Source organism: Vibrio kanaloae (assembly GCF_024347535.1).
Taxonomy (GTDB): domain Bacteria; phylum Pseudomonadota; class Gammaproteobacteria; order Enterobacterales; family Vibrionaceae; genus Vibrio; species Vibrio kanaloae.
On record NZ_AP025498.1, the window covers coordinates 173,015 to 403,700 of the forward strand.

At 44.7% G+C, this 230,686-nt stretch carries 201 protein-coding genes and 3 pseudogenes (2 of these 204 cut by a window edge); 92 read left to right on the plus strand and 112 right to left on the minus strand.

Features of this window, described 5'->3' with window-relative positions:
* The 3 genes from fghA to OCV24_RS15110 all read left to right on the plus strand — a co-directional run.
* Positions 1-628, plus strand: partial view of an S-formylglutathione hydrolase gene (fghA, locus tag OCV24_RS15100; RefSeq protein WP_017054870.1) — the 3' portion only. It extends 212 nt beyond the left edge of the window; only the last 628 of its 840 coding nucleotides appear in the window; the start codon falls outside the window, past its left edge; the stop codon is at positions 626-628.
* 225 nt (positions 629-853) lie between these two features.
* Positions 854-1,255 (plus strand): hypothetical protein, encoded by a 402-nt coding sequence (locus tag OCV24_RS15105; protein WP_150877690.1) that lies wholly within the window; start codon positions 854-856, stop codon positions 1,253-1,255.
* Positions 1,256-1,442: 187 nt separating this feature from the next.
* Positions 1,443-2,180 carry an NUDIX hydrolase gene (locus OCV24_RS15110; RefSeq protein ID WP_137032103.1) on the plus strand — a complete coding sequence of 246 codons (738 nt, stop codon included), beginning with the start codon at positions 1,443-1,445 and terminating at the stop codon, positions 2,178-2,180.
* 142 nt (positions 2,181-2,322) lie between these two features.
* Here OCV24_RS15110 and exaC read toward each other — a convergent pair whose 3' ends face one another.
* The gene (gene exaC / locus OCV24_RS15115; RefSeq protein ID WP_004732897.1) at positions 2,323-3,843 is read right to left on the minus strand and encodes an acetaldehyde dehydrogenase ExaC; all 1,521 of its coding nucleotides are present in this window, start codon (positions 3,841-3,843) and stop codon (positions 2,323-2,325) included.
* 327 nt (positions 3,844-4,170) lie between these two features.
* Between exaC and OCV24_RS15120 the strand changes: the two genes are divergently transcribed.
* Positions 4,171-5,958 carry a sigma-54-dependent Fis family transcriptional regulator gene (locus tag OCV24_RS15120; protein ID WP_150877688.1) on the plus strand — a complete coding sequence of 596 codons (1,788 nt, stop codon included), beginning with the start codon at positions 4,171-4,173 and terminating at the stop codon, positions 5,956-5,958.
* Positions 5,959-5,976: 18 nt separating this feature from the next.
* Here OCV24_RS15120 and OCV24_RS15125 read toward each other — a convergent pair whose 3' ends face one another.
* A complete protein-coding gene (locus tag OCV24_RS15125) occupies positions 5,977-6,828 on the minus strand; it encodes a LysR family transcriptional regulator (protein ID WP_046223070.1) in 852 nt (283 codons plus the stop codon).
* 98 nt (positions 6,829-6,926) lie between these two features.
* Between OCV24_RS15125 and OCV24_RS15130 the strand changes: the two genes are divergently transcribed.
* Positions 6,927-7,574 carry a glutathione S-transferase family protein gene (locus tag OCV24_RS15130; protein ID WP_150877686.1) on the plus strand — a complete coding sequence of 216 codons (648 nt, stop codon included), beginning with the start codon at positions 6,927-6,929 and terminating at the stop codon, positions 7,572-7,574.
* Positions 7,575-7,651: 77 nt separating this feature from the next.
* On the opposite strand, the gene OCV24_RS15135 is transcribed toward OCV24_RS15130, so the two are convergent.
* Both OCV24_RS15135 and OCV24_RS15140 read right to left on the minus strand, forming a co-directional pair.
* Positions 7,652-7,885 (minus strand): helix-turn-helix domain-containing protein, encoded by a 234-nt coding sequence (locus OCV24_RS15135; protein WP_077681067.1) that lies wholly within the window; start codon positions 7,883-7,885, stop codon positions 7,652-7,654.
* Positions 7,886-7,895: 10 nt separating this feature from the next.
* Positions 7,896-8,444, minus strand: a complete 549-nt coding sequence (locus tag OCV24_RS15140) for a DUF2975 domain-containing protein (protein ID WP_046223067.1) — start codon at positions 8,442-8,444, stop codon at positions 7,896-7,898.
* 306 nt (positions 8,445-8,750) lie between these two features.
* Here OCV24_RS15140 and OCV24_RS15145 point away from each other — a divergent pair, with 306 nt between their 5' ends.
* Positions 8,751-10,193 (plus strand): AGE family epimerase/isomerase, encoded by a 1,443-nt coding sequence (locus OCV24_RS15145; RefSeq protein WP_150877684.1) that lies wholly within the window; start codon positions 8,751-8,753, stop codon positions 10,191-10,193.
* A 143-nt stretch (positions 10,194-10,336) separates the two neighbouring features.
* Here the strand turns inward: OCV24_RS15145 and OCV24_RS15150 are convergent, their stop codons facing one another.
* The 3 genes from OCV24_RS15150 to OCV24_RS15160 all read right to left on the minus strand — a co-directional run bounded on the left by OCV24_RS15150 (position 10,337) and on the right by OCV24_RS15160 (position 14,357).
* Complete coding sequence (locus OCV24_RS15150; RefSeq protein ID WP_150877682.1) at positions 10,337-11,782, minus strand: sucrose-6-phosphate hydrolase; 1,446 nt, start codon at positions 11,780-11,782, stop codon at positions 10,337-10,339.
* Positions 11,779-12,738 carry an aminoimidazole riboside kinase gene (locus OCV24_RS15155; protein WP_137032091.1) on the minus strand — a complete coding sequence of 320 codons (960 nt, stop codon included), beginning with the start codon at positions 12,736-12,738 and terminating at the stop codon, positions 11,779-11,781. Before OCV24_RS15155 ends, OCV24_RS15150 begins: the two co-directional genes overlap by 4 nt.
* 179 nt (positions 12,739-12,917) lie before the next feature.
* Entirely contained in the window at positions 12,918-14,357 is a 1,440-nt protein-coding gene (locus OCV24_RS15160; protein ID WP_150877680.1) for a sucrose-specific PTS transporter subunit IIBC, read from the minus strand.
* Between the two features lie 234 nt (positions 14,358-14,591).
* On the opposite strand from OCV24_RS15160, the gene OCV24_RS15165 reads away from it, so the two are divergent.
* Positions 14,592-15,578, plus strand: coding sequence for a LacI family DNA-binding transcriptional regulator (locus OCV24_RS15165; RefSeq protein WP_017054883.1), 987 nt, complete (start codon positions 14,592-14,594; stop codon positions 15,576-15,578).
* Positions 15,579-15,713: 135 nt separating this feature from the next.
* Here the strand turns inward: OCV24_RS15165 and OCV24_RS15170 are convergent, their stop codons facing one another.
* Both OCV24_RS15170 and OCV24_RS15175 read right to left on the minus strand, forming a co-directional pair.
* Positions 15,714-17,087 carry a carbohydrate porin gene (locus tag OCV24_RS15170; RefSeq protein ID WP_150877678.1) on the minus strand — a complete coding sequence of 458 codons (1,374 nt, stop codon included), beginning with the start codon at positions 17,085-17,087 and terminating at the stop codon, positions 15,714-15,716.
* A 471-nt stretch (positions 17,088-17,558) separates the two neighbouring features.
* Complete coding sequence (locus tag OCV24_RS15175) at positions 17,559-17,966, minus strand: hypothetical protein (protein ID WP_017054885.1); 408 nt, start codon at positions 17,964-17,966, stop codon at positions 17,559-17,561.
* A 201-nt stretch (positions 17,967-18,167) separates the two neighbouring features.
* On the opposite strand from OCV24_RS15175, the gene OCV24_RS15180 reads away from it, so the two are divergent.
* From OCV24_RS15180 to OCV24_RS15190, 3 genes are all read left to right on the plus strand, one after another.
* Positions 18,168-18,869 carry a flavin reductase family protein gene (locus tag OCV24_RS15180; protein ID WP_077681072.1) on the plus strand — a complete coding sequence of 234 codons (702 nt, stop codon included), beginning with the start codon at positions 18,168-18,170 and terminating at the stop codon, positions 18,867-18,869.
* A gap of 104 nt (positions 18,870-18,973) precedes the next feature.
* Positions 18,974-19,765, plus strand: a complete 792-nt coding sequence (locus OCV24_RS15185; RefSeq protein WP_150877676.1) for a CLCA_X family protein — start codon at positions 18,974-18,976, stop codon at positions 19,763-19,765.
* 123 nt (positions 19,766-19,888) lie between these two features.
* Positions 19,889-20,212 carry a DUF4144 domain-containing protein gene (locus tag OCV24_RS15190; RefSeq protein ID WP_146443520.1) on the plus strand — a complete coding sequence of 108 codons (324 nt, stop codon included), beginning with the start codon at positions 19,889-19,891 and terminating at the stop codon, positions 20,210-20,212.
* A gap of 108 nt (positions 20,213-20,320) precedes the next feature.
* Here the strand turns inward: OCV24_RS15190 and OCV24_RS15195 are convergent, their stop codons facing one another.
* The gene (locus OCV24_RS15195; protein ID WP_017054893.1) at positions 20,321-21,649 is read right to left on the minus strand and encodes an anaerobic C4-dicarboxylate transporter; all 1,329 of its coding nucleotides are present in this window, start codon (positions 21,647-21,649) and stop codon (positions 20,321-20,323) included.
* Positions 21,650-22,060: 411 nt separating this feature from the next.
* Between OCV24_RS15195 and OCV24_RS15200 the strand changes: the two genes are divergently transcribed.
* The 9 genes from OCV24_RS15200 to OCV24_RS15240 all read left to right on the plus strand — a co-directional run bounded on the left by OCV24_RS15200 (position 22,061) and on the right by OCV24_RS15240 (position 33,120).
* Complete coding sequence (locus OCV24_RS15200; protein WP_150877674.1) at positions 22,061-22,720, plus strand: HAD family hydrolase; 660 nt, start codon at positions 22,061-22,063, stop codon at positions 22,718-22,720.
* A gap of 196 nt (positions 22,721-22,916) precedes the next feature.
* Positions 22,917-23,543 (plus strand): HD domain-containing protein, encoded by a 627-nt coding sequence (locus OCV24_RS15205; protein WP_077681075.1) that lies wholly within the window; start codon positions 22,917-22,919, stop codon positions 23,541-23,543.
* Between the two features lie 137 nt (positions 23,544-23,680).
* Positions 23,681-24,367, plus strand: coding sequence for a DNA-3-methyladenine glycosylase I (locus tag OCV24_RS15210; RefSeq protein ID WP_150877672.1), 687 nt, complete (start codon positions 23,681-23,683; stop codon positions 24,365-24,367).
* A gap of 214 nt (positions 24,368-24,581) precedes the next feature.
* On the plus strand, positions 24,582-25,316 hold the full coding sequence (locus tag OCV24_RS15215) for a GntR family transcriptional regulator (protein ID WP_017054897.1): 735 nt from the start codon (positions 24,582-24,584) through the stop codon (positions 25,314-25,316).
* Positions 25,317-25,823: 507 nt separating this feature from the next.
* Positions 25,824-27,212 (plus strand): xanthine dehydrogenase small subunit, encoded by a 1,389-nt coding sequence (gene xdhA, locus OCV24_RS15220; protein WP_244291721.1) that lies wholly within the window; start codon positions 25,824-25,826, stop codon positions 27,210-27,212.
* The gene (gene xdhB, locus OCV24_RS15225; protein ID WP_150877668.1) at positions 27,205-29,610 is read left to right on the plus strand and encodes a xanthine dehydrogenase molybdopterin binding subunit; all 2,406 of its coding nucleotides are present in this window, start codon (positions 27,205-27,207) and stop codon (positions 29,608-29,610) included. The genes xdhA and xdhB overlap by 8 nt, the downstream gene beginning before the upstream one ends.
* A gap of 65 nt (positions 29,611-29,675) precedes the next feature.
* Entirely contained in the window at positions 29,676-30,557 is an 882-nt protein-coding gene (gene xdhC, locus OCV24_RS15230) for a xanthine dehydrogenase accessory protein XdhC (protein WP_017630713.1), read from the plus strand.
* 59 nt (positions 30,558-30,616) lie between these two features.
* Positions 30,617-31,951 (plus strand): guanine deaminase, encoded by a 1,335-nt coding sequence (gene guaD, locus OCV24_RS15235; RefSeq protein ID WP_150877666.1) that lies wholly within the window; start codon positions 30,617-30,619, stop codon positions 31,949-31,951.
* Between the two features lie 287 nt (positions 31,952-32,238).
* A complete protein-coding gene (locus OCV24_RS15240; RefSeq protein ID WP_076667189.1) occupies positions 32,239-33,120 on the plus strand; it encodes an AEC family transporter in 882 nt (293 codons plus the stop codon).
* Between the two features lie 110 nt (positions 33,121-33,230).
* On the opposite strand, the gene OCV24_RS15245 is transcribed toward OCV24_RS15240, so the two are convergent.
* The 8 genes from OCV24_RS15245 to puuE all read right to left on the minus strand — a co-directional run bounded on the left by OCV24_RS15245 (position 33,231) and on the right by puuE (position 39,571).
* Positions 33,231-33,611 (minus strand): carboxymuconolactone decarboxylase family protein, encoded by a 381-nt coding sequence (locus OCV24_RS15245; RefSeq protein ID WP_137025486.1) that lies wholly within the window; start codon positions 33,609-33,611, stop codon positions 33,231-33,233.
* A 58-nt stretch (positions 33,612-33,669) separates the two neighbouring features.
* A complete protein-coding gene (locus tag OCV24_RS15250) occupies positions 33,670-34,026 on the minus strand; it encodes a MerR family transcriptional regulator (RefSeq protein WP_137025487.1) in 357 nt (118 codons plus the stop codon).
* 36 nt (positions 34,027-34,062) lie between these two features.
* Positions 34,063-34,581 (minus strand): hypothetical protein, encoded by a 519-nt coding sequence (locus tag OCV24_RS15255; protein ID WP_137025488.1) that lies wholly within the window; start codon positions 34,579-34,581, stop codon positions 34,063-34,065.
* A gap of 501 nt (positions 34,582-35,082) precedes the next feature.
* Positions 35,083-36,399, minus strand: coding sequence for a urate hydroxylase PuuD (locus tag OCV24_RS15260; RefSeq protein WP_017054906.1), 1,317 nt, complete (start codon positions 36,397-36,399; stop codon positions 35,083-35,085).
* Between the two features lie 14 nt (positions 36,400-36,413).
* Positions 36,414-36,974 carry an ureidoglycolate lyase gene (locus OCV24_RS15265; RefSeq protein ID WP_017054907.1) on the minus strand — a complete coding sequence of 187 codons (561 nt, stop codon included), beginning with the start codon at positions 36,972-36,974 and terminating at the stop codon, positions 36,414-36,416.
* Positions 36,975-36,988: 14 nt separating this feature from the next.
* Positions 36,989-37,975, minus strand: a complete 987-nt coding sequence (gene alc, locus OCV24_RS15270) for an allantoicase (protein ID WP_017054908.1) — start codon at positions 37,973-37,975, stop codon at positions 36,989-36,991.
* A 122-nt stretch (positions 37,976-38,097) separates the two neighbouring features.
* Entirely contained in the window at positions 38,098-38,613 is a 516-nt protein-coding gene (gene uraD / locus OCV24_RS15275; protein WP_046223047.1) for a 2-oxo-4-hydroxy-4-carboxy-5-ureidoimidazoline decarboxylase, read from the minus strand.
* Positions 38,614-38,635: 22 nt separating this feature from the next.
* Positions 38,636-39,571 (minus strand): allantoinase PuuE, encoded by a 936-nt coding sequence (puuE, locus tag OCV24_RS15280; protein ID WP_150877664.1) that lies wholly within the window; start codon positions 39,569-39,571, stop codon positions 38,636-38,638.
* A 411-nt stretch (positions 39,572-39,982) separates the two neighbouring features.
* Here puuE and uraH point away from each other — a divergent pair, with 411 nt between their 5' ends.
* The 6 genes from uraH to OCV24_RS15310 all read left to right on the plus strand — a co-directional run bounded on the left by uraH (position 39,983) and on the right by OCV24_RS15310 (position 49,651).
* On the plus strand, positions 39,983-40,336 hold the full coding sequence (gene uraH, locus OCV24_RS15285) for a hydroxyisourate hydrolase (protein ID WP_017054911.1): 354 nt from the start codon (positions 39,983-39,985) through the stop codon (positions 40,334-40,336).
* A gap of 246 nt (positions 40,337-40,582) precedes the next feature.
* Complete coding sequence (locus tag OCV24_RS15290) at positions 40,583-41,926, plus strand: NCS2 family permease (protein ID WP_017054912.1); 1,344 nt, start codon at positions 40,583-40,585, stop codon at positions 41,924-41,926.
* A 151-nt stretch (positions 41,927-42,077) separates the two neighbouring features.
* A complete protein-coding gene (locus OCV24_RS15295) occupies positions 42,078-43,526 on the plus strand; it encodes a nucleobase:cation symporter-2 family protein (protein ID WP_017054913.1) in 1,449 nt (482 codons plus the stop codon).
* A 196-nt stretch (positions 43,527-43,722) separates the two neighbouring features.
* The gene (locus tag OCV24_RS15300; RefSeq protein WP_136998526.1) at positions 43,723-45,087 is read left to right on the plus strand and encodes an 8-oxoguanine deaminase; all 1,365 of its coding nucleotides are present in this window, start codon (positions 43,723-43,725) and stop codon (positions 45,085-45,087) included.
* Between the two features lie 777 nt (positions 45,088-45,864).
* On the plus strand, positions 45,865-47,103 hold the full coding sequence (locus tag OCV24_RS15305; RefSeq protein ID WP_137032070.1) for an alpha-xenorhabdolysin family binary toxin subunit A: 1,239 nt from the start codon (positions 45,865-45,867) through the stop codon (positions 47,101-47,103).
* Between the two features lie 151 nt (positions 47,104-47,254).
* Positions 47,255-49,651, plus strand: coding sequence for a hypothetical protein (locus tag OCV24_RS15310; RefSeq protein ID WP_137025496.1), 2,397 nt, complete (start codon positions 47,255-47,257; stop codon positions 49,649-49,651).
* 135 nt (positions 49,652-49,786) lie between these two features.
* Here the strand turns inward: OCV24_RS15310 and OCV24_RS15315 are convergent, their stop codons facing one another.
* From OCV24_RS15315 to gcl, 6 genes are all read right to left on the minus strand, one after another.
* Complete coding sequence (locus tag OCV24_RS15315; protein WP_150877662.1) at positions 49,787-51,223, minus strand: amidohydrolase; 1,437 nt, start codon at positions 51,221-51,223, stop codon at positions 49,787-49,789.
* A gap of 253 nt (positions 51,224-51,476) precedes the next feature.
* Positions 51,477-52,085 carry a TetR/AcrR family transcriptional regulator gene (locus OCV24_RS15320; protein ID WP_102506922.1) on the minus strand — a complete coding sequence of 203 codons (609 nt, stop codon included), beginning with the start codon at positions 52,083-52,085 and terminating at the stop codon, positions 51,477-51,479.
* A gap of 163 nt (positions 52,086-52,248) precedes the next feature.
* The gene (locus tag OCV24_RS15325) at positions 52,249-53,559 is read right to left on the minus strand and encodes a glycerate kinase type-2 family protein (RefSeq protein WP_150877660.1); all 1,311 of its coding nucleotides are present in this window, start codon (positions 53,557-53,559) and stop codon (positions 52,249-52,251) included.
* 252 nt (positions 53,560-53,811) lie between these two features.
* Positions 53,812-54,708 (minus strand): 2-hydroxy-3-oxopropionate reductase, encoded by an 897-nt coding sequence (locus OCV24_RS15330; RefSeq protein WP_137025498.1) that lies wholly within the window; start codon positions 54,706-54,708, stop codon positions 53,812-53,814.
* 37 nt (positions 54,709-54,745) lie between these two features.
* Positions 54,746-55,522 (minus strand): hydroxypyruvate isomerase, encoded by a 777-nt coding sequence (hyi, locus tag OCV24_RS15335; RefSeq protein WP_102508660.1) that lies wholly within the window; start codon positions 55,520-55,522, stop codon positions 54,746-54,748.
* 116 nt (positions 55,523-55,638) lie between these two features.
* The gene (gene gcl, locus OCV24_RS15340; protein WP_150877658.1) at positions 55,639-57,411 is read right to left on the minus strand and encodes a glyoxylate carboligase; all 1,773 of its coding nucleotides are present in this window, start codon (positions 57,409-57,411) and stop codon (positions 55,639-55,641) included.
* A 313-nt stretch (positions 57,412-57,724) separates the two neighbouring features.
* Between gcl and aceB the strand changes: the two genes are divergently transcribed.
* Entirely contained in the window at positions 57,725-59,350 is a 1,626-nt protein-coding gene (gene aceB, locus OCV24_RS15345; RefSeq protein ID WP_137008108.1) for a malate synthase A, read from the plus strand.
* Between the two features lie 102 nt (positions 59,351-59,452).
* Positions 59,453-59,893 carry a GlcG/HbpS family heme-binding protein gene (locus OCV24_RS15350; protein WP_008220964.1) on the plus strand — a complete coding sequence of 147 codons (441 nt, stop codon included), beginning with the start codon at positions 59,453-59,455 and terminating at the stop codon, positions 59,891-59,893.
* Positions 59,894-60,011: 118 nt separating this feature from the next.
* Here the strand turns inward: OCV24_RS15350 and OCV24_RS15355 are convergent, their stop codons facing one another.
* On the minus strand, positions 60,012-60,449 hold the full coding sequence (locus tag OCV24_RS15355) for a DoxX family protein (protein WP_150877656.1): 438 nt from the start codon (positions 60,447-60,449) through the stop codon (positions 60,012-60,014).
* Between the two features lie 284 nt (positions 60,450-60,733).
* The gene (locus OCV24_RS15360) at positions 60,734-61,216 is read right to left on the minus strand and encodes a MarR family winged helix-turn-helix transcriptional regulator (protein WP_102508667.1); all 483 of its coding nucleotides are present in this window, start codon (positions 61,214-61,216) and stop codon (positions 60,734-60,736) included.
* A 124-nt stretch (positions 61,217-61,340) separates the two neighbouring features.
* Here OCV24_RS15360 and OCV24_RS15365 point away from each other — a divergent pair, with 124 nt between their 5' ends.
* On the plus strand, positions 61,341-62,234 hold the full coding sequence (locus tag OCV24_RS15365; RefSeq protein WP_136998516.1) for a DMT family transporter: 894 nt from the start codon (positions 61,341-61,343) through the stop codon (positions 62,232-62,234).
* Positions 62,235-62,322: 88 nt separating this feature from the next.
* Here the strand turns inward: OCV24_RS15365 and OCV24_RS15370 are convergent, their stop codons facing one another.
* The 3 genes from OCV24_RS15370 to OCV24_RS15380 are packed head-to-tail and all read right to left on the minus strand — an operon-like array spanning position 62,323 to position 64,949.
* Entirely contained in the window at positions 62,323-63,504 is a 1,182-nt protein-coding gene (locus OCV24_RS15370; RefSeq protein WP_046223034.1) for an MFS transporter, read from the minus strand.
* The gene (locus OCV24_RS15375; RefSeq protein ID WP_244291718.1) at positions 63,494-64,654 is read right to left on the minus strand and encodes a phosphotransferase; all 1,161 of its coding nucleotides are present in this window, start codon (positions 64,652-64,654) and stop codon (positions 63,494-63,496) included. Before OCV24_RS15375 ends, OCV24_RS15370 begins: the two co-directional genes overlap by 11 nt.
* 10 nt (positions 64,655-64,664) lie before the next feature.
* Positions 64,665-64,949, minus strand: coding sequence for a GNAT family N-acetyltransferase (locus tag OCV24_RS15380; RefSeq protein ID WP_046223032.1), 285 nt, complete (start codon positions 64,947-64,949; stop codon positions 64,665-64,667).
* Between the two features lie 276 nt (positions 64,950-65,225).
* Between OCV24_RS15380 and OCV24_RS15385 the strand changes: the two genes are divergently transcribed.
* The gene (locus OCV24_RS15385) at positions 65,226-65,972 is read left to right on the plus strand and encodes a flagellar brake protein (RefSeq protein WP_046223031.1); all 747 of its coding nucleotides are present in this window, start codon (positions 65,226-65,228) and stop codon (positions 65,970-65,972) included.
* 101 nt (positions 65,973-66,073) lie between these two features.
* On the opposite strand, the gene OCV24_RS15390 is transcribed toward OCV24_RS15385, so the two are convergent.
* Entirely contained in the window at positions 66,074-68,434 is a 2,361-nt protein-coding gene (locus OCV24_RS15390; RefSeq protein ID WP_150877654.1) for a Lon protease family protein, read from the minus strand.
* Positions 68,435-68,673: 239 nt separating this feature from the next.
* Here OCV24_RS15390 and OCV24_RS15395 point away from each other — a divergent pair, with 239 nt between their 5' ends.
* The 3 genes from OCV24_RS15395 (at position 68,674) to OCV24_RS15405 (ending at position 72,620) form a co-directional block, all read left to right on the plus strand.
* Positions 68,674-69,168, plus strand: coding sequence for a hypothetical protein (locus OCV24_RS15395; RefSeq protein WP_017054939.1), 495 nt, complete (start codon positions 68,674-68,676; stop codon positions 69,166-69,168).
* Positions 69,169-69,180: 12 nt separating this feature from the next.
* Positions 69,181-70,809 (plus strand): ABC transporter ATP-binding protein, encoded by a 1,629-nt coding sequence (locus tag OCV24_RS15400; protein WP_077681107.1) that lies wholly within the window; start codon positions 69,181-69,183, stop codon positions 70,807-70,809.
* A 767-nt stretch (positions 70,810-71,576) separates the two neighbouring features.
* Positions 71,577-72,620 carry an AraC family transcriptional regulator gene (locus OCV24_RS15405; RefSeq protein WP_150877652.1) on the plus strand — a complete coding sequence of 348 codons (1,044 nt, stop codon included), beginning with the start codon at positions 71,577-71,579 and terminating at the stop codon, positions 72,618-72,620.
* Here OCV24_RS15405 and OCV24_RS15410 read toward each other — a convergent pair.
* From OCV24_RS15410 to OCV24_RS15420, 3 genes are all read right to left on the minus strand, one after another.
* On the minus strand, positions 72,598-73,509 hold the full coding sequence (locus OCV24_RS15410) for an alpha/beta fold hydrolase (RefSeq protein ID WP_016789465.1): 912 nt from the start codon (positions 73,507-73,509) through the stop codon (positions 72,598-72,600). The genes OCV24_RS15405 and OCV24_RS15410 overlap by 23 nt on opposite strands.
* A gap of 460 nt (positions 73,510-73,969) precedes the next feature.
* Positions 73,970-76,018, minus strand: coding sequence for a prolyl oligopeptidase family serine peptidase (locus OCV24_RS15415; RefSeq protein WP_150877651.1), 2,049 nt, complete (start codon positions 76,016-76,018; stop codon positions 73,970-73,972).
* An 84-nt stretch (positions 76,019-76,102) separates the two neighbouring features.
* Positions 76,103-77,020 carry a LysR family transcriptional regulator gene (locus OCV24_RS15420; protein ID WP_017054950.1) on the minus strand — a complete coding sequence of 306 codons (918 nt, stop codon included), beginning with the start codon at positions 77,018-77,020 and terminating at the stop codon, positions 76,103-76,105.
* Between the two features lie 248 nt (positions 77,021-77,268).
* On the opposite strand from OCV24_RS15420, the gene OCV24_RS15425 reads away from it, so the two are divergent.
* The 3 genes from OCV24_RS15425 (at position 77,269) to OCV24_RS15435 (ending at position 83,603) form a co-directional block, all read left to right on the plus strand.
* Positions 77,269-78,975 carry an L-lactate permease gene (locus OCV24_RS15425; protein WP_136980601.1) on the plus strand — a complete coding sequence of 569 codons (1,707 nt, stop codon included), beginning with the start codon at positions 77,269-77,271 and terminating at the stop codon, positions 78,973-78,975.
* A gap of 204 nt (positions 78,976-79,179) precedes the next feature.
* Positions 79,180-80,319 carry an FMN-dependent L-lactate dehydrogenase LldD gene (lldD, locus tag OCV24_RS15430; protein ID WP_017054952.1) on the plus strand — a complete coding sequence of 380 codons (1,140 nt, stop codon included), beginning with the start codon at positions 79,180-79,182 and terminating at the stop codon, positions 80,317-80,319.
* Positions 80,320-80,747: 428 nt separating this feature from the next.
* The gene (locus OCV24_RS15435; RefSeq protein ID WP_150877650.1) at positions 80,748-83,603 is read left to right on the plus strand and encodes an FAD-binding and (Fe-S)-binding domain-containing protein; all 2,856 of its coding nucleotides are present in this window, start codon (positions 80,748-80,750) and stop codon (positions 83,601-83,603) included.
* Between the two features lie 106 nt (positions 83,604-83,709).
* Here the strand turns inward: OCV24_RS15435 and OCV24_RS15440 are convergent, their stop codons facing one another.
* The 7 genes from OCV24_RS15440 to OCV24_RS15470 form a co-directional block, all read right to left on the minus strand.
* The gene (locus OCV24_RS15440; RefSeq protein ID WP_012601190.1) at positions 83,710-83,952 is read right to left on the minus strand and encodes a hypothetical protein; all 243 of its coding nucleotides are present in this window, start codon (positions 83,950-83,952) and stop codon (positions 83,710-83,712) included.
* 160 nt (positions 83,953-84,112) lie between these two features.
* A complete protein-coding gene (locus tag OCV24_RS15445) occupies positions 84,113-85,849 on the minus strand; it encodes an ABC transporter permease subunit (protein WP_150877649.1) in 1,737 nt (578 codons plus the stop codon).
* Between the two features lie 4 nt (positions 85,850-85,853).
* Complete coding sequence (locus OCV24_RS15450) at positions 85,854-87,365, minus strand: ABC transporter substrate-binding protein (RefSeq protein WP_150877648.1); 1,512 nt, start codon at positions 87,363-87,365, stop codon at positions 85,854-85,856.
* Positions 87,366-87,411: 46 nt separating this feature from the next.
* Positions 87,412-88,263 (minus strand): ABC transporter ATP-binding protein, encoded by an 852-nt coding sequence (locus OCV24_RS15455; protein ID WP_150877647.1) that lies wholly within the window; start codon positions 88,261-88,263, stop codon positions 87,412-87,414.
* Complete coding sequence (locus tag OCV24_RS15460) at positions 88,260-89,018, minus strand: ATP-binding cassette domain-containing protein (protein ID WP_136980604.1); 759 nt, start codon at positions 89,016-89,018, stop codon at positions 88,260-88,262. The genes OCV24_RS15455 and OCV24_RS15460 overlap by 4 nt, the downstream gene beginning before the upstream one ends.
* 212 nt (positions 89,019-89,230) lie before the next feature.
* Entirely contained in the window at positions 89,231-90,565 is a 1,335-nt protein-coding gene (locus OCV24_RS15465) for an MATE family efflux transporter (RefSeq protein WP_150877645.1), read from the minus strand.
* 184 nt (positions 90,566-90,749) lie between these two features.
* The gene (locus OCV24_RS15470; RefSeq protein WP_016797794.1) at positions 90,750-91,619 is read right to left on the minus strand and encodes an AraC family transcriptional regulator; all 870 of its coding nucleotides are present in this window, start codon (positions 91,617-91,619) and stop codon (positions 90,750-90,752) included.
* Between the two features lie 115 nt (positions 91,620-91,734).
* On the opposite strand from OCV24_RS15470, the gene OCV24_RS15475 reads away from it, so the two are divergent.
* The 5 genes from OCV24_RS15475 to OCV24_RS15495 all read left to right on the plus strand — a co-directional run bounded on the left by OCV24_RS15475 (position 91,735) and on the right by OCV24_RS15495 (position 95,551).
* Positions 91,735-92,883 carry an aminotransferase-like domain-containing protein gene (locus OCV24_RS15475; protein ID WP_136980606.1) on the plus strand — a complete coding sequence of 383 codons (1,149 nt, stop codon included), beginning with the start codon at positions 91,735-91,737 and terminating at the stop codon, positions 92,881-92,883.
* A gap of 154 nt (positions 92,884-93,037) precedes the next feature.
* The gene (locus OCV24_RS15480; protein WP_017057592.1) at positions 93,038-93,373 is read left to right on the plus strand and encodes a 5-carboxymethyl-2-hydroxymuconate Delta-isomerase; all 336 of its coding nucleotides are present in this window, start codon (positions 93,038-93,040) and stop codon (positions 93,371-93,373) included.
* A 75-nt stretch (positions 93,374-93,448) separates the two neighbouring features.
* Positions 93,449-93,880, plus strand: a complete 432-nt coding sequence (locus OCV24_RS15485; protein ID WP_150877643.1) for a GNAT family N-acetyltransferase — start codon at positions 93,449-93,451, stop codon at positions 93,878-93,880.
* A 267-nt stretch (positions 93,881-94,147) separates the two neighbouring features.
* The gene (gene trhO, locus OCV24_RS15490; RefSeq protein ID WP_150877641.1) at positions 94,148-95,137 is read left to right on the plus strand and encodes an oxygen-dependent tRNA uridine(34) hydroxylase TrhO; all 990 of its coding nucleotides are present in this window, start codon (positions 94,148-94,150) and stop codon (positions 95,135-95,137) included.
* A 156-nt stretch (positions 95,138-95,293) separates the two neighbouring features.
* Positions 95,294-95,551 (plus strand): YdcH family protein, encoded by a 258-nt coding sequence (locus OCV24_RS15495; protein WP_010432560.1) that lies wholly within the window; start codon positions 95,294-95,296, stop codon positions 95,549-95,551.
* A 100-nt stretch (positions 95,552-95,651) separates the two neighbouring features.
* Here OCV24_RS15495 and manA read toward each other — a convergent pair whose 3' ends face one another.
* From manA to OCV24_RS15530, 7 genes are all read right to left on the minus strand, one after another.
* Positions 95,652-96,857, minus strand: coding sequence for a mannose-6-phosphate isomerase, class I (gene manA / locus OCV24_RS15500; protein WP_136998705.1), 1,206 nt, complete (start codon positions 96,855-96,857; stop codon positions 95,652-95,654).
* A gap of 267 nt (positions 96,858-97,124) precedes the next feature.
* Positions 97,125-98,465, minus strand: coding sequence for an MFS transporter (gene uhpC, locus OCV24_RS15505; RefSeq protein WP_136998704.1), 1,341 nt, complete (start codon positions 98,463-98,465; stop codon positions 97,125-97,127).
* Positions 98,466-98,473: 8 nt separating this feature from the next.
* A complete protein-coding gene (uhpB, locus tag OCV24_RS15510) occupies positions 98,474-99,931 on the minus strand; it encodes a signal transduction histidine-protein kinase/phosphatase UhpB (RefSeq protein ID WP_240697014.1) in 1,458 nt (485 codons plus the stop codon).
* Between the two features lie 38 nt (positions 99,932-99,969).
* Positions 99,970-100,578 (minus strand): transcriptional regulator UhpA, encoded by a 609-nt coding sequence (gene uhpA, locus OCV24_RS15515; protein ID WP_017061545.1) that lies wholly within the window; start codon positions 100,576-100,578, stop codon positions 99,970-99,972.
* Positions 100,579-100,725: 147 nt separating this feature from the next.
* A complete protein-coding gene (gene uhpT, locus OCV24_RS15520) occupies positions 100,726-102,120 on the minus strand; it encodes a hexose-6-phosphate:phosphate antiporter (protein WP_136998702.1) in 1,395 nt (464 codons plus the stop codon).
* 383 nt (positions 102,121-102,503) lie between these two features.
* On the minus strand, positions 102,504-105,419 hold the full coding sequence (locus OCV24_RS15525) for an alkaline phosphatase family protein (protein WP_150877639.1): 2,916 nt from the start codon (positions 105,417-105,419) through the stop codon (positions 102,504-102,506).
* A 156-nt stretch (positions 105,420-105,575) separates the two neighbouring features.
* On the minus strand, positions 105,576-105,914 hold the full coding sequence (locus OCV24_RS15530; RefSeq protein WP_046223016.1) for a DUF1840 domain-containing protein: 339 nt from the start codon (positions 105,912-105,914) through the stop codon (positions 105,576-105,578).
* A gap of 313 nt (positions 105,915-106,227) precedes the next feature.
* On the opposite strand from OCV24_RS15530, the gene OCV24_RS15535 reads away from it, so the two are divergent.
* Entirely contained in the window at positions 106,228-107,418 is a 1,191-nt protein-coding gene (locus OCV24_RS15535; RefSeq protein WP_077681123.1) for a GGDEF domain-containing protein, read from the plus strand.
* Positions 107,419-107,454: 36 nt separating this feature from the next.
* Here the strand turns inward: OCV24_RS15535 and OCV24_RS15540 are convergent, their stop codons facing one another.
* Entirely contained in the window at positions 107,455-107,736 is a 282-nt protein-coding gene (locus tag OCV24_RS15540; RefSeq protein ID WP_017057598.1) for a hypothetical protein, read from the minus strand.
* A 158-nt stretch (positions 107,737-107,894) separates the two neighbouring features.
* Here OCV24_RS15540 and OCV24_RS15545 point away from each other — a divergent pair, with 158 nt between their 5' ends.
* Positions 107,895-108,767, plus strand: a complete 873-nt coding sequence (locus OCV24_RS15545; RefSeq protein WP_136980612.1) for a pirin family protein — start codon at positions 107,895-107,897, stop codon at positions 108,765-108,767.
* 179 nt (positions 108,768-108,946) lie between these two features.
* On the opposite strand, the gene ppnP is transcribed toward OCV24_RS15545, so the two are convergent.
* On the minus strand, positions 108,947-109,228 hold the full coding sequence (ppnP, locus tag OCV24_RS15550; RefSeq protein ID WP_017057600.1) for a pyrimidine/purine nucleoside phosphorylase: 282 nt from the start codon (positions 109,226-109,228) through the stop codon (positions 108,947-108,949).
* A 306-nt stretch (positions 109,229-109,534) separates the two neighbouring features.
* On the opposite strand from ppnP, the gene OCV24_RS15555 reads away from it, so the two are divergent.
* Together OCV24_RS15555 and OCV24_RS15560 are read left to right on the plus strand one after the other, a co-directional pair.
* A complete protein-coding gene (locus tag OCV24_RS15555; protein WP_046223014.1) occupies positions 109,535-109,999 on the plus strand; it encodes a DUF2850 domain-containing protein in 465 nt (154 codons plus the stop codon).
* A 367-nt stretch (positions 110,000-110,366) separates the two neighbouring features.
* Complete coding sequence (locus tag OCV24_RS15560; protein WP_150877637.1) at positions 110,367-112,907, plus strand: glycosyl hydrolase family 18 protein; 2,541 nt, start codon at positions 110,367-110,369, stop codon at positions 112,905-112,907.
* 124 nt (positions 112,908-113,031) lie between these two features.
* Here OCV24_RS15560 and OCV24_RS15565 read toward each other — a convergent pair whose 3' ends face one another.
* Positions 113,032-113,880 carry an alpha/beta fold hydrolase gene (locus OCV24_RS15565; RefSeq protein WP_046223012.1) on the minus strand — a complete coding sequence of 283 codons (849 nt, stop codon included), beginning with the start codon at positions 113,878-113,880 and terminating at the stop codon, positions 113,032-113,034.
* A gap of 234 nt (positions 113,881-114,114) precedes the next feature.
* The gene (locus OCV24_RS15570) at positions 114,115-114,708 is read right to left on the minus strand and encodes a TetR/AcrR family transcriptional regulator (RefSeq protein WP_017057604.1); all 594 of its coding nucleotides are present in this window, start codon (positions 114,706-114,708) and stop codon (positions 114,115-114,117) included.
* 160 nt (positions 114,709-114,868) lie between these two features.
* Here OCV24_RS15570 and OCV24_RS15575 point away from each other — a divergent pair, with 160 nt between their 5' ends.
* From OCV24_RS15575 to OCV24_RS15585, 3 genes are all read left to right on the plus strand, one after another.
* On the plus strand, positions 114,869-115,825 hold the full coding sequence (locus tag OCV24_RS15575) for an AEC family transporter (protein WP_150877635.1): 957 nt from the start codon (positions 114,869-114,871) through the stop codon (positions 115,823-115,825).
* A 122-nt stretch (positions 115,826-115,947) separates the two neighbouring features.
* Positions 115,948-116,988 (plus strand): acyltransferase, encoded by a 1,041-nt coding sequence (locus tag OCV24_RS15580; protein ID WP_017057606.1) that lies wholly within the window; start codon positions 115,948-115,950, stop codon positions 116,986-116,988.
* Between the two features lie 167 nt (positions 116,989-117,155).
* Complete coding sequence (locus OCV24_RS15585; RefSeq protein WP_150877633.1) at positions 117,156-117,809, plus strand: START domain-containing protein; 654 nt, start codon at positions 117,156-117,158, stop codon at positions 117,807-117,809.
* 126 nt (positions 117,810-117,935) lie between these two features.
* On the opposite strand, the gene OCV24_RS15595 is transcribed toward OCV24_RS15585, so the two are convergent.
* The 3 genes from OCV24_RS15595 to OCV24_RS15605 all read right to left on the minus strand — a co-directional run bounded on the left by OCV24_RS15595 (position 117,936) and on the right by OCV24_RS15605 (position 120,137).
* Positions 117,936-118,322: an MAPEG family protein gene (locus OCV24_RS15595; RefSeq protein ID WP_017057608.1), complete on the minus strand. Its 387-nt coding sequence runs from the start codon at positions 118,320-118,322 to the stop codon at positions 117,936-117,938.
* Positions 118,323-118,932: 610 nt separating this feature from the next.
* Complete coding sequence (locus OCV24_RS15600) at positions 118,933-119,400, minus strand: YjiG family protein (protein ID WP_017057609.1); 468 nt, start codon at positions 119,398-119,400, stop codon at positions 118,933-118,935.
* Entirely contained in the window at positions 119,400-120,137 is a 738-nt protein-coding gene (locus tag OCV24_RS15605; protein WP_046223009.1) for a nucleoside recognition domain-containing protein, read from the minus strand. The genes OCV24_RS15600 and OCV24_RS15605 overlap by 1 nt, the downstream gene beginning before the upstream one ends.
* Before the next feature lie 378 nt (positions 120,138-120,515).
* On the opposite strand from OCV24_RS15605, the gene nhaD reads away from it, so the two are divergent.
* Positions 120,516-121,955, plus strand: a complete 1,440-nt coding sequence (gene nhaD, locus OCV24_RS15610) for a sodium:proton antiporter NhaD (protein WP_017057611.1) — start codon at positions 120,516-120,518, stop codon at positions 121,953-121,955.
* On the opposite strand, the gene OCV24_RS15615 is transcribed toward nhaD, so the two are convergent.
* From OCV24_RS15615 to OCV24_RS15625, 3 genes are all read right to left on the minus strand, one after another.
* Positions 121,952-122,338 (minus strand): hypothetical protein, encoded by a 387-nt coding sequence (locus tag OCV24_RS15615; protein ID WP_017057612.1) that lies wholly within the window; start codon positions 122,336-122,338, stop codon positions 121,952-121,954. The genes nhaD and OCV24_RS15615 overlap by 4 nt on opposite strands.
* A 161-nt stretch (positions 122,339-122,499) precedes the next feature.
* A complete protein-coding gene (locus OCV24_RS15620; RefSeq protein WP_017057613.1) occupies positions 122,500-122,982 on the minus strand; it encodes a methylated-DNA--[protein]-cysteine S-methyltransferase in 483 nt (160 codons plus the stop codon).
* Between the two features lie 25 nt (positions 122,983-123,007).
* Complete coding sequence (locus OCV24_RS15625) at positions 123,008-124,456, minus strand: AlkA N-terminal domain-containing protein (protein ID WP_017057614.1); 1,449 nt, start codon at positions 124,454-124,456, stop codon at positions 123,008-123,010.
* Positions 124,457-124,688: 232 nt separating this feature from the next.
* Here OCV24_RS15625 and OCV24_RS15630 point away from each other — a divergent pair, with 232 nt between their 5' ends.
* Positions 124,689-124,892, plus strand: a complete 204-nt coding sequence (locus OCV24_RS15630) for a hypothetical protein (RefSeq protein WP_017057615.1) — start codon at positions 124,689-124,691, stop codon at positions 124,890-124,892.
* Positions 124,893-125,084: 192 nt separating this feature from the next.
* On the opposite strand, the gene OCV24_RS15635 is transcribed toward OCV24_RS15630, so the two are convergent.
* Positions 125,085-125,975 carry a LysR family transcriptional regulator gene (locus OCV24_RS15635; protein WP_017057616.1) on the minus strand — a complete coding sequence of 297 codons (891 nt, stop codon included), beginning with the start codon at positions 125,973-125,975 and terminating at the stop codon, positions 125,085-125,087.
* A 154-nt stretch (positions 125,976-126,129) separates the two neighbouring features.
* Between OCV24_RS15635 and OCV24_RS15640 the strand changes: the two genes are divergently transcribed.
* Positions 126,130-126,483, plus strand: coding sequence for a DUF413 domain-containing protein (locus tag OCV24_RS15640; RefSeq protein WP_017057617.1), 354 nt, complete (start codon positions 126,130-126,132; stop codon positions 126,481-126,483).
* Positions 126,484-127,063: 580 nt separating this feature from the next.
* Positions 127,064-127,864: a glucosamine-6-phosphate deaminase gene (nagB, locus tag OCV24_RS15645; RefSeq protein WP_017057618.1), complete on the plus strand. Its 801-nt coding sequence runs from the start codon at positions 127,064-127,066 to the stop codon at positions 127,862-127,864.
* Between the two features lie 258 nt (positions 127,865-128,122).
* Here the strand turns inward: nagB and OCV24_RS15650 are convergent, their stop codons facing one another.
* From OCV24_RS15650 to OCV24_RS15660, 3 genes are all read right to left on the minus strand, one after another.
* The gene (locus tag OCV24_RS15650) at positions 128,123-128,659 is read right to left on the minus strand and encodes an MltR family transcriptional regulator (protein ID WP_017057619.1); all 537 of its coding nucleotides are present in this window, start codon (positions 128,657-128,659) and stop codon (positions 128,123-128,125) included.
* Positions 128,660-128,709: 50 nt separating this feature from the next.
* The gene (locus OCV24_RS15655) at positions 128,710-129,858 is read right to left on the minus strand and encodes a mannitol-1-phosphate 5-dehydrogenase (protein WP_102506416.1); all 1,149 of its coding nucleotides are present in this window, start codon (positions 129,856-129,858) and stop codon (positions 128,710-128,712) included.
* Between the two features lie 182 nt (positions 129,859-130,040).
* Positions 130,041-131,927 carry a PTS mannitol transporter subunit IICBA gene (locus OCV24_RS15660; protein ID WP_017057621.1) on the minus strand — a complete coding sequence of 629 codons (1,887 nt, stop codon included), beginning with the start codon at positions 131,925-131,927 and terminating at the stop codon, positions 130,041-130,043.
* Positions 131,928-132,544: 617 nt separating this feature from the next.
* On the opposite strand from OCV24_RS15660, the gene OCV24_RS15665 reads away from it, so the two are divergent.
* The 4 genes from OCV24_RS15665 (at position 132,545) to norW (ending at position 137,402) form a co-directional block, all read left to right on the plus strand.
* Positions 132,545-133,411: a glycerol kinase gene (locus OCV24_RS15665; protein ID WP_077681131.1), complete on the plus strand. Its 867-nt coding sequence runs from the start codon at positions 132,545-132,547 to the stop codon at positions 133,409-133,411.
* A 315-nt stretch (positions 133,412-133,726) separates the two neighbouring features.
* Positions 133,727-134,383 carry an NAD(P)H-dependent oxidoreductase gene (locus tag OCV24_RS15670; RefSeq protein WP_046223001.1) on the plus strand — a complete coding sequence of 219 codons (657 nt, stop codon included), beginning with the start codon at positions 133,727-133,729 and terminating at the stop codon, positions 134,381-134,383.
* Between the two features lie 357 nt (positions 134,384-134,740).
* Positions 134,741-136,240, plus strand: coding sequence for an anaerobic nitric oxide reductase flavorubredoxin (gene norV, locus OCV24_RS15675; protein WP_150877631.1), 1,500 nt, complete (start codon positions 134,741-134,743; stop codon positions 136,238-136,240).
* 1 nt (position 136,241) lies between these two features.
* The gene (gene norW, locus OCV24_RS15680) at positions 136,242-137,402 is read left to right on the plus strand and encodes an NADH:flavorubredoxin reductase NorW (RefSeq protein ID WP_150877629.1); all 1,161 of its coding nucleotides are present in this window, start codon (positions 136,242-136,244) and stop codon (positions 137,400-137,402) included.
* Positions 137,403-137,487: 85 nt separating this feature from the next.
* Here norW and gltS read toward each other — a convergent pair whose 3' ends face one another.
* The 3 genes from gltS to OCV24_RS15695 form a co-directional block, all read right to left on the minus strand.
* The gene (gene gltS, locus OCV24_RS15685) at positions 137,488-138,714 is read right to left on the minus strand and encodes a sodium/glutamate symporter (protein ID WP_017057626.1); all 1,227 of its coding nucleotides are present in this window, start codon (positions 138,712-138,714) and stop codon (positions 137,488-137,490) included.
* A 304-nt stretch (positions 138,715-139,018) separates the two neighbouring features.
* On the minus strand, positions 139,019-139,375 hold the full coding sequence (locus OCV24_RS15690; protein ID WP_017057627.1) for a YibL family ribosome-associated protein: 357 nt from the start codon (positions 139,373-139,375) through the stop codon (positions 139,019-139,021).
* 112 nt (positions 139,376-139,487) lie between these two features.
* Positions 139,488-139,874: a tautomerase family protein gene (locus tag OCV24_RS15695; RefSeq protein ID WP_046222998.1), complete on the minus strand. Its 387-nt coding sequence runs from the start codon at positions 139,872-139,874 to the stop codon at positions 139,488-139,490.
* Positions 139,875-140,149: 275 nt separating this feature from the next.
* On the opposite strand from OCV24_RS15695, the gene OCV24_RS15700 reads away from it, so the two are divergent.
* From OCV24_RS15700 to OCV24_RS15770, 15 genes are all read left to right on the plus strand, one after another.
* Positions 140,150-140,761: an LON peptidase substrate-binding domain-containing protein gene (locus OCV24_RS15700; RefSeq protein WP_017057629.1), complete on the plus strand. Its 612-nt coding sequence runs from the start codon at positions 140,150-140,152 to the stop codon at positions 140,759-140,761.
* A gap of 110 nt (positions 140,762-140,871) precedes the next feature.
* Entirely contained in the window at positions 140,872-141,519 is a 648-nt protein-coding gene (locus OCV24_RS15705; protein WP_046222997.1) for a sigma-70 family RNA polymerase sigma factor, read from the plus strand.
* Entirely contained in the window at positions 141,512-142,201 is a 690-nt protein-coding gene (locus tag OCV24_RS15710) for a ChrR family anti-sigma-E factor (RefSeq protein WP_077681135.1), read from the plus strand. The genes OCV24_RS15705 and OCV24_RS15710 overlap by 8 nt, the downstream gene beginning before the upstream one ends.
* A 168-nt stretch (positions 142,202-142,369) precedes the next feature.
* Positions 142,370-143,317 (plus strand): YbgA family protein, encoded by a 948-nt coding sequence (locus OCV24_RS15715; protein WP_077681136.1) that lies wholly within the window; start codon positions 142,370-142,372, stop codon positions 143,315-143,317.
* Positions 143,314-144,729 carry a deoxyribodipyrimidine photo-lyase gene (gene phrB, locus OCV24_RS15720; RefSeq protein WP_150877627.1) on the plus strand — a complete coding sequence of 472 codons (1,416 nt, stop codon included), beginning with the start codon at positions 143,314-143,316 and terminating at the stop codon, positions 144,727-144,729. The genes OCV24_RS15715 and phrB overlap by 4 nt, the downstream gene beginning before the upstream one ends.
* A gap of 14 nt (positions 144,730-144,743) precedes the next feature.
* Positions 144,744-145,175 carry a nuclear transport factor 2 family protein gene (locus OCV24_RS15725; protein WP_017057634.1) on the plus strand — a complete coding sequence of 144 codons (432 nt, stop codon included), beginning with the start codon at positions 144,744-144,746 and terminating at the stop codon, positions 145,173-145,175.
* Complete coding sequence (locus tag OCV24_RS15730) at positions 145,175-145,906, plus strand: SDR family NAD(P)-dependent oxidoreductase (RefSeq protein ID WP_017057635.1); 732 nt, start codon at positions 145,175-145,177, stop codon at positions 145,904-145,906. Before OCV24_RS15725 ends, OCV24_RS15730 begins: the two co-directional genes overlap by 1 nt.
* Before the next feature lie 2 nt (positions 145,907-145,908).
* Positions 145,909-147,180: an NAD(P)/FAD-dependent oxidoreductase gene (locus OCV24_RS15735; RefSeq protein WP_150877625.1), complete on the plus strand. Its 1,272-nt coding sequence runs from the start codon at positions 145,909-145,911 to the stop codon at positions 147,178-147,180.
* Entirely contained in the window at positions 147,177-147,983 is an 807-nt protein-coding gene (locus OCV24_RS15740) for a DUF1365 domain-containing protein (protein WP_017057637.1), read from the plus strand. Before OCV24_RS15735 ends, OCV24_RS15740 begins: the two co-directional genes overlap by 4 nt.
* A 119-nt stretch (positions 147,984-148,102) precedes the next feature.
* Entirely contained in the window at positions 148,103-149,383 is a 1,281-nt protein-coding gene (locus tag OCV24_RS15745; protein ID WP_017057638.1) for an SAM-dependent methyltransferase, read from the plus strand.
* Positions 149,361-149,885 carry a DUF2878 domain-containing protein gene (locus OCV24_RS15750; RefSeq protein ID WP_017057639.1) on the plus strand — a complete coding sequence of 175 codons (525 nt, stop codon included), beginning with the start codon at positions 149,361-149,363 and terminating at the stop codon, positions 149,883-149,885. The genes OCV24_RS15745 and OCV24_RS15750 overlap by 23 nt, the downstream gene beginning before the upstream one ends.
* Positions 149,886-149,888: 3 nt before the next feature.
* Complete coding sequence (locus tag OCV24_RS15755) at positions 149,889-150,512, plus strand: chalcone isomerase family protein (protein WP_017057640.1); 624 nt, start codon at positions 149,889-149,891, stop codon at positions 150,510-150,512.
* A complete protein-coding gene (locus tag OCV24_RS15760; RefSeq protein ID WP_017057641.1) occupies positions 150,509-151,051 on the plus strand; it encodes a DUF3833 domain-containing protein in 543 nt (180 codons plus the stop codon). The genes OCV24_RS15755 and OCV24_RS15760 overlap by 4 nt, the downstream gene beginning before the upstream one ends.
* 228 nt (positions 151,052-151,279) lie before the next feature.
* On the plus strand, positions 151,280-151,543 hold the full coding sequence (locus OCV24_RS15765; RefSeq protein WP_017057643.1) for a hypothetical protein: 264 nt from the start codon (positions 151,280-151,282) through the stop codon (positions 151,541-151,543).
* 125 nt (positions 151,544-151,668) lie between these two features.
* Positions 151,669-151,908 (plus strand): RNA recognition motif domain-containing protein, encoded by a 240-nt coding sequence (locus OCV24_RS15770; RefSeq protein WP_017057644.1) that lies wholly within the window; start codon positions 151,669-151,671, stop codon positions 151,906-151,908.
* Between the two features lie 157 nt (positions 151,909-152,065).
* Here OCV24_RS15770 and OCV24_RS15775 read toward each other — a convergent pair whose 3' ends face one another.
* The 4 genes from OCV24_RS15775 to OCV24_RS15790 all read right to left on the minus strand — a co-directional run bounded on the left by OCV24_RS15775 (position 152,066) and on the right by OCV24_RS15790 (position 154,512).
* A complete protein-coding gene (locus OCV24_RS15775) occupies positions 152,066-152,410 on the minus strand; it encodes a ribosome recycling factor family protein (RefSeq protein ID WP_136980629.1) in 345 nt (114 codons plus the stop codon).
* 168 nt (positions 152,411-152,578) lie between these two features.
* Complete coding sequence (locus OCV24_RS15780; RefSeq protein WP_046222988.1) at positions 152,579-153,046, minus strand: OsmC family protein; 468 nt, start codon at positions 153,044-153,046, stop codon at positions 152,579-152,581.
* Positions 153,047-153,075: 29 nt separating this feature from the next.
* Positions 153,076-153,468: a GFA family protein gene (locus OCV24_RS15785; protein WP_150877623.1), complete on the minus strand. Its 393-nt coding sequence runs from the start codon at positions 153,466-153,468 to the stop codon at positions 153,076-153,078.
* A 90-nt stretch (positions 153,469-153,558) separates the two neighbouring features.
* The gene (locus tag OCV24_RS15790; protein WP_102506427.1) at positions 153,559-154,512 is read right to left on the minus strand and encodes a LysR family transcriptional regulator; all 954 of its coding nucleotides are present in this window, start codon (positions 154,510-154,512) and stop codon (positions 153,559-153,561) included.
* 125 nt (positions 154,513-154,637) lie between these two features.
* On the opposite strand from OCV24_RS15790, the gene OCV24_RS15795 reads away from it, so the two are divergent.
* The 4 genes from OCV24_RS15795 to OCV24_RS15810 all read left to right on the plus strand — a co-directional run bounded on the left by OCV24_RS15795 (position 154,638) and on the right by OCV24_RS15810 (position 158,791).
* The gene (locus OCV24_RS15795) at positions 154,638-155,321 is read left to right on the plus strand and encodes an SDR family oxidoreductase (RefSeq protein ID WP_150877621.1); all 684 of its coding nucleotides are present in this window, start codon (positions 154,638-154,640) and stop codon (positions 155,319-155,321) included.
* A gap of 80 nt (positions 155,322-155,401) precedes the next feature.
* Positions 155,402-156,610 carry an MFS transporter gene (locus tag OCV24_RS15800; protein ID WP_150877619.1) on the plus strand — a complete coding sequence of 403 codons (1,209 nt, stop codon included), beginning with the start codon at positions 155,402-155,404 and terminating at the stop codon, positions 156,608-156,610.
* A 70-nt stretch (positions 156,611-156,680) separates the two neighbouring features.
* Positions 156,681-157,769, plus strand: a complete 1,089-nt coding sequence (locus OCV24_RS15805) for an alkene reductase (RefSeq protein ID WP_150877617.1) — start codon at positions 156,681-156,683, stop codon at positions 157,767-157,769.
* Positions 157,770-157,969: 200 nt separating this feature from the next.
* On the plus strand, positions 157,970-158,791 hold the full coding sequence (locus OCV24_RS15810; protein ID WP_017057652.1) for an HNH endonuclease: 822 nt from the start codon (positions 157,970-157,972) through the stop codon (positions 158,789-158,791).
* A 269-nt stretch (positions 158,792-159,060) separates the two neighbouring features.
* Here OCV24_RS15810 and rlmJ read toward each other — a convergent pair whose 3' ends face one another.
* The 12 genes from rlmJ to OCV24_RS15870 all read right to left on the minus strand — a co-directional run bounded on the left by rlmJ (position 159,061) and on the right by OCV24_RS15870 (position 173,629).
* Entirely contained in the window at positions 159,061-159,927 is an 867-nt protein-coding gene (gene rlmJ, locus OCV24_RS15815; protein WP_077681149.1) for a 23S rRNA (adenine(2030)-N(6))-methyltransferase RlmJ, read from the minus strand.
* Between the two features lie 199 nt (positions 159,928-160,126).
* The gene (secF, locus tag OCV24_RS15820) at positions 160,127-161,080 is read right to left on the minus strand and encodes a protein translocase subunit SecF (RefSeq protein WP_150877615.1); all 954 of its coding nucleotides are present in this window, start codon (positions 161,078-161,080) and stop codon (positions 160,127-160,129) included.
* Positions 161,081-161,082: 2 nt separating this feature from the next.
* Positions 161,083-162,882, minus strand: coding sequence for a protein translocase subunit SecD (gene secD / locus OCV24_RS15825; RefSeq protein WP_150877613.1), 1,800 nt, complete (start codon positions 162,880-162,882; stop codon positions 161,083-161,085).
* A gap of 334 nt (positions 162,883-163,216) precedes the next feature.
* A complete protein-coding gene (locus OCV24_RS15830; RefSeq protein ID WP_150877611.1) occupies positions 163,217-163,699 on the minus strand; it encodes a hypothetical protein in 483 nt (160 codons plus the stop codon).
* Between the two features lie 270 nt (positions 163,700-163,969).
* A complete protein-coding gene (locus OCV24_RS15835) occupies positions 163,970-166,732 on the minus strand; it encodes a M16 family metallopeptidase (protein ID WP_150877609.1) in 2,763 nt (920 codons plus the stop codon).
* A gap of 179 nt (positions 166,733-166,911) precedes the next feature.
* On the minus strand, positions 166,912-167,736 hold the full coding sequence (locus OCV24_RS15840) for a LytR/AlgR family response regulator transcription factor (RefSeq protein WP_077681154.1): 825 nt from the start codon (positions 167,734-167,736) through the stop codon (positions 166,912-166,914).
* Between the two features lie 72 nt (positions 167,737-167,808).
* Complete coding sequence (locus OCV24_RS15845) at positions 167,809-168,843, minus strand: sensor histidine kinase (RefSeq protein WP_150877607.1); 1,035 nt, start codon at positions 168,841-168,843, stop codon at positions 167,809-167,811.
* Positions 168,843-170,135, minus strand: coding sequence for a hypothetical protein (locus OCV24_RS15850; protein ID WP_150877605.1), 1,293 nt, complete (start codon positions 170,133-170,135; stop codon positions 168,843-168,845). The genes OCV24_RS15845 and OCV24_RS15850 overlap by 1 nt, the downstream gene beginning before the upstream one ends.
* Positions 170,136-170,144: 9 nt before the next feature.
* Positions 170,145-170,927: an outer membrane lipoprotein-sorting protein gene (locus OCV24_RS15855; RefSeq protein WP_150877603.1), complete on the minus strand. Its 783-nt coding sequence runs from the start codon at positions 170,925-170,927 to the stop codon at positions 170,145-170,147.
* Positions 170,920-172,218 carry an ABC transporter permease gene (locus tag OCV24_RS15860; protein ID WP_150877601.1) on the minus strand — a complete coding sequence of 433 codons (1,299 nt, stop codon included), beginning with the start codon at positions 172,216-172,218 and terminating at the stop codon, positions 170,920-170,922. The genes OCV24_RS15855 and OCV24_RS15860 overlap by 8 nt, the downstream gene beginning before the upstream one ends.
* Positions 172,206-172,904, minus strand: coding sequence for an ABC transporter ATP-binding protein (locus tag OCV24_RS15865; RefSeq protein ID WP_136980640.1), 699 nt, complete (start codon positions 172,902-172,904; stop codon positions 172,206-172,208). The genes OCV24_RS15860 and OCV24_RS15865 overlap by 13 nt, the downstream gene beginning before the upstream one ends.
* 44 nt (positions 172,905-172,948) lie before the next feature.
* Complete coding sequence (locus OCV24_RS15870) at positions 172,949-173,629, minus strand: hypothetical protein (RefSeq protein WP_150877600.1); 681 nt, start codon at positions 173,627-173,629, stop codon at positions 172,949-172,951.
* Between the two features lie 356 nt (positions 173,630-173,985).
* On the opposite strand from OCV24_RS15870, the gene OCV24_RS15875 reads away from it, so the two are divergent.
* Positions 173,986-174,753 (plus strand): EAL domain-containing protein, encoded by a 768-nt coding sequence (locus OCV24_RS15875; RefSeq protein WP_136980642.1) that lies wholly within the window; start codon positions 173,986-173,988, stop codon positions 174,751-174,753.
* Positions 174,754-175,029: 276 nt separating this feature from the next.
* Here OCV24_RS15875 and OCV24_RS15880 read toward each other — a convergent pair whose 3' ends face one another.
* Entirely contained in the window at positions 175,030-175,797 is a 768-nt protein-coding gene (locus OCV24_RS15880; RefSeq protein WP_046222973.1) for a glutathione S-transferase family protein, read from the minus strand.
* A gap of 170 nt (positions 175,798-175,967) precedes the next feature.
* Positions 175,968-176,360 (minus strand): hypothetical protein, encoded by a 393-nt coding sequence (locus OCV24_RS15885; protein ID WP_017057667.1) that lies wholly within the window; start codon positions 176,358-176,360, stop codon positions 175,968-175,970.
* A 212-nt stretch (positions 176,361-176,572) separates the two neighbouring features.
* On the opposite strand from OCV24_RS15885, the gene OCV24_RS15890 reads away from it, so the two are divergent.
* On the plus strand, positions 176,573-177,460 hold the full coding sequence (locus tag OCV24_RS15890; protein WP_029627159.1) for a LysR family transcriptional regulator: 888 nt from the start codon (positions 176,573-176,575) through the stop codon (positions 177,458-177,460).
* Positions 177,461-177,760: 300 nt separating this feature from the next.
* Here OCV24_RS15890 and OCV24_RS15895 read toward each other — a convergent pair whose 3' ends face one another.
* The 6 genes and pseudogenes from OCV24_RS15895 to phhA form a co-directional block, all read right to left on the minus strand.
* Positions 177,761-178,636, minus strand: coding sequence for an NAD(P)-dependent oxidoreductase (locus OCV24_RS15895; protein ID WP_150877599.1), 876 nt, complete (start codon positions 178,634-178,636; stop codon positions 177,761-177,763).
* A pseudogene (locus OCV24_RS15900) lies at positions 178,633-178,815 on the minus strand (hypothetical protein); the annotation flags it as partial. The pseudogene OCV24_RS15900 and the gene OCV24_RS15895, both read right to left, overlap by 4 nt.
* A gap of 161 nt (positions 178,816-178,976) precedes the next feature.
* Positions 178,977-179,693 (minus strand): YebC/PmpR family DNA-binding transcriptional regulator, encoded by a 717-nt coding sequence (locus tag OCV24_RS15905; RefSeq protein WP_017057670.1) that lies wholly within the window; start codon positions 179,691-179,693, stop codon positions 178,977-178,979.
* Positions 179,694-179,789: 96 nt separating this feature from the next.
* A complete protein-coding gene (locus OCV24_RS15910; protein ID WP_046222971.1) occupies positions 179,790-179,999 on the minus strand; it encodes a DUF3283 family protein in 210 nt (69 codons plus the stop codon).
* A gap of 246 nt (positions 180,000-180,245) precedes the next feature.
* Positions 180,246-180,584: a 4a-hydroxytetrahydrobiopterin dehydratase gene (locus OCV24_RS15915; protein ID WP_137033847.1), complete on the minus strand. Its 339-nt coding sequence runs from the start codon at positions 180,582-180,584 to the stop codon at positions 180,246-180,248.
* Positions 180,574-181,368 carry a phenylalanine 4-monooxygenase gene (gene phhA / locus OCV24_RS15920; RefSeq protein WP_150877598.1) on the minus strand — a complete coding sequence of 265 codons (795 nt, stop codon included), beginning with the start codon at positions 181,366-181,368 and terminating at the stop codon, positions 180,574-180,576. Before phhA ends, OCV24_RS15915 begins: the two co-directional genes overlap by 11 nt.
* 199 nt (positions 181,369-181,567) lie before the next feature.
* Here phhA and OCV24_RS15925 point away from each other — a divergent pair, with 199 nt between their 5' ends.
* Positions 181,568-183,601, plus strand: a complete 2,034-nt coding sequence (locus OCV24_RS15925) for an acetoacetate--CoA ligase (RefSeq protein WP_150877596.1) — start codon at positions 181,568-181,570, stop codon at positions 183,599-183,601.
* Between the two features lie 370 nt (positions 183,602-183,971).
* Here the strand turns inward: OCV24_RS15925 and OCV24_RS15930 are convergent, their stop codons facing one another.
* Both OCV24_RS15930 and OCV24_RS20850 read right to left on the minus strand, forming a co-directional pair.
* Entirely contained in the window at positions 183,972-185,141 is a 1,170-nt protein-coding gene (locus OCV24_RS15930; RefSeq protein WP_150877594.1) for an MFS transporter, read from the minus strand.
* A gap of 189 nt (positions 185,142-185,330) precedes the next feature.
* Positions 185,331-185,597, minus strand: a complete 267-nt coding sequence (locus OCV24_RS20850) for an IS1-like element transposase (RefSeq protein ID WP_084026602.1) — start codon at positions 185,595-185,597, stop codon at positions 185,331-185,333.
* A gap of 189 nt (positions 185,598-185,786) precedes the next feature.
* Between OCV24_RS20850 and OCV24_RS15935 the strand changes: the two genes are divergently transcribed.
* Positions 185,787-185,960, plus strand: coding sequence for an alpha/beta fold hydrolase (locus OCV24_RS15935; protein WP_017057676.1), 174 nt, complete (start codon positions 185,787-185,789; stop codon positions 185,958-185,960).
* 220 nt (positions 185,961-186,180) lie between these two features.
* On the opposite strand, the gene OCV24_RS15940 is transcribed toward OCV24_RS15935, so the two are convergent.
* On the minus strand, positions 186,181-187,074 hold the full coding sequence (locus tag OCV24_RS15940; RefSeq protein WP_137007490.1) for a LysR substrate-binding domain-containing protein: 894 nt from the start codon (positions 187,072-187,074) through the stop codon (positions 186,181-186,183).
* A gap of 179 nt (positions 187,075-187,253) precedes the next feature.
* Between OCV24_RS15940 and OCV24_RS15945 the strand changes: the two genes are divergently transcribed.
* On the plus strand, positions 187,254-188,021 hold the full coding sequence (locus OCV24_RS15945; RefSeq protein ID WP_016792130.1) for a carbohydrate deacetylase: 768 nt from the start codon (positions 187,254-187,256) through the stop codon (positions 188,019-188,021).
* A gap of 107 nt (positions 188,022-188,128) precedes the next feature.
* Positions 188,129-189,976: a hybrid-cluster NAD(P)-dependent oxidoreductase gene (locus tag OCV24_RS15950; protein WP_150877592.1), complete on the plus strand. Its 1,848-nt coding sequence runs from the start codon at positions 188,129-188,131 to the stop codon at positions 189,974-189,976.
* Between the two features lie 123 nt (positions 189,977-190,099).
* Here OCV24_RS15950 and OCV24_RS15955 read toward each other — a convergent pair whose 3' ends face one another.
* Positions 190,100-191,023: a LysR family transcriptional regulator gene (locus OCV24_RS15955; RefSeq protein WP_150877590.1), complete on the minus strand. Its 924-nt coding sequence runs from the start codon at positions 191,021-191,023 to the stop codon at positions 190,100-190,102.
* A 121-nt stretch (positions 191,024-191,144) separates the two neighbouring features.
* On the opposite strand from OCV24_RS15955, the gene OCV24_RS15960 reads away from it, so the two are divergent.
* Together OCV24_RS15960 and OCV24_RS15965 are read left to right on the plus strand one after the other, a co-directional pair.
* Positions 191,145-191,894: a 3-oxoacyl-ACP reductase family protein gene (locus OCV24_RS15960; RefSeq protein ID WP_017057681.1), complete on the plus strand. Its 750-nt coding sequence runs from the start codon at positions 191,145-191,147 to the stop codon at positions 191,892-191,894.
* A 359-nt stretch (positions 191,895-192,253) separates the two neighbouring features.
* Positions 192,254-193,024, plus strand: a complete 771-nt coding sequence (locus tag OCV24_RS15965) for a TerC family protein (protein WP_057622952.1) — start codon at positions 192,254-192,256, stop codon at positions 193,022-193,024.
* Between the two features lie 188 nt (positions 193,025-193,212).
* Here the strand turns inward: OCV24_RS15965 and maiA are convergent, their stop codons facing one another.
* The 10 genes from maiA to OCV24_RS16015 form a co-directional block, all read right to left on the minus strand.
* The gene (gene maiA / locus OCV24_RS15970; RefSeq protein WP_146443319.1) at positions 193,213-193,902 is read right to left on the minus strand and encodes a maleylacetoacetate isomerase; all 690 of its coding nucleotides are present in this window, start codon (positions 193,900-193,902) and stop codon (positions 193,213-193,215) included.
* Between the two features lie 38 nt (positions 193,903-193,940).
* A complete protein-coding gene (locus OCV24_RS15975; protein ID WP_146443317.1) occupies positions 193,941-194,978 on the minus strand; it encodes a fumarylacetoacetate hydrolase family protein in 1,038 nt (345 codons plus the stop codon).
* A 9-nt stretch (positions 194,979-194,987) separates the two neighbouring features.
* Complete coding sequence (locus tag OCV24_RS15980) at positions 194,988-196,148, minus strand: homogentisate 1,2-dioxygenase (protein WP_150877588.1); 1,161 nt, start codon at positions 196,146-196,148, stop codon at positions 194,988-194,990.
* Positions 196,141-197,214 (minus strand): 4-hydroxyphenylpyruvate dioxygenase, encoded by a 1,074-nt coding sequence (gene hppD / locus OCV24_RS15985; RefSeq protein WP_017057686.1) that lies wholly within the window; start codon positions 197,212-197,214, stop codon positions 196,141-196,143. Before hppD ends, OCV24_RS15980 begins: the two co-directional genes overlap by 8 nt.
* Before the next feature lie 402 nt (positions 197,215-197,616).
* The gene (locus OCV24_RS15990; RefSeq protein ID WP_017057687.1) at positions 197,617-198,276 is read right to left on the minus strand and encodes an HAD family hydrolase; all 660 of its coding nucleotides are present in this window, start codon (positions 198,274-198,276) and stop codon (positions 197,617-197,619) included.
* A 1-nt stretch (position 198,277) separates the two neighbouring features.
* Positions 198,278-199,297 (minus strand): ABC transporter ATP-binding protein, encoded by a 1,020-nt coding sequence (locus OCV24_RS15995; RefSeq protein ID WP_150877586.1) that lies wholly within the window; start codon positions 199,295-199,297, stop codon positions 198,278-198,280.
* The gene (locus tag OCV24_RS16000; protein ID WP_136997475.1) at positions 199,297-200,082 is read right to left on the minus strand and encodes an ABC transporter permease; all 786 of its coding nucleotides are present in this window, start codon (positions 200,080-200,082) and stop codon (positions 199,297-199,299) included. The genes OCV24_RS15995 and OCV24_RS16000 overlap by 1 nt, the downstream gene beginning before the upstream one ends.
* Positions 200,082-200,975 carry an ABC transporter permease gene (locus OCV24_RS16005; protein ID WP_150877584.1) on the minus strand — a complete coding sequence of 298 codons (894 nt, stop codon included), beginning with the start codon at positions 200,973-200,975 and terminating at the stop codon, positions 200,082-200,084. The genes OCV24_RS16000 and OCV24_RS16005 overlap by 1 nt, the downstream gene beginning before the upstream one ends.
* Positions 200,972-201,871, minus strand: coding sequence for an alkaline phosphatase family protein (locus OCV24_RS16010; RefSeq protein ID WP_017057690.1), 900 nt, complete (start codon positions 201,869-201,871; stop codon positions 200,972-200,974). The genes OCV24_RS16005 and OCV24_RS16010 overlap by 4 nt, the downstream gene beginning before the upstream one ends.
* Positions 201,872-201,904: 33 nt before the next feature.
* Positions 201,905-203,008: an ABC transporter substrate-binding protein gene (locus OCV24_RS16015; protein WP_150877582.1), complete on the minus strand. Its 1,104-nt coding sequence runs from the start codon at positions 203,006-203,008 to the stop codon at positions 201,905-201,907.
* Between the two features lie 211 nt (positions 203,009-203,219).
* Here OCV24_RS16015 and OCV24_RS16020 point away from each other — a divergent pair, with 211 nt between their 5' ends.
* Positions 203,220-203,948, plus strand: coding sequence for a UTRA domain-containing protein (locus OCV24_RS16020; RefSeq protein ID WP_017057692.1), 729 nt, complete (start codon positions 203,220-203,222; stop codon positions 203,946-203,948).
* Between the two features lie 115 nt (positions 203,949-204,063).
* Here the strand turns inward: OCV24_RS16020 and OCV24_RS16025 are convergent, their stop codons facing one another.
* On the minus strand, positions 204,064-206,472 hold the full coding sequence (locus tag OCV24_RS16025; protein ID WP_150877580.1) for a response regulator: 2,409 nt from the start codon (positions 206,470-206,472) through the stop codon (positions 204,064-204,066).
* A gap of 88 nt (positions 206,473-206,560) precedes the next feature.
* Between OCV24_RS16025 and OCV24_RS16030 the strand changes: the two genes are divergently transcribed.
* Complete coding sequence (locus OCV24_RS16030; protein ID WP_046222958.1) at positions 206,561-207,319, plus strand: substrate-binding periplasmic protein; 759 nt, start codon at positions 206,561-206,563, stop codon at positions 207,317-207,319.
* Between the two features lie 220 nt (positions 207,320-207,539).
* Here the strand turns inward: OCV24_RS16030 and OCV24_RS16035 are convergent, their stop codons facing one another.
* Entirely contained in the window at positions 207,540-208,049 is a 510-nt protein-coding gene (locus OCV24_RS16035; protein ID WP_315972775.1) for an NADAR family protein, read from the minus strand.
* A 235-nt stretch (positions 208,050-208,284) separates the two neighbouring features.
* Positions 208,285-208,479, minus strand: a complete 195-nt coding sequence (locus tag OCV24_RS16040; RefSeq protein ID WP_004732575.1) for a PA3496 family putative envelope integrity protein — start codon at positions 208,477-208,479, stop codon at positions 208,285-208,287.
* 360 nt (positions 208,480-208,839) lie between these two features.
* Between OCV24_RS16040 and OCV24_RS16045 the strand changes: the two genes are divergently transcribed.
* From OCV24_RS16045 to OCV24_RS16055, 3 genes are read left to right on the plus strand one after another with little or no spacing between them, the layout of a single operon-like run.
* Positions 208,840-209,664, plus strand: a complete 825-nt coding sequence (locus OCV24_RS16045; protein ID WP_046222957.1) for an ABC transporter ATP-binding protein — start codon at positions 208,840-208,842, stop codon at positions 209,662-209,664.
* Positions 209,665-209,673: 9 nt separating this feature from the next.
* Positions 209,674-210,606 carry an ATP-binding cassette domain-containing protein gene (locus OCV24_RS16050; protein ID WP_046222956.1) on the plus strand — a complete coding sequence of 311 codons (933 nt, stop codon included), beginning with the start codon at positions 209,674-209,676 and terminating at the stop codon, positions 210,604-210,606.
* Positions 210,603-211,121, plus strand: coding sequence for a transcriptional regulator (locus OCV24_RS16055; RefSeq protein WP_150877578.1), 519 nt, complete (start codon positions 210,603-210,605; stop codon positions 211,119-211,121). Before OCV24_RS16050 ends, OCV24_RS16055 begins: the two co-directional genes overlap by 4 nt.
* 387 nt (positions 211,122-211,508) lie before the next feature.
* Here the strand turns inward: OCV24_RS16055 and OCV24_RS16060 are convergent, their stop codons facing one another.
* Positions 211,509-213,488: a replication initiator protein RctB domain-containing protein gene (locus tag OCV24_RS16060; RefSeq protein ID WP_046222954.1), complete on the minus strand. Its 1,980-nt coding sequence runs from the start codon at positions 213,486-213,488 to the stop codon at positions 211,509-211,511.
* A gap of 1,249 nt (positions 213,489-214,737) precedes the next feature.
* On the opposite strand from OCV24_RS16060, the gene OCV24_RS16065 reads away from it, so the two are divergent.
* The 5 genes and pseudogenes from OCV24_RS16065 to OCV24_RS16080 all read left to right on the plus strand — a co-directional run bounded on the left by OCV24_RS16065 (position 214,738) and on the right by OCV24_RS16080 (position 221,243).
* Positions 214,738-215,955 (plus strand): ParA family protein, encoded by a 1,218-nt coding sequence (locus OCV24_RS16065; RefSeq protein ID WP_017057700.1) that lies wholly within the window; start codon positions 214,738-214,740, stop codon positions 215,953-215,955.
* A gap of 5 nt (positions 215,956-215,960) precedes the next feature.
* Entirely contained in the window at positions 215,961-216,935 is a 975-nt protein-coding gene (locus tag OCV24_RS16070; RefSeq protein ID WP_077681183.1) for a ParB/RepB/Spo0J family partition protein, read from the plus strand.
* A 93-nt stretch (positions 216,936-217,028) separates the two neighbouring features.
* Positions 217,029-218,126, plus strand: a pseudogene (locus OCV24_RS20820) (tRNA(Met) cytidine acetyltransferase TmcA domain-containing protein); the annotation flags it as partial.
* A gap of 51 nt (positions 218,127-218,177) precedes the next feature.
* A pseudogene (locus OCV24_RS20825) lies at positions 218,178-219,176 on the plus strand (GNAT family N-acetyltransferase); the annotation flags it as partial.
* Positions 219,177-219,572: 396 nt separating this feature from the next.
* Positions 219,573-221,243: a DUF342 domain-containing protein gene (locus tag OCV24_RS16080; protein WP_137007997.1), complete on the plus strand. Its 1,671-nt coding sequence runs from the start codon at positions 219,573-219,575 to the stop codon at positions 221,241-221,243.
* A gap of 127 nt (positions 221,244-221,370) precedes the next feature.
* Here the strand turns inward: OCV24_RS16080 and OCV24_RS16085 are convergent, their stop codons facing one another.
* The 6 genes from OCV24_RS16085 to OCV24_RS16110 form a co-directional block, all read right to left on the minus strand.
* Complete coding sequence (locus tag OCV24_RS16085) at positions 221,371-223,485, minus strand: type I secretion system permease/ATPase (RefSeq protein WP_017057704.1); 2,115 nt, start codon at positions 223,483-223,485, stop codon at positions 221,371-221,373.
* An 18-nt stretch (positions 223,486-223,503) separates the two neighbouring features.
* A complete protein-coding gene (locus tag OCV24_RS16090) occupies positions 223,504-225,414 on the minus strand; it encodes a bifunctional diguanylate cyclase/phosphodiesterase (RefSeq protein WP_077681185.1) in 1,911 nt (636 codons plus the stop codon).
* Between the two features lie 5 nt (positions 225,415-225,419).
* Positions 225,420-226,088 carry a transglutaminase-like cysteine peptidase gene (locus tag OCV24_RS16095; protein WP_017057706.1) on the minus strand — a complete coding sequence of 223 codons (669 nt, stop codon included), beginning with the start codon at positions 226,086-226,088 and terminating at the stop codon, positions 225,420-225,422.
* 59 nt (positions 226,089-226,147) lie between these two features.
* On the minus strand, positions 226,148-227,539 hold the full coding sequence (locus OCV24_RS16100; protein ID WP_046222950.1) for an HlyD family type I secretion periplasmic adaptor subunit: 1,392 nt from the start codon (positions 227,537-227,539) through the stop codon (positions 226,148-226,150).
* 111 nt (positions 227,540-227,650) lie between these two features.
* Complete coding sequence (locus tag OCV24_RS16105; RefSeq protein ID WP_146443516.1) at positions 227,651-228,946, minus strand: sigma-54-dependent transcriptional regulator; 1,296 nt, start codon at positions 228,944-228,946, stop codon at positions 227,651-227,653.
* A gap of 37 nt (positions 228,947-228,983) precedes the next feature.
* On the minus strand, positions 228,984-230,686 hold the 3' portion of the coding sequence (locus tag OCV24_RS16110) for a sensor histidine kinase (protein ID WP_150877752.1). It continues 205 nt past the right edge of the window; only the last 1,703 of its 1,908 coding nucleotides appear in the window; the start codon falls outside the window, past its right edge; its stop codon occupies positions 228,984-228,986.

Below are 230,686 nucleotides of genomic sequence, written 5' to 3' on the forward strand. Positions count from 1 at the left end.
CGCGGCTGAGCAAGGTATTGCTATTGTCGCGCCCGATACTAGTCCACGCGGCGAAGGCGTTGCCGACAACGCAAGCTACGATTTAGGCCAAGGGGCAGGCTTCTACGTAAATGCCACTCAAGCACCATGGGACAGCCATTACCACATGTACGATTACGTGGTAACAGAGCTTCCAGCATTGATTGAGTCTTTCTTCCCAGTAACTTCGGTGAAGTCGATTTCTGGCCACAGCATGGGCGGACACGGTGCCCTAACGATTGGCATCAAGAACGAAGATAGCTACCGTTCTATCTCTGCATTCAGCCCAATCACCAACCCAATGCAATGCCCTTGGGGACAGAAAGCATTCAACCAATATCTTGGCTTAGATATTGAAGAGTGGAAATACTACGATGCTTCTGAGCTTCTAAAAACCAAAGGCACTAAGCTGCCAATGTTGGTTGACCAAGGCGAAGCCGATAACTTCCTGATTGAGCAGCTTAAGCCTGAGCAATTAGTTGAAGCCGCTAAGGTAACCAATGCCGATTTAGAGCTACGTATGCAGCCAGGTTACGACCATAGCTACTTCTTCATCTCTAGCTTTATTGATGAGCACATTGAGTTCCACGCAGCTTACCTAAACAAGTAGTCACACCGAATTAGCCCACACCTTGCAAATGCGTGAGGTGTGGGCTTTTTTGTGCCTGTTCATTACTCGCACAGATCAATGTAAACCAAGGGTTGTGAACAGTGTGTCAATTCATTCAAACTTCCTAACAGACAGGTATCTCCTTCACTTATTCATACTCTTACAATCAGCAAATCAAACCTGTTATTATAGCAACCTTCAACATCACCTATTTTGAAGGTTGCTATGAAAGCAATTGAGACTCTTTTCTTCCTGATGGTTTTATTGAGCGGTCTATTTACCGCTTGGCTGTTTATTCCAATTCCAGCGACCATGGACAAGCAAACGCTCGACGTTCCATTAACGGAACCGTTCAAGTTAGTGGCATATCGCAGCAACCCAAATGATGCAAGCAAGCCGCTGACCTACCACTACTATGTGATTTCAGATGTGGCAGGGGTGGATGACATGGATCCGTTCCTGATTACCACGGACCAGTTTGTGAAGCTTGGCGAATTCGACGAGAACACATTCAACCTAACGGTTAACGGCAAGATAGAGAGCTACACCAACGATTTATGGATCAAAAAATCTGACGGCAAGCTTCAGCACTGGTACGTGAGTATTGATGCGAACTATATCCGCTAACATCGAATTGCAATAAACCTGATTTCAAAACTGCGCTTTGGCTTCCAAGCGCAGTTTTTGTTTCTAGCCTTCCGCTTCACAAGCAAAACAAATCTCACAAGCTCTGCAGGTGTCATAAGCCCTACAGATGTTATAAGCTCCACCTATGTTCGACTCCCTATAAATCAAAAACAATAAAGGATCACCCGTGGAATTTACGCTCGACAAATTTAACGGCATCATCATCGACCCAGCAACAGCGCCTTACGATGCTGACTCTTTCAATGCCGAACTTAGTGAGATCACCGAATTTTCAAAGCAGAACAACAAAGGCATTATTTGGATTAGCTTACCTATTTCCCTCTCGCACCTTATTCCTGTAGCGACTGAGCTCAGCTTTGTGTTTCACAACTGCTTAGAAGACGAAATCACGCTGATCCATAAATCCGAAATTGTCGAGTTTGTGCCTTTCATTCCGACTCACACCTTGGGCGCGGGTGCGTTGATCACCAATGAACACAACCAAGTGCTGATGATTAAAGAGCACGGCATGACAGGCTACAAATTACCGGGCGGCCATATTGAGTTGGGTGAAGGCATTGAAGAATCTGTGGTTCGGGAAACATTGGAAGAAACTGGCATCGAAGCCACATTTGTTTCGGTGGTTGGCATGGCGACGAGACACCCGTATCAGTTTGGCAAATCGAACCTCTACTTTATTTGCCACCTTATCGCTCAGGCCCAAGAGATTGCGATTCAAGACACCGATGAAATTGCAGAGGCTAAATGGGTTGATGTTGAAGAGTACATTAACAACCCTGACAGTTACCCGTTTAACCGCCAATTAGTCGGTTCTCTGATCGGAAAGCAAGGGTTGGAACTCACTCAGCTCGAGGGTAATTCAGGCCCCACTCATAAGCCCGAGATCTTCTTTTCGAAAAGCTAGAGCGATTCAAACATAAAAACGCCCAACTCAAATGAGTTGGGCGTTTTGGTTTCACTTTTTATTTTTCTTAATTAAGCCAACTGCGTTGTTCGTTATTCTTTGTACCTATGATTCATTCTCATACTTTTAAAACGAACCTGTATTAGAAGAAGCCTAACGGATTAGTATCATAGCTGATCAGCAGGTTCTTAGTATTTTGGTAGTGATCGAGCATCATTTTATGTGTCTCACGACCAATGCCTGATTTCTTATAACCTCCGAACGCGGCATGTGCTGGATACGCGTGGTAACAGTTCACCCAAATACGCCCCGCTTCAATGTTACGACCCATGCGATACGCTAGGTTTGCATCACGCGTCCACACGCCTGCACCCAAGCCATACTCGGTGTCATTGGCGATCTCTAACGCTTCTGCTTCGTCTTTAAACGTCGTTACTGCGATAACTGGGCCGAAGATCTCTTCTTGGAACACACGCATCTTGTTGTGCCCTTCCAACATGGTTGGCTGAATGTAGTAACCGTTGCCGAGATCATCTGGTTGCTGCGCGATTTCACCACCGGTTAGCACTTTAGCGCCCTCTTGACGGCCAATTTCTAGATAGCTCAGAATCTTATCGAACTGCTCTTTAGAGGCTTGTGCGCCAACCTGAGTATCAGTGTCTAACGGGTTACCTTGCTTAATAGTTTGAGCACGCTCGACCACCTTGGCGATGAACTTGTCGTATACCGATTCATGGATCAGCACACGTGATGGACAGGTACACACTTCACCTTGGTTGAAGAACGCCAGCAGCATGCCTTCGACACACTTATCAAGGTATTCGTCTTCATGGTTAAAGATGTCTGGGAAGTAGATATTTGGAGACTTACCGCCAAGCTCAACCGTTGATGGAATCAAACTTTCTGCGGCACATTTCAGAATATGGTGGCCGACTTCAGTGGAGCCTGTGAATGCCAGTTTCGCCAAACGATCACTGGTTGCTAATGCTTGACCCGCTTCGCTACCGAAACCATTGACGATGTTTACGACGCCTGCTGGCAAAAGATCAGCGATCTTCTCCATCATCACCAAGATCGATGTGGGTGTTTGCTCGGCTGGCTTCATCACCACACAACAACCCGCTGCAAGTGCTGGTGCCAGTTTCCAAGCCGCCATCAAAATCGGGAAGTTCCAAGGAATGATCTGGCCAACTACACCGATTGGTTCTGGGAAGTGGTAGCTTGCAGTGTTTGAATCGAGCTCTGCTGCGCTGCCTTCTTGCGCACGAATACAACCTGCAAAGTAACGGAAGTGATCGACAACCAAAGGAATATCTGCTGCCAAAGTTTCACGCACAGGCTTACCGTTTTCCCATGTTTCAGCGACTGCGATTTCTTCTAGGTTAGCTTCAATGCGGTCGGCAATTTTAAGCAGGATGTTAGAGCGCTCAGTCACACTGGTCGCCGCCCAACTTGCACGAGCCGCATGCGCTGCATCCAGTGCCAAGCTAATGTCTGCCTCTGTTGAGCGCGCCACTTGGCAATACACCTGACCATTCACTGGAGAAGTGTTATCAAAATACTCGCCGCTAACAGGCTTAACCCACTCACCACCGATAAAGTTATCGTATTGTGCTTTAAAGTTCACCACTGCGTTATCACTACCCGGCTGTGCGTAAATCATAGTTAGATCCTTCTTCGATTTGATATTCGTTATTGAGCTAGAGCTGTCTTATTTTTGTGGCGGCTCCCCTTGAGAAAAGAACTCCTGACGAGACGCCCATGTTTATACTTTCTGTTTAAAACACTGATACTTCGTGTTTTTTTCACAACAGTAACAACGCAAATCACACGCCAGAACTTCAAAACTTGTTGTTAACTAATTGTAAAACTATGATTACCAAACGTTTACAACCCAAAGTGAGTTGGCATTGAACGGACGTATGGAAACCATTCCAGTGTTCAACTGTTCCAAATTGGTACACCCTCACTGTTACGACATGGAACAGTCATGCACCTTCAACAAGCAAACACCTCAGATTGGCTTTCGTCCTCTTGGCACCGCAGCACAGAAGCGGGGCTAAAACAGAGACGACTTCCCGAAGACATTCGCCTGCCACAATCGATTCTTAAACAGCGACGACATCAATCTTCTGACTTAATCAACATCGTCGAATGCAATGCGCTGCCTTTGTTTAATCAGATGTTTGCACGCACTGACAGTCGTTTGATTTTGACCGATATTGAGGGCGTCATTCTGGCAAGTTGGGGACAGGAGCGGTTTAAGGAGAAGCTGACGTCAATTGCACTCAGCTCGGGAGCTTGTTGGCAGGAGCAACTCAAAGGTACTAACGCGATTGGCACCGCCATTGTTGAAGCGAAACCAGTATCCATCATTGGCGAACAACACTTCATCCACCAGCATCGGTTTATCAGCTGTTCAGCAAGCCCGGTGTTTGACCACCAAGGCCAAATGGTTGGGGTGTTAGACATCACCAGTGAGCAGCAACAACACGATAGTTCCGTCCAATTGCTGGTTCAAAATATGGTTCAACTCGTTGAGAATCAGCTACTGAGTCACATCCCACAAGGCACTACTCGAATCGATCTTGCGTGTGAGAAATCTTTACTACACAGTGGTTGGCAAGGAATTGTGATAGCCAATGAAGCTGGCGAGGTAGTCGCGCACAATCAGGTCGCCTCTCAGCTGCTGGATCAAACCTCGATCGTCGGCGAATGCATAGATACCCTATTTAACCGAACCTCATTAGATACGCCTTTTGTGTTTGAGAAACAGCACCTCACGCAAGCAACTGCAAAACGCACACGCTCCATTTCAGCGTCGTGCGATTTGCACCATGGCGAGCAACAAATAGAACACGCTTGGCAGCAAGCCAACAAGGTTATCGACAAAGGGATCAGCTTGTTGATCTTAGGTGAAACAGGCGTTGGTAAAGGCGAGTTTGTTAAGGCGCTGCACAAACAAAGCCAACGTAAATCTTCGCCCCTAGTAGCGGTAAATTGTGGAGCACTACCGAAAGATCTTATCGAATCTGAGCTGTTTGGTTACGCACCGGGCGCTTTTACGGGCGCAAGCCACAAAGGATTCCAAGGCAAGATCCGTCAAGCAGACAAGGGCATTCTATTTTTGGATGAAATCGCCGACATGCCGTTAGAAGCTCAATGTCGATTACTGCATGTTCTGCAAGATAAATCAGTGGTGCCCGTGGGTTCAAATCAGAGCTACCAAGTCGATTGTCAGATCATCGCTGCCACTCATAAAAACCTAGAACAGTTAGTTTCGACAGGTGAGTTTAGGCAAGACTTGTACTACCGCTTGAACGGCTTAGCCTTCACTTTGCCAAGCCTACAACACCGACAAGACAAACACGCCTTAATCGAGCACATTCATCGTAAATACGCCGAAGACGAACAGACAATCTGCCCTCACTTGATGAGCTTACTGTCCGCTTACGCTTGGCCGGGCAATATCCGCGAATTAGATAATCTACTCAAGGTCGCCGCTTTACTGGCGAGTGATGAACCCCAACTCACACTTGAGCATGTGCCCAGCCACCTTGCTCAACATCTAACATCGCTAGCGCAAGATAATCAGCATCAACTGACGACTCCTAATACCATAAAAGGTACATCGAATAACGATTTAAGAAGTACCGTTGAAGAAACCTTATTGCAAACGTATCAAGCAAACCAAGGCAACATCAGCAAGACTTCGCGAATACTCGGCATCAGTCGCAATACCATTTATCGAAAACTGAAAAGCTTGGGAATTCTTTAGTAGGAAGAGGAACCTAAGCTAATCAGAATCCAATTCCACAAGTTGATTGAGCACTTCTTTATCCAACACTGGATGATGTTTGCTCGCTAATATCAACACAATATCGACCGAAGGCAATGGCGGCATATCATCGAGGATTCTCAAGTCTGAAGTCACGCTGAGCTTACCCATCGCGCCAATGGCTAATCCGGCTTTAACGATCGCTCGCTGCGCTGAAGCGGTATTGCTACACGCCAATAACTGATAAGGCGTACCTTGCTTAGTTAAACCATTCACTGCTGCAGCGTGATATTTACAGTCCGTTTGAAACAAGGCTAATGGAACTGGCTTGGAACCATCAAACGCATAATCAGGGCTACTAATCCAAACCCCAATATCACTGGTGAGCCAATGCCCCTCTTCGCTGTCGGGTGCTCGGGTGACAATCGCGGCATCTAAACGACCATCATCCAACCATTCTCTCAGCGTAATGCTGGGTAGGCTGAATATTTGGATTGAGCACGTAGGCTCTGCTTGCTGTAACAGGCGAATCACTTTCGGCAGAATGGTGTCGTTATAGTCTTCAGGGCAGCCGAGTCGCAGAGGTTGTTTGTCCTCATAACGCTTTACTTGCTTTAGCGCGGTATTGTGGAGGGCGACCAACTGTTCGGCATGAGAACGCAGCGCTAAGCCAGCCTCAGTCAGTATTAAATTTCGCCCTTCTTTTTGGAAAAGAGTCACGTTGAGCTCTTCTTCCAACTTACGCATCTGAGCGCTGAATGCCGACTGGGTGCGATTAATCTGTTTCGCGGCACGCGTAAAGCTAGTGGTTTCTACAAACGCGAGAAAGCCTCGCAACGCATCAATGTCCATATTGAAATCACCACCCATCGTTTTTATTAATGTATTGCATCAAAATTATCCGTTAGTGCCTCGCAATACAATCCCCTAAGCTCAAAAGCACACTCACTAAACGCAAGGAAGCCCCTATGCAGCTTTATATTGGAAACCAGAACTACTCAACTTGGTCACTGCGCGCATGGCTGATATTCGACAACTACAACCTGAATCCAGAAGTCATTAAGCTCAAGCTTTTCACCTCTGATTTCTACGACACTCTGGCGAAAGTGACACCAACGGCTAAGGTTCCAACCCTAGTTGATGGTGACGTTGCAGTGTGGGATTCATTGGCCATTCTCGAATACGTTAACGACGCCCACTTGAACGGCGCAGCATGGCCCAGTTCAGTGAAAGAACGCGCCCATGCCCGAGCAATTTCTGCAGAGATGCACTCCGGGTTCTTTGCCGTCAGAAATGAAATGCCGATGAACTGCCGCGCACAACGAAAGCTAACGCTAAGTGAAGAAGCACTGAAAGACATCGCACGTATTGATGTAATATGGTCAACGCAAATGGAACAATACCCTGAAGGATGGTTGTTTGGTGAATGGTCGATTGCCGATGCGGTGTTTGCACCTGTGGCATTGCGCGTAGAAACCTATGGCATCAAGCTTTCAGAGAAGGCATCGCGGTATCAACAACGTGTACTTAACAGCACATCAATACAAAAATGGCTGGCAGAGGCAAGCTTAGAAACCGATGTGGTTGAAGAGGACGAGGCAGGCGAGACTGTATAAATAGTTAGCAATGAGTCTCGATAAGGGCATCGAGACTCATTCATTATTAGATGATTAGAAAGCGATTTCCTTACCGGCTATTTTTCAGCAACGCTGTCTTGATGATCATTCGGTTCAAACTCCAAAATATCACCAGGTTGGCACTCTAAAACTTCACACAGCTTATCGAGTGTCGATAGCCTTACCGCTTTGGCTTTACCATTTTTTAATACTGATAAGTTGGCTTCAGTAATCTCAACTTCTTTTGCCAATGTCTTCAATCGCATTTTTCGTTTGGCCATCATAATGTCTAAATTAATGCGGATAGTCATGACAAGTCCTTTAAATGGTTTGGCTATGTTCGTCAGCCAGAATATAACCTTCTTTCATCACCCATGAGATGATCAAAATAATTATACCCAATATCAGTGTTAAAAAGTCCATACCAACAAAACTAATCTCAAAGATACGTTCACCTGGTGGATTATTGAACGACAGAATCACTGACATCAATGAACCATAGATAATTGAACCTAAAACCCAATAAAACAGGCTATATCCGAGCTTCTGGTAGGAGATTGCGTTTTCTAAAGAGAAGATTTCACCTCGCTCATAGTTACGGAATAAACGTATCAGAACCATCAGTGCGTACATAAGGATGCTCGACATCAATAAGCTTGTGAACGCAGCAACGATTCTTGTTGTCATAGCGAGCGGTAACATCGTGAAATACCCTATGTCATAGGTAAGATAAAAAATGCCCGTCGCACTAATAAAGTCATAGGGAGTCTCAACTGTTAGCCAGAAGTAACACACCATTATAGGGGTAAGTACAAAAAGGGATTGCAATAGCATACGTACGCGTCGGCTTTGTTTTTGGATGTTGGACATACTTAGATTCCTGTTGAATTGACTAAGGGGATATTAAGATCAAAACGAATGATGATCAACAAAAAATTATCGATAAACGATAATTTCATATCGATTTGAGTTTAATAAAACAAGGCCAATCTAGTATGCGTTCTATCAATAGAATGAGATGACAACCTCCGGGTCCTAAAAGCTCCAACCCAATAATCCATTTTCATCAAACTTCCATTTACTTCCTAATAATTTGATCGATTGTGATCGCCTAATCACAATGTGCAGATGTGATTGTTTATATTCAACGAAACTCAAATAATTAAGATAAACATCATGTTACGAGCAACCATCGCATTATTAAGCGTGACCAGTTTCGCTGTATCTGCCAATGTCACCCTTCCCTCTGGAGAAGACTGGATCAATCATACTTCAGAAGGGCTCGCACCATACTGGCTAATGCCGAGCGCTCAGGGAGAACCGATAGGCAACTTCCCAACTTTCCGTTGTGATGATGGAACATTGCTTAATGTTTCTGATGTGTGTCCTGAACTGAACAAAGGCTGGATCACGCCGCACTTTGGCAAGGAGTTTACGCGGATGAAGTCACGTCAAACCTATGCCTACGGCGTGCTCTACCACCTTACTGGTGATAAGCAGGCGTTAGCGCTTGCCAAACAAGGTGCCTACTACATCATAGATCAGCTAGAAGATAAGCAAAATGGTGGCTTTATTGGCTACACAAAAGAGGGAAAAGTAGGCCAAGATTGGCAGCAGCGTACCTCTCAAGATCAAGCGTATGCGCTGGTTGGCCTTGCCATGTATTACTACCTGACTCAAGACAAAAAGGTAGAAGAAGCACTCATCGCCCAACAAGCTTTTATCTTTGATAAATATCGACTTAGCGACAACAGTGGTCTTGCTTGGGTACTTGCTGACGGTGAAGATGGCAGTGCAAAACGACGTGAACTGGTTGCACAACTTGATCAAATTAATGGCTACCTGTTGCTCGTCGCACCTCTGCTCAAAGAGCCCGTCAAATCAAAATGGCTTGATGACTTAAACTGGCTCACGCAATCCATGATTAACAAATACCATTCTGAAGATGAACAACGCTTCTACGGTGCAATTCACGATAAAGCAGCGATGATGCCGAATGCTAATCACAATGATTTTGGGCACACCATCAAAGCGTATTGGATGACTTATCTGACAGGCCAAACATTGAATAACTCTGAATGGTCGCAATTTGGCATCAAAGGGATGAAACACACCTTAGAGCAAGCTCAATACCAGAAAGAGTTCGTGAACGTCTCCCAATATTTTGGCGAGGAACTTCAGAATGCGTGGAAAGGACAAGAGATTACGGGCTGGCAAAGCAGGCCAAACACTAATTGGGCGTCATCATGGGAATGGGCCGAGCTTGATCAAGCAGCAATGACGGTTTCGCTGGTCGATGCTTCAATGAAAGACGTATTACAATATACCCTACCGACCTTTCATGATGTTTGGGTCGACCACAAATACGGCGGCGTGGGGCTTGATCCTAAGCGCACCAAGGCTTTCCATTGGGGCAACGGCTACCATCAATTTGAACATGCACTGATTGGCTATCTATACGCTCAGCAAGTTGACGCGAAGCCAGCAGTATTACATTACGCAAGGCCAACCAACAGCGAGATGCCAATGGAACCGTATTACTACCATGGGGATGTGGTTAAGTTGGATAACCTAAACGATGGAACGCAGAAGGTCAGTTTCAAAAACATTCGACCTTAGCGTTAGTTGTTTGCTCTAAATGGACTTGAGATGCAGGGCAATGGGGAATGGACAAGGTCAAAGAGTTAACACAATAGTGATATCGCAAACCCAAACAAAAGCCGCTGTCGAGCAGCGGCAATTTTAATGGAAATAATCTGAGTTTAGTCGTCTAGCCCTTTAATTGGGCTCATTGAACGATAAACGGTTTTTACGTCACCTTTAATGGACAGCATACTTAAATCATCAATGAAGAAGCGGCTAGTCATTGTGTGTTTACCACCATTGATGAAGATTTCGATGACCGACTTGTCAACATAAACCTCGATGGTTTGCTTGGTGCTCAACCTCGGTGCTTTTCTCACTGAGCCAAACTCTTCCGCGTAGAGCTGAGACATCTTACTGCGATCAAGCATGAACTCCTTTTCTGTAGCACTGAACACGATGTTATCGCCCGCAGCATTTGCAAGCGTTAACTCAAACTCGTCCGTTTCCGTTTCAAGTTGAACCATGAAGCTGGTTGTATCCAACTCAAGAACGCCCTCAACCGCAACCGCGTCGCCTTGCAACGCTTTCAATTCAGGTAAAGCCGACTGCACCAGATAGCCATCTTGGATGTGAAGCTCGCGTGGTAAAGACAACATGCCCGCCCACTGATGCTCATTAGATGGTGTATCAATCTCAGGCAGACCAATCCAAGCAATCAGAATACGGCGGCCTGTATCATCTAAATAAGTCTGTGGTGCATAGAAATCGAAGCCATAATCTGGCTGTGCGATGTCTTGATGGTTTTCCAGTTCCGCCGTATCTAGGTTCAGGCGGTCACCCAAAATGTAAGCCACTGAATAGATATTTTTGAAGTCGTATGGATTTTCACTGGACACGCCTTGCGGAGAAAATAGCATCACCGACTGATTATCTATTTCAAAGAAATCAGGGCACTCCCACATATAACCAAGGTTGTTGTAACGAGTTTGAATTGGACCTTTATGCTGCCAATTCATCAGGTCTCGGCTGCAATATAGCGCCATAGAGCCAGTATTTTGAGGCGTTTGAGCACCCACAACCATCAGATAATCGCCGCCCTGTTTCCACACTTTTGGGTCGCGGAAATGTTCGGTGTAGTGATCGTTTTCGATAACCACGCCGTGCTTTTCTATTTTGCCGTCAGCAGACATCTTGGCAAAACATTGAGTTGGCACTCGCAACCAATTTTCATCGCGCTTGTTACCTGTAAAAAACAACAATGCATTGTCGTTTTCAACCAATGCACCACCAGAGTAAACACCGTGAGAGTCGTAATCTTGGTCTGGGTGCAAGCCAATGCCGTGGTCTTCGAAATGAACGAAGTCTTTGGTAGAAAGGTGGTACCAGTACTTCATACCATGGACGGGGCCAACCGGCGTCCATTGGTAAAATAGGTGGTGTTCTCCATTAAAGAAACACAGGCCATTCGGATCATTGAGCAGGCCAAACTTAGGCGCAATATGGTAGCTCGGATAGCCAGCGTCTTGTTTGCGAAGATTGACCATCTCATCAATGCTGTCTTGTGAAATCTCTTCTATACGACGATATCTTTGCTCTACCGTCCAGTTCGAATTCAAACTCATACACTCTCCTCGACGGCATTCGTATTTGAAGAGTCTTTTTGAACAAACTGAGTGAGAGCCTCTTGCGTTGGAAGTGCGGTCATCGCACCTTTTTGCGTGGTTGCCAAAGCACCACACCCATTCGCCCACTGGATTGCAGAATCAACGACTTGTTGATTAATCCACTCATCATGTTGAGAAAGCTTTGCAAGTAAGCCGCCAACAAAAGCATCGCCTGCGCCTGTAGTATCCACTGGCGTCACTGAACGACCTGAAATCAACACACCTTGGTTTTCAAATACTCGCCAAACGCCTTTCGCGCCCTGTGTAACCAGAACAAGCATGTTGTTAAGATCTGCAATATGATCCAAACCTTGCTCCATCGAAGTTGAACCGGTTAAGAAATCCAACTCTTCTTCAGAGAATTTAACCACATCCGCCAACTCAACTGCTTTCATGACCACAGACTTGATTTCAGATGGATCTTGCCACACTTCATCGCGAAGATTTGGATCGAAGCTGATGTAACCACCAGCCGCTTTCATGCGTCGGATGGCTTCAAAAGTACTGCTTCGACTTGGCTCATTAGCCAGAGAGATTGAGCAGACGTGTAGCCATTCGTTTTTCTTAAATTCAGGAATGTCATCCACAGACATAAACTGGTCTGCACTTGGCTTCACCATAAACGTAAAACTGCGTTCGCCTTGGTCATCAAGGTCCACCACCACAGTTGACGTACGCTGCTCAGGATCTTTCACCAAACGTTCGGTATTCACACCTTCGTTTTGCAAAGTCACTTCCATAAAGGTGCCAAACGGATCGTTACCCACTCGGCCGAAAAATGCGCTTTTGCCTAAAAGGCGAGAAATCGCTACCGCGACATTGGCAGGCGCACCGCCCGGACATTTCAATAATGTCGAGTCAGACTCCGGAATGAGGTCGACGACGGCGTCTCCAGTTACCCAAACTTGATTCATCTTTCTTACCTTAAAACTGAAAATCATGACAATCGAAAGCAGTAGCAACCAAAAGCAAGGTGACACTTCACGCTGTCATGTAAAAATATAAAAAGGCTAGCTAAGCCAAATCACCTAGCTAGCACCCCAAAGCTTAGGAAATGAAGTGAAAAGGGGGACTTCACTTCTAGGGAGAAACGTTAAGCCGTTGCTTTAATGTTTTGTTTATTACGCTCGCGCAGACCTAAAACAACGGTCAGTGCAAAGGCAGTCACGAACGCGATAATCATGCCGACCACGTAGTAACCGATTTTTTCTGGTGATATTGAGATGATACCTGGAATACCAGCAGCACCCAGTGCTTGTGCTTTCACATTGAACATAGTGATAAACGCGCTTGAAACCGCAGCTGCACAAACCGCAGCAATGAATGGATAGCGAAGCTTCAAGTTCACACCGAACATTGCAGGTTCAGTAATACCAAGCAAACCGGTCACACCAGAAGGAATCGCGATACCTTTCATTTTCTTATCTTTACTCATGAAACCAACCGCCAGTGCCGCTGTACCTTGTGACACGTTAGACATCGCCGCGATAGGGAAGATGAACGTACCGCCAGTCGTTGCGATATCCGCAAGCAGCTGAGTTTCAATCGCGATAAAGCTATGGTGCATACCAGTAATAACGAACGGCGCATAAATCAAACCAAATACCGCACCACCAATGAAGCCAGCGCTGTTGTATAGCCAGTTAAGACCGTCACCCAGTAAGAAACCGATATCACGTGTAAATGGACCCACAACCGTGAATGTCAGAAGGCCCGTCACGAAAATAGCCAATAGTGGCGTTAACAAGTTATCCAAAACCGAAGGAATAACTTTACGTAGGCCAAGCTCAACTTTCGCTAGAATAAACGCAGAGACAAGAACGGGCAGCACTGAACCTTGATAGCCCACTTTCTCGATTTCAAAACCTAGAATGTTCCAAACTGGAATGCTGCCCGATACTGATGCGCCACCGAAGCCCCAGCCGTTAAGCAAGTCTGGGTGAACCATCAACATACCTAAAGCCGCGCCAAGGTATGGGTTACCACCAAACTTCTTACTCGCTGAAAATGCTAATAAAATAGGTAAGTACACAAAAGGAGCATTAGCAAATGTATTGATCATGTTTGCTAAGTCGGTCAAACCCGGATTAGCGTCGATTAAAGATTTGCCATCAATGAATAAGCCTTGAGCCGTCAATAGGTTGTAGATACCCATCAACAAACCACCAGCAACAATCGCCGGAATGATTGGTACAAAAATATCAGACAGGCCTTTCACCGCGCGTTGTAGGATATTTTGGTTGTCAGCACCTGCAGACGCCACATCGTTGGTCGACATTTCCGTCATTTCAGTCAGCTTAGCCAACTCAGCATAAACTTGGTTTACGATGCCTGAGCCAAAGATGATTTGATATTGACCTGCCACTTTAAACTGGCCCTTAACCCCTTCTAGGTTATCAATCGCCTGTTCATCAATTTTATCTTGGTCTGCAACCGCAAGACGCAGACGAGTCGCGCAGTGTGCGAGTGCGGTGATATTACTTTTACCACCTAATAGAGAAAGCAGCTCTTTTGCTATTTTTGGATAATTCATTACATACCCCATTGGATTATCATTTGAGCTTTTGAATTTTCGGGAACGTTTGCAAAACAAATTTTTGCTTAGAAATAACAAATGATCAAAGATAACGGCTCAATACTGTGAGAATGATCTTTAAATTATCTCCCTAGGATAAGAAGACAGGGTTAAAATCCCCTAATAACAGGTAAATTTGATGCTCTGTTTGCAAACAATCCCAAAACTAAAATTACAATTGGATAATAAATAATGGCTAGTCTTCATGATGTCGCTCGTCTCGCTGGAGTTTCCAAGTCGACGGTTTCAAGAGTAATCAATGATGAGTATGGCGTAAAAGACGCGACCAAGGTGAAGGTGCGTAAAGCGGTTGAAGAGTGTGGCTATCTCCCAAACCAAGTCGCTAAAGACTTAAAGTCTCAGAAAACCAACCTGGTTGGCGTGATTGTTCCTAGGGTTTCTTCCCACGCCACCTCTCAAGGTGTCGATGGTTTAACCGCAGTATTAGAGCAAGCGGGCAAGCATGTTTTACTAGCGAGCACGCACCAAACGCACCATAAAGAACTTGAATACATTCAGATATTTAACCAAAAACGTGTTGAAGGCATCATCCTGTACGCAACCCACCTCGACAACCAATTAGTCAAATCCATTCAAAGCTCTGCAGTGCCAGTGGTATTGGTTGGTCAAGACGGTTCGATGTTTAACATCCCAAGTATTGTGCACGACGACAATCGCGTAGGGTTTGAAGCGGGCAACCGCCTCATCGCGAAAGGTTGTAAGTATATGGGGTTTATTGGCGTGCAAGGCGATGATATTGCGGTTGATAAGATGAGATCAGAAGGCTTCGCTCAATCACTTCAATTCAACGACCTCACACTGCAATTTCACGCCCGCGGCGACTTCACCATAGAATCAGGTTACCAACTGGCTAAACAGTCTCTAAAGGAGCACACACAGCTCGACGGCCTGTTCTGCGCCACTGACCGTATCGCAATCGGTGCGATCAGAGCCATTCAGGAAGCGGGCCTCGTTCCAGGAAAGGATGTCTTGGTGCTCGGTGTGGGTGACGATGAGCTCGCTTCAGTATGCACACCAACGCTGTCTACGTTTAACTATGCGTTTGATAAAGCGGGAGAAAATGGAGCTAAGCTTCTGCTCGACCGTATTGAGAAAAAAGGCTTTGAAATGAGTAAGATGGTGCTGACTTTTAGCACCATTGAAAGAGAATCTTGCTAACGGTTTATTTCAGAGATCAAGTGCTCCCAAGATAAAAAAATGCCAACCTTCGAGTTGAAACGATAAGGTTGGCATTTGATGATGCGACGATCACATCATGATTAACACTCTCTATCTAAACGATATCTCAAGCAATTAGAACCAAGTTTCCATCTGCAGTGCAAACAGAACCTCGCCGCCCTCTCCCATCGTTGCAGCATCTGCTTCAGTGCTGATCGAGTAACCATTCAGGTCTTCACTCCAATCCACATAGCTCACAGCGAAACGCAATTCTGGTCGGTCAAAAAAGCCAGTGCTGGTTGAAAGCTTCAGTGTTGGTGCAACTGTTGCCTTGTAGAAACCACCGCTCGCTTGCTCGGTCGCGTTGTCTAAATCCATGTACTGCAATGAACCTTCGTAAACCATCTCAAAGTTCTCTGTGAACTCTTGAGCTAATCGAACGTTTAAAGAGGCCCATGTGAACTCGTCATTCTTCTTCAGACGGTCTTGGCTATGCTCTGCCATTAATGCAGGTGCTAAGCGCCAGTTGTCGCCAATGCGAGTGACACCGTAGCTAAACAGGCGAACGGCTTTTGCATCATCCAGTAGATCACCATTTGAGCCGATGCCTTTTAGCTCTGCACCAAGGCCGCTACCCACTAACATACCCGTTTTAGAAAAGCCTTCGCTCACACCAAAGAAGTTGTCTCCATGGTACGCAAACATTGCGTGTACACCGTTTTCAGCTGCGCCATTTAAACGGCTATCGTTGTCTGCTGAGGTCATGCCGCTCAACATCACTTGCCATTGGCCAATACGGTTATTCATGGTTGCAATGTAGTTTTCTACGTCTGTTGATGAGCTATCAATTTCACCAAAATCTCGGCCATAAATAGAGAAATTCGCTTTCCAGTTGTCGCTCATCTGAACATCGTAAACGCCTGCACCAGTACCTGATAAGAAGACAATATCCGAGTCGAAAAAGTGAATATCAAAATTGTCGCGATCGAATCGTTTACCTGCCCAGAAAGTTGCTTCAGAAAACGCTTCGGATTCAGAGAACATACTCAGGCGATTCAGCTCTGAATACACCTGTCGAACATTCAACTGGCTTTCGCTGGCAGTCCACTCGTTATTTGTCTCAGTACTATCGGCTAACATGATACGAAATAAGGCACTAGAGCCATCATCCGCAAAGCGCTTATGAATCAAGTTCGCTTCAACGTAATGATCATCTTCAACACCAAGGCGTCCAATTGGAGCACCAATGGCACCAGCCGCCGTCATGTAAGGGCCAGTGCCTGTCGCGCCGTTTAGGTCGTCGTTGATCAATAACCCAGAGCGAGCATAGCCGTGAAACTCAAACGAAGAAGCCTTTTCATTGGCCTCGGTGGAGACCTGCTCTGTTTGTGCAACCCTTTGTTCTAATTCATTAATACGTTGCTCTAATGCTGCAACGTCTTCACTTGCTAATACCGATGTAGTCATTAGCCCCATTGTTACAGCAACCGCTAAAGTGTGTAATTTCATTCTTATGTTCTCACGTTAATTGTTTTAGATTACTTGCAAACGTTCCCAAAATAATTCGTAAGCGCATTTAGGCCTATACTTTTGATGTACAAGCTCTATATCGAAGAAGAAATAGAAATCAGTCGTGTTGATTACTTCACTTTTTGTATCTGGGTGGATGATAGATCGATACTTTCGGGAACGTTACCGAAAATACATAATTCTGATAACTTTGTCACAAGTGAAATTGATTAATGGGCGAAAAATAGTGTCTCGCGCACATTAGCTATCTCAGAAAAATAGAGAGGAAATCCAGTACGATAATTAGGAAAGGCGCTAAAAAATGCAACAGGTTGGCTATAAAAATTAAAGCCTGAGAAGCGATTTTTCAGGCTTTAGAAAGGCGTTCGTTGGTAACAATAGGTCGTTTTTTGAAAAGTGTATGACATTAACTAACGTGACAGTTTATAGAAGAGTAAAGCGTTTAAAAGACTACTTCCTCTTGCCCTGCTCAACCAGTTTCTCATTCCATGCCGTATTGCCGTCGCGCTTGGAGACATCGTATTCTGCACAGAACTGGGATATGGTCATATTGTTGTCGCCAGTCGCCAATTTCAATGCCAACTGAACTTGTTGAAGCTTGCTTTGCAGACGCAGGATCTGACCTGCATTTGGGCTTTTTTCTTTGGCATACTTTAAGGCTGCATGTTTACGCTCTGCCGCGCCCGCCCTGCGATCCGCTTCTGATAACAGATATTTTAGTTGGGCTACACTTTTGCCCTTCTTGAAAGCGGGATCAAGTAGTTCAACGCATTCATCAAAAGATGGATCGATAACGTAGGGGTCAACTTTATGAGCTTGTTGACGCATCCACTCTAGTGCGAGTTTTTCATCTGACATAATTAAATCTTTACCAAAGAAATAGCCCTATATGGTATCGCTCAATAGCAAACCGCTGCAATAACAAATTGAATGAGTTCGTACCTTTCTAGTTTGAACCTAGTGGCAAAGACTAGCTGATCGCTAGAAAGCTACATTGCGTACATATAGTTCAGTTGATAAACAAGTCGTCGAAAAACAAAAATGAGAAGAAGAGAAGATATGAAGGACATGACCCTTTCAGGACAAGATATCCAAGCGATGGATCAACGTGAGCGTGCTCGTTTCATTAATTCCCTATCGGGATTCAAAAGCGCAAACCTTATTGGTACCTGTGATAAACAAGGGCTAGAAAATCTTGCTGTGGTGAGTTCTGTGGTTCATATGGGTTCGAATCCACCTTTGTTTGGCTTCATAGTCCGACCTGCAGAAAGTCGCCGCCACACGTTAGAGAATATCCTAGAAACTCGACACTTCACCATTAACAGCATCGGCGCTGACTTTGTTCAAAAAGCGCATCAAACCTCGGCTCGTTATCCAAAGTCGACATCCGAATTCAAAGCTGTCGGGCTCACTCCTTACTATGACGACATGTTCCCCGCTCCGTTCGTATTAGAAAGTGCTCTCAAAATAGGCTTGGTTTTGAAAGAGCAGATATCAATAGAGAGCAATCAAACACAAATGTTGATTGGTGAAGTTATTACGATTCAAGCCCCCAAGCGTGTCATGATGCCCGATGGATACCTTGATTTAGAAGCGTTAGATTTAGTCACAATCTCTGGGCTCGACAGCTACCATGTTACGCAAAGGCTGCACCGGTTAAGCTATGCCAAGCCAGACAAGTCTCTGTTTCCGCTGACACGAGAAGGCAGTCCAACTTCATGGGAGGCTTTTGAATTCAATCTAACTCATTTTGTTCTGTAATTGGCCGCGAAAAGTGCTAACTTTCTCTGCTTTACCCAGTTGTCCTACAACATGGCGACACGGCATCTAAACCCTGCACTTTGCACCCAATTCCAAGGACTACTTTGAAGTTAACCCACTTTAAATACAAGACGCGCAAAGGCCCAGACTACCGACATGGCGACCAGGTGTCTTTTATGGACATTAAGCAGACTTTCGGTATGGGCAGCATCCGCGTGGGCGCTTGGGTCACCAAAGAAGAGAAAGAGCTGGCCGCCAATCTGATATTCGATTCGCTGGCAGACTTAGCTTACATCTTGGCTTTGCCACCAGAAGCGATTGGCCTGCGCGGAACCTTAGGCTTAGCGTTCGGTAGTGGTGGCAGAAAAGGTGTGCAAGCACACTACGCTCCAAACCAACGAGAATTAGCCCTCGCTAAAAACGCAGGAGCCGGTGCTCTCGCCCATGAGTTTTGGCATGCGTTTGACCACTACATTGCCGAAAAAGCGTTTAAGATCGGCGATACCTCTGGCCCTCGTAAGCAGATCTTGTTTGCCACCGATTGTTGGTTGCACGATCGAAAAGTACGGCCCCATCCATTAAACAAGAGTTTGATGTCTCTCTTCGATGCTACCCTGCTAAGCGACAACAACCTGGATAAACACGACTACGTGGCTCGAAGTGTCATTGCTGATAAAGCGACATCTGCACGCTACTTCTCACTGCCAACTGAGATGATGGCTCGCGCCTTTGAGTCCGCCATAGAATCCTGCTCAGATATCGAAAACTCGTATCTGGTCGATGGCACAACCAAACCAGATATGTTCCCTCTTTATCCTGATCTCGCGCATCGAGAGGAAATCTACAATGCGATGCTGGGCTATTTTGCTCCGTTAGGACGATCTTTAAGTAAGTAGCCCCTTGCGCCAGTAACATTCTGGATAAACAAAGCGATGAATCATTTTGGACAGCACATGACCAAAGGTTCGAAAGCGTTTATAGTCGACACAAACTTCAACATACGTAATTTAGAGGCATTAATGATCAATTGGCCATCTTTGGTAAAACTCGACGGTGATGATGAGCTTATTTACGTCGCATCCGAGAATGATTTTCAAACCGAATGCTCAGACATAATCGTGGGCGAAGATGATTACCTCATCGATTCTGAAGGTGACAGCTACGCACTTCAATCGAGCTTAAATCAACTGTCTCTAGCGAAACAAGCACACCAGTATTCGGTTGAAAGCGTGACTAAACTGATTCGAAATCACGAGTTCCAGAAGGCAGAAGTGTGCCTGATGAAGATCTACTTCCTAACGATCGAAGAAGCGATTCAGTCGCTCGCCTTTGAGCCTCGTTAATATTGGTTATTAATTCGAAACCTAGGTTCCAACCAGAACTTCCAAACAGTACAAACAAAAACAGCGCCAAATTAGGCGCTGTTTTTCGTTTATGGGCTCGCTAATACATTAAGCAATAAAAATCTGTGCCAGTGCATAGCCCAAGCAACATGCGCCTACAACACCGATTAAACCAACCGACATAAATGAGTGGTTGAAATACCACTTACCAATCTTGGTGGTGCCAGAGACATCGAAGTTAACCGTTGCGATATCTGATGGGTAGTTAGGGATAAAGAAGTAGCCGTAAACTGCTGGCATTAAACCGATCAACAAGGCTGGGTCTAGTCCTAAGCCAAGTCCAACCGGTAGCATCATACGTGCAGTAGCCGCTTGAGAGTTCACCACAACCGATACGATGAATAGCGCTAGCGCAAACGTCCATGGGTAATTGGTGACCATTTCCACGATGCCCGATTTGAACTGAGGCATTGCGTATTGGAAGTAAGTATCCGACATCCAAGCAATACCGAAGATAGCAATCGCCGCCACCATACCGGATTTGAATACCACGCCATTTGGCACATCACGCGGGTCAGTTTTGGTCGCCAATAAGATGATACCACCGAAGCAGAGCATCATCATTTGGATGATCACCGACATCTTGATTGGCTTGTCGCCGTCTACGATGGTTCTGATCTCAGGCACCATCGCCACAATAACAATCACGACAATTGAAAGTAGGAAAATCAAAACCGCATTACGAGCCGAAGTTGGCAGTACTTCATCCAAAGATGTCGCCGTCGTGTTTTCAATACGCTTTTTCCACTCAGGATCTTTCAAGCGCGCTTGATAATCAGGATCGTCGTTCAATTCTTTACCGCGTTTCAAGCTGTACAAAGATAATAAGAATGTACCGAACAATGTCGCAGGAACCGTAACCAACAGAATAGAAAGCAGAGTAATAGAGTGTTGGACATCTGAAAGTTGCGCAAGGTAATACACCACAGCAGCAGAAATTGGCGATGCCGTAATGGCCAATTGAGAGGCAACTGACGCCGCCGCCATTGGGCGCTCAGGACGAATACCGTTCTTTAGTGCTACATCACCAATGATAGGCATGATTGAGTAAACCGCATGGCCAGTACCTAACAGGAAAGTCATCGAGTAAGTAACAAACGGTGCTATCAAGGTAACGCGTTTCGGATTCTTCCTTAACACCCTTTCGGCTACTTGCAGCATGTATTTCAAGCCACCAGCAGCTTCAAGAATAGAAGCACAGGTAACAACCGCGAGGATAATCAGCATAACGGTGACAGGTGGAGACGTTGGTGGCATTTTGAAGACAAACACCTCAATAACCAAGCCAATACCAGAAACAACACCTAAGCCAATACCGCCATACCGGGACCCGATATAAAGTACAACTAATAAAAATAGAAACTCAAAGTACAACATAAGCAACCTTACGAAAAATATGGACTAGTACTATTTTCTCGGTAAGTTCAGCAATTTACTTATTGTTTGATCACACTCTTATTTCAGGCTCACGCTAATTGTTTTTTATAAGATAATGGTCACGCTAACAAGACTGTAAGTTTATGAATTGTAATAGTAATCTAGCCGATAGACCTATAGTTGTTATGTATGATAACCATTATTGTATCTGTTAGAACAACATGGCCTATAAAACACCATACTCATAACTTAACGATATTATTCAAACTAAAATCAATCACATTCCAAGTCATTTAGTGGCATATTACATCACCAACTCCTCTGATTATTACTCAACGCTGACTCGCCTATCCCTAGACACTATGTCAAAATAATCCACCTGATGACGACAACAAATAAAGAACCACGTATATGAATTTTCAAGCTGCTATTTTTGATATGGATGGACTACTGCTCGACACCGAGCGACTTTGTATGCAGGTTTTTGAAGAAGCATGTCACGCGCAAGGTGTGCCATTTTTGCAGGATGTTTATCTAGGCATCATTGGTTGCAACGCAAAAACCATTGAACAGATCTTTAGAAATGGCTACGGTGAAAGCTTAGATTACCCAGCGCTGAACAACGAATGGCGCACGCGCTACAGTGCGATTGTTAAGCATCAAGCCATCCCAGTAAAAGATGGCGTGATTGAGCTGCTTGAATGGCTAAAATCGAATGACATTCCAATCGCGGTGGCAACCTCTACTCAGCTCGATATCGCAAAGAAGAAGCTTGAGTTGGCTGGTCTAGATTCTTACTTCACCTCGTTAAGCACAGGCTGCGAAGTGACTCACGGTAAGCCTCACCCAGAGATTTACTTACTAGCGGCAGAACGCTTAGGTGTAGCTCCTGAAACCTGTCTCGCGTTTGAAGACTCAAACAACGGCATTCGCGCATCGATGGCGGCTAACATGATCAGCTTCCAGATCCCAGATCTGGTTGAGCCTTGCGAAGAAGTCAAAGCCCTTGGTCACACGATCAGCCCTTCCCTGCATCATGTGTTAGCACAGCTTCAACAAGCCGCTGCTTAAGTTCTGATTACCGTTGATAACGCTTTTATCAACGTAGACAAGCCTCTCTATCAAGCCGACTCACAGAGTCGGTTTATTTGTTGATATTCCTTTTATAAAAGATAAAAACTCGCGCTTGAAACTGTTAAAGTCGATGGGAAATAAATGCTAGGTGATAAACAACATTACTAACGTCTAAAGGTGGAGAAAGGGACGCGTGATTGAAAAACTAGAAAGCCAACTGATTGATTTTGCACAACAAGAAATGACACAAGATTCAGCGCACGACATCAGCCACATCAAGCGAGTAGTCAAAACTGCTAAGGCTTTATGTACTCAAGAACAGGCGAAGCTTGAGGTCGTTCTGCCTGCCGCTTACCTTCATGATTGTTTCACCTTTCCCAAGAACCACCCAGACAGAGCCCAAAGCTCACAAATGACGGCAGACAAGGCGATCTCTTTCCTCAAATCTATCGACTATCCCGCACCCTATCTCGATGAGATCCATCACGCGATTGTCACGCACAGCTACAGTGCCAACATCACTCCAGAAACCTTGGAAGCTCAAATCGTCCAAGATGCTGATCGTCTCGATTCTCTCGGTGCAATTGGCATTGCTCGCTGCCTATACGTTGGTCAGAGCTTTAACGCTGAACTCTATAACCACGAAGACCCGTTCGCCAAGCAGCGTGACTTGGATGACAAGCATTACAGCGTCGACCATTTCTACGTGAAGCTGTTTAAACTCGCTGAAACCATGAATACAGAATCTGCCAAGTTAGAAGCCAACAAACGCACTGATTACATGCGCGGTTTTCTTGATCAACTGGTCTCAGAGGTATAGCACCTTGCGGCTTAAAACTATTTAGCTGTTTTGTTTAATTGATTTGAAGACAGTAAGTAGCTTAGGCTACTTTTCATCTGCAAGTTTGACCCCATATCATTAAGCATTGGCTACACAGATGTAATTTGGAACCTCCAATGACCCAAGAAAAATTCGACACTATTTATCAACGCGCAGCTCACCGTAAAGGCGGAGCGGCCGAGCTCGAAAAGATTGTTCGTGCGCCCCTTTCACAAGCTGAGCTATCACAAATCACCGACGATCGTTGGCTAGCCGCCTTTACCGAAAAGGTATTCCAGTGTGGTATTTCGTGGAATGTGGTGAGAAAGAAATGGCCGCAATTCGAAGAAGTGTTCTTTGAATTCGACATCGAAAAGATGCTGATGCTGCCGAACGAGATGTGGGAACAGAAAGCACAAGACCCACGCATTATTCGCCACCTGACTAAGGTGATGACTATCCCTGCCAATGCCACCATGATTCACAACGCCAAGCGTGAAGCGGATTCCTTCTCACAAATGGTTGCCGACTGGCCTTCAGAACGCATCACAGAACTTTGGGATTATCTGAAGAAACACGGCAAGCGATTAGGTGGTAATACTGGTGCCTACGCTCTGCGCCAAATGGGTAAAGATACCTTCATCTTGTCATCGGACGTTGAAGCGCACCTACGCAGTACCGATGTGATCGATAGCGGTCGTAACACCAAGCGAGCACAAGTCGCGGCAAGTAAAGCTTTCAACGAGTGGCAGCAGCAATCAGGACGTAGCCTGAGCGAGATCAGCCAGATCGTGGCATACAGCTGTGGTGACAATCGAGTTTAGTTACGAAAACACCCTCGTATCGCTGTTACACAATCTCATGCTGCTCGATATGCACCTGTCTTTGTGCAAACTACATGTTATAAATCATTAACAAACCAGCGTGTATCGCACTTTCATTCAGTAGCATTGTATAGATAAATGTATACAATATAGAGTGACACTCATGAAATATACTCGAGCCACCCTCTTCGACTAAACAAGGGCCCTTATCTCTATGACAGCTCTCAAAAACTCTGTCTCCAAAGGTGTAAAAACGAAAGTAACCGGCCAAACTCAAGACGATGTTGTTTACTGCCATATCTTCGACGCGATATTAGAACAAAGGCTGCCACCGGCCACAAAACTAAGCGAAGAAGCGCTAGCAGATATCTTCAGTGTAAGCCGTACTATCATCCGTCGAGCCTTGCTACGTCTCTCGTTAGAGCAAGTTGTCGTGATCCGTCCTAACCGAGGTGCCGTGATTGCAGCCCCCACAGTAGACGAAGCCAAACAGATATTTAAAGCACGTGAAGTGATGGAGATAGCGATCACTGAGCTTGCTGTGAAAAACGCGACCAAAACACAGATAGAAGAGTGCAGAAAGTTGGTCGCGAAAGAGAACTGCGCCTTCGACCAAGGCGACTATGGCTCTGGTTTACGATTGTCTGGTGAGTTCCACATTAAACTGGCAGAAATGGCAGAAAACGCACCTCTGCTCGCTTTCCAACGCAGTTTAGTGTCGCAAACATCACTGCTGATCGCTCAATACGAAACAGGTAACCACTCAAACTGTTCTCTAGACGAACACTCAGGGTTACTGGATGCGATTGAGTCTGGTAACGAACAACAAGCGGTAGAATTGATGCACGAGCACCTAAGCCACATTCGTTCTAAACTCAACCTAGACAGCAGTACGGCTTCTAGTGACCTGCATGTGGTGTTCTCTGATCTGCTTAAGAGCAAGTCATAGAAGATTCAACAAGCGATTAACAACTTTTTGTTAACAGCTTTTGTTTACAAAACAGGAGAGAAGTAAGCCTCAACGTTTACTTCTCTTTTTTATACGTGAAACCCTCCTCCATCGTTAGAAATCATGCCTAACTTCCTTGTTCGCCTTGCTATTACTAGCCTGAGTAAGTCTATAGAAGCACATAGCACAGGGGTCCCACCTCAACAAAACATCCTATATTTTTGTATACATACTTAAAAATATATTCACCCCTCAAAACTTATAGAACTCAGCAAACCTCATATAAAACAAATAAATAAAACCAAAAATCCATTGTATACAATTTAACACGAAATGACTTTGTTGCATTTTTGTAAATAAATAGTTGACCACGGGGTCAGGATGGATAATTATTGAGTTAGAAGTCAAAAAGAATACACATGGAAATATGTCGATTTACAAGGAGGTCTCTTGATTACTTTTTTGCTCAATCAGGAAATAAGATGTGAAGATAATCTGTCGCCGAATATGACAGTGCTCAACTACCTTCGTACCAAGGTTAATAAAACCGGTACAAAAGAAGGTTGTGGGTCGGGTGACTGTGGTGCATGTACGGTAGTTCTGGGTGAAGTGGTTGATGGACAACTGCAATACCGCTCGGTGAACTCTTGCCTGACGTTCGTTTCAGCGCTGCATGGAAAGCAACTGATCACAGTAGAAGATCTACAAAACCGAGATCGCTCTTTACACCCAGTGCAGAAAGCAGTGGTGGATTTTCACGGTTCACAGTGTGGTTACTGCACACCTGGCTTCATCATGTCGATGTTTGCGCTAGGCAAGAACAAACCCGATGCGAGCAAAGAAGACGTCATGGAATCACTGGCGGGTAACCTATGTCGCTGTACGGGCTACCGACCAATTGTTGATGCTGCGATGTCGCTTTCAACAGACCAACCTTTGATCGACCAATTCGCTGAACTTGAACGCAACACCATCAAGAAGCTAGAAAATATTCAAGACACCGAGGCCAACTTACGCCTTGGTCACCTCACCGCTTTTTCCCCGAAAAGCACTGATGAGCTGGCCAAGCTTTTTCAAGCACATCCGAACGCTAAGCTGGTTGCTGGCGGCACGGATTTAGCACTGGAAGTGACTCAATTCCATCGTGAGATTGAAACGCTGATCAGCGTAAACCTAGTTGAAGACATGAAGGTATGTGAAGAGACCGACACCGATTTAATCATTGGTGCCAACCTACCTATCAGTGATTCTTACTCACTACTGAAAAAACACTACCCAGATTTTGGTGAACTGCTGCATCGCTTTGCGTCACTGCAAGTGCGTAACCAAGGCACCATCGGCGGTAACGTTGCCAATGCCTCACCTATCGGAGATACCCCTCCTCTGCTGATTGCTCTCGACGCGAAAATCAAACTTCGCAGCGGAGACGAGTCACGCACCATGCCGATTGAAGACTACTTCATCAGCTACAAAGTGACGGCGCAAAAAGAGAGTGAATTCATTGAACAAATCATCATTCCTAAACCAACTAACGATAGCTTCCGAGCTTACAAACTGTCTAAGCGTTTAGATGATGACATCTCTGCAGTGTGTGGTGCATTTGATATTCAAATCGAAGACGGCAAGGTGTCTTACGCTCGTATCGCCTTTGGCGGTATGGCTGCAACACCTAAGCGCGCGGCGCGTTGTGAAAATACGTTATTAGGCAAACCGTGGACAGACGCTAATATTAAGTTAGCGATGCAGGAACTGTATAACGACTTTGAACCGCTATCCGATTTCCGTGCAAGCCAAGAATATCGTTCACTGTCGGCAGCAAATATGTTGCGTCGTTACTTCATTGAACAGCAGAACAAAAACAACCAAATCGAAACAAGGGTAACGTCTTATGTCTAAATCAAATTCCTCTGTTCACAAGAGCAATGCGATGACCCACGAAGAGATGGTTACCATTGCAAAACAAGACCTAAAAACTGGTGTAGGTAAAAGCGTTAAACACGACAGTGCAGCCAAGCAAGTAACGGGCGAAGCGGTGTACATTGATGACCGCCTTGAGTTCCCAAATCAACTGCACGTTTACGCACGCCTGAGCACTCAAGCACACGCCAACATCACCAAAATAGACCTATCACCGTGTTACGAATTTGAAGGCGTGACGATTGCCATTCAAGCCAAAGACGTACCGGGTGAACTGGATATCGGTGCAATTCTTCCGGGTGACCCACTGCTTGCCGATGGCAAAGTAGAATACTACGGCCAACCTGTGATTGCCGTGGCAGCCAACGATTTAGAAACTGCACGCAAAGCCGCACATGCAGCCATTATTGAATACGAAGAGCTACCAGCCATTCTTGATGTAAAAGAAGCGCTAGAGAAAGAGCACTTCGTAACAGAAAGCCACACTCAACAACGTGGTGATTCAAAAGCGGCGCTGGCAAAAGCAAAACACGTGATCTCTGGTGACCTAGAGATCGGTGGACAAGAACACTTCTACCTAGAAACTCAAATAAGTAGCGTAATGCCAACCGAAGATGGCGGCATGATCGTGTACACCTCGACTCAAAACCCGACCGAAGTTCAAAAACTGGTTGCGGAAGTGATTGGCGTACCAATGCACAAAGTCGTGATTGATATGCGTCGTATGGGTGGTGGTTTCGGTGGTAAAGAGACTCAAGCGGCCTCTCCAGCATGTATGGCTGCAGTTATTGCCCACCTTACAGGCCGACCTACCAAAATGCGTCTGCTGCGCAGTGAAGACATGCAGCAAACCGGTAAACGCCACCCGTTCTACAATCAATATACGGTCGGCTTTGACGACAATGGTGTGATTCAAGGTGCCGACATTACCGTTGCAGGTAACTGTGGCTATTCGCCAGACTTATCAAGTTCTATTGTCGACCGTGCGATGTTCCACTCAGACAACGCCTATTATCTAGGTGATGCAACTGTGGTCGGTCACCGATGCAAAACCAACACCGCATCGAACACCGCTTACCGCGGCTTTGGTGGCCCGCAAGGCATGATGACCATTGAACACATCATGGACGAGATTGCGCGTTACCTGAAAAAAGATCCTTTGGAAGTGCGTAAGGCGAACTACTACGGCGAAGAAGGCCGTAACGTGACCCATTACTATCAAACCGTTGAAGACAACTTTTTACCTGAGATAACCGAACAGCTTGAACGCAGCAGTGACTATCACGCACGTCGTAAAGAAATCGCTGAGTTCAACAAGCAGAGCCCTATCTTGAAGAAAGGCCTTGCGATCACACCAGTGAAATTCGGCATCTCGTTTACTGCGACTTTCTTGAACCAAGCAGGTGCGCTCATCCATATCTATACCGATGGCAGTATTCATTTGAATCACGGTGGTACGGAAATGGGGCAAGGCTTGAACATCAAAGTGGCACAAATCGTTGCACAGGAGTTCCAAGTCGATGTCGAACGTATCCAGATCACCGCTACAAACACAGACAAAGTTCCGAACACATCACCAACCGCAGCCTCATCGGGCGCCGACCTCAACGGTAAGGCCGCGCAAAACGCCGCAATAACCATTAAGCAACGTCTGATCGACTTCGCTTCTTCGCACTTCAAAGTGTGGCCTGAAGAAGTCGAGTTTAAGAACGGTATGGTGCAGATCCGCGATGAGATCATGACCTTCAACTCGTTTGTTGAACTGGCTTGGTTTAACCAAATCTCGCTATCTAGCACTGGTTTCTACCGCACGCCGAAGATCTATTACGATCACGAGAAAGCACGCGGTCGCCCGTTCTACTACTACGCGTATGGCGCCTCTTGTTCAGAGGTTATCGTCGATACCCTAACTGGCGAAAACAAGATTCTGCGTGTCGATATTTTGCATGACGTGGGCGCTTCATTGAACCCTGCGATTGATATCGGCCAAGTCGAAGGTGGCTTTGTGCAAGGTGTCGGTTGGTTAACGACGGAGGAGTTGGTTTGGAACCAGCAAGGCCGCTTAATGACCAATGGCCCGGCAAGCTACAAGATCCCTGCGATTGCTGATATGCCAATTGATTTCAGAACGCACCTTTTGGAAAACCGCAGTAACCCAGAAGACACCGTCTTCAACTCGAAAGCCGTGGGTGAGCCCCCTTTCATGCTGGGTATGTCGGTATGGAGCGCACTGAAAGATGCGATTAGCTATGTCGCCGTTGATGGCGCGATTCCTAAGCTCAACACACCTGCAACGCCAGAACGTATTCTGATGGCGATTCAGGAAGTCACTGAAACGGCTCCGACTTCGGTCGATGCTCAATCAGAAACGGCTTAGGGCTAATAGGTATCTAAGACACCAATAGGCAGCTAGGGAAGCATAAAAGGGATTTAGGAGGACGTATGTTTAAGGATAATTGGATTCACGAACTGGCAAAACTGGAAGAGAACTACGAACCGTGTGTGATGGTGACGGTTCTTGAGGACAGAGGTTCCGTTCCACGCGATGCGGGCACCAAAATGCTTGTCACTCGTGACCGAATCATCGCTACGATTGGTGGTGGTCATCTTGAACATGTGGCCACTAAAATGGCGCGCGAGATGCTGATTGCCAGTGAAAAATCGCTCAAAGTGGAACGCTTCAACCTAGGTGCTCGTTTAGGCCAGTGTTGTGGCGGAATGGCAACGTTAAGCTTTGAACCGATTGGCACTCAGCAGAACCACCTTGTGCTGTTTGGCGCAGGCCATGTTGCCAAAGCGTTGCTGCACATAGTGGCGACTTTGCCCTTCCGTGTGACCTGGATTGATGAACGCGAAGAAGTATTCCCTGAAACGCTGCCACACGGTGTGAAGAAGCTTGTCTCAGACGACCCCGTCGGTGAAGTGAAACACATGCCGCCGAACAGCTATTACCTAGTGATGACGCACAACCACCAGCTCGATTTTGACCTAACCAAAGCCATTATCGACCGTGAAGACAGCCGTTACTTCGGCATGATCGGCTCGCTTACCAAGCGTAAGAAGTTCGACTTCCGCTTAGAGCAGCGCGGCTATAGCCAAGAGCAAATTGAAACCATGATTTGCCCGATTGGCATTAGTGCGGTGAATGGCAAACATCCTGCCGAAATTGCGGTATCGGTTGCGGGTGAGCTGATCGCACACTATCAAGGCCAAGCCCTTGAACAAAAGCGCCCAACCAAACAATATCGAAATCAGGATTTGACCGATCAACATAGTCAACCAAGCGACGTAGGCGAACCACCATTGGAAGAGAAGATCGCCTAACACAAGTCGCAAAGCTTTAGCGGCCATAACGTCGCTGAAGTCATTAAAAGGAAGTAAACATGACAACGCAACGCAAAGCTTATCGCGCCAGCATTTTACACAGCGTCGCCGACCCAAAAGATGTCGGTATCGATGAGTCTTACGACTATTTTGAAGACGGTGTTTTAGTGGTTGAGAACGGCCATGTCGTCGACTTAGGCCATGCCGATGAGGTATTGGCTCGCCAACCAAAAACACTCGAAGTAAAAGAATACAAAGACAAGCTGATCACCTCTGGCTTTATTGATACGCACATCCACTACCCTCAAACAGGGATGATCGCGTCTTATGGTGAGCAGCTACTAGATTGGTTAGAGAACTACACCTTCCCAGAAGAAAAGCGCTTTAAAAACCCCGTCTACGCACAAAAAGTAGCCAAGCTGTTTCTTGACGAACTAGCCAGCAATGGTACAACTACAGCACTCGTATTCGGCACGGTACACAAAGAGTCGGTAAATGTATTCTTTGAAGAAGCTGAGAAGCGTAATCTACGTATGATTGCGGGCAAGGTTTTAATGGATCGCAATGCGCCTGATTACCTCACCGACACTCCAGAATCAGGCTATGCTGACTCCAAGGAACTGATTGAAAAATGGCATAAACGCGGTCGTTTGCACTACGCCGTGACACCTCGTTTCGCACCAACCAGCACACCAGAACAACTTGCTACTGTCGGTAAACTGCTAGAAGAATACCCAGACGTGTACATGCACACTCACCTTTCTGAAAATGAGAAAGAGATCGAGTGGGTGAAATCGCTGTTCCCAGAGCGCGACAGTTACCTAGATGTATATGACCACTATGGTCTGCTGCATAAACGCTCGGTATTCGCGCACGGTATTCACTTATCAGATTGCGAATGCAAACGCCTAGCGGATACCGATTCGGCAATCGCATTTTGCCCAACCTCTAACCTTTTCTTAGGCTCAGGTTTATTCAGATTACCAGAAATGGAAGAACACGGCATTCGTGTCGGCGTGGGTACTGATGTTGGCGCAGGCACCAGCTTCTCAATTCTTCAAACCATGAGTGAAGCGTATAAGATCATGCAGTTACAGCATAAGAAGCTGCACCCGGCTAAGTCACTGTTCTTGGCAACACTAGGCGGTGCTCGCTCGCTGCATTTAGAAGACAAGATTGGTAACTTGGAAGTCGGAAAAGAAGCGGATTTCGTGGTGTTGGATCTACACGCAACTCAGCTGATGCGCTTTAGAATGGAACAAGCCACCAAGCTTGAAGAGAAGCTGTTTGTACTGATGAGTTTGGGTGACGACAGAACCGTTAGCGAGACTTACATCTATGGCGAAAAGGCCTACGATGTGAATTTCAAAGATTACCAAAAGCTTGTTAGTTAAGCTTAAAACCGAGTAACAATCGCTAGACAGCGACAGCCGTCGTTAATTAGAAATCCGTCCAGATTTATCTAGCCTTTAAAGACCAGTTGCCGATGCCACTGGTCTTTTTTGTACTTCATTCAAAGAAATATAAATTAACCGCTCATAGACAACGATCTTCGGTGACGCCAAGTCATTATATTGATAGGTTAATGTTTATACATATCGACTTTATGCTTCACTTTAGCGTCTCTCTAAAACATTCGTTTCTCAGCTAAATGGAAGCACTCAATCTAGAAAGGAATTCTATGTTCGAACAGGTCGTCAGCATTCTGTTTCCCGTTTTTGCTTTAGCCAGTGCTGGCTTTGCGGTCGGTCGTTGGCTCAAGCCCGATTTCAAACCGATCAATCGCATTAACATGGATGTGTGTATTCCTGCGCTAGTGTTTGCATCGCTGACCACCATGCCTCTCGACACCGAACAACTGCCACTCATCACCGCTTCTTTGGTTGCGGTGTTGGTGCCTGCTTTATTGATGATTCCTATCTGTAAGATATTTAAACTCAACTTCAAAGCTTGGGCTCCGCCACACATGTTCCGCAACAGTGGTAACCTTGCGATTCCTCTATTCACGTATACCTTTGGTGAGAGCGCATTAGCCCCTGCAGTACTGCTGTTTGTGGTGTCGGCTTGCGTGCACATTAGTGTTGGTTTAGCACTGCTGAGTGAAGGTAACCCGATCAAACAGATCCTCAAAATGCCGATATTCTTAGCCGCTGCGTTGGCGATGACGCTAAACCTATCTGGTATTGCAGTATGGAATCCAATCTACGAAGCCACATCGCTACTCGGCCAAGCTGCCGTGCCTATCATGCTGTTGTCGTTGGGCTCGCAAATGGTCAACTTGAGACTGAGCGGATTAAAAGTCGGCTTGTTGTGTACCGCTCAATCGCTGTTTACCGGAGCCATCGCCTTTACCATCATCTATTTCTTTATCCCGCTGCCAACGCTACACCTACAAATGATGGTGCTGTTCACCATGCTGCCACCCGCCGTGATGAACTACCTGTTTGCAGAAAGGTTCAATGTAGAGCCACCCAAGGTCGCGTCGATGGTGTTATTTGGCAACTTCCTGAGTGTGGTCACCTTGCCTATTTTGTTGTCATTCGCGCTGTCTATGTCGTCTTAAAGAATCGCGAACCTTCAGGTTTACAACCTTTAAAACTTAGCCAATCAATAAAAAGGGAGCGCAACTTAGCAAAGTTGAGGCTCCCTATTAAGAATATATTTATTGTTTCTCTACACTGTGTGTCTCTCCGCAAGCACCTCTTTAAATGCGAACATGCCATTTAACGCTGCAGGGAAACCCGCATACACCGACATCTGCAATATCACTTCTTTGATCTCTTCCTTGCTGCATCCGACGTTGAGTGCCGCATTCAAATGCACCTTAAGCTGAGGGGCACAATTGCCGAGTGCGGTCAGGGCAGCGACGGTGGCAATCTCTCGTGATTTCAAATCCAAACCGGGGCGTGAATAAATGTCACCAAAGGGATACTCGATAGTATATTTGGCAAGATCAGGGCAGATGTCTTGCAGGCTTTCGAGAACCTGTTGCCCTGCTTCTCCGTCGATATGATTAAGTCTTTCTAAGCCAATGTCGAAACGCGATTGATTCATAGGTTTGCTCCTTTTTGTGATTTACAGGAACACCTTACAAGTTAGAGTCGACTCTAAGTCAACGGACTTTTCCATCTCGATACAAACTAATTTTTTGCTCTAGCGCAGCCAGATGCTTTTGCTGCTCTTCAATATGGGAACACAAATTTTGTTGATGCTGTTCCAGCAACGCTTGCCGCTGAGAAGTCGAATCTGGCCCTAACTCCCTCAACTTTGCGTATTCTAAAATCTCATCCAGTGGCATTGCGGTGTCTTTTAGACGCTTCACAAACTCAATCCAGGTAACGTCCTTCGATGTATAGACTCGATGGCCGCTACTGTTTCGCTGAACATTTTTCAACAAGCCGATTTTTTCATAGTAGCGAAGCGTATGGGCTGACAAACCCACCAACTGAGAAAACTCACTCACATTCATTACTTCACCTTTCTATATAATTACTGGGAGCCCAAACTACGCGCATTTATCTAATTTGAGCTCTGCGGTCACTTTCGTCAAACGCAACGCAATTGCGAAGCAGACTAAGTAAGGACTCACATACCAGAAGAGGCTTTCTAGTGGCTGCTTCACCTGCGCTTCTCTGGTTTTAATGTATTGGTTTTTCTGCTTCTCATACTGACTCAACATACCATCTACCCACACTGCATCGTTTTCCACCAACGATACGCTAGGCGCAGGAACCGTAAAGTCGGCGGCGTTGGGCAACAGAGTGAAATCCACATTTTTAAACGTAATGGCCGTGTTCAAATACCACAAACACGCTTCATGATGCTGACCATGAGTGTCTAAAGACGGCTGACCGGTACACATATCACTTCTTAATTTATCCAAAGAGAACTGCTGAATCGACTCTAAAATAGTGACCGCTCTAGTTTGTTCAGTCTCAACCCAATCACCCGCCACCGATGCACGAATTTCAGACACCGCACCCAGCATGCCGATACCCGCCAACAGCGGCCATAAATAATCCATAAGCTTCCATTTGCGTCGGCTCAAGTTGAACCCACACCAAATTGGAATATGTAAGATGAGCGTTAGCCCTAGTGATAGCAAAACGAAATTCAAGGAGCTAGAGAGCATGAGTTCGCTATCAAAGAAGTTCTTCATAATGAGAGACTTGCCTGTATAACAAAGAGAAATTTGATACTAGGTTCGATATTAGAAAAGAGTGTAAGAGGAAAGTAAAAACAGCACCAAGAATTGGCGTGGCGCCTTGAGCTGTATCTCGAGGTCACCTACCACTACCAAATAGAATCATCAGTGTTGGTAAATTTAGACCCAACAACATTAAACAGACATGCATACTCATTCAATCGATAAAATGATATTTATAAATTCATATTGTCCAAAAACAAAAAGCCCCGGTTATAGGAACCGGGGAAACAGGGTGGGATGAGTTTGGCGCATGCCCGAAACCAAACTCTCCCCAAGCCTCACCTAAGACTCATGCTCTTAGGTAAAGGATTCACATCATTATTGAAGCGTCGCGCCTTGCTCGACCCAAGTGCCGATGAGTGCGCGTTCTTCGTCGGTCATTTGAGTCATGTTACCAAGCGGCATCACCTTGGTTGTGACGGTTTGAGCAACAATCCTTGGGACGTTGGCTTTAATCTCTTCTGGGGTATCAAACATCACACCGGCTGGCGCAGCAGCAAAAGCGGCGTGGCTTGGGGTTGATGAGTGACACACAGAACAGCGCTCTTGAATGACTTTGTTGATGGTTTCAAAGCTTACGCCTGCGCTAGCCGTTTGCATTGCGTGGTCTGCAGGTGCAGCTTGAGAACTAGTCGTTGAAACGGTGTCGTTTGCAGCAAGTTCTTCTGTCGCTAATTCAGTTGCACTGACTTGCACTTCTTGAACCACTGGCGCTTGTACAACCGGAGTCATCTGCTTTTTGGCGTAAGGCGAGGTAACAAACGCAAGCGTGATCATCCCTAATGCTGCTACTGGCACTGTCCATGCGAACTTCTGACTACCATGACGCGTGTTGAAATAGTGACGTACCAAGATGCTGAAGATCGCTAGGCCAGCAAGGATCAACCAGTTGTATTCCGAGCCATAAGTGCTTGGAAAGTGGTTACTGATCATGATGAACAGCACTGGCAGTGTCATGTAGTTATTATGACGAGAACGCAGTAAACCCTTCGCTGGCAATGCCGGATCCGGTTCGCGCTTCTCTTCAATCGCTTTCACCAAGTTACGCTGCGCAGGCATGATTACGCGGAATACGTTACCCACCATGATGGTACCAATGATGGCACCCACGTGGATGTAAGCACCACGACCACTGAACACTTGAGTTAAGCCATAGGTAGCAGCGACCAGCAGCACAAACAGCACAACGCCAAGCAACACGGGCGTTTTACCCAATGGCGAATCACACAGTAAGTCGTAGATAAACCAACCGGCAACAAATGAACCAATACCAATCGCGATTGCGGTGGTTGAATCCAGGCCAGAACCCGGTGCAATCAGGTAAATTTCAGCGTTAAGGTAGTAAACCACACCCAGTAGACACACACCGGTGATCCACGTGAAGTAAGCTTCCCACTTGAACCAGTGCAGATGCTCTGGCATTTCTGGTGGCGCGAGTTTGTACTTTTCTAGGTGATAAATACCACCGCCGTGAATCGCCCATAAGTCGCCTGAAAGGCCAGTTTTAGGGTTAACTCGGTTAAGGTTGTTCTCTAACCAAACAAAGTAAAATGATGCGCCTATCCACGCAACACCAACAATCATGTGAATCCAGCGAATCGCTAAATTCAACCACTCTGTAATATGCGGATCCATAATAAACTCCTGTATCACAACACTTTAGCTAAGCATTGCTCTTCCTTATTGTCGTCCGTTGGCAGATCGTCCAAATGCAATGCCACTCGATCGTTGTCGAAATAAACTTCATCACAGTTGTGCCCTTCGCCGCCTCTATCGACGATCAAGAACTGGTCTTGATCGGTGAGGGCAAGAACAGGGTGATGCCACACCCCTTTGTGATAGTTCACTCCTTGACGGCCGTTACTCAAGAAGGCTCGACTCTGAGCTAGCGCTGGGTCATCGCCTTTTGGCGCCACAACAATTAAATAGGGTTGACCGAGTAATGGAATGAATGCCTGAGAGCCAAGTGGATGACGCTCTAACATTTTGATGGTCAGTGGGTAGCTTAACGGTGTGGCTTGGAAGATGCTGATGATGGCTTCTCCGTCTTGGTCTTGTACATCCGTTGTCGCTAGCTTGTGGTAGCGACGTGTTGATCCACTGTTGATCATGAAGAAATCACTATTATCGGACTCGATAACATCGCCAAACTCTGCAAAAGCCTGCTTGGTTAACGGTTCGATGGATAAACGACGTATTCCATTACTCATACTCATTTCCTTACCTATTTCGCTTTCGTACCAAACAAACGCAAACGGCTGATACCGCCATCTGGGAATATGTTTGCACGTACGTGAGTAATCGCACCAAGGTCGTTAACCTCAGAAATGAATTCGTGAATCTCGTGCGCTTGCAGCTTTTGTGCAGGCAACAGTTCACGCCAGAATAGGCTTTGTGTTTCTACTTGGTCGTCGGTACCGCCTTTCACGTAAGCCGCTTGAATTGAGCAGCTGTCTGGATAGTTACCTTTGAAGTGTGCCGTATCAACTATGATACGCTCGATGTTGCCAGGGTGGCCGAGTGCCACGATAACCCAATCGTTACCCGGTGTACGACGACGCGCGGTTTCCCAACCATCACCCATGTTTTCACCGCGGCCTGGGCCTAAAATGTTGGCTTTATTGCCGTAGTGTTCGTCACTACACGCCAACGCTCGACCGCCATGTTCAACGGCTGCTAGATCAACTTGTTGTTGAGAATCTATCGCGTCCCAATCAACACTTGGTCGGCCATAAACACGTAAACGTGCAACACCGCCGTCTGGGTAGATGTTCAAACGTAGGTGCGTAAATACTTGGTCACTTTCGATTGCTTCAAGATGATGGTGATCACCTTGTAGTGCCATTGAAGGCAGGATTTCTTGCCACTCTGTTGAGTCTGTTGGCTCACCTTGTGGTGAATAACACGCGTCAATGGATGCCGAAGGTGGGAAGTTACCTGTGAAGAATGAAGTATCAATATCAACACCAGCAATGGTGCCAGCTAATCCAAGGCGAACCACGCAGTAGTCGTAACCTTCACCGCGTTTACGTCTGCTTTCCCAGCCGTCCATCCACTTACCGTTGTCGTCGAAGAAGTCATCTTTCCACTCTGGTGCAGCATGGCTAAGCAGACGGCTTTTATCTGCAAAAAAATCGTCTGTTACGAAGATAGCTTCTGCGCCGATTTTCTCGTCTGCAAGGTTTATGTACTGTTCAAATTTATGGGTCATGTCCGTGTAATCCTATGAAATTAATCAAGTAATAATAAAATGAGAAATTAGTGGCTAATGTTTTATAAATCAAAACTTTAGCGTACTAAGACTGGACTGAGATAGCTGTTAACTCCGTTAACTTACATATCCCAGAGACGAAACATCGCGATCTTGTTGATCTCTTGAATCGCCGTAGCAAACTCAGTTTCACTATCATTTCCTAATCGCATCTCGAACGACTCAAGAATTTGGTAACGATTGGCTCCCTTCACCGCCATAATAAAAGGGAAATTGAAGCGACTTTTGTAGCTGTTGTTGTAAGAAGTGAATTTTTCAAATTCTTCGGCGCTGCACTTTTCAATGCCCGCCCCCGCTTGTTCTTTGGTCGACGACTCGGTAAGTTCGCCGTTTACTGCAGCTCGACCGGCTAAATCCGGGTGAGCATTGATCAAAGCCAACTGTTTGCCTTGGTCTGCACTTAACAAGGTCGATGCCATTTTCAAATGAAGATTCTCGATATGGTCATCTTCGGCATTCAAACCTTGGTCATAGACCGCTTCAGCAACCCATGGGCTGTGTTCGTAAACATCAGCAAAGTGCGCGACAAAAGTATCGCGGCTCATGGTTGTTGGTTGGCAAGATCGAAATTCAGTCACGTTAAGCCTCCTTGCTTCACTGCTACTTCTGTTGTTGATGAACGTTGTTCGGTTGATAAGGGTGATGTTGGTGCCAGTGGTTGGCAATATCGATTCGACGACATAGCCACACACTGTCGTGCTGTTTGACGTAATCTAAGAAGCGTCTTAATGCAGCAATACGACCGGGGCGACCAATCAGACGACAATGCAACCCAACCGACATCATTTTCGGTGCGGTTTCGCCTTCCATATAAAGGGTGTCAAACGTGTCTTTAAGATATTGGAAGAACTGTTCACCCGAGTTGAAACCTTGCGCCGTTGAGAAACGCATGTCGTTTACATCGAGTGTGTAAGGGATCACCAATTGCGGATGACCAGTCTCTGTGTGCCAATAAGGCAGGTCATCATCATAGGCATCGGAGTCGTAAAGAAAACCGCCTTCTTCTGCGACTAAGCGACGCGTATTTGGACCCGTTCGCCCGGTGTACCAACCTTGCGGGCGCTGACCCGTCACTTGTTGGATGATCTCAATCGCTTTAGTTATGTGATCGCGCTCTTCAGACTCATCAATGTATTGATAGTCTATCCAGCGGTAACCGTGGCTACAGATTTCGTGCCCCGCTTCGACCATGGCTTTGGCAACGTCTGGATGACGCTCAATCGCCATTGCGACCGCAAATACGGTCAGTGGGATTTCATATTCATCGAACAAGCGAAGAACACGCCACACACCCGCTCGGCTACCATACTCATAGATGGATTCCATGCTGATGTGACGTTCGCCTTTGATCGGCTGTGCTGACGGGATCTCAGAGAGAAAGGCTTCAGACTCTTCATCTCCATGTAACAAACAACGCTCACCGCCCTCTTCATAGTTCAATACAAAAGAAACCGCGACGCGCGCATTACCTGGCCATTGAGGGTTTGGAGGATTAGCTCCGTAACCGATCAAATTTCTTGAATAATCCTTATTCATCCAAGTACTCCTAACATAAGTGGTTGGCTTAGCCGCTCTTTCGTTGGTTCATCAAAATGAATCAGTGAGTGGATTTTCCAAAAACCGAGCAACCTTACCCCTGTACATTTATTGTATACAATTATTTATCTCAATGTAAAGATTTTGTTATTAAAGTTAATTTTAATCATTCATATCATTTAAAAACAACAGGTTAATGAAACCCAAGCTCACTAAAAAACGATAATAAAGATCTATAAAGTCAGAAAAAACGACAGATTAACCAACATTTTTATAACAATTAACTTTACTAATTGTGTACAGTTCGTACATAGTTAGTGATAACAAAGTGACCAGTTGCATTCTTTGCAAGGTCGAATTACACAGATAAACCACGGAACAGAGGAGCGCCAAAAGCGCTATTAAAGGACTATGGGAAGACTAACAACACACGTATTAGACACGACTCACGGCTTACCAGGTGCAGAGATCAAGGTAGAGCTTTATAAGGTCAACGAAGACTCAACAGAAAAGCTGGCGACGGTACTCACCAACTCCGATGGCCGAACCGATGCGCCGATTCTGGCAGGAAATGATTTCCGACCGGGGAAATACCAATTGGTGTTTTACGTCGCTGATTACTACAGAAGCAAAGGCGTGGAGCTGGATGGCGTGCCCTTCCTAGATGATGTGGTTATTCGCTTTGGTCTAGATAATCCAGACGCGCATTATCACGTTCCTCTTCTCGTCTCGCCTTACAGTTTCTCAACCTATCGGGGCAGTTAGTCCCGTGACCTAGAACTTCGAACTAGGCTCAACCGACAAATATTGAACAGATTCACGTGTACACCCCAAAAGGTGTGCACCCACTAAACACGCTCATATAAAAATACTAACAACGTTATTAGTTAGAAGTTGATGACTAAACAACAGATAACTAAAGAAATAGCGGCTAGGAAAAAACCTTAAAACTTAATATTGAAATCTCGCTGTATTCAATAAATGGATCACAACATAAAAGGACTTGCTGACATGAGTGAGAGTAAAACAGAAATACTCAACCAAGATGCGAACAACGGAATTTTAGAGAAGTTTTTTAAAATTAAGGCCCACGGAAGTAGCGTAAAAAATGAGTTAGTCGGCGGTGTCACTACCTTCGCAACCATGGCTTACATCATCTTCGTTAACCCACAAATCATGGCCGCTTCAGGCATGGATTCAGGTGCGGTATTCGTCGCAACCTGTATTGGTGCTGCGATCGGCTGTTTGTTAATGGGGCTATTTGCCAACTGGCCAGTTGGACTTGCACCGGGCATGGGTTTGAACGCCTTCTTCTCGTTCACTGTTGTGAGTGAAATGGGTTATAGCTGGGAAGTGGCACTGGGTGCGGTGTTTATCTCCGGTATTTTGTTTGTCGGGATGAGTTTTTACAAAGTACGCCAATGGATAATTGAAAGTATCCCAGTGAGTCTGCGTTATTCCATGACAGCGGGTGTTGGTTTGTTCTTGGGTCTGATTGGCTTAAAAACGGCAGGTATTGTAGTGGAAAATCCAGCAACATTGGTTTCTTTAGGTGACTTCACCAAACCTGAAGCGCTACTGGCCGCTATTGCTTTCCTCATTATTTCGGTTCTGAGTGAGCGCAAAGTATTTGGTGCAGTGTTAATTGGTATTTTGAGTGTGACTTTGGTCGGCATGATGCTTGGCTTAGTGCATTACAACGGTTTCTTTGCTGCGCCACCAAGTTTAGCGCCTACGTTCCTAAAAATGGACATTATGGGCGCTCTCGATGTTTCAATGATCAGCGTTATCTTGGCCTTCCTTTTTGTAAACATGTTCGATACCGCTGGTACTTTGATGGGCGTGGCTGAGCGTGCAAACCTAACCAATCCTGAAACGGGAAAAATTGAAGGCCTGAGCAAAGCGCTTAAAGCCGACAGTATCTCAAGTGTGGCAGGTGCGTGTGTGGGTTGTCCGCCAGTCACCAGTTATGTAGAAAGTGCCGCCGGTGTTGCAGCAGGCGCACGAACAGGCCTATCTGCGATTGTGGTTGGCGTATTGTTCTTAGCGGCGATTTTTCTATCACCACTTGCAGGCATGATCCCAGCTTACGCAACTTCTGGAGCACTCATCTATGTAGCGTTCGTGATGATGAGCAGCATGCAGCACATCGACTGGAAAGACTTCACAAACGGTGCTCCTGCTGCCATTACGGCGCTAATGATGCCCCTAACGTTCTCTATCGCCAATGGTATCGCACTGGGTTTCATTACCTACACAGTGCTGAAGCTGGCGACAGGTAAAACAAAAGACGTTTCAATTTCGATGTACTTCCTAGCGGCTATCTTCATCGCCAAGCTCGTATTCATCGGCTAATCACCAAACGTAACTATCGCTTGGCCTGCTCGCAGGCCGAGCTATCAAGAAACAGGTTACAACACCATTTTTATGACCCTACGCAGTTTGTAGAAGTCAATGTTTGACCGCCAATCGCCTGTAAACGGAAACACAGGCAAAGGAATATCAAATGAAACTTCTTTACACCCTTAATGAAAGACCGCCGCATAGCTTAACCCTCCTACTCGCGCTGCAGCATATGCTCGCCTCAATCGGTGGCATTGTCGCAGTACCCCTTATTGTTGGAGCATCGATTGGCCTGCCTAACACGGAAATCGTTTCACTGATCAATGCGGCACTATTAGCCTCAGGCATCGTGACCGTCGCTCAGTGTCTCGGCTTTGGCCCTGTTGGTATTCGACTGCCCGTTGTGATGGGTTCGAGCTTTGCCTTTTTGGGCGTCGCCATTTCAATCGGCAACGAAGGCGGTGTCGCCGCGATCATGGGCTCTGCGCTAATCGGCTCGTTTGTGGTGATAGGTGCCAGCTTCTACATGGACAAGGTGCGTACGCTGTTCCCAACCGTGGTAAGTGGTGTGGTGGTTACCTTAATCGGCTTAACCATTTTACCGGTTGCCATGAATTGGATCGGCGACGCTCCAGCCAACACTGAGCAATTCGCCACCTTACCTAAACTGTTTCTAGCACTGGTCTCTTTGGGGATCGTGATTGGCGTATCGGTTTACTGTAAAGGCGCGGTGGCGGCCTCCGCTATCGTGATTGGTTTAGCCGGCGGTTACATTGTGGCGCTATCACTCGGCATGGTGAATCTAGATCAAATCAGTTCTGCCGCATGGGTTGGCGGGCCTGAGCCCTTCAAATATGGCTTTACGTTTTCTGTCAGCGCCATCATCAGCATGAGTTTGGTGTACATCGTGGTTATCGCTGAAGCAACCGGAGACTTCATGGCGCTAGGGAACAACTGCCATACTCAAGTCAGCGGTAAAGATCTAAAACGTGGATTACTGGGCGATGGGCTTGGTAGCACACTCTCTTCCATTCTCACCGCGATGCCATTGGCATCATTCAGCCAAAACGTCGGCATTGTCGGTATCACAGGTGTGGCAAGCCGTTACGTAGTAGCTGCAACGGGAGGTTTATTAATTTTAGGTGGCTTATTTCCGAAATTAGCCGCCATTGCCGTCACGATCCCGAAGCCAGTGTTAGGCGGTGTAGGATTTGTGATGTTCGGTATGATCGCCTACGCGGGTATCCGCATGTTGATAAAGGCCGCAGACACCAAACGAAATGCCTTGGTAATCTGTGTTGGTTTGGCGTCTGGCTTGGCAGTGACTTTCGAGCCCAGATTGTTGCAACACTTGCCGCATGATCTCGCTAACTTTCTTCACTCTGGCATTACAACCGGCACCATCATGACGGTTGTTCTAAACCTTGTATTGCCTAAATCTTCACGAGCAGAAGAACAAGAAGCGCTAGCCGAAAGCCACGCGCAAGTTGAACTCGAAATGAAAGAGCAAGCTGAAGAAACACTACACTCAGACGATCAATTAGGGGTTCAACAAGAAGCCAGTACAAACGTTCAAACGGCGACAGAAAGCCCAGAACCCAAAGCTAATTAGTTAATGATCGAGTTAACTGGATAAATCTTACACTAAATGGTTCGCTAACTCGCGTAAAACCGATTTCCGTAGAGTCGCGGGCGTAATGAGAACACTGAAAGTTTCTGCGCCCTTGGTTCATATTATCTTTCAACAACAAATACCACATAAAGACCCTCTTCCCTGAAAAGGCAGAGATGGCTAAGGACTACTATGAATGGACACCATCTGGATTAAGAATCCTCTCGCAATCTACACTGGCTCGCTGGCTGATGCAGAAGGCGGCATTGTCACTGAAGGTAATAAAATCATTGAATTGGTTGGCAAACACAAAGAGCCGACTTTGCCCGTAGATTACAGCGTCGATGCCTCTCGTCATGTTGTAATTCCTGGGCTTATCAATGCGCACCACCACTTCTATCAAACTCTAACGCGTGCCTACCCCGGCGCGCTCAATAAAGAGCTCTTCCATTGGCTGCAAAGCCTCTACCCGGTTTGGGCAAACCTCGATTCTGAGATGATGAGTCTTGCTACAGAACTGGCTCTGGTTGAGCTGATGATGTCGGGCTGTACCACCGCTTCAGATCACCATTACTTACTGCCAAACGGACTAGAACATGCCATCGATTTACAAGTCGAGGCCGCAGAGAAACTGGGTGTAAGGGCGATATTCACTCGTGGTTCCATGAGTCTAGGGGAAGATGAAGGTGGGCTACCGCCACGACACACTATTCAAACCGAACAAACCATTATTGATGACAGCCAACGCTTGATTCGTGATTACCACCAGCGTGATGAAGGGGCGATGATTCAAATCGCACTCGCGCCTTGTTCGCCATTCTCGGTCACCACCGATCTAATGAAAGAGACCGCCAAGATCAGTGAGCGTGAGAACGTGATGATGCACACGCACCTTTGCGAAACGCTGGATGAAGAGGATTTCTGTATAGAGAAGTTTGGTCTACGCCCTGTCGATTACCTAGAAGATGTAGGGTGGCTTAACGAACGCACTTGGCTTGCTCATGGTATTCACTTCAACATAGAAGAAATTAGACGCTTGGGTAAAGCAGGGATTGGTATTAGCCACTGCCCAACTTCCAACATGATGCTGGCTTCCGGTATTTGTAAGAACAACGATCTTGAAGCCGCTGGCGTAAAAGTCGGACTGGGTGTCGATGGTTCCGCCTCGAATGACGGCTCAAATATGATTGCCGAAGTGCGCATGGCCATGTACTTACAGCGCCTGCAGTATGGTTCGGCGAATGTGTCGCACTTTGACGCACTGCGCTGGGCAACGTCAGGCTCTGCCGCCGCAATGGGCAGAACCGACATTGGTACGCTAGAGGTCGGTAAACAAGCCGACATCGCGATGTTCAAACTCGATGATATTCGTTTCTCTGGCAGCCACGATCCACTGGCTGCCCTACTACTTTGTGGAGCTCAACAAGCGGATAAGGTGATGGTAGCCGGAAAATGGCGAGTTAATGATGGGGCTGTAATTGGCGTAGACATGGAGCAATTAATGCACCGACACCATGCTGCTGCAATGAAGCTCGGCAAGCTGGCGATGAATAACAACTAACTAAGATACTTGCCCATCAAAGACTATAGACCAAAGCGAACGGCTTTGGTGGGTAAACTTATAAGCATTAGAAAACACCCGCAAGCATCCCAAAAAATCTGCAAACATGATTGCCTCTCAATCTGTATCAATCTATTTCTTTAAATAGTTCCACCTTTATTAAACCGGAAATATAAATATTAACTAATAAAAGACAATCTAATTGAATATTATCTAATTTAACCACACCTAATATAAGATCACCTAATAAAACATTCGCTAATAAAAATAACTAATAAAAATTACCGTCAGTATAAAAACACCCGTACATTGTTTGGCACAGATCAAATTTAAAACGCTCGTTCTATTTATATATCCATCAGATTAATCAACATATTCAGTAATAACTAAAACAATACAGATAATTATATTTCTATCACTTATCGCATTTATGAATAGAATAAAAACCTCTCGAGACCTTTCCACATCTATGCTAACAAAAGACACAAGAGTAGTGACTTAAATATCATTAAACTCAATAGATCAACAAACAATCAACATTAATTCAAATATGCGATCTGGGTGGAACTTTTCATTATAAATCTGCTATAGATTGGCCAAATATTATAAAAACAAAAAGCATATTAAAGGAGTTAATTTAAAAACCATAAAATAATTATAAGAATGAAAGTATAAAAATATTCAATAACCCTTCATAAATATTTAAAAATGCCATCAAGTGGTAGGGGGATTATTGTCTTTGCAAAAAGCTAATAACAAATCTAACAGGGCTAAACGATGAAAAAAATCACAAAAACACTCGTATTATCTTCGATCTCAATTGGGCTACTTTCCTCTTTTTCACTCACTTCTCAAGCCGCTCCAGTTCAAATCAACCAAGCGTCAGCTGAACAAAACATACCTCAAGTTACCTACGACACGATCATTGGTGAGAATGGCGTCTTTATCGATTTAGAAACTGACAACTTTATTCTTAAGCAACAAGAGTGGTATCAGATTCAAGCCTATGTAGAAGGTGCTTTGGCCCTACCCGTGACAGAAGCCAGTATGAAGTCGACTTTAAGTATTCCTAACGACATTCCTTTTTCTAATTTCCAAGCACTGGTTCAGCAATATTCAAGTATTCACGATACCGCCTTCTATTGGAAAAAAGACCTTTACCCAAGCATCGTTGATCTTTCATTAAGTTTGGCCAATTACGTGCAAATCAAAGACTATATGCTCAACCCTTTGAGCGATGCTTTAAATGAAATGTTAGCCAAAGCATTCTCTCCCTTGCCGGAAGATATAGAAGCGGTTGAACGCAATAGAAAGGTGGCGATCGCTTACCTGAAAAGCCTGCAGAGTTTTTCCATGAGATACCAACAAGAAGTGTCTGACGTTGGCGGTAATCTATTGGAATTTTCAGCAACTTTAGATACACAAAAATTGCAGTTAGATGTATTAGAAAACACTCACAACGGTTACCTGAGCGATGATGGCAGTGCGCTTCAACAACGAGTGAATGACATCAACGCGCGTATTACTCAACTCAATAAAGATTACACTCACTACGTTACGGTCGCCTCTACCGCAGTGACTTATGCTTGGTTCCCTCTGGTTGCAGGACCAATCATGGGCGTATACGGCGATAAAGCAGAAAAAGCGCGTAAGCTTCGTAACGAATTACAAAGTGAAGTAAAAGAGCTTCAAGAGCAATTAACTTATACGCAGAAAATATATAACTCTTATCATCGCTCTTCAGAGAGTATCGATATGATTTCTCAACAAATAGAAAGTGCGATTCCACATATTAATAAGCTGAAACTAAATTGGCAGAAAATGAATGCCGACTTTACTTCACTGCTCGTTGCCTTAGAACAAGCCCAAAATAATGCCGACATCATGAAAGACGACGCAATGCTTGGCGCAATAGGCGCTCTTGCCAATACAACGGTTGCAGAAAGCAACTGGAGTAATATTAGTGAGAAAGCAAAAGCGTTCGCAAACAATGCATATATCCAAGAAATGGAATAGTCCATAGGCCTCTCGATCATATAGAAACACAAAAAATATAACGCAATAGCCAAAAATATATCCCTAACAGAAAGCCGCACCTTATCAAAATTAAGGTGCTGGCTTCTGCTACCCAAAATTTGGCAAATACTAATTTCGACAGGACATAAATATGAGACTTCTACCTATTATTATTTCTCTTTCATTCTCTCCACAGGCTTTTTCTAGCGATTGGCTTGAACTGAACAATTTACCCAATTCAACCGAATACCCCACTTGGGTTCAATCGGCCTATTCCGATGTTGGCGTCCTATCTCGTTCCACATCCGATTTACACATCAACCTCAGTGATTGGATAGCAGAACAAAACCTTTACGTCACTCAACCCTCAAAAATCGTCATTTTTGCAGATACCATTGAAATTCCAGATAATTTCAACTTGCTTGTAAACAACCAAAACATCCTTATTTTTGCACGAAAAATCGTTGGCCAAGGCACGCCGACGTTTGTGCTCGGACAGCAAGGCTCTGCAGCCTCAATTTCTGTGATTGCCGGCGAAATAGAAACACCGATTAATGTACTCGCTTTCCAAAGCGATGGCAGCATTACACGAGACGCCCTAACAGGAAAAACTGGTGATGGCGAATCCGTGGTATTGGCAGGAGAACACTACCGAAGAACGACCATTGAATCGAACATTACTGGGCAAATGAAACTGGCTACTGAACCTTTTACAGACATTGTTAATCGCTCTTTTGATATGGCGGCCAGCTTATACGATACCAACCCAGAGCTTAGCCTCGACCTCATCAACTGGATTGAACAGAACTTGCGTTACTCAGGTTCAGTGGTTGAAGACGACCCGATTCTTTCCGACCTTTACCTACAAACGGTCGCGTTCAAGCAATTCATTAGCTTCAGCACCAAAGAGAGCAATTACGTTCCTTATCTCGACAAGGTGTTATATCAAGATAAATACGAAGCCTATTTGAACGCTATGATCGCGTATCAAACTCAATGGGACATTATTCAAGATAGAAACACGGTCATTGAAGACAAAATTGAAGCTGCTAAGTTAGCACTCGCTAACATCGAAGACGTTCTACGCGCTCAGAGTTCGATCATCACACAAACCCAATCCAACATAGACAAGATAGGCGATAGCCTGACCGAGGTCGATAGCCAATATAAAGCACAAGAACTGGTCACTCTCAGTTCAAGAACCACTTATTTAGTTGGTGTAGAAAATTGGAAAACCCAACAACAACTCAATGCGGCTCTAGCAATATTCAAAGCAATAGCCGAAATTGGAAGTGCCGTGAGTGGGGTATTCACAGGCAACCTTTCTGGTGTGAATGATCTCACCGAACAGTTGGCTAAAACACCTGAAGCATTAGAAAAAGCGAAGAACCTCGTCACCAATATCAAGTCCGTCACAGGCATTATTGATAGCGTGACCAAAACGATTTCTGGCATTTCTCAGTTAACCGCGGATATTAAATCAACCATCAAGCTCCAGAAGGTATCTGAAGCGATGGATGGCTTTAACTTCAACATCCCAACCATCAATGAAAGCAATCTGGCGTGGGATCTGATGATCACCGAGATCCGCAGCAACTTAAGATATGCCGATAGCTTAGGTATCAAAGGAGCAAGACAATACTTACTCGAACTCGAAAAGCAGGTGCTTCTGGGTAAGGCAATTAACATCACGCAGCTTAACTTTGCTCACGAGCAAGCGAAGTTGGTAGACCTCTTGCTCACCAATAATGTGACTATCAATCAACAGCAAAGATTGAACGGTGCGATCGAGGGTTATCAAGTAGACACCGACAGCTTCGATTCGATTGAACGTGAACTATCACGAGTATTGATGCACTTCAAGCGTCCGATGTTCGTTGCTTTGTCTAACTATGTTCAGGCATACGAATATTGGGCATTGAAGCCAAGCGAAGTTACGCCTTCTCTGAATAAAAGCTACTTGGACTACCAGTTTGATTTGGCTACTGTCGAAAGTGAGTATGTAAATGCTCTGTCTTCTTTCCAACCAGCACCACAAGATTTCACCATCGACAACTACACCATTTCTAGCCCCAAGCAACTAGAGAGCTTTGCAACAACCGGACAACTAAACTTCACCATTCCACTAGAACAAGTCCAATTGTGTTCGTTTGACCGCGTTAGGCTTTCCACGGTACGAGTGTTTTTAGAGGGTGAAAACTTACCTTATGGCAAGCAACTCAACTTACGAGTTTCCAGTTCGGGTAACTATTTAGACCGATATGAGAACAAGGACTACCAGTTCAGTTCTAACCCTGTTTCACGCGCATTCTATTACCGCCTAGATGATCCAACAACCAACGATGTTAGCATCATCACCGATGGTGCCGTGGCGAATAAATTCGAATACGCCTACTTCCAACCCACTCCGTTTTCATCATGGAATGTAACACTCAACAACTTTGATAAAACCGATCAAGCGAACAACCAGTACCTAAAAAATATCGAACAGGTTCGGGTCGAATTCTTAGGTAGCGGTATCCCTAACGGGAATAGTTGCTCTAATTAGCTAAGTGCTATTTAGTTAACCAAAGCGTTGCTTTAATCCAAAGGACCGAGGTTCAAGGGCTAAGCCAGTAACAAAAAGGCCGACATTACGTCGGCCTTGTTCATTCTTTTAGATTTTAAGAACTAGGTTTACATCCTAATCCATCAAACTCTTCGATTTAATCGCCTTCTTAGAAAGCTCTTTCGCGAACTCAGTGATGTCTGCTTCAAACTCAGCGACGCTTTGACGGATTTCATCCAATTGAACCGTCTGCATTACGCGGCTTTCCATTACGATTTGGCCGTTAACAATCGTGGTGTCGATGTTGCTTGGGTTCGCTTGATAAACCAAAGTCGCGTATGGATCGTAACTTGGCATCATGTTCGCCGATTGTGTCTCTACAATCACGATGTCCGCCTTCTTACCCACTTCAAGAGAACCAATTTGGTCTTCCATGTGTAGGGCTTTTGCACCACCTAATGTCGCCATCTCAATCACTTGTTCAGGGATCATGATGGTGCGGTCTGAATGCTTTAAGCGTTGCATGTTTGCTGCGTAGCTTAATGTGCGCATGATATCGACTTGGTTAGAGCTCATTGGGCCGTCGGTTCCTAAGCCAATGCGCATGTCAGCACGGTACATATCCCATGCAGGGGCAATGCCTGTCGCTCCTTTGGCGTTTGCCATTGGGTTGTATGAGATACCCGCGTCAGCTTGCTTGAGAAGCTTTTGGTCGTTCTCTGAAAGGTGGATACCGTGAGCAATCACTACGCGCTCGTCTAGCACACCAATTTCATCCATGTATTCAACTGGTGATGCCGCTTTGGTTTCGTCTTTGATACGCTTTTCTTCATTCGGGAATTCAGCGACGTGAATTAACACCGGTACATCGTATTGAGCAGACAGCTTGTTGATTTCTTGCAGCTTATCTTTGCTCACGGTGTACACCGCGTGTGGCGCATAAGCAGGCGTGATTAGCTCATCGTTTTTGTATTGTTCGATAAAGCCTTTGGCGTATTCAATGCCGCCATAAGGTTCTTTGGCATCGACTACTGGGAACTTAATCACGGTTTCACCGAGCACAGCACGTAAACCCACTTCTTTGGTCGCTTTGGCCATTTCGTCCATGTGGTAATACATATCGGCGTAAGTGGTTACTCCGCTCTGTGCCAATTCGATAGAGCCAAGCTTGGTTGCATTGTAAATCAGTTCACGGCTTAACTTTTCGGCTTCTAGAGGGAAGAAGTAAGCGAACAAGCGGTTCGAGATGCCCTCTTCCCCTAAGCCACGAAACGCAATCATCGGTAAATGGTTGTGCGCGTTCACCATGCCCGGCATAACGATCCCATCTTGAGCATCAATCACTTTTTCAGCGCGGTATTGAGTGATCAAATCCTCGTTACCGACTGCGATGATCTGGTTGTTTTTCACCACTACAACGCCATCTTCAATCACATCCATTTTTGAATTGATCGTGAGAACCTGTCCATTGGTGATGATCAGATCGGCGTTGTATGTTTGCGTCGCTACCGTCGAACCACAACCTGCCAGTAGAACTGTACTGATGGTGCATGCCAAGCTTTTAAGCGTCATTGCTAAACCTATATGTTGTGCGTGTAATATTGTTAGCAGGTTAGTCTTTTCCTTTAGAAAAAAGAGCACCGCTAAATTTTTGCGACACTATAACCTTACCTTTAAATAAAATGGCATACCTAATCGAGCCAAATTCGAGATAAATGAGTTATTGCACAACAGGTCACAAAAAGTATCTTTACGCTTGTCGTCGCTCATGTGCAAAAACGAAAAAGGCCTGCAATCGCAGACCAAAAAAAACGTTCAAACAACGTTAGCTTTTCACACCACAGCCTTTAATCACTAACTGTGTAATGAACTCCGCGGCGTCGGCATAATCTTTATCATCGAGCTTATCTTTCTGCATTACGCTGCAAATCTGCCAGCCAAAATCGGCGTAGGTTTGAGTCGCCGCCCATATGGTAAACATCAAGTGGTGTGCAGGAACATCGTCCATTAGACCTTGCGCCGACCACGTTGAGAACTTATCGAGGATCATCTGGGATTGCTTATATAGTTCGTCACCAATCTCTTTCGGCAATACTTTAGCGCCAGACATCACTTCGTTTGCAAATACCTTAGAGGCGTGTGGATGGTCACGAGAAATGATCAACTTAGTTTGAATATATTGAGATAGGGCTTCAACAGGGTCGCTGAGCTCTTCAATCGGACGAGATGCCTCTAACAAGGGTTGAGTGACGGTTTCTAGAACGGCATTGTAGAGCTTATCTTTGGAGCTGAAATAATAGAATACATTAGGTTTAGGGATGTCGGCCGCTTTCGCGATATCAGCCATTTTTGTTGCGGCATATCCATGAGTAGCGAATTGTTCACACGCGACTTCGATGATTAAATCTTGATTCTTTTGTCTGATCCTAGACATATTACACCCTTTACAGCTCGTTACTGAAATCATAGTAATCAACGTGCTTGATTAGTCCAGAAGATAATTTCAGAACTCAAGGTCACCGCATTGATAACCATAAAATGGCCGCTCTATTTGTTAAGAAGCGACCATTCCATACTGTGTTTTTGAACTGTTCAAATTAAAGAATCAATATCGCACGAAAGTCATTCACATTGGTCAACGTCGGCCCAGTGGTAAGAAGCACATCGACTTGCTTGAAGAAATCGTAGCTGTTATTCGCATCGAGATAGCCTTGCGCTTTAAGCGACAGGCTCGAACCTTGTTGCCATGTTTGAGGTGTGATCCACGCGCCCGCATTGTCTTCCACACCATCAATCCCGTCGGTATCGGCGGCTAGAGCGAAGATATTGTCTTGGCCTTTAAGCTCATTATATAAACTCAACAAGAACTCACAATTACGCCCACCGCGACCATTGCCTTTAACGGTTACCGTGGTTTCACCGCCAGATAGCAATACACAAGGCGTCTCAAATGGGTGCTTATTATTGGCCACTTGCTTAGCCAGCGCAGCGTGAACCTTCGCGACATCTCGCGCTTCCCCCTCTATGCAATCACTCAACACATAAGCGGGAATACCCAAGCCTTCAGCCTCTGCAGCCGCAGCTTCCAATGCCGACATCGGGGTGGCGATAATATGGTGCTCGGCGTTTTTCCAACACTCATCATCCGGTTTCACTGTCTCTGATTCTGGGTTGTTCAACCATTCGAATGCCGAAGGTGGTGTTTCAATTCGATAGCGTTCCAGTATTGCCATCGCATCAAAGCGAGTGGTGATGTCTGGTACGGTCGGACCCGATGCAATCACACTGATGTCATCGCCCGGCACATCTGAAATCGCCAAAGAGACCACTCTTGCTGGGTAAGCAGCCTTTGCTAATCGCCCACCTTTGATTGAAGATAGATGCTTACGCACGCAGTTCATCTCATCAATAGCGGCCCCTGATTTAAGCAACGCCTTATTGATTTGTTGCTTCTCTGCCAAGCTGATGTCGCCGCCGGGCAAGCTTAGTAATGCAGAGCCTCCACCAGACAGTAGGCAAATCACTGTGTCGTCAGCGCTCAAGCCACTCACCAATTGCAGCATACGTTGGCTCACTTCTAAACCCATCGCATCTGGCACGGGGTGCGCGGCTTCAATCACCTCAATATGTTCGCAAGGGGCGGTGTGTTCATAACGAGTCACCACCAAGCCTTCAAGATCACGCAGTGCAAGGTCTTGTTGTTTCTTTGCCTGCCAAACCGCTTCAAGCTCTGCTGCCATTGATGCGGCTGCTTTTCCTGCTCCTATCACCACAGTTCGCCCAGCTTGGTTAGCAGAGCGATAAAAAATGTCTTGAGGAAGAAAAGGTTCGATGTGATTTTTAGGTAGCGCCTCGTTAACGGCACTGGAGAAAAGGGTTTGCAGAAACTGCTTAGCATCAATGTCCATCAGCCACTCCTTAGTTGACGGAGAAAAAAAGAACCCCGATACAAGGCCAAAGGGTGCCTGCTAAGATCAAGTTGGAAAGGAACAACTTCAACCTCTGCCTCGTATCAGGAACGCGTATAAAAGGAGACGAAACTACGCGATTTATAAACAAACTGTTTGAAACTGTTGGGCTACGAATCGATAGCAGCCCTAATTAATTAACGGATAATCGGTTGATTGATTAACCACTAAACGGACAAACCGTTAACTAGATTAACGAATCGAGTGGTCAGAACGTTTCTCTATCGCTTGGATAAGCGCAGAGTGATCCCAACCTTCGCCGCCCATTTCGGCACACTCGCCAAACAACTCCTGAGCATTAGCCGTATTCGGCAGTGCAACACCCAATTCTTGTGCGCCCGTTAGTGCTAAGTTCAGATCTTTCTGGTGAAGCGAGATTCTAAAGCCTGGATCAAAGGTGCCTTCAACCATACGCTCACCGTGTACTTCCAAGATCTTAGAGTTAGCAAAGCCTCCTAATAGAGCCTGACGTACGCGTGCTGGATCAGCACCGGCTTTCGAAGCAAAGACTAACGCTTCAGACACGGCTTCGATATTCAGAGCAACGATTATTTGGTTAGCCACTTTACAGGTTTGGCCTGCACCGTTACCACCTACCAGCGTGATGTTCTTACCCATGATTTCGAACAGAGGTCGTGCTTTATCAAAGGCGTCTTGCTCACCGCCCACCATTATAGTCAGCGCTGCATTGATAGCGCCTACTTCGCCACCTGATACCGGAGCATCAAGGTATGAAGCACCGCCTTCGTTAATTCGCGCTGCAATTGCTTTGGTCGCGATTGGCGAGATCGAACTCATGTCGATAACCAGTTTTCCAGCTGCTCCGCCTGCCATTAGGCCTTTCTCAACACCGTTGTCACCAAACAGGACATCTTCAACTTGAGGGGTATTCGGCACCATTAGGATAATGATATCTGCTGCTTCAGCCGCTTCCGCTGGTGAGTGGCAGACCGTTGCACCCGCTGCCACAAGATCGGCAGGTGCTGCATTAAAGTGGTCCGACAGAATCAAATCGTGACCTGCTTTTTGAAGGTTACTCGCCATAGGTTTACCCATGATACCAGTTCCGATAAATGCAATTTTAGACATGTTGTTCTCCTTAACGTTTGAAGGTTACCAGACGCAATTAACGGTACTGGTTTAGCCAACCAAGGCCTTCTGTCGTTGTCGTTTTCGGTTTGTATTCGCAGCCAACCCAGCCTTGATAACCAAGCTCATCAAGGTAGTTCAGTACGAATGGATAATTGATTTCTCCGGTACCCGGCTCATGTCGACCCGGGTTATCAGCCAGCTGCACGTGAGCGATTTGGCCAATGTTCTGCTGCATGGTTGGCGTAAGGTCGCCTTCCATAATCTGCATGTGATAGATATCGTATTGGATAGAAAGGTTATCGCTCCCTACCTCTTTAATGATCGCTTTGGCTTGCTCGGTGGTGTTCAAGAAGAAGCCCGGAATATCACGGGTATTGATCGCTTCTATCACTAAGCGGATACCTTCTGCTGCTAGCGCGTTCGCCGCGTAACGCAGGTTAATCACAAATGCCGATTGCGCATCTTGTTGGGTCACACCTTGTGGAACAATCCCTGCCAAGCAATTCACTTGAGTACAACCCAGTGCTTTTGCGTAAGCGATGGCTTTAGGTACACCCGCTTGAAACTCTTCAACTCGTGCTGGATCTACTGCGATACCACGGTCGCCTGCGTCCCAGTCACCCGCAGGCAAGTTGAATAGCACTTGCTCTAGGTTATTAGCGTCGAGCTTTGCTTTGATTGCCTGAGCATCAAAGGCGTAAGGGAAAAGGTATTCGACACCTTGAAAGCCCGCTTCTGCGGCAGCTTCAAAGCGATCCATAAAATCAACTTCCGTGAATAACATTGACAAGTTTGCTGCAAATTTTGCCATGACTCTGTCCTTATTCTTTATCTGTAAAAATCTGGTTATTTGTAGTAAAGCCTCGCTCTATTGGAGACTTTCCGTAGAGCTAAACCTCAACTCTACGGATACACATTACTTAATAATTACTTGAACGCCAGCGCCGTTGGGGCATCGCCGCGGCTTTCGGCAAGCGGTTCAAATTCGTTAATAGCATTGATCTCAACGCCCATCGCAATGTTGGTTACTCGCTCAAGAATCAGCTCAACAACAACCGGTACCTTATGCTTGTTCATCAGTTCTTTGGCTTGCTCAAACGCAGCAGCAATTTGCTCTGGTTCACGAACTCGAATCGCCTTACAACCTAAACCTTCAACAACCGCGACATGGTCAACACCGTAGCCTTCAAGCTCTGGCGCATTCTGGTTATCAAACGCCAGTTGTACACAATAATCGATGTCAAATTGGCGCTGCGCTTGGCGAATCAATCCTAAGTAGGAGTTGTTCACTAACACATGAATGTATGGCAAGTTAAATTGCGCGCCAACGGCCAGTTCTTCGATCATGAATTGGAAATCGTAGTCACCAGAGATGGCAACGATATCGCGATTTGGATCAGCTGCTCTTACACCCAATGCGGCTGGTGTTGTCCAACCTAGTGGGCCAGCTTGACCACAGTTGATCCAGTTACGCGGCTTATAAACATGCAGGAACTGAGCGGCAGCGATTTGCGACAAACCAATGGTGCTCACATAGCAAGTGTCACGGCCAAATGCCTTGTTCATCTCTTCATAAACACGCATCGGTTTCATTGGTGCTTCATCGAAATTGGTTTTACGCAGCATGGTCGATTTGCGTTCCTGACACTCGCTTGCCCAAGCATTTCGGTTCGGCAACTTGCCAGCGTCACGCCACTCTTGCGCCACTTCGACCATTAGCTCTAGCGCCGCCTTAGCATCAGAGACAATGCCTAAATCTGGACAGAACACTCGACCAATTTGAGTCGGTTCAATATCTACATGTACGAATTTTCGGCCTTCGGTGTAAACATCCACAGAACCTGTATGACGGTTTGCCCAACGGTTACCCACCCCAAACACAAAATCAGAGTTGAGCATGGTTTCGTTACCGTAACGATGGGACGTTTGTAGCCCCACCATGCCCGCCATTAAGTCATGGTCATCTGAAATAGAGCCCCAACCCATCAAGGTTGGAATCACAGGAACTCCGGTGATTTCTGCAAACTGTTGGAGCAATTCAGATGCGCCAGCGTTAATCACGCCACCACCCGATACAATCAGCGGTTTTTCCGATTGAGACATCATAGTTAATGCTTTCTCAACCTGCGCGCGAGTTGCTTGCGGTTTGTAAGGTTCTAGCGGTTCATAGGTATCGATATCAAACTCAATCTCAGCCAGCTGAACATCAATCGGTAGATCAATCAAGATTGGACCCGGACGACCCGAACGCATTAAATGAAAGGCTTTTTGAAATGCGCGTGGCACTTGTGCAGGTTCCAGCACCGTGGTTGCCCATTTAGTGACTGGTTTAGCGATAGATTCAATGTCGACCGCTTGGAAATCTTCTTTATGAAGACGAGCTCGGGGCGCTTGGCCTGTGATACATAGAATTGGAATCGAATCAGCAGACGCAGAATAAAGACCCGTGATCATGTCCGTTCCCGCAGGACCAGAGGTACCAATACACACACCTATATTGCCTTGATTAGTACGCGTGTACCCTTCAGCCATATGGGATGCACCCTCTACGTGACGAGCTAAGACGTGGTCGATTCCTCCGAGCTTTTTCATAGCCGCATACATAGGGTTTATTGCTGCGCCGGGAACACCAAATGCGATGTCTACACCTTCACGTTTAAGCACCTCTACCGCTGCTTCAATCGCTTTCATAATTGCCATTCGAACCTCCATTTCAGATTGTATACAATTAAACTAACTTTTGTGTACTATGAACCATCCTCGCTATTTATCAACCCCAGAATGAAACAATTTTGTTACATCGACCCATCGCATTAAGTACGCACTCACCCTGAAAAGCTTACAATTCATTGTTTTACATAAAATATCTTTACGTAAAAATAAATTACAAAAAGATCAAATGATAAATAAATGTTAAATACCGTTTGCTTGTTTACAATTTCTACAATATAAATATCCTTAAAAATAGCATTTTGTATACAAAGTTACATCGTATTGTTTAAAGGAGACAACAATGATGAATGACGTAAAAGAGAGAGAAGAAGTACAATGTATGCAGGTACTTGGGAAGATGGACAACTCCGAGTACAAAGAGATCTTGTCTAAAGATGCATTAAAATTCTTAGAAGCTCTCGTCAATAAGTTTGGAGATCGCCGTCATACCCTGCTAAGTGACCGTGACGTAAAACAAGCTCAATATGACGAGGGTGAGTTACCCAATTTTAGAAAAGACACCATTTCCATTCGCCAGAATAAAGAGTGGAAAGTGGCAACACCGCCGCCAGAGTTACTGGATCGACGCGTAGAGATCACCGGACCTATCGAAAGAAAGATGGTGATCAACGCGCTAAACTCAGGCGCGAAAGTCTTCATGTGTTGCTTTGAGGATGCCTCTTCCCCGACTTGGGCCAATATGGTCGAAGGGCAAATCAACCTAAGAGACGCCAACCTTGGCACCATTAGTTATTTCGATGAGAAGAAGCAGAAGCGTTACCAATTAAACGACGATCCTGCACTGCTGATCGCACGCCCACGAGGGATCCACCTTCCTGAGCAATCCATCCAATTCAACAATCAGCCTATCGGCGGTTGCTTGATGGACTTCGCTTTATACTTTTTCCACAACTATCAATCACGTGCACAACAAGGCTTAGGCGTTTACTACTACATTCCCAAGCTTGAGAGCATGGAAGAAGCACAGTGGTGGGACGATATTTTCAGCTTCACCGAAAACTATTTCCACGTACCCAAAGGCACAATTCGTGCGACAGTTTTGATTGAGACACTTCCAGCCGTATTCCAAATGGAAGAGATCTTGTACGCCATGCGTGATCATATCGTGGCAATGAACTGTGGCCGTTGGGATTACATCTTCAGCTACATCAAAACGCTGAAAAACCATAAAGACCGCATCCTGCCTGACCGCCATGGGATCGGTATGGATCAAGAATTCCTCAACGCCTATAGCCAACTACTGGTGCGTACTTGTCACGCTCGTGGCGCACTGGCGATGGGTGGTATGTCGGCTTTTATTCCAGCAAAAGATCCGCAAGAAATGGCGCGTGTCACCGCCAAGGTTATCGAAGATAAGCAAAGAGAATCTCAGAACGGACACGACGGCACATGGGTCGCGCACCCTGCACTGGTTGATTTGGCAATGTCGATCTTTGATAAGCACTTAGATGGCAAAGTAAACCAAGTGGATTTCCAAAGCCCAGAGCATGTGATCAATGCCGACTCGTTGCTAAAACCTTGTGAAGGCAGCCGCGACGAAGCAGGAGTACGTAAAAATATACGCATTGCGCTGTATTACATTGAGGCTTGGATCCAAGGCTATGGTTGTGTACCTATCTACGGCCTTATGGAAGATGCCGCGACCGCTGAGATATCGAGAGCCAATATTTGGCAATGGATCCACCACGGGGTAACACTCGATGATGGCCAAACCTTTACCAAATCACTATTCCACTCTTGGCTTTACCAAGAGCTAGACACCATAAAACATGAAGTCGGAGACTCGCGCTATGCAGCAGGTCGATTTGAAGAGACAGCTGATCTTTTCTATCAACTTTCTACAGCCGATGAGTTCGCTGCCTTCCTAACTTTACCCAGCTATGGGCTGTTACAAGAGTCCAGTTAGGACTCTTGTACCGAACTGAATCAGTCGATGATATTCACAAACAAGAGTAATGATTGGCTGACTTAGCTTGGTACACGGCCCCTTGAAAAACTAGGAGATAACATGGGAAGTTTGACTCTACAACAAGCGTTAACCATCATTGATGGCACCTTAAAAGCAGGAAACAAGATCCACACAGAACCTTTGACGGTCGCCGTCTTAGACAGCGGTGGCAAGCTGATTTCTTTGCAACGTCAAGACGGCTCTAGCATGATGCGACCAGACATCGCGATTGCTAAAGCGTGGGGAGCACTCGCACTGGGTTGTTCCTCTAGAAAACTCGCCCAAGATGCTGACAACCGACCAGCATTTATCTCCGCCGTAAACGTACTGGCACACGGAAACATGGTGCCAGTACCAGGGGGCCTACTGATTCGAGATAAGGATAAAACAGTACTTGGTGCGATTGGCGTCAGCGGTGACATCTCAGACATCGATGAGAGCTGCGCCATTAATGGTATTGGCTGTGCAGAACTGTTCAGTGACGAGATGCTGCAAGCTTAATTCGCTGTACTTGAAGTTCTGAGACAAGAATAAAAAAACCGAAGCCTGAGCTTCGGTTTTTTTATTCATAAGTTGCGCCAACAACACTAACGAATAACGTGTGATTAGACAAAGAGCACTAACGAACAAGAACCATTAAGCGCGTCCATTTGGTGTCTTGCTTCAGCTTGTTAGACAGCCAGTAATCAACACTAAACGACCCCGCGCCAAGTACCGCTAACGCCAAATACCCACCAGCAACTGAGACGTTTTTGTAGAAATGAATCATTTGACCAGACGAACTTGGGTCGAAGTGAAACATAACACCGGAAACCAAAGAGAAAAACGCTATCGACAACGCAGTAAAGCGAGTCATAAATCCAGCTAAAATCGCAAGTCCACCACCGAGTTCAAGCAAGATAACCAAAGGCAACAAGTAAACGCTGATGCCTTGAGATGCCATGTATCCCGCCGTTCCTTCATAGCTAAATAGCTTTCCCCAACCCGCTTGAATAAACAAGTAAGCCAATAAAATGCGAGCGAAAAAAATCGGTGTGTCGTTCAATCTAGTGTTCATAGTTCTAAGCCTTGATAAGTTTCATTGCCGATAGGTTATTCGACTTAGCATTAAGATGATAACGAGAAAAATAGAACAACTTGTTTGAAATTTTAGTAGACATACTCGCATACAAATTACTGACTAAATGCGAAGATTGACCAGCTTCTATGCTGTTACCATTGGCTGAAATTCATTGAACACTTGCTTTGAAAAAGTCAGAGAAGTAAACCCATTTAACAAACACAAAAAAACCGAAGCTCATCACTTCGGTTTTCAAATCAGTTCGAGTTAACTCACGTCGGTTACTCGTACGCGCTCAACCATGTTTTCAGAATTTGGTTGGTGTTCTTCTTCTGACTCGCAGACAATGATTTAACCAGTTTTTTCTGCATTTCGACATGTTCTGTCATCATTTGATCAATCAGAATAAGACCATCTTTGGTTAACTGGACACTCACGCTGCGTCTGTCTTCTTTACTGTGTTCACGACTGATTAGCCCTTTAGCTTCTAGCTTATCAAGGCGATTGGTCATCGCGCCAGATGTCAGCATCATGGATCCAATCAGTTCAGATGGCGTCAGTCGGTAAGGCTTTCCAGAACGTCGCAACGTCGCCAGCACATCAAACTCACCCAGCTTCATATCGTATTTTTTATGAAGCTCGGCAACTTGCGTCTCCATATACTTGGCAATACGCATAATCCGGCCCATCATTGCCATTGGCTCAGTTTCTAGCTCAGGCTTTTCCTTTGCCCATTGCTCTACTACGCGGTCGATAGCATCCATTTGCAATCTCGCTCCGTTATTAGTCTTAATCACTTCAAACTAGTTTAACATAAAGATACTTTACAACCACTAGTTCTCAGTATACAGTTCACACTATAGTTATCTTAACGTAAAGATATTTTAAATGAATATATTATTAGCAATGATCCCCGCGTTTTTTTGGGGAACAACCTATGCAGTAACACAATTTACGCTACAGGAGTGGCCACCATTATTATTGGGTGCTTTGCGTGCGTTACCTGCCGGTTTGTTATTGCTAGCAGTCAAACCAACACTGCCTAAAAAAGGCGAGTGGCAGATCATTTTCACATTGGGCCTTATCAATATCGCGACCTTCTTTGGCTTGATCTTCGTGATGGCGCTAACGCTGCCTTCGGCAATCTCTGGCGTGGGTATGATATCTGTGCCTGTATTCGCAATGATCTTCCATTGGGTAGTGAAGAAGCAACGTCCGCATTTGATTCAAGCCCTTTCTGGTATAGGCTTGATCACCTTAGCGTGGATTCTATTTAACCCAAGTCAAATCGCTTTGAACCCAATCGGTTTAGGTGCGATGTTCGCGGCAATCATGTGTATCGTAATCGGCAGCAGCATTACCAAATCATTAGGTAACCGCATGCATTGGTGGAAGGTATTAACTTGGCAGCTCATTCTAGGCGGTACGATTTTGTCTGTCGCATCTGGCGTCCATGCGTTCATCGACCCGCAGCCTTATGTTAACGCTGTCACTCATTTCGATACGCGTAATGCAATGGGTCTACTGTGGGTAATTGGACTGAACACAGCACTTGGTTACGGCATGTACGTATGGTTGCTACAACGTATGTCTGTGGTTGATTTCACCTTCGGTGGTATCGCCAACCCAGTGGCTGGTATCGTGACAGGAATGGTGTTGATGGGCGAATCGTTCACTGCGGTTCAATACTCATTGATGACAGGTATGATCGTGATGTCACTGCTACCCCAGTTGATTCTTGCAATCCGACAACCCAAAGCGGTCAAGCCCGTTACACAGTAAATCTTACTGATAACCCCGCTCTAGTACTTACAAAAAGCTCCAGTATCACTATTGGAGCTTTTGCGTATCTCATCAGAACGATACCGAGTTAGCGCCAGCTAAAGACACGAACTTCGTTTCCTTCTTCCGGCTTCTTGGGAATATTCAATGAAAGTGCAAGAGACATTGCCGCCATAACGGCACCAATATAGAAAACCGTTGCAGGAGATGATAACCAAATCACACCAAACACGACTGGAATCACAACCGCTGCAATATGGTTAATAGTGAAAGAGACACCGGCAGTTGATGCCATATCCGCTGGGTCAGCAATTTTCTGAAAGTAGGTTTTAATTGCCAAAGCGAGTGCAAAGAATAAGTGATCAACCACATAGAGCGCAGCCGCCCACTCGGCGCTTTGTACCAAACCATAACCGACAAACACACCAATTAGGCCTACGTATTCGAAAATCAATGCCTTACGCTCGCCCACTACACCAATAAATTTACCTATACGTTTTGCGAACAAGAAGTTAAATAGGTAGTTAACTAAGAACAGTAGCGTTACGTCAGCGGCTGAGTAGCCGAACTTCTCGACCATCAGAAACCCCGCGAATACGGTAAAAATTTGTCTTCTTGCTCCGCTCATAAACGTTAGCGCATAGTAAAGCCAGTAACGCTTTCTAAGTACCAGTTTCTTATTTTGTGGGGTCTTAGTTTGAAACTCAGGGAAACCAAAGGTCATTACCAGTACAAGAATAAAACCGATCCCTCCGGTGATGCCATACACCCAAGAAAATCTGAAGTTAAGCAGCTCCAACATCACCCAGATTGAGCCATAAGTGATCAGTGACGCCAGCGCCCCAACCGAGATCATTTTGCCCAGCATCTCTGGCGCTTCTTCTTTGCTTAGCCACTGTAACGACAAAGACTGCTTGAGCGTCTCAAAATAATGGAAACCGGTCGACATCAAAATAGTGGTCATCAACAAACCGGTTAATGACGGAAAGAGACCGGTAATCGCTGTCCCCACAGTTAGCATTGCCAGTGATACCAACATGAAACGTTGCTCGCGAATGAACGCCAACACAAACACGACAGTAAACGCCAAGAAGCCCGGGATCTCACGAACACTTTGTAGCAACCCAATATCAGCACCATCAAAGTTCGCCTTTTCAATCACGAAGTTATTCAGCAGAACCATCCAGCTCGAAAATGCGATAGGTACAATAATCGAAATCAGTAATAAAAAATTTTGCGGCGTTTTCCAGCTCGCGGTTCTATCGAACATTGACGGACTCCTGTTCGTCTAATTGAGTGAGCACTCGTAAGGTCAACTGCTCAGTATACGGGTTAATCTTCCAGTGCTCTGGGCTCCAACCTTTTACGAAACGTTGGAAATCAGCCCATGCCACATAAAACATAGGTCGCCACGCAGCTTCGACATCATAGAACGAGAGTTGTGGTTGATAGTGTGCCAGTGCCTCTTTCAAGTGTTGGAAGTAAATGTATAAGAGCTGTGATTCAAGCTCAACGCAATCTTGCGGCCTAATCGCGCTGCTCATGAACAAAGCCACGTCTTTCATCGCACACCCGTTTCCAACATATTGAAAATCGACGGCAGCCGCGTTTTCTCCAGCTAAATCAAAACAGAAGTTGGCAAGTTTAGCGTCACCATGCACTAAAGTTGGATACGGACACTCTCTAAGTAGACGGTCGATGTGTTGTGCTTGGTTCTTTAATGGTAAGTCTGTCAGCGCGTTTAACTCATCAGGACGCGTGTCTAAATGCCAGTATGTGCCAACTTTCCATAATGACGCAGACTGCTCTTGATCGATATGGATGTGCTTCGCGTGAAAATTAGCGAGCCACTTTAGACAAGCGTTGCGCTGTTTAACCTCCAAAGATGTATAACGGAGTGCTAACTCAAGTTGAGTATCTTTGGCAGCCAATTCATCAAAAACGGAGAGTACATCAAACTGAGAGGTCAACGGAAAGCCGACACCCGCTAGATCTTGCATCACGATAAGCCACTCGTTCTCTTCTAGTTCACAATGCAACCCTACAGGCATAGGACAACGTTCATCCCACTGTTGAGTGAAGGATTGATACCAAACCGTCTCCACTTGGTAAGAATTCACTTTACGTTGGTGAGATAATCTGGTGTTCCAACCCTTTGGGTGATTCGCTTTATCCGGCAACGCGACATGTTTAACGATGAGGCTATTGAATGGAGCACTGCTTTCTTTAGAAAAAACCAAACGGACCAACTCACCATATCCGCCCCACAAACGTTGAATCACTTGGGTATCAAACCCTCGATTACACCCAAGTGAGGTGGCAATTTTTTGATAGAGTTCAGGTTGATCGATACTCAAACTGACTTCGGGTTGAACGGTATTTTTTGACGATATTGATTGAGACACCATTGATCGAGACATAACTGCTGTTTTATGCCTCAGACGCTAAAAGGTGTGACCATTGTTGCTGCCTATTCATGTAATGCACCACATAGCTACAAACAGGGACAATTTTGAAGCCCGCTTGCTCAATTTCGGGTAACACGTACTCCATCATCACCTTACCAAAGCCCTTACCTTGTAGGTCATCAGGTATGCGAGTCGAGGTAATATGCAGCACATCTCCCTGTCTCTGATACTTAACAACAGCAAATTGGTTAGGCTCTAGCTCAACTGTGATCTGATTCTCTTTTTGATCCCATTTTATGGTCTTCATTCTCAACTCCAACAAATAATTGATACACCAAACAATTAAAGTTTGAAGTATTAGTTCCTTGTAATAGACTAACGCAAGTGCATAGAAATAGAACTAAGTACTTACAATCAAAGCAAATGTTTTTAGAGTTCGCGGCTTAATATAAAATTATCAACCAATGATAACACTCTCTAAACCATCGTAACGTACACCTATAAAATCTAGCACGTAATAACCCATTGTTAGAAAGTTATTCATATAACGAACAAACGCATGTTGGCACATGGAGAGTAGAGAATGAACGCACCACTGAAGAAGCCTTTGGAGCATAATCAGGCCCTTCAAGACCCTCGTAATCGTACCGTTTCCACGATTAACAGCACTGATGCACTCGCCATGATCGAACACGGGAGTGAGCTTACGCTGAATGTCTCGACACCCGTTGGCACAAAGTTTCTCGCCACGACAAAGTTTATCGGTACTCACAGTGAGAACTGTATCCTTATTGAGGTTCCAGAAGTCTCAAACAACGACCTTAATTTTTTCTTCCAAGAAGGTTTTTGGATGACAGCTCGTGCATATTCTCTAAGAGGTGAAGGCGCGCTGATCCACTTTAGGTGCCAGATTCACCATCATGTTGGTGACCCCTTCCCCCTGCTTGTTCTTTCCACGCCAAGTACGATGCAAGTAACTCAGCTTCGTAAAGAAACACGTTATGAGGTAAACCTCAGTTCAAGAATTATCTTAAATGACCAACGCATGAATTGCGAAATTAGGGATTTATCGAAAAGTGGTTGTCGCTTTGTGACATCACCCACTGCTCGACCTATTCAGATCACCGATAGAGTATCCATAGAGATCACGCCAGAAAACTACAACGGACCATTGATCCCTCCGCTTAGAGGGATTGTCTGCAATCTACAAAAGTCGACACATTACGCGCGATATGGCATCGAATTTGATGATATTGGTAGAGCCAACGCCAAAAACTTACTCGGAAAATTGAAGTTCGACGGTATTAAGCTCCGTTTACGGAATGCTTGAGCACTCGAGATTGTAAGAATAAAAAAACAGCCATCGATAATGTCGATGGCTGTTTCGTTTACAGTTAACTGTCGTTTAGCGGATTTACGTAAGGCGATAAGCTATTTACGAAGCGCGTTAAGTTTAGCTTGAGCGATACCAAAGATAGTATTGATTGGATAACTCCCCTCATCGCTAAGCTCACCCGCCGCTTTGCCAGTGAACAACTCAATCGCTTCCGTCACATGATCGATAGCCCAAATATTAAACTCACCCTTTTCAACCGCCTTAACGATATCGCTACGCAGCATTAAATTATGAACATTCGAACGCGGGATGATCACCCCTTGCTCACCTGAACGTCCTTTGATCTCGCATACATCAAAGAACCCCTCAATTTTCTCATTCACACCCCCAATTGGCTGAGATTCACCAAACTGGTTCATGGAACCGGTAATTGCAATGTCTTGACGGTTTGGCTGCTTCGAAAATGCCGACACCACCGCACAAAACTCCGCCATACTCGCACTGTCACCATCTACGCCACCGTACGATTGCTCGAAAGTAATATTAGTGGTGAGTGGAACTTTCGCCGTTTTACCGAAGACCGAAGAAAGATACGCAGATAATATCATTACCCCTTTCGAGTGAATACTGCCACCTAGGTCTACATTTCTTTCTATATCAACCACTTCACCGTCACCGTAAGCCGTGGTTGCGGTGATTCGGTTCGGGGCACCAAACATATGATCTGTCGTACTCAATACAGACAGAGCATTGACCTGTCCCACCGATAGGCCATCAACACGAAGTAAGGTCGTACCATTGATGAACGTTTCCATCACGCTGTCTTGCAACCGGCCGACACGCATTTGCTGATTCGATAACGCTTGCTCAACATGTGTCGAGCGAATCAAATTCGACTTCGCTCCTCTTGCCACGTAGTTTGATTCACGAAGCAAATTCGCAATATGTGCTGAGTGCAAGGACAATTTACCTTGGTCACCAGCCTGACGAGAGCTATGTTCTATGATTCGCGCTATCGCTTTACGATCACAATGCAGCATGTTGTTGTCATGAACTATGCTCGAAATGAAGCGCGCGTAATGCATTTCCGAGTCCGCGGTACGCTTCATCTCATCTTCAAAATCAGCCGTTACACGAAACAGTTCTGCAAACTCCGCATCGTAGTGCTGCAACAGTTGATAAGTACGATAATCACCAAAAAGAATGATCTTAACATCTAATGGAATCGGTTCTGGATCAAGCGATACCGCTCCTGTCAACGTCACCTCTTTTTCCAACGAAGTGAAGCTCAGTTGACGAGAACGTAAAGCTCGTTTCAAGCCTTCCCATACATAAGGCTGTTCCAATACTTTCACTGCATCAATCAGTAATACGCCGCCGTTGGCTCGGTGTAAGCTACCCGCTCGAATCAGAGAAAAGTCAGTAAATACCGTACCTTTAAAAGTCGCTGTTTCTACATAGCCAAACAGAGAGTGGTAGTTCGGGCTTTCTTCTACTACAACCGGTAGCGTTTGCTTTTTCTGGCTAACAATCACGTTAACGTTGTAACGGCGAGGTATTTTCTTATCTAAAGATGCTGTCGCTATTTCAGCTTGTTCTGTACTCTCTTCTAAGAAAATATCCGCGTTATCGACAATATCTTTTCGAAGTGACGTAAGGTACTTTTTGATCTCTGGATATTGACTGTAATCCTTCTTCAGCTGTTTGATAAAGTGCGTAATGACGTCTCTCGCAGTATCATCATTCAGCTTTTGAATTTTCTCTGTATAGGTTTCTTCAAGCTCCGTCAGTTCACGAGAAATGGTTCTTAATCCTACTTCCAATGCATCGATGGTTTTATCGAATTGGTCCTGCTCCTCAGGCGACAGCAAATCAAAGCTCTCTTCGGTATGAAGCTCATCGCCATTCATTGCAACGAATTGGTAATCGCCCTGCGTTGTGATAGTCAGGTTGATGCCCTTGTCTTTCGCTTCTTGACTAATCGCTTCCAACGCAGCCTGCTGCTTTGACGCTAGCTGGTTTTTAAGCCTATCCGCTCGGCTAAAGTACATCTCATTATCAAAGGCAAGTGGCATTGCCTTAAGCAATTTACGCATTAACTTTTCAATATCTTGCTTTAAGTTACTGCCTACGCCTGTTGGTAATTTGAGAACTTTCGGTGTACGGATATCTTCAAAATTCGCGATATAGCACCAATCAAAAAGCTCTTCAGCTTTCTGAGGATGCCGGTTGAGATAGCGCAAAATCATGGTGCGTTTACCAAGGCCATTTCGCCCTATCGCATAAATGTTGTAACCCTTTTCCTTGATTGACATCGCGAATTCAACGGCCTTTTGTGCTCGTTCCTGTCCGACAATCTCATCAATTGGAGCCAGTTCTTTGGTCGATTTACATGGTAGCTTCTCTAATTCTGCTACCTGATACAGCTGTTCTGCATTAAGTCTTTGCATCGCCATCGCCGCCTCCTTAGTCCTTTATTACTTGGGGTAAATAAAATTAGTGTAGATGCAATTTCCTATAAATTTAGTGACTTACGCTACACGGCCGCCCAACCGGGCAAATAATGTACAATTTAACGCATTTTTAAGAATAATGAGGGTTTTAATTCACCGACTTAACATGTGAATGATTTTAATTTGCAATTGATAATAAATATCATTAACATTTTAAAATATTCTAAAATGAGGATGTGGACATGGAAATTGAACGATGCTGGATGCACTACCTAAAAGCTGAACAGTTAATGGAACAAGGTCACTGGCCTGAAGCACAGCGTCTTTACAGTGATGTTCTCAGTTCTCTTCCTCATCACATCCAAGATGCGGCATATCAAAGCGACATCAAACCCTGCCAGTTTGCTTGCCTGCTTGCTGGGCTTAGAGACGCGAGCGTTGCTCAATCTGAGATTCTCAACCGTTTAGGGCAGCATCAACAGGCCTTCGATACCTTGAATCAGTCTTACGCACTGATGCAGTTTATCTCGCTTGAGAGCACTGAACTTATTCAACGTACCTATGGGTTATTGGAACAACAAAGTGAAGACCTACTCAATCACCTTATCGCTTTTTGTAGTGCTCAGCGCAGCGCGCACTGGATGCTCGAACTAGAACAAATTCAACGTGCTCATCATCACTTTGGGCAACTAAAAACAACGTCAGAAGTTCAATCTTCACCTAATGTCTTAAATTGATAAGGATATATCATGTCGGACCGGGCCATTCTTAAAATAAATAACCTCTCCGTTAGCTTCAGAACCAATGATGGAATCATTGATGCGGTGAAAAAGGTTAACTTTACCCTTAACTCAAGCGAAACCTTAGCCATTGTTGGTGAATCAGGTTCTGGTAAATCCGTCTCTTCTAACGCACTTATGCGCTTGCTTCCCGATAACGCCATTATTGATGAGCAATCAGACATCGAATTTGAGGGACAATCGATTCTTGGCAAGACTGAACCAGAAATGCAGTCGATTCGTGGTGACAGAATCGGCATGATCTTTCAGGAGCCGATGACTTCTCTCAATCCATACCTGCGAGTAGGTATTCAAGTGACTGAAGCCCTAATGTGCCATCGTAAGGTATCCAAATCGAAAGCAAAACAACGTGTGTTAGCGCTGTTCAACCTCGTTCATCTGCCAATGCCAGAGCAAGCGTACAACAAATACCCGCATGAGTTTTCTGGTGGTCAACTACAGCGAATCATGATCGCGATGGCGCTGATCAATGAGCCCGACATTCTGATTGCAGACGAACCCACGACAGCGTTAGATGTGACCGTTCAGGCTGAAGTGCTTTCTTTGATCAAAGAAATTCAAGGTAAAATGGGCATGGCGATTTTGTTCATCACCCACGATTTAGGTGTGGTGAAACACTTTGCTGACCGCGTGCTGGTGATGTGTAAGGGAGAATTGGTTGAAGAAGGTTTGACTCAAGCGTTATTTGACCATCCTAAACACGATTACACACGCATGCTGATTAACTCGATTCCGAAAGGCGCTAAAGTTCCTGTTGAGGCATCAGCACCAGAACTGCTTTGTGCCGAAGATATTCGTGTGAAGTTCTTGATCAAATCTCACTTCATCCAAAGCAAGAACCAGTACTTCGAAGCCGTAAAAGGCATCTCATTAACCCTCAAACAAGGTGAAACGTTAGGTATTGTGGGTGAGTCTGGCTCTGGTAAGTCAACACTTGGACGAGCGTTAATCGGCTTGCTGCCAAGTAGCGGACGTATTGTCTACAAAGGCCAAGACGTTAGCTTATTAACCGATAAAGAACGCCATAAACTCAAGAAAGATGTACAGATGGTTTTCCAAGACCCTTATGGTTCTTTATCACCACGCATGACAGTTGGGGAGATCATCACCGAAGGCTTAACGGTGCATCAACCTCACTTGTCAAAACAAGAACGTTTAGAAAGAGCACGCAAAGCACTGATTGAGGTTCGCTTAGAGCCAAATTCAATTAACCGCTACCCACATGAATTCTCTGGTGGGCAAAGACAACGTATCGCGATTGCGCGCGCGCTGATTCTAGAACCCTCTTTCATTTTGCTGGATGAACCAACCTCAGCACTTGATCGATCGGTACAACTGACCGTGATTGACCTACTGAAAGACATTCAAGCCAAGCACAACATCGGCTTCCTGTTCATCAGCCACGACCTTTCGGTGGTGAAAGCACTATCGGATCGTGTATTGGTGATGCAAAAGGGCGAAGTGATGGAAGAAGGCTCTGCGGAAGATATTTTCAATGCACCACAAAACGACTACACCAAGAAGTTAATCGCAGCGTCATTCGACTTAGAAAATAAATCGAAAAAAAATGCCGCATAAAAGGAACTAATCAACATTAACAACGTCTTATAAATACATTCTGAATAAGTGTCTATACTCAAAATAGTTGGAGTTGCAGTTAACAACGCTACAACTTCAAGTATCAAGAATATAATAAATTGCACTCTAGAATGGATATAGCAAAACTGGTTTGGCCGCCAAAAGAAAAATGTCGCATGGATGCGACATTTTTCGTTTCTGGCATATATAAAAAATCAACTCAGTGATTATGAAGGCTTGCTCAGATTGGCGGCTCTTAACAGGGTTAGCTGGTAGTCGAGTCACAGTCGCAGAGCGGCTTCGTTCAACTCGTTTTTGGACAAAAATCATTTTCGGGAAATTGAACATTAGCGTATCATGAATAACTAAAGGTATGGCAAATAGCAAAACTGACGTGACGGTCGTACCAGATTACATGTAGAAACCTCTGCCTTTCGAAGTCCGCCCTCGCTTTGAGAAAATCATCAAGGCTGCGACCGTTCTAGAGCAGATCGCACAATTTACTTAAATAGAGGCTCGGGCTTGTTCAACACTTGGGATTTAACGTTAGCTACGCAACGCTTAACCCTTATTCGTTGGTCCCCCCAGACAAACGCAGTCCCTAACCCTAATTGAATAGAGGACATAGTCCGATTTTTGAGAGATTACTTTATAATCTCAATCAGCTAACATATTGTGAACTTACCATTTTTTAGAAGCACTCTAGATTGATAGACGAGGAATATTGCGATATTAGTTAGCTATGACTTAAAATTTTGGTAACACTCATGGCAGATAACTCTATCGATAAATCCGTTTCATTCGCCTCTGTCATTGAATTAGTAAATGCCTATTCACTGTTGCCTGCCGCTTTGCGTGAACAGGTAGAAGCATCTAATCACTTTGATGGTATAATGCTGGAGGCTATTCAAAACAGCGCTAAGCTAACGTTGTCGGCTCGACTTCCAGAAAGCCAAATGGTTGCCTTATGGTCACTACTCGAACAGCACCATCCATCGCCCGAAATTGGACTCATCATTGGGCAAACTATATCTCCTAAATCAAAAGGTGTACTCGCAAGTTGGGTAAGCCAATGCGCGACGTTAAGAGATGCATTTAACACCTTCCAAAGTAATATTTTTCTGATGAATGCTTCGGAGTGTTGGCAAGTGGATGACGATGGACAGCAGTGCCGCTTAACCCTCTCCATTGAATCACGCCATGATTACCCTAGAGCCGCCATTGAACGCAGCATGAGTGCGATGGTGGCATGGGCAAGAATGCTGAGTGCCCAGCCTTTCCCACTAACCAAAGCTAAGTTTGGGTATTTAACTCCGCACTATGTGGATAAATATCAACCCGCCTTTGGAGAAATCATTGAATTTAACAGTACTTATCACCAGTTGATATTTGAGTCGAAATGGCTCAACCTTCCCATTGCGACAAGTAGTGAGTATCTGAAAACGATGATGGCAAAAACCGCACAAAGTCATCTTGAGACACTAACGAAAACCCAACCTCTCCAGCAGCAAGTCAGGACCATAGTAGCAAACGCACTAGAAAATGGAGAACTGCTCAGCGTAGACAAAGTTGCGCAGCAATTACACTTCAGCCGACAAACGCTCTACCGCAAACTGGTAAAAGAGCATACCTCCTTCCAGAGTCTTCTTGATGATACTAGAAAACAGCTAGCAGTCCGTTGGCTAACTCAAACCCCGCCTCCAAGCCTTACCGAGTTGAGCTATCGTCTTGGTTTTAAAGATACCAGCAGCTTCTACAAAGCGTTCAAGCGCTGGCACCAGGTTACTCCTAAGGCTTACCTCTCGAGATAAACTGTTTAAATGCCTCTGCTGATCGCTCTGGGACCTCTTCCATCGGTAAGTGTCCAACATCGTCATACACAACAGCATAAGAGCCCCGAATATCACGCTCAAATCTTCTCGCATTTTCAGCTGGAAAATAACGGTCTTCCTTCCCCCAAAGAATAAGCGTCGGCTTAGCAATTTGTGTTATCTTTTCCGAGTCCTCATCCAGCGATGCCTTGACGCGACGTGTGAATCCCTGTCGGTTTTGTTGGTAGGTAGTCAGTTCGTAGTAACGATCAATCAACACCGCACCCACAAGTTGCGGGTCGAAGTAAACTTCTTTAAGCCCATCTTCGAATATAAACCTTGGAGTGACATGTTCCATTATTTTATCGATGACGGGCCACTGGGCCATCTCAATGCCTGGCGGCCACGATTCTTGCGGATAACCTAACGCATTTATCAACGTAAGGGTTATAACCTGCTCTGGATGTTGCAAACCGTACTCCCACACTATGCGTCCTCCTAAAGAGCTACCTACAAAATGTGCCTGTTCGATGTCGAGCTCTCTCGTAAATGCGTTCAAAAAGGCAATATCGTCAGCGATTTCGTACTGGTTTTGAGGCTGATGCCCAGTCAAGCCAAAACCCGGCAAGTCCATACGTACGACGCGGTAGTCTTGTTTGAGGATTTGCGTCCATTGCTCCCACGCGTGAAGTGACGACGAAGTGCCATGCAATAAAATCACCACCTCACCCTGTCCTTCATCTCGGTAATGCACACGTTTACCTTCAATAGTGGCAAATTTAGAAGCGTGATTTGTGTATTTCTGTTCAATAGCTTGTGAGCTATTTTGTGCGCCACACCCTTGTAGCAAAATGACCAAAGCCATCATTGGTGCCACATTCCAATTCATACTTTCCTCTCCCTATTTACTGCGTTTTCCATTCTAGAAACTTGAGTGTAGAGGCTATGGTGGTGAGAAATAGGTCTTAAGGTTGCAATATGGTGTTTTTAGGGCTTATTTGACTTTAGTGAGGGAACAAGAACGAAGGAGGTGAAAGGAAAGAGTGATTTAGCACACAGACCAAGCCATGCCGGCTTGGTCTGTTCTCGTCTAGTTAGCTGACCTTTGAAGCATCTGATAATGTTTTGCCTGTTCACACTTAAAATTGAGCATGATCCTACCCTATTTCATCGTATTAGATTTAGTATGGAAAAAGTCTGTGAGCAGGATATGAATGAGTGAAAGGCCTACCAAATAATGGGGCAGAAGTGTTTTAGCTTACCTGCCCCGTATTATTTGATATGGTGAAAAACCGATCAATACTTACCGTAAATGATCACATCTTATTAGAAGTAGACAAATTGCCCTCTCACAATTCAACTCCCATATTGAACAGGGTAAACGCGTAGATATCAGCCGTGAGATCGATCGCTTTGCTCAGCGGCATTCCGGCACCGTGACCCGCATTAACATCGATACGAATCATCACAGGTGAGCCACCTTCATGCTTGTCTTGTAGCTCTGCGATGAACTTATAAGAGTGAGCCGGTACCACGCGATCATCGTGATCAGCTGTAGTAACCAATGTCGCAGGGTAATCCGTGCCGCGCACCACATTATGAACCGGAGAATAGCCAAGCAGATATTCGAACATCTCTCTGTTTTGCGCTGATGTACCGTAGTCGTACGCCCAGCCTTCACCTGACGTGAATGTGTGGTAACGCAGCATATCTAGCACCCCGACAGCAGGCAGAGCCACTTGGAAAAGCTCAGGCCTTTGTGTCATACAAGCACCCACCAGCAAACCACCGTTAGAACCGCCGCGAATCGCTAACTTGTTGCTGCTGGTGTAATTTTCTGCGATTAAGAACTCCGCAGCCGCAATGAAGTCGTCAAACACATTCTGCTTTTGCTGCTGAGTACCCGCTTTGTGCCACGCCTTTCCATACTCGCCACCGCCACGTAAATTAGGCACCGCATACACACCACCTAGTTCCAACCAACTGCCAACCGTGCCCGAGAAAGAAGGCGTTAGGCTAACGTTGAAGCCGCCATAGGCGTACAAAATAGTTGGGTTGTTACCGTCTAGTTTTAAGCCCTTCTTATAAGAGATAAGCATCGGAACCTGCGTTCCATCCTTTGAGGTATAGAAGACCTGTTCAGACTCAAATTGATCCGACTCAAACGGAGACTCAGAGCGTTGGTAGATTTCAGAGCTCCCAGATTCAACATCAAAAGAGAAAATCGTTGGCGGCGTTACATAGTTGGTAAAGGTGTAATAAAGCTGAGTTTGCTCTTTTTTACCACCTAAGCCACTGGCCGTTCCCAGCCCAGGCAAATGAATTTCACGAACTAGGTTACCTTGGTAATCCAACTGCTCAATCTTAGACACCACATCCACCATGTAGTGGGCAAACAAGTAGCCACCGCCGGTGCTGATATCCAATGGCTGTGGCTTTTCAGGGATGATTTCGAGCCATTTCCCATCGTGAGTATCAAAGCTCACCACCTTGCCATTAGCCGCATCAAGATTCGTATATAGAATGAAGGTCTCATCTTGGTTATCGATGAGGTACGTATCGCTATCCACATGATCAATCAGCGTGTTCAGCGATTGTTCTGGTGAATTCAAATCTATATAGAACAGTCTGTTACCCGACGTCGACTCTCGCCCTAGAATGACTAAGTAACGGTCATCTTCGGTGGTGTAGCCTGACACATAGCGGTGCTGCTCGCCGTTATTCTCACCAAAAATCACTTTGTCGCTAGCTTGCTCTGTACCCAACTCATGGAAGTAAAGTTTATGCTGTTCGGTACGTGCAGAAAGCTGGCTGCCGTCGGGCTTGTCGTAGCTAGAGTAATAAAAGCCGCGGTTCCCCAACCAAGAAATACCGGTAAACTTCGCATCGGTGATTTCGGCTTCAAGCTGCTGTTTAGTCTCGGTATCAATAACAAAGATCTTACGCCAATCGCTACCGCCCTCAGAAATGCTGTACGCCACCAAGCTGTAGTCTTTAGAAAACGACACCGAACCCAGTGATGTGGTGCCATCTTCCGAAAAGGTATTCGGATCTAAGAAAACCTCTTCTTGTTGTCCTTCTTTCTGACGATAAAGAATACTGTGATTTTGCAAGCCATCATTCTTATAGACATAGGTGTAATCACCTCGCACAAACGGCTGCGAGCTCTTTTTGTAGTCTTGCGCTTTCGCCAGTCGCTCTCGCAACTCATCTCGATACGGGATTTGAGCAAGGTAATCGAACGTGACCTCATTTTGGCTCGCCACCCACTGCGCAGTTTCGTCACTTCTGTCGTCTTCTAACCAGCGATAAGGATCTTCAATGATCTGACCGAAATAGTCATCGCTGACGATCTGTTTGTTGGTAATTGGATATTGATACTCTTTTAAATAGCTCATCGTGATCCTTATTTAAAGTGATGGTAACGCTATAACGTTGTTTGGAAGCTGTAACTTTGGAAACCTAAGCTTCAAACTCATAGCTTAAAAATAGTGTGAAATCGTCAGGTAGCGAGTTCTGATGTGTTCAATCAATAACTTAATCTTGTTTGGCGGCTGGCGAGTAAATGGGTACACCGCATAAATACCCAGCTTTTTACCGACTAAGTCAGGGAAGATATCCACCAGCTGGCCGTTGCGAATATCGTGATACACCAAACAACGCGGTACATACGCGATACCGTGACCACCCAAGGCTGCTTTGCGTAAAGCGGTCGCGTTGTCTGTCGAGAAAGAGCCCGAGACACGCACGATGTACTTATCGTTATCGGTGAAACCGTCTTTACTATGCAAAAATTGCCATTCACTGGCACCCGTTGTTTGGTAAGCGTACTGCAAGCAATTGTGCTCAACTAACTCTTTGGGCAGCATAGGCTTACCGTTTTTTGCTATATAAGATGGGGAAGCACACACCACCCATTGTGAATCCAATATATGACGTGCAATGAGGCTGGAATCTTCCAAATAACCGGTTCGAATCACCAAGTCGAGGCCATCCTCGACCAAATCAACAAATCGATTATTAAGAGACATGTCGACAGTTAAACCTGGGTGCATATTACAAAATTCAGCAACAGCGTCTGCGAGAATCAAATCTCCGGAGATAGTAGGCACTGACATTTTGATGTGGCCACTGACATTTTCACCAAAGCCTGAAACAGCATCCATAGCCTCTTGAGCCGCCTGCTTCACATTTTTGGCGCTATGTAGCATCGCCTTACCCGCCTCGGTAAGCGTTAATTTACGTGTTGTTCGATATAACAATTGCACGCCAATCTCTTCTTCCAAACGCGCAATTCTCTTACTAACTACCGAATTTGTAAGGTTATTTTGCTCTGCCACCTTACTAAAGCTACCCAGCTCCACTACCTGTGAAAACAGGATCAAATCATCTGCTCGCATCTGATTATGCCAATTTTGGAATTAATTATTTTCATTATTTCCCTATATCAATAAAAAATAAAGGGGTAGATTCACGCCAAATTAACAAAACAATTACAAAAACAGCTTTTGCAATCAGATCGATTAAAAATAAAGACACTCTAATTACAACAATTGAATCTACAGGGTTCAAATTACACCTACAAAACTAATGACGTGTTATTCACTTCAAACATGAACGTTTGAAAAACAAGTACGAGGAAGTACCCATGAGTGAAACTCTACTGGCTCTATTGGCCTTTTCACCAATAGTTGTTGCAGCTATTCTGCTGGTTGGCCTGAATTGGCCTGCGAAAAAAGCGATGCCAGTGGCATTTGCATTGACCGTTGCTATCGCCTTATTAAGTTGGGATATGTCTGGCACTCGCGTGCTGGCTTCCGTATTCCAAGGCTTCGGCATTACGGTGTCGGTTCTCTGGATTGTGTTTGGCGCTATCTTCTTATTAAACACTTTGAAACACACCGGAGCTATCACCACCATTCGCAACGGATTTACTGACATATCAGCAGACCGTCGTGTTCAGGCAATCATCATTGCTTGGTGTTTTGGTTCATTCATTGAGGGCGCATCTGGCTTCGGCACACCGGCTGCCATCGCTGCACCACTATTGGTTGCTATCGGCTTCCCAGCGCTGGCTGCGGTATTGATGGGTATGATGATCCAATCTACACCGGTATCGTTCGGCGCGGTTGGTACACCTATCATCGTTGGTGTGAACAAAGGTTTGGATACGCACAACATCGGTGAAAGCCTGATTGCCAATGGTTCAACATGGGATGCTTACCTACAACAGATCACATCAAGTGTGGCGATCATCCACGCCTGCGTTGGTGTGATGATTCCTGTATTGATGGCGATGATGCTGACCCGTTTCTTCGGCAAGAACAAAAGTTGGACTGAAGGTTTAGATATCCTGCCGTTCGCACTGTTCGCAGGGGCTGCTTTCACCATTCCTTACGCACTCACTGGTGTCTTCCTAGGTGCTGAGTTCCCATCACTAATTGGTGGTTTGGTTGGCCTTGCGGTTGTAGTAACGGCAGCAAAACGTGGCTTCCTTGTTCCAAAGTCAAAGTGGGATTTCGAAAGCGAAGACAAATGGCCAGCTGAATGGCTAGGTTCTTTGAAGGTCGATTTAGACGACACTCATTCAAACAATAAGCAAGATCATAAAAAAATGAGCATGGCGATGGCATGGGCACCTTACGTGCTGCTCGCTGTCACTCTGGTTGCTAGCCGTGTGAGCCCTGAGTTCAAAGGCCTGCTTAAGAGCGTTAGCCTTTCTTTCAGTAACATCCTTGGCGAAACCGGCGTAAGTACAGCGATTCAACCTCTGTATCTACCTGGCGGTATCTTGGTCTTCGTCGCACTGGTTGCGGTTCTAATACAGTCACGCAGCGCAACACCTTTAGTAAAAGCCTTTGGTGAATCAAGTAAAACTCTGATAGGCGCTGGTTTTGTGTTGGTGTTCACTATCCCGATGGTACGTATCTTCATTAACTCTGGCGTGAACGGTGCTGATTTGGCAAGTATGCCAGTAACCACTGCGAATTTCGCGGCTGACTTAGTGGGCGGAGCATTCCCCGCGCTGAGTGCAACAGTTGGTGCTTTAGGTGCATTCATTGCAGGTTCGAACACAGTATCGAACATGATGTTCAGCCAATTTCAGTTCGAAGTCGCGCAAACTCTGAATATATCTAGCGTTGTAGTTGTCTCCCTGCAAGCCGTGGGTGCCGCCGCCGGTAACATGATTGCGATTCACAACGTGGTCGCCGCATCGGCAACGGTTGGTCTACTAGGGCGTGAAGGTGCAACACTGCGTAAAACAATTATCCCAACGTTCTACTACTTAGTAATGAGTGGAATCATCGGCCTCGTAGTTATCTACGGATTCAAAATGACAGACGTGCTTATGTAAACCATAAGTCGTTACTAGAGCACTTGGCGTTAGTACCCAATTCCCCCGACTGCAACACCGTCTCATAAGACAGTTGATGAGTTTCGGAATGGACACTAGAACACATCAACCCTTCGGGTATTAACGCCATTTTATAAAGAAAACATGCAGCCCAAGCTAAGCTCTCATAGAAGGGCAACATCCCAAGAATTTAGGACTGAAATTATGATCATATCCGCATCGACTGATTACCGCGCCGCAGCAAAAGCGAAACTGCCTCCGTTTCTTTTCCACTACATTGATGGCGGCTCTTACGGAGAGCATACCCTACGCCGTAACACGGCTGACCTTGCTGAGATTGCGCTCAAGCAGCGTGTCCTCAATGACATGTCGGAACTAAATTTAGAAACCGAGTTGTTTGGTGAAAAGCTAGCGATGCCGATTGCCTTAGCGCCGGTTGGCCTAACGGGCATGTACGCACGACGTGGTGAAGTACAAGCAGCAAAAGCCGCCGATAACAAAGGCATTCCTTTTACGATGTCGACCGTGTCGGTGTGCCCGATTGAAGAAGTGGCACCTAAGATTGAACGCCCAATGTGGTTTCAACTTTACGTGCTAAAAGACCGTGGCTTCATGAAGAACGTTCTTGAACGCGCAAAAGCAGCAGGCGTAACCACACTAGTCTTCACGGTTGATATGCCCGTACCGGGTGCTCGCTACCGTGACATGCACTCAGGAATGAGCGGCCCAAATGCAGCGATGCGTCGTGTATTTCAATCGATGCGTCATCCTAGTTGGGCTGTTGATGTTGGTTTGTTGGGTAAACCACACGATCTTGGCAATATCTCTACTTACCGCGGTTCTCCAACCAAACTTGAAGACTACATCGGTTGGTTGGGTGACAACTTCGACCCGTCGATTTCATGGAAAGACCTAGAGTGGATCCGTGATTTCTGGGATGGCCCAATGGTCATTAAAGGCATTCTTGATGAAGAAGATGCAAAAGATGCCGTGAGATTTGGCGCAGACGGCATTGTGGTTTCAAACCACGGTGGTCGTCAGCTTGATGGTGTTCTATCGAGTGCCAAAGCCTTGCCTGCAATTGCAGATGCAGTAAAAGGGGACACTAAGATTCTGGTCGACTCTGGCATTCGTACTGGCTTAGATGTGGTTCGTATGATGGCGATGGGCGCAGACTGCACCTTGCTTGGTCGCTCTTTCGTCTACGCGTTAGCAGCGCAAGGACAAGCAGGTGTTGAGAACCTACTCGACCTTTACGACAAAGAGATGCGCGTTGCGATGACTCTAACTGGCGCCAAGACAATCAAAGACTTAACCCGTGATTCTCTGGTGGGGCTAGATTAAACCTCAACGACTTAGGTTCGGATTCGGACTAATGCTTTGGTCTACTTCGACTGAAGTTCAATCGGTGTCACAGCAATTACACTGCCGTTGTGACACCGTTTAAGCACTGGAAAATAAAATAAAAAACTAGGGCGTGTTGACCTTTCGAGCTGATTTTTGCAGCGAGTTGCTGGGTATTTATACAAGGCAGAGGCGTCGATGTGTAGCTAGCCTACATGAGAAGCCGATAACGTAGTAGAAATGGCCAGCAAACGCTGCCCGAAGGGTTCGGCTAAAAGCGTTTTACTCTTTGTTGAGGGGGATTTGCTTAGAGTGCTAGGCTACTTCCCCCTCGCCGCGATTAAAACGCTTTTATCTCGAACAAAATTTAACCACGAAAGGTCAACACGCCCTGACCAGTGCCAAATAAGAAGCACAAGGAAGCAAAGATGGAGACAAACACATCCCATGAGCGAGTAGTAGACGCACAAGCTTATCAGCAGCTTGAATCGATACTGGCTCAAAAAATAGAAACAGAACGCATTGTCACTCAAGAGGCAAAGCGATTGGCTTACGGCACCGATGCGAGTTTTTATCGCTTGGTGCCGAAAATGGTTCTAAGGCTTAAGAACTTAGACGAAGTGATATTCACCATTCAAAGCTGTCGTGAACACGGTATCCATTTTACTTTCCGTGCAGCAGGCACCAGTCTTTCAGGACAAGCCGTTTCAGACTCTGTACTCATCACACTGACCGACGACTGGCGCGGCCACGAAATCGTAGACAACGGCAATCAGATCATTCTTCAGCCCGGTGTGATTGGCGCAGATGCCAACAAATACCTTGCCCCTTTCCAACGTAAAATCGGCCCAGATCCAGCTTCAATCAATACTTGTAAAATCGGTGGTATAGCGGCGAATAACGCCAGTGGCATGTGTTGTGGTACTGCGCAAAACTCTTATCGCACCGTCGAGAGCATGAAAATCGTATTGAGTGATGGTTCCCTACTTGATACCGCAGACAGTGCTAGCGTCGAGGCGTTCAAGCAATCACACAAAGCGCTATTTGAAGGCATTGTTGATTTACACAGACAGACTAGCTCGAATCAAGAACTGGCAGACAGAATCCGCCATAAATACCGCCTTAAAAACACTACAGGCTATGCACTCAATGCCTTGGTCGATTACCACGATCCAATTGAGATCATCAAACACTTGATGATTGGCTCTGAAGGCACGCTAGGCTTCATCGCAGAGATCACCTACAACACGGTTATCGAACACCCAAACAAAGCTTCGGCTCTGTTGGTGTTTGCCGACATAGAACAAGCAAGTAAAGCCGTTACTACACTATCAAAAACGCCGGTTGCTGCGGTGGAATTGATGGATGGCAGAGCACTACGTTCAGTCGCGGATAAGCCGGGTATGCCTGCCTTTATGTCGAGCCTAAACTTAGAAGCTGCGGCTATTTTGGTTGAATCACACGCCAGCTCCCAGCCGGACTTAGATTTACAATGTAAATCAATTTTGGATGCATTAGCTGATTACACGATTGTTGAATCTGTCCCTTTCACTTCCGATCCAAAGACAGTCACAACCCTATGGGGCATTCGAAAAGGCATGTTCCCTGCCGTTGGCGCGGTTCGTGAAGTCGGTACGACCGTTATCATTGAAGATGTGGCTTTCCCTGTCGAAAACCTCGCTACTGGTATTCGAGAGCTGCAAGAGTTGTTCGACAAATACGACTACAGCGAAGCGATCATTTTCGGCCATGCCCTCGAAGGCAACCTGCATTTTGTGTTTACTCAAGGCTTTGATAGCCAAGAAGAGATCGACCGTTACGGCGGATTCATGGATGACGTTGCCGAGCTAGTCGCTGTGAAATACCAAGGTTCTTTGAAAGCGGAACACGGCACTGGCCGCAACATGGCGCCTTATGTGGAATTGGAATGGGGCAAAGACGGCTACGCCTTGATGCAACAGATCAAAGCACTGTTCGATCCAGAAAGGCTGCTCAACCCCGGCGTTATCATCAACGACAACCCGAATTCACACATCACCAATTTGAAGCCAATGCCTGCGGCAGATGACCTTGTCGACCGCTGTATTGAGTGTGGCTTCTGTGAGCCTGTTTGTCCGTCTCGTACCTTAACCCTATCGCCTCGCCAACGTATCGTGCTGTACCGCGAGTTACAACGCCGCCGTGCTGAAGGTGAAGAGATAGAAGCAAGCGAACTAGAAAAAACCTTTGAATATCAAGGCATTGATACCTGCGCCGCAACCGGCCTGTGTGCCGAGCGTTGCCCAGTGGGAATCAACACCGGTGATTTGATTAAGAAGCTTCGTATTGCCAAGTATGAGAAATTTACGCCAATCGCTAAGTGGACAGCGGATCACTTCTCGACCACCACCAAGCTGACTAAGGCTGGCCTCAAAACCAACCAAGTGGCGAGCAAAGTGTTAGGCGCAAATACCGTCGGTAAGCTAACCAATGGCTTGCGCTCGATGACTAAAGGCGCGACACCGGTTTGGATGCCAGAGATGCCGCAATCCAATAGCCACTCGCTAGTCTCATCCCCAGTGACGGCAGAATCCTCAAGCAATCATAAGAAGGTGGTTTACCTCCCTTCCTGTGCAAGTCGCACCATGGGACAACAAAGCGATGCGGGCGACCAACGTCCTCTAACGGAAGTGACCATGTCTTTGCTTAACAAAGCCGGATTTGAGGTGATTCTTCCGAAGAAGCTAGACGACCAATGTTGTGGCATGCCTTACGACAGCAAAGGGATGACCGATTTAGCCCAATCTAAAGCTCAACAGCTCGAAGAAGTGTTGTGGCAAGCGAGTCGTCAGGGTGAATACCCAGTATTAATGGATACCAGCCCATGTGCTAAACGCAGTATTGAGCAATTCACCAAGCCATTAGAAGTACTAGAGCCGACAGGGTTTGTGAACCAATACCTGCTTGAGCACCTGACACTTGAGCCGTTGCAAGAAACCGTGATGCTGCATGTAACTTGTAGCTCTCGTCGAATGGGTTTGGAAGGCGCGATGTTGAGCCTTGCTAAAGCCTGTACCGAAGAGGTCATCGTTCCTGAACATATTCAATGCTGTGGTTGGGCAGGTGATAAAGGCTTTACCACACCAGAGCTAAATGAGGCGGCAGTACATCCACTCAAAGAACAAGTGCCGAGCAACTGCACTCGTGGATTCAGCAACAGCCGAACCTGTGAGATCGGTTTGTCACATCACAGTGGCATTCCGTATCAATCAATCTTGTACTTGGTTGACGAAGTGGCGCAATAGCCCCATTCATACTGCGAGCGACGTGCTCTAGCTTAAAACGAAAAATGGCAGCCCAATCAGGCTGCCATTTGTTTATTCGATTTCAAACGTGCTACTGAGCTAACAGTTAGAGAGCTAAGCGCATCAACTCTTCTGGCGAGTAGTGTTCTGCTTCTGCACCTTTGGCGATTAAGTCGATCACTTGAAATTCGCTCATGTCACCAAACTCTTTGGTTAAGTAATCACGAAACGCTTTCTCGTTCGGCCACTTACCTCGCACGATATAGCCCTCTTCTTTATCGAAATCTTCCGTCTCAAAGAAAGAAAAGTCAGTCATACCAATATTGTGGCAATACAAAACGAGATACATGTTGAATCCTTAACGCTGAACACTTAACTAAGCTGAAAACCGATCGACAACCGATCCGAAAGCCAATTCAAAAAAACAGGCTTAAGGTTACAACATAAATGCCAAATCGAACACTCTATCGAACACCCAATCAAGGACTTAAGCAACCTGCACTTTTTCGTTAATCATCAAACATCATGTTGATAGCCGCGCCTAACAGAATCAACCCAACAATTGGTCCCATGACTGCCAATGGCGCGCGTTCAATGTAGGGCAAGTTTTCTGCAATCATCAAACCCCATTCCGGTGCAGGCGGTTTCGCACCTAAACCGATGAAGCTTAGCGAGGTCAGGCTCAATGTGATTACTGGCAGCCTCAACATCGCGTGTCTCAGCAAAGGTGGCAATACATAAGGAAGCAAGTAGAAACGGAATATTCGAAGCTTGCTGGTACCCCACAATGGCGCGAGATGCGTATAAGGTTGAGCCTTTGCTTCCACGATTAAGCTTGAGCAGTGCGCCGCTAATGGCGCCCAAGATACCAATACAATCGCGATTAATGCACTGCTCGGATTCATCCCCGTTAAGCCCGCAACCAACAGGCCTGCAATAATGTAAGGAATGCCCTTAGTGATCTCGATAAGGCCTTGGCTAAAGCGGGTGTTGAAACCCATGATGATGCCTGTCACCAAACTCAAGAACGTTGCTAAAATACCGGCTTGGAAGGTCGCAACCATACCAGAACCAATTCTCGCCAGTAGGTCTCGGCCAATGCCATCCGCTCCCAAAGGTGCTTGCCAACTCGGCGATGCTAAGCGTGCAAACTGACTGGTGTATGGGTCTCGAAATGCAGCCCAAACTACGATAGCAATTAGGAATGAGAAAATCGTAAAAGCAGTGACACGTTTAGCTCGGCTCTGGGTAAAACGAAACGAAGAGTGGCTACTGATGAGCTTCCCGCTTTTCAGGCTATGACCCAGAATCAATTGTTGAACAAACAAGCTCATGCTGCTCACGGCAATCGAAAACAGCAGCAATACTAATAAGCCGCCTTGCAACATTGGTAAATCTTGCGCCTTAGCAGCACCAAGAATCATGCGTCCGATACCCGGAATCGAGAAGATAAGCTCAACCGCGACCGCACCGCCCGTTAAGCCAATAACGATCATTGCAATTTGTGGGATCAGGCTGCTTAGCGCTCTTTTCATCGCAAAGCGAATAATTTGGTTGGAGTGAACGTTGGCACTGAGCCAAGTGATCACCCAAGGTTCATTTAAAACGCGTTGTAAACTGTCTCTGAGTAGGCGGCTAAATAGGCCACTAGCAGGCAGTGCGAGCGCTAAACTCGGTAGCCAGATATCTTGCCAGCCTTGCCAACCATACGGTGGCAACCAACCCAACCAGATTGAGAACACCAGTATTAATACCGAGGCCGCCACGTACTCTGGCAAGGATATTAATACGGTGCTTAAACTGCTGTAACTCTGCCCCAGTTTGCCCTTCTTCCAACTGCGTAAGGTAGCAAGTAAGCCTGCACCACACAGTACGAAAGTCATCACAAGTGCGCTCGACATCAGAAACAGAGACGTCGACGCTGTCTTTTGAATACCTAATGCAACTGAGGAACCATCAATCCATGATTTACCTAGATCACCTGAAAAAGCACTTCCGACCCAGTCGATTAGGCGCTCAATGGCTGAACGGTCAAGCTGAAGATCAGCACGTACCGCCGCTAAAGCTTCAGGCGTAAGCAGGTGTTGTTGCCCCGCTCTAGCCCTCAGAATAGATTGGCTTGGGTCGATGCCTGCAATGTCAGGCATCAAGCCAACAAGAATCACCACCACAATCAGTGAGGCGATTCTTGATATCCAAGGCGTCAAGATAAATAGAGTTCGACGCAGAGTCTCAGCAGATAACATTTATTTAGTTAGCCTGTGTTGCCGGGTTAACTTGTGTCGTTTGATCAACCAAGCGACGCTCACTTGGGTCACGAACCACATTGCTCACGCGCTCGCTTTCACCTTGAATCACACGTTCGTGAAGCAGTGGAATAGCAGCGAAGTCGTTAAGGATTTTTTGCTCAGCTTCGATGATCGCTTGCTGACGCAGTGCGCCTAGTGGTTGCAGATCAGCGTGAGTCAGTGCTTGGTCTACTTCTTGAGAACAGAATTGACCAAGATTGAATGAACCCTTACAGCCAAAGTCACTCATCATGTAAGCCACTGGGTCACCCGAATCTAGAACCGTTGCACGAGAAAGGATAAACGCATCGAACTTGCCTGAGAGCGCATCATTCTCGATCTGAGCGTATTCACGGATATCCAGCTCAACTTTGAAACCAGCCGCTTCAAGTTGTTGTTTCAGTAGCGCTGCCACTTCTGGAAGCTCAGCACGGTCGGTAAAGGTACCGATAACAATGCTTTCTCCGTTCGCTTTTAGTGTCTTGTCGACTGCCTGACCTTCAGGTCGAATTGGTTCAGCCCAAGCAAGTGCAGGACCTAATAGACCTTGTGCGATATCCGCGTGGTTTTCATAAACGGTATTCACGATCTGCTCACGGTCTACCGCAGCAGCCGCTACCTTACGCAAGTTAATATCGCTGAATACGCCTGACTCGTTGTTTAGGTAAAGCGTATTGGTACGAGGCATTGCCACTTCATAAAGTAGGTTCGGAGCAATGGTCGCGATTTGTGAAACGGGCACTGCTTCAACGATGTCTGCCGTGCCTGTTCTTAGAGCTGCAGCACGAGCAAAACCGTTAGGAACGTATTCTGCAATCACAGATTCAACTTGCGCTTTTTCACCCCAGTAGCCATCGAAACGTTTTAGCTTCGCGCTGGTTGTACCGTTAATTTCAGTCAACTCAAACGGGCCAGTACCTGCACTCATTGGGCTAACGCGGCCATCTTCTTGGTAAGCACTGGCTGCTAGGATCGCTAATTGAGGGCTTGATAAACGGCTTGGTAAAAGAGGGTCATCAAAGCTGGTCTTGATCTCTACGCGGTAGTTGTCCATCGCTTTCACTTCTAGATCGACACCATCTAGGATACGTGGCTTAGGTGCCGCTTCCAGCGCTTTCTGCAGAGAGTTCACAACAGACTCTGCGGTTAATGTAGAGCCATCGTGGAATTTAACACCTTGGCGAATCGTGAACTGCCAAGTCAGTGGATCAAGATGTTTCCAATCAGTCGCCAACATAGGTTGTGCTTCTGAGGTTGGGCTCAAGTTCACTAACGTTTCAGCCGTGCTCCAACGTGATAGTTTGAACGCGTCATCAGAAAGTGGTGACAAGCCCGTTCTTGGCGGTTGCATCATCGCAACTCGGATTTCAGATTTGACCGCCGCATCGCTCGACTCTGGTTGAGAGTCAAAACAGCCCGTCAAAGGCAAGGCCAGCGCTAGAGCGCAAGCCAGTTTGATTGAATTAAAACGCATAGTTATTTTTCTCTGTAAGCTGTGTTTCGTAATAAATAAGGTTGTGTTAACAAGTAGATTTCGACAGTGGCTGAGATTCGATCAACAACTGAGTCGCAGGATGAGCAGGTGTACCCATCACTTGTTCGGTCGGTCCAAACTCCACCATTTCGCCATGGTCAAGAACCAGAACTTCTTCACAAAACGCTTTTGCTGCGCCTAGGTCGTGTGTCACCAAAATAAGGCGCATATCACGCTTCTTTTTCAATGAATTAATCAAGTCCAACAACCTTTGGCGATTCACCGGGTCAAGGCTGGCAGTAGGTTCATCGGCCACCAGCACTGCGGGTCTAACGACAAGAGCCCGAGCAATAGCCACGCGTTGAGCTTGACCTGTAGAAAGCTGATTAGGTTTTAGTAAGAGCAAACTGGCAGGTAAGCCAACGTCCAACAGCGTCTCTTCAATGATGCTTTCCTGATTGCCAGAAACATCTAGGTTACCTAGCGGCTCAGCTAAGATCTGTCGAACGGTGTAGTAAGGATTGAGGCTGGTGTGCGGCTCTTGTGGCACCAATTGGATCAAGCGACACACCGTAGCTTGCGCTTTGCTATTACGAATAGGCAGCGAATGACCAAACAAGCTGATGCTACCGAGAGTCGGCGCTTTCAAACCAAACAGCAGTTCAATCAGCGTAGATTTACCGGCACCAGATCGCCCAACAATGGCCAGGCTTTTATCTTCAACATTGAGGTCGATATTCTGTAGCGCTTTGAACGCTTTACCACCCAACCAACTTGGTACGGAGTAGTAGTGAACACTCACATTGTCGAACTTAATCTCTATCGGTGTTTGTGTTTCTGAATCAGTCACTGGCATTAATGGTGAGACTTCTGAATTTAGTGATAAGGTCAAGCTCATTCGATTAGGTCTCTCAATGAACAGCAGAAAGCATGAGAGCTTGATTCAAGCGCGTGTTTCGGTGCACCATAAGCCACCACACCGCCATCATCGATCACCAATAACTTGTCACACGCTAAGGCGCTGTGCAGGTCATGGGTAATCAATAAGCCACCGATTTGTCGCTGCTTAACATTGTCGCGAATCAGCTTGAGTATCTCTTGCTCTGTCACCGGATCTAACGCGCTAGTCGGTTCATCTGCAATGATGATATCGGCATTACTCAACAAGCCAATCGCAATACACACTCGTTGACGTTGTCCTCCAGAGATTTGGCTCGGATACAACGGCAAGATGGTTTCTGGATTTGGGAACCCTAACTGTACCAACAGTTCGGTGAGCTTAGTTTTGTCTTTTGATTTAAGCTTGGTGCGAGTCCCCGTCAAGGCAAGGCAGAGTTGGCCTTCAATGGAAACCAGAGGGTTTAACGCTTGAAGCGCATCTTGGAAGATAACTGCGGGGCGCTGTGCTGCAGTTCTTTGCAACATCGGCAAACCACACACAGCTTCACCAGATAGAGAAATATGACCTTCAGCCTCAACCGTCTCTGGCATAAAACCCGCGATCGCGCGTGAAAGCATCGACTTACCAATCCCTGAAGGGCCCATGATCGCCAACAATTCTCCTCGATACACATCGAAATGAATATCTTGAAAAAGTGTTTTCGAAGAGGTTTTGATCGTTAATCGGTCAACAGACAAAAGTGGTGCTTTCACGCAGATACTCAAAAATAGATGTTATAACATAACAACTTTATCATTTGGCTGAGGTGATGAAAAGCGAACATTGAACTAGATCGCATTTTTTGCTGTTTTATTGACCGGCTCTAATCAGTCATTAGATAGAAAAAATGCGCTCACTAAATTTATTGAGCATAAATAGTAAAGCGCTTTCATAAAGTCTTAGAAGTGGCGATGGTCGTTCTGAATTAATGACACGCTGCTGACGCATCTTCTACTGGGTAACACTTTTGTTTAACTTGTGAGATGAACGGATACAGGAATGCGATACGCCCAAGATAGAACAGAGTAAACGCTAGCCACAACCCATGATTGCCCCACGCTCCGACCGCAAACGCTTGAACAGCCAAGAACACCAATAAAGTAGCGATACTAGAATCTCGAACCGGACGCGTGGTTCCTGTTCCAGTAAAGATGCCGTAAACCGTTAAACCAAAGCCTGCCACCAGCGGGAATACAATCAGCCACGGAGCCATCTCTTGATACAAGGCAACCAGCGCTGGAATATCGGTAAACAAGAAAACAATCATGTCTTTAAACATCAAGGTCAACAACGTTAACGCAGCAATGAAACCTGCCGTCCATTGAAAATTGAGCCTTAACACACGATCAAGCATTGAAGGTTTTTTCTGGCCGACAGCTTTGCCCGCGAACACACTTGATGCGTTAGCAATGCCATCAAACATGTAACTGACAATAAAGGTCACTTGCATCAAGATTGCGTTAGCAGCCAGAACATCAGTCCCCAGCTTTGAGCCTGTACGGGCCATCATGTTGAAGAACACTAAGATACAGATCGTGCGTAACAGCAGGTCAGTATTCGATGAGATGATTGTCGACAGGTCTCTCTTGGTCATCTTCGAGCCTTGCATGAACTCAGAGACCGAGATATTGCTGGTCTTCATTACCAGCGTCATACCAATCGCAAAGGTGGTGATTTGTGCAATCAAACTTGCGTATGCCACACCGGCGACACCCAAGTCGAAATAAAGCACGAATACCGCATCTAAAACAATGTTCAACACGTTACCAAACACTTGTGTGTAAAGGACTTCTTTGGCTTTCGCCTGCCCCATTAACCAACCAATAATGGTGTAGTTAAGCAACACGAAAGGCGCACCATAAATCAAAATACTGAAGTAGATATGCGCGTGCTCGGCCACATTGGCTTCAGGCTCGATCACCCACATTGCACCTTGCCAGATGAGTGGTTGTATCAAGATAAAGATCAAACCCACTAAACCAGACAGCACAAACGGACGCATCAAGCTACCCGCCAAATCAGAGCGGTTTCCCTTACCCAATGCCATCGCGCTTTGCCCCGTGGTAGTGACACGGAAAAAACCAAACAACCAATACATGGTGTTCATAATAATGGTGCCAATCGCCACACCACCAATCAGTTCAGCGATGCCAAGCTGTCCGATCACAGCGGTATCCACCGCACCTAACAGAGGTTGTGTCACCGTTGAGATGATGAAAGGGAAAGCGATTTTCAGATAATCTTTGTGGGTAATGGTCATATTCTATCGAGTGATATTAAGAACTATTTGCAATTAGAGCGAAATGCTATCGTTTAATCCGTACGTTGTGATCATCTACTGGAGTAAATTATCAACAAAGCCCTCTCTCTTGATTCAAGAAAACACCACAATCATCGATTAATTGAGTTTGCGCTAACAAGAAAAATGAGTGGCTTTTAATCGGTTAGTAAAAACCCACGGGAAGGTAAAAATCGAGTTCAAACACTTCATCACTGTTAAGAAAGTGATTCTGATGATAATGCACATAAGCCGGAGTAGAACGTTGCTTGAAGCCAGACGTAGGTAGCCACTTTTCTAATACCATACTGATCTGTGGTAGCAACTCACCATAGCGACCATTAAGTCGAAACACGGCATGTAAACCGCCCGGAATCACCATCTGATTAACCACGCTGCGGTACTTAATCGGTTCATTAATCGCGATACACGCCACATAGCGACACTGATCCATCTCAACCCAAGCAGGGTTTGAGTGATGCAAACCAAACTGGCTCGAAAAGTCGCGTTGTTCAGAGCTAGCCCACGCTTTCAATATCAACCATGCGTTGCGAATGGAGCGGTTATAACCCGTATGTCGAACATAAGCCGCCATGCGCTCCGGTGTTTCAACTATCTTAGGTTCAGGTAGCGCTCGCTGCGCCACGTTCAAATAACCCGCTGCCACTTCGGGATCTTTCAAATAGGGTTTTTCTGCTATCTGTAAGTCGTGTTTACGCCACTCACCCGGTGACATGTTAAAGGTCGCTTTGAATGCTCGGCTAAATGAAGACACCGAACTAAAGCCACACTTACTGGCAATTTCCACCACAGACGACGTGGTATCGAACATCAATTGGTTGGCCGCATATTCCATTCGAGTGCGTCGAATGTATTGGTGCAACGACTCCCCTACCACACTTTTGAAGGTACGATGAAAGTGTTGTTCTGAATAAGCGGCAATCTCAGAGAGCGCTTTGGCCGACAAAGGCTGACTGATGTCTTGGTGAATATAGAACAGAACATCATTGATTCTAGATATGTGTTGTCGCGACATCGTTTAAATAGCATAAATGGACATGTTTATGAGCATAAACGGACACACTTGTTTTTACAATTGCCGTGTAATATCAAGCGATAGAATAAAAACGAAAAACGACGAGACACAACATATGGAAATCGCACAGTCATTACAACAAATTCAATCTTCATACATTCGAGAGATCCTCGCAGCCGCAAGTGATCCAAATGTCATCTCATTGGCCGGGGGTTTACCGGACGAGAAGACATTCCCTATCGATTTAATGAAGCCAACGCTAGAAAACCTAGCGAACATGCCTGAAGTTTTCCAATACGGTTCTACTGCCGGTTACGGCCCGTTGCTTGATCACCTTACGCAAAGCTACCAATTGCCAGAAACTCACACAGCAATGATCTGTACCGGTTCTCAGCAAGGTCTCGACTTAATTGCACGAGCGTATGTCGATCCAGGTGATGTGGTTGTGATGGAAGCGCCGAGCTACTTAGGTGCGATGCAGGTGTTTGGCCTAGTTCAAGCAAACATTGCGACCGTGTCTCAAACAGAATTTGGCCCGAATCTAGATGAACTGGAAACGTGCTTTGCCCAGCAATCACCGAAGATGTTCTATGCCGTACCTGATTTCCACAACCCAACAGGTGTGTGCTGGGCAACAGAAACTCGTCAAAAAGTGGCTGAGCTGTGTATCAAATACAACGTGGCATTCATTGAAGATGCACCATACCGTGAGCTACGTTTCACAGGTACAGAACTGCCGTTGGTTTCTTCGTTCTGCCCTGATAACTCTATCGTTCTTCGTTCATTCTCTAAGATTGCATCGCCAGGTTTACGTATTGGCGCAGTAACAGGAAAACGCAGCTACCTTGAGCCACTGATCAAAGTGAAACAAGGCGCTGACTTGCACTCTAGTGTACCTATGCAAGCACTGCTTGTTGGTCTTCTAAAACATGAAGACTTTGGCGTGCATATGGAAAACATTCGCACCCTGTACAAGTCTCGTTATGAAGTGCTGTTCTCAGAGCTAGAAAAACAACTGCCTGCAGATTGCGTGTTAAAAGCCGTAGATGGCGGGATGTTCATTTGGGTTGAGCTCCCAGAGTGCGACACTTTTGAACTGGCGAAAACTCTGCTATCAAATGGCGTAGCGGTTGTACCAAGCCCCGTATTCTATCCAAAGGCCGATGAAGCGAAAGCCGCACTGCGCTTAAACTTCACCAACGCCAACCCAGAAGAATTAACAGAAGCGGTAAAACGCTTAGCTGAAGTACTTAACCAAGCGTAATCGCTGACAGCACGGAGCGCTTTGGTGATTGCCTGATCGGCTTATTACCGAGAAAACCGTCACGCGTCAGCATTAAAGGCCAATGCCATTCTCAACAAGAGAGTCACATTGGCCTTAATTTTAGGTCTCCATAAAGCACAGAAAGGACATCAGTTTGCCGCATTGTATTATCGAACACTCACCCACTATTGATGGTCAGCAACTCAACCAACAAGTGTTTTTCGGCGCAATGGAATCTCAGTTGTTCTCACCAACAGGAGAAGACATCAAAGTACGCAGCCTTGCCTATCAGCATTACCAAACCGGTGAAGTAAAAGAAGACTTCGTGCATGTCTCTGTGCGCATTTTGTCAGGGCGTAACGAAAGCGTTAAAGCGATGCTCTCTAAGTCCATTTTGGATCAATTACTTACTCTCACACTATCCAATGCTTCGCTGACCGTAGAGATCATTGATATTGAGACAAGCAGCTATTCAAAAGCCTTAGTTTAAAGGCAAATCACAAGCTTCACCCCCTCACAAATAGGGGATTTTCAAAAAATTCGTTAGACAGTATGGAGCAATGAAATGGAATTGGTGATTGGTAACAACCCAGAATTGATAACGAAAGCACAAGCCATTCGTCATCAAGTATTCGTTGTTGAACAAGGTATCCCCCATGTGTTGGATCTTGATGGGCTCGATCCTGTCTCACATCATGCACTCATCACCGATGACGATAATTTAGTCGCGACGGCACGCTTGCACATTGATGAATCAGGACACTCAACCATGGCGCGTGTTGCTGTTCTGCAACCTTATCGAGGATCTGGTATCGCATCTAAAATTGTTAGCGCACTTCTAAAACACGCCTCTGAACATGGTGCCAAGGTAATTGAAATCCACGCCCATCAATACCTAAAGGATTACTATCAAAAATTCGGCTTTGAGTTCATTCGTGAAGTGGAAATGGTAGGAGAACACCAACTGATTGAGATGAGACACAACATAAGTTCTTAGCCGAATATTCAATAGACAACAAAGTACCACTGCTTATTTGAGCTAACATTCCTTATCAAATAACGGCCTTTTCACCACACATATAGCCATACTATAAGTGTTGTTATATAGCCCTACGTTTTGTTGGTTTTTGTCCCGTACCGCCTTGGTTATACTGCGCCTGATTTTTAATAAGCCAACAAGACAGAACCGAGTTGAAATACTCAGTTTTGATCGCAACAGGCAACCGCTCTGGATTTACGTTCCAGCTCGCAGAAAGGAAAAACCATGTCTCAATATGTTGTATGTGCTCTGTATAAATTCGTAGCACTTGATGATTACCAAGAAATTCGCCAGCCACTCACTGATGTTTTAGAAGCCAACCAAATCCGCGGTACTTTGTTACTTGCGAGTGAAGGTATCAACGGCACCGTTGCAGGTAAGCGCGAATCTATCGACGCTCTTCTTCAATGGTTCAAACAAGATTCTCGTTTGGCTGATGTTGTTTACAAAGAGTCGTTCAACGAAGAACAACCATTCAACCGCACCAAGGTTAAACTTAAGAAAGAGATCGTAACTATGGGCGTTGAAGGCATCGACCCTCGCCATGTTGTCGGCACTTATGTTAAGCCAAACGAATGGAACGACCTCATATCAGATCCAGATGTGATCTTGGTGGATACTCGTAACGACTACGAAGTGGACATCGGCACCTTCAAAAATGCTGTAAACCCAAACACAGAAACCTTCCGTGAATTCCCTCAGTACGTTGAAGACAACCTTGATCCTAAGAAGCACAAGAAAGTCGCAATGTTCTGTACTGGCGGTATTCGTTGCGAAAAATCAACAGCCTACATGAAAGAACAAGGCTTTGATGAGGTTTACCACCTTGAAGGCGGCATCCTTAAGTACCTAGAAGAAGTACCAGAAGAAGAGAGCATGTGGGAAGGCGACTGCTACGTATTTGACGGTCGTGTTGCAGTTAACCACCAGCTAGAAAAAAGTAGTTACGATGTGTGTAACGCTTGTCGTCTACCAATCACTGACGAAGATAAAGCGTCTGAACACTTCGAAAAAGGCGTAAGCTGTCCTAAGTGTATTGATAAGCACAGCGACGAGCAAAAAGCGCGCTTCCGCGAGCGTGAAAAGCAAGTTCAGCTGTCGAATGCTCGTGGCGAAACCCACGTCGGTGGCGAAGCTGCTCAACTTATCGAGCAACGCAAGAAAGCAAAACTAGCACACAAAGAGCAACAACGTTCTGGTAAGAAAGCTCAGTAATTTTTAATACTACTAAAATAATAAAGGGCAGTAACGCATCCAAAATGGAACGTTAATGCCCTTTTTTGATCCTGCTCTCGCTTTGTGTTTAGGAACACATTTATCTTCAAAAATAGACTCTATACTGAAGTTAAGTAGACAAGAGAGGAAGTGCCAATGCTCAATGAAAACCATGCCTTTATCTTAGATTTCCCAGATCTTAAATTAGACATTGTTCAGCTCAACCACGACGATGAAAAATTCAAAGCAGACATGCAGAAATACCACCAACTCGACTACGACATTCGCCAACTAGAAATCTCTGGCAGCCCCATTGATGACGACAGCATGCACAACCTAAAAGTAGAACGCATGGCGCTGAAAGACTCGCTACACAAACAACTTACTCGACATCACGCGCTTAAGATCGTTTAAGATCGTTTAAACAAGTTCTACAAATACGACTTTTAAAGCCACGCACACCGCGTGGCTTCTTCATTGAGTCCCCCCACCAGCCCATTATAAAGTTATTTGCTTAATTAAAAGCTCTAGCAACTCGTCCTTCACTACTCAGTTCGTAATGACCAATGTAGGCAGGAATAAATACCGATTGCCCTTTAGTAAGGGTCACATGCTCACCATTTTGGCTCATTAGCGTTAAATCATCATCTATTGCCATTAAGATTTCAGCACCGCTTGTGGTGACTTTTTCTTGCTTTGGGCAATGAAAAATATTGAAACTAAAATCGCTGACAGGAATAGCATAACTATCACATTGCCCCAGCTTTGAGGGCGCCAACAGCAAACGGTTAAAAGGAATTGGATTGAACTCTGTGCAGGCAACTAACTCAGCAACATCAATATGCTTTGGCGTTAAGCCCGCGCGCAAAACATTGTCTGAATTTGCCATAATCTCGAGCCCGGTTCCCTTAACATAAGCATGCGGAGTGTTCGCATTCAAATACATCGCTTCACCTGGCTTCAGTGTGATCAAGTTAAGAAGCAGAACACAAAACAGACCGATATCGTTCGAGTACTGATGGCTAAGCTCAATGATCAATGCAAATTCTGTTTGATCTTGGTGAGCCCATGCGTAAGTCAGAAGTTGATCTAATGCTTGCTGCTTACGTTGGTTATTTAGCGTTAATAAATCGCGGAAAAACGTCTCTAAACCTAGAGAATTAAGGTTGTTACCAAACTCTTCAACCAAACCAGCAAGCTCGCTAGAATTCAATTGTCTGAATAGACCTAATATTTCATCGAACTCTCGAAAGCCATTCATCGCTTGATATTCAGTGATCGCGTAAACCAATTCAGGCTTGTGGTTCGAGTCTTTGTAATTACGGTGACCTGCAGTCAGAGGGATCTTCGCTTGCTCTTCTCTCGCAAAGCCTAACTCAGCCTGTAGCTTGTTTGGGTGAACTTGAACAGACAGCGCTTTTTCTGCCGCTAATATCTTAAACAAGAACGGCAGTTCACCAAACGACTGCGCAATATCGCTTGATAGATAAGCGGGTTTATTCTTGTTAATCAGCTCAGATAGAGGCACTAAATGTTGGTCCAACTTGACCATTGAACAACCTTTCGGATGCGCTCCCATCCAAACTTCCGCTTGCGGCTCTTGTGACTCATTTTTGAAGCCAAACAGTTCACGTATCGAAGAAATGCTCCCCCATGCATAATTTTGTATGGTGTTTTCCATTGGGAAAAATGAGTGTTCTGAGAAGTGACTGAGTGACATGGCTTTTTCCGTAGTGAGCCCTCTGAAGACAATTCAAGAGAGCTGATTCTAATAACGTGAATAATTAGAAAGACTACAGATAACGGTTAGAACCCACATGAGACGGGGTCTTAGACGCAATAGGAAAAATTCTTAGAAACGGGTGAGGTAGATGAAAAGCGTGAAAATAATCACATTTGAATGCTACGCATAAAAAACGCTGAAGATAGGATAGCTGCACAATAACCAGAGGACTATTGGCAGCTATCTTATTGACGAAGAAACCCCTTAAAAACCAGAGCGAGCCTCTGCACTTTTCTGTGGTGATTGAGCTTGTAGGAAAGGCAGTAGCAGCAACCCGATGACCGCAGCACAAGTAGAGATGGTAATGAAGAACCCACTCCAACCGTAAGTTTCTAGAATGAGCGCTAATGGGTAACCAGAGAGTGCAGCGCCCATGTAAGCAAACAAGCCAACAAAGCCTGTCGCCGCCCCGGCAGAATCTTTATGCGAGCATTCTGCCGCCGCCATACCAATGAGCATTTGAGGGCCAAAAACAAAAAAGCCAACACAAAACAACCCAGCCGCCTGAAACACAAAGTTGGTTAAAGGCATAAGCCATAAAGCCGATACCGAGAGGAAGATACCAATCGCAAACAAGATGTTCATCGGGCCTCGGTTTCCACCAAACAGCCTATCCGATCCCCACCCAGCAACAAGTGAACCAACGAAACCTCCAATCTCAAACAGAGACAACGCAGCGTTGGCGTTTATCAAACTGTAATGGTGTTCTTCGGTGAGATATAAATTACCCCAATCGTTGACGGCCGTTCTTACGATGTAAACCAACACATAACTAAAGGCGAGCAACCAAATGTACTTATTGCTGAACACATAGGTTTTTAGGATTTCTCGATAGCTTAACCCTTGCCCATGGCTCTCTTGCGCTAATTCTAGATGGTCACTGCGCCACTTCCCTACAGTCGGAAGTCCCATGGTGGTGGGCTTATCACGTAAGCGCCAACAGACGATAAGACCAATAAAAACACCAATCACCCCCGGCCATATAAACCCTGATCGCCAACTGTATTGGAGAGTTAGATAGCCGACGAGAATAGGAATCAATGCCCCACCAACGTTGTGTGCTGTATTCCAGATTGCCCAGCGAAACCCTCTTTCAGAACGAGAATACCAAGTCGTCAATAACTTGGAACACGATGGCCAGCCCCAACCTTGGAACCATGCATTCAGTACCCACAGCGAGATAAAAGCCGCCAACGAACTAGAAAAGCCAAACGCGATGTTTATCAGACCAGTCGCGATTAGGCCAAGCCCCATGAAGTAACGAGGGTTCGACCGATCCGATATCGTGCCTGAGATAAATTTCGATAAGCCATAAGAAAGATAAAAGAGCGTGCCAATTAAGCCAATATCGCCTTTGTCCAAGCCAAGGTCAGTAATCATGGCTGGCGCGGCATAATTAAAGGTTTTACGGGTGAAGTAAAAACCTGCATAGCCGACATACATACCTATCATGATGTGTAGGCGCCAGTAGCGATAACTCTGATTGACCTCATCATCAGTTAGAGAATGACTCTTTGACGTAGCTGAGCGCAGAAATCCAAACATATTCGTTCTCACACTTTAGGTAATGTAACGCTGATATTGGTACCCGAAGATGAGCCATTAGCGTTGATTGTCATCTTGCCGCCGAGCGCCTGAACACGCTCTTGCATGCCGCGAACACCCATTCCTTTGAGAAGATCTTGCGCTGTAAAACCAACGCCATTATCTGTGATCTGAAGGTCAGCTTGGTCACCTAAAATCAGTTCAATTTTAATCTCGCTCGCAATCGCGTATTTATAGGCATTGTTTAAGGATTCTTGGCACAGCCTGAAGATAGTGACCTTGAGCGTGTCACTCAAACACGAGTAATCACCTTGCCAATTTAACTGAATATCAACACCGTGATCCGAGAACTCCATTTCACGTATGAGCTGTTCAACTGAGTCCTTCAGGTCAAGGTCATCCAACATTTTGGGTCTTAGCTTTGTTAGCAAACGCTTGGTGGTGTCATAAACATTCAACGATAATGATTCAATCGTACCAGCACAGCGAACGCTCATTTCAGCCGCATCGACACGTTTAATAATGCTCGCTTGAGTACGAATTGCCGTGATGTTTTGGCCGATTTCATCATGCAGCTCACGTGCAATATCACGACGAACCGATTCTTCAGCTGTCACTAACTGGCGTGAAAGGTTTTGATTTCTGGAGAGCTCACTTCGTAGTTTCGCATTGAGATCTTTTTGTTTTTGAACCGCAAGGCCAAGCAAAATACCGGTGATGGTTTGAGCAGACAGAGACAAGAGTAAATCGGTAATTTCGAGTTTAGATGTTCCACTGTGAGCAGCAATCAACGCGACACTATTTAACAGGGTCGCCAGTAAAGCACCTTGCCACCCGTAACGAACGGCGAGCAAGATGATAGGGATCGCCATACAGAATGGGGCGAAGCGTCTTAGCTCATCAGGCAGACTGGTTTGTATCAAAATACTGGCGACCAACAACACGCTGTATAACACAATGTGACGTATTTTGAACTCAACGACATTGTTGATTAAGTAAGAGCTCAGTGGTGCCCACTTGTTTTGGAATAGGTAGTTCCAGACCAGATAACACATCGGCACCAACATCAATCCGCCAGTGATACTCACCAACCACACCATGTAAACAGCCGGAACATGAGAACCCACCACGGCAACATTAATGAATGCTGTAACCATGATTAAGCTCGCCATCACTAACAAGTGACGATTCTGGTCACCAGAATAATAACGCTTGGCAATTAGCGTGGCAGGAATACTCAATCCACTGGCGATGAGTATCGTCAGCCATTGAGGCTCATCAAGCAGTAAAGCTAAAGCGATAGCAAGCCCCCACTCGGCAATATAGATAGCAGGCCAATAGTGAATGCGAGTGTGCAGCGTCATTCCCAATCGAAGTGAGAATGGGAAAAGCAGAATGGCTAACTCAGGGTCATTAATGAAATAGAAGGCAATAACCCACAAACAGAACCATGCACAACCAGCCATAAAAACCCCACATAGGGAGGTGGCTAGATAGGAACGCATTAGTACTGGTCTTGTGTGAACAATTTAGCTAACTCAACGTTGTTCTTAACATTGAGTTTGTCCATCGCATTGGCACGGTGTACATGCACCGTTTTATGGCTAACCCCTAGCTCAACGGCGATAGATTTTACATCGAGCCCTGTTGCCAATAACTGACACACTTCACTCTCTCTGCGGGTAAGTTGATTTAAAGAGGCTTTATTCTTCATGGGTGTCGCAAGCTTTATGGCGATGTCGGGCGTGAGATAACAGCCACCATTTGCGCTCGTGTGTACGGCTTGGATTAACTCATCTGGGCTGCAGCGCTTGCTGAGATAACCTTTGGCTCCTAACTCTAATGACTTCTCAACCATCGCCGGAGAGTCATGAACGCTCAACATGATGCTGGCAATGCCAGATGGAATCTCTTCCAATAAGCTCAGGCCACTTTCGTCTTGCATTGAGATATCCAAGATCACGACATCAGGGTGACAGCTTGGCAATCCTAGGCGCGCTTCTGCCGCAGAGTTGAATTCCCCCACGACCGTAATGTCAGCTTCAAGACTGAGTAATTGAGCAAAGCCAGATCGAACAATGACGTGGTCATCAACAAGCGCAACATTAATCATGATATTAACCAAAATTAAGAGTAAGAAAGAAAAATAGCCCCAACAGGAGCTATCTAAAATTAAGTTTATTGATAGAGATGATACTGAATCGAACTAACGATTGGTATGATCTCACGTGCTTTAAACCAATAAAGCACGTGAGACTCGCTACGCGTTTTGAGACGCTAAGTGCATTTTCTTAGCATGGCGAATCTTCTTCTCTTCCGCAACCGCAACGAACAGCAGTAACACGATACAAATGGCAGCTGACGTATCAAGCGCTGCGAACGTGCCTTTCCAACCCGTTAAGCCAAAAATAGGCGTGCCGTCTGCAATCATACCTAGGCCAAGTTTGGCAAAGCTGTCACCAATTAAGTAAGCAAATGTGCCTTTCACGCCATCCGCAACGCTGATTGCTTTCTTAGGCACGAAACCTACGGCAGCAACACCAATCAACAACTGAGGACCGAACACTAAGAAACCAAGTACAAACAGTGATGCTAGGTACATGAACTCACTGGTTGCATGCTGGTAGAACTCTAGAGAAACGATGATCAGGCCAAGCGACACACAAGCAACCAAAGCACGGCGTCCGTTCGCAAGGTCTGACAGATAACCCCACATTAACGTACCGACTAGTGCACCAACCTCAAACAGAGTGAAGCCTGAAATCGCGGTTTCTTTTGATAGACCTAGCTCTTGATACGCATAAACGGTAGACCATTGATCGATACCGATACGAACAATGTATAAGAAGATATTCGCGAAGCAGAGCAACCAGATCACTTTGTTTTTCAGGATGTATTCAACAAAGATCTCTTTCTTAGTCATTTGATTTTCTTCAGCAGCCGTATCTTCTTCGCTGACTTCTTCATCAAACAACTCTTCAACCGTACCTAGACCATAGGCTTCTGGAGAGTCATTACCAAAGCGCATACCAACAAAGCCAACCACAATCGCAATGATTGATGGGAACACGAACATACCGATCACGTTGCCATCAAATAGGTAGTTAGCACCGAACAGAGCAACACCAGCCGCACCTGCGCCACCCACGTTGTGCGACATATTCCAAAGGCCTAAATAAGAACCACGCTTATTACGAGGCGTCCATTTAGTGATGGTCGAGTAGCTTGAAGGACCGCCGGTACTTTGGAAGAAACCACTCAACGCATAGAAGGCAATCATCAGGAATAAGCTAGCGCTGCCACCGCCCATACTGAAGCTGAAGCCCAACATGGCAATACCAGAAAGAACAAGCATGAATGGTAGGAACTGCTTGGTGTTTTTACCATCGGCATAATAGGAAACGACGGTTTTACCGATACCGTAAGTGATAGAGAAACCCAGACCGATAAGACCTAGATCCGTCATCGATAATCCATAAGTAGAAATCATGTCGTTTTGCGCGACATTGAAGTTCTTACGGATCAAATACATGGTTAGATAACCGATGAATACGACGAGGTAAGATTGTAGGAATGGTTTAAACCACATTTTTCTTCTAGTTTCGACCGGAAGATCCAGCGTCGGTTTTCGAACCTGATCTAGGAACTTTAACATTGTGAACTCTCTTATTATTTATGAGGTCTGCACGGCATAATTGCGACCATGCATTGTTTGTTATTTGATAGGGAAATAATAAGGAGTCTAAAAATCGACCGCATGAGAGAGGGTCTTAGAATAACTAGGAAAAATTCCTAGTTCAGAATTGGGAGTCAAGAAAGCGTGAACAGCATCACTTTGTTTAAAATGTGTTATGTAGTTAGGAGGTATTGGAGATTATCGCACTTCGCAGTTGAATTTGGGCTTAAGGTATTTAATAGGTGCCCCAAGCAAACTAAATACCGTTTGTATTGAGCAATTTATTGAAATCTAATGTGGCTAATAAAAACCACATTAGATTCACTTTACGGTGTCACAATCTAAACGATAGATAATTGGATCTAATTGTTTTTAGACACATCCAATTTATTCAGCAACGACGGATACCCCCAACCATTTTCGCCCGCCACCACTTGCTCTCCAGTCAAATACTCAAAGAGTGTCGGCGCTAAAGATCCGTTAGCTTCAATTTTCAATGGCTGAGAGTTTTCGCCAATTGGCGCTCCCCAGAATCCTATAAAGGCATCTTTCTCTAAGTAATCCTCACCAGCATGACGCCCTGGCACCTTGGTGTTGTAGCCAATTCCCGCTTTAGGGAACAAGTTAACCGTGCCAGCCCTATCTTCAAGGTAGATATTAGCCAGTTGATTCACTGAATCTGGTCGAGGTGTTGGTTGCGTTAATGAAGTCCACTCTGCACTGCTACACCACGTTGTCACATCCGCCTTAACCGCTCGGTTAATACACTTTTCGACCAATTGAGAATATTGTGAAAAATCAGCTTCGCTTGGTGATGCTAGGTATGGGTTTAACCTTTGCGTATTGAGCAAAATCGGCGCTCGGTTGTCTTCCAATGACTCATAGAAAAGCTTGTCACCTTCACGTGTGATCAATTCATCAACCCTTTTTAAATCACGGTTGCCAATCACACGAACAGCGCAACGTTGTTGATCACATGTGCTTTCTCTTACGACCATGTAATCCAGACTTTCAGGCAGGCGTTGCGCTATCTGATTAATGATGTCTATGTTCTGACCAGCTGGCGCTGCAATCGGAGACCACTGCGTGAGTTCTTGGTAAACCGGCTGAACCTGCCACCCTTGAGCCGAATTAAAGAAGTCCATCATGAAGTTACCACCGGCAGTCGAGGCGACCACCACATCCAATTCCTTCGAGCTTGGGTAGCTTAGAGCATTGGTGATTTTAGGCCCTTCCCCCTCGTCTGAAGATATCTTCTTAACCACAATTGGATACTCTAGCTCTGCTTGTAAGCCTTCAAATACCTGCTTTTCGGGGTTGAGCGCGTAGAACACTGGCGTTAAACCATGATCCCCAGCCATGCCCCATAGCGTTTTATCGTAAACGCCTGCACTGCGGTAGGTCGCTTCAATCTGACGAATCCAATAGTCCAGTCGGTTAAGCTCTCCCGTCGGCATCAGAATTTCGTCACTAAAAGGACCGGTAAAGTGTGCGAAGTGATCCGGCCATGGGTTATAAACCAAGGTATAGTCTGGCATCCCTTTTCCATCCAACTCGGCAAACTGAGTAATCGATTGTTTAACCTGAGCCTTCTTTGAAAGCTTAGTGAAAAAATCAAAGCCCGATATAGACAGGTACGCTTCAATATCTTCAATCAAGGCTTCACGCTTTTCTCGTAGAACGGCTTCAACTTCAGAACGCTCCTCAAGCTCTTTGACGCAGCGTTTCTCACCGTAATCACGTAACGACTCTCCTAAACCTAAGTTCACTAACCCATCATAAGTCGTGTGCGCATTCCAGTCGTACTGTGCGTTGCAGTTCAGCGTTTTGAGATAATCAAGGCGATCAAACATGGTTTGTACCTTGTTGTTTGCCATCAACACATCCAACTGCAGAGCATCATTACCAAAGAAGTAATACGCTCGGTCGATCTCTCGGTCGACAAAATGAAAATTAGGGATACCCGTACCACCATTACCAGACACTTTTGCGCCCGTTTTAATGATCGGTAGGTTGCGTACACTGATTGTTGGAGTAGAAGAGATACCCACTCGGCTTATATTATTTCGATTCTCTTGATAGAGTTTTTTGAAGAACGGAAGATAATTCGGGTCACGATAGGTTTGTTCAGACAGAACCTCCATGAACCGAACCTGCTGTTGATGTTCAGGCTCGATCACTGTTTCTAGATTAGGTTTGTATTGCGCTCGGTTTTTATGATTCTGGTACGCCACCGAGATGAAAGGCGCATTCTCATCGACCAAGCCTTCGATCACCCCTTGCTGTAAACCATCAACCGTCACTTGAACCGCAAAGCGTTTGTTCTGTTGGGATTCTAAGAACTGAATGAGCGCATCAGGCTGGTCACTGAACGCTTGCTGCATCCAATCATCGAGCGCTTCTGCACGTTCTTCTTTAAACACAAATTGTCGGTAGGCTTTCAGCAAGTTTAAGCGCACAAAATCAATAAGAGTGACCGTCAGAGCTTGTGCTTTGTTATTCGGCTTATCGGCGTTTTCTGGTTTACCATCTTCTGCAATTGCCAGCATTGCAGATTTCATGTCACCGTCATCCATGCCCAATGCCGCTTTACCGATCAAATCAACGATGATCGGTTGAATCTGAGCGATGATCGCTAGATCTTCAGGGCTATTGGTTAAGTATGTGTAATTCGCGGGGAGCGTGTCCATATCCTGCCAAACACCAATTTCGAATAACGCATCGTAGATAATCACCATGTTGGCAATGAACTGCTCATCGATACGAATACCTTCATGGTGACCTGTTGCTTCAGTCGAGGTATCTGGCTCTTTATGCTCTGAGACTGGCTCATCACCGACATAATAGAGGCTATGTTCAAAGCCTTTTAAAGCCTCGTTATCATAGACTGTCGACAGATACCCTTTGAATACATCTTCACTACCCAAACCGGAATAGCGGTCGTAGTAACTATAGAGAAAATAACCTAAAGGAATTGAGTAAGTCGGGTTGGACAACTGAGCGATCACTCGCGCTTTCGTTTTAGCATCTAAAGGCAGCGCAAGAATGTACGCATCTAATGTTACGCCGCCGATGGTGAAAAGTGCGGCATCGCGAGTGAGTTTGGCGGAGTAATCTAGGCTTGAAAGCACTTGATTCTTCAGTACATCACTGGAACTGAACACCCCACCAATAACAGGCGTTGTCGACATATCGGCAAAACTAGGCGCCGACACTAGGGTCAACGAAAGGCTACTAAACAAACTGGCGTAGCGACGGGCTTGGGAATAGAAACGCATCCAATATCCTTTAGGTCAAATTACTTTCATAAATACAACCTATTGTTTCAGCTCACTTTCATTAGTCAACTACGTTTACTTGTGCATCGTTCACTTATGTATTCGGAGTGAAAGCTTTAAGAATGATAAGCGAACCTTTACTTACGTCAATCAACCTTAAAGTTGCTTGCCACTACCGTCTTCCCATATCACTTCACACTCTTCTTTGATCGCTGCTGTTAATAGTTCAATCAGTGGGAAAGCTCTACTACTTATGTTGACAGGAACTTCGGCACTATTGTCTTCGTTCTCGAGGTCGGTATCGTCTTGTTCTACAGGTTGGTTTTGCTCAGCTTCAATCTCCCTACGTAAGTTGTTCAACGCTTGAGGTACTTCTGCGGCATCAATAGCACCAGGAACCGTTCCGCTATGTCCAAGCATCTTAATAAAATGAAGTGCAACATCACCAAACATAGTGACGCTAGCATGAGCTTTGCAATTAAAGGTAATTAACATAATTAGTCTCTTTGAGTTTTATTGTATACAAACTATGTTGAGTAAATCTTTAGAAAGCAAGCGCATAATGATGAAATAGATTCCATGATTAGACGCTCCAATGTAAGTTTACCACTATCCCGTCACATTCAGTGATACACATCACTGTATAAATCTCACTCAGCCACCTTTAACATAGAACCTTGATAGTAGTCACACTAAATAGATGACAAAGGGTCCGCGTAGGTTGTTATTTAATCTAGTATTAATGCCATTATCAAATTTTAGTGGCACAAATCACATGAACAGGCTAGTGGGCAGACACATAGAAGAAATGGCGGATATACGATCCACTCGAAAGCAAAAAATTGTCTACGCCTTCTCACTCATTGCCGCAGCTTTATTCATTTTTTACACTTGGGCTTATCTCCAAGGACAGCATTACACCTTGTTAACTTTCGAACTGTGCTTTGCTTTTATCGCAATATCAAATGCAATTTATGTTAGAAAAGCCATTACCCCCCACTATTCTGAATTAATATTAAGTTGTGTACTATTAGTACAAGGCATTATTCTGTTCTTGCACAGCCACGCTATCCCAGACCGAATACTCTGGCTATACCCTATTTTGGCCGCAGTGATTTTCATCAATGATTTCAGAATTGGAGTCATCTTCAGCACCTCATTTTGTGTCTTTATCAGTATTCTAATTACGGCGCTACCTAGCAATTTTTCTTTGCCATTTAACAGTATTCATCGCTTTATTCTCAGCTTATTGATGATGAGCTTGGTATGCCATACGTCAGCTTATTACTACACAAAAGCCGTGAGTTATATTCAGCGCCTGTATAAAGAAGGCATTGAAGACTTAGCCTACAGGGACCAACTCACAGGGCTAGCGAACCGTTGGAGCTTCGAAAGGTGGGCAACTGAAAAGCTCACGACCGTTGATAGTGAGCGATCACTTACTGCATTGGTCTTTCTAGATATTGATGACTTTAAAAATATTAACGATAGTTATGGGCACGATGTTGGCGACAGTGTCTTACAGCATTTTGCCAATCGCTTAAGCAATAATATTCGAACCAGAGATCGAAAACGTCATGAATACGATTATTCAATTGCACGCTTTGCTGGGGACGAGTTTGTTCTGATGCTCTACGATATTCCCAATCGCAAAGATTTAGACGGTATTTTAAATAGGATTTGTGGATTATTCGAAAGCGGATGCCAAACTAACGAGAGAATCAAAGAGCTGACACTCAGCGTTGGCGTATCACTTTACCCGCAGGATGCTAAAGAGTTACATGAGTTAACAAGATGCGCCGATAAAGCCATGTATGTTGCGAAACATTCAGGAAAAAACCGATACGCTTATTATCACGACAACCCGACATCGACCTTAATAGAAGAGTTACCGACGAACCTAACCAGCTCAGAACCTGTTTCCTCTGAACTTGAAGATTGTCTTGAAGCGAAGGTTGAAGGGAACAATGTGACGCAATTAAAAACTCGCCAACGCTAGCCAACCCTGTAAGTTAGCCGCTATATAAATACCTTTTTAGCCCGCCATATACATCAGCCAAAGGCTGACTAACCCGATGATGATAATCCATACCACTTGTCGTGCTCGGTTTGGGTTATTGCCTTTAGGTCTTACTACCGTTTTAAGAACAGTTTGCTTAGCCGACTGAATAAACGGAGCTTCAATCTCACGCTTTTTCACGCGACGCTTAACCGCGCTGTTCGCAACCTCTGTAAAACGCTGACTTTGATCCGTTGTAAAGTCGTTATCAAAGCCCACCCGACCATTCTTTTCGCCATGTTTTTGCTGTACTGCCATAGCGGCCTCCTTGGCGGTCTACTCTACATCCAATTATAGACATAATTTTATATTGTTACCTGTTCAATATTTTCGAATAAGTCACTCAAAGCTGTGCCGTCTACTTTTTGAATCAAATTACATAAACTACAGCTATTCAAGTTTATGAGGGTTTCAAAATGACGAATGTAAGAGCAGTAGATCATGTGCTTGCAGCACATGCCACCTCAGATGGTGATGGTGTCAAAATCCAACGACTCGCTGGTTTTAATAACGCACGCTTCTCTCCATTTTTGATGATTGATGAACTTAAGTCGGATGAAAGCAAAGACTATGTTGGCGGCTTTCCTCCACATCCTCACCGTGGGATAGAAACGCTCACTTACATGCTGCAAGGTCACTTCCAACATAAAGACCATATAGGGAATATTGGAGAGCTACGCAGCGGTGGCGCTCAGTGGATGGCTGCAGGTCGTGGCGTCATTCACAGCGAAATGCCAATGATGGAAGAAGGCACGCTGCATGGTTTTCAGATTTGGATAAACCAACCTGCAACACACAAAATGCAGCCAGCGCAATATCATGATTTTCAAAGTGAAAGTATTGCAGAGTATCTAAATGAACAAAGCGGTTTACTAAGAGTGATCGCTGGTGGATTTGAATTACATAACAGAAATGAAAATGATTCAGAGGCTTTGCAAGCACAAGGTCCATTGCAAACGACAGGTGTGCCATTAAGCGTTGCGGATTGGCGAGCGAATTCAGGACAACAAGTAACGCTAGAGACTCTAGTTGATCATAATGCCATGACTTATGTGTACCGAGGCACGATTCAGATCGGAGACAAAGTCATCAACCAAGGTCAACTGGCCCTGTTAACAAAAGCTGAATTGTTGTCTTTAGAAAGCCTAGAAGATTCAGGTGTGCTGATTTTTTCTGGTCAACCGATTAATGAACCGGTTGTGCACTATGGTCCGTTTGTCATGAACTCGATGGAAGAGATTGAACAGACAATTCAAGACTACAACAACGGGATATTTGAAACTTATTAGTGCTCTGGCTTTAAGCTTTGGCGAAAGTATTGAAAAGATTTTGTAACGAACAACGATTTAGTCATCCATTTGATGACTGTAAAAACAAGTGACACTATCCACTGCCGGTTACTATCACTTATTTAACCACGCTCTTGGAGCGTGGTTTTTCTTATTAGTCAGAGACTACTCGAAGGATCTTACAAATACTCACACAGGTAAGCTGTCGCTTCTTTTACCTGTAAGTCGAATGAAGAATCACCCGCAACGTCAAAAGACTCACCAGATTGGTATGTCGTCCAGTCATCATCGCCAACACGCTTTACAATCAAAGCACCTTTAACAACGGTCATTTTTTCTGGAGCCGCAGTACCAAACGTGTATTCACCAGCCGCCATCACACCAACACTCACATCAGCACCAGATTGGTTAAACGCTAACGACTTAACGCCACCTTCAAAGTATGTGTTTTCTTTAATCATTGTACTTCCTTGTTATCTCAAAATTGCAATTATTGGGCTCAACGAATAAGCCTATGCGTAACTCTAGGTGATCATTGTTTTAACCAATTCGAGACTGTCCTACAAGAAATAAATACGCATAGCTTAGTCATTTATGGAATTCGATTTTATTGGTAGCATAAATGCTGAGGTAAAGATTAAAAACCGCCAACGCAACCAAATTTTTTGGAACATTCGATCCTGCTTCTAACTCTTAGAACAATTTTTGCAAACTAAGGTTTTAGTTAATAGAATCTAAAACAATATCAGTCGAAAAATGAAGAGATAATGGCAAAAAATCCGACTAAAAGCAGAGATCTACTTGCCAACTTGCTACTCTACGGCTTCCTATTCGCTGGCTTTATGATTGCCCTCAGCGCTGGTTATTTTGCTTACCAAACCCACCAACAATCTGTCAGCCCAAGTAATGTCTATGGCACATGGATAGAGATTGCTGCTCCACCTTACAATACCGATATCCTTACGCTTTCTGATAAGGGCGTGATAATGAACCATCGCCTCATCAGTACTGCATTTGATTTTGATGGTCAGATTGTCACCATCAACACTGGTTCTGGAAAGACAGTTTACACAATCAGTGGCACTTACGATTCGCCTCGTTTAAAGCGATTGGTTCCTAGTACTCCTTCTCAACAGTTCATTAAAGAAGGCTATGAAGATACTGCAATCGGTGATACTCATAGTATCATGCAACAACGACGTGCTTCATTAGCTGAGCAATTCAAAAGATAACCCTGCGCAAGATCTCCCTCCGGCCAGCCTTTTTACCAACACCCTTAGCTTTGTGATACCGCTTCAATTCACGGTATTTCTTATAGTTTGTCACAAATTTTTATAACTTCATGTCGTGCAATTTCACTTATGAGATCTTCTTAATGAACATTGTTTTGTTTTATAAAACATGGACTCAGCCTCTCATTCACTAAGCAACAGATTTGTAACAAGGTACAATTTTTTAGTTGTCCATCGAAAATAGATTTATTTTCAGTTCTGAAATTAAAACTCTCTCGAATACTGACGGGGAAGCTCCATCAAAACTGACTGGAGCCGTTTATGGGGCCATTTGGTTCCGTAACCTTCAAGGAATGAGAGAAAAAGTATGATTCGTATAAATACCTGTGCTGCGAGCATCGCTCTAGCGCTATCTGGTACAGCATTAGCTGCTCCAACAGCACCTAGCATCGACATGTACGGTTCCAACAACCTGCAGTTTTCTAAAATTGAACTCGCGATGGAAACCATATCAGGCTACAACCAGATGGTTAAATATCACGACAAAGCGAAGGTCGACGTTAAATTCAACCAATGGAGCGGGACATCAGGAAACACTTACAACATCTACTTTGATGGCGTTAAAGTTGCGACAGGCCCAATCACTGGCAGCCAAACCACAGCTTCATTCGAATACGGTCAGGGGGGCTTATTCGAGATGGAAATAGAAGCGTGTGACGAAACAGGCTGTAGCAAGAGTGCGCCCGCTCAGATCACAATCGCCGATACCGATGGTTCACACTTAGCACCACTAGCGATGAATGTAGACCCGAACAACAAGTCATACAACACCGATCCCAACACAGTCGTAGGTACTTACTTTGTAGAGTGGGGAATTTATGGTCGTGACTACACGATAGACAATCTGCCCGCAGACAACTTAACTCATATCCTTTATGGCTTCATCCCAATTTGTGGCCCTAACGAATCAGTAAAATCGGTAGGCGGAAACAGCTACAACGCACTCATGGCAGCTTGTCAGGGTGTTAACGATTACGAAGTGGTGATTCATGACCCTTGGGCAGCTTTCCAAAAAAGTTTCCCTCAAGCAGGTCACGAATACAGCTCCCCTATCAAGGGTAACTACGCGATGATGATGGCGCTAAAGCAGCGCAATCCAGATTTAAAAATCATTCCATCAATTGGCGGTTGGACACTGTCTGACCCATTCTTTGATTTCACAACTAAGGCAAACCGTGACACCTTCGTAGCGTCTGTTAAGAAATTCCTTAACACATGGAAATTCTACGACGGTGTGGATATCGACTGGGAATTCCCTGGTGGAGGCGGCGCTGCGCCAGACCTTGGTGACCCTGTAAACGATGGCCCAGCTTACATTGCCCTGATGGCAGAGCTACGCGTGATGTTAGATGAGCTAGAAGCTGAAAACGGTCGTACTTACGAGCTAACTTCTGCGATTGGTGTCGGTCACGATAAGATTGAAGATGTGGACTACGGCGATGCTATCCAATATATGGATTACATCTTCGCAATGACTTACGACTTCTACGGCGGTTGGAACAACGTGTTAGGCCACCAAACAGCATTGAACTGCGGTAACTTCATGCGCCCAGGTCAATGTGATGGCTCAGGACTTGATGAAAATGGCGAACCATACACTGGCCCAGCTTATACCGCTGACAACGGCATTCAGTTGCTGCTTGAACAAGGTGTTCCAGCCAACAAACTCGTGGTGGGTACAGCAATGTATGGTCGTGGTTGGGAAGGCGTATTACCATCATCACTTTCCGATCCTAGCGACCCGATGACAGGGGTTGGTAACGGCAAGCTGAAGGGTAGCTCTGCACAAGGTGTGTGGGAAGATGGCGTAATCGACTACAAAGGCATTAAGGCGAACATGCTTGGTGCTAACAACCAAGGCATCAACGGCTTCGAATACGGCTACGACGAAATGGCAGAAGCGCCTTACGTTTGGAACCGTACTTCAGGGCAACTGATCACATTTGATGATGACCGTTCTGTCAAAGCAAAAGGCGCGTACGTTCGTAGCCTTGGCCTTGCGGGTCTATTCTCTTGGGAAATTGATGCGGATAACGGCGACATCCTAAACGCAATGCATGAAGGTCTTGCCGGCGGTACAACAGATCCTGTAAACCGCAAACCAACGGCAGCCGCTGGTGCAGACCAATCGGTTGAAGGCCCAGCTTCTGTTTCTCTAGATGGCAGCGCTTCAAAAGATAGTGACGGTACGATTGCGAGCTACGTTTGGTCACAAGTGAGCGGAACCGCAGTAACACTAGCTAATGGCAATACAGCAGTTGCAAACTTCGATGTTATTGAAGTTACGCAACAAGAGACGCTAACATTCAGCCTAACCGTAACAGACAACGAAGGCGCAACGTCAACAGACACAGTTGTTGTAACGGTAAACCCTAAAGACACAGGCCCAGTCAACACCGCTCCGGTAGCAGTGGTTACAGCTCAGGCTAAAGCCAATGCGGGTGATGTGGTAGTGGTAGATGCGTCAGCGTCTAGCGATGCAGACCAAGATACATTGGCCTTCACGTGGGATGTACCAGCAGGTATAAACGCAACAGTACAGGGCGCTTTGGTAAGCTTTGTCGCGGCTGAATACACGCAAGATACGACGCTGAACTTCTCTGTAACGGTCAGCGATGGCACAGAGACATCGGTAGCGGCTACTTCAGTAAAAGTTCTTAAGAACACGACAGGCGGCGGTACGTGTACTAACGCTTGGGATTCAAGTGCGGTCTACACTGGCGGCGACCAAGTGACTCAAGGCGGTAAGGTTTGGGAAGCAAAATGGTGGACTACAGGTGAAGATCCAACCACAGCAGGCCAATGGGGCGTGTGGAAAGAGATCGGCCCAGCTAGCTGTGCCAACTAAAAAAATGGAATTTAGTTAAACACAGCTAAACACCTAACAGTAAAGGCCAACCAGAGAATGCCTGGTTGGCCTTTTTATGATTTGTTCTCTTAGTTGGCGCTCCGCTGACTTACGCTCGTTAAGCTTAGCCAATCAAGTTATCAAAGCTCTCGAATACTTGTGGGCACTTCATCACTCGACCGTGCCCTTGGCCTTGAGTCGCAATCAAGGTAATACAATCCATTTCATTAGCCGCACGCTGAGACACATCAAACTTCGAAAACTTGTCTTTCTCATCATGTACAATAATCGTCTGAGATTTACGAAGTGCTAGCTTCCCATAAGGGTCGACAGACTGAAGTGGATAATTAAACTGCTCTTCCACTTCTCCCACGACTGCCTCAAACAGCTTCATTGAGTAACCAGAACGAGCCACACTCTCAAATAAATTTTCTAGATAATTCAACACAGGTGCAATCAACAACAACGGCTGGTTTTCTAATTTAACGTGCCTGCACTCCAACGCAGAAGCAGTGCCCATACTGTGACCGACCAAACCTGCTACCTCACCCACCGAATCGAGAATAGTTTCAAGGCCGTTCACAAATGCAGGAATATGACCATGTACGCCATCGCTGCCACCATGCGCGGGGTGATCGTAAGCTAGAGCCGTGAAACCTTTAGCCGCGATATGCTCCATCAGAGGAAAGAACTGACTCGCGGTACCAGACCAACCATGAGTAAGCACCCAAACTGGACCAGTGCCCAAAGAGTAGGTTTTTAAAACGCCATCTCGACCTTTGATCTCACTTTTGATCAGCCCTTGTGGATCGGCGTTTTTTTGCTCTGTACGCATTGGTGTGAGCAGCAGTTTACGCGCTGTTTTCTTTGCATGGCTCGGCGCTAGAATATAATGCAGGTTCGTTGTCGCACCAATTAGGCTGCGTTTGAAGCTGAATTTATTCGATGTATTGAAGTAGATTTTGTCACTCATGACCGTTCCTTATATTGCCATATCATTGGCTTATCGAGCTCGGCCATAAAAACGAACGACCGTGCTATTTGTTGGTGTAAAAAATGGCGCAGAACTTTTTATAACTGCTTACTGCCACTTCTCTTCAAATTTTCAGGTTTTAGATAAGCAAAGCTCACATGCTTCGCGAACTCTATGTTTTGCGAACTAAGTGGTTTGCAAGCTAAGTGGTTTGCGAACTAAGTGATTTACGAGTTAAACCGCTTCCCAGCTGGCGACTAAACGTTCTACACCACTCCAAAAGTGAGTGTGGCTCGCTTGTTGGCCCCGTAAGGAGTAAAACAAGTTCGCGCTCAAGTAGAGACCGTATAACTCAAAGGTTGCCTGCTTAGGGTCTAAATCGGCTCTGAACTGTTTACTCTCAACCGCTTTTGCAATCTGAATCGTCAAGTAATCAATCCACACTGAAATCGTTTTCTGCAGCGCTTTCTGAATCACAGAGGTTTCACTGCCCGCATCTTTCCATGCATCAATAAACATGCAGCTACCTTGAAACGAATGATTCCAACCCAGCCAATTGTCGAGCAGCTGCTTTAGTTTCGCTTCAATATCACCATCCCCCAACTCTCGCGCGGGAATGATGACTCTTTCAGTGAATATGGCGTTGGAATACTCGAGTACAGAGAGCTGCAGGTTCTCTTTAGAGTTGAAGTGCGCGAACAATCCACTCTTAGACATGCCACACTGCTTGGCTAATTCACCAATCGTTAAACTCTCAAGCCCATTTTCACTCGCAAGTGCGAATGCATGGCTCAAAATATACTCTTTGGTTATCTTTCCTTTGCTCATTATTCACCAATGATAAATCTGATGGTTTATTTTTAGCACGTTCGTACTTTTTTTCAAGTTTTTTGCTTTACCACTGGGATTTAATTTCTCTTATCAAAGAACTGTGGAAAAATGCGACAGTATTCAAAGGAAATTGAAATCGACTAACAAAGGAAAAAGAATGAACACACTTTGGGAACAGTTTGCGTTTTCGGCGTCAGTAACAGGCCCTATCTGTTTAATGCTGTTTCTTGGTGTGGTGCTCAAGCGAATTGGCTTAATCAATGACAACTTCATTGATGTCGCATCCAAGGTGGTGTTTCAAGTCACTCTACCCGCGATGTTATTTCTCAGCATTGTTCAGTCTCACCACGATTTTGCCGCAAGTGGAAAGCTCGTTATTTTTGGCTTGTTAGCCAACCTTGCCTTTTTCGTGTTCACCACTGTCAGCACTAAAATTACCTTTAAAAAGCCTCAAGACCAAGGTGTGATAGTACAAGGTGGCTTTCGAGCCAACACCGCTATTATCGGGCTTGCTTATGTTGCCAATATATACGGCAATGATGGTGTCGCGCTCGCAGCTCTTTATGTCGCCTCCTTGACGGTTCTCTATAATATTCAGGCTGTTATTGCGCTTACTCCAAAGGGTCAAGAATCAGGTAACAAAGCCATTCAAGTCATCGTTAAAACACTTACCAAAAACCCGCTTATTATCTCGATCGCCTTAGGTGTATTGTTCTACTTATTATCGATTCCAGTACCAAAAATGGTAACAGATGCAGGGCAGTATTTTGCCAATATGACTTTACCGTTAGCCCTTTTGTGTACGGGAGGTTCGCTTGATATACGCTCCCTAAAAGAAGATAAAGGCCCAGCTTGGTTCTCAACCGGATACAAACTGGTTTTGGCTCCGCTAGTGATCACGCTTACTGCCCTGCTCTTCGGTTTTAGAGGATTAGATCTTGGCCTTATTTTCTTGATGAGCGCAGCACCAACCGCTGCCGCAAGCTATGTTATGGCACGTGCGATGGGCGGAAACTCAACGTTGGCTGCCAATATTATCGCGCTAACCACTGTCGTTTCACTTATCACTTGCACGCTTGGTATATTCGTATTAACAGCAATGGATTTAATATAGCTGCGACAGGCTTCAAAAAATAAACATAAGCCTTAAATCAAAGGCCTCCACCTTTGATTTAGGACTAACTGATTCCACATAAAGGCTGTTAGATTTTACGAAATTTTTCTTAGAGATCTGATATGTCTTCCGTTCAACATACGTCTTCACAACGCATCGCCAGTATCGAGTTGGGTCGAGTGGTTGCTATCTTGGCGATCATTGGCTTACACGGCCAGATGGCACTGACTTATTGGCAAATAGATGAAGTGCCATGGATTGGTTATGTGCTCAACCAGGCAGCTCGCTTCGCCGTGCCTCTGTTCTTCCTTATTTCCGGCTATCTTATTCAACCTAAGCTCACCGCATCGCCTTGGACAACCTTCATCAACTACTCCAAACCACTACTCAAAGTTTGGTTGATTTGGAGCGTCATTTGCCTAGTCATGCCATTCAATCTCGCTAAGGTTGAAGAGTTAGGTTACTTAGGCGAACGCCAAGGCTACTGGGACTTTTTAATGAACACTCCACTTAACTCTTTCTTAGAGGGTGGATTGGTGCATTTGTGGTTTATTCCCGCTCTTGTGTGTGCCGTTTTGATCATCGCCTTAATGGTTGAGATGAAACTCGACAAACTGCTATTGCCAGCGGCTATTCTGCTTTATGTTTATGGTGTGTTGGCGGGCAGCTATGCGAGTTTAACCGATCTAAGCGCGCCGTTCTTCACGCGTAACGGTCCGTTCTTTAGCACGTTAATGGTGACCTTAGGTTTCCTCATTCGACAGCATCAGTGGAAAATATCATCAGCTAAAGCGTTGGGATTATTAGCGTTAGGCATGCTAATTCACTTTGCTGAGGCTGCATGGCTAACCCAATTTGATATCACCTTTAATATTCACGATTTCTTATTGGGTACAGTTTTTTGGGGGATGGGTGTGTTTATGTGGCTTCTCGCTAATCCAAACATCGGCGACTACGCATGGGTTCGTGTTATCTCAAACCGTATGTTGGGTATCTATGTAAGCCATCTACTGATCATTATCTTACTGTTCAATGTTTGTGGAATATTAGGTATCACGGGATTAGCCAAAGATAGCATTGTATTCTTCGGTACCTTTATGCTTAGTTTCATGCTTGTCGTTGGTATCGAACAAACACCACTAAAGCGATGGCTATTACGTTAATGCTTGTTTTCACGTCAATTCAAATGGCAGCTTCAAGGCTGAGGTTAAGCTAAAGCAAATCATTATCTAAGCTAAGATGAAGCAACCAAAAGTCAGTATCTAATGTTCGCATTAATGCCACAAAGGTTATAATTTAGTTATAGCCTTTCTTTTTTTCAGGACGAAAAATGAAGCCCCTACACAGACTAACCATTTTTATCACCTGTATTTTACTTTTTAGTCCAATAGTATTTGCAACCACCGAATTACCATGGATATTTGTAAAAAGTGAAGATGGCATTATCATTCACAAACGACCACATAATGCGGGGTTGGTAGAGATACAAGCACAAATGCAAACGCCCACCACTTATTCTGGTTTTTTGTTGCTATTGGAAGACAGTGAGAACGTACCAAATTGGATAGATAACGTGTCGAACAGCCGCGTCTTGATGCAGATCTCTGACGCGGAAAACATCGTCTATACCCAATTCAAAGCGCCATGGCCAGCCCAAGATAGAGACATGGTGACCTACTCGAAATACAGAGTGGAGGATGGGCAGTTTGTCTTATCTATTAAAGATGCATCGAACTATTTAGCTAAAGAGGCAGGGTATATTCGAATGTACGACATCGACGCCTTGTGGACCCTACAGCCTCTCACCAATGGCAATACCTACATCACCTATACCGCTTATGCGAACGCAGGAGGCATCTTACCTAACTGGCTAATGAATAAGTTATCGATTAGCAGTGCACTGAGCACGTTTAAAGGGTTGAAAGAGCAGCTACCAAAGTACCAAGGCCAACAACACCCGAACCTGCCAAACGAGCCTCGCTAACGATACAGGTCTAGTTAACGTCAGTTAGGGCTATATTTTGAGCTAAGATAGGCATCAAGACGTTCAGTATCAAGCCTGCGAGGACAATCGCCCAAGCAGGAGGAAGGCGCAATGCCATAATGCTCCCTAGAACATTTTATCAAAAGGTAGGTAAACTAAGTTTAGGACAATCAAAGAGATCATGCAGATAAGCGTTAGCACCATCCCCACTTTTCGACCTTTCAAGTTCTTCGCCAAAATCCCTTTTGCATGAATCACTCGCCCTAATAAAAACGCGACGCCAAGCACATGAATAAACCATACACTGGCACCATTCATCTCTAGGAAGCCCATCAAGATTACCGTAATTGGAATGTAATCCATTGCGTTACTTTGTGCTGAGCGTACTACCTGCAACGACTCAACACCGCCATCAGCATGAGCGATAAGATTAATACGCCTTTGCTTAATAACTTCGATCGCCAGCCATATCATTAATACTGTCAGCAAAGCTGCGTAAAGTGCTGTAATCATCATCTATCCCTATAAATTGGAGTTTATTCGGCGTATTTTACCCATAGATTCACTGATGGGGTAAACACGTCATGGTATTTATGCCCTAACACCTGTGAGAGATCTCTTACACAGAAGTAAGATATCACAACTAAGCTTCGCAGAAGTTTCCTAAAAAACAACCCCAACCCCTTGTTTTGTATGAATCAACGCATATTTCTTTCAGTTAACGTATTCATTTACTTCTCCAACTCAATTGCGAACAAAGCCTCCTGAGTGTTTAATGTATGTGTCGACAGGGAGTTGGCAGGAACAGGAAAAAGCCTAACGGATTAGGTATCTTCAGGATGAAGATTTGATGACTTAGGATGAGTTATCAGCAAGGAAGTTATGCTCTAGGATAGAGTCACTTATCGGAATGATGAGTTAGCAAGGACACCGCTAGGAAGGCGATGAATTGGATAGGTTAAAGGATTTAACCAGGTCAAGGAACGATGCAGGGAGCATTGGTTACCTATTGAAAGATAAGTAACGCGCAGTAGCAGGATGGCTACAAAAAGAATAGACCCCGTTTTGTGAAAGCCAAACGGGGTTTCCTTTTTATTACGTCTAAAAAGATCTAGAAATCACGTTACAAAATAATGTTCATCAAGAACATTGCACCAAAAGCATTCAATACCGAAATCGCGATCATCACTGGAATGTAACGACCTTCAGTACCAATTGGTCCCATGATACGGCCCATGTACTGCACCTGAGAGCCCATCAAGTAGATAGCAGGCGCCAAAATAGCGATATGGTTGCCGTTCAAGATACCTTGGTCAAACAGCGTGATAACCACACCAACAGCCCCGCCCATCGACATCCACGCACCAATCAGTACCGCTGCCGCTTCGCCAGGTAAACCAAATACCGCCATGATAGGCGCAAACACAGTGCCCATCAGATCCAGTGCACCTGTGATTTGTAATGCCTTGATGATGACGAATGCCATTAGAACATTCGGTACCGTAGAAGTAGTGGCAATTACCCAGCCTTTCTTAGCGCCTTCAACGAAAATATCAGTCACCATTGGTTTCTTTGCTTTAACTTCGCTCATTATGCTACTTCCTCTTCCAGTTTTGGTTCTTTGTCTGATTTTGGTTTGTCTTCTTTACCTTCAGTAATGTTGAGATAAATTCGGAATAGGTTCGCACCAACAAACTTAAAGATAAATATCACGACAACAGCTAAACCAATTGATGAAGTGACAGCAAGAGAGCCGTCCATTGCCGTCAACGTGAACAACACTGCACCTGAAGAGAAAAAGTTAACGATCGCCGCACCCGCCGTAAACTGGAACATGGTGAACACATCGGTTTCACGCTTAGTCAGATGCCCTTCGTCTTTCAGTTGTCTCGTCATCGCAGCACCAGCATCAGTACTTTGCAGCGAAGCGATCAGTGCCAAGCCTGAATTGCCCGGAATCCCCATCAGAGGGCGAAGCAGAGGTGTCAATAGTTTTCGAGCCGCATCCAGTGCACCATAGTGCTCAAGTACGTTGATCATACCCAGTGCAAACATCACGGTCGGAATAAGTGTCAAAGCAAAAATAAAACCGTCACGAGCACCATTTCCGCCTTTGCCTCGCAGTGACGTCGTTGCCGCTTGAATACCATCAGCCGATTCACTCACATCGTAAGCGACCTTACCGAATGAACCGTTGAGCGTTGTAAAATCGAACACCCCATACCATTCATTTGACTGCATGAATCCGGAAAAGAACACAATAGCAAAAGCGAGTGCGATGTAACTACCAACCGTAGTTGGACGATGGTTTTGTGTTGGATTAGTCATAGGAACCTCTATATGCCTTCGTTTATGTGGAACAAAACACATATAGATAGTGCAAGTTAATGATTCGACGATTAATGACCAAAATCAAATAGCATATAAATTCACCCTAAATACCAATAGCGAAACATAAAACTGTGATTTAAATTTAAAGCCAGATTCAAAAACCAAAATAAATTAATAACTCGACATAAAAAACCAACAAAAACCACACCAATAACCTAGCTGTACATAAATAACGAAGCCCTATCGATAGCTTAGCTAAGGCAATCTTTTAATCATAATCTATTGAATTATTAAGATATCTATCACACCCCACGAACTTATTTAGGTCTACGCTTTTACGCGTGTTAATAACTCATTAACTTCGGAGCGTAATCCATGCTAGGTATCCAGCTTTCAGTTGTTCTCTCTTTTTTATTTTTTTCTACTGTGGCAGACGCTGCTACTGCTCAGTTAGGAGAACCTCTCAAGCTCACCAACTCATTTGTTGGTTACCTATCCCTGACCATTTTCGTTGTCGCCTACGTCGTTGTGATGATGGAAGAGTATTTAAAACTGCGGAAATCGAAACCCGTTTTACTTGCTGCTGGTCTCATCTGGATCATCATTGGCTTCACCTACCAAGAACACAACCTCACCGAGGTGGCTAAACAAGCACTCGAACATAACTTACTCGAATACGCCGAATTACTGCTTTTCCTGTTGGTCGCGATGACGTACATCAGCGCAATGGAAGAAAGAAGGCTGTTTGATGCACTTCAGGCATGGATGGTAGGTAAAGGCTTTAACTTCCGATCTCTATTTTGGTTAACCGGTATTCTGGCCTTCTTTATCTCCCCGATTGCCGACAACCTCACCACCGCTTTATTAATGTGTGCCGTCGTTCTAAAGGTTGCAGGGTCAAATCCAAAATTCGTAAACCTTGCCTGTGTGAATATCGTGATAGCAGCCAATGCTGGCGGCGCATTCAGTCCGTTTGGGGATATCACAACGCTGATGGTATGGCAGGCAGGCTACGTGAGTTTTAGCGAGTTTGTTCCCCTATTTATTCCTTCAGTCATGAACTATGTGGTTCCAGCCTTAATCATGTCATATTTCGTTCCCACAACTCAGCCCGATACCGTGCACCAACATATCGAGTTAAAACGTGGAGCAAGAAGGATCGTATTTTTATTCATCATGACGATTGCCACAGCTGTCGCTTTCCACGCCGTGATTCACTTTCCTCCCGTCATGGGTATGATGATGGGCCTCGCCTATCTTCAGTTCTTTGGTTATTACTTGCGTAAAACCTTACCCAACTCACTCGCCCAGAAAAAAGCGATGGCGATTGCCAACAACGACGAAGGCGCACTCAAGCGATTAGGCTCAGTCGTACCATTTGATGTATTTAGAAGAGTATCTCATGCCGAGTGGGACACATTATTGTTCTTCTACGGCGTCGTAATGTGTGTCGGTGGTTTAAGTCTGCTTGGGTATTTGGAACTTGCTTCTGGAGTAATGTACAGCCAATGGGATCCAATTTGGGCCAATATCATGGTGGGGATCTTGTCCGCGATTGTCGACAACATTCCGGTTATGTTTGCGGTGTTATCAATGGAGCCTCAAATGTCGATAGGTAACTGGTTATTGATTACCTTAACGGCAGGGGTTGGCGGTAGCTTATTATCGATTGGTAGCGCGGCGGGCGTGGCATTAATGGGGGCGGCACACGGAAAATATACCTTCTTTGGTCATTTGAAGTGGATGCCAGCGATCATGATTGGCTACGTGGCCAGTATTGCTGCTCACTTGTGGTTGAATGGTGGCCTTTTCTAATTCAATGGACCTTTCTGCGGCTTCTCAACTCGTGTCCAGACATTGCTTAACTGTATTGCTGGGCACATATTGCAGGTAAGTACTTCACCTTGATGCTGAACTCGCATCACCAAGTCTGAATCAGTTCGGCTGCTTCCGGAATTTAATTCAATGATGACCAAATCATCGTCGACGCTATAACTGCGTGTAACCGTGTTATCCGTGGTTTGATAGGTCACTTTCCCCGACTCAAAAAGCAGATAGCTGTCGCTGTCAGCATTTTCATACATACCTGTGAACAAAACCAACTGTGGTACTTCGAAAGGGCGAGTGGTATCCGTTAAGCAACCCGTCAGTAATAACACGCTACTGCAGCTGAACATAAGTGATTGATAGCGATTCATTTGGGCATCCTTGCCTAAAGCACATGATAAAAGGATATGCAACCAAACAAGGATTTTCCAGAAAACGACAATTTTATTGCGAAGTTACCACTTGAATACCCCTTGTTCTACAGCTTTGATTGACAGGGTTTCGTCAACAAAAATCCCTATAGAAGAATCCTCTAACTTTCCTCTCTTCCTTCAATCACCAACAAGCGCTGTTTACGTTCGACACCGCCCGCATAACCTGTCAGCTTACCATTTTTGCCAATCACTCGGTGACACGGCACAATCACTGACACTGGATTTTTGCCATTCGCCAAACCAACCGCACGCACCGCTTTCGGGTTACCAATCGCGTCAGCCAATTGGGCATAACTCCATGTTTCTCCATAAGGGATTGTCGTGAGCGCTTGCCAAACCGATTGCTGGAACGGAGTTCCCTTCGCAGCGATCGGCACATCAAACTGAATGACCTCACCAGCAAAATAACGATTAAGTTGCTCAGCAACCAATTCGAAGATCGGAAAGCTATCATCTTGAATACCCAACTGATCTGGCTTTGTGGTATGGATTTCAAACCAAGCGCCAAGCAAACCTTGCTCATTGGCCTGCAAAGTAATGATGCCTAACGGGCTCTCATAATAAGTAAAACGATTAGCCATGATATCTCCTAGCTTAGTATTCCGATTAAGATTGATTCCAACAATGGAATGTAGCGTAACTGCCCCATGGCGACACGCTTTGTGCATTAATGGCAGGACGATGCTCGATAAATTTCTTTACGACCAAATCGCCCACTAGCAAATGGTTAGGTTCACTTAAGCCTCGAAGCAACGCATATTGAATCGTCCAAGGTCCAATGCCTTTTAGGTCAATCCACTGAGAAGGATGCTCGGCTTCGTTGTTTACCATGTATTCGGCAAAACGCTTGAGGGTGTCCTTGCGGCTTCCCGGCATTCTTAAGAAACTCACATCTGCATCGGCTATCTGTTGCGGTGTTGGGAAATACGCTTTGTCTTGTATTCCAAACGGCTCCTGTGAATCGACAGGCGCTGGTGAATCAACAGACTCTTGCGTATCAGTATCCCCATGTAAGCCAGAAAGCTCACGCACCAACAAATTTAGTTGGCCAATCGCTGCGGTGACCGAGACTTGTTGCCCAAGAATAGCTCTGACCCCAGCCTCCCAAGCACTCCATACTCCAGGGATACGAATACCACTTTTAGCGACTAGAGTAGGATCGATAGTGGTAAAAAATGTTTCGACCTTTGCAATGTCGACATCTAGGTCAAACATACGTCGAATGTTAGCAATCAAGCTTCTTAATTGGCTTATATCGCCCAACTCAAATTCAATATCTAATCGGCTCTCTGTCACTAGCGTGGCCTTGAACCAGCCCCTCGAACCGTTCACATTCACCGTGCGCTGGTAATAGTCCTCGCCTACTTCTTCTAAGCCTTCAATCATTCGTCGTCGATAGAAAGCCAACAAATAGTTCCAGTCCAGCGGGCCGTGAAAACTTAACTGGATATGATTACTTAGGCTGTTATTTGGCTTGGCTCTTCGGATTTGACTTGGCGAAAGCTTCAGCTCTTTTAGAAAGGCATCATTGAAGCGGCGCGTGCTATTAAAACCACTCGCAAAGCCCACATCGGTAATGCTCATGCTGCTGGTATGCAGTAACTGCTTGGCAAACATCAATTGGCTATAAAGGCTATATTGCTTCGGTGACACCCCGATGTAATTGTCAAATAGGGTTCGCAGATAACGATCTGAAATACCCAATCGAGTAGCAAGGTCGACAATTGATCCTGAATTCAGTGCGCCGTTATCGATTAATTGCATAGCTCGCAGAAAGGTAGTCTCAACCCCTTTCCATGCTGGAGAGAAAGGCGCGCTGTCTGGGCGACAACGTAAGCAAGGGCGATACCCCGCCTTCAAAGCTTGAGCTTGATGAGAAAAGTATTCGACATTTTCTTCTTTGGGCGGGCTTGCTGGGCAAATAGGTCGACAAAAAATGCCCGTGGTTTTCACCGCAGTAAAAAACATCCCATCAAAACGAGCATCTCGTGCATAACGAGCTAAATGGCATTGCTCACTCGTTAATGTACTGTTGTGATGAATAGTTTTCGACATGTCGTACTTTCCCGTTAATCATAACCTTCATTCTGATAACTAAAAGTTTACCGTGAACTGCCATTGTCGCTAGCCATTTTCGGAAGCTAAGGTCAGATAAATCACAAAAAAAGTTTTAATTTTATTCAATTAGACTAAATTTAACCTAGAGAAGGTATTCTTCTCACAACGTCAACGATAAGTACTTAGCACGCCAAGATGTAGAGACTTATCGAATAAAAGGAAAAAGGCTATGGTTTTGCACACGTGTCGTATTGTTTTATCAAACCAACAAGTTCTCACCAGTCAATCAGTTGAACAATCTCTCAGCTTTCTTGAAGATAAAGCGAGCAACGGGATTTCTAAGATTGAAATAGACGCAACCGATGGAAATCAGATTCATTCATATCTGTCTCACTCTCTTGAAGAGTCCATTGAGAACTTAATGAACCTGTAGCTCCTTGAAAGAAAGCATAGCGATTTTAGAACATGATGCTTTAAAAAACTTGGCACCGTGATAACTAGGTGCCTTGGAATAGGTTACAGATACCAGGCTTAAACTGGTTTAAAAACAAAAATGGCTCTCTTGAGAGCCATTTTTTATAGAATAAGCTTTTTATTTTATCAGCATAGTAACAAATGAATACTACTATTCAGGCGCTTGTTCAGCGGCTTGTTGCAACGTATATGCAGTCGATGGGTCAATCTCATTAACCAATTTCTCGACCTGCATGATCGCGTCAACCGAAGTGCTACTTTTACGGTAACTCAGGTAAATTGGGCGATACCAGTCTTCAACCCCTTTCACCTTGTGTAGCTGGCCAGAGTCGATAAAAGGCTCAACTAGAGATACTGGCAAATACGCACTGCCGCCTTTCTCTAAAATGAAATCCAGGGCAATGCGGGCTGTCGAAGTACGTAGATACGGTGCCGGTACTTTAGGGTGACGCTCTGCGTGTTCAGAACCAAAACGCGTTCCCCAGTCGACATAAACGTATTTATGTTGGAATACAGATTCCAGATCATCCTGTTGCGTTGATACCAGCACCAAAACCAAATCTGCGACTTTTTTACAGTTTAGCTCTTCTGCTTTGATCTGATCTAAAGCAAAAGCCATATCTAAGGTTCGCTCTAACAAGTGACGGTTGAGCTGCTCACGCCCCATCACCTCTGCCATAAAGCCGTAGCCACCCAAGGAATCGGTCACAACACTCAAACAGTTTTGTAAATACGCATCCCAAATATTCGGCGTGCCACCCAACGTTAGCTGCAAGGCTTTCCCACTTTCCAACGACAGCTCAAATTTAGCTTGTTGTAAGGTAGAAACCATCACTTCAGCATAACCAATCAAACGTTCACCAGAGGAAGTAAGCTTAATATTGTTGCGGTCACGAATAAAAAGCTGAGTATCAAAATAGCCTTCTAGCTGTTTAATTCTCGCACTCACTGCGGCTTGCGTTAAATACAAGTTTTCTGCTGCACGCCCAAAATGGCGTACTCTTGCAACCTCAAGAAAGGTTCTAAATACTTTCACATCCATCAAATGCATCTCTGTAATAAATCTGCTAACTAGCCGATCTAGAATTGTTTATCGTAAAGGCAAAAACATTTTGTTTCCCATTGTAGCCTTTTAACAATATGTTCGCGTGAACAATAAACACTAATTTCTATCTAACCACATTACTGAGGCTGATATGTCTGAGACCGAATTCCGACACGGAAAAAAACGTTTTTATGACACCACTAAATTCCCACGAGGGTTCGCTAAATCAGGTAATTTTACTCTTTCAGAAGAGGAAGTCCTGACCTTATTTGGTGACACAATGCTAGCACTTGAGACTGGTGAGTTAACGCCAACCAATGCTGAAGAAAAACATTTCTTAAAAGTGCTGTCTCACCCTCATAAGGCTAAGTCAAAGTTAGAGCGTGTTTGGTTGAAATACATTCAACTGGCTCGTGGACGCCGTCGCTTTCATACCCTAAACGGCTGCAAACGTGGCGAAGTGTCTAGAGAAGAATACGAAAGTGAGTTAGTGTTAGAAGATTAGTAAAAACGCTCAAGGTGATACCTCATCACTTTGGGCTTTTTTTTACCTTCTATTTTTATCTTCAAACACGATTTTTCTTCGTAGTTGGTCAGTTTAGCTAACCTGCTTGGTTTTACCTATATTTATAGATAATTCATAACGATAGCGTGAACAGACCTCTGTTCTCACACAATTTCACGGGTATCAGACCCAATTAGGATCATCATTCTTCACCCTGCTGTTTCCTTTTATCACGATAGCGCTACATTGCCACCATTATTTTGCTGCCTCAACTATACTTTCAAAGCTCGTTATTACACTGAAGATCTTTAATACGCCAAAGCTATTTAATAGGTTGAAACGCACTGACCCTTTTAGGCACTGAATCAAATCAACATTCCTGTATATGACAAGCGTATTAATCTTGTTTAACGCCACCAAATATCCATACAGTAATTGTGCAATTTTGAGCGTTCTAGTCACAGATACGAGGAAAAAAGTAAAAACTTGACCTAAAACAATAGCAGAACTTGATAACTTATTTTATAATGCGAATTAATGTTTCAGAACACTGTAAATTTAATTTCTAGGGGCAAAATCAATGAGACTTATTCCATTAAGCAACAAAGCTAAAGTAGGTAAATGGGCTGCTCGTCATATCGCAGATTCTATCAACAAATTCGCTCCAACTGCTGAGCGTCCATTTGTACTAGGTCTTCCTACAGGTAGCACACCTCTAACTACTTATGCTGAGTTAATTGAACTTTACAAAGCTGGCGAAGTAAGCTTCAAGCACGTTGTAACATTCAACATGGATGAGTACGTTGGTATCGACCCAAACCACCCAGAGTCTTACCGCACATTCATGCATGAGAACTTCTTCAACCACGTTGATATCCAAGCAGAAAACATCAACCTGCTAGACGGCAAAGCTGAAGACATCGATGCTCACTGTGCAGCATACGAAGAGAAAATCCGTTCATACGGCAAAATCAACCTGTTCATGGGCGGCGTAGGCATCGACGGTCACATCGCATTCAACGAACCAGGTTCTTCTCTATCTTCACGCACTCGTATCAAGACGTTGACTGAAGACACTCGTATTGCCAACTCTCGTTTCTTCGATGGCGACATCAACCAAGTTCCTAAATACGCATTAACTATCGGTGTTGCTACTCTTCTAGACGCTGAAGAAGTAATGATCCTTTCTCTAGGCCACAACAAAGCGCAAGCGCTTCAAATGGCTATCGAAGGTTCTGTAAACCACATGTGGACGGTTACCGCTCTACAGATGCACCGTAAAGCGATCATCGTTGCTGATGAGCCAGCTCAACAAGAGCTAAAAGTTAAGACTCTACGCTACTTCCAAGAGCTAGAAGCTGAGAACATCCAAGACCTATAATCCGCATAGTCTTGAATAGAAAGGCGTTTTTATAAAGAGAGCGTCTTGAATAAAAAAAGCCACTGAATGTGGCTTTTTTGTGCGCGTTGATTTTGTGTTTAATGGGAAGAGGTTTCGGATATTTTTAGAGGCACAAAAACAACAAAGCGATTTCTCCAACGAGAGAAACCGCCATCATTTTAAACTTTGTATTGAAACGAACGAACAGCTACTAGATGTGTAGGATGTTAAACAAGTAAGCAAGGCTGCAAACTAGCGCTAAGAGCTCAGCGCGTTATCTCGGCATAGGGTAGTGATAATGTCAGTGATAGCCAATATGATCGTCGACTTCACCTTTTGATTATGTCGCCCCAAGAACATTTCAAGCATTGGGCCAGACATCGTTTCCACCATCTCCGCGTCATATTCGATAGGCATAATACGCTGAATCGCGTGCACCTTGTTGAGCTCAAATATCACATCAACTTCTGTAAAGCTGGTGTCTTCACCCTGTATTTTCGCCCACTCTTTCAAGGTAACGAAAACCTCGAGATCGTCGTAGAGTTCTTTACTGATCACGCCAAGCCCAAGTAGCAACTTAGCACGAATCATGATCTCGCCTAACGGCCCACCACTGTTGAGAAGTGGTTCGACAACGAACTTAATTGCAGTGTCGTCTTTCTTAAAGATGTTCTTTAATACGGCATCTACCGTGTCGTCCAATGCATCATAAGCCGCCATTAGGCAGGCGCCAGCACTCTCAGCTTCCGAAAGGGCTTCGAGTAATTCAGTTTCATGGCTAGTTTGTATTGGCATAACGGCTCGAGAATAAGAAAGTGTCACAGGTGTGACACTTTGATGGTTTATCATTTCAATGCTAGATAAGCTTGTTCCGCTAGTTTAACAACTTCTGAGTCACTATTCAGCTCAGAATAATGCGCTAATGTCTCAGCAAAGCCTTTTTCTGCGAACATTGCTTGAAGTTCAACCGCTTGAGGGTCATCTTCGTTCTTGTAATGGAACGCAGCAGCGATTGCTTTTACTAGGTGAATATTCGGTAGACCGTATTCTAGCGTACCGTTTAATGGTTTAACTAGACGGTCTTGCGGGCTCAGTTTACGAATTGGCTGACGACCAACGCGGTCTACTTCATCACGTAGGAACGGGTTAGCAAAACGACCTAGAATCTTTTGGATGTAGGCAGCGTGAGCTTCTGGATCAAAGCCGTAACGCTTAATCAGAACCGCACCACTCTCTTCCATCGTCGCTGTTACTTCAGCGCGAATTACATCATCTTCGATAGAGTCTTTGATTGTCTCGTGACCTGCAAGCACACCAAGGTATGCCGTTACCAAGTGACCTGTGTTTAGCGTGAACAGTTTACGCTCGACGAAAGCCATTAGGTTGTCAGTGCATTCCATACCTGGGATGTTTGGAATCTCACCTTTAAATTGTGTTTGATCTACGATCCACTCGCTGAACGTTTCAACCGTTACCGCTAGAGGGTCTGTTTCGCCTGCTTCTGCCGGTGGAACAATACGGTCAACTGCAGAATCAACAAAGCCAATGTGCTCTTCAGTGAACGCTTTCATTTCATCAGAAAGGTGCTCTAACACGGCTGCTTTTAATTGGCTTGTACCGCGAACCATGTTCTCTGCCGCGATGATGTTCATTGGTGCAGTGTTGTTTGCTGCTGCACGTTTTTCAATGCCTTGAGCGATAGACTTAGAGATGATTTTAAGAACCGTAGGACCCACTGCTGTCGTCACAAGATCAGACTCAGCAATGCAATCTACTACTGCGCTTGTCGCTGAGTTAACTGCTGTCACGTTCTTAACAACTTCGACAACACACTCTTCGCCAACGATCTTAACTGGGTATTCTTGGCGTTCAATTAACGCATTTACAACCGTTTCATTTACGTCAGCAAACGTAACCTTCATACCAGCATCAGAAAGAAGCTTACCAATGAAACCACGACCGATATTACCTGCACCAAAATGTAACGCTTTCATAATTTTGACCTTATAAATATTTGAATCTAGATAGCTAACTGCTCAACAACATGCCTTTACGATGTGCCCTAGACATTAAGCAGTAAGCTATTCAGACTGAATCTTTTAGAAAGATTAAGACCGAAAATGAGGCCAGTAGGGGGATACCGGCCTCCTTCACTCAGGAGCTTGACTAGAGCTTTTTAGTTTCCGTTGAGAATACGTAGAACATCAGCAGGGTTTGTTGTGTTCTGTAGGCATTCCACAGCTTCTTCATCATCGAGTGAATTGGTAATAGCCATCAGAACCATGTTGTGCTCATCGCCTTGTGCGGCAATACCGATAACCATCTTCGCGATATCATCTTCATCTTCGCCCCACTGAATACCTTCAGGGTACTGACAGAAAACGATGCCGGTTTTTTGTACGTACTGTTTCGCTTCGATTGTGCCGTGCGGTACTGCGATAGACTCACCTAGGTAAGTAGACACAAGCTCTTCACGAGCAAACATGCCGTCTACGTATTCTGGTGATACGTTGCCAAGTTTTACTAATTGTTCGCCAGCAAACTTGATTGCGTCTTCTTTTTGAGTCGCTTTTAGGCCAAGGAAAATGCTGTCGTCAGTGAGTGCTAACTTGTTGACTTCTTGTGCTGGAGCCGCTGCAGGAGCTGGAGCTTTTACGTCACCACTTTGTGCTTCTACAAGTTCAGCGACTAGTTGGTCGTATACTGCTGCGTCTAAGAAGTTGTTCAAAGACATGTGCATTGCACCTGGAACGGTGTTACGAGCACGGTCTGTTAAGTCTTTATGTGTAATAACGATTTGCGAATCAGCCGGTAGGTTGTTGATTGCGTAGTTGGTTACCACGATGTCTAGGCCAGCTGTTTCTATTTTCTTACGTAGAAGACCTGCACCCATCGCACTTGAACCCATACCCGCATCACAGGCTACATAGACTGCTTTTACATCCGCTAGGTTGACGTTTGCTTCTGCTGCTGCACCTTTAGAAGACGCTTTCATGTCTTTCATTTGAGCAGAGGCTTTTTCTAGTGAACCTTCGTCGTCACCTTGAGCTGAAGTCTTAAGTAGGATTGAAGCTACGATGAAAGACACAGCCGTTGCAGCGATAACAGAAAGAACCACACCGATGTAAGAGCCTTTAGGTGTCATCAACAATACTGCGAAGATAGAGCCAGGAGATGCTGGGGAGATAAGGCCAGAATCGAACACTACGTTAGTGAATACACCCGTCATACCACCTGCGATTACAGCAAGGATTAGACGTGGGTTCATTAGAACGTAAGGGAAGTAAATTTCGTGGATACCACCTAGGAAGTGGATGATAGATGCACCAGCAGCAGATTGCTTAGCGCTACCTTTACCAAATACCATGTAAGCAAGTAGAAGACCGAAACCAGGACCTGGGTTTGCTTCGATTAGGAAGAAGATAGAACGACCGATTTCTTCAGATTGCTGGATACCTAGTGGAGAGAAGATACCGTGGTTGATTGCGTTGTTTAGGAATAGGATTTTCGCAGGTTCAACAAAGATAGAAGCAAGAGGTAATGCACCCGCTTCAACCATCACGTTCACACCAGCCGCCAGACCAGAAGAAAGCACTTTAACTGCAGGACCAATCACGATGAATGCGATGATTGCGCAGATCATACCAATGATACCCGCAGAGAAGTTGTTCACTAGCATTTCGAAACCACTCTTCACTTTACCGTGAACAGCTTCATCGAATTTTTTAATTGCGATACCACCTAGTGGGCCTACAATCATTGCACCCATAAACATTGGGATATCAGTACCAACGATAACACCCATTGTTGTGATAGCGCCGACTACCGCACCGCGGTCACCACCAACCATTTTACCACCGGTATAACCGATCAATAGTGGTAATAGGTACGTAATCATAGGACCAACCATTGATGCTAACGTTTCGTTAGGCCACCAACCGGTTGGGATGAATAGTGCAGTAATGAAACCCCACGCAATGAATGCGCCGATGTTTGGCATTACCATATTAGATAAGAAACGACCAAAGTTTTGAACCTTGATCTTTGCTTCTGGTGATAACATAGGTAGAACCCCGTATTGTATTGGTTGGTCAAATGACCGAAAGTGTGTGCTCAAAAGTTGATTAAAATGTATCACAACATTTCCAAAATGCACCTCAGCCCAACTTTCGTGACAAACATCACACACAAAAAACACTTTAGGGTTAACAACAATGCCTTAGATCACAAAAATGCCATGAATTTAAATTACAAAGCAAAATTAGTGAGAATAACTCTCATAAACCAACGATCAAGATCACGATTTAACGCGCAACCATTAAAAATAAATAGTGACAATAATCACATTAAACAAAAGAACACTCAATGAAACGATAATAAACGTATAAAAGAACGCCATACAAAGCGCGAAATATACGCACACCCTTGAGTGTGAACTGGCATTATGTAATTTAACTACAAAATAGTAAGGCATAGATCACACTCAAAATTATCCAATCGCATCTTCTCGGTTACACCATTGGCTTATACATCATGCGCACCTTCACCACACTCTTGCAGCAAAAGCTGATCACAACGCACTGCTGTCAGCAGCAAGAGATGTGCTATTGTATTTACCTATTCATATTAACTACCGCCTCAACATGAATCAGCAGATCGCTCTGCTCTTGAGAAAAGACTATGTCAGACAAAATTTCCACATCGGCACTCGCGAAACAAAAAGGCATAGAGGCCAAAGCGCTATTTAGCGATCTAAAGACTGCTGGCTATATTGTGCGTTCACAAGAACGTTGGGTATTGACAGAGCGAGGGGAAAGTTTTGGTGGGGAGTATGTAGAGCACAAAAAGTTTGGTGTCTTTATCGTATGGCCAGAAAAACTGCTCATCGACTTAGACTCATTCTCTGGCAAAACATTAACCGCGACGCAACTTGGCCACGCTTTTGAGCTCAGCGCTAAGAAGATCAACTTATTGCTCAATGAACTTGGGTGGATAAAGAAAGAAGAAAATGGCTGGCACGTCACCTCAACAGGCTTAAAAGCCGGAGGTGAACAAAGAGAAGACAAAGCGACTGAGAATTTATTCGTGGTGTGGCACGATTCGTTGGTTCGTAATAAACGATTAAAGCAATCTGTTGTCGAGTTTTTAGGCCACGATGCAGAAAGCCACTCGACCGATGTATCGTTTTCTAGCTTCCGCCAGAAGTTTGAGGCCAAACACCGAACCTTAGATGGGCACTATGTGCGTTCAAAGGGAGAGCTGATCATCGATAACTGGCTTTATATGGCAGGAGTGGTGCATGCGTACGAACGTCCACTGCCAATATCAAAAGAAGTGATCAGCGATTTTTACCTGCCAAATGGCAAGGTGTACATCCAGTTTTGGGGAACCGATTCTGCCCCTGTCGCTGAAGACAAACGCATTGAAACGAGAGAAACATACGAAGAACACGGCTTCAGCTTAATTGAACTCACCCCAGAAGATATCCCAAACCTAGACAGCGTACTTCCACCATTATTGCGTCAATATGGCATAAAGGCGTACTAAGCGACTGATCTTAGCGCGCCATAACATATCAAGATCACACTTAATCACTTATTATGGACATTATTTACCATAGTGATTTGATATGTTCGCTATTTTTCCCGAGTCATTCTTCTATTATCTTACACCCATCGACTTGAGCTACCGCAGATACTCGATTTTATGGGGGCATGTTCGATAGCCATTTAAGCGTTCAATCTTTTAGAAACTGACTGTTCATCTATAGATATACAGCCTAAATGCGTTATCCGTTTATTGTTGACGCTACTGAACATAAAACCCTACAACATTTATTATTGATAGATATTAGGATTCAACATGACTCATCCAATCATTTCAGATCTAAACACTCGTTACACAGCTAAAAAATACGATGCAGAAAAACGCATCTCTGCGGAAGACATGGAAGTAATCAAAGAAGCACTTCGTTTGTCTGCTTCTTCAATTAACTCTCAGCCTTGGAAATTCATCATCATTGAGAGCGACGCAGCTAAGCAGCGCTTCCACAATACTTTCGAGAACATGTTCCAGTTTAACCAACCGCATGCGAAAGAAGCGTCACATACGATCCTGTTTGCTCACGATCCTAAGTACACTAAAGAGAAATTTGCTAAGCGTGCTGATACAGAAGTAAGCTCTGGTCACCTACCCGCTGAAATGTACGAGCAGTTCTTAGGGGCTTACGCATTCGCAGAAATGAACACAGACGAAACAGGTTTCAACGGTAACTGGACTAAGTCTCAAGTGTACATCGCGCTAGGTAACACAATGCACACACTGGCTCGTCTAGGTATCGCTTCAACGCCTATGGAAGGCGTAGATGCCGCTATGATCGGCGAAGAATTTGCTGACGAACTAGACGGTCATGTTGTTGATGTCGCACTCGCTATCGGCTACCACAAAGACGGCGAAGACTACAACCACGGTAAACCAAAAGCGCGTCTAGCTCTTGATGAAGTGGTTACTACGCTGTAATAGCTCCCATGCGCTATGCATCATGTACCAATAGCTACAGCGCTTTACTCTTTAAAACGCTTTTTCGTTTTACAACATATATTTTTAACAGAACTTCAGACTGTTAAATAACACTGCCTTGTTTTGGCCAGACACTCGTCTGGCCTTTTTTATTCCTGCTATTTAACGACCTAAAGTTGCCCGAATAAAGTTAGTCATAAAGACACTTAATAATCATTTTGATTACACAACATATACAGTCATAAAGACACACCAAAATAGGTGAATCCAAAAAAACCAATGTAAAACAATACATTAAAAAACATGGCACAACTAGTGCAATGATGACCTTAGATATTCAAATAAGGTATTATCATTATGACTATTCACGTTAAATCAAATGTTCACTGGGTTGGCGTCCACGACTGGGAAACCGAGCACTTTCATGGCAAGGAATACCACATGAACAAAGGTACCAGCTATAACTCGTACCTGATCCGTGAAGAGAAAACAGTGCTGGTCGATACCGTTGATCATCGCTTTACTGAGCAATTCCTTGCAAACCTTGAGATGGAAATCGATATCAACGACATCGACTACATCATTTGTCAGCACGCCGAAGAAGACCACTCAGGTGCACTTTCAGCATTATTAGCCAAAATTCCAAACACACCAGTTTACTGTACGGAAGCAGGAGTGAACTCGATTATTGGCCATCACCATCAACCTAACTGGAACTTCAGAACCGTTAAAACTGGCGACACGCTCGATGTGGGTAACGGCAAGCAACTTATCTTTGTTGAGATGAAGATGCTGCACTGGCCAGACTCAATGGCGACCTACCTAACGGGCGACGAAATCCTGTTCAGTAATGATGCATTCGGCCAACACTACTGTGACGAAAACCTATTCAACGACCAGCTAGACCAAGTAGAACTTCATGACCAATGTCTGCGTTACTTTTCGAACATCCTGACGCCTTTCGCGCCTTTGGTGAAAGCGAAGATAGAAGAAGTGTTGAGCTTGGGTGTGCCTATCGATGTTATCGCCACTTCTCACGGTTGTATTTGGCGCGATAACGCAACGCAAATCGTTGAGCAGTATTACGAGTGGTCTAAGGCCTACAAAGAAGATCGTATTACGATTGTCTACGATACCATGTCGAATAATACTCGCATGATGGCCGATGCTATCGCTAAGGGAATACGTAAAGGCAGCCCAGAGACGGCAATCAAGGTGTTCAACATCTCCAAGCACGACAAGAATGACATCCTTGCCAACATCTTTCGCTCAAAGGGCGTACTCGTTGGCTCATCGACCATGAACAATGTGATGATGCCGCAGATCGCAGCGCTGCTCGAAGAGATACACGGTCTGCGTTTCGCAGAAAAAAGAGCCGCAGCCTTTGGTTCTTCAGGTTGGACAGGTGGCGCAGTTAAACGCATCGATGCTCGCCTACGTGAAGCTAATTTCGAAGTCAGCGCACCGCAACACATCCACTGGAAACCAGACACAGACGCCCTTCGCCAATGTATTGATTACGGCATGACACTGGCTGAGGTTTGGCGCGCCGATGCGAACGAGGTTAGTGAGCCTAAACAAGTTGAGCGCAACGTTCAACGTATTGAATCAGCACCGACAAGCCCCCCAACCGAGCTAAAAGACACGGCAGAGCAGAAGCCAGAAGAATCGCAAGACAAGTCAGCACGCAGCGCAGACTGCACTTGCTGGCGCTGTACTGTGTGTGAATGGGTGTACGACCCACAGTTAGGTGAACCGTACCAAGGCGTTGAACCGGGAACACCATGGGCACAAGTGCCAGATGATTTCCTTTGCCCTGAATGCCATTTAGGTAAAGAAGTGTTTGTGGAGAAATAACATGTCGAACATTGTGATTGTGGGTGGTGGTTTCGCCGCCCTACAAACCATAAAGATGCTTCGTAAAGCTGACCAAAACATTACTATTACTATTACTATGGTCACGGCGGACTCTGGTGTTGAATACAGCAAGCCGAACCTTTCGCACGTATTCAGTAATGAGCAAACACCTCAACAGCTCGTGATGAATAATGCTCAGCAATTAGCAAAGCAATATAACGTTGTCATTAAAACCAACGTTTGGGTAAACGAGATTAACACCGAGCAGCAGTTTATTGTCGCTGGCGATGATGTCATCCCCTACTCAAAACTTGTACTAGCGACTGGCGCTACACCCTTTATACCGCCAGCAGAAGGGTTGCTTCCTCAGGCGACCATTACACTAAATAGCTTAGAGGAATTCGAAAGGAGCAAAGCTCAAATTGATGATGCTCAACGAATCACCGTGATTGGCGGAGGATTAATCGGCGTTGAGCTCGCCTTCGACCTTCAAACCGCAGGCAAAGATGTCACCATCATTGAGCCTGCGAGTTACTTGCTAAATAGCCTAGTGCCACCTTTCGTTTCGCTTGAATTGGGAAGGGAACTAACAAAAGCAGGTGTTACCGTCGAAACCGATTCTGCAGTGTGTCGCGCAACTTATCTCCCGGATGGGGTGAGGCTGCAAACAACGTCTTCTCGATTAATCAAGACCGACGTAGTCATCGCTGCTGCTGGGTTAATGCCAAACACCACACTAGCGAAACAAGCGGGCATTGAGGTGAACAGAGGTATCATCGTTAACGAAGCAATGAGAACCAGCATACAAAATGTCTATGCGATTGGTGATTGTACTGAGATTCAAGGCCAAGTAATGGCTTACCTACAACCCGCCGTATTGTCGGCCAGCATATTAGCTAAACAACTCACCACAGGAGAAGGCAAGCTAAGGCTGCCGCATATTATTACTAAGGTAAAAACACCCCGTTATCCTATTCAACTGGCAGGTAGAAATATTCAAACCGTTCAGAGTTGGGAAGCGAGGTTTGACCCGAAAGGGATTATTGCCAAAGGCTTTAATGAATCTAACCAGCTTGTAGGATTTATTGTCACTGGTGAGCACACCCAATCTGCGTTTTCTCTGCTAAAGGAATTACAAATAAGTTCACCGCCACATGCATAAACGCAGTTAAGAAAAGGCAAAGTAGAACAATAAAAAAAACCAGTCAATCGACTGGTTTTCTTTGTATCAATTCTCTGTATTACCATTAACCTATAAACGAGATGTACCCTTGTAGGATGATCAGGTTAACAATATCGATAAAGAAGGCACCGACAATTGGCACTACCATGAACGCCTGTGGCGATGGACCGAATCGACTCACCAAAGACCCCATGTTCATTACTGCTGTTGGCGTTGCTCCTAAGCCGAAACCACAGTGGCCACCCGACATAACTGCCGCTTCATAGTTCGCCCCCATCACCTTAAAGGTCACAAAGTAAGAGAAAAGTCCCAACACCACCGCTTGAACACTAAGGATAACCAAGAATGGAATCGCAAGATCAAAAATGTTCCAAAGCTTAAGGCTCATTAGTGCCATGGCTAAGAACAGCGATAATGACACGGTACCAAGAATATCGACCGTTTCACTGTCGGTTTTGTGCAGCTTAGTCACTTCAAAAACATTAGTAATGAACACACCAATGAATAGCGCATACACAAAGTCAGGAATCATCAACCACGAAACTTCAAAAGTAGCGACCCATTGTTCTAGGTATCTCGCACCAGTGATGCAGATAAGAAGAATGAAAAGAACCTCAATTACCTTCTTCGCCGTTACTTTGTCTTCTTCATATTCGTTGTAAGTCACCAACTCAGGGAAACGTTCGTGAGTTTGTGTACCAGTACCGTATTCAGACTCTAGGTTGTTTTTATCAATCAACTTTTGGGCTACCGGACTACCAATAATACCGCCGATGATAAGACCGAAAGTCGCTGACGCCATCGCAATTTCTAGGGTGTTGGCAATGCCATAGGTCTCTGAAAAAGTTTGTGCCCAAGCGGCGCCAGTTCCGTGACCACCAGATAGCGTAATTGACCCTGCAATCAACCCCATCAAAGGTTCGAGACCAAGTGCCGTGGCGAGAGTTACACCCACACCATTCTGGATGATGATATAAACAGAGGCGACCCCTAGGAACAGAAATACCTTTGCCCCACCTTTTATCAACTGTGTGTAGTTAGCGGCAAGGCCGACGGTAGCAAAAAACATTAGCATGAATGTATTCTGTAATGGCAAAGAGAACTCTAGATCAACGCCATTAAAGTGTAGGGCTGTAATAGCAAAAGCGACGATCAAGCCGCCCACAATGGGCTCTGGGATATTGTATTTTTTGAGAACCGGTAGCTTTGCATTTACAAAATTGCCTAGAAACAAAACACTAATCGCGATTAGGAAAGATTCTAGTGGCCCTATTGAAATTAATTGATTCATATAACCTCTATATTTTTACGTTCTCATATTCCCTAATGAGTCTAGTGACCTGTAATTATGTGTTGCTCCGCTTATATTTATGTAAATAGGTGAGAAGTTGTAGATTAGAAAAACGAGCACATTGCCGTGTTCGCTCTGTGCTATGTATGTAACGTGTTAACCTTTATCGAAGGTTTTTTAACAACAATCACCTCAAAGAAATACAAGCCGACAGAAATAATATCGCCGCTCAATACCTTTCTAAATGCCTAATAAAGCAAAAAGGAGCTACTGCTAGCTCCTTTTTTATTACCATTACAGGTAATTAGAATTTTTTCGGGGCATAACCTGTCATAACCTCAATACGAAGCTCTTTACCAATCTTCGTCATTGGGTGAACAATCACTAATCCTTTTACAGACTTTTTCAGTTTCCCCATATCCGCTTGCTCAGCTTTGGTGATTTCACGGCTAAATGGCATATCAATCAGCGATTTACGCTCTTGATTCACATCGAAGCTTTCTTTGTGTTTAAGCTGGGCAATTTTCTTCGTAAGTTTCTTAATCTCGTCTTCAAATTGACGAACAACAGGACGATCATTACGAGTTTTAGCAGCCGCTAACTTGTGGCGACACTTGTCTAGACGGTTGTTAATTTGTTGAAGTTCGTTTTTAGCACTCATAATAATTTCCTAAGATTAAGCAAGCCAACTTGGATTGGGGCGCGGAGTATAGCACAAGGGTTTACGCGAACCGAAATTTATCTGATAAATCGCCCGCAGAACCAAACATAAGCTAAACCTTCACTTTGTACTGGAGGTCTTGAGCTTCATCTCCCGTCATGCCTCTAAAACCCCAACAGTGTGACGGCTGTTCTTTTATCGTAATTTCGATATCTAAAGGAGAGATACCTAACTGTTTTTCTATTTCTGAGAAAATCTTCTTAATCAGCCGTTTTTTGGTGTTAACAGCTCGACCTTCCATCATGTTGATTTCAATAACGGTGTAAGCTTCAGACCGCCCTTCAGGATAAAAAAAGTCATCTCTTTCTAATGGAACAAATCGATGCGCCCGCTTGTCATCAGGTAAACCCATCTCACTGTTCAAACATTGCTGTAAAACATTAGAGAGCTGTAACTTAATAGGATTTAAACACTCTTTGATACCATAAATAACGATCATGACCATTCCTTTGATGTGATGTCGGATAAAGAAATCTCCGTCAGATAGACGCTCACTATCTCACCTATCCATTCGCTTACTATTTAATCATATAACCTAATGGCATTCATGAAAGAAGGGATAAACAATGAATTTATTAACAGGTGCAACAAAAAATGCAGACCACCGATTTACACTCGGCCACTCCCCGATAAACCATGACTCATCAAATTGATCGTACACCAAACTAGGAACGTATATCCCTAAGATGAATTTTATGTTTGAAGGAGTACTATGTGCCTAAATCAGCTAAAAAAATACAGCCGTTAGATAACACCGAATCAGAAGCACTTGACAGACTGCCAGTATTCCCGCTTCCTTTGTTTATTTTACCAAACGGTAGACAGAGACTACGCATTTTCGAACAGAAATACTTGAAAATGGTCTCCAGTGCGTCTCAAGGAGGTGGGTTTATCATCGCCCCCCAAGATGCAGCAAAACCCAAAACACTCAGCTCATGGGGAACCAGAGTAACGATAGTGGACTTCAATATTTCTGACGACAATATTCTTGAAATCGACGTTGAAGGCGTTCAATTAGTTAAGCTTAAGGATGCAATGCGTCAACAAGACACTCTGATCACCAGTCGCTTTCAAAACTTGCCTCACTGGCCAGAGTTAAATGCCAAAACCCCAAATATCATGACCTCATTTCTTGTTCAGCTTTTCAGAGAAAATGAATCGATCAGAACGCTTTATCCAACACCTGACTTCGAAAATTCTCAATGGACTTGTGCAAGACTCTTGGAAATGTTGCCTATCCCTCTAGAAAAAAAAGCCGAATTTACTAGACCCGCGAGCTTTCCTTCTCTCGTTCCTTTTCTTAATCAAATCATTACGGGGCAATAGACACTTTTATTCACTATAATTTCGTACAATAGAAATTAGTTTAAATTGAAGTGATCCTGAGCTTTACTTTCTGCGTAGTGTTAACCAAATTCGCATGATGGTCAGATACTATGCAAGTGGAAATGAGAAGTTCAGGGAAAGGCAAGGAGCATGTCATTATTCCCGATAACAAATTACCTACCGAAACCAAAGTACCAGCAGAGCTTTCAAGCTGGTTGATTTTGGTTGGTACAGACCGAGACAAGCAGGCTTTTACTAATTTGTTTAAGTTTTTTGCTCCCAAAATCAAACGCTTTGGTATCAGTAAGTTGGGGAGCGAAGCTGCGGCTAACGAACTTGTTCAAGACTCAATGGCTAATGTTTGGAAAAAAGCACACCTCTATAACGAAGAGAAAGGCGCGGCAACGACTTGGGTGTACACCGTGATGCGAAACGCTGCTTTCGATATGTTGAGAAAAGTGAAATCAAAAGCGGAACAAACCATTGCAGACGATATCTGGCCAATCGATTCAATGATAGCGGAATCTCAAAACGAAGAGCTTCCATTTGGTGACCATCTAATGAGCCGTCATGTAATGACTCAGATAGAGAAACTACCTCTCGCCCAGAAAACGATTGTGAAAGGGGTTTACTTTCAAGAGCTATCACAAGAACAACTCGCTCAACAACTTGATGTCCCGCTAGGAACCGTCAAATCACGTCTAAGACTCGCTTTAGCCAAACTTAAGGTCCACATGGGAGAACAAAACCATGATTAAACATCACCCAAATTTAAATATGTTGAAAAGCTTTGTTGGGGGTTCTCTCGCTGATTCCGTTTCTTTGATTGTGGCGAGCCATGTTGAGCTCTGTGAACACTGCCAACAACAAGTTAATCAGTTAACAGCCGAAGCTGCCAACACTGTATTTGACACTGACAATTTAGAATTACCTCTGGGTCATAGAGAAATCAACACCTTTTTTTCTGATGATGTAGAGTTTGATTTAAATGCAATTGAATCAATCACCGCTGACTTATCTCAATCCGTTGAAATGGAGCCAGAAATACAGAAAATAACAGTAGCTAAAACCACTTTTACGCTTCCTAGAGCGCTTAACTCAGTCGCACTAAAAGACTGGATAAGTTTAGGGAAAATATCGAGAGCAAGACTCGATTTCGATGATGAGTCGCACCACACCAGTTTATTGCATATAGACAAAAATGGACAAGTGCCTTGCCACACACACAAAGGTTTTGAAATAACCCTATTGCTAGAGGGAAGCTTCGAGGACGAAATGGGAGTCTATAACAAAGGCGATTTCATCTGGTTAGACGGTAAACACACTCATCAACCAGAAACTAAAGAAGGCTGTGTGTGTTTAACGGTTTCAAGCGACGCCATGCATTTCACTAAAGGCGTAAGTCAGTTATTCAACCCATTGGGTAAGTACATTTACTAAAAGTAAGTGTGATTCAGGTATACAGAACGGTATAGAGACCAATAAATAAATAGTCTAAAATTATATCGGCTTTTTAAAATCATCAAGTTACAGAGCTGCTATGTACAGCTCTGAACTTGTTAAATAGCCTAGACTAAATTAAACAGCACAGAGCGAAGGAGTTGGCCAATGGACAAAAAAATCAAGATAGGCATCAGTGCATGTGTTGCCGGTCACAAAGTTCGGTTTGATACAGGACATAAACGTTCTCGCTTCTGCACAGACGACCTTGCAGAATATGTCGAATTGGAACCAGTTTGCCCAGAAATGGCAATTGGTCTACCGACACCAAGACCAACCATTCGTCAAACTCGTCAACTAGATGACATCATCCATGTCTCTCGTCCAGACGGTTCCGGTGATGTAACCAATGAGCTTATTGAGTTTGGACAAAACTATTCAAAAAACAATCAGCACATTGCTGGTTTCATTGTTTGCCAAAAAAGCCCGACCTGCGGTATGGAACGAGTAAAAGTTTACCACCATCATGGCCGCGGTTCTGAATCGACAGGCGTGGGCATGTTCACCCAACAAATTATGGATGGGAACCCGTTACTTCCAGTTGAAGAGAACGGTCGCCTTAACGATCCGATTTTGCGCGAAAACTTCATGACACGAGTATTCACCTATCAAAAGTGGTTAGACCTTGTCGATGAGGGCGTGACTAAACACAAATTAATTCAGTTCCACAGTGCACATAAGTACCTAGTAATGTGTCATCACGTGGAAGGTTATAAGAGCCTAGGCAAGCTACTGGCCAGTAATGATTTAGAGATAGATGAACTAGCAGGTCAATACATTGAAGGCTTGATGACGGCGTTATCTCACCACGCGAACCGTGGTAGCCACGCTAACACCTTGCAACACCTTCAGGGTTACTTTAAAAAGCAACTGAGCAGCGCGCATAAGCAAGAACTTGCCAATCAGATAACCTCATTCCGCGAAGGTGTCATTCCTCTGTTAGTACCATTAACACTGATAAACCACTATCTAATGGAATACCCAAATGAATACCTCGAGTCACAAGTGTATCTAAACCCTCACCCACAAGAACTTAAACTGAGGTACGGATATTGAGCGATATTTTATGGATACGACGAGACCTAAGGATTCACGATAATCCCGCTCTCGTCGCTGCAATTGAAAGCGGCGTAACTATCGCCGTTTTTATCTCTACCCCGCAGCAATGGCAACGGCATCACCTAGCACCAATCAAAGCAGATTTTATCTACCGCCACCTCAAGCAGCTAGAATCACAGCTCTCGGAGTTCGGTATCACTCTGCTGCACCTCAAAGCCACTGATTTTAACGACCAAGCCACAAAACTAGTCGACTTATGTAAACAGCTCGATGCGACATGTGTCTACGCAAACTCAGAGCCTGAGGTTGATGAACAAGCTCGCGATCAAAAGCTGATTTCAAACGGCCTAAACCTGAAGGTAAGCGACTGCGATGTAATGCTGCCACTAGGTAGCGTTCTCAACAAACAAGGTGAGATGTTCAAAGTCTTTACACCCTTTAAGAACGCTTGGCTAAAAGAAGTTCAGGTAAAAGGCATCATCTGTAACCCTGCTCCTTTCGTGCCTACTGAGTTTTCACAAGAACAGCTTCCTGATGACTTAAAAGCCTTAAAAATATCCGCTGACTATGATTTCGACTTTCCTCGTGTTGATTCAAGTCGCTGGCCATTAAGTCAAGACGTGTTAAAAAGTGTGATTCCCAACTTCCTAGCAAACAAAGTCAACGACTACGCGACGTTTAGGGATATTCCTTCGATTAAAGGCACTTCAGGGTTGTCACCCTATTTAGCAATAGGAGCGATCAGTCCGAGGTGGCTAGCGATTCAATTGATTCAGCAGCAACCTGACCTATTATTTGACACTCAATTACCTGCCTTTTCTTGGCTTAATGAATTGATATGGCGAGATTTCTATAAACATCTGATGTTTCACCACCCTGATTTAGTGAAAGGTTCTAATTTCCAGCCCAAATACAACGGCTTAGATTGGCATCAAGACCACCCAAGCTTCAAAGCATGGTGTGAAGGTAAAACGGGTTATCCATTGGTTGATGCCGCAATGCGTCAATTAGTTGAGACTGGCTGGATGCACAACCGGTTAAGAATGGTGGTGGCGAGTTTCCTGACCAAGCATCTACTCATTGACTGGCGCTGGGGCGAGCGATTCTTTATGTCGCACCTTATCGATGGTGATTTTAGTGCCAACAATGGTGGCTGGCAATGGGCGTCAAGTACCGGCTGTGACGCTCAACCTTACTTTAGAATTTTCAACCCAATCACTCAAAGTGAAAAGTTTGATCCAAAAGGCATTTTTATTCGTAAGTACATACCAGAGCTGCAAAATATCCCTGATAAGCATGTACATTTCCCACATGACTTTATCGCTAAAAACGGAATAGACAGCGAATACTGGCAACCCATCGTCGAACATAAAGAAGCACGATTGAGAGCCTTAGCCTTTTTCAAATAATTAGAGTGAGTATTATGGATAACTCTCTATGGCTTGATAACTTTCTCAACATGTATCGAGAACTTGGTACCGAGAATTTTGATGTGCTGAAAACGGTGTATCATCCAAAAATTGAATTCCAGGACCCACTGCATCAAGTCAGTGGGATCGAAGCACTGACGCACTATTTTGAGAACCTATATTCCCAAGTAACCAGCTGCTACTTTCACATAGAGCACAAGTTTGAGGTGAAAGATGAGGCGTCTATATATTGGACAATGCAGTTTGCTCACAAGCAGTTGAATGGTCAAAAGCCTATCGAAGTTCAAGGCCACAGCCATATCAAAATGCTCGATGACCAAGTGATCTATCACAGAGACTACCTCGACGTCGGCTCTATGTTGTATGAACACATTCCAGTGTTAGGCTGTGCCATCAAATCCATCAAGAAAAGAGCGAGCCGATAATGCGTATTATGATCACTGGCGCGACCTCAGGTATCGGCCAATCACTGACACTCGATTATGCTCAGCAAGGGCATCAAGTAATTGCTTGTGGCCGCAACTCAGACAAGCTGCAAACCTTAGTCGATTCCCACAAAACAGACCTATCACACTCATCCATTGAGCCACTCTGTTTTGATCTAACCGATTACCACAATTTCCCTGAGCTTGACCACAACAAGCCACTCGACCTGCTAATTTTGAATGCAGGTGATTGTGAGTATATCGATGATCCATTGAATTTTGATGCGGAGCTTTTCGAACGCGTCATTAATATCAACCTGATCTCTATTGGCTACGCTTTAAAAGCATGGCTCAAAAACATCAAGCCCGGCGGTCGCTTGGTTTTGGTGAGTTCAAGCGCGAGCTTTTTGCCTTTGCCTAGAGCTGAGGCTTATGGCGCTTCTAAGGCGGCACTCACGTATTTAGGCAGAACGCTTTCGGTTGACCTGGCACAACACGATATTCATGTATCAATTGTGCATCCTGGCTTTGTTGAAACACCATTAACCGAGCGAAATACGTTCTCTATGCCTATGATCATTAGTAGTGAGGCCGCAACTCAGCGAATCGTAAACGGTATTGCTCAAGGAAAGAGTGAGATCGACTTCCCAAGACGATTCATCATGTTGATGAAGCTATTAAGAATGCTTCCAACTCAAGTTTGGCAAAAACTCGCTTCAAGGATGGTATAACAATGAAGAAAATCGCCATTATTGGTTCAGGCATCTCTGGACTCACTTGCGCGCATATATTGGATAAGCACCACGACGTAACGGTATTTGAAAAAAATGATTACGTTGGAGGGCACACTGCCACCGTTGATATTGAACATCAAGGCTCGGCGTTTTCTATCGACACCGGCTTTATTGTATTCAACGATCGAACGTACCCGAATTTCAACCAGCTTCTAGAACAACTCGGTGTTGAAAGGCAACCGACTGAGATGAGCTTCAGTGTTCACAACTCGACCACTAAGTTTGAATACAATGGCCACAGCATTAATTCATTATTCGCTCAAAGGAGTAACATTTTTAAACCGCAGTTCTGGTCTTTGGTTTCCGACATTCTTAAGTTCAACAAATTGTGTAAAGCACAATTCGAAAGCAATGTATTCACGCCTGACGTTACCCTTGGTAATTTCCTGCGAGATAACCAGTTTTCCGACTTCTTTAGCCAGCACTACATCCTACCGATGGGTGCCGCTATTTGGTCGACAAGCTTAGAAGAGATGGAAGAGTTTGAGCTTAAGTTCTTTATTCAGTTCTTCTATAACCATGGCCTGCTAGACATCGCCAACCGACCTCAGTGGTACGTGATTCCTAAAGGATCGCGATCTTATGTTGAGATCATCCTTTCGCGTTTGAACAAACCGGTTGCGTTGAATACATCAATCAAACAGGTCACCCGCCAAGAAGTTGGTATTACCATTGAATTTGAAGATGGTGATACACAAGACTTCGATGAAGTGATATTCGCCTGTCACTCAGACCAAGCCCTGCGCCTACTTGGTGATGCGACCGAACAAGAGCAGCAGGTACTAGGCGCGATCCCTTACAGCCGCAACGAAGTAGTGCTCCACACGGATACTCGCTTACTACCAGACAGAAAGCTGGCTTGGGCGAGTTGGAACTACATGCTCGATGGCGACAGCAAACGACCGGCTTGTGTCACTTACAACATGAACATCCTACAGGGCATTGAAAGCCAAGATACCTTCTGTGTAACCCTAAATCAAAGTGACGCGATAGCACCTGAGAAAATCATTCGCAGCTTTGTCTATCACCACCCCGTTCTAAACTCGAACACGGTTGAAGCTCAGCACAAGCGTGAACAGATTTGTGGCAAAAACCAAACTCACTTCGCAGGAGCTTATTGGTATAACGGGTTCCATGAAGATGGTGTCCACAGCGCACTTGATGTAACCAAACGCTTCGGCTTAGATTTGAATACGAGTTCAGCGCTATGAACACTCACGCCCTGACACCCGACATGAGGGCCGATCCAGAAAAGAGTGAAGAACTCAGCGGGATCTATTGGGGTAACGTCAGACATCGCCGTTTCGGCGACATCACCCACGAGTTCAGCTATCAGCTATATATGATGGGGCTGGATCTTGATGAACTGCCCCAAACCACAGCGCGTAGTGCGCTGTTCGGAACTCAATGGTATAACCCGATTCGCTTTGTCGAATCGGATTATCTCGCTGAAAAAAAAGAAAATAGCATTAACAATGAACCAAAATCACTTAAGCAACGTATAGCTTCCAAAGTGCAACAACTTGGTGGGGTTTGGTCTGAGTCAAATAGAGTAACAATGTTGGCACAGTGCCGTTGTTTAGGTATTTATTTCAGCCCAATCAACTGTTTTTTCTGCTACGACGAAACCGGAGAGTGTCGCTATATGTTGGCTGAAGTGAGTAACACACCTTGGCGACAACGACACTACTATCTGATCGACATGCAACAAGAGTTAAAGGTTAAGAAAGAGTTCCACGTATCGCCGTTTATGGACTTAAACATGACCTACTTTTGGAAGATTAAGCCACCAGCGAAACGAACATTAGTCCACATCGAAAGCCGCCGAGACGAAAAGCTTTTCGATGCAACGCTGGCACTGACCAAGCAGTCAGTAACCAAGCAAAACATTCGACGAACAGTATTCAAAATTCCGGCGATGACGATAAAAGTCGTGATGGGAATTTATTATCAGGCTCTCAAATTATTCCTGAAAAAAGTACCGTTCGTGGCGCATCCAGACTCAACGTCTTAAGCGCCTTTACAGTCACTAAATAGTACAACTCAATTAACGATTTGGGCGTCTCAAACCAATGAACAACACCCAACCTTAGTTGACCTAAAAAATTTAAATGAGTTCTCAGCGAGGTTTACATGGAACAGCTTGCAAAACAAAACAACAACATTAAACAACAAGCTAAAGCCGTTGCTGTTTCAAGCAACTGTAAATATCGATCTTTAATCTTCAAGGTGTTAGAACGCCTGCAATTTGCGACGCTCGAAATCATCGAGCGAGACCAAAATTCAGTGTTTGGTGATCGAGAAGCCGACTTGAAAGGTCAAATTGTGATTCACGATGCGACCTTTTTTAGAGATGTTGTCATCAACGGCAGTATTGGTGCATCCGAAGCCTACATTGATGGTAAATGGACCAGCCCAGATCTGACTCGCGTTATCCAGATCATGGCGCGCAACCAATCGCAGCTAGACGAATTGGACGATAAAACACAGTGGATTTCTCGCATCAAAAACCTGCTATTACGACGTAAGAATGCCAACACCGAGCAAGGCTCTAAGCGAAATATTCTCGCTCACTACGACATCGGTAACGAACTGTATGAGCGATTCTTAGATAGCTCTATGCAATATTCGTCGGCTATCTACAGCGAAGAAGCAGAAACCCTATCCAAAGCTCAGCAAAACAAAATGAAAACCATCTGTGAGCGATTAGAGCTGTCTGAGAACGATAACGTGGTCGAGATAGGCACAGGCTGGGGTGGCTTGGCTATATTCATGGCGCAACACTATGGTTGCCATGTCACCACAACCACAATCTCAGATGCCCAACACGCGCTTGCAGAACAGAGAGTAAAAGCGCTTGGCTTAACCGACAAAATCACCCTCCTTAAGGAAGATTATCGTAACCTCGCTGGCGAGTATGACAAATTGGTTTCTATCGAGATGATAGAAGCAGTCGGACATGAATATCTACAAACCTTCTTTGAGAAATGTTCTTCGCTACTGAAACCTTCAGGCAAGATGTTGATTCAAGCAATCACCATCGCCGACAGTCGTTACGATAAATACCGCAAAGGCGTCGACTTTATTCAGAAGTACATTTTCCCGGGCGGTTGTTTACCTTCGGTTTCAGTGATGACTCAACACCTTGCGACCAGCACAGACCTTGTCGTCCAAGAAATTAATGACATAGGCCTGCACTACGCTCGCACGCTTAACGACTGGAACATCGCCTTTGAAAACAGCTGGCAAGAGTTAGAGTCTCTCGGTTATTCAGAAGAGTTTAAGCGCTTATGGATCTTTTATTTCTGTTACTGTGAAGGCGCATTCAAAGAGCGCGTGATCAGTACACATCACCTAGTGGCCAGAAAACCTCGTTACTTTGGAGCAAAAGATGAAACAGTTTTGGATTATTAATCTGGTCTTGTTTCAAGCGACCTGGGTTTGCAGCGCCTTCTTTACCGCGCAAGCCCCGTTCATCGCGCCACTGATTGTCGCTGTTCATTTCCTTCTCTCTCCGACTCGTAGTCGTGACCTGAAAATACTCTGTTTGCTTCCATTAGGGCTATTGCTTGATAGCCTCATGCTTTACTTCGGCGTGTTTGCCGTCGATTCTGAAATTGCCAATCAATCATGGTTTCCAGTGTGGCTCGTATGTCTATGGATCATGTTTTTGATCAGCTTCAATCACAGCCTAAATTGGCTTTTAAAATGCTCGAAAGTGATCTTGTTCGCCATAGGGTTCGTAGCGGGTACTAGTAGCTATTGGGGAGGCATCAAAGTAGGCGCCCTTATTACTACTTGGCCAGATGCATCGGTAGTCGCAGCCCTTGCAATAAGTTGGGGAATTTTGTTGCCCTTACTGGTGGCCGCCTACTCCAACTTAGTACAACCTGAAATAGCAAGGACAACGAGGTGACTTATGGCTTATTCACGCAACCCTACCCAAGCGTTCATACCTGAGAACGAAACAAGCCGCGTTCGTGCGCTGTCAAAATCTACAGTGCAATCAAGCTATCTAAATCAAGAGAGCACTCAAACAACAAACAGATTGGTAAGCTTCATCACACTACCCCTGATTTTTGCTGTGCTCTTCTTTACTGGAAACGCGAACGCCTCTGCTGTTGATGATTTAAATAAACGCGGCCAAGGCGAAATGAGTTACCTGTTTTGGAAACTTTATTCTGCTGAGTTCTACGCAACGCCAACCAACTCAGATCGAGCATTAAAACTTGAGTATTACCGCGCGATAGATAGCAAAGACCTCGTAGACGCAACCAAAGAGCAATGGAACAAACTTGGCTACTCAAACAACAATATTCAACGTTGGCTACAACCTTTGTACGAGATGTGGCCTAACGTTGAAGCAGGAAGCACACTCACTATCCGTGTAACAGAAGACAATATAAGCCGGTTCTACTTCGACGAACAACCGATCGGCACCATCCAAGACAAACAATTTGGTGAAGCTTTTTTGGCAATCTGGCTATCTGAAAACACATCCGAGCCCGGCCTACGCAAACAACTATTAGGGTTAAATAAATGAGTCCAAAAACAAAAATAATAAAACTCGCTCTAGCACTGCTTTCTCTCATTTTGCTAGCGGGCTGTGGCTCTGCAAGTTTAGAAGACCATGTCGACACTACGCCAGAGCTCAAGCTTGAAACCTTTTTTAATGGTGATCTGATGGCCTATGGCATGGTGCTCGACCGCTCTGGTAACCTGCTGCGCCGCTTTGATGCCAAACTTATCGCGACTTGGGACGGTGACAACGGAGAGATAAAAGAGTGGTTCTCCTTTGCTGATGGTGAGCGCTCAACTCGCGTTTGGAATCTGATCAAAACGGGCGAAAACACCTATTCTGGGACTGCCAACGATGTCGTTGGAACCGCTTATGGTGAGACTCAAGGCTCCGCCTTGTACTGGAAGTATGACCTCGAAATTGAAGTAGACGGCAGCACCTATGAAGTCGTACTAGATGATTGGATGTTCTTAATGGACGAAAAACGACTATTCAACAAAACCGAAATGTCGAAGTTTGGCTTTAAGGTCGGTGAGGTCATCTTATACATAGAGAAAATCTGATGAAGCGAACCTTAGATTTAATATTGTTCGTTTAGCGCGAAATTTCAGCCCACAAAGATATGTTGTGGGCTGTTTTGTTTGATCTCGCGAATTGCATACCTGCAAGCTCAACGCTCTGTGCTAAGATGCGCCACCAGCACACAAATGGGCTAGGCTCACACATAGCAGTTCCTATTTGTTTCGCTAGCGTAGATTTCCTAACATGATTAATTGAAAAGGCTTTAAAGCATGAGCAAGTTGACCTCAGCGGAGCGTAAAGCTCGCGACAATGAACGTTTCTCACAACGCGTAAACGACCGCAGAGAAAAAGGTGAAGACGTCGTTGCTTACGCACTGACCAACAAAAAAGCTGTAAAATTCCTGACTAAGTCCGAGAAAAAACGTTTCAACGAAACGAAAGCGACTCTTCAAGAAGAGAAGCGAGTTAAAGAACAAGAAGAGCTTAACCGAATCGAAGACGCGTTCACGATCAAACAGTTCGACGAAGAGTAACCTGACTCTAAAAACCGCTGGCATGACTTAACAAACCCAAGCAAGCATGAACTTAAATTATTATGTCAGGGTGAGCATGAAAGTGTGCGACAATGCTCGGCGTAAATTCATATTCAAGGTTTATTATGAAACTTCTAGTTCGTAACCTATCGCGCTCTACATCTGAGCAAGACATCCGTGTGCTATTTTCTGAGTTCGGTTCAGTAAAAGAGTGCAGCCTAGTTTTAGACCAAGAAACTGGCGACTCAAAAGGCTTTGCTTTTGTTGAAATGCCAGAGCACGAAGAAGCGAAAGCGGCGCTAAACAAGCTGAACATGACTAAGCTTGGTAAAAACACGATTCGTGTAAAAGTAGCGAACTCTTAATCGAGCAATGCTTCATAAGCCAAGTGGCTTAGCTTAACGGCAGCACAGATGATAAAGCCCGTAACGATATTTCGCTGAAAAACGCAATATCGTTACGGGCTTTTTGCTGCTCGCGATTTTCTTTTCACAACCCATTCGACTCACTTAAAATTCGCGCTTACAACCCTTCATGTTCATCAATCGCACGTCTTGCTTCTGCCATTGAACATCCAGATTCCATCACCAACTGAGCGACCGTCATCGAGGGTGTCGCCGCTAACAGAGAAGCCAAACACACCACAGGTTTAGGCAGTACTTTGTCTATCGCAATGGCGATCCAACCGTCTTTTTCGTGGGTGAGCAAGGCTTTAAATTCAACGAGTTGATGCTCTTGAGCGACCAACAACCAATTACGCGAACGACGAACTCGTTTCAACTGGCATCCACATTCCGCAGCATTCGCCATCACTTGGCTTTTATCACTCACACGATGTACAAAACTATTCAATGGGACACTAAACATAACTCTCTGCTAACCAATCTATTCCTACCATTCAAGAGCTCTCTACCTATCTCTCAGAACTTTCTAACTGTCACTTAATAAAACCATACGTAGGATTACACAGACACAAAAAAACCGCCAGTGATGCACTAGGCAGCCTCGCAGTTGTTCTATGTTCACGTGTGTTGTTTACGCTTTAGTTTCTACCACAATGTCCGTTTTTACCGAGTTCGCAATAAAACAGTTTTTATGCGCTAAATGGTGCAGCTTTTGGATCTGTTTGGCCGTTGGTTGCTTAGTTCCTAAAAACACAATCTCAGGTCGCAGCGTTACCTTTGTAACGGACGAACGACCTGACTCATCTTCTTCAAGCACACCAACTGCATCGTCCACATAAGAACCGATCACATACTTCTGTTTAGCCGCGATGCCCAAAAAAGTCAGCATATGACAGCTAGAAAGTGCTGCAATAAAGGCTTCTTCTGGATCAACATTCTCGGCCACCGAAAGTGGCAATGGCACCACATGAGGCGAAGAGGAAGCAGGCACAGTGACACCACCATCGAACTCCCACGTATGGCTGCGACTGTATTGATTGTCGCTAAAGGCTTCATCTTCCTCTTTTTGCCAACGAATGACCGCACCATATTCAGACATAATTCCTTCCCTTCTTAATGCTCAATAAATTAACGATCAGCTGGGTGATTAACACCATCATTAGTGACCACATCACCAATATCAAAAGGGTTTACCCCTTCCAAACAACCGATATTAAAGCCATATTCATTTGGGCTTGAGCGGCGTTGATGATGAGTATAGATACCGCAGTTCAAACAGAAGTAATGCTTGGCGGTATTGGTATTGAATTGATAGAGCTTGAGGTAGTCAGCACCTTTGATGATCTTGATACTATCAAGCGCCACAGAGCCAACAATCGCGCCTCTACGACGACAGATAGAACAATCACATCGACGTGGCTTTTCTATTCCATTAGGTAGGCTGAGTTCCAATTCAACTGCGCCACAGTGGCAAGTGGCTTTGTGAAAAGGTTGGATAACCGTATCTCCGACGACTTTCATTTTTCTCTCCAATCACGTCCTTATGTTGCAGGTATCATAACCAGTTCAATGACCTCTGTCCGTAAGCTGGCGCTGAGTTCGAGAGATCCGTCATACGTAGGTGAGCGTCGACTCTTTGTCTGATCGCTCGACCAAACCACTGAAATTCTCAAGAAGATAATCTAAGAAGAGTCGGATACGCTTCGGCTGATATTTCTTACTGATGTACACCACATTCAAGTCGGCGCTTGATACAGAGGTTGAGGTGTTAAAGTTCTTCATGTAGCCATTGAGCAGAGTCACAAGACGCTGGTTATTGATGTCATCTTGCACATCCAACACTGATTTAAGGGCAATGCCCTCACCTTTTAATGCCCAATATCGAATCACTTCACCGTCGTCTGAGAATCGCTTTGGTACAACGGTAATCGACTTCTTCATATCATGATCTTGGAAGTGCCATGTCTTGAGTTCTTCATTGCTGCGCAGCATCGCTAAACAATCGTGTTCGACCAAATCTTGTGGCGTCAACGGCGTTCCATACTTGGCAAGATATTCAGGCGAAGCACACAGCACACGTCGGCTTGGCGACAAACGTCTGGATATCAAACTGCTGTCGACCAACTCCCCATAACGGATCACGATATCCATGCCCGATTCCGCAATATTCGATAGGTTATCGTTCAAATACAGGTAAGGAATCACATCTGGATACTGCTGACAAAATTCCGACAAGATAGGCAGGATGTACTGCTTACCGATGTCTTTCGGCGCAGCGATCTTTAATGGGCCTTTAACCTCTTTGACACCATTCTGAATCAGATTTTCAGCCTCGCTGACATTATCTAATATCTCCAGACATGCCTTGTAATACAGCTCTCCTGAGTCAGTCAAAGACACATGTCGCGTGCTTCGATTCAACAACTTCACGCCATATCGTTCTTCAAGTGCCTGCAGCCTTGCTGTCATGGTCGCGGGCGATAAACCCAACTCTCGCCCCGCGGCAGCCAAACCTTGATGTTTCACAATACTGACGAACATCGCCATGTCTGAAAACTTATCCATGCTATTCGTGCCCTCGCCCTATTGTTCACTTAAACCGAATAATGAATTTATATTTTAGCCAATTATCAAATTTAGTCGAATAAATATAATAACAACCATCAGCAGAACACGTAGGAATTCAAGACATGAACAACGAACTAGCAAACCAAGAAAAAAACACCTTCGTCATCATTGGTGGCACGTCAGGTATTGGTAAAGCATTAGCAATGCAATTGAGAAACGAAGACAACACAGTACACATTGCCAGCCGTCACACTGGTGTTGATATCAGCAATGAAAAATCGATTTGTGAATACTTCGAATCAATTGGTCCATTCGATCACTTGGTGGTCACGGCAGGCTCATCCGCTCCGGCTGGAAAAGTGACAAACGTTGCTATCGACGACGCAAAGTCGGCATTCGATACCAAGTTTTGGGGCAGCCTAAACGTTGCTAAGCATGCAGCACGTTACATGAAACCTAACGGTTCGATCACGCTCACGACGGGCATGCTATCGCGCAAAGTGGTCGCTGGCACTTACGTAAAAACGGCAATAAACGCCGCACTAGAAAGCGTGACTAAGATACTGGCGAAAGAGCTATCACCGATTCGAGTCAACGCCGTCAGCCCTGGCATAACCATGACAACTGCCTACAAAAACATGGATGACTCAGCTCGTTCAACCATGTACGACAACGCGAAAAACAACTTACCAGCAGGCAAAGTCGGAGAGGCTGAAGATATCGCAATGGGCTACCTATTCGCGATTAACAACCCATATGTAACTGGGTCAATCATCGACATCGACGGCGGCGCTCTGCTCGGCTAACCCCTTAACGACACAAAATGCAATTGTTAGGGCGTGTATATAACGCCCTAACAAACAAGAATCAACATAGGTAGCTCATCATGAAACAAGAAGCCATCCATAAAGAAAAGATTCCATTCCAAGTTTGGATACTGACACTCGCGGCTTTTGCTATCGGCACAGCTGAATTCGTTATCGCCGGCATTCTTCCACAAATTGCCACATCCCTTTCGATCACCGAAGGTCAAGCCGGATACCTAATCAGTGCTTACGCATTAGCTATCGTTATTGGTGGCCCGATCTTAACCATCTACCTCGCACGTTTTAACAAGAAGATGGTACTGATTGGCTTAATGGCTTTGTTCATCATCGGCAATATCTTGTCAGCCTTAGCTCCTAGTTACCCACTTCTACTTGCAAGCCGCGTTATCGCAGGCTTAGTGCAAGGTCCTTTCTATGGCATAGGTGCAGTTGTCGCGACCAATTTAGTGTCTGAGAAAATGGCAGGTCGCGCCGTTGGCCAAATGTTCGCAGGCTTAACGCTCGCTAACGTTCTTGGGGTTCCCGCAGGGACTTGGGTGAGCTTGCAATTCGGTTGGCATACCACCTTCTTTACCGTAGCGGCGCTTGGCACGATTGCGATGATCTCTATCCTAATCTCAATCAAATCAACGGGGCACAGTGAAGCGAAAGACATCAAAACTCAGCTTCTGGCGTTCAAAAATCCAATGCTGCTGATCAGCTTGGCGATCACCGCATTTGCTTGGTCTGGCTTTATGACGCTTTACGGCTACCTAGCGCCTATCGCCATGCACATCACGGGCTACGGTCAAGAATCAGTAACTTGGATCTTAGTCATTGTGGGTATTGGCTTAATCATCGGCAACACTTTGGGCGGACGTTCTTCAGATAAAAACCTCGGTAAAGCTTCAATGTTTTGGGCTGTCGCAATGATTGTGTCATTGGTGGTGGTTGGTCTTGTGGTAGACAACAAAATCCTATTCGTTGCAGCGGCATTTGTCTTTGGTATTGCATCATTTGCGAACGTTCCTGCTATGCAACTTCGAGTAATGAACCACGGTGGCGAAGGCCAAGAGTTAGCAGCCACCGCGAATATCTCAGCGTTTAACTTAGCTAATGCCTTTGGTGGCTTCCTTGGCGGCATGGTTCTCGACAGCCAACTAGGCGCAGGCATGATTCCATTCGCAGCCGTTGTTGTCCCCGTGATTGGCTTGCTGCTAATCGCCAAAGCTAACCGAGCTGACAAACCACAGAGCAACTCAATTTTTAGCCCTGCGGAAAGCAAGTAACTCCGCTTGCCACTGGCACTAGACAAAACTAAAAACTTTAAGACCACATGACTCCAACAAGGTAAACACCATGAAAAAATTATTCGAAACATCAGAACTGAAAGGCCTAGAGCTGCAAAACCGTGTTGTTATGGCACCCATGACACGCGCTCGTACTAGCCAACCTGGAAACGTGCCAAACGACATGATGGCAACCTATTACCAACAACGCGCCAGTGCAGGTTTAATCATCACTGAAGCCACACAAATTTCAGATGACTCTCAAGGTTACTCATTTACGCCCGGCGTTTATACCGATGCACAAATCGAAGGTTGGAAATCAGTAACAACAGCAGCTAAAGCACAAGGTGCCGCGATATTCTGTCAACTATGGCACGTGGGCCGAGTGTCTCACCCTACCTTTCAAAAAGGCGAGTTGCCGATTGCACCTTCAGCACTGGCTCCGGTAGAAACTCAGGTTTGGATCTCTGATGAAAATGGTAACGGCAACATGGTGGATTGTATCCAACCAAGAGAGATGACCCAAGCAGACATCAGTCGTGTTGTTCAAGATTTTGCTAACTCAGCGAAAAAAGCAGTCGAGGCAGGGTTCAACGGAGTGGAAATCCACGGTGGTAATGGCTACCTCATCGATCAATTCCTAAGAACTAATTCGAACAAACGCACAGACAACTACGGTGGCAGTCGTGAGAACCGACTTCGCTTTCTAATTGAAGTCGTTGATGCGGTAATTGAAGCGATTGGTGCTGACAAAGTGGGTGTACGTTTAGCTCCCTTCATCACCTTCAAAGACATGAACTGCCCAGACATCGTGCCAACGATTTTAGAAGCGTCAAAGGAACTGCAAGCTCGTAATATCGCTTATCTACACCTATCAGAAGCCGATTGGGATGACGCGCCTGTGATACCTGAAAGCTTCCGTGTCGAACTAAGAGAGTTGTTCTCTAACACCATCATCGTTGCTGGCAGCTACACACCAGAACGCGCTGAAGAAGTACTAAGCAAAGGCTACGCCGACCTCGTCGCATTTGGTCGCCCGTTCGTGGCAAACCCAGATCTCGTTTCACGCCTACAAAACGGCAGCGAACTATCCGATCTCGACGGTGCTACTCTGTTTGGCGGCAACGAAAAAGGCTACATCGATTATCCAGCGTTGTAGTGGTAAAACATTAAATAAACACCAAGCCTGCATGAGTCCTGCAGGCTTGCCTCTTTAGAAACGTGACCGATTCGATACCTTTTCACACTCAAAAATTCACTTGCATATTTTGACCTAAACCACTGTTATATTTGAACTTTACATCAAATTTAAATTATAAAAATATCAATAATAATTAGAATTGAAACGAGGACTCTCCATTGTTCAACGTAGGACAGGTTTACAATCGACGCACAGATATACACGGTCGCTACAAAGGTCAGCAATATGGTGGTATAGCTACGCCTGCAGCCCACCCATATGTATTTATCTTCACTAGCGATGCTGGTGAAGAATTTGGCTACTCTGATGGTTTTAGTGCAGACGGCACTTTCCGATATACAGGAGAAGGGCAAGAAGGTGATATGAAAATGGTTAAAGGAAACTTGGCCATCTTTAAACACCAAAACAACCTTAAAGACATTCTCTTGTTTGAATCTGTCTCAACTGGTTTTGTTAGATTCGTCGGAGTTTGCAACTACATCTGTCATCACATTGAGCAACGCCCCGACAAGAACGACCAACTTCGCGATGCAATAGTTTTCCATTTAGATATCGTCCCACAAAGTGTCGGCAATACCATTCAAACACCAAAAGCTTCATACCTAACGAAGCCAACTAAAAGTAAATCATTAAGGCAATTACGAGACATCGCCTTAGCTTCAACACCACTTCAAGCTGACCCTAAAGAACAACTCACGCATGTGAAGTATCGTAGTGAAGCCATTAAGCTTTACGCAAAAAAGAGGGCAAATGGTATCTGTGAAGGTTGTGGAGTGCCCTCACCTTTTGAGACCAAGTCAGGTCCTTACCTAGAAGTACATCACCTGACACGGTTAGCGGATGGCGGCGCTGATTGCCCTGAAAATGTGATCGCACTTTGTCCGACCTGTCATCGAGAAGCACACTACTCGGTGGGAGCCGCAGATTTCAATGCAAAACTCATCAAGAAAGCGCTAAAGATTGAAGAGAAACTGTTGTAAACATTTCCGACAGGCAAAAGAAAGGCTCGCATGACTAGTGCGAGCCTAATGCAGTTTAGGGGGAAACCGCAATCGAGTTTAATCTTAAGATTAATTATTTAACTTATGAGCCTTTATGCACCTTTGCGCATTGGTATTCTATTTTTAAATGATTCACTGCAATTAATCAATCGATAAAAGTTAGCGTTTGGTCAATTTAAACCACATAGATAACAGTGATTTAGTGAGTGGCGTCTAGAAAAGCATCATAAAACTCATAAAAATCAGACCTATAAGCTTCTCATTTGCCAGTAGCCTTCACGATTGGTTGCGAGTTGGCTGTGTAAATAATCGAGCGTATCTGCGACCGTTCCAGCGATGCCTTGTGGTGGATTGAATAACAGCAAACCACTGCCGATCAGGCGATCATCACCCTTGGGATCTCGAAGGCGAAGCTCCGACTTAATCGGACTTGGTAGCAAGCCATCTTTCACAGCTGTCACGCTGTGGTTCAGAATCAGTGAGCTCTTATCATCCGTGTAAAGCGGATACCAAATTAATGCTGATACCTTATCAGACTGCTGATACGCCTTAACCAAGGCATCGATTACCGCGAGGTATTCAGAATCGGTTTCATAGGGTGGGTCGATGACAATCAGGTGATGATTATCGTGTTTTGCTATGTCATCAGGCAGTGCTTCCAAGCCATCGCCCGCGGTAATGGTGAGCTTACTTGAAACATCAAGATCTCGTTGCAGCTTCTCAATGTTGACTTGTAATAGGTCGGCTTCATCTTGCTGAATGTCTGAAAAATAGAAACTATCTTGGCTGCGGCCTTGTTGATAGGTGATGGCCGCAGAGCCGGGATACAGCGTGAGAATCTGATTCGGATTGTAGTATTCCAGCACCGACATAAAAGATGCAAACGACTCTGGAAGATAAGCCTTGTTTCGCCATAAATAGCCGACCCCTTCTGCGAACTCGCCCGCATGATTACTTGGCGCTGTGGTTAGATCATAACACCCTGTTCCTGAGTGTGTGTCGATAACATTGAGGCGTGAGTGTTGCTGCATTAATGATTTAACCAGTGCACTCAAGACTGGATGCTTGAGTGCATCCCCATGATCGCCTACGTGACATTGATGTCGATATTCCATTCCCTTGCCTCATCTCTACTAGCGTCATATAAACATACTTCATATCCTGAGGACTTGCTTGCTCAATCTATTGTTTTTTGAATTAGCCTCTTTTGACTAACTGTTTGACTCTTATAAAAAATAAAGCCCCTCGTTTTGTTATAAACGAAGGGCTTTATTGACGTTACTGACTAAGTGGTACTGTTAACCAATAGAGAGCCTAAGGGTACTCACCCTCAATTTCTACTGGTGGTTTCACTTGGTAGTGACAAGGCTGTAGTCCAAGTAACTTAGGCAGTGTGATGCCTACGGAAACGGAAGACCACGTACCGCTGACAATACCGACAACCAGTGCAATCGCGAAACCTTGCAGTGCTGCGCCACCAAGCAGCCAAAGCGCTGATACGGTGATCAACGTGGTTCCTGATGTCACCATGGTGCGTGAGAAGGTCGCTTTAACCGATTCGTTAAGCAGGTTGTCCGTATCACCGTTAGGGTTACCTCGTAGCATTTCACGAACACGGTCGGCAATGATGATCGAGTCATTCAATGAGTAACCCAAAATCGCCAACACAGCCGCTAACACAGTCAGGTTGAACTCGAACTGAGTAAAAGCGAACAGACCTAAGATAAGCATCACGTCATAGATGATCGCAGCAAGTGCACCCAATGCCAAACGCCATTCAAAACGTACACTCAGGTACAGCATGATCATTAGGAAACACACTAGTACCGCCAAGCCACCTTGATCAACCATGTCTTGACCCACTTGAGGGCCAACTACGCTGCTGTTGAGCACTTTTACTTGGTCACTCACAGAAGACAAAGCATCCACTAAGTTTGGTTGTGGCGCATCGGTCAGTTGACTGTAACGTAGTGTCCAGCGGTCTTGTTCTGCCATACCAACCACTTGCACGTCTTGTTGGAAAGCCGTATCAAGTTTTGTTTTTAACGCATCTTTGGTTACTTGATCAGAGAGCTGAACCTCGGCAACCACACCGCCTGTGAAGTCCAAGCCCCAGTTAAAACCTTTCACCGCCACCAGCATCACAGAGCTCATGAACAGCACAATAGATATCGCAGACATCACCTTACGAAGGCGAGTCATATTGCTGTCTGAAATATAGCGGTCTGAAATATTGCTGTTTGAGTTAGTCATATTTGAAATACTCATGCTTAAATCCTTACGTCGTGGCGTTGGTCACGCCCCCAAACCAAATTGATGATCGCGCGTGACGCAAAAATGCCTGTAAACATACTGGTTAGAAGACCCAAACCTAAGGTCAATGCGAACCCTTGAATTGGTCCATTACCAATGGTGTACAGAGCCACGGCAACAATCATGGTGGTGACGTTGGCATCGAAGATTGAAGAGAATGCGCTATCAAAGCCACGGTCGATGGAGCTCGCAAAGCTGCGTCCTTCTTTCATCTTGTCTCGAATACGCTCAAAGATAAGCACGTTGGTATCGACCGCCATACCGACCGTTAATACCAAACCCGCAATGCCTGGCAGGGTTAATACCGCACCCGGTAGCATTGCAATCAAACCAAATAGAGTGGTCATGTTAACGACCAATGCAGCGTTCGCAACCCAACCAAGGCGGCGATACCATAGCGCCATAAACGTGAGAGTTAGACCAAGGCCAAGTGCCAAAGCAGCAAAGCCGTTAGTGACGTTTTCAGCACCCAGAGATGGGCCAATGGTACGCTCTTCAATGATGGTCACTGGCGCAGTCAATGAACCAGCACGAAGCAATAGAGCCAGCTCTTGTGCTTCAGCCATGCTGCCTGCACCTGTGATTCTAAAGCGGCTACCCAATTGAGATTGGATGTTCGCCACACTGATCACTTCACTGGTTTTCTCGCTGTTACCGGCTTTGTCACGGCTGTATTCGCTGTAAACAGTCGCCATTGGCTTGCCGATGTTATGGCGAGAAAACTCAGACATTTTCTTACCACCCGCTGAATCCAGTGTGATGTTTACTTCTGCGCTGCCCATCTCACCAATGCCACTGCGCGCATCGATAATGTGTTCACCGCTCAGCACTGCTTTGCGAGCAACCACGACACGATTGCCATCTGAATCTTTCAGAGTTTGAGTATTGAGCGTTGCGTTGTCGTACACAGAGTAGAACGCTAATGAAGCCGTAGCACCAATCACGTCTTTCGCAGCTGCAGGGTCTTGTACACCCGGTAATTCGATACGGATACGGCTTTCACCTTGGCGTTGAATCGATGCCTCAGTGATGCCTAGCTCTTCAATACGGCTGCGCATGATTTGCAGGTTTTGCTGAACCGTTAGGTTACGTAGCGTTCTTTGCTCTTCTTCAGACTGAGTTAACGTTAGCGATTTATCTGAACGGTCACGTTGCCATTGTGGGAACTCTTCACGAATCAGTTTTTGTGCTTTTTCGAAATCTGCATCTGTACGGAAGTTAAATTCAACTTGGTTGTTCATCACTTTACCGCGTGCATAACGCACTTGGCTGGTGATCTCGTCGACCATAGCTTGAGCTTGTGCGTGATAAACCGTCTCCATATCCACTTCTAATAAGAATTGCACACCGCCACGTAAATCAAGGCCTAGCTGAATTGGTGCGAAGCCCATATCAGTTAGCCATTTTGGTGCTGCTGGCTCCATCGCGAGAGCAACCGTTGCGTTGTCTAGTAGGCGATCATTCAGCACCTCTTTGGCTTTCGCTTGCTGCTCGGCATCTTCTAGGATAACCACTAAACGTTTGTCTTTTTGAAAGGCTGATTTGGCTTGGATGCCCTCGCTCGCAAGGTATTGAGTTACCTGAGTAGCATCGATAGTTTGCTCAGAACGGTTACTGATTTGAACCGAAGCGTTCTCGCCATACCAAGACGGCAGAGCACTTAGAACCATGATGACGATGGTGGCGATAAGCACCACGTATTTCCACTTTGCGTAGTGGTTGATTTGTTTTCTTGGAATGCGCTTTTTCACAGTCAAGATCTCTTCTTTTTACCAATCACGGTGAATAAATGAACGACACTAGCGCAGGAAAAAGGCTTGAGAACAAGGCAGGATTTTTCGATAAGTAGCTATTCTACAATCAAAAATTCTAACGCAGTTATCGAGCATTTTAACCAGCTAGGGTGTCCAGTTATTTACTACGATTGGTATGTCTAATGTTTTGCGAACACGAGCGATAGCTAACCGCAACCAGAACAAGCTGATTGAAAGATAGTGATGCAAAAGCTGATGTCGCTATGTTTGTGTTGGTTAACTGGCGAGATCAACGGGCACAAGTGACCATCGATACAACCAATTTAGGGTCAAACGATTAGCTAAGAAGTTCTCGGAAATGCGAGTACTGGATGTTGCCCTCTTTCCACCCAGCAAGCCGGGAGGACGGGGAACTCACAATGCTGGTCCAGTGCTGCTTGGAATCCAACAATGGTGTGTTGAAAAGCAGAGAAGCCAGTAATGAAGGGGGAGAGAAGTCGATCAATAGATGATAAGCAGGCTCAAGATCGGCCACGCTTTCTTGCTCGTTACTGAGCATACGTCTGAAGTTTGCTGCTTGAAGGCTTGATTCGGTGTCGTGATAGTTGGAACTGTCACCAGAAGGCACGGTGCCAAACGGAACCTTATCGCACTCTAAATAACCCGACGGATTATCCGTAGTGGCTTGTTTACACTGTTTTATCGAGGAAGATTGTTCATTCTGCGAAGGTTGCTCTTGAGCTGAGTATATTTGGAATGGCTTAGAAGGGAACGAATAGCCGTTAGAATTCACTAAGCCAAAGCTCAGTAAAAACAACATTAAGACTAATCGGGTACCTAGTTTAAGCAATGAACAACAATCCTGAATGGTAGAAACAGTGACAATATAGAACAGCTATGAAAGTTACAATTGATTTGAAATCACAACCGCCGACATTTGACACTACGCTGACAATTGTTCACCTCATTGCGCTGTGTTTGCGCATCCTGCGTCGCGAGAAAACAAAAAGCCAAATGACTTAACATTTGGCTTCGCTCCAAACCCGCAGATTCAGGGCTGATAGGTTACTTACCTGAAAAGCGATTTAGCTTAGCTTTGTGGTCTTAACAAGTTCTTCAATTTATAACTGTTATCGCCAAAAATCTCTTTCGCATACTCCGTCATGTCTTTACTAGAAATAGAATCCGTCATTCTCTGTAGATCAAACAATGCTTCAACACCATAGTCATGAATTAAGTAACGCGAAATAAACCAAGCTTGTTCAGTCGGCTTAGTTTGGAGTGGAGTGAGGTCTGCCAACAGCTGCTTAGCTGCCGTTCGAGTCTCATCTTCAGAAATCCCTTTTGCAGCTTCAACAATGACCTTATCAATCGCCTGTTCAATTTTATCTGAGTTTTCTGGAGCCGTTAAAGAGCCGATTAGCCAGTCATAGCTAGGCTCACTGTCTTGTGCGACCGAGTACACATAAGGCGCATAATCCAAACCTAACTCTTCACGAACATAAGCCGTTAAACGGCTCGACAACACACGCTGAAGCATATCGTCCATAAACACATCTTTTGCAGTTTTATCCCGAGCTTGCTGGGAAATCACACGCAATAAATACTGGCTGCTGTCTTCATTATTGATGGATATATCCATTCGTTCTTTCGAATCAGTACTATAAGCCACCTTATAATGAGGAGACACAACGGCTTCTAGTGGCAATGAAGCAACATATTGACGCACAAGAGGCTTGATTTCAGCGGGGTTAATATCAGCAACAATAACTAACGTATTGTCTCTCAATTTTTGAAAGAGTTGATGCTGCACGTTAAGTATATCTTGCGACGTGACAGCTTTGATATCGTCACTTTCAAGCATCATGTGGCGGCTGCTTGTTTGATAGCTATTGCGATTAACCATCTGAATAAATTGCCCCACAGGTGTTTCTAGATATGCGGTACGAGATTGAGCAAATTCAGACTTCACGGCCTCAAGCTGGTCACTGTCTATTTTAGGTTCAGTTACAATGGTGTGGAGCGCAGCTAAACCTTCTGCAAGCGTCTTTTTCTTGGCGCTTATTTCTAAGCCATGATGAGTAAAGTTGATGAAGGGATAGATTTCAATGTCTTCGCGTCTCAAGTGAGCGGTTAGCTCCGAACCACTAAATTTACCAACACCACTACGAATCGAAGCTTGCAGCGCAATTTCTACAGCAGGAAACAGCGAAGGATCCAACGCCGCTTTTCCACCCTCACTCGCATAGTACACGCCAACATTATTACCCGCCTCAGAGTTACGTAAGTACCAAACTTCAATGCCGTTGCTTAATGTCCATTGCTTCAAATTAGGCTCGTCACTCACCTGAACTTGCTTTACAATTTTTCCTTGAGACGCTGGCACACTAAACGCAGAGCTTGCAGTAACGAGCAATGGTTTGTTGCCAGTTTTCTTATAGGCTCTCCTGACATCTTTTAGCTCGTCATTCATTGCCTGCAAATCTTCTTTAGACGATAAACCTAATCCCAAAATATAAGGACTTGAAAGTAAATCATCTAAATTATCATTTACGGCTTTGAGATCTGTACTCGAAAGAAACTCTTTTAAACTCGATTTATAATCAAGCTGTGATTGAACCGTCTGGTTAATCACCAGTGCCGTCGACTTACCATTCGCATGAGCCACTGCATCCATTTTTTCCCAGTTCACTTGAATGTCATCAAGATTCGCTTGGTAGGCCTGTATTACACTCATAAACTCATTCTCACTCACGCCATGATCACGTAAAGAAGAGAGAGTAGAAATAAACTGCTGCTGACTTTGCTCTCGACTATCGGCAGGAAAGCCAACCGTTGTAATAGAATAGCGTTGGTACTCTAATAAGTAAGGAATCGAAGCAACCCATTGCACTGGTAGCGCAGCGTCAACAAAGTCAGAATTCAATCTTTGTTGGATAAGTTGCTGAGCTATTTCGTCTAACCAAAGTTGATGTTGCTGCTCATGGCTGTGTGTCACTCTTTCCCCACGATCAATGACAATCCCGATACTTGGTGACTCGCTCCCTGCGACGTACGCCACAAAATCTTGAGTATTGTAGTTCGTTGATAATTTCTTCACGGGAACAGGTGTCGTGCCTCTTTGCCAACTAGAGAAGCTTTTTTCGATCAACGGAATCACTTCTGCCAATGTAATATCACCTGAAACAATCACCTCGGTTAGTTGAGGTTGATACCAGGTTTGATAAAAGTTCTCTAATTCTTTGGCACTCACATTAGAAACGGATTTTTTATTGCCCATGGGATCGTGGCTTTGGTAATTCGTACCGTCAACCATATGATTATAGAACTGAAACGAAAGAGGCTTATCTTTAACTCGCGAGTGTCGAAACTCCCCAAGTATTACTCCTTTCTCTTTTTTGGTCTCAGTTTCGGAGAGCAGTAAACCATCACCAATATCTCTAAACCATGCCAGCGCTTTGTCTAGATTTTTATTATCGGGTAAATCCAACTTATAGAGCGTTTCTTGGTAAGAAGTATAAGCATTTAAGTCAGCGCCAAAGCTAGCACCAGATTGCTCAAATAGTTCTACTACATCATTACCTGAAAAATTTTTGCTGCCATTAAACGCCATATGCTCAACAAAATGGGCGTAACCTTTTTGTTGTTCGTTCTCTTGAAAAGATCCGGCGTGAACAAGTAGGCGTACTGATACGAGTTGTTCTCGGTCAGGGTAAACGTGGTAGGTTAAGCCGTTATCTAACTCACCTGTGACCCAATATGGATCGGATTTCAATAACGTTTGCTGCTGAGGCGTTGAGCTGCAACCTAGCAACGCGGTACTTAATACGACGACTAAATAGTGTGCTTTCATAACGATCTCTCTGAAGTGATTTTCTTCAATATATCCGATCGATAAAATGTAATAATTTCTTATTAAATCAAACAATTAAGATTTGAGAGGCAATCGATATTGGCATGAAAATGTTTAATTTATAAATTACACGAATGAGTAAGAGTAAGTAAAAGGTAAGGTGTCATTAAGCTCGTTTATCACATCCCTTTAAACCTGACTTGCGAGGCTCGGCTGATCGGTAGCTTTTCGCCTGACACATAAGCCGACATCTGACCATAGAGCCCTTTCTTCACCTTATCAATGGCTGAAACTTTGACCACCACCGAACGGTGGATCTGCCAAAAATCATCCGGGTTAAGCTGGGCGATCAGCTCTTTTAGCGACACGCGAATAATAAATTCCTCTAGAGAGCCGCCTCGGCCTTTTTTGAATATCGAGACGTACTTGTCTTCCGCTTTGAAGTAAGCCACATCATCGACGGCGATTAAGTGGATATCTTCTCCGACACTGGCTTTGAGCCATGTTAGATATTGAACTTGCTGTGATGTTGATTGGGATAATCGCTGAAGCTGACTCATTAACGCCGCGATATCGGGTTGTACTGGCGTGCTATCTGATTTCTCTTGGTTGCTCGACAAGCGCGCTTGAACCTTCAGACATGTGGCAAGTAAACGCTCTTCATTGATCGGTTTTAGCAGGTAATCCATCGCATTGAACTCAAAGGCTTTGACAGCGTATTCGTCATAAGCCGTAATAAACACAATCAATGGCGGTGAATCTAGCTTGTTGAGTTGTTTCGCTAGTGAGATTCCATCCAGCTCCGGCATACGAATATCGAGAAAGGCCACGTCAGGCTTAAGCTGCCGAATACTCTGCATCGCCTCCAAACCATTTTGTACCTTACTGACAATATCAAGTTCCGGCCAAACTTCAGCCAAGCTCTTGTCTAAGTGGTGTCTTAACAGTGCTTCATCGTCTGCGATAATCGCCGTTACGCTTGGCTTTAATACTGGTTTTTTCATGGTCAGTCCTTTAAATTCACACTGTAAATCATCTGTCTTTCGTCATTGGTCTATGCTTTCTGATTTGTAATTCTAGGCAGTTGCGTCAGTCAACGGTAATAAGATCGTCGAGACTACCCCGCCTTCAGCTTGTTCAGTAATCGTTAGGCTCGCCTTATCATCATAAAGGGTTTCGATCCTTTGACGAATATTGCTTAACCCAACACCGTGTCCCGTATTCGCAGAAGGCACTTTCAGCCCTGTGCCATTATCTGATACTTCAATTTTGAGCTGATCGGCTTGTTGAGCTATTCGGATATTCACTTGGCCACCCGCCGCTTTGGGCTCAATACCGTGCGTGAGTGCATTCTCGACCAAAGGCTGAATCAAGAACGGTGGAATCACCTGCAAATCGCTAATCTCATGTGTTTCAATCGAGAACGTTAGGCGCTCACCCAAGCGTATCTTCTGAATATTAAGATAAGCGTCTAACAAGTCGACCTCTTGTGCGATGGTCGACTGCTCGGTGCGGCTGTTTTTCAAAGTCACACGCAACAAGTCGGTGAGTTTTTCGAGCATCAGCTTGGCTTTCGCGCTATCACTCTCAATCAACACATTGATGGTCGCAAGTGTGTTGAACAAGAAGTGCGGTTCAATTTGGCTTTGTAGCTGCTTAAGCTGACTCAATACCACCACCTTCTCTTGATCGGCCTGACGACGCTTGGCTACTTCCAGCTCATTATCGGCCCGTAGCTGTTGCTCTCGTGTATAGAAATAGTAAAAGCAAACCGAACAGAAAATCACACCGAGCAACACGACAGATTTAAGATCAGAGATATTAGAGCCAAAGAATCCATTCAACCAATAGTATGCATTCAAGGTACCAAGAGTCATCGCGACCACCATAGAGATACCCACATCAAACACCTTCGATTTCCTCTTCAACACCTCAACCAAAATAAAAGAGGAGCCCACCGCGCTATAACCAAAACCAAAACTGATCGCGAGATTGACCACAAGGTCACCGCCCCAAATTGTCTGTGTGGTAATGGCGATGACGAAACAAAACAGAGTGGTTATTGTGAAGCTTTTAATCCATGGAAACTGACTATTTGAAAAAGTGTCCATTAAAATCGTCCTTTAATATTTAAAAGAATCATATGACTATCGGGTAAGTTGGCGTAAGCAGAATCACTTTTACCACCTAGAAAGCGTGCAGCAAGTTCCAATTCCAACGATGAATCGCCATTATCTAATGCTTGATAATTGAGCCACTGAGTCGCAATAAAGCCGCTATCTTGAGGAGACAACATCACATCGAATGTCGGCGTGATATCTTCAAGCCAGCCATGTGTCGAATCCAGAGACCAGTGAAACATGATGTTGTGTTGAACCAAATTGGCGTGTTGATAGCCTTGCGCATAAGAACCGGCCAGTGATGTTGCCGTCGCATTAACCGACAAAGACTCGGCACTTCCTATTGCGCTTTGCCATTCAGAATCACTCCAAGCTCGGCTATCAAACCAGTATTCCAGCACCACATTGTGGCCCATGTCATTCGCCCATGTTAACCCTACTAACGCTTGATAAGCCTCGCCCTGCTCTTCAAGATAAACCGGTTTAAGCAGTGAGTTAGGCTGCCTGTAGCCAAGGCTTTGTCGTTGATAGACCATCGAACCATGAAACTCCCAAGCGAGGTTCAACACCGAAACCAAACTCGCCCCAAGTAAACCGTGGCGTACATCGTCGTAATAAGCGACCCATTGATATTCATGATCGCCCACTAGATTGTAACGACGTACCCCAAAGCCTTGTTGCTGATTCTGCTTTTCGAATTCATTTACGTCTTGGGAAGTCCATGACGAGTCACTGTAAAGCAATGTCCACTCGCCCGTCATATCGAACAGTGACGCCGAGGCCACTCCTGCACCCTCTTCTGCGACAATGCCCACCGGATTTTGTCGATAAGGCTTGATGATGTCTAAAGGTCGATAGCCATAACCGACACCCCAATCGAGGCGAACCTTGCCGAGCGTGACATCGAGGTAATGGTCACCGATTAATGAATTCGACAGCTCGACACCACCTTGCCAGAACAACTCACGCACAATAAATTCCGATTCAAAGCTCGCCTCTTGCCCTTGAGGGTTATTGCTTAGAATATCGTTGGCTTTCACTGCGAACAGACCAAGCCAATTGCCATAGCCAACCTCTAGATCCAGCAAGCCATTTACAGACTGACGATTATCAGACGCTAAAGGGCTGAATGGCGACTCTCTCGATTCAATCGCTTCAGTACTGAGTTGCCAATCCCACGCCAAGCTCAGGTCGCCCGCTTGAATCGTGTTACTCACACAAGACAAAGCAAGCAACGTAGTGATTGAAGACTTTATGCGGAATCGGCGATTGGAAGCTTTCATGACGTCCACCTACAACCCAGATATGCTGTTACGCGATAGGTAGGCAGGGTTGTAATATTTATCCGCCAAGCTTTGTTCACTCACTTCGCGGTACTCAATCACGGTTTTCTTGCTTGGTTGAATCTTATCGAGCAAGGTCATCGACACAACGGTTGGTAATCCATCTCGCACGCCTTCGGTAAACCACGCTTGCTTCGCCAGTTTTCCCGAACGCAGATACATATCAGCTTTAACTGGGAATGCTCGGTCTGCCGTTAGCCACAGATCAATCGATTGATAGCTGGCACCCTTGGTTTTCGCCGCGAGCTTTAGGTGATGGGTATCGAGTGTCTCGCCTGTCGACATCTCAACTTGTTGCTCGGCAACCCACTCACCTTGATAATCTTCACTCCAAGTAAGTGTCGAGATATCGCCTACCGAGGCTTCACCCAATAGCTTTTGCATCGGTGTGATACGAATTGGTCGGCGTGACTTTGGCATCAGCAGCCAATAGTTATCTTCAATCATCAGCATCTTTTGACCTGCCTCAACGGCTGATTTAAAGACCACTAATGACTCTCGGTTTGGCCTTGTGTAGACGTTGTATTCACGGATTTTGTCCAGTTGCTCGTCTTGATACAGCGCCACCAGAGATACTACCTTAGAGGCTTGTGCGCTGTTCAATCGGTAACCATCCGCCTTGGCGATCATCTCTGTGACCTGTTGTGAATCGACTGCCCAACTTGGTGTCGATGCTAGAACCAAAACCAATACAGAACCTAAAACAGTGAGTGAACGAGTAAATTTACACATAAACCAACGCCTCCGTGATTGGCTTATTAACGCCTTTGCGAGCAGAGAAATAAGCAGCCAGCAAACAGATTGTCAGCACACCTAAAGTGGCGTAACCAACCAATTCCAATGAGAAGTAAATGTTGAGTGGGTAACCTTCGGTTCGACCCGGAGGCGGTGGCATTTGTATATCAACCACCAGCAGTAACACCGACACTAAGCCACTCACTAACGCACCGATCGCGCTGCCAATCAGTGCCAGCAATCCCGCCTCTTTTAAGAAGCCTGCCACGATTTCAGAAGGGTAACTGCCGAGTGCTGACAAGGTGCCAATCTCACGAGTGCGCTCGGTCACCGACATGGTCATGGTGTTAAACAACGACACAAACACCACCAATGCCATCACCGCGCCCATGATGCCGAAGATCCGGTCGTAAAGATCTTTAACCTTGGTGTAGAAAAACGCGCGATCTTGCCATGGGGTGATCTCGATCTCTGTGCCTTGATCGTTTTGGCTCGCGCTATTTCGATCTAAAGTCGCTTGAATGCGTTGTTGAACGGTCGAGGTCTTGTTAGTTTCAAATAGGAACACCGATAGGGTGCTGACTTTGTCTGAGGCCAAAAGATCTTTAGCGCTGGTGATATGAACATACAACTGACGCTTATCCAGCTCAGGAACCCCTGTCGAGTAAATCCCCTGCACCTTAAAATCAAAGGCATTCAATGCACCATCACTGGTGGTGGCGAGCAATGTGACCCAATCACCAATGGCCACTTTGAGGTTACGAGCAAGGTCAGTTCCCAGCATTACTTGTGGCTCTTGACTATCGTATCTTGGGGATTTCACATCCGACAGGGTTTGCCCGCTGCGCACATCAAGGAAAGGTCCTTTCATGTCGAACTCACGCTCATTAACGCCCGTTCCCATAAAAATGGTCGATTTGCTGCCATTAGACACCAAGCCGCTGAAGTAGACTCGTGGTTGAACGCCACGCACATCACTGTCACCAATAATGCTCTTGGTTAGGGCTTGAACATTGTCTAGACCATTGCTCAGCGGCATGTCTTCATCTTGTTCAAAATAGCCGGGCGTGCTCAAAGTAAGATGACCAGTATCGCGCGCGGTCGATTCACGCAGAGATTCATAGGTGTAAAGCCCGTAGCCTCCTGCCGACGTCAGTGCAAATACCGCAATCGCGATGATCAACACCGAGAGCAGACTGCGGCGACCGTTTCTCAATAAATTAAGCCACGCTAAACGTACCGAGGTTGGAAGTAAAAACGTGCTCATTTTTTGTGTTAACTTGCCCATGAGATCGCCTCCGTTGCTGTGGCTTGTGGTGCCAGTTGTCCATCGATAAGTTCAATCACTCGATCACAACGCTGCGCCATTCTTGGGTCGTGCGTTGCGACAATAAAGGTGGTGCCCATCTCGTGACCGAGCTCTTTCATAATGTCGATCACTAGGTTAGCGGTGTGACTGTCTAGGCTCGCAGTCGGCTCATCGGCAATCACTAGGCTTGGGTTGTGGATCAGTGCTCTAGCTATCGCGACACGTTGTTGCTGGCCACCTGAAAGGTTGTCTGGTCGGTGATGAACGTAATCCCCTAGCCCAACACGCTCTAACATGTCTTGCGCTCTGCTCTGCTGTTCTTGCTTAGAGCATTGGTTCAACATCAATGGGTAGGCTACGTTCTCAAGTGCCGTCATCACTGGAACCAGATTGAAGCGCTGAAATACAAAACCCAACGACTGACGGCGAAAACGCGCAGCGGCGATTTGCTCAGTCGGATACGGTTGGCCATCAATATCGCTCTGCCCTCGGTAGTCCATATCCAACAAACCAAGAATATTTAAAAGTGTGCTTTTTCCAGAACCCGACGGGCCACACAACGCCACCATTTCACCACGCTGGATATGTCCGTCGACTCCGTTTAATGCATCAACACGTTGACCGCCCGTGACATATGCTTTGCCGATATCTTTAAATTCAATCATTCCTTGTCCTCTGATGACCCATGATTCTTAAGCGTTCGCAGCTATTATTTGGCTTTCGCTATTAGGGCTTTCGCCGTCATTGTCTCGATGTTGCCAGCATCGGTGTTTTCCATTTTTTCAAGCCACACTTGTGCTTGTTTGAAGTCTTCAGCACGAATCGATGCGGTAATGGCGTAACGGTAAATCCACGATGTCGCTGCGAAATGTTGTTGCTGGAAATCATCTTCCGCGAGTAACGAGAGGAACAGGTCATAACCACGGTCAAAATGGTTAAACATGTCTGGTAGCGAAGTGTAAGTCACCGCAGCCATTGCGCGAGTTAGGTAAGAATCTGGCAGCCCTTGAACACGAGGTTGCTCATGAATCGGTTGGTCTTCGTCTTTCAGCAGCACCAGTGATTTATCGATGGTTGATAAGCCTTTCTCCACATACTTCATCTTGTTCCAAGGCAAGAACGCATCACGCCCCATCAGGGTTTCTGTGCTACCTAGGTAAACCAAAGTCAGTGGTGTCGCACCTTCTTGTTGCAGCGTATCGTTAAGGCGTTCGTAAGCCACCTCAACCAGATCTTCATTGCCTTGCGCGGCTTGATTGTAGATATCAAGCACGTCTGAACTTGGGTTAGCCAAAGCTAATGACGGTGCAAAAGAAACAAGCGCAATCAGTAATGAACGCTTAAGCAGAGAAGTGGTAAAGCCTGAATTAAATGAGTGTGAAGTAGTCATGATTTCTAGTCCCTTTCAAATGTTGACGTTGAAAGGTTAACTAGAATTTGTCGTGCCGTTGTATCAATGCGACGAATGGTAATGACGAGGAGTGAATGGTTGAGTTAGGGCGTGAGTGGGGCAGAACGGAAAACGAAAAAGTAACAGCAACACAAAATCGGATAGCTCAGAGCTGACTCATTTCTGCGCCAAAGTGAGCCAGAGGGCGATTGACTTCCATATTGCATTATATGCAAATTTTTCAGTTGGTTAGGTAGAATACTTGAGATATGCTGAATGTATGAACTCGTACTCGCTCGATATTAAAATGTTATATTTGCTCTTAATTTAGCGTTATATTTGTTAAGGATATAGAAATGAAAGAAGAACCTATAATTTATGACAGATTGTCATGTGATAATTGTTCTGATAAAAGCAAACTTGACTTCGACTTCACAATGGCTTTTCAGCCAATTATCAACTGCAAAACGAATCAAATTTATGGGTATGAAGCTTTGGTTCGAGGTTTAAACAATGAATCAGCATTTTCAATAATATCTAAAGTAAATGATGATAATCGTTATTTATTTGATCAACTATGTCGAGTTAAGGCGATAGCACTTGCATCCGAATTAAAAATTGATTCAATACTTAGTATTAACTTTCTACCAAATGCTATATACAAACCCGAACGTTGTATTCGCACAACATTAGATGCGGCCAATAAATATAATTTTCCAATTGATAAAATAATGTTTGAGTTTACAGAAGTTGAAAAAATTGAAGATATTAATTTAATTAAAAGTATAGTTGATTATTACAGTAAATTAGGATTTAAGACTGCAATTGATGATTTTGGCTCAGGTTATGCAGGCTTAGGATTGTTAGCTGAACTTCAGACCAGTATAGTAAAGTTTGATATGGAACTCATTCGCAATATTGATAAAGATCACGCTCGCCAATCAATAGTAAAAAACTGCTTAAATATATTTCGTGATTTGAAAATCACCCCTTTAGCTGAGGGTATTGAGACTAAAGAAGAATTCATCTGCTTGCGAGATTTTGGCATTGAATTAATGCAAGGGTATTTATTTGCTAAACCTGGCTTTGAAAGTCTGCCAAATGTAGATTTCAGTAAATTTTAATTGAGTGTATATATTCGGAAAATATAACAAGTCATTCAAGTAAGAAGGTTAAGTTCCGCTTCGCTACCACAATTTTAGCAATCTATTATCAGCCTCTTAATGAAACGTTGGAACGAAGTCGAAAGGAATGTGTCATTTTTAACGTTCCAATCTTATTCTCATGATTTTTACTCTAGAACAGGATTTACTTTATCGACATAGCTAAGATGGAGATACACTAACAGGATACTGAGTGATCTCCATACATACACCACATTTTATAATAGTTAGCTGTAGTTATTTGTCCCACCACTCATTTTGGATCTGAGCAAGAGTATAACTTTTTCGATGTTGCATTCTTAAGTAGTAACTTGATATTTCTGGGAAATTATCCTTATCTAACCACTTACTATAACCCAACAAGTCAAGTCTTGAGAGCACTACAGTCCAAATTACATCAGCTAGTGTATAAACATTGCCTAAAAGAAATTGATTACCTTCAAGTTGCTTTTCAGAAAATGAAATAGCTTCCAATGCATATTGTTCAACCTTTTCTATATGCTTGCTATCAACCCTAAATACTTTACTATTTTCTGAGCGATCTGCACAAACAATATAGTTATCTTTAAGTTCAGGATATTTATCAGCCATTAAGAGTGCCTTGGTGATACGGGAATTCAATATTTTTTCAGATTTTTCCATCGATGGATGACGCGAATAACTAAGGATCTGAAGATCAATGCCATCAGCTAAATTAATTAACTTATCCATTAATTGACAATTACTTTCACCTGATGGTATCAAGTTGTTACCTTCTGATAAAGAAGCGATGGATCGAATAATATAAGCAGAATCAGTCAATACTTTGGTTGTACCATTTCGAATCTCCACTGTAGGGATTACTCCTTGTGGGTTTAATTTCAAATACCATGGGTCTAACTGCTCTTGTTTTCGCATAATATCAATAACACGACCAGACCAAGCAAGCCCTTTTTCTTCAAGTGCGAGTCTTACTTTCATCGAACACACGGATAGTGGGTGATGATAAAGCATTAATGATGTCATAGTGTTAGGAACCTATCTTCTAAGTTTTGAATAAACGAGTTAAATCGCTTCATATTCTCGGTTTAACTAGCAGCATACGTGGTAATACATCAACATCGGGCTTATCTAAAAAACGATGTTTAAGTACACCTGAAGCATTGGTAAGAAAAACGCTTCACTTTACCGTTAAATTAATACTGTTTTAACCAAAGCACGCCAGCAGGTGTCAATTGATATGACGCTATTTTCTTTTTAGCTAAAGGTAATTCATCTAATATGTTTTGTGCTTCATTTTCGGTTTTCGCTTTGATAAAGAAAATCACTTTGCCAACATCACCTTTACGCACAATCACTTCCGATTTTTTGTTGTCTAGGTAGACATTCTCTATTGTGCCACTAACCCATAGTTCTAAAACTTTATCCATCTGCTCTTTTAGGGTAGTTTTGAATAAGTTGGCATCATTCACTTCAAGCGTCCACGTAACCATATATGTGTTGCGCATGTCAGCATCACTCGCGTGTACTGGTGAAATTGAAGTAAAACTCAATAAAATGAGTGATATAGCAAGTAGTAGTTTTTTCATAATATTCATCCTAGATAAAGTCTCATTGTGTTGTCGTATTTAAAGGTCAAACTCTAATGATAACCACTTACGTAAAAGGTAATCATCACTCACCCCATTGTTCATTTTTTGTTATCGGGTCGGTTTCAAATTGTTAACTTCAATTTTATTGTATTTATAGGGTGAAATATATATGCTTAAAGTAAACTCATTGTTTACTCACGAGTGCTAATGTGAATATTTTAACTCTTATGGAAACTTTTTCTGTTGTTGTTGATACAGGAAGTTTTACGGCGGCAGCGGAGAAACTTGGGTTCTCTAAATCATTTATCAGCAAACAGATCTCCACCTTGGAAGATGATTTAGGAACTCGCCTACTATATCGTACGACTCGTAAATTGAGCTTGTCTGATGAAGGCGGACAGTTCTATAAGCACTGTAAGATAATTATGGCAGAAGCTGAGAATGCTCGGGCTGAGGTCATGGATAGCCAAGGCGCACCAAAGGGAAAAATACGCCTAACATTACCTCAAAGTCTTATCATTTCAGGTTTTGGTCAATTACTAATAGAATTTCAACTCCAGTATCCAGAAATTGAGCTTGAGGTAATAGCCAGTGGGCGTACTGAAGATTTAGTGGAAGAAGGTATAGATATTGCGCTAAGAGTAGGACAATTAGAAGACTCCTGTCTTATCTCTCGTCGGTTAGCAGACTGCACATTTCAAGTCGTCGCTTCTCCCCAATATATAAGAAAATCGGGAACACCTTACCAACCAGCAGATCTAATGGAACATAATTGCTTAATTTATAGTGACTCCAAGATTAATCGGGGCTGGCCGTTTCTCTCTCCTAGTGGTGAATCAATTACTGTAAAGGCAAAAGGTAGTTTAACGAGTAATGATGGTGGTTTAATAGTTGAGAGCATTCTTCGTGGGTTAGGCATAGGCTTTGGACCTAGTTTTTTATTCAAGAATGATATTGAAGAGGGCCGCTTGCAATTACTACTTAGCGATTACTACCAACCAGCCACTACAATTTCAGCCTTATATCCACTAAATCGAAATCTATCAAGACGAGTCAGGATGTTGGTTGATTATTTATCTGAGAGACTATCGGTTTAGTAGCATTTATAGAGTTCCACAAATTGTTTAGTTTACAACCAAGGAAGCCATTTTAGTTCATAGGCCTTTTTAATTAAATAAGGCAGAAAATACAATAATCGGTGCTAGGCATACATTTAATCAATTTTTCCCATATTTTCGCTAATTCGTGTTTTGCTAATTTAAGTAAAGGCTCGAAGAAGCTTTTATCCAATTGTGAACTTCAGAACGAACGCTTTCACGTATTCTAAGTGGGTACAAATAAAAATAGCCGCTAATTAGCGGCTATTTTTGTTTATCCAAGAGAAGCTTCTATTACTTCTACTTCTTAGTCTCTTCAACCACAGCTTTCATCAATACTGACGTATCCATGCGGCCTTGTCCTTCGGCAGACAGTGCCTTGTAGGCGTTGTTGGTCTTTTCAGTCAGTGGAAGTTGGATGCCTTGGCGCTCTGCTTCATCTAGGCAGAAGCCTAAGTCTTTGATCATCCAATCAATGGCAAAGCCGAAATCAAACTTGTCTTGCGCCATTGTGGTTGCGCGGTTTTCCATCTGCCATGAACCAGCGGCGCCATTTTTAAGGCAATCGACCAGAGTTGGGATATCCAAACCTGATTTTTCAGCAAGTACCAAGCCTTCAGATAAGCCGTTCAATACACCCGCGATGCAGATCTGGTTAACCATTTTCGCGCGTTGGCCTTGGCCGACTTTACCCATCAGAACCGACGACTTACCGTAAGCTTCGAACAAAGGTTGAAGGTCGTTGAATTGCGCTTGTTCGCCGCCACACATGATGGTCAACACGCCGTTTTCTGCGCCCGCTTGGCCACCAGACACTGGTGCATCCATAAAGCGAATACCCGATTGCTTGGCTGCCACTTCAAGCTCTTCAGACAGTACTGCAGACGTTGTTGTGTGGTCGACAAGAATCGCGTTTGGCTTCATCGCGGCCAATGCGCCAGTTTCGCTGGTTGTCATGCTGCGTACGTCGTCATCATTACCTACACAAACCAATACCACGTCAGCTTCTGCGACACACTCAGCCACGCTCTCAGCGGCTTTACCTTGGTGTTTATCAACCCAGTCTAATGCTTTGCTATGAGTGCGGTTAAATACCGTTACTTCAAAACCGGCTTTGACTAGGTGTCCTGCCATTGGGAAACCCATTACGCCTAGCCCGATAAAACTTACTTTCATTTCTTTCTCCTTTTCATTTGACTGAGCTCATCACTATGAACTGATTGAAAACATTCAATCAAAGCGTCGATGAGCAAGGTCAATGCCTTCGGCTGATATTTTCTTTCTTTGTACACTAAATACGCTTGGCGATCACCCCGATGATACTCAGGGAGTACCTAAATCAGATTCATGTCGGGATAAGACGAACAATATAATGAAGTTCAGCGATAAATCGCGACCAGAGAACGCTTTGTCAGCCGTACATTATGGAACGATGATCAAGGAAAATCAGATATAACGTTCATAAAAAAACCGAGCACTAGGCTCGGTTTTTTAATAACTGTTGTTACTGTAAAAATTACAGCTCAGCGTTGTGGTAAACCTGCTGAACGTCATCACAGTCGTCAAGCATGTCTAAGAACTTCTGGAACTTCTCAGAATCTTCTTCAGCTACTGGCGTAGTTGTTTGAGGAACGAAAGTGATTTCCTCAACGTCTAGCGTTAGCTCTGGGAACGCAGTGTTTAGTGCTGTCTTCGTTTTGAAGAACTCAGTCGTTGGAGCGAATACAGTGATAACACCGTCTTCTAGCTCAACGTCAGTCACGTCTACGTCTTCCATCATTAACGTTTCTAGGATGATCTCGTCATCTTCGCCTTTGAACTGGAATACAGCTTGGTGAGCGAACATATGGGAAACAGTACCTTCAACACCGATTTTCGCGCCAGTCTTAACGAAACATTGGCGAACGTCTTGGAACGTACGGTTGCCGTTGTCAGTTAGACAGTCAACGATTACGCTTGTGCCACCAGGGCCAAAACCTTCGTAACGAGCAGGTTGGAAGTCTTCACCGCCGCCGCCGTTTGCTTTATCGATCGCTTTGTCGATAACGTGAGCGGGTACTTGGTCTTTCTTCGCTTTAGCAATCAGGTGCTTAAGAGGTAGGTTCATATCTGGGTCAGAGCTACCGTTCTTAGCCAGTACGTAAATCTCTTTACCGTATTTAGAATAAACTTTAATTTTTGCGCCTGCAGTTTTCGCCATTGAGGCCTTGCGCACTTCAAAACTTCTTCCCATCGGGATCTTCTCTCTGATTCAATTAACGGTGAAAATTCTAGCAAATTACTGTGTCATTTCAATTCTACAGCATTGCTGGGCAAGGTTTATCTGCGTTTATGCGACACCCATTACCCGTTTGTATTTTTCTACAGACTGCTCAAACCACACCTTTTCATCAGGGTCACTTAGCTTCATTGCTTCTTCAACAATGGCTTCAGGGCCACATTTTGCTTGCTTTAGTTTCCATACAAGAAACGATGCTTGCTTATCCAGTTCGATTTTATTTTTCTCGCTGGGTGGAAGGAGTGAAAGGTTGATAGACATTATTAGCCTTCGTCTGTAATACACTTGGCCGAGAAATATATCATAGAGCAGGATCATAAAACCAATACTATGAGCATTAGTGGGTGGATGCAGGGCGAGAAAACAGCAAATCGCTGATGTACATCAAGCTACTTTGAGAGAAGTAGCTTGATGAGAAAGTATTGAGTATTCGACTCACCGAATGAGCCGAATAATGAGGTAATCACATCAAAAAGACTGCAAAAGAGTAACCCCCTAATCTACAAACTAATCACTCACCGCGAACACATCACAGCGTGAGGCGCAGATGAAATCATTCTTGTGCAGGCCTTTGATTGAGTGGCTCCACCAAGTTACAGTTACTTTGCCCCACTCCAATAAAATCGAAGGGTGATGAAATTCTTCTTCTGCCAACTCTGACACTTTGTTGCTGAATGCCCAGGCTTGTTTGTAGTTCTTAAACTTAAACACCTTCTCAAGCTGCGGGATGCCCTCTCTTTCCATGATCTGCCAGTCAGACAACTCCAACAGTAAAGATTGTTGATCACCTTTACTTAGAGCAATCGCGTCGATACTGCAGGCTTCGCATTTTTGTTCATTCAACATGTGTTGGTTCCTTGGGTTCAAAAAGTGGTGGTAGTAATCCCGCATCAATCGCGAGATCAGCTTGCTGTAATAAGTTTTTCTGACTGATTTCGAATAACTCAGATAGCTCGTCGATCACATAATATTTCGGCTGCATAATGTCGATGCGATAAGGGGTTCTTAAAACGGTTTTTAGCTCGAACCGCTCACGAACGGCCAAGTCCCCTTCCAACGCGTAAATGGTTTCTGCCGGAGAGGAAAGAATGCCACCGCCATAGATTTTCAGCTTGTGCCCTTCTTTGACTAAACCAAACTCGACCGTAAACCAATACAAACGGGCAAGATAGGCGCGCTGCTTGGATGTCGCCGCTTGGCCTAGTTTTCCATAATGTTCAGTGAAAGCCGCGAAATCAGTATTAGTCAACATTGCACAATGGCCAAAAATTTCATGGAAAAAATCAGGTTCTTGTAAATAATCGAACTCGTCTCGCGTTCTCAGAAATGTCGCAACGGGGAACTTCTTATTAGCGAGTAAATCAAAGAAACGGTCGAAATCGATCAATGCCGGAACAGGCTTAACCTGCCAACCTGTTGTTTCTTTTAGCACTTTATTTATCTCTGGGAGTTGAGGGACCCTATCTAATGGTAGATCAAGCAAGGTCAAACCGTGCAAATAAGCATCGCAAGCGCGGTCACTAATTACGTCCAGTTGCCTTTTCACCAAGTCGTGCCAAATGGCGTCTTCTTCGAGGCTCCACTCAACCCATCCCTCTTGGCTCACGGGCTTAGAATGATATTGAGTCATTACACACCTCCTAACGAATGTCTCCCTTTAAGCCTATCTCCACTCTTTATAAGCGCCAATCTTCGCTATCTTTCTAAACACCCTCCCGTGTAACATTTTGTTTACACACCTATATCAAACGCTTATTTTGCTGATCTTTTGACTTTATAAAACCTAAATACCAGACTGAAATCGTTAACTTTTTGTTAAAGGTAAAGGAATGCACGAAAGCAATAAGTCCATTTGGCAACCAAACGAGCAACGTATCGCCGATGCCAACGTAACCCGATTTATCGACAGCCTCGACCTGTCTGAATTAAAACCGCAAGTATTGAAGTTAGAGAGGGAGCTAAGAAGCTACGCCGATCTCCATCAATGGTCTGTGGAGCAACCGGAGTCGTTTTGGCAAAACGTGTGGCAGTTTTGTGGAATGGTGGGTTCGCAAGGAGATGACACCAAAACTCAAGGCGAGAGCCGTTGGCAGCAGCCAAAATCGAATCGCGATGCGGTGTGGTTTCCGAATGCGCAAGTTAACTACGCCGAAAACTTACTGCATTCATCAAAAACGTTGCCAAACGAACTTGCGATTTGGTTTGAGAATGAACGTGGCGAACAGCAGAGTTATACATGGAAAAGCCTGTGTGAAGCAGTCTCTAGTGTTCAGCAATGGCTTGTCGATAGCGGCGTGGAGCAAGGTGATGTAGTTGCCGCTTATACCCCTTATCTGCCACAAACCGTGGTCGCAATGCTAGCGACCACCAGCTTAGGGGCTATTTGGACATCAACCTCACCTGACTTTGGCGTCGAGAGTGTGATTGAGCGATTTGGCCAAGTGAAACCTAAGGTGCTGTTCACCTGTGACGGCTACACCTTCAATGGCAAGACGTTCGATATGACAGACAAGAACCGTGAAATCATCGAACACTTAAACACGCTAAAACAGGTGTGTGAGATCAGCTATTTGAAACCGACTCGTGATTTAGAGAAAAACGATTTAGATAAGAACAACGTTAAACATGATGTGTCACCCCAAAGCTGGAAAAACATCATTAGTTACTATCAGCCAAAACTTCTTCTATTTACTCGTGTCGGCTTCAATGAACCACTGTTTGTACTCTACTCTTCCGGCACCACAGGCCAACCTAAATGCATTGTTCACTCTGTCGGTGGCACCACCATCAACCACCTAAAAGAGCATCAACTTCACTGCGATATTAAACCAAGAGATCGCGTGTTCTACTACACCACATGTGGTTGGATGATGTGGAACTGGCACGTCTCTGCGCTCGCCAGCGGTGCTTGTTTGGTGATCTTTGATGGGAGCCCGGTTTACCCGCAACCCAACGTTCTGTGGGATTTAGCGCAGCGTGCGGATGTATCGCTGTTTGGCACTTCAGCCAAGTATTTAGAAGCGATTGAGAAAGCGGAGCTCTCGCCTATCGACAGTCACTCTCTGCCTCAATTAAGAACACTGTGCTCGACGGGTTCTATGCTTTACCCAGAGCAGTTCGATTATGTCTACAAGCACATCAAACAAGACCTGCATTTAGCGTCTATTTCTGGTGGTACGGATATTTGTGGCTGCTTTGTGTTGGGTAATCCTATCTCACCAGTGTATCGCGGCGAGTGCCAACAGGCCGGGCTCGGCGTCGACATCAAGGTGTTCAATTCGTCTGGTGGCAAGGTCAACCAAGAACGGGGCGAGCTAGTATGCACTAACTCCCTACCCAACTTCCCCGCTGGCTTTTGGAATGACACCGGAGAACGCTATCACAGCACCTATTGGGATAGGTTTGATAATGTGTGGCATCACGGTGATGAAGTCGCACAGAGCGAACATGGCGGTTATCTGTTCTACGGGCGAGGCGACACCACACTCAACCCTGGTGGTGTGCGAATTGGTACCGCTGAGATCTACCAGCAAGTGAACACCATTGACGGCATTGTTGATTCGATAGCAGTCGGTAAAGACATCGACCGCAATGAGCAGATATGGCTGTTTGTTCAACTGCAGCAAGGTGTGGATCTAGATGATGAATTACTGACAGCCATCAAAAGCAAACTCAAATCATCCTGCTCACCAAGGCATGTGCCAAGCCAGATCTTTGCGATCAGCGATGTGCCAAAAACACGCTCTGGCAAACTGGTGGAGCTGGCAGTAAAACAGGTGATTAATGGTAAGAGTGTAGAAAACCTCGGGGCTATCGCTAACGCCGAGGTTTTGGAAGAGATAAAACGTGCTGTTTCGTTTTAGTTTTTCTTTCCTAGGAAAATCGAAAGAAAAACCTCCGTTGGTTCAACACTGTGGAAGTTTTTAGCCTTGGAACTCGTGGTCGTTAATTGGAATCGTCAGGACGTACCTATTACTTTATCTATTCAAGGATTAATCCTATGTGGACAGACAGACTTCGATTCACAAGCGTAGGTTTCACTAAACTCATCCACACCTTAGTGACTTCAAAACCATTTCCTCGACTCTTTCGGTTCTTGATTTAGTTCAACTGAATGACGTAACAAAGCCGCTTGAATTAACATGCTTATTCGAATCGTAGGTGGTTAAGTAATAAAAACAGTGCTGACCTTTGTGGTTATGCTTCTCTCATGAAAGTCAGCACTTTCGCTGATTAATTCACTTCTGAAAGTTTAAGAGCGGGACTTTTTTTCTGATTTAGTAAGATACTAATCAACGCTAATACCGTAAATGCTAAGCTTGATAGGAATAGATTTTCTACACCGAACTGAGCGATAAACCACCCCGCTATTACCGATCCAATAGTAATTCCTAGGTTTGAAAAAGATACAAAAAGACTATTCGCAAACACTTTAGAATCTCCCGCATTTTCCATTATCCATGTCTGGCTAACGATCAAGCCTGCTGAGTGTACAGCGCCCCAAAATGCAACCATGGCAATCATAAAGTAGAAAGAAAATCCCATAAGGTAAATTGTGATAAAGGTAAGACTGAATAGTATAGGGTACAGTACTACAGTTTTTCGCATATTCTGACTGAGTAACTTACCAAAGATAAAGTTGCCAAAGATACCAAATACACCGAACACCATCAGCATGGCACTAATCCACGTACCGTTCATATTCGTTACTGTGCTTAAGTATTGAGTAATAAAGCTGTACGAAGAAAACATCGCTGCAAAGATGAATATAACGGTGAATAGCGACAGCCACATGGACTTGCTACGTAAAATAGTCACTTGAGAGCCGAATGACATTTTTTCCTTTACAGGAGCGCTTTCCATCAAAAACATCACACTCACTAACGCAATAGCACAAGCAGTTAAGCCAAAGTAGAAGGCATAAGCAAGTGAATATTCTTCAGCTAGAAAAGCGCTAATCGGAATACCAAAGACCAAACCAACCGCTACTCCACCAAAAACTTTAGCAGCGGCGTTGCTTTGCTCTTCAACTGGAACCATTGATGTGACAACCACTAAAGCGACAGAAAAGAATACAGCATGTACTAACGCCGGTAGAACGCGAAATATCATCATGGTTGTGTAATCTTGCGTCATAGCGTACACAAGGTTAGAGACAACGAATAGAGACAAAATGCCGACTAGAACATACTTTCTATTCCACCCAGACATCATTAACGTAATAAATGGTCCGCTGACTGCTACAACGACAGCATAGATACTCACTAACAGACCAGCTTCTTGTACGTCAATGTTTAAATCTTTCATGACTTGTGGCAAGAGTCCGATGATACCAAGCTCTGTCGTGATAACGCCAAAAACGGCTAAAGATAGAGCAAAGATAAACAAGCTTTGTTTTTTCATTGTTTCAACTCAAAATTATTTATATGCGGTAATTACGTACCGTCGATATTGGTTGTTGTTAGAGCCCTAAGTCCAAGTGTCGGAAAAGTGGCACAAAAATGTTGTTTTTTATCCAATAAAAATGCCGTTTTCAATGTGATTGAATTCGGCAACGTATCAGAATTCGCATTTTCAAAGGGGGAATGGCTTCTATTTATCCCGATGACATGCGCTTAGAACCGTGTTGTACGAAACTTGCAAATGACGACTGGTTGCTCGCTTTCCATGATTTTGTGAGGTCATTTCAATAATCCTATTTCGAATTTCTGGTTTACAGGCCTCGTAACAATAATTCACTTGAAAGGTACGGCGGCAAGCAAGACAGCGAAATCGTTGATGGCCGTTGGGGCCATAGCCATGCTTTATGACACTGTCACTCTTATGACAGAAGCAGCAGTTAGGTCTATTCGTTGTCACATCGAACCGTAAATTTCACCAAAAGATATTGGTAGTCGTTTGAATTTAATTATCAACTTGGATTGCATAATAGGGGATAACACACGCAAGATTAAGTCCTTAAAATTACCAATACATATTCCTACAGGGACTTAATATGCCTTTTTGAAGTTTTATTGTGCAAATGGTACTTGAAATAATTTGTGGGAAATGCTGATCCTGGCAATATCAGATAACGCTCAAAGTAGTTTAGGGACAACTCAAATCAATCAAATGAAAGAGTATGCCAATGACGTTCAAGGTCATGTGTTGGAGTCATGTGGTCACTGGTTGATGGAGGAGTATCCAGTCCAGGTTGAAGATCTAGTTATTGATTTTTTTTAACAAAAAATAATCAACAAAACTCAGTTTGAGTTTTGTTGATTATGCAGTCTTCATTGCTGCCATAGACTGCCTATCATTGTTGTTAATATATACCCTAAAGTAAACTCTAGGGTATTTTTTCATTTGAGCGATGATGAGGCTAAAGCACTGGAGAGGCTCTGAGAACGATGGCGTTTGAGTTGATTCGTGCTCAGTCATATAACAATATAACGAGCACGCTTTATCCGTTGTCTATCTCAGAATGTACCCAGCGAGAAAACGCTTGGAATTTTACTCTTGTTTCCATTCCTTTAGGGCAAACCAAATCGTAGCCTTTTCCTGATTCAATATGTGGAAATGGCGCGACTAGCCTCCCCGCTTGGATTAAAGGCAGCGCAAATTCATACCGAGCAAGAAACACACCGAGCGATAATTCCGCCGCTTCCATCGCTAGGCGATTGTCACTATAGAAGTCACACCGTTTTTTACAATCAATGTCGATATGCATTTCATCTAACCAATACTGCCACGCACTTGTATCCCCTCTATGGATAAAATTAACGTCAGATAGAGCGCTCAACCCATTGTGAAGACCATGCTCGGTGGCGTAATTAACACTGCACACAGGTGTTCTTTTCCCTGAAAACAGTCGCTCACTGTAGTGGTTTGGATACCGCCCTTGGCTATAAAAAATCGCCACATCGTAAGGCTCAAATTGAAAATCAGATTGATTTTGTTTGGTTTGCAGCTTGATGCTTAGATTGGGGTATAGCTGACGAAGTGAAGGGAGTTTCGGGATCAGCCAAGCAGAGGCGAAATAAGGTGATGTCGCTATATGTAAGCTACCAGTCAGCTCTCCGGTTTGAATGTCAGAAAGGGTGGAAAAAATGGACTCAAATGATGAATTCAGAACACTCAGAACTCTTTGTCCCTCCGGTGTGAGCTCTAACTTTCGGGTTTTTCTAATGAATAGATTGAATTGAAGCTGCATTTCCAGTTTTTTAATTCGCTGGCTAACCCCACCTTGGGTCAGAAAGAGCTCTTCTGCTGCTTTGGTAAAACTCAAGTGGCGCGCTGCAACGCTAAAAGTATGAAGCAGAGAAAGCTGCTGTTGTTGATTGGTGATTGAGCTCATGCATTACTCTGGTTAATTCGTGTGGGGGAATTATTCGTTTGTCCGAAGTTGTCAGTCATTATAGATTAATTTGTGTAATGTCACATTACAAGGACGTTAATGGTGACTCAATCAAGAAGGGAATCGGAGCTGATAACGCTATTACGAGAATCGATAAGATATAACGTGGATGAGATACGATGAAACTTATTTTAAATGCTGATGATTTCGGGCTGACGGAGTCGGTGAACTTGGGGATTGCGGATTGTTTTCGTGCCGGAACCGTAAAATCGACCACCATAATGATGAACCAACCTGGTGTCTCTCACGCGTCACAACTCTATCAACGTGGTCTTATTCATGAAGTTGGACTGCATTTTACAGTGACATCAGGTAAATCAATATCGTCCCCTAAATTAATTCCAACACTGGTTGACGAGAATGGTCATTTTTTTGATAGAAAGACCCTGTTTAATAAATCTGATGTGTCTTCTGATGAAGTCTTTAGAGAGTGTATGGCGCAATATCAAGCGGCTTTAGACGCGGGATTTAATATTAATCATATCGATAGCCACCATTTTGCTGGTGCCTATCGCCCTCTTAAAATAGGTTTTACACAAGCAGCCAATGAAATAGGCCTCCCCGTCAGGCGTATTGATAGCTTTATACGGGGTCAAAACTTATTGTCGGTTCCTACCCCAGATGCGTTTGATATGGGCTTTCATGCAGAAGGTGTCAATATTGAATACCTCAAAGCAGTATTGCTGGCTTATCAATACAGCATGCCTAACAGTACGATTGAATTAATGTGCCACCCAGCAAGGACGCTAACTGAAGAGCTAGAGGACATCTCTAGTTATACCCATGCTCGTGTTGAAGAGTGGAAGATTTTAACCAGCGATGAGTTCTCTCTCTGGCTAAGAAAAAGTGGCATTGAATGCGTTGGCTTTGATGCGCTTCATGCTTAAATCGCGAAACAACCTACCTTCTCACAAGATAAACCATCGGCCTTGTTAGGTCGTTAAAACCGTTCCTTGCGGTTCAATAAATCAGCACAATAATAAAGGGTAACATTGTGGTAAATCCTACCGTACTTTCCCAAATTAATATCTATCCAGTCAAATCCATTGGCGGGCTTTCTCTCTCTTCTTCATGGCTCGAAAAGCAAGGCCTTGTTTTTGATCGTCGCTTTATGTTGGCGTTAACTGGTGATGATGTCTCCGCTTCGGCTAAATACCCAACCATGGTGACGGCGCGTCAGTATCCAAATATGGTTCAAGTGAGTTCTAGTCTACTGCCAACCGGTATCATTTTTTCTTACCCTGGGCTGGCGGCACTAAAATTACACTACTCTACCTTCAAAATGCAGGCGACAGATGCCAGTGTTTGGAGGGACCGCTTTTCAGCCTATACAACAACCGATGAAGCGAATGAGTGGTTTAGCCAAGTAATTGGGAAGCGAGTTGAGTTACTGTTTACTGGCGAGCAATCTAACCGCATGAGAGAAAACCTTGGTCATAATGTGAGCTTTGCCGACGGTTTTCCTATCTTGCTTATTAGCTCTGGCTCATTAGCGGAGCTAAATAGACGCAGCAGCGAAGTTCACACCATGGAACAGTTTCGTACCAACCTCGTGGTGCAATCAAACGAACCTTTTATCGAAGACTCATGGAAGCGTATCAAGATAGGTGACGTTGAATTTGAAATTGTAGAGCCGTGTGAGCGGTGCATTTTAACGACACTTGATCTGGAAAATGGAGAATTTAGGGCCAGTAAAGAGCCATTGACGAGCTTTTCACGCTTTAGAGCCAACGAGCAAGGCAAAATATTTTTCGGGCAAAACCTTGTAGCGAAAAACGAAGGTGTTATCTCCATCAATGATGCTATCGAAGTGCTTGAGTATAAATCCAAGGAGTTTTATGAAGATCTCGACGCAAAAAAACAAGAGTTGATTTGTGTTGAAAGAGAACCTACAGCAAGAAACTTCGAGACATTTTGGTTTGAGCCTAAAAACGGCATGGTGCCTGAGTATAAAGCGGGACAACACCTCCCTATTGAGATCACGGTCAATGGCAAACTGACCAAACGAATGTATACGCTGTCATCTAGCCCCTCTCGGCCAGAACGTTTGTCGATTTCAGTGAAACGAGTCCATGGTGGTGAAGTTTCCAACTGGTTGTTCAACCACTTACAAGTTGGCCATACCATTATTGCGGATCAACCCAAAGGCACTTTTCATATTACTAAAGAATCGAATGAGCCGCTGTTGCTGCTTTCTGCCGGTAGCGGTGTGACGCCCATGATCGCTATGCTTCGGTATTTGACTGACCAACGAGACACGCGTGATATTGCGTTTTATCATCAATGTTTGACGAAAGCGGATATTCCATTCATGGAAGAGCTCCTTATGCTAGAAAAACAACACGCCAATGTCACTGTGACTCTAGCCCTTAGCGAGCCATCAACTGATTGGCTAGGCGAAAAGGGGCATTTTAGTCGTACTCATTTAAATCAAATTTCAGAGTTTCACAAACGTCAAGTTTTTGTATGTGGTCCTGGTGGTTTCATGGAAAGTGTAAAGCGCTTGATGATAGAGAGTGGGCTGCCCGAAGAACAGTACCATCAAGAGACATTTGGCGTTGCAAGAGTGGCGGACGGGAGCGAGAAAAGGGTTCAAATCAACCTTGATGGTGTCGTGTTTGAAGGAAGCAACCAGCGCACCGTTCTGGAGCAAGCTGAAGCAGCAGGGCTTTCTATTTCGAATAACTGCAGAGCTGGTTTCTGCGGCGCCTGCAAAGTCACTGTGAAATCAGGAGAGGTTTACCAGCCCGATGCCCCAGGAATTGAAGACAGTGATAAGGCGAAAGGAATGGCCCTAGCTTGCTGCGCGATACCTAAGACAAATGTAAATATTGTTAGCTAGTATGTAGGTTTTATGATGATTGAGGCCACTATCAAACTTTGATAGTGACCTCAATATCGTTGGATTATCTAAAACACAATAACACCCAAATGACCTGCAATGTCGTGCTTCGATTAGTCAACATTACAAAGAAGCCTCAAAAATATCCGGATGACGGCTCGATAATGCAATGATTTCATCTATGATGACTCTTATTTTAGGCAGAATGTAAGGTGTTTTTAGCCAAACAATACTGATGGGTGCTCCTTCGCCATTGAATTTCTCTAATACAGGGCATAATTGCCCATCATCAAGGTATTGCTTCACTAACCATACTGGTAGTTGAGCTAAACCTGCACCAGATAAAGTCGATTGCAAAATACCTTCACAGTCGGCTATCTCATGACGTGCTGAAATATCAACAGATTCGGTTGCCCCTTTAGCATTTTTCAGCAGCCAACTATGCCTTTGTCCTATAGGCCAACCGACGATGCAATCATGTTGAGCAATATCTTCTTTTTTGGTAATAGGTGCTCGCGTTGCTAAATAAGAGGGAGAGGCACATATCACCCTTTTTTGCTCCCCTATTTTACGTGCAACAATATCGCCCGAGTTTTCTAAGTGCCCAACGCGGAGCGCAAGATCAATCCCGTCACTGACTAAATCCGTAGGACGGTCATTAAAGGTAATAGATAGATCTAATTGCTCGAACTTGGACGTTAATTCTAGCAACTTGGGTAGGATTGCTCTTCTACCGAGAACTGCGGGTAAATCTATACGCACACGCCCTGATGGCAATAACTGTTGATTGCTTAAGCGCTTCTCTGCTTCCTCTAAAATGGTCATCGCTTTAAGGCAGTCGGCTAAATAGGAATCCCCATCATTGGTTAACGCGATGCGTCGAGTTGTTCGATGAAGGAGTTTGGTGCCTAGCTGTTTTTCTAGTCGAGCAACGCTTTTACTTAAAGCTGAACCGGTCATTCCAAGCGCTTGAGCCGCAAGGGTAAAACTCCCCAATTGCGCAACGGTGACAAAGTGACGAACTTCCACAAATTGGCTTTTTAACATCAATTAATTCCCACAAGGACTTTATGTTCGTCATTATATGGACTTAATAAGCGAATGTGAATCGATTATTCTGTGTACATCAACGAGATGATTACATCGATTTTCAATTAAGGTAAACATAATGAATAACTTCAATAGATTCAAAGGTAAGGTCGCTTTTATCCAAGGTGGCAGTCGCGGCATTGGTGCCGCCATTGTTGAGAGATTGGCATTGGAGGGAGCGTCTGTTGCTTTTACATTTGTGTCATCCCACGAAAAAGCTAAAGCGCTTGCTGAGAACTTAACTTCACAAGGTAGCAAAGTCATCGCAATAAAGGCGGATAGCACTAAGACTGAAGATATCAGAAATGCAATCAGCGAAACCATAGAACAACTTGGTCAAATTGATATTGTCGTAAACAACTCAGGTACGCTGATCTGGGACAGTATTGAAAATTTGACGATGGATGATTGGGACAAGACCATCAATACAAACGTACGAAGTGTATTTGTGGCTATTCATGAAGCCGCGAAGCATATGAATAATAACGGCAGAATAATCAATATCAGTAGTACGAACGCTCAGCGCATTCCTTTTGCTGGCGGTTCTATATATGGAATGAGCAAGTCTGCACTAACCGGATTGGCCAAAGGTCTCTCTCGCGATCTAGGCCCTAGAGGTATTACAGTCAACAACATTTTACCTGGTCCGGTAGATACCGACTTAAACCCAGACAATGGCGATACTTCAGAGCCTGTAAAAGCTATCGGTGCACTTGGTCGTTATGGTCAAGTTGAGGAGATTGCTAGCTTAGTAGCATTCGTCGCTAGCTCAGAAGCGGGTTACATCACTGGTGCTGATTTGATGATCGACGGTGGCTTTTCCGCTTAATCAAAATATGCAGTCAAGTAACTCGTGATTTATCAATCTAACTTCAAGCAATCATCGATACATGATTAGTAAAGAGAAGTACAATGGTTGGCCTATTTCACAGGTCAATCATTTAGAACCCCTTGGCTTTGATCAGTTTTGCATACTTGCCAACGACATCCAGTCACTACCACATAAACATCCGATGTTAAATATTGAGTTCAACAATAAAATAGATAACACATTAAAAACTAGCGTTATTAAATTGAATTCTGACTCTTAATCCAACATTTCTAAACAAAGAGGTAAATTACTTCTATGGACGACCCCGTTAGGTGCCGTTTTATCCCATTGTCTTCTTGTATTAAGGAGATAAGCACATGCTAGAGCTCTTTCTACAACCCGAAATCTGGGTAGTATTTGCAACTTTATTGATTCTTGAAATTGTTTTGGGTGTCGATAATGTCGTCTTCATTTCTGTTCTATGTGAGCGGCTTCCCGAACAGCAACGCAAAGTTGCACGTAATTTAGGTATTGGTCTGGCGGTGTTAACGCGAATAGGTCTTGTATTTTCTATTTCGTGGGTGATGTCTCTGACTAATCCTTTGCTGAGCTTCGCCCATACAACGTTCACCGGGCGAGATATTATTATGATATTGGGTGGTGGTTTTTTGTTAGCTAAAAGTGCGAAAGAACTTTGGTCATGGTTAAGACATACACCATCGTCATATTCGACTCAAGCTAGGACTGGACTAGCCGTCGTACTTCTCCAGATTGTAGCGGTAGATGCCGTTTTTTCAATGGATTCAGTTATAACCGCTGTCGGCTTAACATCTGAAGTGCCCGTTATGATAGCCGCTATTTTGACATCCGCGATTTTTATGATTTTAACAGCGGAAAAAATTAACAACTTGGTTATTCGTTACCCAGGATTTAAAACGCTGGCTTTACTGTTTTTGGTTTTATTAGGAGGGTTGTTGATGGCGGAAGGGCTAGCCATTCATATCAATAAAGGCTACGTGTACTTTGCTATGGTTTTCGGACTAACGCTTGAGTTATGTCATATACAAATAAAAAACAAACATAAGCGAACCTTAACCATCCAGCGAATTAAAGCATATCAGTCCAAAGCGAACCGAGTTACATTCTAATGAGACACGTCTCCACTATAAGGAGACTGTCAGCTCTGCTAATTCGGAATGTGCAAACCTATCCGACACGGTCAGCACTAGACAAAGCGGCTTTCTATAAATAAGGATCATTCATTAATTGCTAATTTAGGAAGGTTGCTAGCATGAAATTGTCCAGAAACGACTTTAGTGATGCAAGGGACGAGTATTTACACTGGTGCATTCGCATCCGCTTGATTCTCTGGCGTCGCATCAATGAATGCCGGTAACTGATTACACGCTTCAACAATCGAATTAATCAGCGGATACGGCGACATATCAACGCCAAAACGCAGCGCATTGTAGACTTGCGGCACTAAGCAGATATCGACAATGCATGGTGAATCGGTGAGGCTATACACCGAATCACCGTGTGTTTGACGATGCTTAGAAAGCTTCTCTTCTAACGCCGAGAAACCTTGGCTCATCCAATAGTGAAGCCAATCCATTTTTGCCTCTTGCTCGCACGATAATTCTCGCTCCAAATACTGCAGCACACGCAGGTTATTAAGAGGGTGAATTTCTATCGCAATATCCTGAGCCATTGCCAACGCTTGATAGCGCAGTGGTGTTTGCTCAGGAATCAGCGAGACTTCCGGGCTACTCTCACAAGAATAGTGCTCATCGAGATATTGAAGAATAGCCAGTGACTGATTGAGTTGAACGTCACCATCCACCAGCACCGGCACTAATTCACTGGCATTGAGATCGCGATATTGTGGATCATGCTGCTCGCCGCCATTACGCACCAAGTGCACCGATTTAGACTCATAGTCGAGTTGCTTTAGGTTCAATCCAATACGCACCCGATAGGCGGCCGAAGAGCGCCAGTAGCCGTAAAGTGTCATGTTCTGATTCATACAATGATCTCGCTCGAGCTGAATCTTTATAATATGGGCTATAACGCTCGATATTGGCTAACTTTTTGGTCAATCGCACCAAAAATCGAGTTACCCGCCGCATCAAACATCTCTAGGCGAATCGAGTCACCAAACGACATGAATTGAGTCGAAGGTTTACCATCACGAATCGTCTCGATCATGCGAACTTCGGCAATGCATGAATAGCCTACGCCGCCCTCGGCAATTGAGGTGCCATGATCGGTGCCTTGTTTATTCGATACCGTGCCTGAACCTATGATTGCACCGGCCGACAGTGGTCGAGTTTTCGCTGCATGCACAACTAACTCGGCAAAGTTAAAGGTCATATCCACGCCTGCATTCGGGCAACCAAAAGGCTGGTCGTTATAGGTCGATATTAATGGTAAATGTACCTTACTGCCTTTCCATTGCTCGCCAAGCTCATCAGGTGTTACCGCAACCGGAGAGAACGCCGAAGACGGTTTAGACTGGAAGAAGCCAAAACCCTTAGCAAGCTCCGCTGGAATCAAACCGCGCAGCGACACATCGTTCACCAACATCAGTAATCGAATCGAATCGTGCGCTTGCTTAACACTAGCGCCCATCGGTACATCACCGGTGACAATCGCCACCTCACCCTCGAAATCGATGCCCCACTCGTCACTGGCAAATTCGATGTTGTCACGAGGGCCAATAAAGGCATCTGAGCCACCTTGATACATGAGTGGATCGACCCAGAAGCTTTCTGGCATCTCAGCACCACGAGCCTTACGCACCAACTCAACGTGGTTTACATAAGCGCTGCCATCAGCCCATTGATAAGCGCGTGGCAGAGGTGATTCACAATACTGAGGTGCAAAGGCTTCACTGCCTGTCACATGCCCATTATTTAACGAGGTGTATAACTCTTCTAACTGAAAAGCCACGCTGTCCCAGTTATCCAAAGCCACCTGCATGGTGGGTGCAAGGTGCATCGCGTGGAAGACTTCAGTGGCAGCCACACACTGTTTGAGATCTTTACTCACGACCACCAACAGGCCATCGCGAGTGCCATTTTTCTTGGTTGCTAATTTCATCCTTGTCCCTTATTTCTTATCGTCAGCCATTTCTTTAACACCAGAGTCTTGCCAACTGTAGACATACTCTTTGTTCTCAACGCTATCGAGTTCATCAGAGAACTGCAGCGCGTGGCGAGTATCGATCATCACCGCCACTTCATCGGTAAACTTCTTCTTGTGCGCTTGCCCAGCCTTGAACGCCTTTGGGTGAGGCCCATGAGTGAAGCCCGCCGGATGGAAGGTCACCATGCCCGCTTCAATGTTGTCGCGGCTAAAGAAGTCACCAGCGTGATAGAACAGCACTTCGTCGTAATCATCGTTGTTGTGGTAGAACGGCACTTTCAACGCCCCAGGATCGCTCTCAATTGGGCGCGGCACAAAGGTACACACCACAAAGCCTGCGCCAACAAACGTCGTATGCGCAGAGGGTGGCAAATGGTAGCGATGTGACATCAAGGGTCTGATATCGCGCCAATTCACTTTCACCACGGCCAAATCGCCATGCCAACCAATTGCATCCAATGGATTGAACGGATAAGTAATAACGCTGACTTTGTCGTGGCGTTTTACCTGAACCTGAGTTTGGTTTTCTGAGTACTGAGCGCGGAATTGATCGTTGATTGAAGGTATGTCGAGCACAGCAGGATCAAACACCGCGTGATTGCCGACCATGCCTTTCTCTGGCAAGGAATAAGCCGCGTCGGTGTTTTCTATCATCAAGATAAACATCGGCTCACTTGGCTCTAAGCGCCAATTGGTCGAGCGCGGGATCATCACGTAATCCCCTTCACTCACTTCTAAATGGCCATAGTCGCAATAGAGATCAGCACTGCCTTGATGAATGAACAACAGCTCATCCCCGTCGGAATTACGCACCAAGAAATCCATCTTCTCATCCATGCGCCATACGCGGATTTTGCAGTCTGCGTTGTGCAAAAGATGAGGCACAGCCCAAGGGGTTATCTGACTGGCTTTGTCCACCAGCGTAAAATCAAAAGCGCGAGGGCGTAAATCCCCCTCCCACTCCGACCAACCTGTTGGGGCATGTTGGTGATGGAAGTGAGCCGCAGGGCCAAAGAAACCACTCCGACCCGCCTCCCGCTCATAGATTGCCTCTTCGGGAAAATCGGCATGCGCTTGTTTAGAACACACCCCCTCCCGATGAGGAAACGAGATCCATTTATGCATCGTCTAATACTCCTCGACGAACCTGGTCCTCTTCAATCGATTCAAACAGCGCTTTGAAGTTACCTTCGCCAAAGCCTTCGTTGCCTTTACGCTGAATGATCTCAAAAAATACAGGGCCGATGACCGTCTGCGTGAAAATTTGCAGCAAGATGCCATCTTTGGTCGGCGCGCCATCAATCAGAACACGTAAATCGCGCAGCAGATCAGTGTCTTCACCGTGGCCTTTCACACGCTCGTCGACTTTCTCGTAATAGGTATCAGGGGTTGGCATAAAGTCCATGCCGCGATCACGGAGGGTTTTCACCGTTTTGTAAATGTCATCCGTAGCGAGCGCGATGTGTTGGATACCTTCGCCGTTGTATTCGCGGATGAACTCTTCGATTTGTGATTTGTCGTCTGAAGACTCATTGATTGGAATTCGGATCTTGCCACATGGTGAGGTCATGGCGCGGCTCACAAGGCCTGTCAGCTTACCTTCAATGTCGAAGTAGCGAATCTCACGGAAGTTACCGATGCGCTCATAAAACCCAGACCAAACATCCATATTGCCTTGCTTCACGTTGTGCGTGAGATGGTCGATTTCATACAAGCCAACATTAGCTTCGGCCATGCGCTCTTCCGCATCGTCATAGAATCGGAAATCAACGTCGTAGATGCTCTGCTTGCCATAGCGATCCACAAAATAAAGCAAACTTTCACCGATACCATAAATGGCAGGAATGCTCAGCTCCATCGGCCCTATTTCTGTTTTGTACTCTTCACCACCGCCCTTGAATGCTTGCTCCATAGCAGATGTTGCTTCGTTGACACGAAAAGCCATACCGCACACTGATGGCCCATGCACTTTAGCAAAGGCTTCCGCTTGGCTGTGTGGTTGTTCATTAACGATAAAGTTGATGTCACCTTGTCGATACAGCCAAGCCTCTTTTGATCGGTGCTTGGCGATCTCAGCGAAACCAAGTGACACAAACAGCGCTTTAAGTTGCTCAATTCCCTTGTGGTCAACGGCCGTGTATTCAACAAACTCGAATCCATCCGTACCAAGCGGGTTGTATGTATCCACCATGAACTTTCTCCTTGTACCTATTGGTTTTGTATTACGTGACTTTTTATTACGTGCTTTCTATTACACGATTAAGTGTTGTGTGTTTTTTGTCCTTAATTAAATTTGGCCCACAAGCCGAGATAATGGAATGCATCGAAGAAAATGGACGGTCACGGTGAAAACTCGTCAATATGTAAAGTAATTGTTACAGGCGAACAGCTAGAATAGGAAAGTGAGTACTATCAAAGGATTGAAAGGCGGTGCTTTAATTTACAATCGAACATAGGATGTGAATAAGTTGTTACAGGTAAGCTTTTATTCGTACAGGCATAACTTACAGAAATGCATTGAATACAAAAAAGCCACTGTAGTCAGCGGCTTGATGAGCTCTAGAAAAAACCTAATTCCAATATAAAATTCGCATTAATCCCACTCCAAAATCGACCAATTCGGTTGATCAGCTAACGCTTTTAAACGCGGGCATGGGTTCACCAAATAAGCAAAATCAGCGTGTTCACACAAAGGTAAGTCGTTGATTGAATCCGTATAAAAGTGGATATCTGAGTAGTTGGTTTCTTGATTGTCTAACCACTCTTTTAAACGAATCACTTTACCTTCACGGTAACTTGGCACGCCTGAGATCTCAGATGTGAAACGGCCTTGGTTTTCAATCAAATCAATACCGAGTGCGTTCTCGATACCAATCTTACGGCCGACCGCTTCCACTAAAAAAGTGACGCTGGCTGAGATGATCAACATATCGATGTTGTCGCGCGCTAGCTGATCAATCAAAAACTTAGACTGCTTGAACTGTTTAGGCAAAATATGTTGTTCGACACACTCTTCCACCAAGGCAGTCACTTGCTCTGTTGGCATGTAGGCCAGTGGTTGCATGGAAAACGTTAGGTAATCTTCCATATTCAGTTTACCTTCCGAATACAGGCCCATTAAGCGCTTATCTTCTTCAATAAAGTTGGGCGCAGTGGCAATGCCCTTTTCAACCAAGAACTCATTCCAAAGCATTGCTGCATCGGCATTGATCAGCGTTTCGTCCATATCAAATACATACAAAGGTTTGAACATCTTAGGCTCTCACAGGTTGAATTTCGTTAAGGTTAAACAGGAGTTCAAGTTGGCTGCCGTTTGCCAACAGTCGCTCAGAGGAACGGTTAAGTAGGTCAACCGTCAGTTCACACTCATCGACGTCCACTTGGTAGCGAATCACGTTACCCAGCAGCTGGTGGTTGCGAATGGTGCCCGTTTTCGGCGCGGAGATATGCTCGCCATACTGTCGGCCTTGCTCTTTAACGTAGATAGATTCAGGTCGAATCGCTACTTTCCAATCGGTTTCAATATTGAACAACTGCTTAGCTTTATTCGCTAGCACCAGATTGTAGTGCCCCATGAACCCCGCCACGAACTCATTGGCAGGTTGAGTGTAGATCTCTTCGGGTGTACCCGCTTGGACGATCTCACCTTTATTCATCAAAAAGATGCGGTCAGACATGATCATCGCTTCTTCTTGATCGTGAGTCACGAAGATCGTGGTCAGGTTCATCTCTTTTTGAATATCTCGGATCTGTTGGCGTAGGTGTTTACGGATCTTCGCATCCAGCGCCGAAAGCGGCTCATCGAGCAATAGAATACGCGGCTTGACCACCAAGGCTCTAGCTAAGGCGACACGTTGACGCTGGCCACCCGATAACTGATGTGGGTAGAATTTCTCTTTGCCCGTTAAGTCCACCAGCCCAATTACTTTCGCAACTTCGTGCTTAATCTCATCGGCGGCAAACTTTTTCATTTTCAGGCCAAAGGCAATATTTCCTTCAACCGTCATGTTCGGAAACAGCGCATAAGATTGAAACACCATGCCGATACCACGCTGTTGCGGCACTTGGTGAGTAATCTCTTCGCCGTTAACCCAGATCTCGCCACCATCGACAGGATTCAGGCCAGCCAAGCTGCGGAGTAGAGTCGATTTACCACAGCCACTTGGGCCAAGCAGAGTAATGAATTCGCCCTTCTCGATTGAGAATTGAATATCTTCAAACACTGTGTTGTCACCAAAACGCTTGGTGAGGTTTTTCGCATTTACATAGCTCATTATTTTGTTCCCTGGCTGAAACGACTTGCCAACCAAGTCAGTAAGAAAATAAACAGGAAGTACGTCATCACAAGGGCTGACGTGAAGTGGCCGCTGGTTTGACGCATGTTGTATAGGTAGATTTGCAGTGTCTCGTAACGTGTACCCACCAAGATGTTGGCGAACACGAACTCGCCTAATAGGAACGAGAACGACAAGAACAATGACGCCATTAAGCCTTTCTTAAGGTTTGGCAGAATAATCAACAAGAACGCCTTGGTGGTGCTTGCACCAAGCAGGTGAGCAGCGTCCATCAAGTCGTGCAGGTTGATCGCTTCAAAGCTGTTGGCAATCGCGCGGTACATGAATGGTAGAGCGATGGTGAAGTAAGTACCAATCAGAATCCACGGCGTGCCTATCAGTGAGATTTCGCTGTCTGCATACAGCTGAAGCAAGCCGACTGACGACACTACTGGCGGCACCGCGAACGGCAATAAGATCAGGATATTCATCACCTTGTCGAGCTTCGGGAAATAGTAAAACACCACGAAAATCGCAGGCAGAACCAACACCACACTCAATGACAGTGCCACCACACAGATAAACAGTGAACGACCAAAGGCTTGTAAGAAGCGAGGATCGGTCAATAAGTTGATGTACCAATCCAACGTGAAGCCATCCGGCAGGATCGTCGCGCCCCATCGAGAAGAGATTGAATAGATAAAGGTCGCTAAGATCGGGATCATCATGATGCCAACAATCGAATAGACAACCGTTTTATGAAAGCGAGTATTGACGGTGTTCATTACTTTCTCTTCCCTGCGTAGCTTTTGCTGATAAGCCATTGGTTAATCACGGTGATGAAGGCCAGCATCGCCATCAGAATCACTGAAATTGCAGCAGCTAGGTTTGGTTCTAAGAACAGATCTCCCGATACCAAGCTCGCGATTCGAATCGTAATTACGTTGTAGTTGCCCGAGGTCAACGCATACACGCTCGCGTAGGCGCCAATCGCATTAGCAATCAAAATGATGAAGGTGCCGAACAAGGCAGGAGATAGCACAGGCAGCGCGATTTTGGTCCAGTACTGCCAAGTTTTCGCGCCAAGCAATGCCGAAGCGGCTTGCCAGTCGTCACTCAAGGCATCGAACGCTGGATACAGCAACAACACCGCTAATGGGATCTGGAAGTAGATGTAAATCGCCAGCAAACCCCATTTACCGTACAGGTCGAAATCACCCAATAATCCATACTGCTTGAGCAATAAGGTGATCGCACCATTGGTGCCCAAGATGATGATGAAAGCGAACGACAAAGGCACACCAGAGAAGTTGCTGCTCATGTTGATGAAGGCAATCACCGCATCGCGGATTTTAGAATCAACGCGGCGCAGTGAAGAAACGAGCAGAGTCGCGATCGCTAAACCAACAATGCTCGACCAAATCGACAACCATAAACTGTTACCGAAGGCCTGCATCATGAAGGCAGAATCGAATATTTCAGAATAGTTTTCGAGAGAGAGCTCATCGTCGTAGAAGAAGCTGTTGATCAGCACCCAAACCATAGGTGCCAGTTGGAACAGATAGAAAAACAGCGCGAAAGGCGCAAGCCACAAGGCGGGCTTGAAGCGTTGAAACAAAGATTTGGTTTTGGGTTTAAGCGCAGAGCCATCGCTCTGCGTGATTACAGAACTGCTCATAAGGCCAACAATTCCTGAGTATAAGATTTATCGTGTTCAAGGTTGAGTAGCTGACAGACGCTGCCGCAGATATCGGTCTGTTTCACTGAACACTCTTGGTGTGTGAACTTATCGCCAATCACAAAGAATGGCACTTCACGCTCTTCAGGCAGAATGCCACCGTGAGACAAGTCATTGTTCATGCCGTGGTCACTGGTGATGATCACCTGATAACCATCGTCTACCCACTTCTCAAGATAGTTTGATAGGTAAATATCCGCGCCACGAGCACTGTTGCGGTACTGGCGAGAATCCAACCCGTGCTTGTGCCCTATGTCGTCAATGTTCATTGGGTGAATCAACAAGAAGTCCGGCTGATGAGTAACACGCAAGTGCTCAGCATCCAAGAACAAGGCTTCATCTGGGTAGTGATCCCAGTGGTAAAAACAGCCGTGTTGGATATTCATGGTTTCATCGTTAGTGAAACGGTCGCGTACAGCATCAAATGGCGCTCGGTTATACAGCTCACTCACCCAATGATATGCCGCTGCAGCCGTCACTTTGCCCTGCAATTTCGCCAAGCTAAAGATCGACTCGTGATTCGATAAACGCACGATTTGATTGTTGACGATGCCACTCTCGACAGGGCGAACACCGGTCAGAATGCACTCATACAGTGGGCGTGACATAGATGGCAGCTCACACTGCACAGGGTAAAGCGTGGCGCGCAGCTTGTTTTCTTGCGTGCTCTGCGAAGTGCTCTGTTTATTGTACGAATCGCCCTGTTTCTCATGCATATCACCCTGTTTTGTCTGCAAATCGCTTAGTTCTAGAAGACCGTTCAGGTAGCCCATGCAATCACGGGCTACCTGATAGTTCAGTCCATCTAGAACAACAAGGATAACCTTATTGCTCATGGTCTATTCTCTATTGCTTATTTTGGATACGGATTACTGCTGGTGAATCAAGACACTTTCTTGCCATTGACGTGGTAGGCGGCGTGCTGATTTTTCCCATGCTGAGAAGTCAGTCACTGGGTGGACGTTGCTGTATTGCTCGTTTGAGATCAGCTTGTCTTGTACTGATTTAGGCAGCGTGATGTTGCTGCGGATTGGACGTGCGTAACCTTCTGCTAGGTTGATTTGACCTTGGTCGCTAAAAATATATTCACGAGCCAATTTCGCCGCGTTAGGGTTTTTCGCGTATTTATTGATGATGGTGGTGTAACCAGAGATCACTGAGCCATCTTGTGGAATGCTTACTGTAAAGCGCTCACGGTCGATCTTGTCGCGGTAGTTCAATGCGTTGAAATCCCACATGATTGCCACTTCCACTTCGCCTTTTTCAAGGTTTGCGATGCTTGGATCTGTGTAAGACAGACGGCCTTGCTTCGCTAATTCACCAAAGAATTTAATCGCCGGTTTTAGGTTCGACTCGTCACCGCCGTTAGCAAATGCAGCCGCTAGAATTGCGTTGTTTGCTTGCGCGGCTACACCTACGTCACCGACTGTTACTTTGTAGTCACCTTCTAGTAGGTCACTCCAAGATTTGGGTGCATCTTCAACAAGGTTATTATTTGAGATGAATGAGATAGTGCCGGTGTAAGCCAGAGCCCAGTGACCATCTTTGTCTTTCGCCCAGTCTGGAATATCATTCCAAGTGCTTGGTTTGTAAGGCTGAGTCACGTCTTTTTTCACAGCGACACGTGCAAATGCGAAACCAACATCACCGATATCTGCGGTTGCGTTTCTTTTCTCTGCTTCAAATTTCGAGATCTCTTGAGCCGAGCTCATGTCGGTATCCTGATGCTTCAAACCGTAGTTTGCTTTCAGGTCAGCCCATGTGCCTTTCCAGTTTGCCCAACTGTCTGGCATACCCACACTGTAAACCGCACCCTCTTTTTGAGCGGCTTCAATCAGTGACTCAAGATCAGCATCCTTCGCCATCGCTGGCATTGAAAGTGTTGCCGTTATTAGCGTTGCGCCTATTAATTTCGCAGGTGAACCAATCAGTTTGGCTGGCGATACAGTTGAACGGCTAAGCAAAATTTTCATTGTCTCTATCCTTCTGGACTAGGTCAGTAAGTTCGTTTTGTATGCTATCGCCAGAATATGACGCTTTCGCGCAACTTATTTGACAGTTAGGATGCATTTCCGTGGCAGTTATATTTCACTCATATGACAGCAAGCCTTTGTTTACTGTCACATTCCTGTTAACTCCGTGGTTTACCTTATTGAGCACACGAACTTATGGACTAGATCAGTAATGAGAACATTGGCTACAGGGCAATCAGGGACACAGCTAGGCAGAATTAAGGCGAGCATAAGAGAACAGCTTCAATCTGGCATCTTCACCGAGGGGCAAAAACTGCCATCCGAAAGAGAGCTCAGCGAGCTATTTTCAACCACACGAATCACGCTCAAAGATGCGTTGGTCTCATTAGAAACCGAAGGTTTGATATATCGAGAAGAGCGTCGAGGTTGGTATGTGTCACCCGAACGTGTTCGCTATAACCCATTATCACGTTCCCACTTTCATCAAATGATTCGAGAACAAGATCGCATAGCAGAAACACGCCTGCTGAGCACTCGCACAGAGATGGCCGCGGGCAACTACGCCAAAGCATTAGAGATAGAACAGATAACCCCGATACACGTAATTGAGCGATTGCGCTTTATTGATGGCAGAGCGGTACTGTTCGTTGAAAACGTTTTGAAAGCGCCCCTATTTGAAAAGGTGTTGTCGGAAAACCTCACCATGTCGCTGACAGGCATCTACCGAGAAAAATATGGCTACGAGACTAAACGATCGCGCTTTGATGTGATTCCAACTTCTGCACCCGCACATGTCGCCAAGGCGCTGAATTTAGCCGAAGGCCAGCCTGTTCTAAAGATCTGCCGAGTGAACTACAAACAAGATGGCGAGTTGATGGACTGTGAATTGGAGTACTGGCGACCCGATTCGGTAGTGATTCATATCGACAGTATTGGGTAGTGCAATATTGATAGAGAGGCTTTGGTTTGTGATGCACTAGTTAGCCAAAACCAAAACTCCGACAGATTCAGTCGGAGTTTTATTTTAACAGATTTGCTTAGCAAGCAACCCTAACCTAGACAATTTTCTGTTCATGTTTGTTGGTTGATTCAGGATCTTCAGACAAGAAGCGCTCTACTATATTTCTCAACCTACCTTGATTGACAGGCTTTGATATAAACTCATCCATACCAACATCAAAACACAAATGCTTGTCTCTAGGTACAACGTTAGCGGTCAAAGCAACGATTGGAATATGCTTTGAAGAACCTTCTTCTAACGATCTAATTTGCTTAGTTGCTTCGAAGCCATCAAGAACCGGCATCTGACAGTCCATGAAGATCATCTCGTATTCGTTAGCTTTGAATTTCTCGACACCAATTTCACCGTTGTCGGCAATATCAACCTCAAAACCAAGCTTCTTAAGCATCATCTTGGCCACTTGTTGATTCACTCTAGAGTCTTCAACAACCAAAACCTTACCACTGAATGAAGCAGTGACCACTTCTGGTTTCGGGTTTTCTTTGATTGGATCTTGTTTCTCTGCTTGTTTGGGTGGAACAGAGGCTGCAGATTTAGTTAGTGGTACAGGTTCATTGTCTTTGAACGCGACTTCACCTCTGTTTGGATAGGTAAAGGTTGAGGTATCCTCCGCTCTTGCGAGCACCTCGCTAATGGTCCATTTAATCTGGTTATCTTGATAAGGACGAGCAATGTAGGCAACAAACCCCACTTGTTTAGCGTACACTTCATCTTGCTTTCTGGGATCGGCAGAGATCATCACCAACTTAGGGCATTCTTTACCAAAACGTTCTATCAAACGAGTAGCCAGCTGGAAGCCATCTATAGAAGGCATCACTTTATCAATAAGCACCAAGTCATAAGGTGCTGACTTGGCGATAGATTCTGAAACTAACTCAAGCGCTTGATTTGCCGTCTCACAACATTCAGATGCGACGCCAAAGGATTGAAGCTGTGTGGAAGTAATTCGCATGTTCAACTGACTATCATCAACCAATAACACGGAGAGTTTGTTGAAATCGATACAACTCTCATCTATATCCAAACACGGATCAAAATCAGCAACAAAATAGAATGTACTGCCCTTGCCCTCCTCACTAGTTAATTCTAATTGACTGCCCATCAAGCTAACGATTTTATCGCATATTGTGAGACCAAGTCCGGTTCCACCGTAAATACGCGTGGTACTGCCGTCAGCTTGTTGAAACTTATCGAACACCGATTTTTGCTTGTCTTCTGCGATACCAATACCACTGTCGATAACCTCAAACCTCACCCTTAGCTTTTGCTCTGGTTCAACTACTTTTTCTAAACGAAGCGAGAGCGTGACATGGCCATACTCAGTAAATTTGATTGCATTCCCCACTAAATTATTCAGCACTTGTCTTAACTGAGTACCATCACCGATAACCATGGTTGGAATTTTAGGATCAATCGCCAACTGGAACCTGAGCCCTTTCTGTTCAGCCTTAACTCTAAACGTCGATTCAACATCCGCGACAATCCCCATCATCTTCATTGGTTCTTGCTGCAACTCTAGGTGACCCGCTTCAATCTTCGAATAGTCGAGAATGTCATTAATAAGGTCAAGAAGTGTCAGTGAAGAGGTATTGAGCATATCGATATACTCTTTTTGCTCTTTAGGCATATCCATTTCAGAAAGCAGGGAGGAAAGACCGATAATTCCGTTCATCGGAGTTCGGATCTCGTGGCTCATGTTGGCAAGAAATTCACTCTTGTTTCGGTTGGCAACTTCTGCTGTATCTTTGGCTTTCACCAACTCTTGATACTGTTTACGGATACGCTCAATAGATTGGTTATAACTGACTTCTAGCGTTGATATCTCGTCTTTATATGTGCGTTCGGTTGGCGTTAAGTAACGTGGCTTGTTGTCTTCTAATTGCTGTTGATTGATTTGAGAAGACATGGTCATCAAGCGCTTTACAACGAGACGATATACAATAATTAAACACACCACAGCTAACAAGAAAACTTTAACGGCTTCGAACGTAAGTAGTAAGAGGGCATGTTTACCTAGATGATAGAGGATCATACTTAAATCAGCCTGCACCGTTAAAGTCGCAAGAGGGTAACTTTTATCTCCCATCTGATGCACCATTTCCCATGACTGAGAATAAGAATGTTCAGAAGATATTTGCCCCAGTTCTAAGATTTTTTCATCGGGATTTTCAATGAGTAGATAACTTACAGAAGGTAGGCGTGAGATCCCCTCAGCTTGCACAAGTAATTGATCTCGATCTTCAACCCACAAGCTAGCCGTTAAACCGGAGAGGTAACCAGCTTTAACCTGTTCGATCTGAGAACTGATAAAAGTCACTCGGTTTTGATATTCCACATACAGCCCCAAGCCTGTCACTATGACTGTGAATAAGGTGCTAATTACGACAATTACCCCGATCAACTGTCGAGAGAGCCCAATATAGCGCTTTCCTTTTTTTACCATACAAAAATTACCACTATTATTATCCCAGTAAACTACAATTACTCAATTAGTATAATAGTAGTCATTCATCAAATAACTAGGGAAGGTTATGAAAAAACATCTTATCTTTTCATCCATAGTCAGTTTGTTTTCAAGCAGTTATGCTTTTTCAAGCGAACCTATTCACTACTACATTATTGCGAGCCAAGCGCAACCTTTTCAGATCGAAACTGACGATTCATCTCACAGAGGAATGGTTTCAGATATTGTTAAGGCGGTATTCGATAGTAGCCAATATGAGATCAACTATCACACCTACCCTTTTAACCGAATGATCGATAAGCTCAATGTGAGAGAGAACCCCAACTGGTTGACCTACGGCAGCCCTAGCTGGGGAAACATCCAATCCGTTAACTTGTCGGAAGACCCGATTTACAATGTAAAACACGTGTTACTCAGCAGCGGTAAAAAGCCGTTTGAGTTCAATACAATCGATGATTTAGATGGAAAAGCAGTGGTATTGCTAGTGGGATTTGAATATCCGAACTTAGAGCCTTACATCCAACAAGGTAAGCTCAACGAGATCCGAGTTAAAGATTACGCTGCCGCTTTTCGTGTCCTGAATCGAACACCAGGCGATACCGTGTTTGTGGAGATGGAATCACGAATCAAATACAACCTAAACGAGCAGAAGCTACGTATTGAGGACTACCAGATGCAAGAGTTTGGTTCTGTTATCAATAACTACCCAATCCATTTGGCGTTCGACCCTGAGATGGATCCTAAGCTGCAATCTTTCATTAACCAACGTCTAGGCCAGATGAAAGACGATGGGCAACTCAATGACATTGTGCAGAGTTATTTATAAGACCTGTACAATGTGTATCTTTGGTAGCGTACTTTAGCGCCCTTTGATAACAAGTGTTCGCCAAAAATAGTGTTCTTACTAAAACACTATTCTCACCAAAACACTATTCATACCAAAATAAGAAAGGCCGCCCTGCTCATATACCAAATTGCAGAGTGGCCTTTATGTTTACTCTTTAAGGACACTGTCATTTATATAGTAGAGCTATTAGTGATTAATGCTAAGAGATCAAATCCAATTGTTGATTTCGAAGTTGTTGACGCACCTCCATCAAGATCTCGCCTAAACGGTTCTCACCAGTTCCATCCCCCCCATCGCCCCAAAAATGGTCTTTATGAGAATGCTCTTTGATCACTGAATCTCCAGTGTTAACAAGAAACCGCGCAAATCTGTGGTTCTGTCTAAACTTCTCGGTCACAATGAATTGCATGACTTCGACACGAATGTCATACCAATCTTCACGAACTTGCCCTTCATAATATCGGCTCAAAGAGAATGCTTCAGCAGGAGTGCTGGCTTCGAAAATGGTATTGCGCAGCGCTTCAGAGACAAATTTCATCGCTTGATAGTAGTGTTCACTGGTTGCCCAAACTTTATCATCAACTTTGATAGGACAAGCCGCAAAATTTGAAAGGTATCCGTTCGGATCTTCAGGTTCATAAAACAACACTTCTTTATTTTGGGACACAGAATTAGACATAGCCTTTTCCTTACCAAGGACATTACATATTTATACTTCAACTTTAAAACTAGTGGCGTTGCATATTGCTGTCAAACGACTTAGTTCAAGAGTACGCCATGTGCGGTTTTTAAATCTGAAGGTCGTAACTTCAAAGAGGAAATAGTGAATCGGTACAGTGGTTTAGAGAGAAAATTTGTTGATTGAATACAGTTAGGTGTTAAAGGAAAGTGGTTATAAATTAAAGGGTGGCGTTGTGCCACCCTTCTAAATGCAATGGAGATTATTAGTGAATAAGGCCTAGTTCCCTCGCTTCTTCCAGACTAAAACCGCTTTCTCTGATTTCTCTTAGAGCTTCTATACGACGACGAGCTTCAGCAGACTTCATTTTCTTTTCTGGTTTGAAAGATACTTCTTCTTCAGCATCCCACTTATTTGCAATATTTGTCATTTCATCATGGTTGATAGAATTAATGGACATTTTTTCCTCCGAAACACCATGTAATGGACAGGTAATCTGTAGCAAATGCGATTTCGCTTGTTAAGAAGTTCTGTACTGAAATGTGATGATTCCGACGCTTCACAAACCTAATTAACAAATACCTCATTTAAACTTTGCCAAAGGCATTTTCTGCAATTACATTAAAAAAATTACCCATAATAAATGTGGTTTGATCCAACTCTCATTTTCCCCTCTTTCAACTCTTCGTTTCTTCTGAAAATTCGTGAAATAACCCAAGATAAATTTCGAGGCACTTCATTCTTTTTGTGCTCATCGCTTTTACTAAATTCACTTCATGTTAATGATAATAGTTATCAATATCATAAGTGAGTATTTATCATGTCTGTGGAAAATTTGGATACACCACTTCTCGAAGTAAAGAATCTATGTGTCGACTACATCACCGATGACGGTGATTTCAATGCGGTCAAATCCGTTAGCTTTAGCATAGGCCAAGGCGAGATTTTCGGCTTAGCCGGAGAGTCCGGTTGTGGCAAAAGCACCATCGCGTTTGCCATTAACCGCCTGCATAAGCCGCCAGCTTTTATTTCTGGAGGTCAGATAGTCTTTGACGGACAAGAACTGTTGAACTTATCGGACAACCATTTAAATACATTGCGTTGGAGCGAGATCGCGATGGTATTCCAGAGCGCCATGAACTCGCTCAATCCCGTTTTAACCATCGAAGAGCAGTTTGCGGATGTGCTGCGCCACCATAAGGGCATGAATAACGAACAAGCTAAAGATCGCGCCGAGAAACTGCTCGACCTTGTGAATATTCCACGCCACCGCCTAACAGAATACCCGCACCAGTTCAGTGGCGGCATGCGTCAACGTTTGGTGATTGCCATCGCTCTCGCCCTCAACCCGAAGCTGATCATCATGGACGAACCGACCACAGCACTGGATGTGGTAGTGCAACGCGAGATATTGCAGCAGATACACCAACTCAGAGAGGAGTTTGGTTTCTCGATACTCTTCATCACCCATGACCTCGCACTGATGAGCCAGTTGTGTGATCGCATCGCCATCATGCGCCACGGCAAGATAGTTGAGGTCAATAAAGCCCATGAGATTCGCAATAACCCACAACACTCCTACACCCAAAAGCTATGGAGTTCTTTCCCTAATATTCATGAACATGCTCACGCGACGGCGTGCTAGGAGAGCTCTGTGTCACAACCTATTTTTCAAGTAAAAAACCTCGTTAAAGAATTCACTGTTGGTGGTGGACTTGGCAAAGAAGAGATCTTTAGAGCACTGCATGGTGTGAGTTTTGACTTACATGCAGGCAAAACACTGGCATTGGTTGGCGAATCTGGTTGCGGGAAAAGCACCTGCGCACGATTGATGACCAAGGTTTACCCTGCGACAGAGGGAGAGATTCTCTTCAAAGACAGGGATATTTCTACCTTAAAAAGTCGTAAAGATATCTTGGACTATCGCAGCCGTGTGCAAATGGTGTTTCAAGACCCCTTCGGTTCACTCAATCCCACTCACACCATTGAGCACCATTTAACGCGCCCACTTAAGATCCATAAACAGGTAGCCACTAAACAGGCTCTCACAGAGCGCCTCAAAGAGTTATTAACGCTGGTGGAGTTACCCATCGAAACGCTCGCCAAGTACCCACACGAGCTCAGTGGCGGCCAAAGACAGAGGGTTAACCTAGCCAGAGCGCTTGCGGTTGGCGCTGAGGTTATTCTTGCTGACGAACCCACCTCGATGTTGGACGTTTCAATTCGACTTGGCGTGTTGAACCTGATGCAAAAAATGAAAAAAGAGTTGGGGATTGGCTTTTTGTACATAACCCATGATCTTGCGACCGCACACTATATCGCAGAAGAGACGGCGGTGATGTACAAAGGACAGATCGTCGAATGGGGCTCAACCCAGTCGATCTTGACCAATCCACAACACCCGTACACTAAGTTGTTGATCTCTGCCGTGCCCGATCCCGATCTACCATTTGGCGAACTCGTCAAAAATGAACCAAACTATTCAATAGACGCTGATCGTATTCGAGAGCAGAGCAGTGAAATACAGCATGAAATCAAACAAGTTGCTGATAATCACTTTGTAAAACAGTGGGATAACGTTGCATGAATGAACTAGACACTTGGTTAGATCGGATCGGAGATTGGTACAAAAACCGAAAGCATGATCAAGTGGACCGGTTAGAACCTTTGATCTTAACGCCTCCAGATGCACTCTGGGGGCCTTTGATCACGGATGAGCAGAGCAAAGGCATCGCATGTTGGCTAGATGGATGCCTGAGAATCTTTACTTTCTATCGCCACCTCGCGGATTCATCGAATCCGGAGTTGGATTCGCAGGAGGCTAGCAACTCAAGCCATCAAGAAAAAGCCTACCAATACCTGATGTTCGCCTATAGCAAACTGCAAGCGGTGTCATGTGATCCAAAATCAGATGCTGGATTGCAAGAGTGGTGTACACAGCGGCTACAACACTTGTGTGTATTGGCTTTGGAGTTTACGAACCAACAGCAAGAACCACGTTGGAAAGCAGAATCAGAAAAATTGATCGAATCGCATGTACGCTTTATGACAACCCATCCCCGAAACGATGATCAAGGTACTACTGAACGTCACCTCCACTGATCAAGCCCTTCTCGATCAAACATCAAACCAGAGTCTCATCAAAGTTAGAGCCATAAAAAGCATGATCTAGCCTTGATCATGCTTCGGCGTTTAATTCAGTAAACCATTGATTTTTAATGATTTACTAAATTTCAGGCAAAAAAAAGCGAGTCCTTCAGGAACTCGCAAAAATCTATTCAGTATGATGTAACAAAATATGAGCCAATCTATTAATCATAAGAAAGGACAAAGGTTGTCTATTCGGGATAAATAATAATCAACTGGATGCGTTACTTTGTCATCATTTTGTCAGCGTTAGGTGCGATTTTAATCAGCACCTAATGTGTTCAAAACTATCCATTCAGCGACGGTAAAACAGGCTTATCGCGATAGGATAATGACTAGTGGCTAGTGGCCAATCGCCATTTCATCGAGCGCGAGGAACACGTTCTCGTCAAGGTGACCTTCATGAACTTGTTTACACACTTTACGACGCACAGCTAAACCAGAGATCAAACGCTCAATGGACAGGTGTCGGTTGCTGGTGCTATCACGGTCGTTGTAAAGCTCAATTAAGCGACTCAGTGTTTCGTATGGGATAACGTCCTCCCCAACTCTCAACCAATCAAGCTTCTCAATGAGCTCTGAGCACTCTTCTTTGATTGAGGCATGTGAGTGTCCTGTCATCGCTGATAAAGCCGTTATACTGCGTTCTAGAGCCTCTGCAGAGGTATATTTAGAGAGAGTAATCATGATCTCGTCAGCGTTGATCTCAACAGAATGTTTACGTTGCTTAACTCGACGTCCCAATTTACCTCTTGGCGACGGTGCTTTACGCTGAATAGGCTCAAACTCACCATCAATAATTTCAGACAGCTCTTCCAACTTTTGTTTGGAAACCATCTCGTTGCGTAATGGGTTCGGCAGCGTTGGTGCCATATTACGCTTACCTGCGTTAGTGGTACGCGCTCTTGAGTAACGTAAGACTTCTTCTACATTACATTTGATATCTACCTGATAATCGGTCGTTTTCCCTTTTTCGACCAACGATGTGATCGTCAAATGATAACCCCACAAGTTTACTAGGAAGGTATCTTCCTGATCTCCAACTTCACCCAGCTTTCTAAGTTCGCGAATCAAATCCATAGAGAAGCGACGCCAATCGATGTTACGAGCTAACTTCTGATTCAGTTCACTCAGTAACATGCAATCCGTATGGCGACGAGCCATCCGGCTTCTAAAGTAAGAGTACATTTGGAAAACCAAGGTATGTTGCTTCAGAATTTCTGGCGGAAATAAGAAGAAGTAATCACGAGTCAGTAATTCTTCGTAGAACGAAGGTTCCCAAACGAGGATGTAGAGGTTCGGTTTAATACGAATTTCGCCGTCAGAGCCCTCTGTAGGCGCTTCTTCCGATGCGGTAATGGTTCTAGCTAAGAATCGGAAACGATCACTCTTGAAGCCTTCTGGCATGTTTTCACTAAGCCAACGACCGGTCAGCTCATGCAACTGAAAATCCGTAAATTCGATACGATCAATACTATCGCGGATCGAATCACGTGCAGGGCCACTGTCTTTCTTGCCGCGTAAAGACAAAATATCAGTGATGTAGAGTGGTGTTTTATTCGGAGTGTGTTTCGCGTCTAAATGATAATCATCTTGGTGATGATCATGGTACTGAACGGTTAGCGTAAATAACGCGAAAAGTGTCATCAGATCATCAACCGTCATAATATTTTTAGAAGATCGTGTCTCGATCACAGCTCGAGTACCGGAGATCGAAACCATAGATTTCTGGTAACTCTTACGCGTTCTAGGTGGTGCTAGTGCCTGATCAATAATCCCAGCCCAATTTGTTGGAGAAACAATGAATTGATCGGCTTCGTCTTTCATTGTTGGTGGAGTATTAAGACCATGCTCATTCAATAAACGTTTGTTTACTTTGGTTTGAGCAAGAGCTTTGGAACGCTTTTGCTTTTCATTTTGTTTAACACTTTCTGTGACTAGGCTAGTAGCGCCTAATACCGATATCAATTGGTTTGGGTTAACAAATCGATGCAGCATGGTTTTACCCGCAAGACCTTCTTCAAAGCGAACTGGAAGTTGTTTAAAAAGACCAATATTTACTGCGGCTCTTAACCTTTGTTGTAAGGCAGCACGAGTTACCTGACCATCGGTTGATTCAATAATCTCTGTGGTAGAAACATAACCATCTTTACTACTAAAACCACGAAGTGAAATTAAGTTAAGAAGTTCAACTATGCTCTTGGTGACACCTTTGAAGTGTTGGTATTGCTCTATCCATTCTACGGCTGTTTCTGATACCTCAAATAAATGACCATCTTTGTGGCTTCGTGCCTTAATTAACAATTTTTCTTCTGGTTTCATTTTTGATCCGTATCACACTAACCGTAATATCACTATAGTTCCTGAATGATAAAGAAAGAATGATCATAAATAAAGAGAATTTATTGGCTTTTAAATAACTGATCTTTTTGATTAATATGATCTTAAATGATTAAGTGATCTAATGATCTGGGCCTTAGCTTTCTTATAAGCTACTGAATTAAAAGAATTAAAATAAATCCTATTGGAAAGCATGATCATAAAAAATACGAAACTATGATCATTAAACTAAAGAAAGCATGATCACAAACAATCAGAACTATGATCATTAAGTCATTGTAAGCATGATCATTATTACTTAGAAAGCATGATCATTGTACTTGTACAGCTTATCCACAGCCTCAGATTGATCATGCTCTTTTTAGCCGACGGTGTGGATATTTTTAGCGGCTAGTTTATCGGAACAATGATCAAGTAGATGTATTTTTCTATTGTTTACACCCTTTCAAATGCAAAACATAGTCATTATCGCGTGTTAGTTGCTCGCTATGATGTATATATAGCGAACTCGCACTAGATAGGAAGCATGATCATGAAATTGTCATGTTTGTGTATTATGTATCTGTGCAGATTGAATTTCCAAGCTGTGAGGCTTGATAAGCCTTGAATCCCCATTACAAAAGCATTTGTCCGTAACTTAGCTCTCAATTTATATGCTTCCGGTACTAGATTTACTTGATCATTTTTCCGTAAGTTGATCGTTTAGAACGAACATTCACTTGGATTAATATTCAAGAGGTTATCCCTTGATCATGCTTCATAATATCGTCTTCTCAATTCTCAAGCCGGTGATGTACCCCCATGATCATTCTTCCGGTTACTCTCCTCCACTCTTTATTTATGATGCTCAGTTGTTAGGTTTATTTCTTATTCGATTGACCCCTTTGTGATTTTTTCATTGCCTTATTGAGATTCCTGCTATTTTTAATGCAACTCACACGAACCGTAATCTATGGTTGTATTTCAATCGTTCCGCCGTTTTTCCCTTTTCAATACATTTACATTGTAAATAAGTGATGCTGTAACATTTTAAATTTGATAAAGAAATAGCACGATTATGCATGGTAAAATACCCATTTTCTGTGTTTGTTTAAATCGATGTTTCATCTAATTGTAATAACATAGTCTATTTTATGTGATTTAACTCATAAATGAATGTTCATGTTTTTGTTGGATTTACTGTTAATTGCTGTACAATTTTATAATTAGTTAATCATTACGGAAACTGGCAATGAAAAGAGAACAAACGATCGATAAGCTCTATCAGCTGGCCGAACAAACTCAACAAGTTCAGGCTGACCGAATTGAGATTATTCTGGAAGAGCGAAGTGATGAACATTTTCCTCCAATGTCTAAAGCTATGATGGAAACACGTTCAGGCTTAACTCGTCGAAAATTGGATGAGGCTATTACTAAGCTTGAAGCAGATGGTCATCAGTTTACAAAGAACAACGCTAATCATTACTCGATTTCATTGACTGAAGCACACATGTTGATGGACGCGGCTGAAGTGCCAAAGTTCCACCAACGTAAGCAGCATACAGACAACAAACCTTGGGTTATCAACGTACAGAACCAGAAGGGTGGTACGGGTAAATCAATGACAGCGGTTCACTTAGCGGCTTGTTTGTCTTTGAATTTAGACAAGCGTTACCGTATCTGTTTGATTGATTTGGATCCACAAGGCTCACTGCGCCTTTTCTTAAACCCACAAATCAGTGGCGCAGAGCACGACAGTATATACTCTGCCGTTGATATCATGTTGGACAATGTGCCTGAGGACCAAGATGTTGACCTAGAGTTTCTTCGAAAAAGCGTGCTCTTGCCAACTCAATACCCAAATCTTAAGACCATTTCAGCTTTCCCTGAAGATGCGATGTTTAACGCTGAAGCATGGCAAAGCCTCTCTCAAGATCAGTCACTTGATATCGTTCGTCTTCTAAAAGAGAAGCTTATCGATAAAATCGCCGATGATTTTGATGTAATTATGATCGATACTGGCCCGCACGTAGACCCTCTCGTGTGGAACGCAATGTACGCGTCGAACGCACTTCTGATCCCATGTGCTGCAAAGCGTTTAGACTGGGCTTCAACGGTTAACTTTTTCCAACACTTGCCAACCGTGTACGAGATGTTCCCGGAAGATTGGAAAGGGCTTGAGTTTGTTCGTCTAATGCCAACCATGTTTGAAGACGACAATAAGAAGCAGGTTTCGGTTTTAACTGAAATGAATTACCTGTTGAATGACCAAGTAATGATGGCCACCATTCCAAGAAGTCGCGCGTTTGAAACTTGTGCCGATACCTACAGCACGGTGTTCGATCTTACGGTTAGCGACTTTGAGGGCGGTAAGAAAACTCTGGCAGTCGCTCAAGATGCGGTACAAAAAAGTGCTCTAGAATTAGAGCGTGTATTACATAGCAACTGGCCTTCACTTAATCAGGGATAACAAAAATGGCAATTAAAACATCTGACTTAAATGCAAAGCTATTTGGTAAAGCAAACAAACGTCGCGTGGCAACGCCGCAAGAAGCGCAAACCGCTGCTAAAGAACAGGCTCAAGTGATTGAGCTTTCTGTTGCTGGAGAAGACCTCGTTTCATTTGAACTAGTTCGAATCCCTGCTTGTGATGTAGAAACTAGAACGGTCGTTTTTGAGGATAATGCTCGTGAGCAGTCTTTCTTAAATGAACATGCTCTTTCTGATGTTCTTACAACATTAAAAGAGCGCGGTCAGCAATATCCTGCGGTTGGTCGTAAGAACAAAGATGGTACGATTGAAGTTCTTGATGGTAGTCGTCGTCGTATGTCATGTATTTTGGCTGACAAAGAATTTCTAATCTATGTTGCTGAAAACATTAACGGCGAACACGCTAAGTTTTTATCAGATGTCGCAAATGCTCATAAGCCTTTGTCTTTATATGAGAAGGGTAAAGAGATGCAAGCGAAGCTTGATAAAGGCGAAGCTGAAGACCAGAAAGCACTGGCGAAAATGTTCCAGTGCAGTGAAGCTTTGGTGAGTGGCGCATTGAAAGCTGCGGCTTTACCACTTGAATTACTTCAGGCTTACCCAAATGTGAGCGACCTTGGTCGTCCAACTATTGTTAAACTACACAAGCAGTTTGGTGGATTGACGAGTGAACAGCAGCAAACACTGCTGACTAAGTGTGATGCTTCTGAAGGTTTTGTATGGCAGCGTAGTGAAGCTCAAGGTGTAACTCGTCTAACCAAAGACGTGACAGAAACCTTGGAAGGTTGGATTCTTGAATTGGCGCCAGCGCCAGCGAAGAAAACTTCTCCAAAAGTTGAGCTTATTAAGGGCCGCGCATCATACAGCCGTAAGGGTTCAAACTTGGCGTTGAATCTTAAGAAAGTTGATGATGCAACAATGGAAGAAATCCTCGCCTTCGTTCAATCGAAGCTCGACTAACTCGACGACTTTTCACTACTCCTCTCAAGCCGCTTTATGCGGCTTTTTATTTGGCTGTGATAAACTGTGTTTAGACGAATCTGGACGCTAACTATGACAAATCCAACCAACACTTTTCTGCACACCCTTTCTAACATTGCCAACCATAACGACCATCGCTATGGCGTGGTCTTTAATGGTGATTTAGATTGGCAAAATACTGCTATTTCCACCTTCCTTCACGATGCTAAATCTCAAACCATTTTCCAGCTTGGTGGCGTTCCTTTTGATGGTGTGACTCATGCATCGGTAAAAAAAGGTCAGCAACTTCTTGGTCGGGAATGCCAGGTTCTTGTTTGTGACTTTAGAGAGCAGTTTGACGCGAACGGTTTTAGCGCCGCACTGGGTTCGTTAATTGGTGGCGGATTATTGTTGGTGCTGCCACCAAGCGCCGATAAGTCTGAGTTCGACGGAAGTTCGGGGGTTGGTCAACGTTGGTTAAAAGGACACTTTGACAAACTGATCCCTGTTTCGCAGAGTGACGAAGCTTCGGGCGTAATGCCAGGTGTTAACTTATTTCCTCAAAAACTGGATCGGACGAATGGTATTGGTCGATTTGAACAGCAAAACACGGCGATTGAGTTGGTAAAAAAAGTTATGCTTGGCCGTCGAAAGCGCCCCTTGATTCTGACCGCCGATAGAGGTCGTGGGAAAAGTTCGACACTTGGTATTGCGGCGTCACAGCTTTTGGTTGAGCGCCATGGGTTAAATATTATTGTTACAGCGCCTACTGTTAGAGCTATCGAGCCCGTTTTTTCTCATGCGCTACAGCGACTCGACTCTTACGAAGTGATTAACGCTACTCACATTGGCCATCAAGGTGGAAGCTTAAGGTTTGTTGCGCCAGATGAATTACTCAAATCTAAGCCTGATTGCGATCTGTTGTTGGTTGATGAGGCGGCTGCTATTCCAATCCCTATGCTCAAATCTATGGTTGGTATTTATCATCGTTTGGTCTTTTCAACTACGGTTCACGGATACGAAGGCAGTGGACGAGGGTTCGGAATCAAGTTTGAGGCTTGGCTATCTGAACATCGCCCGGGTTGGAAGGGGTACAAACTTGAACAACCCATCCGATGGAACAATAACGATCCACTAGAGTGTTGGCTGTTTGACTGCTTCCTGCTTAGCAACGATGTTCCGCCTAGTGATTTGCTCGCCAGCGACATTGCTAACTTAGGTGATGTTTCTGGTAATGCAATGAGTCACTTAAACTTGATCAAGTTGTCAAAAGCCGACTGTTTGATTAACCCAGTAAAGCTTCAACAGTGCTTTTCTCTGTTAGTTGACGCTCATTATCAGACGTCACCCAATGACTTAATGCAGTTTCTTGATAATCCTGCAGTTCATTTGTACGCAGTATGGCTACAAGGTGAGTGCTTAGGTTGTATGTTGGTGACGGAAGAGGGTGGGTTAGATAAAGATTTGATTGCTCAGATTCAAATTGGAAAACGCAGGCCTCAAGGACACCTTGCTCCTGTGTTACTGGCAAACCAACTTGGCTGCAGAGAAGCAGCGACTAGTCGCTGCCTTCGAGTGATGCGCATCGCCGTTTCAACCAGTTATCAAAGCAGAGGGATCGGTAGTTGGATGTTGGGTACGTTAGCGCAACAAACTGACCAAGTAGATTATTTGGCGACAAGTTTCGGTGCCACTAGTGAGTTGATTTCATTCTGGCGCGATAACGATTTTGTTCCTGTCCATATTGGCCACCAGCGCGATCAGGCAAGCGGCTGTCACTCGGTACTGATGGTTAAACCGCTTCACGGAAATGCTCTGGATTGGATTAACCAACTGCAAAGCCACTTTGAAAATAGTTATTGTTTTCTCGTGTCGGGTTCTTTGTCTTCTCTTGAAATTGATATGGTACGTGCATTATTGCCAAAGGGTGTACGCGCAGTGAGCGAGTTGGAAATTCAATTAGTCAGGAATTATGTTGAGGGCGGCAATAGTTACGACAGTATTGGCTTTAGCGTATTGAAATTAATTTTGCTAGATAACGCTCGTGATTCCGTAGGTCTTCAAGCCTCGTCTTTGAGAGTTCAAGACTCTGCTGTTTCTGATTTACTCATCGCAAAGGTTGTGCAACAAAAAGAGTGGGGAACTTGTATCGACCAACTCAATCTTGTTGGGCGTAAGCAAGCCGAGATTCAGTTTCGACAAGATCTCGATTTTCTATTGTCAAATTTACACTGTAAATAGAGAGGCTGGATTTTAAATTGATTTACAGTGTAAATTTAAATATGAGATTTACACTGTAAACTAAGCATCAATATAGGTGTCGCGTTAAACCGCATTGGTGTTTTTTATCTTTGTCAAAATTACCAGTATTTCTACTCCGGCTCCGCGCTTATCAATTGCTACTTTGGTCAATCAGCCTGTTCGTGTGGTTCGTGTGGCTGCTTGCCAACGTAGCCAACCTCTCTTTATGGGTAATAGAGGAGCGAATGATTAAATAGCTCAATATTATTTATAAGTCATCTTTGCAGAATCAAAAGTAAGTGATGTAACGCTGATTATTCAAATGTGGTGATTTTAAGGTCAGAACGAATTATATAGACTAATTAATAACTGAGTCATTAGGGATACTCAATTCGAATGTGGGATAACATCATTACATTATCAGAAGATAAGCAACAAGTGATTGCGTGTCTTCCGTCGGGAATCGTGGTTGACGCAAACTTTGACAGCAAGACACTATCACCAGCCTTGGAAGCGTTAGGCGCATCTAACTATTTTATTTTCGAAGAAGAGGTGTTGCGTTTTGTTGTTCTTGCCAAAGAAGGCAAGGGTGAAGCGTACGAAGGCGTTTTGATTGCCGAAGTTCGTAATGCAAGTGTTGCGGTTGAAGTGTCTGATGATGAGATGCTCGCCACTCTTGTGGTTACTGGGCCATATAATGGGAACGTATTACGTGGCAGCGATATCATTCACAGCTTAGCTCAGGCACACATAACAAAAGGCATTAATAAGTTAGCGCTCAGAAAAGTACTGATGATGAGTGGCAAGCTTAAGCCTGGTGAAAAGTTTACTCAGCCAGTAGCTAAGGGCACTCAACCCGTGAAGGGGAAAGATGCTAAGTTTACCGCTTTGGTTGAAGATATTACCCGCCAAGTATTGAAGCCCCATAGTGAAGATGTTGGCAAGATTGATATGCGAGATTTGGGCGAGACTATTACCGTTGGTAAAGATGACCAATTGATGAAGCGAACGCCAGCCACCAAAGGTATCGCTGGTTTTACGGTCCAAGGTCGAATTATCCCACCGCTCCCTGGACAAGACATTTTAATCAAACCTGGAAAGGGCACTTATATTTCTCCTGACGATCCCAATTTATTATTGGCTTCATACTCTGGTTTACCCATCATCAAAGAACGAACCATTGAAGTCGATGACGCCCTGTGTGTTAGCAATGTTGACGTATCAACCGGACACGTTAAATTTAAAGGTAATGTGTTTGTTTCTGGAAACATTGAACCGGGGATGATAGTTAAGGCGACGGGGAGTATTACTGTCGGTGGATTTATCGAATCGGCAGAAGTTCAAGCTCAAGGAGATATTAAAGTCGCGAAAGGAATTATTGGCCACACGACCAAAGAGGGTGATCCTAAAAGCTGCAAGGTATTCAGCAAAGGCTCCATTACTGCAAGTTATGCGCAGAATGCGGAGCTACAAACGGTGAATGATATCCGACTTAGCGTACATAGCATGAGTAATGACATTCGATGTGGCAAGAATCTTATCGTGATGGATGCTTTGAAGAAGCACGGTACACTCAGTGGCGGTGCTGCTAAAGTCGGCGGAAAAGTGGAATGTGTTTTCTTAGGGGTTGAGGGAGATACCGCAACCAAGGTTCACTGTTTTGCACGTTACGATGGATACCGACAAAAGATAGCCGAGTTGAAGGAAACCTATAAACACGCCCAAGAACAAACCATGGATGTGATCCGCCAAGAGCTAGAATTCAAAAAGCAACCAAAAGCAGAGAGAAGCGAAGAGCAAGCGTTGACCATTGAACAGCAACGCGAAAAAAACAATCACGCGATTGAAAGCACCAAGTCACAACTTGACACGCTTGAGGCTGAATTTGAAACAAATCTTGCTGAGTGTACAGTCGAGGCTCATGAAAAAGTATATACCCGAGTCACGATTCAGTTTGGTGATGAGACGGTCACAACCAAGCGAACGCATGGCGGAAGTGTTTTCTCATTCAATCAATACGAGATCCAATGTACGTTCAAGATGGAACAAGAAGATATCTCCTTGTAATTGAACACTGATGAATAAGGCGGATTTACTTTTCTATCTAATTGAATAAATAAAGAGAGGGAGCTGACGCTCCCTCTCTTTATTTTTACTTATGTCTTAAATTTTGGCTCGTTTACTTGAGATCGGCTTAGCTTGCAGCTCTTACTTTTCCTTGTTTGAGGTCTGACAAAACTTGCGCTTTTGGACCATCGGCAATAATGCTTCCTTTTTCCATGACAATCACTCTATCTACAATGTCCAACATTGAAGTCTTGTGAGTGATTAGAATCAAGGTCTCACTTGGTAACAGTTGGCTAAGCTGATGCTTGATGTGCATTTCTGAGCGGTTATCCATGGCACTGGTTGGCTCATCCATCAATAAAACCGGTGGGCGTCCTAGGAAGGCTCTAGCAATCGCGACAGATTGACGTTGGCCACCTGATAGTAATCCTCCCCCCTCGCCGACCTGACGCTCTAGCCCTGCAGGATCTTGCTGAGTAAAAGCAGTCACACCTGCACGGTTAGCTGCATCCATCACATCACGGTCATCCACTAAAGGACGACCCAAGGTAATGTTGTCTCTTACTGAGCCATAAAATAGATTACTGTCTTGTGGTACACAGCCTATATTACGTCGTACATCGACGTGGTGAAGTTGTTCCATATCTGTGTCATCAATGCGCACATGGCCCTCTGTGGGCTTGTATAGGCCCATAATAAGGCGCTCTAAAGTCGTTTTACCTGAACCAATACGACCAATGATGGCGACTTTTTCACCTGGAGTGATATTCAGAGTCAAATCTCTTATAGAAGCCATTGGAGCGTCTGGGTAGTGGAAAGTCACTTTGTCTAGCGCAATATGACCTTGAATAATAGGACGGTGAATATAACGCTTACCTTCTTCTTGCTCGTCTGGCATCGACATTACTTGCTCGATCAAGGTCATCGATGATTTTGCTTGGTTATAACGAGTTGAAAGTAGTGATAATTGAACCAGAGGACCAATCGCACGGCCACTCAACATCGTTGCTGCAATCAATCCACCCATGGTGAGTTCACCTTCTGCTATTAGGTATACACCAAAGATGATCATCCCAACATTGGTACTTTGCTGAACAAAGCCAGCGGTGTTTTGGATACTGTCGGTAATGCGGCGACTTTTAATGTTCCAATTCGCCATGTGAGCAACGGCTTCTTCCCAACGGAATTGAAACTGGCTTTGAGCACTGAACAGCTTAACGGTTTCTAGTCCTGCCAAACTCTCAATCAAGTTCGCGTATTTTTGAGAAGCGAGACGAGAGCCTTCTTCAATCGTGCGACGCAATGGTCCCTGGATTAACAGCGCATAGATGACCAGAATGACTACACCTGTGACAGGAACAAACACAAGATTTCCGGCCATTAACCAAATTAGCGCCAAGAACATCAGTGCGAAGGGTAAGTCGATTAGCGAGCCAATGGTTGCAGAGGTAAAGAACTCACGGATGGATTCGAACTCTTGCAAGTTTTTAGCGAAGGCACCGACAGAAGCAGGCTTCGCTTCCATACGAATTCCCAGCACTTTACTAAAAAGCTTAGAGGAAATGAGAATATCGGACTTCTTACCAGCGACATCAATAAAGTAGCTTCGCATTAATTTTAAAAGTAGGTCAAAAAGGAAGACGACAAAAATACCGCTCGCCAACACCCAGAGTGTTTCAAATGCGAGGTTGGGCACCACTTTGTCGTACACCAAACGCGTGAACATTGGCGCAGCAATGGCGAAGATGTTGATCAGAATAGAGGCGATCAACACATCACGATAAATGTTTTTAGACTCCCAAATGGTGCTCCAAAACCAGTGTCCTTTACGAGTCTTTAAAACTTCGGGTGATCGTTCGTCATAGCGAAACTGTTTCTTTACTAGGAAGTAACGACCAATGAACTGCTCTTTCAGCTCTTCGACAGGAATGATGATAGGAACCATTCCACTCTCTGCTGTGATAATTTCAGCTTCTTGTTTTTCAATGTCGATACTGTTGAGAACGCATGCCTCGCCTTGTTTTAGCAATAAAACGGCAGGCAGAATCAGGTGAGGGATATTTTCTAAGTCGGAACGGTTCTCTTTTGCCACTAACCCCGCACGTTCAGCAGAACGTGGAAATAGGAAAGGGGTTAGCTTACCGTCTGATAGTGGCAGCCCATTGATCAGCGCTTCGGGTGAGTTAGCTAATCCGTAATATCGGCTAACGTAGATCAGTGAGTTTAATAGTGGATCTTGCATGCGATATAACCCTTACAACTATTTATCAACAATGAAGCCTTGGAACACTTCTACGTAGTTATCAGACAGGATATCTAGCTGAGTCTGAGTTTCTATTCGAGACGCAATGGTGGTTATGCCTAAGTTGTGAGCGGTTCTAGATATTGATGTTAAGGTAAACTTCTGTTTTTCATCATCAAGGTTATGCGTGAACAGGTAATCTAGCTTCACATAGCTTGGGCGGTACTCGTTGATGTAATCCAGCGATTGGAAGTTACGTCCGTAGTTATCGACACCAAACATGGCTTCAGTGTTGCGAATGGTGTTACACAGCAGCGCTGTGTAGTGCGGAACGTTAATGAAGCAGTTTTCTGGAATCTCAAAATGCAGCAGGTGAGCGATTGAAGCATTTTGTTCAAGCATTTTACCGATCCAACGGATGAAGCTTGGTTGAGAGATACTGCTTGGTGAAATGTTGATAGCAATCGGGCTCGTCACCTCGTTTGCATTGAGCTTTTCAATCATTTTCTCGATAACGTATTGGTCGAGAATGTGGCTCATTTCAAGTTGTTCTAGCGCGTATAGATATTGGTTGGCACCGTAACGAACACCGTCTTTCTCAATAGCAGAAAACACCTCTTGGTGATACGTTTTACCAAAGGCATTGTTTGCGGCTTGGAGACGGAAGGTAATGAGGTCGTTAATGATCGCTTCTTCAACTAACATACGCCATTGTTGTTTACCCATCACGGCACCATGGTCGTCTGCTGTTACATAACCATAAGTAAGCTCACGGTTCGCCTTGGAACTTGAGAGCGCGTTATCGACTAACGACATGATTTCAGTACTGGTTTTACGAGTGTTGCTGTAGGTGACGCCTAATGCAAGGTGTGGATTAGCCGTACCTGTTGGATCTGAGCCAAGGCCTTGAATGCAGTTTACAATGCTACTCGCGACGAGTTTAAGTTCGCTCTCATCGATGTTTGGCATAATGAAGCCGAACTCGTCGCTAGAAATACGAGCAATAGTGATGTCTGGTGATGAAATTGAAGCTTGCAACTGTTCGGCCAATTGGTGAACCAAGGCATCACCTTCTTGGTAGCCTTTTTCATCGTACTCTTCACTAATAAACTCGGCCTTTAGTACTGCTAAACCGCCTAAACTGGATTCTTCTAACCACTGAGTTAGTTGGGACATGTAGTAAGCACGGTTACCTAATTGAGATACAGGGTCGATATACGCTCTTTCACGCAGCTTCTGTGCTTCTTTCGCTTGATTTTTAAAAGCCAGTTCAACTTGAGTCGACATGTGGTTGATACCATCGACAACTAGGGTTAGATCTTTTGTCTTAGGGCGGGCCAGTGGTTCGCCAAACTGATTTTTCGCGATCTGATCCATTTTAGTAATGATCATAGAGAGCGGGCGTAATGCTCGCTTAAGGATCCAAGAGATAGAAACTAAACCCAGCAGGAAGATCGCTCCAAAGGTGGTCAATAAACGGGTGAATGCTTGCCAAAGTTGATCGTAGGCGGGACCAGGGTGGCTGACAATCTCGACCTCCGCCAGCTGCATCCAGCCACTTGTTATCACACGGCGATCATGAACAGGTTCAAACAGGTTCAGATTAGTAAACCATTGCGGTACTCCTGTAGGTTTAACAGGATATGAGCGGAGAATGTCTTCACCGCTGTCGAGAAAAATCAATCGAACGACTGAATAAGAACTGCCATCAAACAGGGCGTTGATGACAGACTCTACGGCCACCTTGTCCTTTTCTTCTAGGTAAGGGGCAAGGGCCAGCCCAACAGTATTAATGGTATTACTTACCTCAGAGCGTTGCTGCTCCTCTAAGTATCCACGGGTAGTATTGAATTCGATCATAAAAACTGATGTCATCAGCAATATGAAAACCGCAACCATCCCGACCACAAGCTGTTTATATAAAGTCATTGTACTTACTCATCGTAATTTATAATGGGTTTATTTAATTTTAGAGAGCGTTCACGAGAACGTAAGTCGTTCCATAAGCTCAACCTTGAAGATTTACCTGCTAGCTTACCGCTGCCTGCTGCCGACTTGATTAACCAAAGGTTCCTACCATTGAAGCTGTAAATCGGTCGTAGATCTTGCCGCTTAGAGCCGCGTTTTATTTCAGGATTTAAGTTGTCCAGAATTAGTGGCTCCGCACTGGGTGTTGAGTAATACGCCAGCACCATATGGAACTGGTTTAGCTCAAGTGCTTTTACATACACCAAGCGTAGTTTTTTATCTGGGACGCCCAGTTCAAGCAAAGAAAAGTACTTTGCTATAGTGAAGTCTTCGCAATCACCGGCATTGCTGCCTAAAAACTCTAGTGGTGTCGCCCAATAATCGTTCTTTCCCCAAAGTATTCTGTCGTCGACAAAGTACATTTGGTTGAAGAATTGGTTAACCGACCTGAGCTTATCTTTCTCACTTAGCCCGTCGTATGACGTCATATTTGAACGCCAGGTGGCGACGCGTTTTCCTGCTCTCTCTCCGTAGGTTTCAGAGACAGCATCTATCCATCGTTGATCACTCTTATTGAGCGCCACAGAGGTAAAAGAGGTGAGTACTAGCAACAATAACGAGGCTCGAGACTTCATAGTCTTTGCTCTTGTCTATTCGTTGTATGCTGCAAGGCGTTATTAAACATCAAACGTCCTTACTCTTTTAATGCGTTGTTTTGAGCGCTTAATATCGGTTTCAACATGTATTCAAGCACGGTTCTTTTACCTGTAATGATATCGACAGAGGCCGTCATTCCCGGAATGATAGGCAGCTCTTCATTGTGCCCGAAACTGTATTTTTCAGTACGTACACGCACGATATAGAAACTGTTGCCTTCTTCATCTTGCGTAGTATCGGCGCTGATGTGTTCTAACACGCCTTCTAATCCACCATATTTAGTAAAGTCATAAGCACTAAATTTAACAATAGCGGTCAACTCTGGGCGAAGAAAAGCGATGTCTTGCGGAGCGATTTTTGCTTCAACTAGTAGCGAGTCTTCAGTTGGTACAATCTCAACAATGTCCATACCAGGCTGAATGACTCCACCAACGGTATTAATGCCCAATGTTTTTACTGTGCCTGTGACGGGGGATACCACCACGGTACGATTGACTCTGTCTTCCAGGCCAACCGAAGATTCGGTCATTGCTGAGAGTTTGTCTTGTGCTTGGTTCAGTTTTTCTTGTTGTTCTGAGCGGAAGCTCAGCGCAGCATCAATACGACTTAGCATGGCTTCTTTGATTGCGGAGCGCAGTAGAGGAATTTTGAGTTCACTAGAGGTCATTTCTCGACGAGTATCGTTTACTTGCCTTTGAAGCTTGAGTAGTTCAATTCTTGGTACTACCCCTTCGTCGGCAAGCGGCTTTGTTATTTCTAGTTCTTGGCGGGCGAATCGGTAACTCTGTCTTAAGTTATCGACGCGTGCTTTTATTTCAATAAGATCTTGTTGCTTCTGCTCAACCTGTTGATCAAAAACGGAAAGTTGATTTTTTAGATTATTAAGGTCTTGGCGATATTCTGCTTTTTGGCGGTTAACCAGTTTTGGATGAAGCTCGTAGAACTTTGGAGGGAAGGCTAATTTACCGTAGTCGAGTGAGACACTTTGTTCCCAGTTTTCGACGGAGAATTCTTCGTTGATGACCACACTGCTAAATGAAGCAGAAAGCATCAGCACGTTGGCTGTTAAGTTGGCGACTTGTTGTTCGCGTTCACGAAAGTCAGAACGGAATCGAGTGTCATCGATCAAGAGAAGCTGTTGACCTTTTTTAACGCGTTGACCTTCTCTAACTAATATCTCTTTTACTAGGCCACCCTCAAGGTTTTGGACAACTTGGATTTGGGACGAAGGAATAACTTTACCTTGACCAACGGTGACTTTATCGACTTCAGCCCAAGAGGCCCAAGCAATAGCAGCAATAAAAAACAACACGATCATCCACAGCATGATACGCGCACTGGTGGGCGTATTGAGTAGCAGTGCCGCTGTTTTATCATCGGCATACTCAAGTTCGGTGTCGTTCAGTTTGCTGTAATTCTTCTGGCTCATGACAGTCCTTGGTTACTAAATAAAGTACAAGCTCATTGAGTGTATTCTTACTTTTGATAAATGTTAAGATTTGGCACCTTTAAATATTTGAATTTATATATCTTTCAATTCTTATCGGTTTTTGAAATCCGTTTTATCGAGCTGATGCTTTCTTAGCTTGTCATAAAGTGTTTTTCGCGACACTTGTAGTTCTTGTTGTACCTCTTTTAACCGCCCTTGATGGCGATGTAATGCCTCAATTAAGATAATTTGCTCAAAGCTATCGGTACGTTGATTTAATGATAGCTGTTGCTCCTCGATGCTCGTATCAAATTGGTGCTCATCATTTTGCTCATTTTTATCATTGCCGAGTGCTGGCTGCTTTACTTGAGTTAACACTCTGAGTTCAGCATGTTGACGAAGCTGTCGAATGTTTTCGCTCCAATGAGTGGCAATTAGCCGTTGAATCTCTTTTTCTGTGATAACTGGCGGCGGCAGCTGATAGCGGCTTGCTGCACCACGAGCAAAATGTTTGAACAAAGAGCCAATATCTTCTGGCCTTTGTGCCAACGGTAATAAATCAAAGCGGCGCAGTGCACTTATAATTGTAGTTGGAACTATTGTGCTTGCTAAAATGATACAGGTTGCATTGGTCTTGCATGAGTTTTCACGAAGTAGAGTGGGTTTTAGGTTTGCTAACCATAACCATTGCTCCTGAGTTAATACCTCTGTCTCATGGATATAGAGTGTTCCGCCCTGGTGTTTGAGAAATAACTGCAAAACAAACTGATGAAATGACGCTTCATCACTGCGTGGTAAATTGAACGCGGTGATAGGACAAAGCTCGGCCGTTTGATGGCTGTGTAAGTCATGTGTGTACTGCGCCGTAATTCTTTTGCCCGTTCCGACGTCACCGACAAACAGTAACAACGGGTTTTGTTTGCAATCTAGAGTGATTAACTCACGGCGTAATTGCTGCATAGAAGGGGATTGGCCAATGAGTTTCGGCCCCACCTGATTCTGCATTGCTAACTCTTTTCTTAATAGATTATTCTCTTCAACCAAGGCGAGTTTGTCGGCGGCTTTTTTTACTGCGGTAAGTAGAGCATCGATAACAAACGGTTTCTCGAAAAAATCATAAGCGCCGGATTTCATTGCAGACACTGCAGTTTGTACATCGCCGTGTCCAGTGAGTACGATGATTTGAAAGTTGGGGTTTTGGTTTAACAACTTTTGAGTAAATTGAATACCATTCATCACTGGCATGTGAATATCAGTGATCACTATGCCTGCTTGTGTCACATCAATTTTATTTAGCGCTTCAATGGCATTTGGGAAGCAGACAATGTCGATGCCTTCAATGAGCATCGCTTGTTCTACGGAGTCTCGGATGGCTGGTTCATCGTCTACAAAATAGAGTTTGGTCATAGAGTGCAAGAGCCGAGTCCTTAACAGTCGGTCAAAATTAGGCGTTAGCCCTCTTTTTATAAAGTGGAATATCTAGCGAGAATAGCATGCCTGAGGGCGCTCGCTGTGTTGCTTTAATCGTGCCGTGATACGCTTCAATAATCCGTTTCGATATTGAGAGTCCCAATCCTAAGCCTTCTGGTTTGGTGGTGAAAAATGGATCAAAAAGTTGCTCAAGTTTATCATCAGAAATACCAATCCCGTTATCCCAAATGATCAGCCGGCATGTACCGTTTTGCAGTTGCCATTCAACGCCAATCTGCGGGCTAGCCAGCTGATTCAAATGGTGGCCTTGGGCTTGCTGTTCTTTCAAGGTTTCCTGTTCAAGGCATTGCTGTTGAAGTGCTTGAATGGCGTTGTGAGTGAGGTTAACCAACACTTGCTCAAGCTCTGTAGGGTGAATGGCAATATTAATGTCATTTGGCACTGTACTTAATCTAAGGGTAATGCCGTGCTTGAGCATCAATGTACTGAGAATAGTGGTGGCGTTGTTTATCGCTTGATGAAGGTTTGCCTTGTGGTGCTGTTGTTTGGTGACCTTACGGGTGAAAACTTTCAGGCGGGTGATGATCTTTGTAATAGATGCATTCAAAGCGATCATTTTATCTAGGTTGCTTTTGACTAAATCGGAACGTCCCATTTCAAGCAGTTTTACGCTGTTCTCGCTGTAGGTTCTCAGGGCCGCAAGTGGTTGGTTGATTTCGTGATTAATGCTGGCTGACAGCTCCCCAAGCACGGCTAGTTTGGCGGTTTGTGTCAGTTCTTGCTCTGTTTGTTTAAGCTTTAGCTGAGACTCTTGATATTGAAAGATGGTTTGCTGAAGCTGCTGGTTAGATTGTTTTAAATATTGGGTGCGTTTATCAACGGCTTGCTCTAAGTTTTGGTTAAGCCGAGTTAACGCCACTTTCGCTACATAGGTCTGACGCCACGACCAAGCAATGAGCACCATCAAGCTGTAAATGACGACAAAGATTACGTCGATCTGTAGAACTTTAAGGATTTCAGCATTGGTCTCTTTTAAAGCAATTACTTGGTATTGGTTGTGGCTAATTTCTGTGGGGTAAAGGTTGAAATTACCAAGCTTAAATAATTGATTCGCTGTTAGGTTTCTTTGTACTTGGCTTGCTGGAATACCATTGCTCTGATTTGCTTCGTTAATTTCTTTTGCAACGCTTGAAGAGCGAAAGGCTTCTATAATCGAAATTTGGCTTTGACCGTATTGGCGTTGAAGGGCGATATCTTGTTGCTGCTGCTCACTTAATGGCAGTAATGAGTGATAAAGCCAGTGAATCTGGCTCGAAAGAAAAACCACTTGGTTCGAGTCGAGTACTATGATCTCAAAGTCGTCGCTGGTTAGGATGTTTTCGAGATTCTCTAAACTCACCTTTACGGTAATAACCCCCACAACTTCCTTCGCGATATACAGCGGTGAAGATAAAAAATAACCTCGCACGTTCGAGCGAGCACCTAGCGCGACATATTGCGTATTGTTGCCTTTAATCGCAGAGGCAAAGTAGGGGCGAAACGAGAAGTTCTCACCGACAAAAGTTTGCGCTTTTTGATAATTACTTGAAGCGACCACTGTGCCGCTTGGGTTGTGGATATAGATGGTATCGGCCTGGCTTTGACTCGACCACTCAAACAACAGTTTATTGAGTTGTGTTGTGGTCATTCTATCTGACTGTGGTGACTGGTCAAAAT

Excerpts from the sequence above, each read along its gene's own strand:
- OCV24_RS15455 (WP_150877647.1), bottom strand. The coding sequence starts at position 88,263 with ATGAGCTTGACCTTATCACTAAATTCAGAAGTCTCACCATTAATGCCA.
- OCV24_RS15585 (WP_150877633.1), top strand. The coding sequence starts at position 117,156 with ATGAAGCCCCTACACAGACTAACCATTTTTATCACCTGTATTTTACTT.
- OCV24_RS16095 (WP_017057706.1), bottom strand. The coding sequence starts at position 226,088 with ATGAAGTCTCGAGCCTCGTTATTGTTGCTAGTACTCACCTCTTTTACC.
- OCV24_RS15140 (WP_046223067.1), bottom strand. The coding sequence starts at position 8,444 with ATGTCCAACATCCAAAAACAAAGCCGACGCGTACGTATGCTATTGCAA.
- OCV24_RS16005 (WP_150877584.1), bottom strand. The coding sequence starts at position 200,975 with ATGAGCAGTTCTGTAATCACGCAGAGCGATGGCTCTGCGCTTAAACCC.
- alc (WP_017054908.1), bottom strand. The coding sequence starts at position 37,975 with ATGACCCATAAATTTGAACAGTACATAAACCTTGCAGACGAGAAAATC.
- OCV24_RS15330 (WP_137025498.1), bottom strand. The coding sequence starts at position 54,708 with ATGTCTAAAATTGCATTTATCGGAACTGGTATCATGGGTAAACCTATG.
- OCV24_RS15605 (WP_046223009.1), bottom strand. The coding sequence starts at position 120,137 with ATGACTAATCCAACACAAAACCATCGTCCAACTACGGTTGGTAGTTAC.
- OCV24_RS15850 (WP_150877605.1), bottom strand. The coding sequence starts at position 170,135 with ATGAAAGCTTCCAATCGCCGATTCCGCATAAAGTCTTCAATCACTACG.
- OCV24_RS16060 (WP_046222954.1), bottom strand. The coding sequence starts at position 213,488 with ATGAAACCAGAAGAAAAATTGTTAATTAAGGCACGAAGCCACAAAGAT.
- OCV24_RS15915 (WP_137033847.1), bottom strand. The coding sequence starts at position 180,584 with ATGTTGAATGAACAAAAATGCGAAGCCTGCAGTATCGACGCGATTGCT.
- OCV24_RS15145 (WP_150877684.1), top strand. The coding sequence starts at position 8,751 with ATGTTACGAGCAACCATCGCATTATTAAGCGTGACCAGTTTCGCTGTA.
- OCV24_RS15750 (WP_017057639.1), top strand. The coding sequence starts at position 149,361 with ATGAAACAGTTTTGGATTATTAATCTGGTCTTGTTTCAAGCGACCTGG.
- OCV24_RS15620 (WP_017057613.1), bottom strand. The coding sequence starts at position 122,982 with ATGGCTAATCGTTTTACTTATTATGAGAGCCCGTTAGGCATCATTACT.
- OCV24_RS15375 (WP_244291718.1), bottom strand. The coding sequence starts at position 64,654 with ATGTCTCGATCAATGGTGTCTCAATCAATATCGTCAAAAAATACCGTT.
- OCV24_RS15995 (WP_150877586.1), bottom strand. The coding sequence starts at position 199,297 with ATGAGCTATGTAAATGCGAAAAACCTCACCAAGCGTTTTGGTGACAAC.
- OCV24_RS15570 (WP_017057604.1), bottom strand. The coding sequence starts at position 114,708 with ATGAGCAAAGGAAAGATAACCAAAGAGTATATTTTGAGCCATGCATTC.
- hyi (WP_102508660.1), bottom strand. The coding sequence starts at position 55,522 with ATGGCAAAATTTGCAGCAAACTTGTCAATGTTATTCACGGAAGTTGAT.
- OCV24_RS15170 (WP_150877678.1), bottom strand. The coding sequence starts at position 17,087 with ATGAAATTACACACTTTAGCGGTTGCTGTAACAATGGGGCTAATGACT.
- OCV24_RS15580 (WP_017057606.1), top strand. The coding sequence starts at position 115,948 with ATGTCTTCCGTTCAACATACGTCTTCACAACGCATCGCCAGTATCGAG.
- OCV24_RS15385 (WP_046223031.1), top strand. The coding sequence starts at position 65,226 with ATGAACGCACCACTGAAGAAGCCTTTGGAGCATAATCAGGCCCTTCAA.
- OCV24_RS15925 (WP_150877596.1), top strand. The coding sequence starts at position 181,568 with ATGCACGAAAGCAATAAGTCCATTTGGCAACCAAACGAGCAACGTATC.
- OCV24_RS15355 (WP_150877656.1), bottom strand. The coding sequence starts at position 60,449 with ATGAACACTAGATTGAACGACACACCGATTTTTTTCGCTCGCATTTTA.
- manA (WP_136998705.1), bottom strand. The coding sequence starts at position 96,857 with ATGTCACTCAGTCACTTCTCAGAACACTCATTTTTCCCAATGGAAAAC.
- OCV24_RS15370 (WP_046223034.1), bottom strand. The coding sequence starts at position 63,504 with ATGTTCGATAGAACCGCGAGCTGGAAAACGCCGCAAAATTTTTTATTA.
- OCV24_RS16070 (WP_077681183.1), top strand. The coding sequence starts at position 215,961 with ATGGCAATTAAAACATCTGACTTAAATGCAAAGCTATTTGGTAAAGCA.
- OCV24_RS15290 (WP_017054912.1), top strand. The coding sequence starts at position 40,583 with ATGAGTGAGAGTAAAACAGAAATACTCAACCAAGATGCGAACAACGGA.
- OCV24_RS15840 (WP_077681154.1), bottom strand. The coding sequence starts at position 167,736 with ATGAAAAAACCAGTATTAAAGCCAAGCGTAACGGCGATTATCGCAGAC.
- OCV24_RS15695 (WP_046222998.1), bottom strand. The coding sequence starts at position 139,874 with ATGATCGTTATTTATGGTATCAAAGAGTGTTTAAATCCTATTAAGTTA.
- OCV24_RS15155 (WP_137032091.1), bottom strand. The coding sequence starts at position 12,738 with ATGAATCAAGTTTGGGTAACTGGAGACGCCGTCGTCGACCTCATTCCG.
- OCV24_RS15715 (WP_077681136.1), top strand. The coding sequence starts at position 142,370 with ATGGACAAAAAAATCAAGATAGGCATCAGTGCATGTGTTGCCGGTCAC.
- OCV24_RS15785 (WP_150877623.1), bottom strand. The coding sequence starts at position 153,468 with ATGAAAGTCGTCGGAGATACGGTTATCCAACCTTTTCACAAAGCCACT.
- OCV24_RS15775 (WP_136980629.1), bottom strand. The coding sequence starts at position 152,410 with ATGTTTAGTGTCCCATTGAATAGTTTTGTACATCGTGTGAGTGATAAA.
- OCV24_RS15260 (WP_017054906.1), bottom strand. The coding sequence starts at position 36,399 with ATGGATCCGCATATTACAGAGTGGTTGAATTTAGCGATTCGCTGGATT.
- OCV24_RS15180 (WP_077681072.1), top strand. The coding sequence starts at position 18,168 with ATGAAGGACATGACCCTTTCAGGACAAGATATCCAAGCGATGGATCAA.
- OCV24_RS15435 (WP_150877650.1), top strand. The coding sequence starts at position 80,748 with ATGGAGACAAACACATCCCATGAGCGAGTAGTAGACGCACAAGCTTAT.
- OCV24_RS15120 (WP_150877688.1), top strand. The coding sequence starts at position 4,171 with ATGCACCTTCAACAAGCAAACACCTCAGATTGGCTTTCGTCCTCTTGG.
- OCV24_RS16080 (WP_137007997.1), top strand. The coding sequence starts at position 219,573 with ATGTGGGATAACATCATTACATTATCAGAAGATAAGCAACAAGTGATT.
- OCV24_RS16065 (WP_017057700.1), top strand. The coding sequence starts at position 214,738 with ATGAAAAGAGAACAAACGATCGATAAGCTCTATCAGCTGGCCGAACAA.
- OCV24_RS15600 (WP_017057609.1), bottom strand. The coding sequence starts at position 119,400 with ATGAGCGAAGTTAAAGCAAAGAAACCAATGGTGACTGATATTTTCGTT.
- OCV24_RS15215 (WP_017054897.1), top strand. The coding sequence starts at position 24,582 with ATGACAGCTCTCAAAAACTCTGTCTCCAAAGGTGTAAAAACGAAAGTA.
- OCV24_RS15465 (WP_150877645.1), bottom strand. The coding sequence starts at position 90,565 with ATGACCATTACCCACAAAGATTATCTGAAAATCGCTTTCCCTTTCATC.
- nagB (WP_017057618.1), top strand. The coding sequence starts at position 127,064 with ATGAGACTTATTCCATTAAGCAACAAAGCTAAAGTAGGTAAATGGGCT.
- guaD (WP_150877666.1), top strand. The coding sequence starts at position 30,617 with ATGACAACGCAACGCAAAGCTTATCGCGCCAGCATTTTACACAGCGTC.
- OCV24_RS15295 (WP_017054913.1), top strand. The coding sequence starts at position 42,078 with ATGAAACTTCTTTACACCCTTAATGAAAGACCGCCGCATAGCTTAACC.
- OCV24_RS16045 (WP_046222957.1), top strand. The coding sequence starts at position 208,840 with ATGTCTGTGGAAAATTTGGATACACCACTTCTCGAAGTAAAGAATCTA.
- gcl (WP_150877658.1), bottom strand. The coding sequence starts at position 57,411 with ATGGCAATTATGAAAGCGATTGAAGCAGCGGTAGAGGTGCTTAAACGT.
- OCV24_RS15320 (WP_102506922.1), bottom strand. The coding sequence starts at position 52,085 with ATGTCTAGGATCAGACAAAAGAATCAAGATTTAATCATCGAAGTCGCG.
- OCV24_RS15445 (WP_150877649.1), bottom strand. The coding sequence starts at position 85,849 with ATGTTATCTGCTGAGACTCTGCGTCGAACTCTATTTATCTTGACGCCT.
- OCV24_RS15705 (WP_046222997.1), top strand. The coding sequence starts at position 140,872 with ATGCAAGTGGAAATGAGAAGTTCAGGGAAAGGCAAGGAGCATGTCATT.
- OCV24_RS15405 (WP_150877652.1), top strand. The coding sequence starts at position 71,577 with ATGGCAGATAACTCTATCGATAAATCCGTTTCATTCGCCTCTGTCATT.
- OCV24_RS15865 (WP_136980640.1), bottom strand. The coding sequence starts at position 172,904 with ATGATTGAATTTAAAGATATCGGCAAAGCATATGTCACGGGCGGTCAA.
- OCV24_RS15745 (WP_017057638.1), top strand. The coding sequence starts at position 148,103 with ATGGAACAGCTTGCAAAACAAAACAACAACATTAAACAACAAGCTAAA.
- OCV24_RS15615 (WP_017057612.1), bottom strand. The coding sequence starts at position 122,338 with ATGAATCGCTATCAATCACTTATGTTCAGCTGCAGTAGCGTGTTATTA.
- OCV24_RS15395 (WP_017054939.1), top strand. The coding sequence starts at position 68,674 with ATGGAAATTGAACGATGCTGGATGCACTACCTAAAAGCTGAACAGTTA.
- OCV24_RS15625 (WP_017057614.1), bottom strand. The coding sequence starts at position 124,456 with ATGTCGAAAACTATTCATCACAACAGTACATTAACGAGTGAGCAATGC.
- OCV24_RS15740 (WP_017057637.1), top strand. The coding sequence starts at position 147,177 with ATGAACACTCACGCCCTGACACCCGACATGAGGGCCGATCCAGAAAAG.
- OCV24_RS15650 (WP_017057619.1), bottom strand. The coding sequence starts at position 128,659 with ATGCCAATACAAACTAGCCATGAAACTGAATTACTCGAAGCCCTTTCG.
- OCV24_RS15845 (WP_150877607.1), bottom strand. The coding sequence starts at position 168,843 with ATGGACACTTTTTCAAATAGTCAGTTTCCATGGATTAAAAGCTTCACA.
- OCV24_RS15780 (WP_046222988.1), bottom strand. The coding sequence starts at position 153,046 with ATGTCTGAATATGGTGCGGTCATTCGTTGGCAAAAAGAGGAAGATGAA.
- OCV24_RS15555 (WP_046223014.1), top strand. The coding sequence starts at position 109,535 with ATGGCAAAAAATCCGACTAAAAGCAGAGATCTACTTGCCAACTTGCTA.
- norV (WP_150877631.1), top strand. The coding sequence starts at position 134,741 with ATGACTATTCACGTTAAATCAAATGTTCACTGGGTTGGCGTCCACGAC.
- gltS (WP_017057626.1), bottom strand. The coding sequence starts at position 138,714 with ATGAATCAATTAATTTCAATAGGGCCACTAGAATCTTTCCTAATCGCG.
- OCV24_RS15730 (WP_017057635.1), top strand. The coding sequence starts at position 145,175 with ATGCGTATTATGATCACTGGCGCGACCTCAGGTATCGGCCAATCACTG.
- OCV24_RS15690 (WP_017057627.1), bottom strand. The coding sequence starts at position 139,375 with ATGAGTGCTAAAAACGAACTTCAACAAATTAACAACCGTCTAGACAAG.
- OCV24_RS15130 (WP_150877686.1), top strand. The coding sequence starts at position 6,927 with ATGCAGCTTTATATTGGAAACCAGAACTACTCAACTTGGTCACTGCGC.
- OCV24_RS15415 (WP_150877651.1), bottom strand. The coding sequence starts at position 76,018 with ATGAGCTATTTAAAAGAGTATCAATATCCAATTACCAACAAACAGATC.
- OCV24_RS15190 (WP_146443520.1), top strand. The coding sequence starts at position 19,889 with ATGATCAATTGGCCATCTTTGGTAAAACTCGACGGTGATGATGAGCTT.
- OCV24_RS15965 (WP_057622952.1), top strand. The coding sequence starts at position 192,254 with ATGCTAGAGCTCTTTCTACAACCCGAAATCTGGGTAGTATTTGCAACT.
- OCV24_RS15165 (WP_017054883.1), top strand. The coding sequence starts at position 14,592 with ATGGCTAGTCTTCATGATGTCGCTCGTCTCGCTGGAGTTTCCAAGTCG.
- OCV24_RS15910 (WP_046222971.1), bottom strand. The coding sequence starts at position 179,999 with ATGTCTATCAACCTTTCACTCCTTCCACCCAGCGAGAAAAATAAAATC.
- uraH (WP_017054911.1), top strand. The coding sequence starts at position 39,983 with ATGGGAAGACTAACAACACACGTATTAGACACGACTCACGGCTTACCA.
- OCV24_RS15485 (WP_150877643.1), top strand. The coding sequence starts at position 93,449 with ATGGAATTGGTGATTGGTAACAACCCAGAATTGATAACGAAAGCACAA.
- OCV24_RS15805 (WP_150877617.1), top strand. The coding sequence starts at position 156,681 with ATGAAAAAATTATTCGAAACATCAGAACTGAAAGGCCTAGAGCTGCAA.
- OCV24_RS15560 (WP_150877637.1), top strand. The coding sequence starts at position 110,367 with ATGATTCGTATAAATACCTGTGCTGCGAGCATCGCTCTAGCGCTATCT.
- OCV24_RS16030 (WP_046222958.1), top strand. The coding sequence starts at position 206,561 with ATGAAAAAACATCTTATCTTTTCATCCATAGTCAGTTTGTTTTCAAGC.
- OCV24_RS15765 (WP_017057643.1), top strand. The coding sequence starts at position 151,280 with ATGAGCAAGTTGACCTCAGCGGAGCGTAAAGCTCGCGACAATGAACGT.
- OCV24_RS15135 (WP_077681067.1), bottom strand. The coding sequence starts at position 7,885 with ATGACTATCCGCATTAATTTAGACATTATGATGGCCAAACGAAAAATG.
- OCV24_RS15665 (WP_077681131.1), top strand. The coding sequence starts at position 132,545 with ATGTCAGACAAAATTTCCACATCGGCACTCGCGAAACAAAAAGGCATA.
- uhpB (WP_240697014.1), bottom strand. The coding sequence starts at position 99,931 with ATGGCTGGTTGTGCATGGTTCTGTTTGTGGGTTATTGCCTTCTATTTC.
- OCV24_RS15495 (WP_010432560.1), top strand. The coding sequence starts at position 95,294 with ATGCTCAATGAAAACCATGCCTTTATCTTAGATTTCCCAGATCTTAAA.
- OCV24_RS15195 (WP_017054893.1), bottom strand. The coding sequence starts at position 21,649 with ATGTTGTACTTTGAGTTTCTATTTTTATTAGTTGTACTTTATATCGGG.
- OCV24_RS15425 (WP_136980601.1), top strand. The coding sequence starts at position 77,269 with ATGAGTGAAACTCTACTGGCTCTATTGGCCTTTTCACCAATAGTTGTT.
- OCV24_RS16090 (WP_077681185.1), bottom strand. The coding sequence starts at position 225,414 with ATGACTTTATATAAACAGCTTGTGGTCGGGATGGTTGCGGTTTTCATA.
- OCV24_RS15935 (WP_017057676.1), top strand. The coding sequence starts at position 185,787 with ATGCTGATCCTGGCAATATCAGATAACGCTCAAAGTAGTTTAGGGACA.
- OCV24_RS15440 (WP_012601190.1), bottom strand. The coding sequence starts at position 83,952 with ATGTATCTCGTTTTGTATTGCCACAATATTGGTATGACTGACTTTTCT.
- OCV24_RS15670 (WP_046223001.1), top strand. The coding sequence starts at position 133,727 with ATGACTCATCCAATCATTTCAGATCTAAACACTCGTTACACAGCTAAA.
- xdhB (WP_150877668.1), top strand. The coding sequence starts at position 27,205 with ATGTCTAAATCAAATTCCTCTGTTCACAAGAGCAATGCGATGACCCAC.
- OCV24_RS15725 (WP_017057634.1), top strand. The coding sequence starts at position 144,744 with ATGGATAACTCTCTATGGCTTGATAACTTTCTCAACATGTATCGAGAA.
- OCV24_RS15200 (WP_150877674.1), top strand. The coding sequence starts at position 22,061 with ATGAATTTTCAAGCTGCTATTTTTGATATGGATGGACTACTGCTCGAC.
- OCV24_RS15895 (WP_150877599.1), bottom strand. The coding sequence starts at position 178,636 with ATGAAAGTAAGTTTTATCGGGCTAGGCGTAATGGGTTTCCCAATGGCA.
- OCV24_RS15930 (WP_150877594.1), bottom strand. The coding sequence starts at position 185,141 with ATGAAAAAACAAAGCTTGTTTATCTTTGCTCTATCTTTAGCCGTTTTT.
- OCV24_RS15390 (WP_150877654.1), bottom strand. The coding sequence starts at position 68,434 with ATGGCGATGCAAAGACTTAATGCAGAACAGCTGTATCAGGTAGCAGAA.
- OCV24_RS15475 (WP_136980606.1), top strand. The coding sequence starts at position 91,735 with ATGGAAATCGCACAGTCATTACAACAAATTCAATCTTCATACATTCGA.
- OCV24_RS15250 (WP_137025487.1), bottom strand. The coding sequence starts at position 34,026 with ATGAATGTGAGTGAGTTTTCTCAGTTGGTGGGTTTGTCAGCCCATACG.
- OCV24_RS15770 (WP_017057644.1), top strand. The coding sequence starts at position 151,669 with ATGAAACTTCTAGTTCGTAACCTATCGCGCTCTACATCTGAGCAAGAC.
- OCV24_RS15575 (WP_150877635.1), top strand. The coding sequence starts at position 114,869 with ATGAACACACTTTGGGAACAGTTTGCGTTTTCGGCGTCAGTAACAGGC.
- OCV24_RS15420 (WP_017054950.1), bottom strand. The coding sequence starts at position 77,020 with ATGCGAGCAGATGATTTGATCCTGTTTTCACAGGTAGTGGAGCTGGGT.
- OCV24_RS15360 (WP_102508667.1), bottom strand. The coding sequence starts at position 61,216 with ATGGATGCTATCGACCGCGTAGTAGAGCAATGGGCAAAGGAAAAGCCT.
- OCV24_RS15955 (WP_150877590.1), bottom strand. The coding sequence starts at position 191,023 with ATGTTAAAAAGCCAATTTGTGGAAGTTCGTCACTTTGTCACCGTTGCG.
- OCV24_RS16085 (WP_017057704.1), bottom strand. The coding sequence starts at position 223,485 with ATGCAAGATCCACTATTAAACTCACTGATCTACGTTAGCCGATATTAC.
- OCV24_RS15105 (WP_150877690.1), top strand. The coding sequence starts at position 854 with ATGAAAGCAATTGAGACTCTTTTCTTCCTGATGGTTTTATTGAGCGGT.
- OCV24_RS15870 (WP_150877600.1), bottom strand. The coding sequence starts at position 173,629 with ATGACTACTTCACACTCATTTAATTCAGGCTTTACCACTTCTCTGCTT.
- OCV24_RS15595 (WP_017057608.1), bottom strand. The coding sequence starts at position 118,322 with ATGATTACAGCACTTTACGCAGCTTTGCTGACAGTATTAATGATATGG.
- OCV24_RS15945 (WP_016792130.1), top strand. The coding sequence starts at position 187,254 with ATGAAACTTATTTTAAATGCTGATGATTTCGGGCTGACGGAGTCGGTG.
- OCV24_RS15245 (WP_137025486.1), bottom strand. The coding sequence starts at position 33,611 with ATGAATCAATCGCGTTTCGACATTGGCTTAGAAAGACTTAATCATATC.
- aceB (WP_137008108.1), top strand. The coding sequence starts at position 57,725 with ATGATGAATGACGTAAAAGAGAGAGAAGAAGTACAATGTATGCAGGTA.
- OCV24_RS16010 (WP_017057690.1), bottom strand. The coding sequence starts at position 201,871 with ATGAGCAATAAGGTTATCCTTGTTGTTCTAGATGGACTGAACTATCAG.
- OCV24_RS15800 (WP_150877619.1), top strand. The coding sequence starts at position 155,402 with ATGAAACAAGAAGCCATCCATAAAGAAAAGATTCCATTCCAAGTTTGG.
- OCV24_RS15365 (WP_136998516.1), top strand. The coding sequence starts at position 61,341 with ATGAATATATTATTAGCAATGATCCCCGCGTTTTTTTGGGGAACAACC.
- puuE (WP_150877664.1), bottom strand. The coding sequence starts at position 39,571 with ATGAATAAGGATTATTCAAGAAATTTGATCGGTTACGGAGCTAATCCT.
- OCV24_RS15905 (WP_017057670.1), bottom strand. The coding sequence starts at position 179,693 with ATGGGAAGAAGTTTTGAAGTGCGCAAGGCCTCAATGGCGAAAACTGCA.
- OCV24_RS15150 (WP_150877682.1), bottom strand. The coding sequence starts at position 11,782 with ATGAGTTTGAATTCGAACTGGACGGTAGAGCAAAGATATCGTCGTATA.
- uhpT (WP_136998702.1), bottom strand. The coding sequence starts at position 102,120 with ATGTTAAAGTTCCTAGATCAGGTTCGAAAACCGACGCTGGATCTTCCG.
- OCV24_RS15240 (WP_076667189.1), top strand. The coding sequence starts at position 32,239 with ATGTTCGAACAGGTCGTCAGCATTCTGTTTCCCGTTTTTGCTTTAGCC.
- OCV24_RS15325 (WP_150877660.1), bottom strand. The coding sequence starts at position 53,559 with ATGGACATTGATGCTAAGCAGTTTCTGCAAACCCTTTTCTCCAGTGCC.
- OCV24_RS15535 (WP_077681123.1), top strand. The coding sequence starts at position 106,228 with ATGGCGGATATACGATCCACTCGAAAGCAAAAAATTGTCTACGCCTTC.
- OCV24_RS15470 (WP_016797794.1), bottom strand. The coding sequence starts at position 91,619 with ATGTCGCGACAACACATATCTAGAATCAATGATGTTCTGTTCTATATT.
- trhO (WP_150877641.1), top strand. The coding sequence starts at position 94,148 with ATGTCTCAATATGTTGTATGTGCTCTGTATAAATTCGTAGCACTTGAT.
- norW (WP_150877629.1), top strand. The coding sequence starts at position 136,242 with ATGTCGAACATTGTGATTGTGGGTGGTGGTTTCGCCGCCCTACAAACC.
- OCV24_RS15710 (WP_077681135.1), top strand. The coding sequence starts at position 141,512 with ATGATTAAACATCACCCAAATTTAAATATGTTGAAAAGCTTTGTTGGG.
- uhpA (WP_017061545.1), bottom strand. The coding sequence starts at position 100,578 with ATGATTAATGTTGCGCTTGTTGATGACCACGTCATTGTTCGATCTGGC.
- OCV24_RS15975 (WP_146443317.1), bottom strand. The coding sequence starts at position 194,978 with ATGAAATTAGCAACCAAGAAAAATGGCACTCGCGATGGCCTGTTGGTG.
- OCV24_RS15880 (WP_046222973.1), bottom strand. The coding sequence starts at position 175,797 with ATGACATCATTAATGCTTTATCATCACCCACTATCCGTGTGTTCGATG.
- OCV24_RS15655 (WP_102506416.1), bottom strand. The coding sequence starts at position 129,858 with ATGAAAGCGTTACATTTTGGTGCAGGTAATATCGGTCGTGGTTTCATT.
- OCV24_RS15960 (WP_017057681.1), top strand. The coding sequence starts at position 191,145 with ATGAATAACTTCAATAGATTCAAAGGTAAGGTCGCTTTTATCCAAGGT.
- uhpC (WP_136998704.1), bottom strand. The coding sequence starts at position 98,465 with ATGTTTGGATTTCTGCGCTCAGCTACGTCAAAGAGTCATTCTCTAACT.
- OCV24_RS15990 (WP_017057687.1), bottom strand. The coding sequence starts at position 198,276 with ATGTTCAAACCTTTGTATGTATTTGATATGGACGAAACGCTGATCAAT.
- OCV24_RS15540 (WP_017057598.1), bottom strand. The coding sequence starts at position 107,736 with ATGGCAGTACAGCAAAAACATGGCGAAAAGAATGGTCGGGTGGGCTTT.
- OCV24_RS15265 (WP_017054907.1), bottom strand. The coding sequence starts at position 36,974 with ATGAGTAATGGAATACGTCGTTTATCCATCGAACCGTTAACCAAGCAG.
- OCV24_RS16040 (WP_004732575.1), bottom strand. The coding sequence starts at position 208,479 with ATGTCCATTAATTCTATCAACCATGATGAAATGACAAATATTGCAAAT.
- hppD (WP_017057686.1), bottom strand. The coding sequence starts at position 197,214 with ATGGTGGATACATACAACCCGCTTGGTACGGATGGATTCGAGTTTGTT.
- OCV24_RS15760 (WP_017057641.1), top strand. The coding sequence starts at position 150,509 with ATGAGTCCAAAAACAAAAATAATAAAACTCGCTCTAGCACTGCTTTCT.
- OCV24_RS15410 (WP_016789465.1), bottom strand. The coding sequence starts at position 73,509 with ATGAATTGGAATGTGGCACCAATGATGGCTTTGGTCATTTTGCTACAA.
- OCV24_RS15400 (WP_077681107.1), top strand. The coding sequence starts at position 69,181 with ATGTCGGACCGGGCCATTCTTAAAATAAATAACCTCTCCGTTAGCTTC.
- ppnP (WP_017057600.1), bottom strand. The coding sequence starts at position 109,228 with ATGATTAAAGAAAACACATACTTTGAAGGTGGCGTTAAGTCGTTAGCG.
- xdhA (WP_244291721.1), top strand. The coding sequence starts at position 25,824 with ATGACAGTGCTCAACTACCTTCGTACCAAGGTTAATAAAACCGGTACA.
- OCV24_RS15300 (WP_136998526.1), top strand. The coding sequence starts at position 43,723 with ATGGACACCATCTGGATTAAGAATCCTCTCGCAATCTACACTGGCTCG.
- secF (WP_150877615.1), bottom strand. The coding sequence starts at position 161,080 with ATGAGTATTTCAAATATGACTAACTCAAACAGCAATATTTCAGACCGC.
- OCV24_RS16015 (WP_150877582.1), bottom strand. The coding sequence starts at position 203,008 with ATGAAAATTTTGCTTAGCCGTTCAACTGTATCGCCAGCCAAACTGATT.
- exaC (WP_004732897.1), bottom strand. The coding sequence starts at position 3,843 with ATGATTTACGCACAGCCGGGTAGTGATAACGCAGTGGTGAACTTTAAA.
- OCV24_RS15310 (WP_137025496.1), top strand. The coding sequence starts at position 47,255 with ATGAGACTTCTACCTATTATTATTTCTCTTTCATTCTCTCCACAGGCT.
- OCV24_RS15525 (WP_150877639.1), bottom strand. The coding sequence starts at position 105,419 with ATGCGTTTCTATTCCCAAGCCCGTCGCTACGCCAGTTTGTTTAGTAGC.
- OCV24_RS15795 (WP_150877621.1), top strand. The coding sequence starts at position 154,638 with ATGAACAACGAACTAGCAAACCAAGAAAAAAACACCTTCGTCATCATT.
- OCV24_RS15755 (WP_017057640.1), top strand. The coding sequence starts at position 149,889 with ATGGCTTATTCACGCAACCCTACCCAAGCGTTCATACCTGAGAACGAA.
- OCV24_RS15885 (WP_017057667.1), bottom strand. The coding sequence starts at position 176,360 with ATGAAAAAACTACTACTTGCTATATCACTCATTTTATTGAGTTTTACT.
- OCV24_RS16055 (WP_150877578.1), top strand. The coding sequence starts at position 210,603 with ATGAATGAACTAGACACTTGGTTAGATCGGATCGGAGATTGGTACAAA.
- OCV24_RS15305 (WP_137032070.1), top strand. The coding sequence starts at position 45,865 with ATGAAAAAAATCACAAAAACACTCGTATTATCTTCGATCTCAATTGGG.
- OCV24_RS15980 (WP_150877588.1), bottom strand. The coding sequence starts at position 196,148 with ATGCATAAATGGATCTCGTTTCCTCATCGGGAGGGGGTGTGTTCTAAA.
- OCV24_RS16105 (WP_146443516.1), bottom strand. The coding sequence starts at position 228,946 with ATGACCAAACTCTATTTTGTAGACGATGAACCAGCCATCCGAGACTCC.
- OCV24_RS15635 (WP_017057616.1), bottom strand. The coding sequence starts at position 125,975 with ATGGATGTGAAAGTATTTAGAACCTTTCTTGAGGTTGCAAGAGTACGC.
- OCV24_RS15735 (WP_150877625.1), top strand. The coding sequence starts at position 145,909 with ATGAAGAAAATCGCCATTATTGGTTCAGGCATCTCTGGACTCACTTGC.
- phhA (WP_150877598.1), bottom strand. The coding sequence starts at position 181,368 with ATGACTCAATATCATTCTAAGCCCGTGAGCCAAGAGGGATGGGTTGAG.
- OCV24_RS15860 (WP_150877601.1), bottom strand. The coding sequence starts at position 172,218 with ATGGGCAAGTTAACACAAAAAATGAGCACGTTTTTACTTCCAACCTCG.
- OCV24_RS15835 (WP_150877609.1), bottom strand. The coding sequence starts at position 166,732 with ATGAAAGCACACTATTTAGTCGTCGTATTAAGTACCGCGTTGCTAGGT.
- OCV24_RS15530 (WP_046223016.1), bottom strand. The coding sequence starts at position 105,914 with ATGTTAATTACCTTTAATTGCAAAGCTCATGCTAGCGTCACTATGTTT.
- OCV24_RS15255 (WP_137025488.1), bottom strand. The coding sequence starts at position 34,581 with ATGGATTATTTATGGCCGCTGTTGGCGGGTATCGGCATGCTGGGTGCG.
- OCV24_RS15545 (WP_136980612.1), top strand. The coding sequence starts at position 107,895 with ATGACGAATGTAAGAGCAGTAGATCATGTGCTTGCAGCACATGCCACC.
- OCV24_RS15350 (WP_008220964.1), top strand. The coding sequence starts at position 59,453 with ATGGGAAGTTTGACTCTACAACAAGCGTTAACCATCATTGATGGCACC.
- OCV24_RS15630 (WP_017057615.1), top strand. The coding sequence starts at position 124,689 with ATGGTTTTGCACACGTGTCGTATTGTTTTATCAAACCAACAAGTTCTC.
- xdhC (WP_017630713.1), top strand. The coding sequence starts at position 29,676 with ATGTTTAAGGATAATTGGATTCACGAACTGGCAAAACTGGAAGAGAAC.
- OCV24_RS15790 (WP_102506427.1), bottom strand. The coding sequence starts at position 154,512 with ATGGATAAGTTTTCAGACATGGCGATGTTCGTCAGTATTGTGAAACAT.
- OCV24_RS15210 (WP_150877672.1), top strand. The coding sequence starts at position 23,681 with ATGACCCAAGAAAAATTCGACACTATTTATCAACGCGCAGCTCACCGT.
- lldD (WP_017054952.1), top strand. The coding sequence starts at position 79,180 with ATGATCATATCCGCATCGACTGATTACCGCGCCGCAGCAAAAGCGAAA.
- OCV24_RS15315 (WP_150877662.1), bottom strand. The coding sequence starts at position 51,223 with ATGACGCTTAAAAGCTTGGCATGCACCATCAGTACAGTTCTACTGGCA.
- OCV24_RS15450 (WP_150877648.1), bottom strand. The coding sequence starts at position 87,365 with ATGCGTTTTAATTCAATCAAACTGGCTTGCGCTCTAGCGCTGGCCTTG.
- OCV24_RS15640 (WP_017057617.1), top strand. The coding sequence starts at position 126,130 with ATGTCTGAGACCGAATTCCGACACGGAAAAAAACGTTTTTATGACACC.
- maiA (WP_146443319.1), bottom strand. The coding sequence starts at position 193,902 with ATGAATCAGAACATGACACTTTACGGCTACTGGCGCTCTTCGGCCGCC.
- OCV24_RS15380 (WP_046223032.1), bottom strand. The coding sequence starts at position 64,949 with ATGAAGACCATAAAATGGGATCAAAAAGAGAATCAGATCACAGTTGAG.
- OCV24_RS15125 (WP_046223070.1), bottom strand. The coding sequence starts at position 6,828 with ATGGGTGGTGATTTCAATATGGACATTGATGCGTTGCGAGGCTTTCTC.
- OCV24_RS15660 (WP_017057621.1), bottom strand. The coding sequence starts at position 131,927 with ATGTTATCACCAGAAGCAAAGATCAAGGTTCAAAACTTTGGTCGTTTC.
- OCV24_RS15160 (WP_150877680.1), bottom strand. The coding sequence starts at position 14,357 with ATGAATTATCCAAAAATAGCAAAAGAGCTGCTTTCTCTATTAGGTGGT.
- OCV24_RS15855 (WP_150877603.1), bottom strand. The coding sequence starts at position 170,927 with ATGTGTAAATTTACTCGTTCACTCACTGTTTTAGGTTCTGTATTGGTT.
- OCV24_RS15565 (WP_046223012.1), bottom strand. The coding sequence starts at position 113,880 with ATGAGTGACAAAATCTACTTCAATACATCGAATAAATTCAGCTTCAAA.
- nhaD (WP_017057611.1), top strand. The coding sequence starts at position 120,516 with ATGCTAGGTATCCAGCTTTCAGTTGTTCTCTCTTTTTTATTTTTTTCT.
- OCV24_RS16025 (WP_150877580.1), bottom strand. The coding sequence starts at position 206,472 with ATGGTAAAAAAAGGAAAGCGCTATATTGGGCTCTCTCGACAGTTGATC.
- OCV24_RS15175 (WP_017054885.1), bottom strand. The coding sequence starts at position 17,966 with ATGTCAGATGAAAAACTCGCACTAGAGTGGATGCGTCAACAAGCTCAT.
- OCV24_RS15830 (WP_150877611.1), bottom strand. The coding sequence starts at position 163,699 with ATGTTGTTTTTACTGAGCTTTGGCTTAGTGAATTCTAACGGCTATTCG.
- OCV24_RS16100 (WP_046222950.1), bottom strand. The coding sequence starts at position 227,539 with ATGAGCCAGAAGAATTACAGCAAACTGAACGACACCGAACTTGAGTAT.
- OCV24_RS15875 (WP_136980642.1), top strand. The coding sequence starts at position 173,986 with ATGAAAGAAGAACCTATAATTTATGACAGATTGTCATGTGATAATTGT.
- OCV24_RS16000 (WP_136997475.1), bottom strand. The coding sequence starts at position 200,082 with ATGAACACCGTCAATACTCGCTTTCATAAAACGGTTGTCTATTCGATT.
- rlmJ (WP_077681149.1), bottom strand. The coding sequence starts at position 159,927 with ATGGAATATCGACATCAATGTCACGTAGGCGATCATGGGGATGCACTC.
- OCV24_RS16020 (WP_017057692.1), top strand. The coding sequence starts at position 203,220 with ATGAGAACATTGGCTACAGGGCAATCAGGGACACAGCTAGGCAGAATT.
- OCV24_RS15940 (WP_137007490.1), bottom strand. The coding sequence starts at position 187,074 with ATGAGCTCAATCACCAATCAACAACAGCAGCTTTCTCTGCTTCATACT.